This window comes from Allobosea sp. 10N428 (assembly GCF_056394545.1).
Genome location: NZ_JBFTIC010000003.1, coordinates 449,761 through 667,068, shown reverse-complemented (window position 1 = coordinate 667,068; position 217,308 = coordinate 449,761). Strand labels below are relative to the sequence as shown.

The 217,308-nt window shown below is 66.1% G+C and carries 222 protein-coding genes, 1 tRNA gene and 2 pseudogenes (2 of these 225 cut by a window edge); 112 read left to right on the top strand and 113 right to left on the bottom strand.

Translation table 11 applies throughout. From position 1 onward, the window contains the following. Positions 1–116 carry the 5' portion of a redox-regulated ATPase YchF gene (gene ychF / locus AC1DDA_RS13525; protein WP_476796107.1) on the bottom strand. 982 nt of this gene lie to the left of the window's left edge, so the window shows 116 of its 1,098 coding nt (coding positions 1–116); the start codon lies at positions 114–116; the stop codon falls past the left edge of the window. A 206-nt stretch (positions 117–322) separates the two neighbouring features. On the opposite strand from ychF, the gene AC1DDA_RS13520 reads away from it, so the two are divergent. After that, entirely contained in the window at positions 323–928 is a 606-nt protein-coding gene (locus AC1DDA_RS13520; RefSeq protein WP_476796106.1) for a single stranded DNA-binding domain-containing protein, read from the top strand. A gap of 3 nt (positions 929–931) precedes the next feature. On the opposite strand, the gene pth is transcribed toward AC1DDA_RS13520, so the two are convergent. The 8 genes from pth to AC1DDA_RS13480 form a co-directional block, all read right to left on the bottom strand. Further along, positions 932–1,546 carry an aminoacyl-tRNA hydrolase gene (gene pth, locus AC1DDA_RS13515; RefSeq protein ID WP_441511982.1) on the bottom strand — a complete coding sequence of 205 codons (615 nt, stop codon included), beginning with the start codon at positions 1,544–1,546 and terminating at the stop codon, positions 932–934. A gap of 153 nt (positions 1,547–1,699) precedes the next feature. After that, on the bottom strand, positions 1,700–2,320 hold the full coding sequence (locus AC1DDA_RS13510) for a 50S ribosomal protein L25/general stress protein Ctc (protein WP_441511983.1): 621 nt from the start codon (positions 2,318–2,320) through the stop codon (positions 1,700–1,702). Positions 2,321–2,457: 137 nt separating this feature from the next. Then, complete coding sequence (locus AC1DDA_RS13505) at positions 2,458–4,314, bottom strand: putative bifunctional diguanylate cyclase/phosphodiesterase (protein WP_476796105.1); 1,857 nt, start codon at positions 4,312–4,314, stop codon at positions 2,458–2,460. Between the two features lie 94 nt (positions 4,315–4,408). Further along, complete coding sequence (locus AC1DDA_RS13500) at positions 4,409–4,972, bottom strand: VUT family protein (RefSeq protein ID WP_476778864.1); 564 nt, start codon at positions 4,970–4,972, stop codon at positions 4,409–4,411. Beyond that, positions 4,962–5,687, bottom strand: a complete 726-nt coding sequence (queC, locus tag AC1DDA_RS13495; protein WP_441511986.1) for a 7-cyano-7-deazaguanine synthase QueC — start codon at positions 5,685–5,687, stop codon at positions 4,962–4,964. The genes AC1DDA_RS13500 and queC overlap by 11 nt, the downstream gene beginning before the upstream one ends. Before the next feature lie 10 nt (positions 5,688–5,697). After that, positions 5,698–6,642, bottom strand: coding sequence for a ribose-phosphate pyrophosphokinase (locus AC1DDA_RS13490; protein ID WP_476796104.1), 945 nt, complete (start codon positions 6,640–6,642; stop codon positions 5,698–5,700). A gap of 190 nt (positions 6,643–6,832) precedes the next feature. After that, complete coding sequence (locus AC1DDA_RS13485) at positions 6,833–7,402, bottom strand: hypothetical protein (RefSeq protein ID WP_476778866.1); 570 nt, start codon at positions 7,400–7,402, stop codon at positions 6,833–6,835. 61 nt (positions 7,403–7,463) lie between these two features. Further along, positions 7,464–8,615, bottom strand: coding sequence for a M24 family metallopeptidase (locus tag AC1DDA_RS13480; protein ID WP_476796103.1), 1,152 nt, complete (start codon positions 8,613–8,615; stop codon positions 7,464–7,466). Positions 8,616–8,752: 137 nt separating this feature from the next. Between AC1DDA_RS13480 and AC1DDA_RS13475 the strand changes: the two genes are divergently transcribed. From AC1DDA_RS13475 to AC1DDA_RS13450, 6 genes are all read left to right on the top strand, one after another. Next, positions 8,753–9,007, top strand: coding sequence for an accessory factor UbiK family protein (locus AC1DDA_RS13475; RefSeq protein WP_441511990.1), 255 nt, complete (start codon positions 8,753–8,755; stop codon positions 9,005–9,007). A 331-nt stretch (positions 9,008–9,338) separates the two neighbouring features. Beyond that, entirely contained in the window at positions 9,339–9,845 is a 507-nt protein-coding gene (locus AC1DDA_RS13470) for a type III secretion system chaperone family protein (protein WP_441511991.1), read from the top strand. A gap of 117 nt (positions 9,846–9,962) precedes the next feature. Then, the gene (proC, locus tag AC1DDA_RS13465) at positions 9,963–10,784 is read left to right on the top strand and encodes a pyrroline-5-carboxylate reductase (protein WP_476778868.1); all 822 of its coding nucleotides are present in this window, start codon (positions 9,963–9,965) and stop codon (positions 10,782–10,784) included. Between the two features lie 67 nt (positions 10,785–10,851). Further along, positions 10,852–11,604: a TetR/AcrR family transcriptional regulator gene (locus AC1DDA_RS13460; protein ID WP_476796102.1), complete on the top strand. Its 753-nt coding sequence runs from the start codon at positions 10,852–10,854 to the stop codon at positions 11,602–11,604. 113 nt (positions 11,605–11,717) lie between these two features. Then, positions 11,718–13,715 (top strand): methyl-accepting chemotaxis protein, encoded by a 1,998-nt coding sequence (locus AC1DDA_RS13455; protein ID WP_476796101.1) that lies wholly within the window; start codon positions 11,718–11,720, stop codon positions 13,713–13,715. Beyond that, entirely contained in the window at positions 13,712–14,071 is a 360-nt protein-coding gene (locus AC1DDA_RS13450) for a tRNA-binding protein (RefSeq protein WP_476778871.1), read from the top strand. Before AC1DDA_RS13455 ends, AC1DDA_RS13450 begins: the two co-directional genes overlap by 4 nt. Here AC1DDA_RS13450 and AC1DDA_RS13445 read toward each other — a convergent pair. After that, positions 14,068–15,012 carry a pyridoxamine 5'-phosphate oxidase family protein gene (locus AC1DDA_RS13445; RefSeq protein ID WP_476796100.1) on the bottom strand — a complete coding sequence of 315 codons (945 nt, stop codon included), beginning with the start codon at positions 15,010–15,012 and terminating at the stop codon, positions 14,068–14,070. The two genes, AC1DDA_RS13450 and AC1DDA_RS13445, sit on opposite strands and share 4 nt — an antisense overlap. Further along, a complete protein-coding gene (locus AC1DDA_RS13440) occupies positions 15,002–15,640 on the bottom strand; it encodes a glutathione S-transferase (protein WP_476796099.1) in 639 nt (212 codons plus the stop codon). Before AC1DDA_RS13440 ends, AC1DDA_RS13445 begins: the two co-directional genes overlap by 11 nt. Before the next feature lie 99 nt (positions 15,641–15,739). On the opposite strand from AC1DDA_RS13440, the gene AC1DDA_RS13435 reads away from it, so the two are divergent. Next, positions 15,740–16,642 (top strand): LysR family transcriptional regulator, encoded by a 903-nt coding sequence (locus AC1DDA_RS13435; protein ID WP_476796098.1) that lies wholly within the window; start codon positions 15,740–15,742, stop codon positions 16,640–16,642. On the opposite strand, the gene AC1DDA_RS13430 is transcribed toward AC1DDA_RS13435, so the two are convergent. From AC1DDA_RS13430 to AC1DDA_RS13415, 4 genes are all read right to left on the bottom strand, one after another. Further along, positions 16,639–17,337: an alpha/beta fold hydrolase gene (locus AC1DDA_RS13430; protein WP_476796097.1), complete on the bottom strand. Its 699-nt coding sequence runs from the start codon at positions 17,335–17,337 to the stop codon at positions 16,639–16,641. The genes AC1DDA_RS13435 and AC1DDA_RS13430 overlap by 4 nt on opposite strands. Before the next feature lie 67 nt (positions 17,338–17,404). After that, entirely contained in the window at positions 17,405–18,751 is a 1,347-nt protein-coding gene (locus AC1DDA_RS13425) for an ATP-binding protein (RefSeq protein ID WP_476796193.1), read from the bottom strand. Positions 18,752–18,858: 107 nt separating this feature from the next. Then, positions 18,859–19,602 carry a response regulator gene (locus tag AC1DDA_RS13420; protein ID WP_441512000.1) on the bottom strand — a complete coding sequence of 248 codons (744 nt, stop codon included), beginning with the start codon at positions 19,600–19,602 and terminating at the stop codon, positions 18,859–18,861. A gap of 83 nt (positions 19,603–19,685) precedes the next feature. Continuing rightward, on the bottom strand, positions 19,686–20,228 hold the full coding sequence (locus AC1DDA_RS13415) for a MarR family winged helix-turn-helix transcriptional regulator (protein ID WP_476796096.1): 543 nt from the start codon (positions 20,226–20,228) through the stop codon (positions 19,686–19,688). A 147-nt stretch (positions 20,229–20,375) separates the two neighbouring features. On the opposite strand from AC1DDA_RS13415, the gene AC1DDA_RS13410 reads away from it, so the two are divergent. After that, entirely contained in the window at positions 20,376–21,263 is an 888-nt protein-coding gene (locus AC1DDA_RS13410; protein ID WP_476796095.1) for a branched-chain amino acid aminotransferase, read from the top strand. 104 nt (positions 21,264–21,367) lie between these two features. On the opposite strand, the gene AC1DDA_RS13405 is transcribed toward AC1DDA_RS13410, so the two are convergent. The 5 genes from AC1DDA_RS13405 to uvrC all read right to left on the bottom strand — a co-directional run bounded on the left by AC1DDA_RS13405 (position 21,368) and on the right by uvrC (position 26,084). After that, a complete protein-coding gene (locus AC1DDA_RS13405) occupies positions 21,368–22,417 on the bottom strand; it encodes a DUF1176 domain-containing protein (RefSeq protein ID WP_476796094.1) in 1,050 nt (349 codons plus the stop codon). A gap of 1 nt (position 22,418) precedes the next feature. Beyond that, entirely contained in the window at positions 22,419–22,883 is a 465-nt protein-coding gene (locus AC1DDA_RS13400) for a molybdenum cofactor biosynthesis protein MoaE (RefSeq protein ID WP_476778878.1), read from the bottom strand. A 7-nt stretch (positions 22,884–22,890) separates the two neighbouring features. Then, entirely contained in the window at positions 22,891–23,181 is a 291-nt protein-coding gene (gene moaD / locus AC1DDA_RS13395; protein ID WP_441512005.1) for a molybdopterin converting factor subunit 1, read from the bottom strand. Beyond that, positions 23,178–23,798 (bottom strand): CDP-diacylglycerol--glycerol-3-phosphate 3-phosphatidyltransferase, encoded by a 621-nt coding sequence (pgsA, locus tag AC1DDA_RS13390; protein WP_441512006.1) that lies wholly within the window; start codon positions 23,796–23,798, stop codon positions 23,178–23,180. The genes moaD and pgsA overlap by 4 nt, the downstream gene beginning before the upstream one ends. 171 nt (positions 23,799–23,969) lie before the next feature. Continuing rightward, positions 23,970–26,084, bottom strand: coding sequence for an excinuclease ABC subunit UvrC (uvrC, locus tag AC1DDA_RS13385; protein ID WP_476796192.1), 2,115 nt, complete (start codon positions 26,082–26,084; stop codon positions 23,970–23,972). A 352-nt stretch (positions 26,085–26,436) separates the two neighbouring features. On the opposite strand from uvrC, the gene AC1DDA_RS13380 reads away from it, so the two are divergent. From AC1DDA_RS13380 to AC1DDA_RS13370, 3 genes are all read left to right on the top strand, one after another. Next, positions 26,437–26,646 (top strand): cold-shock protein, encoded by a 210-nt coding sequence (locus tag AC1DDA_RS13380; protein ID WP_441469865.1) that lies wholly within the window; start codon positions 26,437–26,439, stop codon positions 26,644–26,646. A 135-nt stretch (positions 26,647–26,781) separates the two neighbouring features. Beyond that, positions 26,782–27,054: a 30S ribosomal protein S21 gene (gene rpsU, locus AC1DDA_RS13375; protein ID WP_441512007.1), complete on the top strand. Its 273-nt coding sequence runs from the start codon at positions 26,782–26,784 to the stop codon at positions 27,052–27,054. Positions 27,055–27,095: 41 nt separating this feature from the next. Then, positions 27,096–27,356 (top strand): transcriptional regulator, encoded by a 261-nt coding sequence (locus tag AC1DDA_RS13370; RefSeq protein ID WP_441512008.1) that lies wholly within the window; start codon positions 27,096–27,098, stop codon positions 27,354–27,356. A 181-nt stretch (positions 27,357–27,537) separates the two neighbouring features. Here AC1DDA_RS13370 and AC1DDA_RS13365 read toward each other — a convergent pair whose 3' ends face one another. Continuing rightward, the gene (locus AC1DDA_RS13365) at positions 27,538–27,891 is read right to left on the bottom strand and encodes a cupin domain-containing protein (RefSeq protein ID WP_476796093.1); all 354 of its coding nucleotides are present in this window, start codon (positions 27,889–27,891) and stop codon (positions 27,538–27,540) included. 125 nt (positions 27,892–28,016) lie between these two features. Here AC1DDA_RS13365 and AC1DDA_RS13360 point away from each other — a divergent pair, with 125 nt between their 5' ends. The 8 genes from AC1DDA_RS13360 to AC1DDA_RS13325 all read left to right on the top strand — a co-directional run bounded on the left by AC1DDA_RS13360 (position 28,017) and on the right by AC1DDA_RS13325 (position 34,283). Continuing rightward, positions 28,017–28,535 (top strand): MarR family winged helix-turn-helix transcriptional regulator, encoded by a 519-nt coding sequence (locus tag AC1DDA_RS13360; RefSeq protein WP_441512010.1) that lies wholly within the window; start codon positions 28,017–28,019, stop codon positions 28,533–28,535. Continuing rightward, complete coding sequence (locus AC1DDA_RS13355; protein ID WP_476796092.1) at positions 28,532–29,104, top strand: chloramphenicol phosphotransferase CPT family protein; 573 nt, start codon at positions 28,532–28,534, stop codon at positions 29,102–29,104. Before AC1DDA_RS13360 ends, AC1DDA_RS13355 begins: the two co-directional genes overlap by 4 nt. Before the next feature lie 143 nt (positions 29,105–29,247). Continuing rightward, positions 29,248–30,264, top strand: coding sequence for an NADP-dependent oxidoreductase (locus AC1DDA_RS13350; protein ID WP_476796091.1), 1,017 nt, complete (start codon positions 29,248–29,250; stop codon positions 30,262–30,264). 85 nt (positions 30,265–30,349) lie between these two features. Beyond that, positions 30,350–31,204 carry a prolipoprotein diacylglyceryl transferase gene (gene lgt / locus AC1DDA_RS13345; RefSeq protein WP_476796090.1) on the top strand — a complete coding sequence of 285 codons (855 nt, stop codon included), beginning with the start codon at positions 30,350–30,352 and terminating at the stop codon, positions 31,202–31,204. Next, on the top strand, positions 31,201–32,292 hold the full coding sequence (locus AC1DDA_RS13340) for a class I SAM-dependent methyltransferase (RefSeq protein ID WP_476796089.1): 1,092 nt from the start codon (positions 31,201–31,203) through the stop codon (positions 32,290–32,292). Before lgt ends, AC1DDA_RS13340 begins: the two co-directional genes overlap by 4 nt. Positions 32,293–32,336: 44 nt before the next feature. Continuing rightward, complete coding sequence (gene pgeF, locus AC1DDA_RS13335; RefSeq protein WP_476796088.1) at positions 32,337–33,101, top strand: peptidoglycan editing factor PgeF; 765 nt, start codon at positions 32,337–32,339, stop codon at positions 33,099–33,101. Positions 33,102–33,257: 156 nt separating this feature from the next. Next, complete coding sequence (locus AC1DDA_RS13330) at positions 33,258–33,527, top strand: hypothetical protein (RefSeq protein WP_476796087.1); 270 nt, start codon at positions 33,258–33,260, stop codon at positions 33,525–33,527. A 126-nt stretch (positions 33,528–33,653) separates the two neighbouring features. Continuing rightward, positions 33,654–34,283 carry a DsbA family protein gene (locus AC1DDA_RS13325; protein ID WP_476796086.1) on the top strand — a complete coding sequence of 210 codons (630 nt, stop codon included), beginning with the start codon at positions 33,654–33,656 and terminating at the stop codon, positions 34,281–34,283. A gap of 3 nt (positions 34,284–34,286) precedes the next feature. Here the strand turns inward: AC1DDA_RS13325 and AC1DDA_RS13320 are convergent, their stop codons facing one another. Next, entirely contained in the window at positions 34,287–35,033 is a 747-nt protein-coding gene (locus AC1DDA_RS13320) for an SDR family oxidoreductase (RefSeq protein ID WP_476796085.1), read from the bottom strand. Beyond that, complete coding sequence (locus AC1DDA_RS13315) at positions 35,026–35,841, bottom strand: glycosyltransferase family 2 protein (protein ID WP_476796084.1); 816 nt, start codon at positions 35,839–35,841, stop codon at positions 35,026–35,028. Before AC1DDA_RS13315 ends, AC1DDA_RS13320 begins: the two co-directional genes overlap by 8 nt. A gap of 383 nt (positions 35,842–36,224) precedes the next feature. Here AC1DDA_RS13315 and AC1DDA_RS13310 point away from each other — a divergent pair, with 383 nt between their 5' ends. Then, positions 36,225–36,878 (top strand): outer membrane protein, encoded by a 654-nt coding sequence (locus AC1DDA_RS13310; protein ID WP_476778887.1) that lies wholly within the window; start codon positions 36,225–36,227, stop codon positions 36,876–36,878. Positions 36,879–37,050: 172 nt separating this feature from the next. Here AC1DDA_RS13310 and AC1DDA_RS13305 read toward each other — a convergent pair whose 3' ends face one another. The 4 genes from AC1DDA_RS13305 to AC1DDA_RS13290 form a co-directional block, all read right to left on the bottom strand. Then, a complete protein-coding gene (locus AC1DDA_RS13305; protein WP_476796083.1) occupies positions 37,051–37,653 on the bottom strand; it encodes a glutathione S-transferase in 603 nt (200 codons plus the stop codon). A 29-nt stretch (positions 37,654–37,682) separates the two neighbouring features. Further along, positions 37,683–38,534: a 23S rRNA (adenine(2030)-N(6))-methyltransferase RlmJ gene (locus AC1DDA_RS13300; RefSeq protein ID WP_476796082.1), complete on the bottom strand. Its 852-nt coding sequence runs from the start codon at positions 38,532–38,534 to the stop codon at positions 37,683–37,685. 64 nt (positions 38,535–38,598) lie between these two features. Then, complete coding sequence (locus AC1DDA_RS13295) at positions 38,599–39,261, bottom strand: ribonuclease T2 family protein (protein ID WP_476796191.1); 663 nt, start codon at positions 39,259–39,261, stop codon at positions 38,599–38,601. Between the two features lie 18 nt (positions 39,262–39,279). Then, positions 39,280–39,804: a hypothetical protein gene (locus AC1DDA_RS13290; RefSeq protein ID WP_441512023.1), complete on the bottom strand. Its 525-nt coding sequence runs from the start codon at positions 39,802–39,804 to the stop codon at positions 39,280–39,282. A 152-nt stretch (positions 39,805–39,956) separates the two neighbouring features. Between AC1DDA_RS13290 and AC1DDA_RS13285 the strand changes: the two genes are divergently transcribed. Further along, entirely contained in the window at positions 39,957–40,592 is a 636-nt protein-coding gene (locus tag AC1DDA_RS13285; RefSeq protein ID WP_476796081.1) for a pyridoxamine 5'-phosphate oxidase family protein, read from the top strand. 73 nt (positions 40,593–40,665) lie between these two features. On the opposite strand, the gene AC1DDA_RS13280 is transcribed toward AC1DDA_RS13285, so the two are convergent. Next, a complete protein-coding gene (locus AC1DDA_RS13280) occupies positions 40,666–41,568 on the bottom strand; it encodes a DMT family transporter (protein WP_476796080.1) in 903 nt (300 codons plus the stop codon). Between the two features lie 137 nt (positions 41,569–41,705). Between AC1DDA_RS13280 and AC1DDA_RS13275 the strand changes: the two genes are divergently transcribed. Both AC1DDA_RS13275 and AC1DDA_RS13270 read left to right on the top strand, forming a co-directional pair. Next, on the top strand, positions 41,706–42,029 hold the full coding sequence (locus AC1DDA_RS13275) for an ArsR/SmtB family transcription factor (RefSeq protein WP_476778892.1): 324 nt from the start codon (positions 41,706–41,708) through the stop codon (positions 42,027–42,029). Continuing rightward, positions 42,026–42,583: an SRPBCC family protein gene (locus AC1DDA_RS13270; RefSeq protein WP_476796079.1), complete on the top strand. Its 558-nt coding sequence runs from the start codon at positions 42,026–42,028 to the stop codon at positions 42,581–42,583. Before AC1DDA_RS13275 ends, AC1DDA_RS13270 begins: the two co-directional genes overlap by 4 nt. Here the strand turns inward: AC1DDA_RS13270 and AC1DDA_RS13265 are convergent, their stop codons facing one another. From AC1DDA_RS13265 to AC1DDA_RS13250, 4 genes are all read right to left on the bottom strand, one after another. Beyond that, positions 42,584–43,108 carry a winged helix DNA-binding protein gene (locus AC1DDA_RS13265; RefSeq protein ID WP_441512027.1) on the bottom strand — a complete coding sequence of 175 codons (525 nt, stop codon included), beginning with the start codon at positions 43,106–43,108 and terminating at the stop codon, positions 42,584–42,586. 166 nt (positions 43,109–43,274) lie between these two features. Next, a complete protein-coding gene (locus tag AC1DDA_RS13260; RefSeq protein ID WP_441512028.1) occupies positions 43,275–44,264 on the bottom strand; it encodes a TRAP transporter substrate-binding protein in 990 nt (329 codons plus the stop codon). 40 nt (positions 44,265–44,304) lie between these two features. Continuing rightward, complete coding sequence (locus AC1DDA_RS13255) at positions 44,305–45,612, bottom strand: TRAP transporter large permease (RefSeq protein ID WP_441512029.1); 1,308 nt, start codon at positions 45,610–45,612, stop codon at positions 44,305–44,307. A 3-nt stretch (positions 45,613–45,615) separates the two neighbouring features. Then, positions 45,616–46,164, bottom strand: coding sequence for a TRAP transporter small permease (locus AC1DDA_RS13250; protein ID WP_441512030.1), 549 nt, complete (start codon positions 46,162–46,164; stop codon positions 45,616–45,618). Positions 46,165–46,387: 223 nt separating this feature from the next. On the opposite strand from AC1DDA_RS13250, the gene AC1DDA_RS13245 reads away from it, so the two are divergent. Continuing rightward, entirely contained in the window at positions 46,388–49,987 is a 3,600-nt protein-coding gene (locus AC1DDA_RS13245; RefSeq protein ID WP_476796078.1) for a hydantoinase B/oxoprolinase family protein, read from the top strand. 29 nt (positions 49,988–50,016) lie between these two features. On the opposite strand, the gene AC1DDA_RS13240 is transcribed toward AC1DDA_RS13245, so the two are convergent. Beyond that, complete coding sequence (locus AC1DDA_RS13240; protein WP_476796077.1) at positions 50,017–50,811, bottom strand: class I SAM-dependent methyltransferase; 795 nt, start codon at positions 50,809–50,811, stop codon at positions 50,017–50,019. 94 nt (positions 50,812–50,905) lie between these two features. Between AC1DDA_RS13240 and AC1DDA_RS13235 the strand changes: the two genes are divergently transcribed. Further along, entirely contained in the window at positions 50,906–51,601 is a 696-nt protein-coding gene (locus tag AC1DDA_RS13235) for an SDR family oxidoreductase (RefSeq protein WP_441512033.1), read from the top strand. Positions 51,602–51,619: 18 nt separating this feature from the next. Here the strand turns inward: AC1DDA_RS13235 and AC1DDA_RS13230 are convergent, their stop codons facing one another. Further along, a complete protein-coding gene (locus AC1DDA_RS13230; RefSeq protein ID WP_476796076.1) occupies positions 51,620–52,237 on the bottom strand; it encodes a LysE family translocator in 618 nt (205 codons plus the stop codon). Positions 52,238–52,329: 92 nt separating this feature from the next. On the opposite strand from AC1DDA_RS13230, the gene AC1DDA_RS13225 reads away from it, so the two are divergent. Continuing rightward, positions 52,330–52,914 carry an N-acetyltransferase family protein gene (locus tag AC1DDA_RS13225; protein ID WP_476796075.1) on the top strand — a complete coding sequence of 195 codons (585 nt, stop codon included), beginning with the start codon at positions 52,330–52,332 and terminating at the stop codon, positions 52,912–52,914. A 17-nt stretch (positions 52,915–52,931) separates the two neighbouring features. Here AC1DDA_RS13225 and AC1DDA_RS13220 read toward each other — a convergent pair whose 3' ends face one another. Together AC1DDA_RS13220 and AC1DDA_RS13215 are read right to left on the bottom strand one after the other, a co-directional pair. Beyond that, the gene (locus tag AC1DDA_RS13220) at positions 52,932–53,786 is read right to left on the bottom strand and encodes an alpha/beta fold hydrolase (RefSeq protein WP_476796074.1); all 855 of its coding nucleotides are present in this window, start codon (positions 53,784–53,786) and stop codon (positions 52,932–52,934) included. Between the two features lie 19 nt (positions 53,787–53,805). After that, positions 53,806–54,795, bottom strand: coding sequence for an alpha/beta hydrolase (locus tag AC1DDA_RS13215; protein WP_476796073.1), 990 nt, complete (start codon positions 54,793–54,795; stop codon positions 53,806–53,808). A gap of 196 nt (positions 54,796–54,991) precedes the next feature. Between AC1DDA_RS13215 and AC1DDA_RS13210 the strand changes: the two genes are divergently transcribed. Then, positions 54,992–56,653, top strand: a complete 1,662-nt coding sequence (locus tag AC1DDA_RS13210; RefSeq protein WP_441512038.1) for a methyl-accepting chemotaxis protein — start codon at positions 54,992–54,994, stop codon at positions 56,651–56,653. An 83-nt stretch (positions 56,654–56,736) separates the two neighbouring features. Further along, positions 56,737–57,828 carry an ATP-dependent DNA helicase gene (locus AC1DDA_RS13205; protein ID WP_476778902.1) on the top strand — a complete coding sequence of 364 codons (1,092 nt, stop codon included), beginning with the start codon at positions 56,737–56,739 and terminating at the stop codon, positions 57,826–57,828. A 55-nt stretch (positions 57,829–57,883) separates the two neighbouring features. Here AC1DDA_RS13205 and rpiB read toward each other — a convergent pair whose 3' ends face one another. Beyond that, positions 57,884–58,333, bottom strand: coding sequence for a ribose 5-phosphate isomerase B (rpiB, locus tag AC1DDA_RS13200; RefSeq protein ID WP_476796072.1), 450 nt, complete (start codon positions 58,331–58,333; stop codon positions 57,884–57,886). A 272-nt stretch (positions 58,334–58,605) separates the two neighbouring features. Here rpiB and AC1DDA_RS13195 point away from each other — a divergent pair, with 272 nt between their 5' ends. After that, positions 58,606–60,072 carry a DUF1800 domain-containing protein gene (locus tag AC1DDA_RS13195; RefSeq protein WP_476796071.1) on the top strand — a complete coding sequence of 489 codons (1,467 nt, stop codon included), beginning with the start codon at positions 58,606–58,608 and terminating at the stop codon, positions 60,070–60,072. A gap of 5 nt (positions 60,073–60,077) precedes the next feature. Next, entirely contained in the window at positions 60,078–61,328 is a 1,251-nt protein-coding gene (locus AC1DDA_RS13190) for a DUF1501 domain-containing protein (protein WP_476796070.1), read from the top strand. Between the two features lie 153 nt (positions 61,329–61,481). On the opposite strand, the gene leuD is transcribed toward AC1DDA_RS13190, so the two are convergent. The 6 genes from leuD to kynA all read right to left on the bottom strand — a co-directional run bounded on the left by leuD (position 61,482) and on the right by kynA (position 65,493). Continuing rightward, entirely contained in the window at positions 61,482–62,084 is a 603-nt protein-coding gene (leuD, locus tag AC1DDA_RS13185; RefSeq protein ID WP_476796069.1) for a 3-isopropylmalate dehydratase small subunit, read from the bottom strand. A 26-nt stretch (positions 62,085–62,110) separates the two neighbouring features. After that, a complete protein-coding gene (locus AC1DDA_RS13180; RefSeq protein ID WP_441512045.1) occupies positions 62,111–62,557 on the bottom strand; it encodes a metallopeptidase family protein in 447 nt (148 codons plus the stop codon). Beyond that, on the bottom strand, positions 62,557–62,802 hold the full coding sequence (locus AC1DDA_RS13175; RefSeq protein ID WP_476796068.1) for a hypothetical protein: 246 nt from the start codon (positions 62,800–62,802) through the stop codon (positions 62,557–62,559). Before AC1DDA_RS13175 ends, AC1DDA_RS13180 begins: the two co-directional genes overlap by 1 nt. A gap of 23 nt (positions 62,803–62,825) precedes the next feature. Continuing rightward, on the bottom strand, positions 62,826–64,244 hold the full coding sequence (gene leuC / locus AC1DDA_RS13170; protein WP_476796067.1) for a 3-isopropylmalate dehydratase large subunit: 1,419 nt from the start codon (positions 64,242–64,244) through the stop codon (positions 62,826–62,828). A 114-nt stretch (positions 64,245–64,358) separates the two neighbouring features. Beyond that, the gene (locus AC1DDA_RS13165) at positions 64,359–64,511 is read right to left on the bottom strand and encodes a hypothetical protein (protein ID WP_476796066.1); all 153 of its coding nucleotides are present in this window, start codon (positions 64,509–64,511) and stop codon (positions 64,359–64,361) included. Between the two features lie 133 nt (positions 64,512–64,644). Next, a complete protein-coding gene (gene kynA / locus AC1DDA_RS13160) occupies positions 64,645–65,493 on the bottom strand; it encodes a tryptophan 2,3-dioxygenase (RefSeq protein ID WP_476796065.1) in 849 nt (282 codons plus the stop codon). Positions 65,494–65,593: 100 nt separating this feature from the next. On the opposite strand from kynA, the gene AC1DDA_RS13155 reads away from it, so the two are divergent. After that, a complete protein-coding gene (locus AC1DDA_RS13155; RefSeq protein ID WP_476796064.1) occupies positions 65,594–66,808 on the top strand; it encodes an aminotransferase class V-fold PLP-dependent enzyme in 1,215 nt (404 codons plus the stop codon). Between the two features lie 11 nt (positions 66,809–66,819). Here AC1DDA_RS13155 and AC1DDA_RS13150 read toward each other — a convergent pair whose 3' ends face one another. From AC1DDA_RS13150 to rplS, 4 genes are all read right to left on the bottom strand, one after another. Continuing rightward, positions 66,820–67,860, bottom strand: coding sequence for an HlyD family secretion protein (locus AC1DDA_RS13150; RefSeq protein ID WP_476796063.1), 1,041 nt, complete (start codon positions 67,858–67,860; stop codon positions 66,820–66,822). 14 nt (positions 67,861–67,874) lie between these two features. Further along, a complete protein-coding gene (locus AC1DDA_RS13145) occupies positions 67,875–69,500 on the bottom strand; it encodes an efflux MFS transporter permease (RefSeq protein ID WP_476796062.1) in 1,626 nt (541 codons plus the stop codon). Next, entirely contained in the window at positions 69,497–69,946 is a 450-nt protein-coding gene (locus AC1DDA_RS13140) for a MarR family winged helix-turn-helix transcriptional regulator (protein WP_441512052.1), read from the bottom strand. Before AC1DDA_RS13140 ends, AC1DDA_RS13145 begins: the two co-directional genes overlap by 4 nt. 172 nt (positions 69,947–70,118) lie before the next feature. Further along, complete coding sequence (rplS, locus tag AC1DDA_RS13135; RefSeq protein WP_441512053.1) at positions 70,119–70,514, bottom strand: 50S ribosomal protein L19; 396 nt, start codon at positions 70,512–70,514, stop codon at positions 70,119–70,121. 206 nt (positions 70,515–70,720) lie between these two features. Between rplS and AC1DDA_RS13130 the strand changes: the two genes are divergently transcribed. Further along, the gene (locus AC1DDA_RS13130; RefSeq protein ID WP_476796061.1) at positions 70,721–71,509 is read left to right on the top strand and encodes an SDR family NAD(P)-dependent oxidoreductase; all 789 of its coding nucleotides are present in this window, start codon (positions 70,721–70,723) and stop codon (positions 71,507–71,509) included. Positions 71,510–71,640: 131 nt separating this feature from the next. Here the strand turns inward: AC1DDA_RS13130 and AC1DDA_RS13125 are convergent, their stop codons facing one another. Then, on the bottom strand, positions 71,641–72,171 hold the full coding sequence (locus AC1DDA_RS13125) for a dihydrofolate reductase family protein (RefSeq protein ID WP_476796060.1): 531 nt from the start codon (positions 72,169–72,171) through the stop codon (positions 71,641–71,643). 240 nt (positions 72,172–72,411) lie between these two features. Between AC1DDA_RS13125 and AC1DDA_RS13120 the strand changes: the two genes are divergently transcribed. The 4 genes from AC1DDA_RS13120 (at position 72,412) to AC1DDA_RS13105 (ending at position 77,581) form a co-directional block, all read left to right on the top strand. Then, positions 72,412–73,164, top strand: coding sequence for a bestrophin-like domain (locus AC1DDA_RS13120; RefSeq protein ID WP_476796190.1), 753 nt, complete (start codon positions 72,412–72,414; stop codon positions 73,162–73,164). Positions 73,165–73,276: 112 nt separating this feature from the next. Beyond that, positions 73,277–74,290 carry a DUF1254 domain-containing protein gene (locus tag AC1DDA_RS13115; protein WP_476796059.1) on the top strand — a complete coding sequence of 338 codons (1,014 nt, stop codon included), beginning with the start codon at positions 73,277–73,279 and terminating at the stop codon, positions 74,288–74,290. Positions 74,291–74,610: 320 nt separating this feature from the next. Further along, positions 74,611–76,695, top strand: coding sequence for an elongation factor G (locus tag AC1DDA_RS13110; RefSeq protein WP_441512058.1), 2,085 nt, complete (start codon positions 74,611–74,613; stop codon positions 76,693–76,695). 169 nt (positions 76,696–76,864) lie between these two features. Beyond that, complete coding sequence (locus tag AC1DDA_RS13105) at positions 76,865–77,581, top strand: phosphoribosyltransferase (protein ID WP_476796058.1); 717 nt, start codon at positions 76,865–76,867, stop codon at positions 77,579–77,581. Here AC1DDA_RS13105 and AC1DDA_RS13100 read toward each other — a convergent pair. Further along, positions 77,563–78,099, bottom strand: a complete 537-nt coding sequence (locus AC1DDA_RS13100) for a hypothetical protein (RefSeq protein WP_476796057.1) — start codon at positions 78,097–78,099, stop codon at positions 77,563–77,565. The genes AC1DDA_RS13105 and AC1DDA_RS13100 overlap by 19 nt on opposite strands. Positions 78,100–78,503: 404 nt before the next feature. Here AC1DDA_RS13100 and AC1DDA_RS13095 point away from each other — a divergent pair, with 404 nt between their 5' ends. Together AC1DDA_RS13095 and AC1DDA_RS13090 are read left to right on the top strand one after the other, a co-directional pair. After that, a complete protein-coding gene (locus AC1DDA_RS13095) occupies positions 78,504–80,219 on the top strand; it encodes an AMP-binding protein (RefSeq protein ID WP_476796056.1) in 1,716 nt (571 codons plus the stop codon). Between the two features lie 103 nt (positions 80,220–80,322). Further along, a complete protein-coding gene (locus AC1DDA_RS13090) occupies positions 80,323–81,432 on the top strand; it encodes a sulfite oxidase (RefSeq protein WP_476796055.1) in 1,110 nt (369 codons plus the stop codon). A gap of 262 nt (positions 81,433–81,694) precedes the next feature. Here the strand turns inward: AC1DDA_RS13090 and mtaB are convergent, their stop codons facing one another. Together mtaB and dapF are read right to left on the bottom strand one after the other, a co-directional pair. After that, positions 81,695–83,014 (bottom strand): tRNA (N(6)-L-threonylcarbamoyladenosine(37)-C(2))-methylthiotransferase MtaB, encoded by a 1,320-nt coding sequence (gene mtaB, locus AC1DDA_RS13085; RefSeq protein ID WP_476796054.1) that lies wholly within the window; start codon positions 83,012–83,014, stop codon positions 81,695–81,697. Further along, positions 83,014–83,898 carry a diaminopimelate epimerase gene (dapF, locus tag AC1DDA_RS13080; protein WP_476796053.1) on the bottom strand — a complete coding sequence of 295 codons (885 nt, stop codon included), beginning with the start codon at positions 83,896–83,898 and terminating at the stop codon, positions 83,014–83,016. Before dapF ends, mtaB begins: the two co-directional genes overlap by 1 nt. A 140-nt stretch (positions 83,899–84,038) precedes the next feature. Between dapF and AC1DDA_RS13075 the strand changes: the two genes are divergently transcribed. Continuing rightward, a complete protein-coding gene (locus AC1DDA_RS13075) occupies positions 84,039–84,920 on the top strand; it encodes a GyrI-like domain-containing protein (RefSeq protein ID WP_476796052.1) in 882 nt (293 codons plus the stop codon). A gap of 92 nt (positions 84,921–85,012) precedes the next feature. On the opposite strand, the gene AC1DDA_RS13070 is transcribed toward AC1DDA_RS13075, so the two are convergent. The 5 genes from AC1DDA_RS13070 to AC1DDA_RS13050 are packed head-to-tail and all read right to left on the bottom strand — an operon-like array spanning position 85,013 to position 88,366. Beyond that, positions 85,013–86,071 carry an MBL fold metallo-hydrolase gene (locus AC1DDA_RS13070; RefSeq protein WP_476796051.1) on the bottom strand — a complete coding sequence of 353 codons (1,059 nt, stop codon included), beginning with the start codon at positions 86,069–86,071 and terminating at the stop codon, positions 85,013–85,015. A gap of 33 nt (positions 86,072–86,104) precedes the next feature. Continuing rightward, a complete protein-coding gene (locus AC1DDA_RS13065) occupies positions 86,105–86,713 on the bottom strand; it encodes a class I SAM-dependent methyltransferase (protein WP_476796050.1) in 609 nt (202 codons plus the stop codon). Positions 86,714–86,721: 8 nt separating this feature from the next. After that, the gene (locus AC1DDA_RS13060) at positions 86,722–87,348 is read right to left on the bottom strand and encodes a LysE family translocator (RefSeq protein ID WP_476796049.1); all 627 of its coding nucleotides are present in this window, start codon (positions 87,346–87,348) and stop codon (positions 86,722–86,724) included. A 57-nt stretch (positions 87,349–87,405) separates the two neighbouring features. Then, entirely contained in the window at positions 87,406–87,987 is a 582-nt protein-coding gene (locus AC1DDA_RS13055; RefSeq protein ID WP_476796048.1) for a CAP domain-containing protein, read from the bottom strand. Between the two features lie 37 nt (positions 87,988–88,024). Further along, on the bottom strand, positions 88,025–88,366 hold the full coding sequence (locus AC1DDA_RS13050) for a hypothetical protein (protein WP_476796047.1): 342 nt from the start codon (positions 88,364–88,366) through the stop codon (positions 88,025–88,027). Here AC1DDA_RS13050 and ffh point away from each other — a divergent pair. The 5 genes from ffh (at position 88,365) to trmD (ending at position 92,336) form a co-directional block, all read left to right on the top strand. Next, the gene (gene ffh / locus AC1DDA_RS13045) at positions 88,365–89,939 is read left to right on the top strand and encodes a signal recognition particle protein (protein ID WP_476796046.1); all 1,575 of its coding nucleotides are present in this window, start codon (positions 88,365–88,367) and stop codon (positions 89,937–89,939) included. The genes AC1DDA_RS13050 and ffh overlap by 2 nt on opposite strands. Before the next feature lie 49 nt (positions 89,940–89,988). After that, entirely contained in the window at positions 89,989–90,357 is a 369-nt protein-coding gene (gene rpsP / locus AC1DDA_RS13040) for a 30S ribosomal protein S16 (RefSeq protein WP_441512070.1), read from the top strand. A 99-nt stretch (positions 90,358–90,456) separates the two neighbouring features. Next, positions 90,457–90,978 carry a ribosome maturation factor RimM gene (gene rimM / locus AC1DDA_RS13035; protein WP_476796045.1) on the top strand — a complete coding sequence of 174 codons (522 nt, stop codon included), beginning with the start codon at positions 90,457–90,459 and terminating at the stop codon, positions 90,976–90,978. Next, the gene (locus AC1DDA_RS13030) at positions 90,965–91,636 is read left to right on the top strand and encodes an HAD family hydrolase (RefSeq protein ID WP_476796044.1); all 672 of its coding nucleotides are present in this window, start codon (positions 90,965–90,967) and stop codon (positions 91,634–91,636) included. Before rimM ends, AC1DDA_RS13030 begins: the two co-directional genes overlap by 14 nt. Positions 91,637–91,640: 4 nt before the next feature. Next, positions 91,641–92,336: a tRNA (guanosine(37)-N1)-methyltransferase TrmD gene (trmD, locus tag AC1DDA_RS13025; RefSeq protein ID WP_476796043.1), complete on the top strand. Its 696-nt coding sequence runs from the start codon at positions 91,641–91,643 to the stop codon at positions 92,334–92,336. 114 nt (positions 92,337–92,450) lie between these two features. Here the strand turns inward: trmD and AC1DDA_RS13020 are convergent, their stop codons facing one another. Beyond that, on the bottom strand, positions 92,451–92,825 hold the full coding sequence (locus tag AC1DDA_RS13020; RefSeq protein ID WP_476796042.1) for a rhodanese-like domain-containing protein: 375 nt from the start codon (positions 92,823–92,825) through the stop codon (positions 92,451–92,453). A 53-nt stretch (positions 92,826–92,878) separates the two neighbouring features. Then, complete coding sequence (locus tag AC1DDA_RS13015) at positions 92,879–94,081, bottom strand: pyridoxal phosphate-dependent aminotransferase (protein WP_441469799.1); 1,203 nt, start codon at positions 94,079–94,081, stop codon at positions 92,879–92,881. Between the two features lie 163 nt (positions 94,082–94,244). Here AC1DDA_RS13015 and AC1DDA_RS13010 point away from each other — a divergent pair, with 163 nt between their 5' ends. Continuing rightward, a complete protein-coding gene (locus AC1DDA_RS13010) occupies positions 94,245–94,730 on the top strand; it encodes a YaiI/YqxD family protein (RefSeq protein ID WP_476778932.1) in 486 nt (161 codons plus the stop codon). A 34-nt stretch (positions 94,731–94,764) separates the two neighbouring features. Here AC1DDA_RS13010 and AC1DDA_RS13005 read toward each other — a convergent pair whose 3' ends face one another. After that, entirely contained in the window at positions 94,765–95,442 is a 678-nt protein-coding gene (locus tag AC1DDA_RS13005; RefSeq protein WP_441512076.1) for a hypothetical protein, read from the bottom strand. Between the two features lie 326 nt (positions 95,443–95,768). Between AC1DDA_RS13005 and AC1DDA_RS13000 the strand changes: the two genes are divergently transcribed. The 3 genes from AC1DDA_RS13000 (at position 95,769) to AC1DDA_RS12990 (ending at position 99,348) form a co-directional block, all read left to right on the top strand. Continuing rightward, on the top strand, positions 95,769–96,743 hold the full coding sequence (locus tag AC1DDA_RS13000; protein WP_476778934.1) for a Bug family tripartite tricarboxylate transporter substrate binding protein: 975 nt from the start codon (positions 95,769–95,771) through the stop codon (positions 96,741–96,743). A 110-nt stretch (positions 96,744–96,853) separates the two neighbouring features. Continuing rightward, entirely contained in the window at positions 96,854–98,158 is a 1,305-nt protein-coding gene (locus AC1DDA_RS12995) for an NAD(P)H-dependent oxidoreductase (RefSeq protein WP_476796041.1), read from the top strand. A gap of 56 nt (positions 98,159–98,214) precedes the next feature. Next, positions 98,215–99,348 (top strand): PQQ-dependent sugar dehydrogenase, encoded by a 1,134-nt coding sequence (locus AC1DDA_RS12990; RefSeq protein WP_476796040.1) that lies wholly within the window; start codon positions 98,215–98,217, stop codon positions 99,346–99,348. Positions 99,349–99,369: 21 nt separating this feature from the next. On the opposite strand, the gene AC1DDA_RS12985 is transcribed toward AC1DDA_RS12990, so the two are convergent. The 3 genes from AC1DDA_RS12985 to AC1DDA_RS12975 all read right to left on the bottom strand — a co-directional run bounded on the left by AC1DDA_RS12985 (position 99,370) and on the right by AC1DDA_RS12975 (position 100,415). After that, positions 99,370–99,666 (bottom strand): hypothetical protein, encoded by a 297-nt coding sequence (locus AC1DDA_RS12985; protein ID WP_441512079.1) that lies wholly within the window; start codon positions 99,664–99,666, stop codon positions 99,370–99,372. Positions 99,667–99,724: 58 nt separating this feature from the next. Next, complete coding sequence (locus AC1DDA_RS12980) at positions 99,725–100,081, bottom strand: DMT family protein (protein WP_476796039.1); 357 nt, start codon at positions 100,079–100,081, stop codon at positions 99,725–99,727. A gap of 73 nt (positions 100,082–100,154) precedes the next feature. Then, on the bottom strand, positions 100,155–100,415 hold the full coding sequence (locus AC1DDA_RS12975; protein ID WP_476796038.1) for a SemiSWEET family sugar transporter: 261 nt from the start codon (positions 100,413–100,415) through the stop codon (positions 100,155–100,157). 135 nt (positions 100,416–100,550) lie between these two features. Between AC1DDA_RS12975 and AC1DDA_RS12970 the strand changes: the two genes are divergently transcribed. The 6 genes from AC1DDA_RS12970 (at position 100,551) to AC1DDA_RS12945 (ending at position 105,900) form a co-directional block, all read left to right on the top strand. Then, positions 100,551–101,735, top strand: coding sequence for a lytic murein transglycosylase (locus tag AC1DDA_RS12970; protein WP_476796037.1), 1,185 nt, complete (start codon positions 100,551–100,553; stop codon positions 101,733–101,735). A 73-nt stretch (positions 101,736–101,808) separates the two neighbouring features. Then, positions 101,809–102,198 carry a RidA family protein gene (locus AC1DDA_RS12965; protein ID WP_476796036.1) on the top strand — a complete coding sequence of 130 codons (390 nt, stop codon included), beginning with the start codon at positions 101,809–101,811 and terminating at the stop codon, positions 102,196–102,198. Between the two features lie 110 nt (positions 102,199–102,308). Further along, complete coding sequence (gene leuB, locus AC1DDA_RS12960) at positions 102,309–103,418, top strand: 3-isopropylmalate dehydrogenase (RefSeq protein WP_476796035.1); 1,110 nt, start codon at positions 102,309–102,311, stop codon at positions 103,416–103,418. Between the two features lie 180 nt (positions 103,419–103,598). Next, the gene (msrP, locus tag AC1DDA_RS12955; protein WP_476796034.1) at positions 103,599–104,555 is read left to right on the top strand and encodes a protein-methionine-sulfoxide reductase catalytic subunit MsrP; all 957 of its coding nucleotides are present in this window, start codon (positions 103,599–103,601) and stop codon (positions 104,553–104,555) included. 82 nt (positions 104,556–104,637) lie between these two features. Further along, complete coding sequence (locus tag AC1DDA_RS12950; protein WP_476796033.1) at positions 104,638–105,213, top strand: methylated-DNA--[protein]-cysteine S-methyltransferase; 576 nt, start codon at positions 104,638–104,640, stop codon at positions 105,211–105,213. Between the two features lie 135 nt (positions 105,214–105,348). Next, the gene (locus AC1DDA_RS12945) at positions 105,349–105,900 is read left to right on the top strand and encodes an NADPH-dependent FMN reductase (RefSeq protein WP_476796032.1); all 552 of its coding nucleotides are present in this window, start codon (positions 105,349–105,351) and stop codon (positions 105,898–105,900) included. A 547-nt stretch (positions 105,901–106,447) separates the two neighbouring features. Here the strand turns inward: AC1DDA_RS12945 and AC1DDA_RS12940 are convergent. Beyond that, positions 106,448–107,338 carry a LysR family transcriptional regulator gene (locus tag AC1DDA_RS12940; RefSeq protein ID WP_476796031.1) on the bottom strand — a complete coding sequence of 297 codons (891 nt, stop codon included), beginning with the start codon at positions 107,336–107,338 and terminating at the stop codon, positions 106,448–106,450. A 320-nt stretch (positions 107,339–107,658) separates the two neighbouring features. Then, on the bottom strand, positions 107,659–108,357 hold the full coding sequence (locus tag AC1DDA_RS12935; protein ID WP_441512088.1) for an IclR family transcriptional regulator: 699 nt from the start codon (positions 108,355–108,357) through the stop codon (positions 107,659–107,661). Positions 108,358–108,530: 173 nt separating this feature from the next. On the opposite strand from AC1DDA_RS12935, the gene AC1DDA_RS12930 reads away from it, so the two are divergent. The 6 genes from AC1DDA_RS12930 (at position 108,531) to AC1DDA_RS12905 (ending at position 114,351) form a co-directional block, all read left to right on the top strand. Then, positions 108,531–109,316: an ABC transporter ATP-binding protein gene (locus AC1DDA_RS12930; protein WP_441512089.1), complete on the top strand. Its 786-nt coding sequence runs from the start codon at positions 108,531–108,533 to the stop codon at positions 109,314–109,316. 94 nt (positions 109,317–109,410) lie between these two features. After that, the gene (locus AC1DDA_RS12925) at positions 109,411–110,175 is read left to right on the top strand and encodes an ABC transporter permease (protein ID WP_476779348.1); all 765 of its coding nucleotides are present in this window, start codon (positions 109,411–109,413) and stop codon (positions 110,173–110,175) included. A 42-nt stretch (positions 110,176–110,217) separates the two neighbouring features. Further along, the gene (locus AC1DDA_RS12920) at positions 110,218–111,246 is read left to right on the top strand and encodes an ABC transporter substrate-binding protein (protein WP_476796030.1); all 1,029 of its coding nucleotides are present in this window, start codon (positions 110,218–110,220) and stop codon (positions 111,244–111,246) included. Positions 111,247–111,269: 23 nt separating this feature from the next. Further along, the gene (locus AC1DDA_RS12915) at positions 111,270–112,496 is read left to right on the top strand and encodes a CaiB/BaiF CoA transferase family protein (protein ID WP_476796029.1); all 1,227 of its coding nucleotides are present in this window, start codon (positions 111,270–111,272) and stop codon (positions 112,494–112,496) included. Continuing rightward, a complete protein-coding gene (locus AC1DDA_RS12910) occupies positions 112,493–113,335 on the top strand; it encodes a citryl-CoA lyase (RefSeq protein ID WP_476796028.1) in 843 nt (280 codons plus the stop codon). The genes AC1DDA_RS12915 and AC1DDA_RS12910 overlap by 4 nt, the downstream gene beginning before the upstream one ends. Continuing rightward, a complete protein-coding gene (locus AC1DDA_RS12905; RefSeq protein ID WP_476796027.1) occupies positions 113,332–114,351 on the top strand; it encodes an amidohydrolase family protein in 1,020 nt (339 codons plus the stop codon). The genes AC1DDA_RS12910 and AC1DDA_RS12905 overlap by 4 nt, the downstream gene beginning before the upstream one ends. Before the next feature lie 88 nt (positions 114,352–114,439). Here AC1DDA_RS12905 and AC1DDA_RS12900 read toward each other — a convergent pair whose 3' ends face one another. Continuing rightward, a complete protein-coding gene (locus tag AC1DDA_RS12900) occupies positions 114,440–115,441 on the bottom strand; it encodes an HAD family hydrolase (RefSeq protein WP_476796026.1) in 1,002 nt (333 codons plus the stop codon). Between the two features lie 636 nt (positions 115,442–116,077). On the opposite strand from AC1DDA_RS12900, the gene AC1DDA_RS12895 reads away from it, so the two are divergent. The 6 genes from AC1DDA_RS12895 (at position 116,078) to AC1DDA_RS12870 (ending at position 121,425) form a co-directional block, all read left to right on the top strand. After that, entirely contained in the window at positions 116,078–117,040 is a 963-nt protein-coding gene (locus AC1DDA_RS12895) for a helix-turn-helix domain-containing protein (RefSeq protein ID WP_476796025.1), read from the top strand. Between the two features lie 408 nt (positions 117,041–117,448). Next, positions 117,449–118,213: an IclR family transcriptional regulator gene (locus AC1DDA_RS12890; RefSeq protein WP_476796024.1), complete on the top strand. Its 765-nt coding sequence runs from the start codon at positions 117,449–117,451 to the stop codon at positions 118,211–118,213. Between the two features lie 254 nt (positions 118,214–118,467). Next, positions 118,468–119,661, top strand: coding sequence for a hypothetical protein (locus AC1DDA_RS12885; protein ID WP_476796023.1), 1,194 nt, complete (start codon positions 118,468–118,470; stop codon positions 119,659–119,661). Further along, a complete protein-coding gene (locus tag AC1DDA_RS12880; RefSeq protein ID WP_441512098.1) occupies positions 119,658–120,260 on the top strand; it encodes a protein-S-isoprenylcysteine O-methyltransferase in 603 nt (200 codons plus the stop codon). Before AC1DDA_RS12885 ends, AC1DDA_RS12880 begins: the two co-directional genes overlap by 4 nt. Positions 120,261–120,498: 238 nt before the next feature. Continuing rightward, positions 120,499–120,624, top strand: a complete 126-nt coding sequence (locus tag AC1DDA_RS12875; protein ID WP_441473303.1) for an ABC transporter — start codon at positions 120,499–120,501, stop codon at positions 120,622–120,624. Between the two features lie 120 nt (positions 120,625–120,744). Further along, positions 120,745–121,425, top strand: a complete 681-nt coding sequence (locus tag AC1DDA_RS12870) for a hypothetical protein (RefSeq protein WP_441512099.1) — start codon at positions 120,745–120,747, stop codon at positions 121,423–121,425. 30 nt (positions 121,426–121,455) lie between these two features. Here AC1DDA_RS12870 and AC1DDA_RS12865 read toward each other — a convergent pair whose 3' ends face one another. The 3 genes from AC1DDA_RS12865 to AC1DDA_RS12855 all read right to left on the bottom strand — a co-directional run bounded on the left by AC1DDA_RS12865 (position 121,456) and on the right by AC1DDA_RS12855 (position 124,662). Next, a complete protein-coding gene (locus tag AC1DDA_RS12865) occupies positions 121,456–121,965 on the bottom strand; it encodes a L,D-transpeptidase (protein ID WP_441512100.1) in 510 nt (169 codons plus the stop codon). A gap of 477 nt (positions 121,966–122,442) precedes the next feature. Then, entirely contained in the window at positions 122,443–123,447 is a 1,005-nt protein-coding gene (trxB, locus tag AC1DDA_RS12860; protein ID WP_476796022.1) for a thioredoxin-disulfide reductase, read from the bottom strand. A 225-nt stretch (positions 123,448–123,672) separates the two neighbouring features. Next, the gene (locus tag AC1DDA_RS12855; RefSeq protein WP_476796021.1) at positions 123,673–124,662 is read right to left on the bottom strand and encodes a mitochondrial fission ELM1 family protein; all 990 of its coding nucleotides are present in this window, start codon (positions 124,660–124,662) and stop codon (positions 123,673–123,675) included. Positions 124,663–124,760: 98 nt separating this feature from the next. Here AC1DDA_RS12855 and AC1DDA_RS12850 point away from each other — a divergent pair, with 98 nt between their 5' ends. After that, positions 124,761–125,225: an Lrp/AsnC family transcriptional regulator gene (locus AC1DDA_RS12850; RefSeq protein ID WP_441512103.1), complete on the top strand. Its 465-nt coding sequence runs from the start codon at positions 124,761–124,763 to the stop codon at positions 125,223–125,225. 261 nt (positions 125,226–125,486) lie between these two features. On the opposite strand, the gene AC1DDA_RS12845 is transcribed toward AC1DDA_RS12850, so the two are convergent. Then, entirely contained in the window at positions 125,487–125,984 is a 498-nt protein-coding gene (locus AC1DDA_RS12845; RefSeq protein ID WP_476796020.1) for a hypothetical protein, read from the bottom strand. Positions 125,985–126,162: 178 nt separating this feature from the next. Between AC1DDA_RS12845 and AC1DDA_RS12840 the strand changes: the two genes are divergently transcribed. Next, complete coding sequence (locus AC1DDA_RS12840) at positions 126,163–126,774, top strand: MarC family protein (protein WP_476778955.1); 612 nt, start codon at positions 126,163–126,165, stop codon at positions 126,772–126,774. A gap of 120 nt (positions 126,775–126,894) precedes the next feature. Here AC1DDA_RS12840 and greA read toward each other — a convergent pair whose 3' ends face one another. The 3 genes from greA to AC1DDA_RS12825 form a co-directional block, all read right to left on the bottom strand. After that, positions 126,895–127,368 carry a transcription elongation factor GreA gene (gene greA, locus AC1DDA_RS12835; RefSeq protein ID WP_441512106.1) on the bottom strand — a complete coding sequence of 158 codons (474 nt, stop codon included), beginning with the start codon at positions 127,366–127,368 and terminating at the stop codon, positions 126,895–126,897. A 104-nt stretch (positions 127,369–127,472) separates the two neighbouring features. Next, positions 127,473–130,820, bottom strand: a complete 3,348-nt coding sequence (carB, locus tag AC1DDA_RS12830; RefSeq protein WP_476796019.1) for a carbamoyl-phosphate synthase large subunit — start codon at positions 130,818–130,820, stop codon at positions 127,473–127,475. A 141-nt stretch (positions 130,821–130,961) separates the two neighbouring features. Then, complete coding sequence (locus AC1DDA_RS12825) at positions 130,962–132,188, bottom strand: MFS transporter (RefSeq protein WP_476796018.1); 1,227 nt, start codon at positions 132,186–132,188, stop codon at positions 130,962–130,964. A gap of 151 nt (positions 132,189–132,339) precedes the next feature. Between AC1DDA_RS12825 and AC1DDA_RS12820 the strand changes: the two genes are divergently transcribed. The 4 genes from AC1DDA_RS12820 to AC1DDA_RS12805 all read left to right on the top strand — a co-directional run bounded on the left by AC1DDA_RS12820 (position 132,340) and on the right by AC1DDA_RS12805 (position 135,882). Then, entirely contained in the window at positions 132,340–132,729 is a 390-nt protein-coding gene (locus AC1DDA_RS12820; RefSeq protein ID WP_441512109.1) for an ArsR/SmtB family transcription factor, read from the top strand. A gap of 97 nt (positions 132,730–132,826) precedes the next feature. Further along, entirely contained in the window at positions 132,827–133,888 is a 1,062-nt protein-coding gene (locus tag AC1DDA_RS12815) for a class I SAM-dependent methyltransferase (RefSeq protein ID WP_441512110.1), read from the top strand. A 130-nt stretch (positions 133,889–134,018) separates the two neighbouring features. Then, positions 134,019–135,353, top strand: a complete 1,335-nt coding sequence (locus AC1DDA_RS12810; protein ID WP_476796017.1) for a hypothetical protein — start codon at positions 134,019–134,021, stop codon at positions 135,351–135,353. 124 nt (positions 135,354–135,477) lie between these two features. Beyond that, a complete protein-coding gene (locus AC1DDA_RS12805; protein ID WP_476796016.1) occupies positions 135,478–135,882 on the top strand; it encodes a GtrA family protein in 405 nt (134 codons plus the stop codon). Between the two features lie 31 nt (positions 135,883–135,913). Here AC1DDA_RS12805 and AC1DDA_RS12800 read toward each other — a convergent pair whose 3' ends face one another. The 4 genes from AC1DDA_RS12800 to AC1DDA_RS12785 form a co-directional block, all read right to left on the bottom strand. After that, on the bottom strand, positions 135,914–136,750 hold the full coding sequence (locus AC1DDA_RS12800; protein WP_476796015.1) for a peptidoglycan-binding domain-containing protein: 837 nt from the start codon (positions 136,748–136,750) through the stop codon (positions 135,914–135,916). Between the two features lie 128 nt (positions 136,751–136,878). Next, positions 136,879–137,349 (bottom strand): hypothetical protein, encoded by a 471-nt coding sequence (locus tag AC1DDA_RS12795; RefSeq protein WP_441512114.1) that lies wholly within the window; start codon positions 137,347–137,349, stop codon positions 136,879–136,881. A 4-nt stretch (positions 137,350–137,353) separates the two neighbouring features. Beyond that, positions 137,354–138,148, bottom strand: a complete 795-nt coding sequence (locus AC1DDA_RS12790; RefSeq protein ID WP_476796014.1) for a hypothetical protein — start codon at positions 138,146–138,148, stop codon at positions 137,354–137,356. A 136-nt stretch (positions 138,149–138,284) separates the two neighbouring features. After that, a complete protein-coding gene (locus AC1DDA_RS12785) occupies positions 138,285–138,977 on the bottom strand; it encodes a class I SAM-dependent methyltransferase (protein WP_476796013.1) in 693 nt (230 codons plus the stop codon). Positions 138,978–139,127: 150 nt separating this feature from the next. Here AC1DDA_RS12785 and AC1DDA_RS12780 point away from each other — a divergent pair, with 150 nt between their 5' ends. After that, a complete protein-coding gene (locus AC1DDA_RS12780) occupies positions 139,128–140,387 on the top strand; it encodes a class I SAM-dependent methyltransferase (RefSeq protein WP_476796012.1) in 1,260 nt (419 codons plus the stop codon). Position 140,388: 1 nt separating this feature from the next. Here AC1DDA_RS12780 and AC1DDA_RS12775 read toward each other — a convergent pair whose 3' ends face one another. Next, complete coding sequence (locus tag AC1DDA_RS12775; protein ID WP_476796011.1) at positions 140,389–141,297, bottom strand: DMT family transporter; 909 nt, start codon at positions 141,295–141,297, stop codon at positions 140,389–140,391. Between the two features lie 91 nt (positions 141,298–141,388). Between AC1DDA_RS12775 and AC1DDA_RS12770 the strand changes: the two genes are divergently transcribed. Next, a complete protein-coding gene (locus AC1DDA_RS12770) occupies positions 141,389–142,321 on the top strand; it encodes a LysR family transcriptional regulator (protein WP_441512119.1) in 933 nt (310 codons plus the stop codon). A gap of 105 nt (positions 142,322–142,426) precedes the next feature. Here AC1DDA_RS12770 and AC1DDA_RS12765 read toward each other — a convergent pair whose 3' ends face one another. From AC1DDA_RS12765 to carA, 4 genes are all read right to left on the bottom strand, one after another. Then, entirely contained in the window at positions 142,427–142,852 is a 426-nt protein-coding gene (locus AC1DDA_RS12765; protein ID WP_476778965.1) for a group III truncated hemoglobin, read from the bottom strand. A gap of 50 nt (positions 142,853–142,902) precedes the next feature. Further along, positions 142,903–143,721, bottom strand: coding sequence for a prephenate dehydrogenase/arogenate dehydrogenase family protein (locus AC1DDA_RS12760; RefSeq protein WP_476796010.1), 819 nt, complete (start codon positions 143,719–143,721; stop codon positions 142,903–142,905). A 172-nt stretch (positions 143,722–143,893) separates the two neighbouring features. Then, the gene (locus AC1DDA_RS12755) at positions 143,894–144,223 is read right to left on the bottom strand and encodes an NIPSNAP family protein (protein ID WP_441512122.1); all 330 of its coding nucleotides are present in this window, start codon (positions 144,221–144,223) and stop codon (positions 143,894–143,896) included. 27 nt (positions 144,224–144,250) lie between these two features. Continuing rightward, a complete protein-coding gene (gene carA / locus AC1DDA_RS12750) occupies positions 144,251–145,459 on the bottom strand; it encodes a glutamine-hydrolyzing carbamoyl-phosphate synthase small subunit (RefSeq protein ID WP_476796009.1) in 1,209 nt (402 codons plus the stop codon). Between the two features lie 155 nt (positions 145,460–145,614). On the opposite strand from carA, the gene AC1DDA_RS12745 reads away from it, so the two are divergent. From AC1DDA_RS12745 to AC1DDA_RS12720, 6 genes and pseudogenes are all read left to right on the top strand, one after another. After that, positions 145,615–146,076: a GatB/YqeY domain-containing protein gene (locus AC1DDA_RS12745; protein WP_441512124.1), complete on the top strand. Its 462-nt coding sequence runs from the start codon at positions 145,615–145,617 to the stop codon at positions 146,074–146,076. Between the two features lie 219 nt (positions 146,077–146,295). Then, positions 146,296–148,185, top strand: a complete 1,890-nt coding sequence (dnaG, locus tag AC1DDA_RS12740; protein WP_441512125.1) for a DNA primase — start codon at positions 146,296–146,298, stop codon at positions 148,183–148,185. 198 nt (positions 148,186–148,383) lie between these two features. Next, entirely contained in the window at positions 148,384–150,396 is a 2,013-nt protein-coding gene (gene rpoD, locus AC1DDA_RS12735; RefSeq protein WP_441512126.1) for an RNA polymerase sigma factor RpoD, read from the top strand. Positions 150,397–150,604: 208 nt separating this feature from the next. After that, positions 150,605–151,330 (top strand): class I SAM-dependent methyltransferase, encoded by a 726-nt coding sequence (locus tag AC1DDA_RS12730; RefSeq protein WP_476796008.1) that lies wholly within the window; start codon positions 150,605–150,607, stop codon positions 151,328–151,330. 91 nt (positions 151,331–151,421) lie between these two features. Then, positions 151,422–152,034, top strand: a pseudogene (locus AC1DDA_RS12725) (LysE family translocator). A gap of 7 nt (positions 152,035–152,041) precedes the next feature. Next, a complete protein-coding gene (locus AC1DDA_RS12720) occupies positions 152,042–152,467 on the top strand; it encodes a secondary thiamine-phosphate synthase enzyme YjbQ (RefSeq protein ID WP_476796007.1) in 426 nt (141 codons plus the stop codon). 6 nt (positions 152,468–152,473) lie between these two features. Here AC1DDA_RS12720 and AC1DDA_RS12715 read toward each other — a convergent pair whose 3' ends face one another. Both AC1DDA_RS12715 and AC1DDA_RS12710 read right to left on the bottom strand, forming a co-directional pair. Beyond that, positions 152,474–152,725 carry a DUF2798 domain-containing protein gene (locus tag AC1DDA_RS12715; RefSeq protein WP_441512130.1) on the bottom strand — a complete coding sequence of 84 codons (252 nt, stop codon included), beginning with the start codon at positions 152,723–152,725 and terminating at the stop codon, positions 152,474–152,476. A 150-nt stretch (positions 152,726–152,875) separates the two neighbouring features. Continuing rightward, positions 152,876–153,193 carry a hypothetical protein gene (locus AC1DDA_RS12710; RefSeq protein ID WP_441512131.1) on the bottom strand — a complete coding sequence of 106 codons (318 nt, stop codon included), beginning with the start codon at positions 153,191–153,193 and terminating at the stop codon, positions 152,876–152,878. Between the two features lie 205 nt (positions 153,194–153,398). Here AC1DDA_RS12710 and AC1DDA_RS12705 point away from each other — a divergent pair, with 205 nt between their 5' ends. After that, entirely contained in the window at positions 153,399–153,686 is a 288-nt protein-coding gene (locus AC1DDA_RS12705) for an HlyU family transcriptional regulator (protein ID WP_441512132.1), read from the top strand. A 38-nt stretch (positions 153,687–153,724) separates the two neighbouring features. Here the strand turns inward: AC1DDA_RS12705 and AC1DDA_RS12700 are convergent, their stop codons facing one another. Further along, the gene (locus tag AC1DDA_RS12700; RefSeq protein WP_476778978.1) at positions 153,725–154,744 is read right to left on the bottom strand and encodes a 2-dehydropantoate 2-reductase; all 1,020 of its coding nucleotides are present in this window, start codon (positions 154,742–154,744) and stop codon (positions 153,725–153,727) included. A gap of 180 nt (positions 154,745–154,924) precedes the next feature. Between AC1DDA_RS12700 and AC1DDA_RS12695 the strand changes: the two genes are divergently transcribed. Further along, the gene (locus AC1DDA_RS12695) at positions 154,925–156,172 is read left to right on the top strand and encodes an MFS transporter (RefSeq protein ID WP_476778979.1); all 1,248 of its coding nucleotides are present in this window, start codon (positions 154,925–154,927) and stop codon (positions 156,170–156,172) included. Positions 156,173–156,314: 142 nt separating this feature from the next. On the opposite strand, the gene AC1DDA_RS12690 is transcribed toward AC1DDA_RS12695, so the two are convergent. Next, a complete protein-coding gene (locus tag AC1DDA_RS12690; RefSeq protein ID WP_476796006.1) occupies positions 156,315–157,160 on the bottom strand; it encodes an alpha/beta hydrolase in 846 nt (281 codons plus the stop codon). 144 nt (positions 157,161–157,304) lie between these two features. Between AC1DDA_RS12690 and AC1DDA_RS12685 the strand changes: the two genes are divergently transcribed. After that, a complete protein-coding gene (locus tag AC1DDA_RS12685) occupies positions 157,305–157,718 on the top strand; it encodes a DUF2177 family protein (RefSeq protein ID WP_476796005.1) in 414 nt (137 codons plus the stop codon). 23 nt (positions 157,719–157,741) lie between these two features. Here AC1DDA_RS12685 and AC1DDA_RS12680 read toward each other — a convergent pair whose 3' ends face one another. The 6 genes from AC1DDA_RS12680 to AC1DDA_RS12655 all read right to left on the bottom strand — a co-directional run bounded on the left by AC1DDA_RS12680 (position 157,742) and on the right by AC1DDA_RS12655 (position 161,864). Further along, positions 157,742–158,764 carry an SAM-dependent methyltransferase gene (locus tag AC1DDA_RS12680; RefSeq protein ID WP_476796004.1) on the bottom strand — a complete coding sequence of 341 codons (1,023 nt, stop codon included), beginning with the start codon at positions 158,762–158,764 and terminating at the stop codon, positions 157,742–157,744. Then, a complete protein-coding gene (locus tag AC1DDA_RS12675) occupies positions 158,764–159,564 on the bottom strand; it encodes a DUF1295 domain-containing protein (protein WP_476778982.1) in 801 nt (266 codons plus the stop codon). The genes AC1DDA_RS12680 and AC1DDA_RS12675 overlap by 1 nt, the downstream gene beginning before the upstream one ends. Continuing rightward, complete coding sequence (locus tag AC1DDA_RS12670; RefSeq protein WP_476778983.1) at positions 159,561–160,187, bottom strand: ChrR family anti-sigma-E factor; 627 nt, start codon at positions 160,185–160,187, stop codon at positions 159,561–159,563. The genes AC1DDA_RS12675 and AC1DDA_RS12670 overlap by 4 nt, the downstream gene beginning before the upstream one ends. Beyond that, a complete protein-coding gene (locus AC1DDA_RS12665; protein ID WP_476796003.1) occupies positions 160,184–160,804 on the bottom strand; it encodes a sigma-70 family RNA polymerase sigma factor in 621 nt (206 codons plus the stop codon). The genes AC1DDA_RS12670 and AC1DDA_RS12665 overlap by 4 nt, the downstream gene beginning before the upstream one ends. 67 nt (positions 160,805–160,871) lie before the next feature. Next, positions 160,872–161,240, bottom strand: a complete 369-nt coding sequence (locus tag AC1DDA_RS12660) for a DUF2147 domain-containing protein (RefSeq protein WP_476796002.1) — start codon at positions 161,238–161,240, stop codon at positions 160,872–160,874. Between the two features lie 30 nt (positions 161,241–161,270). Next, positions 161,271–161,864 carry a hypothetical protein gene (locus AC1DDA_RS12655; protein WP_476796001.1) on the bottom strand — a complete coding sequence of 198 codons (594 nt, stop codon included), beginning with the start codon at positions 161,862–161,864 and terminating at the stop codon, positions 161,271–161,273. Between the two features lie 181 nt (positions 161,865–162,045). Here AC1DDA_RS12655 and AC1DDA_RS12650 point away from each other — a divergent pair, with 181 nt between their 5' ends. From AC1DDA_RS12650 to AC1DDA_RS12625, 6 genes are all read left to right on the top strand, one after another. Next, positions 162,046–163,359 (top strand): NAD(P)/FAD-dependent oxidoreductase, encoded by a 1,314-nt coding sequence (locus AC1DDA_RS12650; protein WP_476796000.1) that lies wholly within the window; start codon positions 162,046–162,048, stop codon positions 163,357–163,359. Further along, positions 163,356–164,159, top strand: coding sequence for a DUF1365 domain-containing protein (locus AC1DDA_RS12645; protein WP_476795999.1), 804 nt, complete (start codon positions 163,356–163,358; stop codon positions 164,157–164,159). The genes AC1DDA_RS12650 and AC1DDA_RS12645 overlap by 4 nt, the downstream gene beginning before the upstream one ends. Then, a complete protein-coding gene (locus AC1DDA_RS12640) occupies positions 164,156–165,391 on the top strand; it encodes a class I SAM-dependent methyltransferase (RefSeq protein WP_476795998.1) in 1,236 nt (411 codons plus the stop codon). Before AC1DDA_RS12645 ends, AC1DDA_RS12640 begins: the two co-directional genes overlap by 4 nt. 312 nt (positions 165,392–165,703) lie before the next feature. Further along, entirely contained in the window at positions 165,704–166,114 is a 411-nt protein-coding gene (locus AC1DDA_RS12635) for an acyl-CoA thioesterase (RefSeq protein WP_441512146.1), read from the top strand. Between the two features lie 313 nt (positions 166,115–166,427). Next, positions 166,428–168,836, top strand: a complete 2,409-nt coding sequence (locus AC1DDA_RS12630; protein WP_476795997.1) for a methyl-accepting chemotaxis protein — start codon at positions 166,428–166,430, stop codon at positions 168,834–168,836. A 113-nt stretch (positions 168,837–168,949) separates the two neighbouring features. Next, positions 168,950–169,025 (top strand) — tRNA-Ile (locus tag AC1DDA_RS12625). 94 nt (positions 169,026–169,119) lie between these two features. Here the strand turns inward: AC1DDA_RS12625 and AC1DDA_RS12620 are convergent. Continuing rightward, positions 169,120–169,314, bottom strand: a complete 195-nt coding sequence (locus AC1DDA_RS12620; protein WP_441512154.1) for a hypothetical protein — start codon at positions 169,312–169,314, stop codon at positions 169,120–169,122. A gap of 284 nt (positions 169,315–169,598) precedes the next feature. Here AC1DDA_RS12620 and AC1DDA_RS12615 point away from each other — a divergent pair, with 284 nt between their 5' ends. Beyond that, positions 169,599–170,456: a LysR family transcriptional regulator gene (locus AC1DDA_RS12615; RefSeq protein ID WP_476795996.1), complete on the top strand. Its 858-nt coding sequence runs from the start codon at positions 169,599–169,601 to the stop codon at positions 170,454–170,456. A 131-nt stretch (positions 170,457–170,587) separates the two neighbouring features. Then, on the top strand, positions 170,588–171,988 hold the full coding sequence (locus AC1DDA_RS12610) for an amidohydrolase family protein (protein ID WP_476795995.1): 1,401 nt from the start codon (positions 170,588–170,590) through the stop codon (positions 171,986–171,988). Between the two features lie 103 nt (positions 171,989–172,091). Here AC1DDA_RS12610 and AC1DDA_RS12605 read toward each other — a convergent pair whose 3' ends face one another. After that, positions 172,092–172,838, bottom strand: a complete 747-nt coding sequence (locus AC1DDA_RS12605) for a superoxide dismutase (protein ID WP_476795994.1) — start codon at positions 172,836–172,838, stop codon at positions 172,092–172,094. A 238-nt stretch (positions 172,839–173,076) separates the two neighbouring features. Here AC1DDA_RS12605 and AC1DDA_RS12600 point away from each other — a divergent pair, with 238 nt between their 5' ends. The 12 genes from AC1DDA_RS12600 (at position 173,077) to AC1DDA_RS12545 (ending at position 184,224) form a co-directional block, all read left to right on the top strand. Next, positions 173,077–174,579 carry a methyl-accepting chemotaxis protein gene (locus tag AC1DDA_RS12600; RefSeq protein WP_476795993.1) on the top strand — a complete coding sequence of 501 codons (1,503 nt, stop codon included), beginning with the start codon at positions 173,077–173,079 and terminating at the stop codon, positions 174,577–174,579. Positions 174,580–174,632: 53 nt separating this feature from the next. Continuing rightward, positions 174,633–175,100 carry a response regulator gene (locus AC1DDA_RS12595; RefSeq protein ID WP_441512159.1) on the top strand — a complete coding sequence of 156 codons (468 nt, stop codon included), beginning with the start codon at positions 174,633–174,635 and terminating at the stop codon, positions 175,098–175,100. Between the two features lie 122 nt (positions 175,101–175,222). Beyond that, on the top strand, positions 175,223–175,504 hold the full coding sequence (locus tag AC1DDA_RS12590; protein WP_476778999.1) for an STAS domain-containing protein: 282 nt from the start codon (positions 175,223–175,225) through the stop codon (positions 175,502–175,504). Between the two features lie 5 nt (positions 175,505–175,509). Then, on the top strand, positions 175,510–175,869 hold the full coding sequence (locus AC1DDA_RS12585) for a response regulator (protein ID WP_441512161.1): 360 nt from the start codon (positions 175,510–175,512) through the stop codon (positions 175,867–175,869). Between the two features lie 10 nt (positions 175,870–175,879). Beyond that, the gene (locus AC1DDA_RS12580; protein ID WP_476795992.1) at positions 175,880–178,192 is read left to right on the top strand and encodes a chemotaxis protein CheA; all 2,313 of its coding nucleotides are present in this window, start codon (positions 175,880–175,882) and stop codon (positions 178,190–178,192) included. Next, positions 178,189–178,701 (top strand): chemotaxis protein CheW, encoded by a 513-nt coding sequence (locus AC1DDA_RS12575; protein ID WP_476795991.1) that lies wholly within the window; start codon positions 178,189–178,191, stop codon positions 178,699–178,701. Before AC1DDA_RS12580 ends, AC1DDA_RS12575 begins: the two co-directional genes overlap by 4 nt. Positions 178,702–178,886: 185 nt before the next feature. Further along, positions 178,887–180,584: a methyl-accepting chemotaxis protein gene (locus AC1DDA_RS12570; RefSeq protein ID WP_476795990.1), complete on the top strand. Its 1,698-nt coding sequence runs from the start codon at positions 178,887–178,889 to the stop codon at positions 180,582–180,584. A gap of 3 nt (positions 180,585–180,587) precedes the next feature. Beyond that, entirely contained in the window at positions 180,588–181,469 is an 882-nt protein-coding gene (locus AC1DDA_RS12565; RefSeq protein ID WP_476779003.1) for a CheR family methyltransferase, read from the top strand. Then, positions 181,466–182,059 carry a chemoreceptor glutamine deamidase CheD gene (locus AC1DDA_RS12560; protein WP_441512166.1) on the top strand — a complete coding sequence of 198 codons (594 nt, stop codon included), beginning with the start codon at positions 181,466–181,468 and terminating at the stop codon, positions 182,057–182,059. The genes AC1DDA_RS12565 and AC1DDA_RS12560 overlap by 4 nt, the downstream gene beginning before the upstream one ends. Next, positions 182,059–183,156 (top strand): chemotaxis-specific protein-glutamate methyltransferase CheB, encoded by a 1,098-nt coding sequence (gene cheB / locus AC1DDA_RS12555; protein ID WP_476795989.1) that lies wholly within the window; start codon positions 182,059–182,061, stop codon positions 183,154–183,156. Before AC1DDA_RS12560 ends, cheB begins: the two co-directional genes overlap by 1 nt. An 11-nt stretch (positions 183,157–183,167) precedes the next feature. Next, positions 183,168–183,554: a response regulator gene (locus AC1DDA_RS12550; protein ID WP_441512168.1), complete on the top strand. Its 387-nt coding sequence runs from the start codon at positions 183,168–183,170 to the stop codon at positions 183,552–183,554. A gap of 103 nt (positions 183,555–183,657) precedes the next feature. After that, positions 183,658–184,224 (top strand): glutathione peroxidase, encoded by a 567-nt coding sequence (locus AC1DDA_RS12545; protein ID WP_476795988.1) that lies wholly within the window; start codon positions 183,658–183,660, stop codon positions 184,222–184,224. Positions 184,225–184,374: 150 nt separating this feature from the next. Here the strand turns inward: AC1DDA_RS12545 and mog are convergent, their stop codons facing one another. Beyond that, positions 184,375–184,908 carry a molybdopterin adenylyltransferase gene (gene mog, locus AC1DDA_RS12540; RefSeq protein ID WP_476795987.1) on the bottom strand — a complete coding sequence of 178 codons (534 nt, stop codon included), beginning with the start codon at positions 184,906–184,908 and terminating at the stop codon, positions 184,375–184,377. Between the two features lie 339 nt (positions 184,909–185,247). On the opposite strand from mog, the gene AC1DDA_RS12535 reads away from it, so the two are divergent. Beyond that, positions 185,248–186,018 (top strand): hypothetical protein, encoded by a 771-nt coding sequence (locus AC1DDA_RS12535; protein ID WP_476795986.1) that lies wholly within the window; start codon positions 185,248–185,250, stop codon positions 186,016–186,018. Here AC1DDA_RS12535 and AC1DDA_RS12530 read toward each other — a convergent pair. Genes AC1DDA_RS12530 through fliK form a run of 3 tightly spaced genes read right to left on the bottom strand, consistent with a single transcriptional unit; the run spans position 185,936 to position 188,999 of the window. Continuing rightward, a complete protein-coding gene (locus AC1DDA_RS12530) occupies positions 185,936–187,099 on the bottom strand; it encodes a GNAT family N-acetyltransferase (protein ID WP_476795985.1) in 1,164 nt (387 codons plus the stop codon). The genes AC1DDA_RS12535 and AC1DDA_RS12530 overlap by 83 nt on opposite strands. Then, positions 187,096–187,386 (bottom strand): EscU/YscU/HrcU family type III secretion system export apparatus switch protein, encoded by a 291-nt coding sequence (locus AC1DDA_RS12525; RefSeq protein ID WP_476795984.1) that lies wholly within the window; start codon positions 187,384–187,386, stop codon positions 187,096–187,098. Before AC1DDA_RS12525 ends, AC1DDA_RS12530 begins: the two co-directional genes overlap by 4 nt. Next, positions 187,383–188,999 (bottom strand): flagellar hook-length control protein FliK, encoded by a 1,617-nt coding sequence (fliK, locus tag AC1DDA_RS12520; protein WP_476795983.1) that lies wholly within the window; start codon positions 188,997–188,999, stop codon positions 187,383–187,385. Before fliK ends, AC1DDA_RS12525 begins: the two co-directional genes overlap by 4 nt. Before the next feature lie 138 nt (positions 189,000–189,137). Between fliK and AC1DDA_RS12515 the strand changes: the two genes are divergently transcribed. Continuing rightward, entirely contained in the window at positions 189,138–190,148 is a 1,011-nt protein-coding gene (locus tag AC1DDA_RS12515) for an aldo/keto reductase (protein ID WP_476795982.1), read from the top strand. Positions 190,149–190,277: 129 nt separating this feature from the next. Beyond that, positions 190,278–192,092: a monovalent cation:proton antiporter-2 (CPA2) family protein gene (locus AC1DDA_RS12510; RefSeq protein WP_476795981.1), complete on the top strand. Its 1,815-nt coding sequence runs from the start codon at positions 190,278–190,280 to the stop codon at positions 192,090–192,092. A gap of 9 nt (positions 192,093–192,101) precedes the next feature. Here the strand turns inward: AC1DDA_RS12510 and AC1DDA_RS12505 are convergent, their stop codons facing one another. Both AC1DDA_RS12505 and AC1DDA_RS12500 read right to left on the bottom strand, forming a co-directional pair. Then, positions 192,102–192,419 carry a hypothetical protein gene (locus AC1DDA_RS12505; RefSeq protein ID WP_476795980.1) on the bottom strand — a complete coding sequence of 106 codons (318 nt, stop codon included), beginning with the start codon at positions 192,417–192,419 and terminating at the stop codon, positions 192,102–192,104. Between the two features lie 93 nt (positions 192,420–192,512). After that, positions 192,513–193,130 (bottom strand): TetR/AcrR family transcriptional regulator, encoded by a 618-nt coding sequence (locus AC1DDA_RS12500; RefSeq protein ID WP_476795979.1) that lies wholly within the window; start codon positions 193,128–193,130, stop codon positions 192,513–192,515. 111 nt (positions 193,131–193,241) lie between these two features. Here AC1DDA_RS12500 and AC1DDA_RS12495 point away from each other — a divergent pair, with 111 nt between their 5' ends. Beyond that, positions 193,242–193,982 carry a 3-oxoacyl-ACP reductase family protein gene (locus AC1DDA_RS12495; protein WP_476795978.1) on the top strand — a complete coding sequence of 247 codons (741 nt, stop codon included), beginning with the start codon at positions 193,242–193,244 and terminating at the stop codon, positions 193,980–193,982. Between the two features lie 9 nt (positions 193,983–193,991). Here the strand turns inward: AC1DDA_RS12495 and AC1DDA_RS12490 are convergent, their stop codons facing one another. Together AC1DDA_RS12490 and AC1DDA_RS12485 are read right to left on the bottom strand one after the other, a co-directional pair. Further along, positions 193,992–194,801, bottom strand: a complete 810-nt coding sequence (locus AC1DDA_RS12490; protein ID WP_476795977.1) for an MBL fold metallo-hydrolase — start codon at positions 194,799–194,801, stop codon at positions 193,992–193,994. A 111-nt stretch (positions 194,802–194,912) separates the two neighbouring features. Continuing rightward, on the bottom strand, positions 194,913–195,458 hold the full coding sequence (locus AC1DDA_RS12485; protein WP_476795976.1) for a hypothetical protein: 546 nt from the start codon (positions 195,456–195,458) through the stop codon (positions 194,913–194,915). A 160-nt stretch (positions 195,459–195,618) separates the two neighbouring features. Between AC1DDA_RS12485 and ettA the strand changes: the two genes are divergently transcribed. Next, positions 195,619–197,271: an energy-dependent translational throttle protein EttA gene (gene ettA, locus AC1DDA_RS12480; protein WP_441512181.1), complete on the top strand. Its 1,653-nt coding sequence runs from the start codon at positions 195,619–195,621 to the stop codon at positions 197,269–197,271. Between the two features lie 181 nt (positions 197,272–197,452). Here ettA and AC1DDA_RS12475 read toward each other — a convergent pair whose 3' ends face one another. The 3 genes from AC1DDA_RS12475 to AC1DDA_RS12465 all read right to left on the bottom strand — a co-directional run bounded on the left by AC1DDA_RS12475 (position 197,453) and on the right by AC1DDA_RS12465 (position 201,225). After that, complete coding sequence (locus tag AC1DDA_RS12475; RefSeq protein WP_476795975.1) at positions 197,453–199,267, bottom strand: SGNH/GDSL hydrolase family protein; 1,815 nt, start codon at positions 199,265–199,267, stop codon at positions 197,453–197,455. Positions 199,268–199,352: 85 nt separating this feature from the next. Next, on the bottom strand, positions 199,353–200,504 hold the full coding sequence (locus tag AC1DDA_RS12470) for an alpha-hydroxy acid oxidase (protein ID WP_476795974.1): 1,152 nt from the start codon (positions 200,502–200,504) through the stop codon (positions 199,353–199,355). Positions 200,505–200,601: 97 nt separating this feature from the next. Beyond that, complete coding sequence (locus AC1DDA_RS12465) at positions 200,602–201,225, bottom strand: YitT family protein (protein WP_476795973.1); 624 nt, start codon at positions 201,223–201,225, stop codon at positions 200,602–200,604. A 129-nt stretch (positions 201,226–201,354) separates the two neighbouring features. Here AC1DDA_RS12465 and AC1DDA_RS12460 point away from each other — a divergent pair, with 129 nt between their 5' ends. After that, the gene (locus tag AC1DDA_RS12460; RefSeq protein ID WP_476795972.1) at positions 201,355–203,553 is read left to right on the top strand and encodes a glycoside hydrolase family 3 N-terminal domain-containing protein; all 2,199 of its coding nucleotides are present in this window, start codon (positions 201,355–201,357) and stop codon (positions 203,551–203,553) included. 126 nt (positions 203,554–203,679) lie between these two features. Then, positions 203,680–203,883, top strand: coding sequence for a cold-shock protein (locus tag AC1DDA_RS12455; RefSeq protein ID WP_441470030.1), 204 nt, complete (start codon positions 203,680–203,682; stop codon positions 203,881–203,883). Positions 203,884–204,213: 330 nt separating this feature from the next. Here AC1DDA_RS12455 and AC1DDA_RS12450 read toward each other — a convergent pair whose 3' ends face one another. The 6 genes from AC1DDA_RS12450 to AC1DDA_RS12425 form a co-directional block, all read right to left on the bottom strand. Beyond that, on the bottom strand, positions 204,214–205,554 hold the full coding sequence (locus AC1DDA_RS12450; RefSeq protein WP_476795971.1) for an MFS transporter: 1,341 nt from the start codon (positions 205,552–205,554) through the stop codon (positions 204,214–204,216). A 47-nt stretch (positions 205,555–205,601) separates the two neighbouring features. After that, the gene (gene argE / locus AC1DDA_RS12445; protein ID WP_476795970.1) at positions 205,602–206,717 is read right to left on the bottom strand and encodes an acetylornithine deacetylase; all 1,116 of its coding nucleotides are present in this window, start codon (positions 206,715–206,717) and stop codon (positions 205,602–205,604) included. Between the two features lie 4 nt (positions 206,718–206,721). Further along, a complete protein-coding gene (locus AC1DDA_RS12440; RefSeq protein ID WP_476795969.1) occupies positions 206,722–207,786 on the bottom strand; it encodes a Glu/Leu/Phe/Val family dehydrogenase in 1,065 nt (354 codons plus the stop codon). After that, positions 207,783–208,718 carry a DMT family transporter gene (locus tag AC1DDA_RS12435; RefSeq protein WP_476795968.1) on the bottom strand — a complete coding sequence of 312 codons (936 nt, stop codon included), beginning with the start codon at positions 208,716–208,718 and terminating at the stop codon, positions 207,783–207,785. Before AC1DDA_RS12435 ends, AC1DDA_RS12440 begins: the two co-directional genes overlap by 4 nt. A gap of 8 nt (positions 208,719–208,726) precedes the next feature. After that, positions 208,727–209,452 carry an alanyl-tRNA editing protein gene (locus AC1DDA_RS12430; RefSeq protein WP_476795967.1) on the bottom strand — a complete coding sequence of 242 codons (726 nt, stop codon included), beginning with the start codon at positions 209,450–209,452 and terminating at the stop codon, positions 208,727–208,729. A gap of 97 nt (positions 209,453–209,549) precedes the next feature. After that, the gene (locus AC1DDA_RS12425; protein WP_476795966.1) at positions 209,550–210,380 is read right to left on the bottom strand and encodes an AraC family transcriptional regulator; all 831 of its coding nucleotides are present in this window, start codon (positions 210,378–210,380) and stop codon (positions 209,550–209,552) included. 165 nt (positions 210,381–210,545) lie between these two features. Between AC1DDA_RS12425 and AC1DDA_RS12420 the strand changes: the two are divergent. Beyond that, positions 210,546–211,171 (top strand): annotated as a pseudogene (locus AC1DDA_RS12420) (alpha/beta hydrolase family protein). Positions 211,172–211,409: 238 nt separating this feature from the next. Here the strand turns inward: AC1DDA_RS12420 and AC1DDA_RS12415 are convergent. The 3 genes from AC1DDA_RS12415 to AC1DDA_RS12405 all read right to left on the bottom strand — a co-directional run. After that, a complete protein-coding gene (locus AC1DDA_RS12415; protein WP_476795965.1) occupies positions 211,410–214,547 on the bottom strand; it encodes an efflux RND transporter permease subunit in 3,138 nt (1,045 codons plus the stop codon). Positions 214,548–214,550: 3 nt separating this feature from the next. Next, on the bottom strand, positions 214,551–215,786 hold the full coding sequence (locus tag AC1DDA_RS12410; RefSeq protein ID WP_476795964.1) for an efflux RND transporter periplasmic adaptor subunit: 1,236 nt from the start codon (positions 215,784–215,786) through the stop codon (positions 214,551–214,553). Positions 215,787–216,213: 427 nt separating this feature from the next. Then, positions 216,214–217,308, bottom strand: the 3' portion of a protein-coding gene (locus AC1DDA_RS12405; RefSeq protein ID WP_476795963.1) for a glycoside hydrolase family 3 N-terminal domain-containing protein. Its footprint extends 1,092 nt past the window's final position; 1,095 of the gene's 2,187 nt are visible here — the last part of the coding sequence; the start codon falls outside the window, past its right edge; its stop codon occupies positions 216,214–216,216.

Genomic DNA, 217,308 nt, shown 5'->3' with positions numbered 1-217,308 from the left:
TCGATGGTGCAGAACGGGTAGTTGGCGGCCTGCGCCGCGGCAGTCTGCGTCAGCGCGTTGAAGAGGGTCGACTTGCCGACATTCGGCAGGCCGACGATTCCGCATTTGAAGCCCATGGTCGCCTGTTCCGTTGCCCGCGGACGGAGCCGCCGCCGGGCGTGAAGCTTTGAAAGTTGCGGCCTTATTGGGGGGCTTGCGCGATAAAGACAAGTGCCGCGCGCCTTCTGGCCGATGCGCCGCTCACGCGAACGTGCATGGCGAGGGGTCGGATGCTGATGCTGGATCGCCTGCCGCGTTCGCCTGCGCGGTTCGGAGCATCGCCATGAATCGTTTTGGTTTCGCACTCACCCTGTCGATCTTCGCTCTGGCCGGAGGCCTGGCCGTCGCGCAGGCGCCGGGGACGCGATTGCGTGGCACGGTGGAGCGCGTAGAAGGCTCGACGCTGGACCTCAAGGCGGCTGACGGGCGGGAGGTGAAAGTCGCGCTTGCGCCGGGTTTCTCCACCGGCGGGGTTGTACCGGCCAAGGCGTCCGACATCGCGAAGGGGAGTTTCATCGGGGTCGGCGCGAAGCCCCAGCCGGACGGCACGCTGTTGGCGGTGCAGGTCATGATCTTCCCGGAGACGCAGCGCGGGACCGGGGAGGGGCACCGCCCCTGGGCGGTGCTGCCTGACGCGACCATGACGAACGCGACCGTGGCCGAGACGGTTGCATGGGTCGACGGCGCCAATCTCGTCCTGAGCTATCCCGGCGGCGAGCAGAAGGTTGCGATCACGCCTGAGGCGACCATCCTGATGGCGGCACCGGCCGAGGCGAGCGAGCTCACGCCCGGCGCCCAGGTCGCGATGACGGCGAGCCGGCAGGCCGATGGCAGCTACAGCACGAGCCGCGTGACGGTCGCGAAATCGGGCGCGAAACTGCCGCTCTGACGTTCAGCCTTCGCTCTTCTCGCCCAGTCGCTTCACGGCGCCATGGCCGCGTGCGTCCATGAAGAGATGCACCTTGTTCTGGAAGCCCGTGTCGTCATGGGCTGCGAGAAGGGGCGCGTGATCGGCGCAGGCCGTGCAGAGGTCCTCGACCCAGGGCTGCTCGGCCTTGCCGAAATCATTCAGCACATAGCCATGGACCAGCTCTTTCAGGCCGGGATGGCCGATGCCCATGCGGACGCGGCGGTAGTCATTGCCGATCGCGGCCGTGGTCGAGCGCAGGCCATTGTGGCCGGCATTGCCGCCGCCGAGCTTCACGCGCAGCTTCGCGGGAGCCAGGTCGAGCTCGTCATGGAAGACGACGACGTCCGCAGGCGCGATCTTGAAGAAGCGCGCGGCCTCACCGATCGAGCGGCCCGATTCGTTCATGTAGGTCTGCGGCTTGAGCAGGATCACCTTCTCGCCGCCGATCGTGGCTTCGCAGGATTCCGCCTGGAAACGCACGCGCCAGGGCGAGGCGCGATGGAGGCGGGCGATCTCCTCGACGGCCATGAAGCCGATATTGTGCCGGTTGCGGGCATAGCGCGCGCCGGGATTGCCGAGGCCGGCAAAGATCAGCATGGCGGAACTCCGGCAGGCTCATGGATCAGCATCGGATTCATCCGAAGAAGTGGATTCCACTTTTCGGTCCGATGCCAAAGCAAGACGGCCGGGAAAACCCGGCCGTCTCGGTAGATTGAATGAGGCGGAAGCGGCGCCAGACGGCGCCGTTTCTCACGCCTTGGCTTCGGCCGGAGCCTCGGCGGCTGCGTCGGCAGCGGGCTCTGCCTCGACGGTCGGCGCGGAGATCGCAATGATCGTGGCGTCCGAACCGATGGAAAGCTTGGCACCGGCCGGGAGCTTGATGGCATCGGCGTGGACGGAGTCGCCGACGTTCAGGCCGGCCACCGACACGTCGATGGACTCCGGAATGCTGTCGGGCTCGACGGTGACCTCAAGTGCGTGCTCGATGATCTGGACCAGGCCGCCGGCCTTGACGCCGGGGCTGGCTTCCTGACCGGTGACGTGAACCGGGACCTGGACCGTGACGGTCTGGCCCTTGGCGACGCGCAGGAAGTCGACGTGGATCGGGAAGTCCTTGACCGGGTCGAGCTGGTAGTCGCGCGGAATGACGCGCTGCTTCTTGCCCGCGACGCTGATCTCGAAGATCGTGGTCAGGAAGTGGCCGCCGAAAATCAGCTGGCGGGTCTTGTTGGCGTCGAGCGCGATGGCTTCGGGAGCGGCGCCCCCACCATAGATCACGGCAGGCGTCTGGCCCTGGCGGCGAACAGCACGGGCGGCCCCCTTGCCGACCTGCGCGCGCGCCGAAGCCTCGATTTGCTTCACGGCGGTCATGTTGGATGTCCTTGACTTGTAAATGACAAGGCCGCCTCGTGGCGGCCATCGGCTTGCGCGTCCAGAGCCTCCAAGGGTGTCAGCGGGACGCGCGGCTGCTCATAGGCTAAAACCGGCGCAATCTCAACCCCGTTGCGTCAGGCGGCGTTGGCGACGGCTTCGCGCTGGAGCGCAGTGGCCGGGGTTGCCTGGCCGAAGCGTTGCAGGAGCTCACGGATGACCAGCGCCGGCACAGGCGGCGAATAGAGAAAGCCCTGCCCGAAACGGCAGCCCATCTCCTCGAGACGCTGAGCTTGCGACTGCGTCTCGATGCCTTCGGCGATGATCTTCATGCCGAGACGGCGTGTCATCGTCAGCAGGGATTCGACGATGACGGCACTGCGGGCGCCGCTGTCGATCGCGCTGACGAAGGAGCGGTCGATCTTGATGATGTCGATCGGAAAATCGAGCAGATGGGTCAGCGAGGCGAAACCGGTGCCGAAATCGTCCAGCGCGACCAGCATGCCGCAAGCGCGCAGCGCTTCCATCGTCCGCGCAACACCGTCCCTGCGGCTGCCCATGAAGACCTGCTCGGTCACCTCGACGACGAGGTGGCGCATCGGCAGACCGGCCTTGTCGAGCGCCCGGGCCACGCGTTGCGCCAGGTCCCCCTTCTGGAAGTCGGCCGATGTGACGTTCACGCTGGCGTGGTGGATATGCAGGCCTGCGCTTTGCCATTCGGCCATGTCGGACGCGACCGAAGCCAGCATCTGTGTGGTGATGCGGTGGGCGATCTTGGGATCCTGCAAAGCTTCCTGAAATTCGCCGGCCGTGACGATGCGCCCGTCGTCCTGCCGCATGCGTGCGAGGGCCTCGACGCCGACGATCTCGGCGGTGTCGAGCCGGATGATCGGCTGGTAGTACGGCACGATGCGCTCGCCGCCGAGCGCGCCGTCGACATCCTTGCGGATGCGGGTGCGATGCATCATCGCGCTACGCAGCTTCCGGCGGAAGCGCACATAGCGGCCGCGGCGGGTCTCCTTGGCATGGTACAGCGCGAGATCGGCATTCTGCCGCAGCGTCACGCTGTCCTCGCCATCCTCGCCGGCGAGCGCGCCGCCGATCGTGACGCTCGGCTGAATGCTGTGCCCATCATGCTCCAGCGGCGCCGCGGCGATTGCGGCGAGAGCGGCGGAGGCGAGGCTGCGCATTCGAGCGGGACTGTCGCAATCCGGGACCAGGACGGCGAATTCGTCGCCACCGATCCGGCAGGACAGGCAACCGATCAGGGCCGTGTTCAGGCGGTCGCCGACGCCGGCGATAAGACTGTCGCCGGCGGCGTGGCCGAGCGTATCGTTCACCGTTTTGAGGTGATCGATATCGATCAGCATCAGCCCGTAGCGCCGCGAAGCCGTGCTCATTGCGGTGATGGCGTCGTTGAACTGGGCCCGGTTCGGCAGCCTGGTCAGCGTGTCGAAATAGGCGAGATGGTGATTGCGGGCGCGCACTTCGTCGTGCTCGATCGCAATGGCGCAGAGGTGGACGCAGGTCGCGACGATGCGGCGCTCGAGAGCTCGCGGCCGGCGGGGCTTGCGGAAATAGAAGGCGAAGGCACCGACGACGCGGCCGTCCCGTGCCTTGATCGGGGTCGACCAGCAGGCTCTGAGGCCGAGCGGCAGGACGAGCTGCGTATAGGCTGCCCAGAGCGGGTCGGTCGCGATGTCAGTCACCTCGACGGGGACAGCGCGATGGACCGCGGTGCCACAGGAGCCGGCACGGGGGCCCGTCGGCGTGCCGGCGATGGCGGCGGCATAGTGATCGGGGAGACTCGGCGAGGCGAGGGGGCGCAGATGACCCTCATCATCGACCGTCACGACCGAACAGATCACGCCGGGCGAGATCGCTTCCGCCCGGTGGCACAGCCGTTCCATGCACAAGGCGAGCGTTTCCCCGCGCGCGATGTCTTCCAGAATATCGTTCTGCAGGGCCTGCAGGCGGTCGGAGGGCTTGATCACGCTGTTCCCGACAGAGAAGGGCTTGTCGCAGAACGCAAATTCTAACTCAATCGGCTTAAGGGCCGATTGAGGGGCCAATTCAAACTTTATCCGCTCAGGCGGCGGCGAGGCCCAGGCGCTCGTCGCGGCGGCGCAGCAGATGCATCAGCGGCAGCGCGAACAGCACCATCCAGGCCTTGCCGATGACCTGGCCGGCAAGGAAATCCAGGCTGCCGAAGGCGAGGTGCAGGAAGACGATGCTGTCGACGACGAGGCCGACGATGCCGGAGGCGAAGACCGCCGTCAGGAAGCGGCGGCGCTGCAGGGGCGTGTAGATGGCGAAATCGGCGAGCTCCGACAGCAGGAAGGCCGAGACGGAGGCGATCACGATGGCCGCGGGGGCAAGCAGGGCCGAGATCAGCGCGCCGACGGCGATCGCGCCGAGCCCCGCAAGCGTACCGAGACGGCGCTGCACGAGGTCGCGCAGCACGAGCGCAAGCCCGACCATCAGGACGCCGCTCGGCGCCATGATCCCCGGCCAGACCGGCACGAGGCAGGGGCCGTTCGGCACGCAGACGGTGCCGGCATTGCCGATGAGCCAGTTGGCCGCCGGAATGGTGAGACCGAACAGCACGAGCGCGACGATGCCTTCGAGCCGCCGCTGGTGATCACGATTCATAAGAGGGTCCGCTGTCGTCGGGTGACACGAGATAGGCCGCGAAGCCTTTTGCGCGCAAATCGCAGGCCGGGCAATGGCCGCAGCCGAAACCCCAGCCGTGCCGGGTCGTCCTGTCGCCCAGATAGCAGCTATGGGTTTCCTCCAGGACGAGGTCGAGGAGGGCCTGCCCGCCGAGTTCCCGCGCCAGAGCGAAGGTCTGCGCCTTGTCGCGCCACATCAGCGGCGTGTGGAGCACGAGCCGGCGGTCGAGGCCGAGGCCGAGCGCCACCTGCATCGCCTTGATCGTATCGTCCCGGCAATCGGGATAGCCGGAATAGTCGGTCTCGCAGACGCCGAGGACGATGTGCTTCAGGCCGCGCCGATAGGCGAGGGCTGCGGCGAATGTCAGGAAGATCAGGTTGCGGCCGGGCACGAAGGTGGTCGGCAGGCCGGTCTCGGCGAAGCTGATTTCGGTCTCGCGCGTCAGCGCGGTTTCCGAAATCGCGCCGAGCGCCTTCAGATCGACGAGATGATCGGGGCCGAGCCGCTCGGCATAGCCGGAGGAGAGCGTCGGCAGCTTCTCCCGAATGGCGAGGCGGCACTCCATCTCGACGAGGTGACGCTGGCCGTAGTCGAAGCCGATCGTCTCGACGGTGTCGAAACGATCGAGCGCCCAGGCCAGCACGGTGGTGGAGTCCTGGCCGCCGGAAAACAGGACGAGCGCGCCGGACCTCAAGTGACCATCCTCAGTCGAACAGGCTGGACACGCTGGTCTCGCTCGCCGTGCGCTCGATCGCCTCGCCCATCAGCCCGGCGATGGAGATGACGCGGATATTGCGCGCGACCTTCACCGCCTCGGTCGGCATGATCGAGTCGGTGATGACCAGTTCCTTGAGCTTCGAGGAAGCGATGCGGGCGACCGCGCCGCCCGAGAGCACGCCATGGGTGATGTAGGCGTAGACCTCCTTGGCGCCCTGCTCGAGCAGGGCCTCGGCGGCGTTCACCAGCGTGCCGCCGGAGTCGACGATGTCGTCGATCAGGATGCAGGACCGGCCCTCGACCGAGCCGATGATGTTCATCACTTCCGATTCGCCCGGCCGGTCGCGGCGCTTGTCGACGATGGCGAGCGGAGCGTCGATTCGCTTGGCGAGCGCGCGGGCGCGGACCACGCCGCCGACGTCCGGCGACACGACCATGGCGTTCTTCCACTCCAGCCGGTCCTTGATGTCGCGCGCCATGAGCGGGGCGCCGAACAAGTTGTCGGTCGGGATGTCGAAGAAGCCCTGGATCTGGCCGGCGTGGAGATCGAGCGTCAGCACGCGGTCGACGCCGGCATGGGCGATGAGGTTGGCGACCAGCTTGGCCGAGATCGGGGTGCGGCCCGACGCGCGCCGATCCTGCCTGGCATAGCCGAAATAGGGGATCACCGCCGTGATGCGGCGCGCCGAGGAGCGGCGCAGCGCATCGGTGATGATCAGCAGCTCCATCAGGTGGTCGTTGGTGGGGAACGAGGTGGACTGGATGACGAAGACATCCTGCCCGCGCACATTCTCCTGGATCTCGACGAAGACCTCCATGTCGGCAAAGCGCCGCACCGTGGCCTTGGCGAGAGGAATGCTGAGATGGCTGCAGATGGCATCTGCAAGCGGCCGGTTGGAGTTGCCGGCGACGACTTTGAAATGAGAGGGCATGCCGTGGCGCACCGTTGGACAAGGCGGGGCACGAGCCGGCTAGGCCGGCTCAATTCGAACGGCTCTTAACAGTGCGATGACATGGAGTCGACCGCTGCGCTGCAATATCGCTGCGCAAAAAGCGCTCGCGGCGCCGGCGTGACCCGGAATCCACTGACGCTGCGTCGCCGAAGGGAGCGAACGCGGGCGTTCAGCTCTTTTTCTTGTCGGTGGTAGCGGCGACTTTGGTGGCAGGCTTCGCCGGCTTGTCGGCCTTCTTGTCCTTGTCGCCGCCCAGCGCCTCGACAGCCGGGGTGGTGACGAGGAAGCTCGCGATCGCATCCATCGAGTCGGAGGCGGCCTTGGCGACGATGGTCCGGTCGATGCCGGCCCAGGGATCGGAGCTGCTGCTGCGCCGGCCGATGCTCTCGCCCTGAACACGCTGGGCGCGCTGCTTCGTCGAGTCGTAGACGTCCCAGACGAAGGCGAGCGACGTCTGGCCGTCCTCCGTCGGCTGTGCCGTGAGATAGCCCTTGACGCGGAAGCGCGCCGGCTTGTTGCCCGGAACGATCTCCATCTTGCGCTCGGCCGCGGCCTCGCCGAGCAGGCCGGCGAAGCTGGTGGTGACGTCTTCCGGCGCCCCGGAAATACTCTGGACCGAGACCGGAACGCCCGGTGCATCGACGCGCGGGCGGGCTGCGGTCTGGCTGGTTTCCTGGCATCCGGCGAGCGCCAGCGCAAAAACCGGCCCCAGAACGAGGCCGCTCAAACGGTTGATCATGACGCCTCCCGCCCTTTGGGCTGTGGACTGCTTCGAGATTCCCTGTGCAGCTTTTCTAGGCTTAACGGAGGACGAGGTCCAGCTCAGGCAAATTCAGCGCCTCGGCGCCCTCCTTGCCCACCAGATAGGTGCGGCCCAGGCACATCGCGGTCTCGCTGTCGGAATCCATCAGGATCATGTGGGCGAACATCACCATCCCCGGCACGATCTCCCAGTCATTGGCCTCGTAGAACATCGGCCAGTCCATCCAGGACGGTGTGAATTTGGCGCCCAGCGAATAGCCGCAGGCGTTGAGCCGGTGCTGTGCGAGGCCGTGCTCGTCGAAGACGCGGGCATGGGCAGCGAAGACATCGCCGGCGGTGCGGCCCGGCTTCAGCGCGGCCTCGCAGGCGAGCAGCGCGTCGCGGGCGGCGGCATGATAGGGGCGGTGCAGAGGGCGGGGATCGCCGACCACGACGGTACGCATCGCCGCGACATGGTAGTGCCGGTCGACGCCGGCGAATTCGAGCGTGATCTGGTCGTTGGCGCCGAGCCTGCGTCGGCCGGATTTGTAGCGGCAGAGCAGGGCGTCTCGATCCGAGCCGATGATGAATTCGTTGGCCGGGTAGTCGCCGCCGCCCGCGAATATCGCGTTGTGCTGGGCGGCGAGGATCTCGCCCTCGTCGGTGCCGGCCCGGATGGCGTCGAGAGCTGCCCGGTCGGCCGCGTCGGCCAGCGCTGCCGCGCGGCGGACATAGACGACCTCCTCGTCCGATTTCACGGCGCGCAGCCGCGTGACGATCGCCGAGGCGTCGAGGAGCTCGGCCTGGCCGGTGAAGGCGGCGTCCAGCTTGCGGTAGTTCGAGGCGACAAGGCCGTAGGACTCGAACTCGACGCCGATGCGCTTGCCGGACAGGCCAAGATCGCGCGCGAGCGCCAGGAGGTCGCTGGCCGGATTGGCGTCGCGTCCGTCCTTCCAGATGCGGGTGTCGTCGAGGTTGGAAGTGTGCTGTGCCTGGCGGAGATCTGCCGAGCGGGTCAGCAGCGCCATGGTCCCGTCGGCCCTGACGACGAGACACTGGAAGAAGCAGAAGCCGAAGGTGTCATAGCCGGTCAGCCAGAACATCGATTCCTGTTGAAACAGAAAGAGCGCGTCGAGCCGGTCTGCCTGCATCGCGGCGAGGAGGGCTGTGCGGCGGCGGGCAAATTCGGTGGGCGTGAAATGCAGGGCCATGATGCGTCTCCTCAAGCCGGGCGGGCATCTGATCGTGCCCATGGCCTCCCGGCAATCGGCCTCGGTCGCAATTGCGGCGCCGGTCCGCGCTGCCTATAGGCTTTGCTCTGAAAGTTTCGCCCCGATGGGAGAGAGCCATGGTGAACCCCGGCAACCGCATCCTCGACGACATCGCCCGCCTCGCCACCGATGCAGCCGGAGCCGCGCAAGGCGTGCGCCGGGAGGTCGAGACCGTGGTGAAGACGCAGATCGAGCGCCTGCTGCGCGATCTCGACGTCGTCACGCGCGAGGAATTCGAGGCGGTGCGCGAGATGGCGCTGATCGCCCGCGAGGAGAACGACAAGCTCGCGGCGCGTCTTACCGCGCTTGAGGAGAAGCTCGGCAAGTCCTGACCGGCAAGCCCTGACGGGGCTGCGTGCAAACGACAGCTTTCATGTCGTGACGTCATGTCCACAGCCATGTGTTGTGGACAGCAGCTTAGGGGGATTGAGCCCACCGGCCGAATCCGCGGACCTTCGCTCTGTGTTGGGAGCGTCACAGCGCCTGCGCTATCGTCGGTGGAAAGAATTGATTCGTCGGGCGGATTCGCTTCTGGCCGACGGATGGGGCCGCTCTCCCAGGGGCGTTCCGGAGGTGTGTTGCGTTCCTTCGGCTTTCCAGTCGCCGTGTTCCTGTTCTCGAACGCGCCGGATGCGCCAGCGTCCGGAAGGTGGACCTTAGGGCATGATAGAACTCGATATGGATGCCGAGCTGGATCGGCCTTCCAACCCCCTCGACCTGTTTGAACGCCTGGCCGCTCTCAATGACTGGTCCTTCGATCGCGACAGCGAGGACGAACTCTCGGTTTCCGTTGTCGGCGGCTGGTCGGAGTATCACGTCGCGATCACCTGGCTCGCGGAGGTCGAGGCGCTGCACATCGCCTGCGCCTTCGATCTCAAGGTGCCGGAGCGGCGGCGCGGCGAGGTCCTGCAACTCGTAAGCCTTGTCAACGAGCAGCTCTGGCTCGGCCATTTCGATCTCTGGAGCACCGAGAGCGTGGTGATGTATCGTCATGCCCTGCTGCTGTCCGGCGGGGCAGAGCCGACCGACGAGCAGGCGGCGGCGCTGGTCAAGACGGCAGTCGAGGCCTGTGAGCGCTACTATCAGGCTTTCCAGTTCGTCGTCTGGGCCGGCAAGACGGCCAAGGAGGGCATGGAAGGCGCCATCCTGGAGACGATCGGCGAAGCCTGAGCGGCCGCAATGCCGTCACGGCCGGGCTTGACCCGGCCAGCCCTTGCAGGCTCTGGTCCTGGGATGCCCGGCGCAAGCGCCGGCATGACGCCCTGGTCCCAAGCGACGAGAACCACCATGTCGAATTTCCTTCCGCAATCGCTCGTCCTCATCGGCGCCGGCAAGATGGGCGGAGCGATGCTGGAGGGCTGGCTGCGCATCGGTATCGATCCCAAGGGCATCAGCCTGATCGATCCCAAGCCCTCGGACGAGATGGTCGAACTCGCCGGCGAGAAGGGGATGCGGCTTAATCCTTCCGCGAAGGAGATCCCGGCGGCCGATGTCGTCGTCCTCGCGACCAAGCCTCAGATGCTGGATACCGCCGCGCCGGCCGTCCAGGCATTCATCCACCCCCGCACGCTGCTGATCTCGATCCTGGCCGGCAAGACGCTCGGTGACCTCGCGGCGCGCCTGCCGAACGCCGCCGCGATCATTCGCGCGATGCCGAATCTGCCGGCCTCGGTGCAGCGCGGCGTGACGGCTGCCGCGCCCGGCAAGGGCGTGAGCGCGGCGCAGCGCGCCAGCGCCGATGCGCTGCTCGGCAGCATCGGCAAGGTCGAGTGGCTCGACGATGAGGGGCTGATCGACGCCGTCACGGCAGTGTCGGGCTCAGGCCCGGCCTATGTCTTCCATCTGGTTGAATGCCTGGCCGCAGCCGGGGCTGCGGCGGGGCTGCCTGCAGACGTGGCGGAGCGGCTGGCGCGGGCGACGGTGGAGGGCGCGGGCGAATTGCTGTTCCAGTCGCCGCTGCCGCCGGGAACGCTGCGTCAGAACGTGACCTCGCCGGGCGGCACCACGGCTGCCGCGCTCGAAGTGCTGATGGCGGATGACGGCCTGAAGCCGCTGATGAACAAGGCGGTGGCTGCCGCGAAACGTCGCGCCGGGGAGCTTTCCGGCTAATCGGCCTTCCACATGCCACGATAGCGGCCTAACCTCTTTTCGACGCGAAGCGAGAGGAGCTGTCCCCATGGTCCGCAAACCCGTTTCCACGCCGCCGGCAGGCGCCGAGCCGATGCCGGCTGCCAATTCCGCCGAGCCGCGCAAGCGCGCCGTCGATGCGCTGATGAAGCTCGCCGCCGAGCGTGCGTGGGACCAGATCGAGCTGCCGGATATCGCCGGTGAGGCCGGGTTGACGCTGGCGCAGCTGCGTGCGCTCTTCCCCTCCAAGCTCGCGATGCTGGGCGGGGTCACGCGCCTCGTCGACGACGCGGTTCTGGCCGGCACCTCGGAGGATCTGGCGGGGGAGCCCGCCAAGGAGCGAATGTTCGATCTGGTGATGCGCCGGCTCGATGCGATGGCGCCGTACAAGGCGGGCCTGCGCAAGATCGTGCCGGTCATCCGGCGCGATCCGCTGGCGCTGGCGGCGCTCAATCGCGGCGCGGTCAATTCCTGGCGCTACATGCTGGCATCCGCCGGCATTCCGACCGAGGATGCCCTCGGTCATCTCCGGGTGCAGGGCGCGGTCCTGCTGATGGCGCGGGTGTCCGAAACCTGGCTCCATGACGATCAGCCTGAATTGTCGAAGACCATGGCGCGGCTCGATCGCGAGCTGAAGCTGGCCAGTTGCATCCTGGCCCGGGCGGAGGACATGCATCGCCTGACGGCGCCCTTCAGAGGGCTGGCGCGGGCGATCTGTTCCGGCCGGCCGCTGAAGACGCGCCGGCGTGAGCGCGCGTCGGAGCGCGGCGAGGACAACGAGGATTACGCGCCGGCGATCTGAGCCGGCTCGCCGCTGCCTGACAGCGGCGCAAATGTGGCCGAAATGGGTCGGTGTTAAGCGCGTTTTAGTCAATTTGCGCGAGGTGAAGGGTCCCTCCTGCGCAGGAAACGCGTATGTCTTTCTTCAAGAAGCTTGCGACCCTGTCGATCAGCCGCTCATTCGCCCTGATCGCAGCCCTGGCCGTGCTGATCGCCGTCGGCAGCGTCGGCTACACGTTGAACGCCGCCCGCAACGAGATGATCGCGCTGAAGCGCGGCGAGATGAAGAATCTTGTCGAGGCTGCTGCGACGACGGTGAAAGGCTATCTGGCGCGGGTCGAGGCCGGCGAGCTCAAGGAAGACGACGCCAAGAATATGGCGATGGCGGCCCTCGGCAATGCCCGTTTCGACGACGGAAACTACTACTTCCTCGTCAACTATGACGGCATCAGCGTCCTGCATGCCAATAAGAAGATCCAGTCGACGGACATGAAGCCGCTCAAGGACGCGGAGGGCAAGTTCTTCGTTCAGGACATGATCGCGCTGGTGAAGGCGAAAGGCGAGGGCTTCCTCGACTATGGCTGGCTCAAGGCCGGCGACAAGCAGCCATCTCTCAAGATCTCCTATGTCGTCGGCATTCCGAAATGGCAGTGGGTGGTTGGCTCCGGCCTGCATGTGCAGGATGTCGACTCCGCCTTCATGAGCATGGTCGCGGGCGTCGCCAAGGTGCTCGTGCCGCTCGGCCTTCTCATGCTCGGTCTCGTCGTCGTGCTGAGCCGCCGCGCCACCAGCATGCTGCGTTCGCTGAAGGGTTCGATGGACGGCCTCGCCTCGGGGCAGCTCGACACTGTGATCGAGCATCAGGAGCGCTCCGACGAGGTGGGCTCGATGGCCCGCTCGCTGGAGGTCTTCCGCGATGCGGCCCTGGCCAAGGAGGCGATGGAGGCCGACAAGCTGCGCACCGAGGAGGAAGCAGCGGACCATCGCAGCGCCGCCGATGGCGAGCGCCGCCGCAATGAGACCGAGCGTGCCGAGCATGCGCGCACCCAGGCCGCTGTCGTGCAGGCTCTCGCCACCGGCCTGGAGCGGCTCTCCGACGGCGACCTGACCTATCGGATCGAGGCGGCGTTTACCGCCGAGTACGCCAAGCTGAAGGGCGACTTCAACGGCGCCATCGCCAAGCTCCAGGATGCGATGCGGCAGATCGCGACCAATACCGAGAGCATGAAGGCGGGCTCGACCGAGATCAGCCAGGCGGCGGACGACCTCGCCAGCCGTACCGAACAACAGGCTTCCTCGGTCGAGGAGACCGCGACGGCGCTCGACGAGCTGACCGCCACGGTACGCCAGACCGCCGAAAGTGCCCGCCTCGCCAATCAGGCGACGGAACAGGTCAAGACCGAGGCCGAACAATCCACCAGCATCGTACGCGATGCGGTGACGGCGATGGGCGGCATCGAGAAATCGGCGCAGGAGATTTCGCAGATCGTCGGCGTCATCGACGAGATCGCCTTCCAGACCAACCTGCTCGCGCTCAACGCCTCGGTCGAGGCGGCGCGCGCCGGTGACGCCGGCAAGGGCTTCGCCGTCGTCGCCTCCGAAGTGCGGGCGCTGGCCCAGCGTTCGGCCTCCGCCGCCAAGGAGATCAAGACGCTGATCGACGCTTCGACGATCGAGGTCGAGAAGGGCGTCGCCCTCGTCGGCCAGACCGGCGGCGCCCTCCAGCGCATGGCGTCCGAGATCACCCGCGTCACCGGGCTGGTCGCGGAGATCGCCGGTGCCGCGCAGGAGCAGGCCTCGGGCCTGCAGGAGGTCAACTCCGCCGTCGGCGAGATGGATCAGGCGACGCAGCAGAACGCGGCGATGGCCGAGCAGTCGACCGCTGCGGCCCATTCCCTGTCGCAGGAGGCCGATCGCCTGTCGGGGCTGGTCGCACGCTTCCAACTCGGCAGCGATATCGCCGGGCTCAAGGCGATGGCGCGGACGATGCAGGCGGCTGTCGCACCCGCGCCGCGGGCCGCCGCGCCCCGCACCGCCGCGCCACGGGCCGGCAGCAAGGTCTATAATGGCAGCGCGGCAACTGCCCACAAGGCCGATGCCGACGCCCGCGACAATGGGTGGGAGGAATTTTGAGCACGCCCGCCGAACCGGCCGCGCCGATCGGCTTCGACGATTTCCTCAAGGTCGACATCCGTGTCGGGACGATCGTCGAGGCCGAGCCCTATCCCGAGGCGCGCAAGCCCTCGATCAAGCTCGTCATCGATTTCGGCGGCACTATCGGCCGCAAGAAATCCTCGGCCCAGATCACCAAGCACTACCGGCCCGAGGATCTTCCGGGCCGGCAGGTGCTCGCCGTGGTCAACTTCCCGCCGCGCCAGATCGGCAAGTTCATGTCGGAGGTGCTGACGCTCGGCATTCCCGACGCCGAAGGCGAGGTCGTTCTGATCGGGCCGGGCCATAGCGTCCCGGATGGTGGAAGGCTATACTAGCCGGCCTGTATCAAAGCGGCAGGAGCAGACCAGAGACCGGTCTGCAAAGTGGTCGGCGCGAATTCCGGCGCCGACCAACGCAGCGCCAGCGCCTGAGGGCGCCGCCAACCCCGCGTGACGTGAAAGCGCCACAGGCGCTGCGATCCCCCCAGTCCGGCAAGCTCCGGCCCGTCCCAGACGATCTCCGCCACGCCTTGCAATTGCAGTGTCGTGCCCGTCTCGAAGTCGACGAAGAGCAGGGCTGCCCGCGGCTGCTCCAGCAGGTTTCCGAGCGTGTTGAAGTAGTTGTTTCCCGCGAAATCCGGGATGGTCAGCGTATCGCCATCGACGCGCACGAAGCCCGGCCGCCCGCCGCGATGGGAGATGTCGGCGCCGCCTGGCGATCTCCCAAGTGCAGCGGCGCTGGCAATGAAGAGCGTGTCGGCATTGGCGATCAACGTCCGGGCGGCCATATCGAGACCAGAGAGACTAGCGGGTTGTCCGGTGGAAACACTGCCGTTTGGGGCCCTGCTGCGCGCCTGGATATATTTGGCGCAGTTGCCGAAGCTCTGGGTGACGGCAACCGAAAAGCCGGCGACACCAACCGCGTCGATCCAGCCGTTGGCGCGGTTGCGGCGCCGGGTTTCGAATTCGAGCCCGAGCAGGCCGATGGGGTTGCCCGGCCGGAACGCTTCGAATGCCGGATCGTCAGGGTGCGGCAGAGTCGCAATCGACAGGCTCGTCGGTTCCCGGCTGGTCACAAAACCGGGCGAGCCGGTGAGCGTCGTCGCCAGCGGCCAGCCCTCCGCATCGAGCACGCCGGCGAAGAGCCAGGGAAGCTGCCCGAAGAAGATGCGATGCTGATCCGGCATGAAACTGCGGATGCCGGCGCCGCGCGCGACGACGCCAGCCCGCGCCTGCACGGCGAGTTCGCCGGTATGAAAGGGACCGTCAGGCTGCATCGTCGTCGAGCTCGGCCGGCAGGGGAGAAGGCGGGATCGGCTTGAAGAAGGACAGGGCCTCGACGCGAGCCAGCCAGCGGCGCACGGCCGGATAGGGGCTCAGCGGGATGCCACCCTCCGGCGCGTGAGCGACGTAGGAGTAGCAGGCCAGATCGGCGAGGGTCGGGTGAACAGCCGCCAGGTAGTCGCGCTCCGCCAGATGCTCCTCCATGAAGGCGAGGAGCCGTGCCGCGATGCGCTTGGCGCGCGCCTTATCGTCGTTCAGGCCGAATTGCGTGATCAGCCGCGCCACGGAGGGACCGTGCATGACCTCGCCGGCAGCGATCGAGAGCCAGCGCTGGACATGCGCCGCGCCGACGGGGTCAACCGGCAGCCAGACGCTGTCCGGGGCGTAGCGCTTCACCAGATAGACCATAATCGCATTGCTGTCGGCGAGCGTCAGCTCGCCATCCTGCAGGACGGGAATCTGACCGAGCGGATTGAGCCTGCGGAACGCCGCACTCTGCCGAACTTCCGCGGGCGCCGGCTCGAACCGATAGGGCAGCCCGAGGGCGCGCAACAGCAGCTCGACGCGGTGGGCGTGGCCTGAAAGGGCGGTGCCGTAAAGGACGATCTCGGTCGATGACATGGCGATGCTCCTGCTGGTCGGCAGGATCATGATCGTTTCGAAGAACTATCGAAATCTGCTATCTCTCCAAATCAGAATTTCAATTGATGGAACAGTGCGATGGATCGGATCGAGGAGCTTGCGATCTTCGTGGCGATCGTCGATGCCGGCAGCCTTGCTGGAGCCGCGCGGCGCCTTCGCAAATCGCGGCCAGCGGTGACGCGTGCGCTCGCGGCGCTGGAAGAGCGCGTCGGCACCCAACTGATTGCGCGCACGACGCGGCGGCTGACGCCGAACGATGCTGGCAGGGAGCTTGCGACGACAGCCCGGCGGCTCCTGTCCGATTATGAAACCGCGCTGGGCGTCGCGGCGGCTGAGCCGGTCAGCGGGTTGCTGAGGATCACGGCGCCGCTCGCCTTCGGCAGGCGGCATGTCACGCCGCTGGTGTCCGAGTTTCTCGACCGCTATCCCCAGGTGCAGGTCGAACTCGTGCTCGCCGACAGGAACCTCGACCTGATCGAAGAGGATCTGCAGATTGCGGTCCGGATCGGACCGCTGCCGAATTCGGGCTTGCTGGTGCGGAAGGTCGGGGAAGTCCGGCGCGTCCTTGTCGCAGCGCCTTCGTATCTCGCCCGTTGCCCGCCATTGCGCCGCCCGGCCGATATCGCGGCCCATGAGACGATCGCGAGCGTCGCGGCCAATCAGACGCTGACCTGGCGTTTCGGGGGCGCCCGCCGCGGCAGCGGGATCGTGCTGACGCCGCGGCTCATCGTCAATGAGGTGGAATCGGTGCTGATCGCGGCGCGCGCCGGGCGCGGGCTGGCACAAGTGCTATCCTATCAGGCGGCCGACGATCTGGCTGCGGGAACGCTGATGCGCCTGCTCCCGGAGTTCGAGCCGGCGCCACTACCGGTGCAGCTCGTGATGCCGGGAGGGCGCCAGCCGGCGCCGCGCGTGCGTGCCTTCATCGACCATGCCGTCGCGCGGTTGCCGCAGCTTGCGCCGATCAGCGGGTGTTCCTAGCGCAGCGAGCCCGCAAAACCGGATATGGCGGAGACGACCTGCCCCTCGCGGCCGATGAAGCCGTGATAGGCACGGGCCTGGCATGGGTTCCCGGTCGAGGAGCCGCCGTCGATCCAGAGCAGCCGCGCTTTGCCACCGGTCCATTGTTGAAAGCTCACGGCCGTTTCCGGCAGCGTCACGCGGCAGGAGTCCTGGCGATGATGGATGATGAGCGTCGGGGGCAGGCGCGAGGGATCGACGATCATGTCCCGCGCCTGGTCAAGCATGGCCGAGGCGAAGACGATGCCGTCCGGCCTTGCCGGCAGGGTGCCGGCAACCTTGAGCGCGCCGCGGCTCATCGCCACGACGATGACGCGCGGCGCAAGAGCGCGCATGTATTCCACAGCCTTTGCCGGGTCGGCATTGGCATCGAGCGTGATGCTGGCGATGCCGCTGCGTAGATAGGCGCCGCGGGTCCGTACGATCCAGTTGCCGTCGCGCTCGACGCTCCCGTCGGAGCCTATGCCGACATAGCCGTCGCCGCCGGTCAGCAGGACCAGCCCCGCACGAGGTTTTCCCGCAGGCTTGTTCAGAAGCGCGCGGCCGCCGCCGAAAAGACCTCCGCCGAGATCGATAACCTCTTCGCAGCGTGCCGCCGCCGCGGATAGGAGAAGGGAGGCTGCAACAAGCGCTGCAACGATGCGGAACCCCGTCATGATCTGCCCCTATAAGCCCGGTGACCACATTCGGTGACGGCTCGATCGGCGTCGAGCGGATCATTGGTCAGACCGGCAGGCGCACCGTTGCGCGCAGGCCGCCGAGCGGCGAGTCGCTCAGCATGATGTCGCCGCCATGTGCGCGGGCGATGTCGCGGGCGATGGCGAGGCCGAGACCCGTGCCGCCGCCATCGACATTGCGGGCTTCGTCGAGACGGAAGAAGGGACGGAAGACCTCCTCGCGCTGGTCGGGCGGGATGCCCGGCCCGTCGTCGTCGACCATCACGATCAGGTAGCGCGCGTCATGCGTCGCGCGGATTGCGATGCGGTCGCCATAGCGGGCGGCGTTGGAGACGAGATTGGTCAGGAGGCGCCGGAAGGCGTCCGGGCGTATGACGACCAGCGGATCGCCGACAACCTCGAGCCCGGTCTGATGGCCCTGGCGCTCGGCATCCGCCTTCAGCTCTTCCAGCAGCGAGCGGATATCGGTCTCGACCGGCATCTCGCCTGCGTCGCCGCGCGCGAAGGCGAGATAGTCCTCGAGCATGCGGCTCATCTCGTCGACATCCTTCTCGAGCGCCTCGATCTCGGAGGAGCGCTCCATAAGGGCGAGCGAGAGCCGGAAGCGCGTGAGGACGGTGCGCAAATCGTGGCTGACGCCGTTCAGCATCGTCGTGCGCTCGCCGATCGAGCGCTCGACGCGCCGCTTCATCTCGATGAAGGCGTTGCCGGCGCGGCGGACCTCGCGCGCGCCGCGCGGGCGGAAATCGGCATCGCGCCCCTTGCCGAAGGCCTCCGCCGCATCAGCGAGCTTCAGGATCGGGCGGATCTGATTGCGCAGGAACAGCACGGCGATGGTGAGCAGGATGAGAGAGGTGCCGATCATCCAGAGCAGGAATATATGGCTGTTGGAGGCATAGGCCGCATTGCGCCGGGTCAGGATGCGCATCACGTCCTTGCCGAGCTTGATGCGGATCTCGATCAGGCTGGAGCGGCCGACCGTGTCGAGCCAGAAGGGGCGTGCGACCTGCTGGCTGAGCTCGGTTGAAAGCGCGTTGTCGAGCAGCGAGAAGAAGGGGCGGGGACCCGGCGCCGGCAGATCGGAATCGGGGATGATGTCGACGTCCATGCCGAGGCGCTCGGCGGCGATGCGCGAGAGCGTCGTGGTGTCGGCATCCTGCGGATAGCTCTCATAGACATCGATCAGCATCGCGATGTCGGCGGAGACGGCGGAGGACAGGCGCTGCGTCACGAGCTGCCAGTGCCGCTCCATGAAGACGTAGGCGATGACCGATTGCAGCAGCACCACCGGCGCGATGACGATGACGAGCGCGCGCGGATAGAGCCCCTTGGGCATGTAGCGCGCGATGACCTGGAGCGGGCGGCCGACGCTTCTCAGCGCCGGGCGCAAGATTCGGCCGAGTTGGTGGCCGATCGCATCGAGCACGGCAAGGCCGCGAGTCAGAGCCGCCGCAACAGCGCGCCGCGCCGACTGCCTGTTCCTGCCGTGGTGAAGCGGAGTCACGTCCTGTCCGTCACCAGCCTGTAGCCGACGCCGCGCGCGGTCTGGAGATAGAGCGGATCGGCCGGATCGCGCTCGATCTTACGGCGCAGCCGGTTCATCTGCACGTCGACCGTACGGTCGTTCGCAGCCGACCCCTGAGCCGCCAGCTCCTCGCGCGGGACGACCTCGCCGGCGCGCTCGGCGAGCGCGGTGAGGATCTCGCGCTCGCGCTCGGTCAGGCGAATCGTCTCCTCGCCTTTGCGCAGTTCGCCACGGGCCAGCCCGTAGATGAAGGGACCGAAGCGGACGAAATCGGGGCGCGTGCCGGATTGGGCGGCTTCGACCACTACGGTGCGCTTCAGGATGTTGCCGAGGCGCAGGAGCAGTTCGCGCGGCTCGAAGGGCTTGGCGAGATAGTCGTCGACGCCGATCTCGAGCCCGTTGATCCGGTCCTTGCCGTCGGCGCGGGCGGTCAGCATCAGAATCGGGACGGCGGAGCCGCCGCGGAAACGGCGGGCGAAATCGAAGCCGTTCTCGCCAGGCATCATCACGTCGAGCACGATCGCGTCGAAGACGAGGTTGCCGAGCCGCGTGTCCGCTTCCCCCGCATTGGCGGCGGTGGTGACGCGGTAGCCATTGTCGCCGAGGAAGCGGGCCAGCAGATCGCGCAAGCGGCGGTCGTCATCGACGACGAGAACATGCGGCGCCTCGTCGGGGATCGGCTTGCGGGCCGGCTTCGCTAGGGTCTCGCTGGCGATCATGCTTGCGCCTTCCTCCTGCATCCGGGCCGGGAACGATCACGGTGCCCGGCTGCCATAGCACAATGCGCGAGGCGGGTCGCTCGTCAGGGCTTCGTCAGCAGGCGTTCGACCTTCGGCCGCTCCGCCGGATCGATCAAGGCGGCCAGGTACTGCGCCGCGATTGCCGCTGCCTCGGGGCCGACGCCCTCGAGCGCCCGGTTGATGCGCTTGGCCTGGAGCCGGACGAGGCGAAGCGCCAGGTCCTGCCCGGCGGCGGTGGTGTGGAGATGGCGCTGGCGCTTGTCCTGCCGGCCGGTGCGCTGCTCGATATAGCCTTTCTCGACCAGCTCCTTGAGGACGCGGTTCAGGCTCTGCTTGGTGATCTGCAGGATGTCGAGCAGCTCGGCGATGGTCAGGCCGGGGCAGCGCTGGACGAAATGCAGGACGCGGTGGTGCGCCCGGCCGAAGCCGTAATCCGCGAGTATCCTGTCGGGGTCTCCGACGAAATCGCGATAGGCGAAGAAAAGCAGCTCGATCAGGTCGTGCGGAACGGCCTCGGACGAGGGCTTGAGGGGGGCGTCGTCAGGGCGGGGTTCGGACAAGGTCAAAAGCGCGCTTCCAAAAATTTGGGTCAGCCTTATTGACATATCTCAGACGGAAGATTACCGGTCAAGGGCGCTGAGCGAACGATTATTTCAAAGCCGATCGTCGCGGCGCAGCTTTAGACCCATGCTTGCGTTCCCAAATCGGCTGTGCCGGAGTTCGGAGCGAGGAAGCACCCAGGAGAAGGTCCCATGTCAGTCATTCCTTTCGACCAGCGCGACGGCGTCATCTGGTTCGACGGCAAGCTCGTGCCGTGGAAGGACGCCAAGATTCACGTACTGACCCACGGGCTCCACTACGGCTCCTGCGTGTTCGAGGGCGAGCGCGCCTATGACGGCGTCATCTACAAGTGCGCGGAGCATTCGCAGCGCTTCCACAAATCGGCCGAGATCATGGATTTCACGATCCCCTATTCGGTCGCCGAGCTGGACGAGGCCAAGTATCTCTGCCTGAAGGAGAACGGGCTCAAGGACGCCTATCTCCGTCCCGTCGCCTGGCGGGGCTCGGAGATGATGGCCGTGTCGGGCATCAACAACAAGATCCATACCGCCATCGCGGTGTGGGAATGGCCGAGCATGTTCGACATGGCGCAGAAGCTGAAGGGCGTGCGTCTCGACGTTGCCGATTATCGCCGGCCCGACCCGGCCTGCGCGCCTGTTCATGCCAAGGCGGCGGGCCTCTACATGATCTGCTCGCTGTCGAAGCATAAGGCTGAGCGTGCCGGCTATGCCGATGCGATGATGCTGGATTGGGAAGGCAATGTCGCCGAATGCACCGGCGCCAACATCTTCTTCATCAAGGACGGCGTGGTCCACACCCCGCTGGCCGACCGCTTCCTCAACGGCATCACCCGTCAGTCGGTGATCGATCTGTGCAAGCAGCGCGGTTTCGAGGTGGTGGAGCGGCGCATCCGCCCGGAGGAGCTGGAAGGCTTCAACGAGTGCTTCATCACCGGCTCGGCCGCCGAGGTGACGCTGGTGTCCGAGATCGGCCCCTACAACTTCATCACCGGCAACATGGGCAAGGTGATCATGGAAGATTACTCGGCCGCGGTGCGCCCGCAGTCGAAGGCGGCGTAACACGCAGCCGTCGTGCCCGGGCTTGACCCGGGCATCTCGGAAACCAGTGATCTTTCGTCACCAGATTCTCGGGCGAAGCCTTGCTCCGCCCGAGAATGACGCGGCTATTTCACTTCGCTCCGGTAGAGCGTGATCCAGTCGTCCGGGCCGATGCCGCGGCATTCGCCCATCATGCTGAGCTCGGTCTGGACGAAGGCGGTGCCCGTCCAGGCGTAGCCGCCGGTCGCGCCGCAGTCGCCGAGCCCGCGGCCCTTGGCGAAGAAACTCAGCCGGCCGGTCTTCGGGTCGAAATCAGCATTGGTCAGCATGTTCTTCGCATCGCCTTCGCCCTCCGGCAGAGCGACAGGCTTCGCGGCTGTGACATCGCCGCGCTCCACCATCCAGAAACCAGTGGAGACGTTGTAGGCGCCGCGCGAGCAGGCCAGGCCGACGAGGCGGCGCTCGCCGTCGAGGGCCCAGACCTCGTCAGCCGCGACCAGCATTTCGTCATCCTCGCAAAGATCGGCGTCCCGTTGTTTGATCTGCTTGCGCAGCGACGCAGCGAGCTCTTTTCCGTCCTTCTCCGACAGCGTGCCGGCCGCGGGCTTTGCCGTGACGATCGGCAGCGGCGGGGCTGCCGGAACGGCGATGCCGTTGCCCTTGCGGACGAGAGCCGAAGTCGTGTTCAGCCGGCCCTGCTGCTCGTCGATCCAGAGCATCGCTGCGACCGAGCCGGACAACGAAATGGTCGCTGTCACGCCGGGCGCGGATATGGCGAGCTTGGTTGCCTTCCGAGCTGCTTCGATCAGCGTCGCGATCTCGGCAGGCTGGAAGGATAGCGACACCATGTCGCCATCGGCCGCTGCCGGGAGCGGCTTGCCGCCGGCGGGGAAGGGCGCGCCGTCGAGCTTGAGCTGAAGCGCTGCCGGAGGCTTCTTCCAGTCGCCGCGCAAGCGCAGGACGAGGCTGGCCGCGCCGTCAGGCCCAGCAGGGCGTTCCAGGCGCAAATAGGCGACGGCGTCGACGCTCTCCGGGGGCAGCGACAGCGCGGTGCAGCTCTTGAGATTGTCGCAGCCGGCCATCCAGTCGCGAAACGTCTTCGGCTCCGGGGCTGCCGCCGCGGCCAGGGCCGGGAGCAGCATCCACCCACCGGCGAGAGCGAAGCCCCTCAGCATTTCAGGGCGCTTCTTCCCAGCGTCTCGCCGCATCGTCGTCATCCGTCTTGGCCTCGACCCAGCCGCCGAGCGTGCCGTCCGCGCGGTGTTCGCGCTTCCAGAAGGGCGCGCGTGTCTTGAGGTAGTCCATCATGAAGTCGGCGGCCTCGAAGGCGGCGCGCCGATGGGCCGATGCTGCGAGCACCAGCACGATCTGCTCGCCCGGCCGGATCAATCCGTAGCGGTGGATCGCGACGAGCCCCATGAGGGGCCAGCGCGCTGCGGCCTCGGCCGCGACACGGCCGATCTCAGCCTCGGCCATGCCGGGATAGTGCTCCAGCTCCAGCGCGGCGAGCGCGCCGGATTCATCGCGGCAAAGCCCGATGAAGGAGACGACGGCACCGATGTCCGCACGGCCGTGGCTGAGCGCTGCGATCTCGTCCGAAAGCTCGAAATCCTCGCGCTGGATACGGATAAGGGGTGTCATGGCGGCCTCAGCCGCCGGTCATCGGCGGAAAGAAGGCTATCTCGCGGGCGTTGCCAAGCGGGCTTTGCGGCTTGGTGTGAACCTGATCGAGCGCGGCTCGCACCACGGCCTCGTTGGTGAAAGCGGCCTCGTAGTTCTCGCCGCGCGCCTTCAGCCAGCGCACGAGATCGGCGACAGTGGCGAGGTCGGCGGGGATATCGAGCGTCTCTTCCGGCAGGCCGACGCGTTCGCGCACCCAGGCGAAATAGACGAGCTTTACCCGGCGGGGCGCAGCGGTGGTGGCGGCGACGGCATTCATGGCATGCGCTCGTCCTGCTCGACGAGGTGACGGATGCCGGCGTTGAAATAATCCCAGCCGGTATAGATCGTCAGACCCGCAGCCGCCCAGAGCAGCACGATCCCGATCTGGGTATTCCCCGGCAGGACCTTGTCGCCGGCCGGGCCGGCGATCAGGAAGCCGAGCGCGAAGAGCTGAGCCGTTGTTTTCCACTTCGCGACCTTGCTGACGGGGACGCTCACTTTGAGATCGGCCAGGAACTCGCGCAGCCCCGAGACGAGGATCTCGCGGCAGAGGATCACGATCGCGGCCCAGAGCGTCCACCCCTCGATCTGGCCGGTATAGACGAGCATCAGCAGCAGGGCGGCGACGAGGAGCTTGTCGGCAATCGGATCGAGCATGCGGCCGATGGCCGATTGCTGGCTCCAGGCCCGGGCGATGTAGCCGTCGAAATAGTCAGTGATCGCCGCGAGGGTGTAGATAGCCAAAGCGAGCCAGCGCATCCAGTCGTCGCGCGGCCAGAACAGAATCGCCACCAAGGCCGGGATCGCCAGGATCCGCCCGTAGGTGAGGAGGTTGGGCAGCGACCAGGGGCCGCGCCGCCTGATGGCGTCAGGAAGAATCGTCACGTCGAGCACCAAAGCAAGGCCGCTGCGGCAGCGTCAACACGCAACAGCGTGAATGTGGCGGAAGTTATAGACCATGTCGCATTCGGCCGGGGCCGTCCGAATGCGAAAAACGTGCTCGATTGCGGAAATCCCGGGCATTGTGTCTCCGAAAGACCGGTTAGCGCATTCTCGCGTGATGCTCTACGCATCGTGAAAGAAATTATGCACGGCCTTGGCCGTGGCCGCATTGACGCCGGGTGTGCGCATGAGGTCGTCGAGCTTGGCCCGCTGGATCGCCTTCACCGTGCCGAAATGCAGCAGCAGCGCGCGCTTGCGCGAGGGGCCGATGCCGGGAATCTCGTCGAGCGGGTTCTTCATGGTCTCGCGCTTGCGCTTGGCGCGGTGGGTACCGATGGCGAAGCGATGCGCCTCGTCGCGCAGGCGCTGGATGAAATAGAGCGCGGGATCGCGCGGCTGCAGCTTGAAGGGCTCGCGACCAGCCATGTGGAAGGTTTCGCGCATGGCATTGCGGTCTTCCCCCTTGGCGATGGCAACGAGCGGGATGTCGGCGGCGCCGAGCTCCTTCATGATCTTGAGCGCTGCGGAGAACTGTCCCTTGCCGCCATCGACGATGACGAGATCGGGACGCGATGGGAAGCCGTCCTCGTCCTTGCGCGGCTTCGGCGCCTTGCGGGGCTTCTTCGGCGAGCCCTCATCCTGAGGAGCGCCATCAGGCGCGTCTCGAAGGATGGTCGCGGAGGTTCCATCACTCTCTGGAGCATCCTTCGACACGGCCGCATCCGCGGCCTCCTCAGGATGAGGGCTCAGAGAAATGCCTTCCTCCTTCGCGAGCCTTGAGAACCGGCGTGTCAGCACCTCCCGCATCATGCCGAAATCGTCGCCGGCGATGGTGTCGGTCGAGATGTTGAAGGTGCGGTAGTGGCTCTTCATGAAGCCGTCCGGTCCGGCGACGATCATGCCCCCGACCGCGTTCGTGCCCATGATGTGCGAGTTGTCGTAGACCTCGACCCGGCGCGGCGGAGTCGCCATGCCGAAGGCGGCGCCGAGCGCGGCGAGCAGCGCGCTCTGGCCGGCATTGTCGGCGAGCTTGCGGGAAAGCGCCTCGCGGGCGTTCTTGACGGCATGGGCCATCAGGTCGGCCCGTTCGCCGCGCTTGGGATGGGCGACCTCGACCTTGCGGCCGGCGCGGGCCGAGAGCGCCTGGCCGATCAGCTCGATCTCCTCGACCGGATGCGAGAGCAGCACGAGGCGCGGCGGCGGCTTGTCGTCGTAGAACTGGGCGACGACCGAGGCCAGCACCTCGGCCGGGGTCAGCGAGCGGTCGGCGCGCGGGAACAGGGCGCGGTTGCCCCAGTTCTGGTGGTTGCGGAAGAAGAAGATCTCGACGCAGAAATGCCCGGCCTGTTCGTCGATGGCGAAGACATCGGCCTCTTCCACGCCTTGCGTGTTGATGTCCTGCCCGGCCTGCACGGCCGAGAGCGCGGCAAGGCGGTCGCGGTAGCGTGCGGCCTTCTCGAATTCGAGTTCCTCGGCGGCCTCCTGCATCCGCGCCGAGAGCAGCTGTTTCACGGCGGAGGAGCGGCCGGAGAGGAAGTCGCGGGCCTGGCCGACCAGCGCCTGATAATCGGGGATCGAGATCTCGCCTGTGCAGGGACCGGCGCAGCGCTTGATCTGGAAGAGTAGGCAGGGGCGCGTGCGGTTGTCGTAGAAGGAATCCGAGCAGGTGCGGATCAGGAAGGCCTTCTGCAGCGCGTCGATGGTGCGCGTCACCGCCCAGACCGAGGCGAAGGGGCCGAAATAATCGCCCTTGCGCTGGCGCGAGCCGCGGTGCTTCAGGATCGCGGGCGCGTCATGGTCCCCCGTCAGCAGGATGTAGGGGAACGATTTGTCGTCGCGCAGCAGCACATTGTAGCGCGGCCTGAGCTGCTTGATCAGGTTCGACTCGAGCAGCAGCGCCTCGGTCTCTGTGCCGGTGGTGACGAACTCCATATTCGCCGTCTCGGCGATCATGCGCGCCACGGCGTTGGTGTGCGCCATGCCGCGGGCATAGGAGGTCACGCGGTTCTTCAGGCTCTTGGCCTTGCCGACATAGAGCACCTCGCCGGCACGGTCGAACATCCGGTAGACGCCGGGCTTGTTCGGAAGATGCCTGGCGAATTGCTGGATGATCTCGATGCCGGCCTTGAGCGCGCCGGGCGCAGCCTCCGCAAGATCGGGTGTCGGCTCGACGGGGAGTGCGTCCTCCTCGTCATCGAACTCGTCTTGGGGCAGATCGTCCTGACGTTCGCGATTCATGATGTTCATGTAGGATGTCGCAGCGGCTTCGTCATGTCAGGAGCGGCACGGGGATGGCTGTGCTCCCACAGTGGCGGCCCGCGCTCCGCTTAACGTCGAGCGAAATCGGCGATGGTTTCTCAACGTTGTCTTTCGTCGCGCCGCGGGCAGGGGGCGTTTTCATTCGCCCGTCGATCTGATCTCGGTTTGACATCATGTTGATCGCGTTCTATTCGTTAATCTCGATTTAGGCCTGATGACTTGGCCATTCGCGCCTTGTGAGCGCGACACGCTGATGATTTCTTCCTTTTATCGAATTCGCCGCTGCATGTGACCCATGCGGCTTGAATAAGCGCGCTTGCGGGAGGCGCCGATGGCTTCGGGTTCAGTTAAGTGGTTCAATGCGACCAAGGGTTTTGGTTTCATTCAGCCTGACGATGGTGGACAGGACGTGTTCGTCCATATCAGCGCGGTAGAGCGCGCGGGTCTGCGCGATCTACGTGAAGGTCAGAAGATTTCGTATGAGCTGGTCCAGGACAAGCGGTCCGGCAAGAGCTCGGCCGATAATCTGCGCGCCGAGTAGCCGCTAGAGGCGCGAGCGACGGCGATTTGAAGGGTCACGGGTATACCAGGCCACGACGATACGTTTCTCGGCAACGGTGAGTAAGGGGTCGGGATCAGCTAGCCCGACCCTTTGTGTTTTTTGGAAAGGGTAGTCATGCAAGTTCTCGTTCGGGACAACAATGTCGAGCAGGCGCTTCGTGTCCTGAAGAAGAAGCTGCAGCGCGAAGGCGTGTTTCGCGAAATGAAGCAGCGCCGCGCCTATGAGAAGCCGTCCGAGCGCCGCGCCCGAGAAAAAGGCGAGGCCGTTCGCCGCGCCAAGAAAGCCGCGCGCAAGCAAGCGCAGCGCGAGGGCCTGCTGCCGGCGCCGAAGCGCAAGCTGCCCGTCGGCAAGGCACGTAGCGGAGCGCCGCGTCCGCCTTCCATCTGATCAGCATCGATCAGCTGTCGCCTGCCGAGAAGGAGTTTCCCATGTCTAGTCGGAACATGAAGCTGGACGAGATCAAGGCCCGGGCGCAGGCGGCTTTCGAGACGACCGAGCAACGCAAGCGAGATACGCTTGTTGCGTGGCAGGCGCTTGAGGACCAATCCAGCCAGACGCGCCTGAAGACCGAGAAGTTGAGAGCCCTTCGACTTGCAAGAGACGCCGAGGAAGCTGCGGCCAAGGCGAAGGCGCCGCGCAGCGCTGCGGCGGTGAAGCGCCCGCGCCGAGCTGCGGCCAAGCCACTCTGACACGCTTGGCTGGGAGGATATCCCGGCGGCGGACATCACGATATGACGCTCTCAGAAGCTCGCTCGCGTCATCTGTCCGTCGAGTGGCGGCCATTGCCGCTGTCGAAGCGGCGCCGGCCTTGACGAAGGCGGCCAGCTGCCCGCCGCATCTCGTCTCGCCGCGACCTGTGCCAGGGCTCGTTCAACCAGCGGCATCATCGTCGATCCACTCCTGAACGATCGCCTCGTTGGCGTGGATGCAGACCAGTTCGAGCCGCCCCGTTCCGATGTTGACGAATTTGTGCGGGACGCCGGCCGGCCCGACCACGATCGTGCCAGCGCCAGCTCGCAATTTTTCCGTCCCGAGGGTGAACTCTGCTTCGCCGGACCGGATCACCCAAGTCTCCGAATAGGGATGAACATGCAGGCCCGGTCCCTGCCCGGGCTCGTTGTCGATCAGGAAAAACGACACCTGCGAACCGTAGCTGCCGCCTTCGAACCGGGCAGTGCGGCTTGTGCCGCTGCGCAGGGCGTTGCTGTCGATCATCATCGGCATCACACTCCTTCAGTTATCTTTGCACAAAGATAGTTGGACTGAATATATCTTCTCGTCAAGATATCTCTTGGCGCGGGAGCCGGGCCAAGGCAGATGAGGGGACGAAGCGCGTGCGGGGGCGAGCGATGACGAAGATGGACCATGTCGAGCGTGTCAGGGCTCAGTGGGCCCGCGAATTGCCGGATCTCGACACGACGCCCACGGCGATCCTGGGGCGGGCGTATCGCCTGTCCAATCTCGTTCGTCCCAGCATCGAGGAGACCTTCGCGGGCTTTGGGCTCGATCGCGGCGAGTTCGACGTTATCAGTACCCTGCGCCGCAGCGGGCCGCCTTATCGGCTCACGCCGACGGCGCTCTATCGTTCCCTGATGATTACCTCCGGCGGGCTGACGCACCGGCTGGGGCGGCTTGAAAAGGCCGGGCTGGTGCGCCGCGAGAAATCGTCGGAGGATGGGCGAAGCGTCCTCGTCGTCCTGACTGAACAAGGCTTCCAGCGAGCCGAGGAGGCGCTTCGCGCCGATATGGCGAGCGAGGCACAGTTTCTCGAAAGCCTCAGCCCTCCCAAACGAACGGCTCTGGCGGAACTCCTCAAAGAGCTGCTGGCGACACTCGAAAGCGATGCGATGCCGGCGACCGAGACATGATGCCCGTCAAATCCGGCCGCATCATCCTGTTCAACGGCGCGTCGAGCAGCGGCAAATCCTCGCTGGCGCGGGCGCTGCAGGGCCGGATCGACGCCCCGTTCTGGCATATTTCGATCGACCACCTCCGTGATTCCGGCGTATTGCCGACGGCGCGGATCAAGAGCGGCGAGTTCGACTGGCGGAGGATGCGGGAGGCCTTCTTCCTCGGCTTCGAGCGCTCGCTGCTGGCTTATGTCGAAGCTGGCAACGATCTCATCGTCGAGCACATCATGGAGAGCGAGGACTGGCTGCTCAGGCTCGCCGATACGCTCGCCGGGCAGGACGTCTTCTTCGTCGGCGTCCATTGTGAGCTTGCCGAGCTGGAGCGCCGCGAGTTGGCGCGGGCTGACCGGCCGGTCGGCGATGCGCGGCGCGACTATTTCCGCATCCACTCCTACTGCCTCTACGATCTCGATGTGGACGGGACGCAGGACATGCAGGCCAATGCCGATGTCGTCATCGCGGCGTGGCGCGGGCGGTCGCGGCCATCGGCTTTCGATCGGCTGAGGGAGCGTCGCGATCGAGGCTGAAGGCGGTTCGGGCCTGATCTCGCCATGCCGCAGATGCGCTTGCCGTCGCCTCGGAATGCAGATCCGGGGCTGTCGCCGACGCAAGGCCGGCCCAATATGGGAAGGCCCGGCCCATGCCGTGCATTCATCAAGGATCGAAGCTCATGTCCCAGTCTGACAGTGTTCGGATCGTTCTCGCCTCCCGCCCGGAAGGGCGCCCCAGCCCGCAGAATTTCCGGGCGGAGCACGCGGCCATCCCGGCGATCGCCGAAGGGCAGGTGCTGCTCAAGGTCCAATATCTCTCGCTCGACCCGTATATGCGCGGGCGGATGAGCGCGGCAAAATCCTATGCCGCTCCGACCGAGATCGGGCAGGTGATGGAGGGCGGTACCGTCGCCGAAGTGCTCGAAAGCCGCGACCCTGCCTTCAGGCCCGGCGACATCGTGCTGTCCTATTCCGGCTGGCAGTCCCATGCGGTCGCGAACGGTTCGCAGTTGCGCAAGCTCGATCCGAAGAGCGCGCCGGTGACGACGGCGCTCGGCGTGCTCGGCATGCCCGGCTTCACCGCCTATGCCGGGCTGCTCACCATCGGCCAGCCCAAGCCGGGCGAGACCGTCGTCGTCGCGGCGGCGAGCGGGCCCGTGGGCTCGGCAGTGGGGCAGATCGCGCGGATCAAAGGAGCGCGGGCGGTCGGCATCGCTGGCGGTCCCGAAAAATGCGCCTTCGTGCGCGAGACATTCGGCTTCGACGCGGTCATCGACCATCGCGATCCCGACATGGCCGGGAAGCTCGCGGCTGCCTGTCCTGACGGAATCGACGTCTATTTCGAGAATGTCGGCGGTCATGTCTGGGATGCTGTCTTCCCGCTGCTCAACACCTTCGCCCGCATCCCCGTCTGCGGCCTCGTTGCTCAGTACAATGCGACTGGCGATTTTCCGGGGCCGGACCGGCTGCCGGTGCTGATGCGCCAGGTCCTATCCAAGAGCCTGACCATCCGGGGCTTCATTCAGCGCGAATTCATCGCGCAGGCCCCGGTTTTCCGCGAGGAGATGGCGCGCTGGATCGCGGAAGGCGCGGTCAAGTACAAGGAAGACATCGTCGAGGGGCTGGAGAACGCACCCGAGGCCTTCATCGGCCTGCTCGAGGGCAGGAACTTCGGCAAGATGATCGTCAAGCTCTGAGGCAGCGTGCCACGGGCAAGCCTTTTTCCTTGACCATTGAGCGGGCGCGCGGCCATCACCGTGCCCCCGCCGCCGGAAATTGGTCATGCCCGTCTTCGCCATCCCTTTCCCGATGATCGATCCCGTCGCGGTTCAGATCGGGCCGCTCGCGATCAAATGGTATGGGCTGGCCTATGTCGTCGGCCTCCTCGGCGGCTGGTGGTATGCGCGCCGCCTTGTCGCTTCCGACGGGCTCTGGGGCGGGCGGGCGCGGCCGCAGCCGGTCGAGCTCGACGATATGCTGCTCTTCGTTGCCTTCGGCGTGGTCCTCGGCGGGCGGGTCGGCTTCGTGCTGTTCTACGATCTGCCGCGCTATCTTGAGCGCCCCCAGGATATCCTCGCGATCTGGCAGGGCGGCATGTCCTTCCATGGCGGTTTGATCGGCGCGACACTGGGCCTGTGGCTGTTCGCGAAGCGGCGCGGCTACCCGGCGCTGTCGGTGTTCGATCTGGCCGCTGCGGTTGTGCCGATAGGGCTTTTCCTCGGCCGCATCGCCAATTTCATCAATGGCGAGCTCTGGGGGCGGCCGGCGCCGGACTTTCCCTATGCGATGATATTCCCCAATGGCGGGCCGGTGCCGCGCCATCCGAGCCAGCTCTATGAGGCGCTTGGCGAAGGCCTGCTGCTCTTCATCCTGGTGAACCTCGTCGTCCGCTTCGGCGGCTTCAGGCGGCCGGGACTCGTCGCCGGCATCTTCGGCATGGGCTATGCGCTCGCCCGTATCGTCTGCGAGTTCTTCCGCGAGCCCGACGCACAGCTCGGCTTCCTGTTCGGCACCTCGGTCAATGCACTCTCCGGCGGCATCACCATGGGCATGCTGCTGTCGCTGCCGGTGTTCTTCGCCGGGCTCTGGCTCGTGCTGCGTAGCCGGAACACGGCGCCGGGCGAGGTACGTGCGTGATCACTCTGAAGGCCGAGATCGTCGATCTGATCCGGCAGGAGGGGCCGATCGGCATCGGCCGCTATATGGCGCTGGCGCTCGGCCATCCCCGTCATGGCTACTACATGACGCGCGACCCCTTCGGACAGGAGGGGGATTTCACCACGGCGCCCGAGATCAGCCAGATGTTCGGCGAGTTGATCGGGCTATGGGCCGCCCATCTCTGGCAGGCGATGGGCGCGCCCGCGCGGCTGCGCCTCGTCGAGCTCGGCCCGGGGCGCGGCACGTTGATGGCCGACATGCTACGCGCGACGCGGATCGTGCCCGGCTTCCACGAGGCGGCCTCGGTCCATCTCGTCGAAACCAGCCCGGCCCTGCGCCAGCGTCAGGCGGCGACGCTGATGGGAAGCGAACCGGTCTGGCATGACACGGTCGCCCAGGCGCTGTCCGGCCCCGCGATCATCGTCGCCAACGAATTTCTCGACGCGCTGCCGCTCGACCAGTTCGTGATGACGCCCGAAGGCTGGCGCGAGCGGCTCGTGGGGCTGGATACTACAGGCAATCTGGCTTTCGGTCTGGCTGCGGAGATGGAGGGTGCTTTGAACGTCTCCGCTCCAGCCGGAACGGTTTTCGAGCAGCCGACGCTCGCGCTCGACATCGTCGCACAGGTCGCCGGACATGTCGCGGCGGAGGGCGGCGCGGCGCTCTTCGTCGATTATGGCTCGGCGCGCTCCGGCTTCGGCGATACGCTGCAGGCGACGAAACGGCATGGATTCGTCGATCCGCTGGCTGAGCCGGGGGAGGCCGACCTCACCGTCCATGTCGATTTCGAGCGGATGGGGCAGGTCGCGCTCAAGGCGGGGGCGGCGCTGCACGGCCCCGCGAGCCAGCGCGATTTCCTGTTGGCGTTGGGACTTCCGCAGCGGGCGCAGGCACTGTCGCTCAAGGCCGATGCCGCCCAGCGCGGGGCGATCTCCGCCGCCTTCGACCGGTTGATCGAACCCGGCGAGACCGGCATGGGCGATTTGTTCAAGGTTCTCGCGCTATCGCAGCGGAACCTGCCGCCCTTGCCCGGATTTGACCTTCATCGACTGCCAGATCAGGGCTGACTTCAGCGAGCCTCCAGCGCCTTCGCTCAAACCGGACTCGAACCATGTTCATCACCGCCCGCGAACTCGCCGGAGAGCCCGGCATCCGCCACGCCTTCTTCACCCGCGAAGGCGGCGTCTCGACTGGGATCTACGCTTCCTTGAACGGCGGGCTGGGCTCTTCGGACGATCCATCCGCGATCGCGGAGAACCGGATGCGGATGGCGCAGCACCTCGCGGTCGAGCCGGCACATCTCGTCAGCCTCTACCAGGTGCATTCCGCCGATGTGGAGGTCGTCACCGGGCCCTGGCCGGGGGAGCGGCCGAAGGCCGATGCGATGGTGACGACCGCATCGCATGTCGCGCTCGGCGTCAGCACGGCCGATTGCGGGCCGATCCTCTTCGCGGACAGCGAGGCGCGGGTGGTGGGCGCCGCCCATGCCGGCTGGAAGGGGGCGTTCAGCGGCATCGTCGGCGCGACAGTGACCGCAATGGAGAAGCTCGGCGCACGGCGAGAGCGTGTCACGGCCGTGCTTGGGCCGACCATCAGCGCAAGGGCCTATGAGGTGGGGCCGGAATTCATCGAGCGCTTCAAGGCCGAGAACCGGACCTATGCGCGCTTCTTCACGCCGTCCGAGCGGCCGGCCCATGCGCTGTTCGACCTCCCGGCTTTCATCACGCTCAAGGCGCAGGAGGCGGGAATCGGCCGATTCGTCGATATGGGCCTGTGCACCTATGGCGACGAGAAGCACTTCTTCAGCTATCGGCGCACCACCCATCGCGGCGAACCCGATTACGGCCGCCTGATTTCGGCGATCGTGCTCGACTGAACGGGAAACTGCCGACGGAACGGTCATAGCGCTTGTCGCGGCCCGCAAGCGGAGTCATCGTCGCTGCAGGCTGGTCGGAATGCATCGCTTCCCCGGCTCACAGACGTTCTTCGGGCGATGCATTCACATGCGGGGGCCGAGATGGAACAGATTCTGATGAACCTGATCGCCGGTGCGATCGGGGGGAATGCCGCCGGCAAGACCAGTCCGAGCTTCGATCTCGGGACATTGGGCAATACGATTTCCGGGCTGGTCGGCGGCGGCGTGCTGGGTCAGCTCGTCCCCCTCGTGCTGCCCGCGATCAGCGCGGCTGCACAGGGTGGCAATCTCAGCGTTGGCGGGGTCCTGACGAACCTGATCGCGGGCGGCGCGGGCGGCGCCGTCCTGACCGCGATCATCGGCGCGCTGAAGAACAGGGCAGCCTGACAGCGGTCCGCGAATACGGCAGCCCGGCTTCCCGCGGAGCCGGGCTGCGTTTTCTGCAGGGGCGCAACCTTGCGAGCGACACGCGGGGCGGGGATGCTGCGCCCGGAAGAAGTTTCGGAGGCCGCCTTGTCCCGCTCGATCACCTATTACTTCTCGCTGCACTCGCCCTGGACCTATCTGGGCAACGCGACCTTCCACGACATTGCGCGCCGGCACGACTGCGCCATCGACTACCGGCCGATGCCGCTGCGCTCGGTGTTCGACGAGACGGGCGGGCTACCCCTGCCGAAACGGCATCCCGTGCGGCAACGCTACAGGTTGGTCGATCTTCAGCGCTGGCGTGAGCGGCGCGGCCTGCCGCTCGTGCTTCAGCCCAAGCATTTTCCCTTCGATCCGTCCTTGGCCGACCGGGTCGCGATCGTGATTCCGGCTGGTGGCGGCGATCCTTTTGCCTTCATCAGCGACGTGATGGCGGGCGTCTGGGCACGTGACGAAGACATGGGCCGCCCTGAAGCGCTTCTGGCTTGCGCGAACCGAGCAGGGCTCGACGGGCCGGCTCTGCTCGCCGCGGCCGACAGCCCGCCGATCAGGCAACGCTACGAGGCCGCGCTGGGCCAGGCCGTCGAGGCCGGTGTCTTCGGGGCACCGAGCTATGTGCTCGATGGCGAGGTGTTCTGGGGGCAGGATCGGCTCGAACTGCTCGATTCGGCACTGGCGAGCGGACGTGCTCCCTATCGGCCCGACAGCGAAGCCTGAGAATCAGCCGACGATATCGGGCGTGCGCCAGCCGAGATGCTGGCCGGCATCGACCGCGATCATCTGGCCGGTTACCGAGCGCGCCCGCGCCAGATAGAGAACGGCCTCGGCGATCTCGCCCGGGGAGACCTTGTGGCCGAGCAAGGTCGCTGCCGCCTCCTGCTCCATCAGCTCGGGGCCGTCATAGGCGTTGGGAAAGGTCGGGCCGGGGCCGACCGCATTGACGCGAATCCGCGGTGCGAGCGCCTGCGCCAGGGTTCGCGTCGCGGTGAGCAGGGCGGCCTTGGTCAGCGTGTACGAGTAATACTGCGGCGTCAGCTTCCAGACACGCTGGTCGACGATATTGACGACCGCTCCGCCCGCTTGCTCCGGCAAATGTGTCGCCAAGGCCCCAATCAATAGCGAGGGCGCGCGCAAGTTGACCGCAAACTGGCGATCCCAGGCTGCAACGTCGAGCGAGCGGACATCGTCGTCGACGAAGCTCGCGGCGCTGTTGACCAGCAGCGTGACCGGCCCCAGCGCCTCCGCTGCTGCCGGAATCAGGGCCGACACGGCCTGCGTATCGGCGAGATCGGCTGCGAGGGTGCAGCAGGCGGCACCCGCGCCGCGGAGTTCGGCGGCCAGGGCTTCGGCCTCATCGCGACTGTCACCGTGGTGGATCGCGACTGCGTAGCCGGCTTGCGCCAGTCGCGTGACGATCGCGCGGCCGATACGCCTCGCACCGCCCGTGACCAGCGCGACTTCAGTCATCCGAGGAGGGCCGGTCGCCGGGCGTCACCATGCCCTTGACGGAAGAGCGCCGCTGCAGCCGGCGCTCCCAGTGCTTGGCAGCGCGCAGATAGCGATAGAACGCATAATTCATCGCGGTCATGAAGCCGTAGACGCCGCGCAGCGCATGGCGGCGGCCGATATAGGCCTTGACGAAATTGGCGGGAAATTCAGCCAGGAGCCTGAATGCCGAGAGCGTCTCGCCGCGGGCGTCGAGATCATCCGCCTGGGCATCGCTGTAGGCATTGAGTTTCTCCATCTGCTCGCCCAGCGACCGGACGGAGAAGTGGTGGATCGTCCCCTTCAGCCGCCCGACCTTGGTGCCGGGCAGCAGATCGACGCGGTCGTGCACAGGTGAAAGCGAATAGCGACCCCAGCTCTTGCGATAGAGCCGCACGGGGGCGAGCGCATAGGCGAAGCGATGCGGCGCCTTCTCGCCAGGGAAGATCTCGGCGATGCGGATCTTGTAGGCGTCGGCTGGCGGCGGCCCGCTGGCAAAAAGCGCGGAAATCTCGGCCACGAGATCCGGTGGCAGCACTTCGTCGGCATCGACGTTGAGGAGCCAATCGTGACGGCACTGTTCTTCCGCGAAGCGCTTCTGCTGGCCGTAGCCCGGCCAGGGATTGAAGATCACGCGGGCGCCGAGCGATTCCGCCAGGGCCTGAGTCCCATCGGTCGAACCGGAGTCGACCAGTACGATGTCGTCGCTGAGCGCGCGGGCGGCTTCGATGGTGCGCCCGATGCGGTCCACTTCATTCAGTGCGATGAGGAAAATCGAGAGAGGAGGCACGGTTCCGTCACTTCTTGAGATTCCACGGCTTAAGCATGTCCAGTCCGGTGCGGCAAGTTTAGTGCCTGAAGCCCTGGGCAGATCTCGTTGAAATTGTGGAACCTTAAACTGCGGCCTGCGTTCGTCGCCCGGACCCGTTCCCGTCAGCGAGCGGGGCTAGCGTGTTATTAGTATTCGATCTAGCATGCCTATTCCTATGAGCGTGGTTAACCTGTATTTACCTATTTGCGTGCAGTCATCGCATTCGTGCCGCATTTCTGCCGCGGTCTGCACGACAGATGTGCTTCCGATGCAACAGACAAAGCCGTGGCCCTGTCTTATAAAGGGTTCATCGAAATCACCTGCCGGCCTGTCCGGCGCTTGCGACGACTAAGGAGTTTATCATGAAGAAGTATCTGCTTGCGAGCGTCGCCGCGCTCGGCATTGTCGCCGCTGGCGCTGCCTCGGCTGCCGACCTGCCGTCCCGCAAGGGCCCGGTCGCTGCTCCGGTTTACGTTCCCGTCTTCACCTGGACCGGCTTCTACATCGGTGCCAACGCCGGCTACGGCTGGGGCAACGTGAACAGCAACGGCTTCAACAACATCGGCAACCTCGACGGCTTCGTCGGCGGTGGTCAGGTCGGCTACAACTACCAGATCGGCCAGTTCGTGGTCGGCGCGGAAGCTGACATCCAGGGCGCTGACCTCAGCACCGGTGGCAACTTCTTCGGCGCCAGCGTCAAGACCGAGTACTTCGGCACCGTCCGTGCTCGCCTCGGCGTCGCCTTCGACCGGTTCATGCCCTACATCACCGGCGGCTGGGCCTATGGCAACGTGAAGACCTCGATCCCGGGCATCGGCTTCTCGTCCGACCGCACCCACACCGGCGGCTGGGCCCTCGGTGGTGGTCTCGAGTACGCCTTCACCAACAACCTGATCGCTGGCGTCGAGTACCTCTACGTCGACCTCGGCGACAAGAACATCACCACGCTGGCTGGCACCGGCAAGGTCGGCACCGATTTCTCGGTCGTCCGCGCTCGCCTCAGCTACAAGTTCTGATCTTCTCCTCTGGGAGACAGAACGAACCCGGTGGCCTCGGCCACCGGGTTTTTTGTTGTCGCGGTCCGGCGGATACTCCGCCCAGCTTCTGCCATGGAAACGCCGGCAGCTTTTGACTGCCGGCGGACCGGATTGATCAAGGCATCGGGATGGCCGATGTCGGTCGAACTGTTCAGCCTTTGAAGCGCGTGGTCTCGAAGGCTGGGACGCGGGCCGCGAAATCGTCGAGCCAGGCGGCGAGCGCCGGATGAGCGGCACGCCATTTTGCCGCGAAGCGCAGATCCAGATAACCGAGTGCGCAGGCCAAGGCGATCTCGCCGATGCGCGGGCGATCCGGGAAGGCGGGGGGCGCTACCTCCAGCGCGGCGAGGCCGCGCGCAACCTTGCCTTCCTGATGGGACAGCCAGTTCGAGTTGCGCTCATCCTCTGGGCGGAAGCGGCCTTCATAGACCTGGAGCAGGGCTGCGTCGGCGATACCGTCGGCAAGCGCTTGCAGACGGAGCTGCAGGAAACGCTCCTGGCCGGCCGGGATGAGCCTGCCGCCGGAGATATGGTCGAGATAGTCGAGGATGACCCGCGAATCGAACAGCGTCGTGCCGTCCTCCAGAATCAGCGTCGGGATCTTGCCGAGCGGGTTCTGCTGACGCAGCGGCTCCGACGGATCGGTCGTGTCGGCTGCGACGATTTCGATGCGGTCCATCAGCCCGAGTTCGAGCGCCGCCATCTTGACCTTGCGGCCGAAGGGAGAGGCGGGAGAGGAGCGCAGGACGAGCATCGGCGAATTCCTTCGGGAAGAGCGGGCGATCAGCCGTCGGGGTGGATCGCCTCGCAGAGATAGCGCGGTCGCGGCCCCTGCGCGAGCCGCTCGGTCAGAGCCGGCAGCAGGATGTCCGCTTCCTTGGCGAGCAGCCATGGCGGGTTGACGATCAACAGACCTGTCGCGCCGAGGCCGCCTGCCGCTTCGGGCCGATCGACCGCGATCTCCAGGCGCAGGATCCGGGTGATTCCGCTCTCGACGATCTCTTCCACCATGCGCTCCACAGCCCGGAGATCCTTGATCGGATACCAGAGCGCGTAGATGCCGGTCGGCCATTTGCGGTGGGCCGCGATGAACTGGGCGGCGAGGGTCGCAAACTCGTCCTTCTGTTCGAAAGGCGGGTCGATCAGCACGAGGCCGCGGCGTTCCTTGGGCGGCACATTGGCCCTGAGTGCCGTCCAGCCGTCGATCGCCAGCGCCTTGCAACGCCTGTCGCGCCCGATCGCCTCGACAAGCTTCTGATAGGTCGGCGGATGTAGCTCGGCTGCGATAAGCCGGTCCTCGGGCCGCATGAGGTTGCGGCAGAACCAGGGCGAGCCCGGATAGGCGCTGGCTCCGTAGAGCGCGCGAATGCTGGCAATCGCGGCACGGTAGGGGGCAAGCAATTCCTCGGCCGCGGGGGCGAGCGGCGACTGGTCGAGTCGCGCCACGCCATCCTTCCACTCATGCGTCCGCAGCGCTTCCTCGGAGCTGAGGTCGTAGCGCCCGCTGCCGGCATGGGTGTCGATGATGCGATAGGGCGTTGGCTTGGCGGCGAGATGCAGCAGGACGCGCGTGAGAACGACATGCTTGAGCACATCGGCGAAGTTTCCGGCATGGAAGCCGTGGCGGTAGTTCATGGCTGCGTTCGTAGATCATGCGGCCCGCGCCTGAAAGCGGCAAAGGCCATCGCGACAGCCGCTTTCAGCGCGGTGCGACGACGGTGAATTCGCGGGCGCGGCAACCGGAACGATCGACCTGCTGGCAACTGCGAAATTCGCGGAGATCCTTGCTCAAGCAGATTCGGACTTCCTGCAGCACGCCCCGCTTGCATGCGACGGACATCATGTCGGTGCGCAGGCCGGGATTGGCCGCGACGAAAGCGCGTTCGAGATCGATCGCCGTCCAGCTCTGGTCGCGATCGGCCTTGGCGAGAGCCGGCGGGATCGTCACCTTGTCACGCGCGCGGCGGACATCGCGAAAATAATCGCCCGGGCTCGATCCGCTGCAGGTGCCGTGCTTGCGCCATTCGTAGCGGGCAAGACTTTCGCTCGGAAACAAGCCATCCGCCTCGCTCAGCGCGAGCCGCGAGGGCGAACGGCCGGCGGGCCCGCAATCGCTGGGGTAGCCACGCTCGTTCTGCGGCCAGAGGCCGTGGACGACGAAGCGAAGGCCGTTGGCCTCGCCGCACTGCTCACGGTTGCGGGTGCGATCACCATCGAGTTCGCAGAAGCCGGGCGACCAGGACAGGGCCAGGACGTAGAAATCAAACTCGCCCGGCGTGCCGCCGCGCGAGCCGAAGCCCTGCGCGGAGGCGGTGGCGCCGAAGCAAAACAGCGACAGGGCTGCGAGCGCGAGGCGCTTCATCATGGCGCGCCCTGCGCGTCAGGGGCGCGCCATCTGGCAGTCGGGCGCATAGGCCCGGTTGCGGTCGAGGCCGCTGACGCACCAGTTGACGTTCCAGGTCATCCCGAAGAGGCCGAGACGCTCGCGGACGGAATAATCGACGCGGTGGAAGTTCCCGTCGTTGAGCAAGATGCGGCCGGTGCAGAAGCGGCGCGGAATGAAGTCGTCGCCCCAGGGGCGAAAGCCGATCTGCGCGATGCGGTCATAGTTCACCGCGCGAAGCGGGCCCCAGAACTTCGCTTCGCGGGAGTTGAACCAGCTCGTCAGTTCGTCGAGCACGGCAGGATCCTCGCAGGCGGGGACGTTGCCGGAATAGGGGATGATGCGCGCCTCCGCCCGGTCCGCGGGATCAACGTAGCGGCGGCCGGTCGCGCCGGCGGCAAAGGCCGTCAGGCACGCGAGAGAGACGAGGGCGGTTCGCAGCAGGGCGCGGCGCATGGAATCAGGCCTCTTCAGGAGGGCAAAGCTAGACGGCACGATGGCGATGCCGCGGGCGAGGGTCAAGAAAAGATGCTTCTCGTTGTTCTTGCGGAGCGCCCTGGGGTCTTTGCGGTAACAGTCTCCGCGTCATGCGAGACAGTCGGGGCATCTCGTCGGATGCCATGCTGGTGCGCTTCTCCGGCTTCGGACAGATTGTGCGTGATAGGGGAGACGCCATGACGAACTGCTTCGACGATCCGGCCGCGCGCATCGCGGATGCCGATGTGCTGCGCAATCATATCGGCCCGGTCCATCCGCTGGCGACCGGCAAGGTCCTGAGCAGGCTCGACCGGTTCTGCCGCGATTTCATCGCCCTCTCGCCGTTTCTCGTGCTGGCGAGTTGCGATGCGCAGGGCAATGCCGATGCGAGCCCGCGCGGAGACGGGCCCGGCTTCGTGCGCGTGCTCGACGACAAGACGCTGCTGATTCCGGATCGGCGCGGCAACAACCGGGTCGATTCCCTCGGCAATGTCATGTCCGCGCCCGGCGTCGGCCTGGTCTTCATGGTGCCGGGCATTCCCGAGACGTTGCGCGTGAACGGCAAGGGGCGGGCTACGAGCGATGCCGAACTGCTGGCGCCGTCGGCCATGCTTGAGCGTGCGCCGGTCACCGGCCTGATCGTCGAGGTCGAGGAGGCCTATTTTCACTGCGGCAAGGCGCTGATCCGCTCGAAGCTGTGGGACCCGGCCTCGCAGGTGCCACGTCACAGCTTCCCGACGCTCGGCCGCATCATCGCCGACCAGACCAAGGCGGTCGATGGCGACGAGGCCGATCGCAATCTCGAAGAAGGCTACCGCACGCGCCTTTATTGAGTGGGCGCTGGACAGGTCGAAACGAGGTTCCCGAGCAAGCCGTTGTCTGCCGGCCGTCCCTGGTCGGCGGGCGTCAGGGAGCCCCGGCTCCCGTCGCTTCAATCGGTGACGGCGCGGGGGCCGCCCGGCGCTCGAGGATGAGCAGGGCGAGACCCGCGGCCACGATCAGAGCCGCGCCGCACAGCATGGCCGGTGTCGGCCAGTCGTGGAAGATGAACCAGCCGAAAACCAGCGCCCAGACGATCAGCGTGTACTGATAGGGGACGACGACGGAGGCTTCCGCCAGCTTGAGCGAGCGGGTGACGCAGATATGCGCGGTCATGGCGACGATGCCGAGAAGGCCGAGCAGGGCCGCGTCCTTCAGGCTCGGCGTAACCCAGCCGAAGGGCAGCAGCGCGAGGCCCATCAGCAGCGCGCCGAGCGTCTGCCAGGTCACCAGCGTCACGTCCGGCGTGCCGCGCAACTGCCGGCCGGCAATCATCATCGCAGCAAAGAAGAAGCTGCCGACCACGGCGATCAGCGCCGGCATGGACAGGCTCGCGCCACTCGGATTGAGCGCGACAGCGACGCCGACGAAGCCCAGCGCCACGGCAAGCCAGCGCCAGCCATCGACGCGCTCCCCCAGCAGCAAAGCCGCGAGGATGACGACCCAGACCGGTGCGGCAAGCCAGATCGTCATGGTGTCGGCGAGCGGCAGATAGCTGACGGCGAGATAGAACAGCGCGACCTCGCCGGAGCCGAAGAGGACGCGCAGCGCCTGCAGGCGGGGACGCTCCGGCTTCAAGGTCCGGTGCACGCCCTGCTTGAAGACGAAGGGGATGATGACGACGAGCGCGGCCAGGCTGCGCATCACCAAGACTTGCCCCACCGTGTAGGTGGCGACCAGCCATTTGCCCATCACGTCGTTGAGCGAAAACAGCAGGATGCCAAGGAGCATCATGGCGATGCCGGTGAGGGAGGCGTTGCGGGCGGTCATGGCGGGGCGTTGGTTCTCTGAAGCGGGCCACAACTGGCCGAGTCCGGGAGCTCTGGCAATCCTGCGCCGCAGCATCGCGGGTGCTGCTTCATAACTTAAGTATTGACTTAATTAAGCGAGAGCGGAATCATTCCGGCATGGACCGCTTCGCCGCCCTTGCCGACCCGACCCGTCGCAGCATCGTCGAGATGCTGGCGGAGCGAGCGCTTCCCGCTGGGGATATCGGGGCGCACTTCAGTGCGAGCCCCCCGGCGATCTCGCAGCATCTCAAGGTGTTGCGCGAGGCGGGGCTGGTGACGGTCGAGGTCCGTGGCCAGCAGAGGATCTATCGGCTCGACCCGGCCGGGCTCGATGCCTTCGACGCCTGGCTGCGCCGGGTGCGGCGCTTCTGGGGGCGCCATCTCGATCTGCTGGAGCAGGAACTCGCAAAGCCCGAGGCGGGCGAGGGAGAAACGCGATGAGCGAATATGGTGTCGTGCTGGAAAGCGGGGCGGTGCGCTTCGAGCGCTTGCTGCCGGGACCGATCGAGCGGGTTTGGTCCTATATCGCGGAATCTGAGAAGCGCGGGAAATGGCTGGCGACAGGGGTGTTCAAGCTGCGGGCCGGCGGGCAGGCCGAACTGCTGTTCAGGCACTCCGAAATCACCGATGAGGCACCGCCGGAGGCCTACCGCGGCGTGCATGAGAACGGCGTGCGCGCGACCGGCACGATCACGCGCTGCGAGGCACCGCGGATCATCGCCTTCACCTGGGGTGGCGGCGGCGAGCCGGAGTCCGAGGTCGAGTTCGCGCTGACTCCCAAGGGCGACAAGGTCCTGCTGGTGGTGACGCACCGCAAGCTCCCCAGCAAGGCGGAGATGACCAGCGTTTCCGGCGGCTGGCACATGCATCTGGGCCTGTTGGAGGATCTGCTCAGCGGCAGCGCGCGCCGCGGGTTCTGGTCAAGGCATGCGAAGCTCGAAGCCGAATATGCCGCACGCTATGCCGGCTTGCCGGAACCTGGCGGGGCGGATTGACTACAAGCTCGCCGCCGCCCGCGCAGCCTGGTCGTACTGGCCCGACAGGGAACGCATCGCGGCGGCGATCTCCGAGAGTCGGGCGGGATCCGTGCCGGTCGCACGGACGGATTTGACCAGGAGCTGCTCGCGGATCTGAGCGTAGCGCCGGCAGGCCTCCTCGCCGGCCGGAGTAACCTCGACGGTCTTCTCCTTGCCCTTGCGACCGCCCTTGAGCAGCTTCAGCCGTTCGAGCTTCTTCATCGAATAGTTCACCAGATGGGTGTCCTCGATATTGAGCACGAGGCAGACATCGGCGAGCCGCTTCGGTTTGCCGCGGTGGTTGACGTTGTGCAGCACGAGCACGTCGAGCGGCGACAGGTCAGCGATACCGGCCGCCGCCATGCAACGGATCATCCAGCGCTGGAAGGCATGCACCGTCATGTTCATGGCGAACTCGAATTCCGAGAGCGCCGGTAATGCTCCCGATGCGAGGTGGCCGGAGGAGACGATCGGGCCGAGGTCGTCGGGGGGCGAAGAGGTCATGGCGCTCGATCGTCCTGAATAGAAACGCTGCGTCGTCCCGGACAAGCCGCGTGAGCGGCGCCGATCCGGGATCCATGCCTGAATCACTCCGGCATGGATCCCGGGTTTCCTCCGGTCGCCCGGGATGACCGTGATCGCGATTTGGCGCGGGGGCGAAGCGCCCGCCTCACATCTTCTTATAGGAGTCGACGATCGCCTGGCCGTCGCTGCCGGCCTTCTTCAACCAGTCGGCGGTCAGCGTCTCGCCCGCCTTCTTGAAGCCGGCCGCCAATTCCGGCGACGGTGCCTGTACCTTCATGCCCTTGGCCTTGAGCTGGTCGATGTACCAGCCGGCCTTCTCCTGCCACATCTTCCAGCCGCGCTCCTCGGCGGCGGCGGCGGCCTTGAGGATGGCGTCCTGCGTCGGCTTGTCGAGGGCGTTGAACGCCGCCTTGTTGACGAAGGTCGCATCCTTCGGGATCCAGGCCTGGACGTCATAGAAACGGTCGAGCGACTCCCAGACCTTGGAATCGTAGCCGGTGCCGCCCGACGACATGAAGGAGTTGACGACGCCCGTGGCGAGCGCCTGCGGCAGTTCCGCCGCCTGGATGGTGACGGACTGCATGCCGAGCAATTCGCCGAGGCGGGCGGTGCCGACATTGTAGGAGCGCCATTTCAGCCCCTTCATGTCCTCCACCGTGTTGATGTCCTTCTTGGCGTAGACGCCCTGCGGCGCCCAGGGAACCATGAAGAGCAGCTTGATGCCCTGCGCGTCGAGCTTCTTCTCGACGGCCGGCTTCGAGGCGAGATAGAGCTTTTTCGCATCGGCGAAGCTGGTCGCCAGGAAGGGCACCACGTCGATGCCGTAGATCGGGTCCTCGTTCTCATGGAGCGACATCAGGACCTCGCCCATCTGGGCCTGGCCGCTGGCCACGGCGCGCTTGATTTCGGGCGCCTTGAACAGAACCGCGTTGGCATGGACCGTGATCTGGAGCTTGCCTGATGTCGCAGCCTCGACGTCCTTGGCGAAGAGGGCGAGGTTTTCCGTATGCGGATTGTCGGTCGGATAGGCGTTGGGGAGATTCCACTTCGTCTGCGCCGAGGCCGGGGCGGCCATGGCGAGCGCGCTGACGCCGAGGGCGAAGGCGGCTGCCGTCAAGGTTCTGCGGTTGATCATGCTGACATTCCCTCTCTCTGGTTGATTGTGATTGCGACGGTCACCGATCCGGGAAGGCCAGGTTCGGCAGGTAGAGCACGATGTCGGGGAAGGTGGTGATGATGATGACGGCGACGTTCAGCAGAAGGAAGAACGGAAAGGCCGCCTTCGCAATCGTCATCGTGTCCTTGCCGCTCATGTTCTGCAGCACGAACAGGTTGAAGCCGACCGGCGGGGTGATCTGCGCCATCTCGACATGGATGACGAGGTAGACGCCGAACCAGACGAGATCGAAGCCGGCCTCCTTCACCATCGGCAGCACGATCACCGCCGTCAGCACGATCATCGAGATGCCGTCGATCAGGCAACCCAGGATGATGTACATGCAGGTCAGCGCCAGCACGAGCATATGCGGGGAGAGCGACTGGCCCTTGACCCAGTCCGCCAGCGCCGCCGGGATGCCGGTATAGGCCATCGCCGCCGTGCAGAAGGCCGCGCCGGCCAGGATCAGCATGATCATGCAGGTCAGGCGCGTCGCGCTCATCACGCTTTCGACGAAGGTTCCCCAGGTCAGCGTGCCGCTCCACCAAGCCAGGAACAGCGCGCCGGTCACACCCCAGGCGGCGCACTCGGTCGCGGTGGCGAAGCCGAGCACGAGTGAGAGGAAGACGGCCGCGATGAGCAGCAGACAGGGCGCGAGCTTGGCGGACTGGCGGACCTTGGCCATGAACGCCATCGGCGGATCGCGCGGCGGCACCTTCTTCGGGTTCAGCCAGGACCAGATGATGACGTAGCCCATATAGAGCGCCATCACGAGCAGGCCGGGCAGGAAGCCGCCGAGGAAGACCTGCAGCACGGAGACATTTGCCGTGACCGCGTAGACGACCATCGGGATCGACGGCGGGATCAGCAGTCCGAGGGTGCCGGAGCCGGCGAGCGTGCCGATGCTGATGCCTTCGTCATAGCCGCGCTTCTTGAGCTCCGGCAGGGCGATCTTGCCGATCGTCGCGCAGGTCGCCGCCGAGGAACCGGAGACGGCGGCGAAGATGCCGCAGCCGACGATATTGGTATGCACGAGCCGACCCGGCAGCCATTGCAGCCACGGGGCGAGGCCTTGGAACATCTGCGCCGACAGCCGCGTCCGGAACAGGATTTCGCCCATCCAGATGAAGAGCGGCAGCGCGGCCAGCGTCCAGGAGGCCGAGGCGCTCCAGACGGTCGTGGCCAGCACCTGTCCGATCGGGACATCGGTGACGAGGACCATGGCGAGCAGGCCGACGAGGCCGAGGCCGACGGCGATCCAGACACCGCTGGCGAGGATGACGACGAGGAAACCGAGCAGGACGATGGCGAGGACTGGAAGGGTCATGGCTCAGACGCCCCCGCCTTGCGCGACGCGCTCGATCAGCTCTTCCGTCGTCTGCGGCGGCTCGGGCTCGTAGGTCGGCTTGCCGCCGCGCGCCACGGTGATCCATTCCTCGGCGATCGCGACCAGCAGGATCGCCAGTCCGATGACCATGCCGCTCTGCGGAATCCAGAGCGGCACCGAAACGACGCCGGTGGACATGTCGAAGAACTGCCAGGAATCATAGGCGAGCTTTCCGGCCTGCCAGGTGAAATAGCTGATGAAGGCCCCGGCGATCGTCAGGGAGACCAGTTCCGCGATCCGTCGCGCGCGGCCATGCAGGCGCTCGAGCAGCAGCCCGACGCGGATCATCTCGCCCTTCCTGAAGGTGTGGGCAAGGCCAAGGAAGGCCATCGCGACCAGGGACCAGGCGGTGAAGTCGTCGCCGGAGGGGACGTTGAGATTGATCTCGCGGCCGACCGACAGCAGCATCATCAGCACGAAGATGCCGACGAGAAAGAACCCTGCGAGGTAGCCGGCGGCAAGATAGAGCGCATCGAGCGTGCGGCGGATCATGGCGTGCGCCGCTCCCGCCGGTCGATGGCGCGTGCGCGCCCGGTTGCCAGGGTTGCTCGCATCGTCACATCCTCCGCTTTCGTACCGGCCTGGCCCCTCAGCCATGTTCCAGTCACAATCGAGATCGTAGCCGTCGGAATCGCCTTGTCAATAACTCATCGACGATTTATCGATAAAACGTCAGCGTAATCCATTGCTGGCCTGGCGGAGGGGAGATCGTCTTATGTCGGCGGCTTACTGGGACTTCTGGATCGATCGCGGCGGCACCTTCACCGACGTGATCGGGCGCGATCCTGCTGGCAATCTCCATGCCAGGAAGCTGCTTTCGGAGAACCCCGGCGCCTATCGCGATGCGGCCGTGCAGGGCATCCGCGACCTGCTCGGGCTGAAGAAAGGCGAGCCGATCCCGGTCGGGGCCGTCGGCGAGGTGCGCATGGGCACGACCGTCGCCACCAACGCGCTGCTCGAGCGCAAGGGCGATCGGACGCTGCTCGTCACCACCAAGGGGTTCCGCGACGCACTGCGCATCGGCTACCAGGCGCGGCCCGACATCTTCGCCAAGCAGATCATCAAGCCCGAGCAGCTCTATGACGACGTGCTGGAGGTCGAGGAGCGCGTGCTCGCCGACGGCACGGTCGAGCAGGCGATCGACGAGGCCGCGGTCCGCACGGCGCTGCAGGCGCAGTACAATGCCGGCTTCCGCGCCGTCGCCATCGTCTTCATGCATGGCTATCGCTATACGGCGCATGAGCAGGCGGCGGCGCGCATTGCTCGTGAGATCGGCTTTCCGCAGGTTTCGGTCAGCCACGAAGTCTCGCCGCTGATCAAGCTGGTCGGGCGTGGCGATACCGCCGTGGTCGACGCCTATCTCTCGCCAATCCTCGGCCGCTACGTGCAGCAGGTCTCGGAGGAACTCGGCGTCGCCCGCACCGGCGCGCGATTGATGTTCATGATGTCCTCGGGCGGTCTCACCGCCGCCGAGCTGTTCCAGGGCAAGGATGCGATCCTGTCCGGTCCGGCGGGCGGCGTCGTGGGCCTCGCCGAGACCGGCCGCTCGGCCGGCTTCGACAAGGTCATCGGCTTCGACATGGGCGGCACCTCGACCGACGTTGCCCATTACGATGGCGAATACGAGCGCGCCTTCGAGACGGAGGTCGCCGGCGTGCGCATGCGTGCGCCGATGATGCTGATCCATACGGTGGCGGCCGGCGGCGGCTCGATCCTGCACTTTGATGGGGCACGCTTCCGTGTCGGGCCGGATTCGGCCGGGGCCAATCCGGGGCCAGCCGCCTATCGCCGCGGCGGGCCGCTCGCGGTGACCGACGCGAACGTCATGGTCGGCAAGCTGATCCCCTCCTACTTCCCGACGATCTTCGGCCCGCAGCAGGATCAGCCACTCGATGTCGAGGTGGTGCGGGCGAAGTTCGCCGCGCTGGCAGAGGAGGTTGGCGATGGCCGCTCGGCCGAGGAGGTCGCTGACGGCTTCATCCAGATCGCCGTCGCCAATATGGCCGAGGCGATCAAGAAGATCTCAGTGCAGCGCGGCTACGACATCACCCGCTATGCGCTGAATTCCTTCGGCGGTGCCGGCGGCCAGCATGCCTGCCTCGTCGCGGATGCGTTGGGCATCAAAACCGTGCTGCTGCACCCGTTCTCCGGGCTGCTTTCGGCCTATGGCATGGGGCTGGCCGAAATCCGCTCGACGCGCACCGCCGCGCTCGATGTTCCGGTCGACGGAGGGGCGAAGGCCGCGATCGACGCCGTGGCCGAGAAGCTCGCGGCCGAGACACGCTCGGAAGTCGCGGGGCAGGGCGTGGCGGAAGGCGACATCGTCATCCATGTCCGCGCCCATATCCGCTATGCCGGCACCGACACCGCCATCGCGGTCCCGGCCGGCCAGCGTGCGTCGATGCAGGAAGCCTTCCAGGCGGCGCATAAGGCGCGCTTCGGCTTCATGGACGAGACCAAGGCGCTGGTCGTCGAGGCTGTCGAGGTCGAGGCCGTCGGCGGCGGCGCGAAGTTCGAGGAAGCAGCGGCCGGCGAGCAGGCCGGCGAGCCGGCCGTGGCCGAGCGCACGCGCTTCTTCGCCAAGGGCGCATGGCACGATGCGGCGATCGTTCGCCGCGAGGCGATGAAGCCCGGCCAGAGCGTCGCCGGTCCCGCCATCATTATCGAGCCGAACCAGACCGTCGTCGTCGAGGACGGCTGGACGGCGAAGCTGACGGCCAAGGACCATCTCGTCCTCGTCCGCACCAAGGCGCTGATCCAGCAGGCGGCGATCGGCACCAAGGCCGACCCGGTGATGCTCGAGATCTTCAACAACCTGTTCATGTCGATCGCCGAGCAGATGGGCGTGACGCTGCAGAACACCGCCTATTCGGTGAACATCAAGGAGCGGCTCGACTTCTCCTGCGCGGTCTTCGACCAGACCGGCGCGCTCGTCGCCAACGCGCCGCACATGCCGGTGCATCTCGGCTCGATGGACCGCTCGGTCGAGACGGTGATCGCGAACAACCCGGTCATCCGGCCGGGCGACGTCTATTGCCTCAACGCGCCCTACAATGGCGGCACGCACCTGCCTGACATCACCGTCTGCACCCCGGTCTTCGATGCCGAGGATAAGGAGATCCTGTTCTGGGTGGCGAGCCGCGGCCACCATGCCGATGTCGGCGGCACGGCCCCGGGCTCGATGTCGCCGCTGGCGACCAACATCGAGGAGGAAGGCGTCTATATCGACAACTTCAAGATCGTCGACCAGGGCCGCTTCTGCGAGGAGGAGCTGGTCAAGCTGCTCACCGGTGCGCGCTATCCGGTCCGCAACGTCGTGCAGAACGTCAACGATCTGAAGGCGCAGATCGCCGCCAATGAGAAGGGCCTGGCGGAGCTGCAGAAGATGATCGGCTCCTTCGGGCTGGATGTCGTGCAGGCCTATATGGGCCATGTCCAGGACAACGCGGCCGAGAGCGTCGCGCGGCTTCTGACCAAGCTGCATGATGCCGAGTTCACCTATCCGATGGACCAGGGCTGCGCGATCAAGGTGAAGATCACCATCGACCGCGAGAAGCGCGAGGCGACGGTCGATTTCACCGGCACCTCCGAGCAGCGACCGGACAATTTCAACGCGCCGGCGCCGGTGACGCGCGCCGCCGTGCTCTATGTGTTCCGCGTCATGGTCGACGATGCCATCCCGATGAATGCCGGCTGCTTGAGGCCGATCAGGATCGTCGTGCCGGAGGGGTCGATGTTGGCGCCGCGTTATCCGGCGGCGGTGGTCGCAGGCAATGTCGAGGTGTCGCAAGCGGTGACGAACACGCTGTTCGGCGCGCTGGAGGCGATGTCGGCCTCGCAGGGCACGATGAACAACCTCACCTTCGGCAACGACCAATATCAGTATTACGAGACGATCTGCTCGGGCTCGCCGGCCGGTCCCGGCTTCAACGGCACCTCGGGCGTGCATGTCCACATGACCAATTCGCGCCTGACCGATCCGGAAATCCTGGAGACGCGCTTCCCGGTCGTGTTGGAGGATTTCCACATCCGCCTCGGCTCCGGCGGCAAGGGCGAATGGTCGGCGGGCGACGGCACCAGCCGCACCATCCGCTTCCTCAAGACGATGGACTGCGCCATCCTCGCTTCGCACCGCAAGGTCCGGCCCTTCGGGGTGAAGGGGGGCGAACCCGGTCAACTCGGCAAGACCGTGGTGCGCAGGCTCTCAGGCGTGGTCGAGGAGCTGAAGCCTTCAGACCAGACCCTGCTCCAGGCCGGCGAGGCGGTGACGGTGATCACCCCGACGGCGGGCGGCTATGGCAAGGCGAAGGGCTGAAGCCGCGGCAGCTTGAGACGTCCCGTGCCTCAGCTCGGCATGGGCACGCGCCCCTTCACGGCGTTGGCCCGCGCGACATAGGAGGCGCGGCCATCGTCCCCGATGGTGATACGCGTGCGGACCCTGTCCTTGAGCTGTGCCACAGCCTGCGAGGGCAAGGCGGCGATGGCGGGGGCGATGGTCGCGCCGAGCGTGCTTGCGCGCCAGAACGCATCGAAATCGGCGAAATGGCGGCGTACGCTGATCTCGCGCGTCTCGACATCGCGCAGCCCGGCCTGCGTCCAGAGCTCGGCCATGCTCTCGATCCGCGAGACGTCCGCGCTCGGCGGGCGTGGCCGCGTCATCCCGAGCGCCTTGAGTTCGATCAGGACGGGGTCGAGCGGAAAGCCGCCGCCCGGCATGTCCCAGGCATAGGCGGCGACCAGGCCGCCGGGCCGCGTGACGCGCACCATCTCGGCCACGCCCTTGCCGGGGTCGGGCACGAAGAAGATCACCAGCGCCATGATTGCGGCGTCGAAGCTCCGGTCCGGATAGGGCAGTTCCATGGCATCGCCCAGCGTGAATTCCGCGAGGCTTGCGACGGGGCGTTTGCGGGCATAATCGAGTTGCCCCGGCGACGGGTCGATGCCGCTCAGGGCGGCCGGCGCGCAGCGATCGAAGATCAACTGCGTCGAAGCGCCGTTGCCGCAGCCGATATCGGCCCAGCGCAGGCCTACGGGCGCGGCGAGCCAGTCGAGGAAGACGTCCCCGGCGAGACGGCTCCATTTGCCCATCATCTCTTCATAGGCGGCGCCGTCGTTGAAGCGGATCTGCTGCTCGGTCATGTCGACGGCCTTTTCCAATGTTCGGAGGCGGACTATCCGTCTGGAAATAGGCGCCGCCAAGCCCTACCTCCAGTCTCCGTCACGGAGAATGCTCATGCCCCAGACCTGGATGATCACCGGTGCCAATCGCGGCATCGGGCTTGCGCTTACGATCGAACTGCTGCGCCGTGGCGACCATGTCATCGCCGCCGCGCGCAGTCCCTGGGGCGGAGCGCTCGGCGAACTCGCGGCGGCGCATCCCGGCGCGCTGACGCTGGTCGAGCTCGACGTCACCTCCGACGCGAGCGTAGCCGCCGCCAAGGAGGCGCTGGCCGGCCGCGCCATCGATGTTCTGCTCAACAATGCCGGCCTCTACGGCCCGCGCGACCGGCAGGCCGGGCTCGACGTCGATTTCGACGCCTGGCGCGAGGTCTTCGAAGTCAATGTCTATGCGCCCGTCAGGGTCGCGCAGGCCTTCCTGCCGAACATCGAGGCGGGCCAGGGTCGCAAGATCGCGACGATTTCAAGCCGCATGGGCTCGATCGGCGCCAATCCCGGCAACGCGCTGATCTACCGCTCGTCGAAGTCGGCGGTGAACATGGCGATGGTGGTGTTCGGCAACAGCGTGCGCGAGCGCAATGTCAGCGTGATGCTGTTCCATCCCGGCTGGGTTCAGACCGATATGGGCGGCAGCGGCGCCGACATCACGCCGGCCGAGAGTGCCCGCGGGTTGATCCGAACCATCGATGCCTCCGGCATGGCCGAGACCAACAGCTTCCGCGACCACACAGGCGAGAAGATCGCCTGGTGAGGCCGAGGCATCGTCGGCTCAGTTCGCCCGCGTCGAGGCGAGCCAGAGACCGCCGCCAATCAGAAAGCCGCCGCTGAGCTTGGACAGAAGCCGGACGCGCCGCTGCGAGAGCAGATGGCCGGCGCGTCCGGATAGCAGCGCATAGGTGCCGTCGCTGAGCGCGGCGAAGGCCAGCGCCGTCGCGCCCATGATCGCGATCTGGGTGGCGTGGTCGCGCGACGGATCGAGGAATTGCGGGAAGAAGGCGCCGAAGAACAGCAATGTTTTTGGATTGCTGAGAGCTACGAGCGCGCCCTGCAGGAAGAAGCCGCCGCGCGGCGGCTTGGCCGGGGCGCCGCGATCGAGATCAGTGCCGGCCGAGCGGAACGTCTTCCAGCCCAGCCAGATCAGATAGGCGGCGCCGGCCAGCCGCAGCCACTCGAACCAGTGGCCGAGCGCGGCGATGACCGAACTCAGCCCGATGCCGGCGATGACGACCATGACCGCAAGCCCAGCCTGCGTTCCTGCCACATTGAGGAGGCCGGCGCGGGTACCGTGCTTCAGGCTGTTGGCGACGATCAGCGTGACCGTGGGCCCGGGAACGATGATGATGACGATGCAGGCGAGGAGATAGGCGGCATAGACTTCGAGCGACATGGCGCGGGCCTCCGGCTGTGGCGCCTAGTGATCTGCCGATGTCGGACGGGTGTCCAGCCCCTTCACATCATCGCCGAAACGGGAGGTTCGTAATGGGGGCTGCCAGCTTTTTCGTGTGCCCATTGACGCCGGAACGCTGGAACGACCTGGAGGATCTCTTCGGTCCGCAGGGACCCTGCTATGGCTGCTGGTGCAACCATTTCCGGATGCCGCAGCGGCTGCGCATGCCGCTGCTAGGCGAGGGCGCGCGGCAATTGTTCGAGGACCGCGTGAAGAAGGGGCCGCCGCCCGGCGTGCTCGCCTATGCCGAGGGCAAGGCTGTCGGCTGGCTGCAGGTAGGTCCCCGCGCCCACATCCCCGAATGGAACAATCCGCGGCGCGCCTCGACGCCGCTGCCGGATGCGCCGGCGGACGACGAGCGGAACTGGGCGGCTTCCTGCTTCTTCGTGCGCAAAGGCTTTCGCGGCAAGGGCGTCACCGGGGCTCTGCTCGATGGAGCGATCGATTTCGCGCGGACGAGCGGCGCGCGATTGATCGAAGCCGCTGCAATGGCGAATCAGGACAAGCGCAGCGCGGAAGGGCTCTATGTCGGGCCGGAAACCATGCTCCTGCGCGCTGGCTTCGTCGAGGTCGCCCGCCAGAAGCCGGGGCGGCCGCTGCTCAGGCTCATGCTTTAGGCGGGGCGGGCTTCGCTCTATGCGAGGATGAAGTCACGGATCGCCTGCAAGGCGCCATCCCGATCATCGGCGACGATACCGTGTCCGCAACCGGCGAAGCGCTGAAACTGGACTTGTTCAGGTGGGAGGCTTGCCGCGATCTGCTCGCTGAACGCGATCGGTGCAATCGGGTCCTTGTCTCCGGCCATGACGAGGACCGGACAGGAAATGCGCGCAAGTGCATCCCTGAAATCGAAGCGGCCGTGCTCGTTGCGGGGACCGTTGAAGTGGACGCCGGTTTCGTTGCGCATGATGGCGCGGGCGATCCATGACCCGTCATGCGCCTGGTTGCGAGCCGCGTAGAGCGGGACGCAGACCTTCCCGTAGACCGCCCGGGTCGCATCGGAGGGGGCCGACCAATAGCCCCGGGCCGCGTTTTCCGCTTCGGCGCCTCCGATGCGTTTGAAGGCCTCATAGACCTGCTGAAAATCGAACTTTGCGGCCGTGCTGACCAAGATCAGCTTCGCGCTATGGTCGGGATGGCGCGTCGCATAGGCTTGCGCGACGAAGCCGCCGAAGGACGTTCCCAGCACGATCGGCTTCTCGATACCGAGCGTGTCGCAAAGGGTCCTGACATCGTCACCCCATTGGTCGAGCGTCCAGCGGTCTGTCGGACCGTTCTCGCTACGCCCGCAGCCGCGGTGATCGTAATAGACGATCTGGGCGATATCGCTCAAAGCCGAGAAGGCAGGCTTGTACATGCTGTGGTCGAACCCCGGCCCGCCATGGAGCAGGACGAGTGTCGGCTTCTCGCGCATCCGCGGCCCGTCGGGGACCAGCCCGGCTCCTTCGATATCGACGTAGAGGCGAACCCCGTTCACTGAGACGTGCATGATTGTCGTATCCGGGAGGTCAGTTGTTCAGGTCGTTCAGGAAAGCCGTCAACCGGTCCAGTGCCTGCCTTCCTTCAGGGCGATCGAGATCGAACTGGTACTCGTGCGGCAACTTCGGCTCGGTCTCCGGGGGGAAGAACAGCGTCTCGACCTTGACGCCGCGGTCGCGCAGCGCCTGTGCCATCACCACCGATTGCGGCGCCAGCGGGTCGCCATTGCCGACCGAGATGAAGCTGCGGGGAAAGGCTTCCGTCACATAGCGAGGCACCGCCGCCTCGGTGATGCGTTCGCTGTCGAATGGGTTCGACGTGCCGAAATAGGCCAGGAGCACGGAACGGATGAAGCCGCCGAAGGGGCCGGTCAGCTCGAAAGCAGTCGGGTCGAAGGCGCCGCAGAACAGCACGGTGCCCCGCAAGGCTGCCGGGTCCACCGCCGGTTTCAGGCCGAGCAATTCGGAATAGTCCCCCCCGCTCAGCGCGGCGGCGAGTTGGGCGGCGATATGGGCGCCGGCCGAGTCGCCTGCGAGCACGATCCGGGTAGGATCGATGCCGAGGCTCTGGCCTTCGCGCTGCAGGAAGCCGAGCGCCTCGTTCACCTGTCGAACCGGCTCGGGATAGCGGGCGGTCGGTGCGCGGGTGTAACCCACCGCGACGGCAGGAAATCCGCGCCCGGCCAGAACCTTGAGATAGGGCGCGACATCCTTGCGGTCGCCGGCGACGAAGGCGCCGCCATGGATCCAGACGATGGTCGGCCGCCCCGGTTTGGCCTCACCTTGGGGCAGATAGACGTCGAGGCGCGCCTCCTCCGCTGCGCCATAGCGGATGTCGAGCAACTCGCGAATGTCGGTCGGAAGATGTTTGGCGAGGGCGGCATCGGTCTTCGAGGCGCCGTAGCCGAAGGCAAGCCGCGTCAGCAGGGCCGAGGGCCAGGGCGACAGGACGAAGGCCGCATAGGCTGCCAGCACAAGGCCAAGACAGAGTAGGAGAATCCGGGTGGCGCGAGGTCTCATGCCGCGAAGCTAGGCTGCCTCTTCGCCGCGAGCAATGGCGGGAGAACCGGCTCGGAGCGGAGCGGCCGGCGGCTTTATGTAATCGGCTAAAATATTGATTTTGTTCCGGTATGCCGATCCGCATTAACCTTGCGTTCGTTCGCATCTGCGAAAGGAGCCTGGCTACGAGGTGGTGACGGCCATGAGGCGATTGGGATTGACGGCGAAGATCATGGCGTTCTTCGCGTTGCTGAGCCTTGCCGGGGCGCTCGGCCTGGTCAGCGCCTTGCGCGGTTTCGACGAGGCCCGGCGTATCGATGCTGCGGCCTTCACCGATATCGGCCTTGCCAGCAGCGCTTCCCTGCTCTCCAGCCGCGTCGCTGCCACGGCGCTGCTGAGCAGCGTCGATCCCGAGATGTCGACGCAGCAGGTCCAAGCCATGCTCGAGCGGCTCGACGGCGCCATCGAACTGGTCGATGCGGCCCGCGCGCATCTGATGTCCGCCTTGCCCGCCGCCTTGCGCGAAGCCAATCCGACGCTGGATGCGCGGATCCGCACCTTCATCGCCTTCCAGCGCGGCATTGTCGACATCGGCCACCGGGTTTCGGCGAAGGCGGCGCTCCTGGAAGCGGGGGCGGAGGACGCACGCATTAATGTCGACCAGATCATCACGACGACATCGACGTTGCGCGACCAGCTTGCGCGCCGGGCGAGCGCGGCGACGGCCCAGGCTGGGGAGCGCGCTGGCGATGTCCGCCTCTGGACCATTCTGTTTGCCTGCCTGCTGCCGCTCGGCGGTGGGCTTGCCACGCTCCTGCTGCTGCGCAGCCATCTGACGCGCCCTCTGCGGCGGCTGATGGCCGCGATCGGTGAGGCCGCGGCGTCGGACCGCGTCATCGAGGTGCCTTATCGCGAGAGGGCCGACGAGATCGGCCAGCTCGCCCGCGTGGTGCGCCAGTTCAGCGAGGTGCGGGCAACGCTGGTCACGCAAGAGGCGGAAGCCGGCGACGCCCGACGCCATGCGCAGATGCGCAGCGCGGAGCTTGCCCGGATCGCCGATGATTTCGAGATGCGGCTCGGCATGCTGCTCGGCGAGATCGGGCGGGAGAGCGAAGTGCTGCGCATGGCGCTGCAGGACTCGGCTGTGCGCGTCCATCAGGTCTCGAAGAGCACGGAGACGGCTGCCGCCTCGGTCGATGGCGCCGGCGTCGAGGCGATTCGTTCCACCGAGGCTGCGCTGCGGATGGAGCACGTCATCGGGCAGATCAATGCCGAGGTCAGGCGCGTCTCGGAGATGGCGACGGCCGCGACCCGTGAAGCCGTCGGAACGCATGCGCTGGTCTCGCGGCTGACGGAGAACGCGGCGCAGATCCGCGATGTCGTCGGCATTATCGAGGCGGTCGCGCGTCAGACCAATCTGCTCGCCCTCAACGCCACGATCGAGGCCGCGCGGGCGGGGTCGCATGGCCGCGGCTTCGCCGTCGTCGCCGCCGAGGTGAAGACGCTGGCGAACCAGGCGTCGGAGGCTGCCGCGCGGATTGTCCATCGCATCGCGCAAGCCGACGAAGCGCTGTCCCACGCGGCGCAAGCCGTCTCGACCATTGGAGCGAGCGTCGCGGCGGTCGAACAGACCGGCACCGAGATCGCGACGATGGTGGGATCGCATGTCGAGCTTCTCGGCTCGCTCGGCGAGACGGTCGGGCGGATCTCCGACGTGACTGCGACAGCCGCCATTGCGATGTCCGAGATCGCCGCGGCCAATCTGCAGACCGTCGGGCAGGCCGATATGGGCGCGCACAGCGCCGGCGAGCTCGACCGCCGGATCAATGCGCTGCAGGCGGAGGCTGGCGCCTTCGTCCGGCGCCTGCGCGCGGCCTGAAGCGGTTCCCGCATCGTCGCGCTTGCCTTTGGCGCGCGACTCTGCCCCATCTGGGCCATGCCCTTTTCGACGCTTCCTTCGCGATGAGCTGGTCGCCCCAGCAGGATGCGGCTTTGACCGCCGTGGCGCGCTGGCTGCAGGCCGGCGAGCCGCAGCTCTTCCGCATGTTCGGCTATGCCGGCACCGGCAAGACGACGCTCGCGCGCCATATCGCCGAGGCGGTCGATGGCGACGTCGTCTTCGCCGCCTATACCGGCAAGGCCGCGCTCGTGCTGCGCAACAAGGGTTGCCATGGCGCGCAGACCATCCACTCGCTGATCTATCGCTCGCGCGGGGTCGAGGAGGAGAGCCCGACCTTCGTGCTCAACCGCGAGAGCGCCGCCACCAAGGCCAAACTCATCATTATCGACGAATGCTCGATGGTCGACGAGGAATTGGGGCGCGATCTGCTCTCCTTCGGCACGCCGGTTCTGGTGCTGGGCGATCCGGCGCAGTTGCCGCCGGTGAAGGGTGGCGGCTTCTTCACCGAGCAGGAACCCGACGTGATGCTGACCGAGGTGCATCGGCAGGCGGCGGACAACCCGATCGTGCGGATGTCGATGATCGTGCGCGAGGGCGGCCGGCTCGACTATGGCGAATACGGCCCCAGCCGGGTGATCCGGCGCGACGAGGTCAATCCCGAGATCGTCATGACGGCGGACCAGGTGCTGGTCGGGATGAACAAGACGCGGCGTAATTACAATGCCCGCATCCGCCAGCTCATGGGCCGCACGGACAACAGCCCCGTCGCCGGCGAGAAGCTGGTCTGCCTGCGCAACGACAAGAGCAAGGGACTGCTCAATGGCGGCTCCTGGATCGTGCAGGAGATCAAGACCTCGAAGAAGGGGCTGGTCACCATGCGCGTCACGCCGGAGGACGACACCGGCGCCAAGGCGGTGAAGGTCTCGGTGCTACCGAATTTCTTCGACGGCACCGAGGAGGAGGTGCCGTGGGAGCTGCGCAAGCACACCGACGAGTTCACCTTCGGCTACGCGCTCACGGTGCATAAATCGCAGGGCTCGCAATGGGACGATGTCGTGCTCTTCGACGAGAGCTTCGCCTTCCGCGAGCACCGGGCGCGCTGGCTCTATACGGGCCTGACGCGCGCGGCCGAGACGATCACGGTGGTGATGTAGAGCGAGCCTCCGGTTAGGGGGCAACCGGACCTCGGTCCCCTGCCAGAGAATCGCGCTACCCCTCCAGCGCCGCGATCATCTCCACCCGCGTCGCGTGCCGGCCGCCCTCGAACTGGGCGGTCAGGAATGCATCGACGATATCGAACGCCAGCCCTTCGCCAACCACGCGTGCGCCAATCGACAGCATGTTTGCATCGTTGTGCTGGCGGATCATGCGGGCTGAGAATGTGTCGGCGCAGACGCCGCAACGGACGCCCTTGACCTTGTTCGCTGCCATCATGATGCCCTGGCCGGTGCCGCAGAGGATAATTCCGAGGCGGCAATCGCCGGAAGCGACGAGCCGCGCCGCCGCTTCGCCGCGCTTGGGATAGTGTGTGCTCTCCGGCGTCGTCGGTCCGATGTCGACCACATCCCAGCCCTGCGTCGCGATATGAGCTGCAATGGCCCGTCGGAGTTGAATGGCAGCATGGTCGCTGGAGAGGACGATGCGGTTGCTTGCTGTCAAGGAGAAGGCGTCCTGTTTCCCGAGGCAATCCGACGGCTTGGCCGAGTTGGATCAGGTGCTGTTTGTTTCGTCAATTCTTCCAGTTTTCGAATGGCGGCAGCCTGATCGAGAGCGGGCGGGGTCGGTGCCTGGAAAGGGCCGGGAGCCGGCGGTCTCGATACTCCACGAGCCAAGTCTCACGGTCGAAGATTGCCGAATTGTCATGAATCCCTTTGCTTTTTTGCCATAGTCGCTGCGGATGCTGGTGGGGATGGTCAGCGGAGGCCGGCGGCATGGCGGGACCGGACGATCTGAAGGCGGGCGCCATCGCCCTCCAGCGTTTCGGCCTCGGGCCGAAGCCGGGGCAGGGCGAGGCAGTGCGCCGTGATGCGCGGGATCGGCTGCTGGCCGAGATCGCGACCGGGATCGTCGCGCAACCCCAGGGCGCGCTGCTGTCAGGCGCGGCCGAGATCGGCAAGGCGCTTTACGCTTTCGAGGATGATGAGAAGCGGGAGCGCGAGGCCAAGCGCATGGCCATGCAGCAGCCCGCTCAGGGCATGCAGGTCGCCAGCGCGGCGCAAGCTGAAACGCCGCCCGCGGCATCGCAGAACCAGATGGCTCAGCCAACGAAGGCGCCGAACCAGCCGGCGCTGCCCTACAAGACTTATCGCGACGAGGTGAAGGCGCGCGTCGATCTGGCGCTCGCGATCGAGACCGGTTTCACCGAGCGGCTGGTGATGTTCTGGTCGAACCATTTCTGCGTCAGTGCGATCAAGAGCAACATGTCCCGGATCATGGCGGGAACCTATGAGCGCGAGACCATCCGCCCGCACATTTTCGGCCGCTTCGAGGAGATGCTGATCGCGGCCGAGAGCCATCCGGCAATGCTCGACTTTCTCGACAACCGCCAGTCCGTCGGCCCCAACTCGCCGGCCGGGCGGCGCCAGCGACGCGGGCTGAACGAGAACCTCGCCCGCGAGATCATGGAGCTTCACACGCTCGGCGTTGCCGGCGGCTACAGCCAGGTTGACGTCACCAGTCTCGCCCGCATCATCACCGGCTGGACCGTTGTGGGGCGCGAAGGCGTGCTCGGCTTTCCCGGCTCCTTCGCCTTCAATCCCGGCCTGCATGAGCCGGGCGTGACGCCGCTGCTCGGCCGCTCCTACGATCAGCCTGGCCGGGCGCAGGGTGTCGCCGCGCTGACCGACCTCGCCCGCCACCCGGCCACCGCGCAATTCATCGCGACCAAGCTCGCAAGGCATTTCGTGGCGGACGCGCCGCCGCCCAAGCTCGTCGAACTCTTGGCCGCGACCTTCCGCCAGAGCGGCGGCGACCTGCCCTCCGTCTATCGAGCGCTGATCGGCAGCAATGAGGCGTGGACAGCGCCTGCAAGCAAGATCCGCTCGCCGCAGGAATTCCTCCTCGCATCCTATCGGGCGCTCGGGCGTCAGCCTGATTTCGGCCAGATCGTCGGGCCGCTGGCGGCGATGGGGCAGCCCTTCTGGCAGCCCCCCGGGCCGAACGGCTATGCCGACACCAATGCCGCCTGGGCCTCGGCCGAAGGCATCAAGACGCGCATCGACGTCGCCGCCGGCTGGGGCCGGCAGGCGGCGAATGCGGTTCAGGACCCGCCGGGGCTGAGCGAGGACGTTCTCGGTCCGATCCTCTCGCCTGAGACGAAGCAGGCGGTGGCGCGGGCGGAGAGCCGCCCGCAGGCGCTGGCGCTGTTGCTGATGTCGCCCGAATTCCAGCGGAGGTGAGGCCGATGGATCACCACGACGATGACGATGATTGCGAACGGACGACGCCGTCGCGGCGCGCCGTGCTCGGCGCGGCGGGTGCACTCTTTGGCTGGTCCTTCGTGCCGAAATTCGCCTATGCGGCGCCGGGCAGCCGCGACCCGCGCTTCCTGCTGGTGGTGCTGCGCGGAGCGCTCGATGGGCTTTCGGCCGTGCCCCCGATCGGCGATCCCGACTATGCCGGCCTGCGCGAGGGCATCGCGCTGGCCAAGGACGGCCCCGAGGCGGCGCTGCCGCTCGACGGCTTCTTCTACCTGCACCCGGCGATGCCGAATCTCGCCCGGCTCTATCGTGAGGGCCGGGCGGCGATCGTCCACGCCGCCGCTACGGGCTATCGCGAGCGCTCGCATTTCGACGGTCAGGATGTGCTGGAGAGCGGGCAGCCGGGGCCGGGCCGCACTGAGAACGGCTGGCTCAACCGGCTGATCGCGAGCCTGCCGGCCGGGGAGGGCATTTCGCGCGAGGGCGTCCTCGGCGTTGGCGTCGTGCCGCCGCTGGTGGTGCGGGGGCAGGCGCCGGTGCTGGGCTGGGCGCCGCCGCGCATGGCGCGAGCGGGCGTCGATCTGACGATGCGGCTCGCCGATCTCTACGGCCAGCGCGATGCAGGCCTCGCCGCGGCGTTGCAGCAGGCGATCGAGACGGAGGGGGTGGCGCGGCGCAGCGGCATGGCTGAGCCGAAGGGCGGCGGCGGGCCTGATACGGCCGACGGCATGCGCCGGATCGCTGAAGGTGTCGCCGGGCTCGTTGGCGCCGATGACGGGCCGCGCATCGCGGCGCTGGCCTTCGAGGGATGGGACACCCATGCCAATGAAGGCGGCGCCAAAGGGCGGCTGGCCAATCTGCTTGGCAGCCTGGACGGGGCCTTCGCGGCGCTGGAGCGCGGGCTTGCGCCGGTCTGGAAGGATACGGTGGTGATGGTCGCGACCGAGTTCGGCCGCACGGCCGCCGTCAACGGGACGGTCGGAACCGACCACGGCACCGGCACTGTCGCTTTCCTCGTCGGCGGCGCGGTGAAGGGTGGCCGGATGATCGCGGACTGGCCGGGGCTCAAGTCGGAGCAGCTCTACCAGAACCGCGACCTCACGCCGACGACCGATATCCGCTCGATCGCGAAGGGCGTGGTTGCGGACCTCTTCGGGCTGTCCGGGCCGGTTCTGGCCGAGAAGGTGTTTCCCGGTACGGGGGATCTCAGGCCTATGCAGGGATTGGTGGTTTAGGCTCCTTCCTTCTCCCCTCGAGGGAGAAGGTGGCTCGGCGAAGCCGAGACGGATGAGGTGGAGCCTCGACCGAAAACAAGAAAGGGCCGCTTGCGCGACCCTTCCCTCATCCGTCTGCTTCGCAGACACCTTCTCCTCTGAGGGGAGAAGCAATCACGCCCAGGCGCGTTGCTTCAGCTTGTCCTCGAAGGCTTCGATCTTCGAGGCCTTCTCCATGGTCAGGCCGATGTCGTCGAGGCCGTTGAGCAGGCAGTGCTTGCGGAAGGGGTCGATCTCAAAGGTGATCTCGCCGCCGTCCGGCCCCTTGATCGTCTGCTTCTCGAGGTCGATGGTCAGCGTCGCGTTGGAGCCGCGCTCGGCGTCGTCGAACAGCATGTCGAGCTGCTCGGGTGTGACCATGATCGGCAGGATGCCGTTCTTGAAGCAGTTATTGTAGAAGATGTCGGCGAAGCTCGTGGAGATCACGCAGCGGATGCCGAAGTCGAGCAGCGCCCAGGGGGCGTGCTCGCGCGAGGAGCCGCAGCCGAAATTGTCGCCGGCGACGAGGATCTCCGCCTTGCGATAGGCCGGCTGGTTCAGCACGAAATCGGGATTCTCCGAACCGTCCTCCTTGTAGCGCATCTCCGAGAACAGCGCGGTGCCGAGGCCGGTGCGCTTGATCGTCTTCAGATACTGCTTCGGGATGATCATGTCGGTGTCGACATTGACCACCTTCATCGGGGCGGGTGTCGAGGTCAGCGTGGTGAAGGGCTGCATGGTTCTTGTCCTTGCGTAAGGCCGGCTCAGCCGGCCGCCTGTTCGATGGCTTCCATGTCCTCGTCGGAGAAGCCGAAATGGTGGCCGATCTCATGGACCATGACGTGGGTGACGATGGCGCCGAGGCTCTCGTCATTCTCCGCCCAGTAGTCGAGGATCGGCCTGCGATAGAGGTGGATGGTGTTGGGCATCTGGCCGGTCTGCGGCGAATAGCCCTGCTGAGGCAGGCCGACGCCGCTGAAGAGGCCGAGCAGGTCGAATGGGCTCTCCGCCTCCAGCTCCTTCAGCACGTCGTCCTCAGGGAATTCTGTTACGTTGAAGATCACATCCGAGCAGAGCGCGCGGAATTCCTCCGGCAGGCGGTCGAAGGCGGCCTGCGCCAGCACCTCGAACGCTGCCTGCGACGGCGCCTTAACGCCGTCCCAGTCGATCTCCGCTGTTGTCGTGACCCTGGCGTCCACAGCCTTGCCCATCACCAGATCTTCAATTGGTGGCCGAGCCACCAGGCCAACACGATGACGCCAAGCAGCGAGAGTGAGCGGCCGATGCGCCGGCCCCAGAGCTCGATCCTGTCGCCTTCGGGCGCGTCCGCGCCCGAGAAGTGCTGTGCCGCCCGGCCCATCGAGGAGCCGAGCAGGCTTTCGCTGTCGCGCTTGACGCGCTCGAGCGCGGCCTTGGCCTCGGCGTCGCGTGCGGTTTCGCGGGGATCGTTCGACATGATGCGTTCCCCGCTTGTCCGTCTCAGCCCAGAGTGCGCACGTCGACGAAGTGGCCGGTGAGCGCCGCTGCCGCCGCCATCGCCGGCGAGACGAGATGCGTGCGGCCGCGATAGCCCTGGCGGCCCTCGAAGTTGCGGTTCGAGGTCGAGGCGGCGCGCTGACCCGGCTTGAGCTGGTCCGGGTTCATGCCGAGGCACATCGAGCAGCCCGGCTCGCGCCATTCGAAGCCGGCGGCGAGGAAGATCTTGTCGAGGCCTTCCAGCTCCGCCTGCTGCTTCACCAGGCCGGAGCCCGGCACGATCATGGCGTAGTCCAGGCTGTCATGGATCTTCTTGCCCTCGACGATCTTCGCGACCGTGCGCAGATCCTCGATGCGGCCATTGGTGCAGGAGCCGATCCAGATCACGTCGAGCGGGATCTCGGTCATCTTCGTGCCGGCCGAGAGGCCCATATATTCCAGCGCACGCTTCTTCGAGGTGCGCTTGACCTCGTCCGCGATCAGCTCCGGATCGGGGACCGCTCCGAGCACCGAAATGACGTCCTCCGGGCTCGTGCCCCAGGAGACGATCGGCGGCAGGTTGGCCGCGTCGAGCTTCACGATGCGGTCGAAATGCGCGCCCTCGTCGGTGCGCAGCGTCTCCCAGTAACGGATGGCGGCTTCCCAGGCCTCGCCCTTCGGCGCCTTGGGGCGACCCTTGAGGTAGTCGAAGGCCTTCTGGTCGGGCGCGACCATGCCGGCGCGGGCGCCACCCTCGATCGACATGTTGCAGACCGTCATGCGGCCTTCCATCGAGAGCCCGCGGATGGCCTCGCCGGCGTACTCGATCACCGAGCCGGTGCCGCCGGCGGTGCCGATCTCGCCGATGATGGCGAGCGTGATGTCCTTGGCGCCGACGCCGGGAGCAGGCGTGCCGTCCACCTGGACGAGCATGTTCTTCGCCTTCTTCTGGATCAGCGTCTGCGTGGCCAGCACATGCTCGACCTCGGAGGTGCCGATACCATGGGCGAGCGCCCCGAAAGCACCGTGCGTCGAGGTGTGCGAGTCGCCGCAGACGATCGTGGTGCCCGGCAGGGTGAAGCCCTGCTCGGGGCCGACGATGTGGACGATGCCCTGGCGCTTGTCGAGTTCGTTGAAGTACTCGACGCCGAAGTCCCTGGCGTTCTTCGCGAGAGCCTCGACCTGGACGCGGCTTTCCTCTTCCTGGATGCCCTTGGAGCGGTCGGTCGTCTGGATGTTGTGGTCGACGACGGCGAGCGTCTTCTCCGGCGAGCGGACCTTGCGGCCGGTCATGCGCAGCCCCTCGAAGGCCTGCGGGCTCGTCACTTCATGGACGAGGTGGCGGTCGATGTAGAGCAGGCAGGTGCCGTCGTCCTGCCGGTCGATGACGTGATCGTCGAAGATCTTGTCGTAGAGGGTGYGGAGGCCTGTTGACGCAGTCATGGCTTGGTCTCGATCTTGGGAATTGTGATCTGGAAAATCGATGCATTGCCGCGCCGGTCACTCCGACGCGCTCAAATCAGTCGCCTGTCGCCGGCCGCGCGGAAGCGGCCGGTCTCAGGCGCTGGTAAGGCCCGCGGCGATGGAGGCGGTGAAGCGGCCGAAGAAGCGCCACGGCAGGCGGGCATGGTCATGCAGCGCGGCAAAATCCTGCGTCGTCGGCAGGGGCGGCAGATGGCCCTCTCCCTGCACGGCGCTGAAGCGCTGCAAATGATGCTCACACGGCGACATGGCCACTATGTAGCAGTTCCAATGAAGGTGGACAATCGATGCCGCGCAGGAGCGTCATCGCCGTGACGCAGAGGTCTGGCCTGGCATGAGAGCGGGCAGGACGGCCGGTGCGTCACAGCTCGCTGCGCAACTGCCAGAGCTCCGGGAAGAAGGAGCGCTCCAGCGCCGTCTTCAGGAATTTCACGCCGCTGGAGCCGCCGGTGCCCGGCTTGAAGCCGATGATGCGCTCGACCGTCTTCATATGGCGGAAGCGCCACTGCTGGAACTGGTCCTCAAGATCGACCAGCTCTTCGGCAAGTTCGTAGAGATCGAAATGGTGCTGCGTGTCCCGGTATATCGTCAGCCATGCGGCCTTCACCATCTCGCTCGCCGCATGCGGCACGCTCCAGTCGCGCTCGATGCAATCGGCCGGGATCGGCAGGCCGCGCCGGGCGAGCAGGCGCAGCGCCTCGTCGTAGAGGCTCGGCGCTTCCAGCAGCGCCTGCAGGTGGGCGTGGTGCTCGGCATGGTGCCGGTGCATCGCCAGCATGCGCGGGTCCTTGGCGCCGAGGCGGAATTCCAGCGCGCGATACTGATAGGACTGGAAGCCTGAGGACTGGCCGAGCGCGTCTCGGAAGGCGAGGTAGTCGGCCGGGGTCATTGTCGAGAGCACGTCCCAGGCGGTGACAAGCTGGGCCTGGATGCGCGAGACGCGCGCCAGCGACTTGAAGGCGGGCTGCAACTGATCGTCCCGGATCGCCGCGATGGCGCCGTCGAGTTCGTGCGCGGCGAGCTTCAGCCAGAGTTCCTGGACCTGGTGGATGGTGATGAAGAGCAGTTCGTCCGGAGCATCGCTCAGGGGCTTCTGGGCCGCCAACAGGAGATCGAGGCCGAGATAGGAGGCATAATCCATCCGCTCCTTGAAGTCGGCCTGCATGCCCGGCTCGATCCGGCTTTGATGATCGCCCGATCCGGTGCCCATCGCTCCGACCTCCTCGCTGCCCGCCTTGACGAAGGGAAGGCGGTCTATATTTTAAGCTTAAAGTATTTCGCCGTGTCGGCAAGGCGGGCAGGACGTGACGATGGCGATCGATCGGGCGACCCATGCTCCTGCGCGGCTCGGCCCACCACCCTTCGATCTTGCCGCGGAATTCTCACGCTTCCGGCAGAACTGGCCGGACGAGCTGCATTTCGCCGCCCATAGCCACCATTTCTGGCCGAACGTCACCCGCGAAGCGCATCTGCGCTATTGGGACGATGCCGCCCGCCTCGCAGACGGCAAATGGGAAGAGGTTCTCGGCTCCGTTTGGCCGAAACTGGCGCAAGGCGTGGCTGGGCATCTCAACCTGCCCGGCATCGACGGGCTCGTGCCGGCCAACAACACCCATGAATTCGTCAACCGGCTGCTTTCCTGTCTGCCGCGGGACCGCGTGCCGCGCATCCTGACCGATGATGCCGAATTCCATTCCTTCCGGCGGCAGATCGAACGGCTGGCGGAGGAGGGGCTGATCGCGCTCACAATCGTACCGGCCGAGCCCTTCGCCGGCCTGACGGAGCGGCTGATCGCGGCGGCGAAGGCGGGCGATCCGGACATGGTCTTCGTCAGCCAGGTGCAGTTCAATTCCGGCTATGTGCTGACCGATCTCAACGGGCTGGTCGCGGGCGTCGCCGCGCCTGGGCGCCTGGTCGTCATCGACGGCTATCATGGCTTCCTGGCGCGGCCGACCGATCTCTCGGCCATCGCCGACAAGGCCTTCTACATCGCCGGCGGCTACAAATACGCCATGGCGGGGGAGGGCGCCTGCTTCATGCACTGCCCGGCCGGCTTCGCCATGAGGCCGCGCGACACCGGCTGGTATGCCTCCTTCGGCGCGCTCTCCGGGCCGCAGGGCGGCGTCGGCTATGCCGAGACGGGCTGGCGCTTCATGGGCGCGACCTTCGATCCTTCCGGGCTCTACCGCATGGGCGCGGTGTTCGACTGGCTCGACGCGCAAGGGTTGGACGCGGCGGCGATCCACGCCCACGCCCATGCCCTTCAAGCCATCGTCGCGGAGGGGCTGGTGCGCCGGCCTTGCGGCGTGCTCGCGCCGGAGAATCTCATGCTGCCGCTGTCCGAGCCGGCGCGCGGCAATTTCCTGACCTTTCGCCATGCCGATGCGCCGCTCTGGCATGAGCGGCTGGCGCGGGCCGGGATCACCGTCGACCTGCGCGGCGACAGATTGCGCCTCGGCTTCGGCCTTTACCAGAACGCGGATGATGCGCGGCATCTGCTGGAGCGGCTGGCGACGCTGGCCTGAAGCGCACGGGATCAGCGCCGCGAGGTGTCGACGCTGACCACCACCGACATACCGGGCACCAGTTCGTCCGCAAGGGGCTGGCCCGGATCGATGACGATGCGGACGGGCACGCGCTGCGCGATCTTGATGAAGTTGCCCGTGGCGTTTTCCGCCCGGATGACGCTGAACTCCGAGCCCGCCGCCGGCGAGAAGCGCTCGATCTTGCCGGTCAGCGTGGCATGGCGCAGGGCATCGACGGTAAAGCTCACGGGTTGGCCGATCCGCATGCCCGCAAGCTGGGTTTCCTTGAAATTGGCGATGATCCAGGTCTGGGCGGGAACGAGTACCATGAGCTGCGTGCCGGCCGAGACGTATTGACCGAGCCGGGCCGAGACCTCGCCGAGGCGCCCGTCCTGCGGGGCTGTGATGCGGGTGTTGCTGAGGTCGATCTCCGCGAGATGGACCGTGGCCTCGGCACCCTCGACCGCCGCCACCAGCGACTGGCGGTTGACGATGGCGGTCTGAATATCCTGCCGCGCCACTTCGGCAGCGGCATTGCTGGCGGCGAGGGAGGCGCGGGCCTGGTCGAGCGCTTGCTGGCTCTGGTCGGTGCTGGTCTGGCTGACGACGCCGCGTTCGCGCAGCGGCTCGATGCGGCCCCAGTTCGCCTCGGCGGTGCGCAGCGCGGCCTCGGCGCTGGCGACATTCGCCACCGCGGCACGCAGCCTGGCCTCGGCGGAAGCGCGGGCTTGATCCGAATTCGCGAGCGCCGCGCGCTGGGCGGCAAGGCTGGCACGGGCCTGCTCCAGCTTCTGCGCATAGATGCGGTCGTCGATGCGCAGGAGCAGGTCTCCCTGCTTGACCGTGGCGAAGTCCTGCACCGGCACTTCGGCGACATAGCCGGCGAGCTGCGGCGCGATGACCGTAACCTGGCCGCGGACATAGGCGTTTTCGGTGGTCTCGATGGCGCTGGCGAAGGGCGGCAGCCGCCAAGCGTAGAGGATCACGGCGAGGCCGACGAGGCCGATAGCCAGGGCAACATAGGTCGAAAGGGAGCGGAAGAGGCGGGTCATGGTCGGTGCAGTGATCAGCCGGCTGCGGGGGCAGGGGCGGTGGCGGAGCGCGCCCTGAGGCGCAGGATGGCAAGATCGAGAAGGAGGCCGGCGAGGGCCATGCCGGCGAGCAGCGAGATCAGCAGAAAGGCATCGTTATAGGCAAGAACGAGGGCTTCTCGCGTAGCCTGCTGGGCAAGAAGCGTCACGCCCTCGGCCCGGGCCAGCGCAGTGTCGGTCAGGACGTGGCCGTAGCTGCCGCCGAGTTGGCCGATGCGCTGGGCGACCAGCGGATCAGACATCGCGAAATGCTCGGTCAGCACATGATAGTGGAAGCTGGTACGCAGGGTGACGAAGCTGCCGAAGATGGCCGAGCCGAGCAGGCCGCCGATGCTCTGCGTAAACAGGAAGACGGTGATGAAGCTGAGGATATAGACAGGGCCGCGCGCAATCGCGCTGCCCATGCCCTGCGCCATCGCAGTCGGCAGGTAGAGCCCCGAGCCGTAGGCGACGAGCGCCTGGCTCAAATGGATGTCATGCGGCCGGGTCAGGCTTGTGGCGCCGCTGTCGAGCCAGGCGCCCAGCGAGACGCAGGCCAGAGCCACGCCGTAGAACCAGTTCTCGCGGCCGGGCCGCAGCAGCAGCGCGCAGGTCAGCCCGCCGGCCAGGACCGCGCAGAAGATGACGGCATAGAGCGGCATGGTCTGCTCGTTCTGGATGCCGAGCGCCTGGAAGAAGTTGGAGGCGCCGACCGTCTGTTCCGCCAGTAGCACGCGCAGCAGCAGCAGCGCGCCGGCGAAGTGCAGCGTCGTCGGGCTCGTCAGCCAGCGGATGTCGATGAGCGGGCTGTCGCGATGCAGCTCGATGATCGCGGCCAGCATCAGGCAGAGGATGGCGCAGGCGACGAGCCAGCCGAGCCAGGGCGCCTCGAACCACCAGTAGATCCGGCCGAGGCTGAGCACGACGGCGATCGAGCCGAAGCCGATGGCGATGAACAGGTAGCTGACGAGATCGAGCGGGCCGATGCACTTCACCCGCGGCGGCGAGGTCAGCGGCAACGCGTAGACGAAGCCGAAGGCGAGCAGGGCCAGCCCCATCTCGAACAGGGTCAGGCCATGGAAGCCGCCGATGTCGAGCAGCCAGGGCGAGATCAGCCGCGTCACGGGTATGCCGAGCGTGGTGTTGGTGAGCGCGAGCGAGATTCCGACGGTGAGCTTCTTCGGCGGCGGCAGCGGCTCGATCATGTAGAAGAAGGCGAGGGAGGACATTGGCGCTGCTGCCATGCCGCTCATGAAGCGGACCACCACGGCCGATTGCAGATCGCGGACGAAGAGCAGGTTGAGCAGCGTCGCGAAGACGAAGCCGGCCAGGCTGATCTCGGCGAAATTGCGCAGCCCGTACTGCATCCGGATCTTGATCAGCGCGATCGAGAGCGAAACGTTCGGCGCCATGTAGGCGGCGATCAGCCAGTTGGTCTCGGCTAGGGTGGCGCCGAGCTCGCCCTGGATCTGGTAGATGTTGGTGTTGACGATGTTCTGGCCGATCTGCTGCGTCATCGCCAGCGTCACCGAAGCCAGCATGTAGGCGAGCGCGCGGGCCGGCGGCATGGTGAGGCCGAAGGGCTGGGCGGGCGGTGCGGTCGTGGTTTCCGGCGCGCTCATGGGGCGGCGCTCCGCCCGGCGGCGATATTGCGCGAGGTGCGGCGGAGCACGTCGAGCGCCGCTTCCAGTTCCTCCGGTGCGATGCCCTGCAGGATGCCGGCGCGCAGCGCGGCGAGGAAGTTCAGGATGTCCTGCGCCTGGGCGCGGGCGGTCTCGGTGAGGAAGACGCGGCGGGCGCGGCGGTCGCCTTCGACGGCGCGGCGCTCGATCATGCCGTTGCGTTCGAGGCCATCGAGGAGCCGCACCAGCGTCGGCTGCTCGATGTCGAGCAGGCCGGCGAGATCGGACTGGATCGGTCCGTCCTCCTTGGCGAGCTCCATCAGCAGCCGGGCGCGCGAGAGCGTCAGCCCCATGTCGCGTGCGCGCTCGTCGACCAGAGCCCTCAGCTTCCGGTTGACGGCGGCAAGCTCGGCGGTGAAGGCGGCCTGAAGTGGGGAGAGGTCCATGATGTTGATATAAATAGCATGCTAATGATTGTCTTACTTATAGCCGACATAGATGCATATCAAATGAGGATTTTGCGGTTCGATATGCGTTTTTGGAATGAATAGATATTGGGCAATAAAAAACGCGGCCCCGAAGGACCGCGTTTCGAACTCTCTGCGCTGAAGCTGCGGCTTACTTGCCGGCCGCCTTCGAGCCCTTGGCAGGCCTGGCCTCGACGCGCTCGGCGATGCGGGCCGACTTGCCGCGGCGATCGCGCAGGTAATAGAGCTTGGCGCGGCGCACCTTGCCCTTGCGGATGACCTTGATCGAGTCGAGGTTCGGCGAGAACAGCGGGAAGACGCGCTCGACGCCCTCGCCATAGGAAATCTTGCGGACGGTGAAGCTCTGGTTGAGCCCGCCGCCGTTGCGGGCGATCACGACGCCTTCATAGGCCTGGACGCGGCTGCGCTCGCCTTCCTTGACCTTGACGTTGACCTGCACGGTGTCGCCGGGCTGGAACGGCGGGATCTCGCGACCTTCGCTCAGCTTGGCAATCTGCTCCTGATCGAGCTGTTCGATGATGTTCATGGGTCTCTCCATGGCCGTTTCGCGTGTGGACACGCGGGCGTTACGGCTCGCTGTTTTCAGTTGAGTGCGGGGCCTTACAGGAACCTGGCGGGTTTGTCGAGCGGCAATGCCGGCAAAGCGCGTTGGCGCCGAACCGCTTGTTGGCGATCCATGCGGCATGCTTAGCCTTGCCCGGACCGAGACGCCACACCGACCGGACGCAGGCCATGACAGACCAAGCCATCAAGATCGCCCTTGTGACAGGTGCTGCGCGCGGCATCGGGCTTGCCACTGCCAAGCGATTTCTCGCTGAGGGCTGGCAGGTCGGTCTGCTCGATATCGACGGGGCAGGGCTCGAGCGGGCGGCAGCCGAGATCTCGCAGCCGGAGCGGACGCTGGTGCTGACCTGCGACGTCGCCGACCCGGCACAGCTCGAATCGGCCTTCGCCGGGCTCGCCAAGCGCTTCGGGCGGCTCGACGCGCTCGTCAACAATGCCGGCACGGCGGTGTTCAAGCCGCTGCTGGAGACGACCTATGAGGAGTGGCAGCGGGTGCTTGCGGTCAATCTCACCGGCCCGTTCCTGGCGACACAGCTCGCCGCGCCGCTGATGGCCGACAATGGCGGCGGCGCCATCGTCAACATCACCTCGATCTCGGGCCTGCGCGCCTCGACGCTGCGCGTGGCCTACGGCACCTCGAAGGCGGCGCTGGCGCATCTGACCAAGCAGCAGGCGGCGGAGCTCGCGGGCCTGGGGATCCGCGTCAACGCGGTCGCGCCGGGGCCGGTGGAGACGGCGATGGCCAAGGCAGTGCACAGCCCCGAGATCCGCGCCGATTATCGCGATGCGATTCCGCTCGGCCGCTACGGGCTGGAGGAGGAACTGGCCGAGTCGATCTTCTTCCTGTGCTCGGAGCGCGCGAGCTACATCACTGGCCAGGTTCTGGCGGTCGATGGCGGCTTCGACGCCGCCGGCATCGGGCTGGCGACGCTGCGCGGGGAGAGGCGGAACCTCTAGGGGCGGGGGGGCGATCTGGTCGGCATTTCGGAGCGGCCCGAGAGCTTGCATGGGCGCCGCCGCGAAGGCGAGGACCCGCGCTGCCTTTCGCCCGGCGGACCTGACCTGTCGGCGCAGTCCGCTTTGCGCGATCAGGCGGGGACGTATGTCAACCTGATCGTGTCCTCGCCCACCTGATCGCTGGCTAAAAGGCGGAGCGGCGGCCGGGCGCCTGCGAAGAATGGCGTGCCCTGACCCAGCACGACCGGGTGGAAGTAGAGTCGATACTCATCGACGAGACCAAGGTCGGTCAGGGTCCGGGCCAGATCCGGTCCGGCGACTGCAATCTCTCCAACAAGTCGAGCTTTCAGCCCGCGGACCACTGCCTCGAGGCCATGCTCGACAAGTGTCGCGTTCGGGCCGACGGACTTCAGCGAGCGTGACACGACCCATTTCGGTTGGCTTCGCCACGCCGCCGCGAATTCGCGCCGCGCCGCGTCCCACTCAGGATCGTCTTCATCCCAATAGCGCATGATCTCGTACATGCGGCGACCGTACACACTGCCGGCCAGGTCGCGTACGTGCTCTGTCCAGTGGCGGAAGAGCGCTGGACCTGTCTCCATTTTCAGGTGGTCGACATAGCCGTCCAGCGACTGGTTCATTCCGAAGACGAGTTTCGCCATTCTGCCAACTCCATCCCAGCTTCTCGGGCTTAGCGTGAACTCCCGTGGCGCGGAAGTGAAGTTGGCCGCGATCTGCGCGCCGCCTCGCGGGCGCAGTCGATAATCGGAGAGCTTGGGCTCACGATCCAGGTTGAATCGAGGGGATTGTCAGGAGCCTGCCGCGTCCTCCAAATGTTCGGGTCTAGGCTGTTCCGGGGACACTGGAACCGTTGCCACGCTGATGTGAGAGGCTGGTCCGCGATGGAACCGTTCACGATTGGCATTCTCGCGTTCTTCGTCATCTTCGGCGCGGCCCTGCTCGGCATGTTCGTGAAGAACCGGCTTCCCGAGCACCATCTCACCCCTGACTCGAGAGATGCCATCAAGCTGGCCACGGCGATCATCGGAACGCTCTCGGCGCTGGCGCTCGGTCTGCTGATCGCTTCGGCCAAGCGCTCTTTCGACGATGCGGGGGCCGAGCTGAGGGCGACCGCGGCGCGCATCCTGGTACTGGACCGGGTCCTGGATCATTACGGACCGGAAACCGCCGAGATGCGCCAGTTGCTCCGCAAGCTTGTGGAGCAGCGCAGGCTCGAGATCGACAGCAGCATATTGAACGGCGACTCGCTCAATGACGGGCTGGACGTCGAGCCGATTCAGGATCGCCTGCGGGACTTGGTCCCGAATACGGATGGGCAGCGCTGGCTTCAGTCGCGGGCACTCCAGCTGACGGGGCAGGTCGCGGAGACGCGATGGTCGCGGCCGGAAACCGAGGCCGGAGGATTTCCGAGCGTTTTCATCGTCTTCATCGTGTTCTGGCTGGCGCTCCTCTTCGTTTCCTTCGGATTGCTTACGCCGGGAAACGCGACTGTGACCGTCTTCCTTCTCGTGTCGGCGATATCCGTCGCGGGGGCGCTGGTCCTCATCATCGATATGGACCATCCGTATCTCGGCTACATCCGTGTCTCCGATGCGCCTCTGAGGTTGGTCTTGGAGCGGCTTGGCAGGCCCTGACATTCGTATCGGCGGCTCTGTCTCCCCAATCCCGCTTCGCGCCGTTCCGGCTGTCAGCGATTGACGCTGCTCAGATGAGGACGCAGGCTCGCAGAAACCCGGGAGGAAGGCCATGATGCGTGCGTCGATGATCGTCTTTTCTCTGCTCGGCGGCCTTTCGGCGGCATCGGCGCAGAGCGCCGCTCCTGTTACCGTCGACAACTTCATCCGCGCCGAGTCCGACACCTACATCGCCAATCTCGCCCAGGAGAGCGGTGGGCTCGGCAGGCTCCTTCATCGACGCGAGCCCGCCTCGGTCGATGAGCAGACCGTCATCCGGCTGAACCGCGACACCCTCTACTCGTCGGCCGTGTTCGACCTGGATGCCGGGCCCGTGACGGTGACATTGCCGGATGCGGGGCAGCGTTTCATGTCGCTGATGTCCGTCAGCCAGGATCACTATGCCGCGACGGTCTATGGCGCGGGCACCCACCGTTTCACCCGCGACAAGGTCGGGACCCGCTATGTTCTGCTGGGTGTCCGCACCTTCGTGAATCCGAACGATCCCGAAGATGTTAGCAAGGTTCACGCGCTGCAGGACGCGATCAAGGTCAGTCAAAAGAACAGCGGCAAGCTGGAGTTGCCGCGCTGGGATACCGGGAGCCAGAAAAAGGTGCGCGACGCCCTGCTGGTCCTGGGGTCGACAATAAGCAGTTTCGACGGAGCATTCGGCTCCAAGGCGGAGGTCGATCCGGTGCGTCACCTCCTGGGCACGGCCGGAGGATGGGGAGGCAACCCCGAAAAGGATGCGAAATATCTGAGCGTGACGCCCGCGAAGAATGACGGCAGCACCGTCTACAAGCTCAACGTCAGAAACGTGCCGGTGAACGCGTTCTGGTCGGTCAGCGTCTACAACGCGCAGGGATATTTCGAGAAGAACCCCTACAATGCCTATTCGCTGAACAGCATCACCGCAAACAAGAGCGGCGACGGCACCTCCCTGATCCAGTTCGGTGGTTGCGACGGCAAGATTCCGAACTGCCTGCCGATCATGAAGGGATGGAATTACACGGTGCGGCTCTATCGGCCGCGAGCAGAAATCCTGTCCGGCAAGTGGACGTTCCCCGAGCCGCAACCCGTCAACTAGCGCTTACAGGCGTTTGCTGAGCAAAAGGCGCAACGGTCAGCGCAAGCCACACCGTATTGGACCGAGCGCGCCTTGCTGTCAGGGCCAGGAAAAGGAGCGCTGATGCGTGCCGCTGCAGTGCAGCGGACAAATCCCTTGCACCTGCTCCAGAACGGCGCGAACCTTCCCCGACATGCCTCTTCGACGGCCGCCCGGCCTGCTCGGGCCGGTGCGACCGCCGCCCGACCGGCGCCTCCGGGCTTCCCGCCGCGCCGGCCGCCATCCGCGCCGATGATGGGCTTGACCTTTCGTCCTCGCGGTCCAACCCGAAGGAGGACGTCATGGCAGCACAAAACGGCAGAGGAGACACCGCCGGCGGCACCAGGCGGGCGGGGCCGCGATGCATCGCGATCGTCGGCCCCTTCCAGAGCGGCAAGACCACCTTGCTGGAAAGCATCCTGATGCGCTGTGGCGCACTTTCGCGCACGGGCTCGGTCAAGAACGGCAATACGGTGGGTGATGCGGCGCCCGAGGCGCGTGCGCATCAGATGAGCACGGAACCCAGTGTCGCGACGGTCGAATTCCTCGGCGACACCTTTCATTTTGTCGACTGTCCCGGCTCGGTCGAGTTCCTGCACGAGATGCGCCACGTGTTGCCGGCGGTCGATGCCGCCGTCGTCGTCTGCGAGGCGGATGACCGCAAGGCGCCGGCACTGGAACTCGTGCTGCGCGAACTCGAGGAGGCCGACATCCCGCGCTTTCTCTTCCTCAACAAGATCGACTCGGCCTCGCGCCGGGTCCGCGAGACGCTCGGCATTCTGCAGCGCGCTTCGCGGACGCCGCTGCTGCTGCGCCAGATCCCGATCTGGAAGAACGGCATCGCCGTCGGCTTCATCGATCTCGCGCTGGAGCGGGCCTTCATCTACCGCGAGCACGCGCCGAGCGAGATCGTGCCGCTGGCGGTGGATGAGAACGGCCGGGAGAAGGAGGCGCGCTTCTCCATGCTCGAGCGCCTCGCCGACTATGACGACGAGCTGATGGAGGAATTGCTCGGCGACATGGAGCCGCCGCGCGACCGCATCTTCGATGATCTCGCCCGCGAATTGCAGCATCGCCATGTCGTGCCGGTGCTGATCGGCGCGGCCGAGCGCGGCAATGGCGTGACGCGGCTGCTCAAGGCACTCAGGCACGAGGCGCCGGGGCTCGCCGAGACACGCGGGCGCGCCGGAATCCTGGCAGAAGGACCGCCGCTCGCTCAGGTGATGAAGACCTGGCATTCGAGCCAGGGCGGTAAGCTCTCGCTGGCGCGGGTGATGCGCGGCCGGCTGGCGGAAGGCGACGTCGTAACCTCGTCGGGTGGGGTCGAGGCTCGCATCGCCGGCGTGCTGGCGCTGAAGGGCGCGGAGCAGAGCCGCAAGCCGGCGGCCGAGGAGGGCGAGGTCGCGGCCTTCGCCAAGCTGGAAGGCATCGGCACGGGCGAAGCCTTCATGCTCGGCAAGCAGCGGGCGAGTGTCGTCAGCGCGATCGCGCCGCCGGAGGCCGTGCACGCCGTCGCGATCTCCGTGAAGGACCGCAAGGACGATGTCCGGCTGGCGGCGGCGCTGCAGCGGCTGACGGAGGAGGACACTGCGCTTTCGGTCATGCAGATCCCCGAGCTGGGTGAGACACGCCTGACGGGCCAAGGAGAAATGCATCTGCGCGTCGCGCTCGAGAAGCTTGCCGGCCGCTACGGCGTGACTGTCGCGGGCCGTGCGCCCCAGGTCGGCTATCGCGAGAGCATCCGCGGCCACGCCGGGGCGCGCGGCCGGCATCGCAAGCAGAGCGGGGGCCATGGCCAATATGGCGATGTCGTGATCGATGTCGCGCCGCTGCCGCGCGGGGACGGCATTCGCTTCGTCGACAAGATCACCGGCGGGGTCGTGCCGCGCCAGTATATCGGTTCGGTCGAGGCCGGGATGCGCGACTTCTGCGAGAAGGGGCCGCTCGGCTTCCCGATCGTCGATATCGAGGTCACGCTGACCGACGGCTCCTACCATACGGTGGATTCGTCGGACATGGCATTCAGGCAGGCTGCGCGGCTGGCGATGAGCGAGGCGATGCCACAGGCGAAACCCGTTCTGCTCGAGCCGGTCCTGTCGGTCGATGTCGTGATTCCGTCGGAAGCGATGTCGCGCGCATCGGCGTTGATCTCGTCGCGGCGCGGCCAGATCCTGGGCTATGATACACGGCCTGGCTGGCGCGGTTGGGACCAGATCAAGGCGCTGGTGCCGGAGGCCGAGATGCCCGGCCTGATCGTCGAGTTGCGCTCGGCAACCTCGGGCGTCGGCTCGTTCAATGCACGCTTCGACCATCTGGCGGAGCTCGCCGGGAAGTCTGCGGAGGCGGTCGTCTCCGCGCAGGCCCTGGCCTCCGCCCAGGGCCGCTGACGGACTGCTTGTGGTTCATCCCCGCCCGGTGACCGGGAGGGGGCTCTGGAAGACTCGTCCACACGGCCTCGCGCGACCACCGCCTGCGGCGGTTGCTTGCGTCTGAGAAACGCGCGCGGAACACAATCCCGAAAGGCGATGCTTGCAAGCACATGAAGAGGCCGGACACGTGGCCACCGTCTTCTCCGATCGCCGTGCCGCCGGCCGAAAGCTGGCGAGCAGGCTTCGCCGGTATCGCGAGAGGGGCGATGTTGTCGTCCTGGCGTTGCCGCGGGGCGGCGTACCCGTCGGCTTCGAGGTCGCGCGGGCCTTGAAGGCCCCGCTCGACGTTCTCGTCGTGCGCAAGCTCGGCGTTCCCGGAGATGAAGAAATGGCTATGGGCGCGATCGCCACGACCGGGGCACGCGTCCTGAACCGGGAGGTCATCGCCGCGCTCGGCATCGCTCAGGACGTCCTCGACAGGGTGACCGCGAAAGAGGAGCAGGAGCTGCTTCGCCGCGAGCGTCTCTACAGGGGCGGCCGCGCGCCGCTCTCTCTGGAGGGGCAGACCGTCATCATCGTCGATGACGGTCTGGCTACGGGCGCGACGATGCGAGCCGCGGTGATGGCGCTGCGAGACAAGCATCCCGCCGGCATCGTGGTCGCGGTGCCGGTCGGCAGCCGGGAGATTTGCCAAGCAATGAACGCCGTCGCCGACGAGGTGGTGTGCGCGACGATGCCGCATTACTTCCTGGGCGTCGGCAGCTGGTACTCGGACTTCTCGCAAACCGGCGACGACGAGGTTCGCGGCCTGCTGGACGAGGCCAGCAGGTTGCGGCCCGGGCCGGGCGATCAGGGCGATGGCGGCGCGGCTCCGGACGGTTCCGGTCACGCCGACGGCGGATAGGGGGCGGTCTGCTCGTCGAAGCGGGTCCAGCCTTCTCGACGGTATTCGGCGCGGCGCAGCTCGGCATCGATCGGGCCGGCCCCTTGCATGATCTTCTCGATGGCCGGAGCGTGGCTGTCGCTGGTGCGGACCACGACGACTGCTCCGCCGCGGCGGATGGTCTCTGCCAGATAATGGGCCTCGTCATCGCCAAAACCGGCGCCGGCCATGGCACCGATCAGAGTGCGGGCCGTGGCGCCGGAACTCGTCCCGACAGCGAGCGTGCCGAAAATCCAGCCGGCGGCCAGGACCGGGCCTACTCCGGGAACCGGCATCGCAGCCAGCCGCGCCAGCAGGCCGGCACCGCCGCCAACCGCGCCGCCGACTTCGGCGCCAACCGCCGCGTCGTCCGCGAAGGTCGCCGTTTGATAGCCGATGATGCTGATATCCTCCGAAGAGAGCCCGGCCACTTCGAGCCGGGTTACCGCCGTCTCGGCATCTGCATGGTGCTCGTAGGAACGTGTGACTGTCCGTGACATGAAGCATCCTCCCTCGACGGGAAGCCCCTTGGCACGAACGGGCTAGAATCGACCTTGTTCCCTGCTCGGAGGCCTTCGGAAGGGATGTTTCCGAAGGCAGCCGATCGATCGCGACGAAGGGCCGCGATCCTCGCCAGGACTTCTCCGGCTGGCAGGAGCGTCAAGTCGTCGCGGTAATGAACCCGGTTTCGCCGTCCCTGCGAGCCCCGCATCCGGCCGCGCTTGCGGTTTCGCTTGCCTTCACGGTGTTCGGACAGTTTATATGTGAACGTTATGCTGAACGGAGCAACCGGCGCTTGCGCCTTGGTTCGCCGTTCCGCACTCTAAGACGATAACTGTCCAACGATGTCGACAAGGCGCGGAACCCTGCGATGACGGGTAACCGCGCGACACGGGAGGGAATGATGAAGGCGATCGACGCCGCGCAGGCCAGGCACGAGGCGCGCCCGTGGCTTGCGCAGTATCCGCCCGCGGTGCCGGCGGAGCTGGACGAAGCCAAGATCGGGACGCTGGTCGATCTGATCCGCTCGTCCTGCGCGCGCTTTGCCGACAGGCAGGCCTTCGAGAGCTTCGGCAAGACGATCACCTTCGCGGAAACCTTGCGTGCGGCTGAGGCCTTCGCCGGGTGGCTGCAGGCGAAGGGGCTGAAGAAGGGCGATCGTGTCGCGCTGATGATGCCGAACATCCTCTCCTATCCGGCCGCGATCTTCGGCACGCTCCTCGGCGGTTTCGCCGTCGTGAACATCAATCCGCTCTACACGGCGCGCGAGCTGACCCACCAGGTCAACGATGCCGGCGCGCGCGTGCTCGTGGTGATCGAGAATTTCGCGCATGTCGTCGAGGAGGCGAAGCCGAACCTGAAGCTCGATGCCATCGTGACCGCGACGGCCGGCGACCTGATGGGTTTCAAGGGCAGGATCGTCAATTTCGTCGCGCGCCGGATCAAGAAGGTCGTCAAGCCGTTCAACCTGCCCGGCTCGGTGCCGCTGCAACGGATCCTGCACGGCGGCGGAGGGATGACGCCCGTCACGGTGACGCCGGAGGATGTCGCCTTCCTGCAGTATACGGGGGGGACCACCGGCGTCGCCAAGGGCGCGACGCTGACCCATCGCAACGTCGCGGCGAACGTCCAGCAGGCGGGGCTGTGGCTCGAATGGGTGCTGGAATCGCCGCAGGGCCGCAGCGACTACCAGCACGTCATGGTCACCGCGCTCCCGCTCTACCACATCTTCGCGCTGACCTGCTGCTGCCTGTTCTTGCTGCGGATCGGCGCCAAGAGCCTGCTGATCGCCAATCCGCGCGACATTCCGGGCTTCGTCAGAACGCTGAAATCAAGCCGCTTCACGCTGATTTCCGGCGTCAACACGCTTTACAACGCGCTCGCCAACCACCCCGATCTCAAGAACGTCGATTTCTCCGAGCTGCGCTTCGCCGTCGCCGGCGGCATGGCGACGCAGGCCGCGGTCGCCAAGCAGTGGAAGGCCGTGACCGGGCGCCCGATCATCGAGGGCTACGGGCTGTCCGAAACCTCGCCGGTCGCGACGATCAACCGGCCGGACATCCAGGAGTTCACCGGCACCATTGGCTATCCGATCCCCTCGACCGAGATCGCTATCCGCGATGCCGAGGGCCACGACATGCCGCTGGGCGAATCCGGCGAGATCTGCATCCGCGGGCCGCAGGTGATGGCGGGTTACTGGAACCGCCCGGACGAGACGGCAAGGGCGATGACGGCGGACGGCTTCTTTCGCAGCGGCGATATCGGCGTGATGCTGCCGGACGGGCAGGTCAAGATCGTCGACCGCATGAAGGACATGGTGCTGGTCTCAGGCTTCAACGTCTATCCGAACGAGGTCGAGGATGTTCTGGCCGCGCATCCCGGCGTGCTGGAGTCGGCCGTGATCGGCCTGCCGGACGAGCATTCAGGCGAGGCGGTGACCGCCTTTGTCGTCCGCAAGGACCCGACACTCACTGCTGAGGAGTTGCGCGCCTACTGCAAGGAGAACCTGACCGGCTACAAGGTGCCCAAGCAGATCTTCTTCCGGGAAACCCTGCCAAAAACGAATGTTGGCAAGGTGTTACGCCGCGCGCTGCGCGAGGAGGTCGTCGCCAAGGGCTGACGGAACGCAGCCGCGCGGTCGACAGCCCGGGCAGCAACGTGTCTTCTGTGCGGGTTCGCGGGCGGGAATCGCAGCCGCGGACCGTCACGGAGTAGATCGTCATTTGCCTCGCCGTCTCGTCGAATTTCCGCTGCTGCGCCGGCTGAAGCCTGGGCTCCATGTCTACGAAGAGGAGGCGCTGAATGCCGAGCCGGCCATCGGGCTGCTCGACCAGACGATCACGCCGATCGATGCCTTCTTCATCCGCAACAATGGCGACCTGCCGGAGATCGGCGGCGAACATGACTGGACGCTGACGATCGACGGCGAGGTCGAGCGCCCGACGGTCTGGACCATTGCGGGCCTGCGGCAGCGTTTCGAGACTGTCACCGTCACCGCTGTCCTGGAATGCGCCGGCAATGGGCGTTCGCAGTTCTCGCCGGCCACGGACGGGCTGCAATGGCGGCTCGGCGCCGTCGGCTGCGCGCGCTGGACCGGAGTGCGGCTGGCGGATGTGCTCGAACATGCCGGCCCGAAGCCGAGCGCTGTCTATACCGGGCATCATGCGCCCGACCGGCAGATCGGCAAGCCGGAGAAGGCGGCCCTTTCGCGCGGCCTGCCGATGGCCAAGGCGCTGGCGCCGGAAACCCTGATCGCGTTCGGGATGAATGACGAGCCGCTGCCTCGCCTCCAGGGCGGCCCTCTGCGGATCGTCGCGCCCGGCTATCCCGGTTCTGCCTGGCAGAAATGGCTCGACGGGATCAGCCTGCGCCCGGTCGAGCATGACGGCGAGAGGATGCGCGGCACCGACTATCGGATGCCGCTCCGGCCGATGAGGCCGGGCGAGACGCTCGATGCGGCCAATTTCGCGGTTATCACCGACATGCCGGTGAAATCGCTGATCACCACGCCGGTCGACGGCTTCATGATGAAAAAGGGCGAGCGGCTGACGGTCGGCGGCTTCGCCTGGAGCGGCGCCATCCCGCTCGCGTCGGTCGAACTCTGCTGCGATGACGGCCAGAATTGGCAGGACGTGCCGTTGCTGCCGGGCGAGGGGCATTTCGCCTGGCGGCGCTTCGAGGCTGAGATATCCGCCGATCGGGTCGGACCGCTGGTCATCATGGCGCGGGCGCGGGATGTCGCCGGTAACAGCCAGCCGCTGGAGGTTGCCTGGAACCCGCGTGGCTATTGCAACAATCAGGTGCAGCGCCTGCGTGGCTCGGTCGTCGCCTGAAGCTTTGAACCTTTTCGGCCCTCGCCGCGTCTAATGTTCGGGCCCGCCGCACCGGCAAGGCTCCGCCGCCCCGGTCTCTCCTCCTCCTCCCATCGGCGACCGGGGCGGCTATTCTTCCCTGATCGCGCGCATCCTGGCCCGTGCAAGCTCGTCGTGCTCGGACTTGACCCGAGCATCTCCTGCAAGATGAGGCTCCTGCGCTTCTTGAGAGCCGAGATACTCGAGTCTGCGCTTCGGCTCGCCCGAAACTGACGCGCCGAGGTCAGGCGGCGAGAAGGGCCTTGCCATCGGCCGCATGGCCGGTCGTCCTGATGATCTGGCCGGCGGCGATATCGCGGTCGAAACGCACCAGCGTGAAGTCTTCGGCCCGGCCGGTGTTGCCGCGCTCAGTCAAGACGCTGAGCAGCCGGCCGACGCGCGCGGCGAGATGCCGTTCATGCGCGGCGCCCGCCGCTGCCCGCAGCCGCGCCGCACGCTCCGCGACGACTTCGCCGGGCAGTTGCGGCATGCGCGCGGCCGGCGTGTCGGGGCGGGCGGAATAGGGGAAGACATGGACGAAGCTCAGCCCGCATTCCTCGACCAGTTCGAGCGAGCGCGTGAACATCGCCTCGTCCTCTGTCGGGAAGCCGGCGATGAGATCGGCGCCGAAGACGATGTTGGGGCGCGAGGCCCGGATCTCGGCGCAAAAGCGGATGGCGTCGGCTCGGTTGTGGCGGCGCTTCATGCGCTTCAGAATGAGGTCGTCGCCGGCCTGCAGCGACAGATGCAGATGCGGCATCAGCCTTGCCTCTGTCGCGAGCAGGTCGCGCAGCCTGTCGTCGACTTCGACCGCATCGATCGAGGACAGGCGCAGGCGTGGCAGCTCGGGGAGCGCCCGAAGAATTGCCTCCGCGAGAGCGCCGAGTGATGGCTGCTCCGACAGATCGCGCCCATAGCTGGTCAGGTCGACGCCGGTCAGCACGATCTCGAGGGCGCCGGCCTCGACCAGCTTGCGGCATTGCGCCAGCACATCGCCGATCGAGAGCGAGCGCGAATTGCCGCGGCCGAAGGGGATGACGCAGAAGGTGCAGCGATGGTCGCAACCGTTCTGCACCTGGACGAAGCCGCGTGTATGGCCGGTGAAACGGCCGGTGACCGGCGCGCGCAACGTCGTGCGGGCCATGATGTCGCCGACCGCGAGCTTGTCCGCGGCGACTGCATCCGCGCTTCCGAGGCTGTTGGAGCGGGCAAGTGCGGCCCAGTTGGCAGGATTGAGCTTCTCGTCATTGCCGAGGACGCGGTCGACCTCCGGCATCGCCGCGAACCGGCCGGGCTCGATCTGGGCGGCGCAGCCGGTGACGATGACCGGGCGGTCCGGCTGCTCGCGCTTGAGGCGGCGCACCGCTTGCCGCGCCTGGCGCGTCGCCTCGGCGGTGACGGCGCAGGAATTGACGATGGCGGCGTCCTTCAGCCCGGCGGCCTCTGCCTGGAGCCTCAGCGCCTCGCTTTCGACGATGTTGAGGCGGCAGCCGAAGGTGACGACCTCCAGAGCATTTTCTTCACGCGAACCGGCACCACTTCGCCTGAAGATGCTGTGGGCCATCAAGCAGCGCTCGTAAACAACGCCGAACCGAGCGTGCCTTCCCATTCGAATTCGACAGGGCCGGTCATCAGCACATGGCCGTCGCTCTCGCGCCATTCGATGGCGAGGTCCCCGCCGGGCAGGCTGACCGTGGCCTTGCGGGAGGTCAGCTCGCGGCGCACGCCCGCGACCAGCGCCGCGCAGGCGCCGGAGCCGCAGGCCTGGGTGATGCCGGCGCCACGCTCCCAGACTCGAAGCACGATATGATCGGGCGCCTTCACCGCGGCGAGCTCGATATTGGCGCGGTCGGGGAAAATCGGATGGTTTTCGAGCAGCGGGCCGATCTGGTCGAGATTGTAGGCGTAGGGGTCCTCGACGAAGAAGACCGCGTGCGGATTGCCCATATTGACGGCGCAGGGCGTGTGCAGGATCGGATTGTCGATCGGCCCGATCTGCAGCTCGAAGCGGCTGGTATCCTCGAAGGGTTCGGCCAGCGGGATTTCATCCCAGGCGAGGCGTGGCGCACCCATATCGACGGTGAACAGGGCTTCGCCCTCGCGCACTGTCGGCAGCAGCCCGGCCTTGGTCTGGAGGGCGAGGCGGGCCTTACCGCCATCGCCCATCTGGGGGTCGGCGACCATCGCCCAGGCGACGCAGCGCGTGCCGTTGCCGCAGGCGCCGGCCTCGGAACCATCGGTGTTATAGATGCGCACGAAGGCATCGGTGCCGGGCGTCACGGCATCGTGCAGGACCATGAGCTGGTCGAAACGGGCGCGGGGTTCGGCGGCGATGGCGCGGGCCTCGGCCTCGCTGACGACATGTTTCGTGCCGCGCAGGTCGAGCACCGTGATCTGGTTGCCGAGCCCGTTCATCTTCAGGAACCGGCGATTGGCCAGAGCGTTCATTTGGTCACACGTCCCATGAATAGTGGGTCTATGGCCGAGGCGACGTGAAAAAGCCACCCTCATCCCGGTTCCTGAGGAAAGGTGGACATTCTATGTTGCGGTGCAAGGGCGCGAATCGCGTGAAACTCAGGACCGTGACGATGCGGTATTCCCGGATTTGTGTTCTGGCGCTCGCCGGCTTGGCGAGCGTGATCAGCGGAACGGTCTTCGCGCAGGGGCGGGTGGCTTCGCCGAGCCCTGTCGAGTCCGCGCCGCTCGCGCCGCTGCCCGGCGCGGCTCCCGCCCAGGTTCCTGTCGCTCCGGCGCAGGCACAACCGGCGCCCGAGCAACCCGCGACCCCGCAGCCGGTGCAGCCGCCTCCGGCGCTGCAAGGGCCGGTGACGCCGCAGCCGGTTCAGCCCCCGCCGACGCCGTCGATGCCGATCGAGCCGCAGCCGGTCCAGCCGCCGCCGACGCTGCCTGCCCCGGGACAGCCGCTGCCGCCCGCGCCATCGCAGCAGCAGACCGGCGTGCCCGATCCCAATTCAACGCTGGCCGGAAAAGGCTCCGATTCCAGCGATGTCGGCGAGGTCGTGCTCGCGCCGAAGCCTGTCCTGATGCAGTCGGGGCAGGCGACCTGGGATCAGGGCTTCCAGAAGCTGTCCAACAGCATCAGGGCTCTGCGAGCCGAGGCCCAAAGGGCTGGGCTGGCCGTGGCCGGCCGTCCGCTCTCGCTCTTCGTCGAGACCACCGATGACGGATTCCGCTTCGAGGCGATGCTGCCGGTGGCGATTCCGCCCGGTGGGCAGGCGCCGTCGCTGGGCCCGGATTTCAGGATGGGGACATCGCCCGCCGGGCCGGCGTTCCGCTTCCTGCATCAGGCGCCTTATGACGACATCGACTCGACCTACGAGACGATCACCGCCTATCTCGAAGCGAAGAGCATCGTCGTGAAGGATGCCTTCCTCGAGGAGTATGTCAGCGAGCTTAACGATCCCGGCGACCCGAATCTCGAGATCAACGTCTACGTCCAGCCGAAATAGGGCTTCCCAAACGCGTCACGCTCGGGCCTGACCCGGGCATCTCTTCCAAGAGATTCTCGCGTCTGCGCTTCGTTCCGCAATGACGCGGGGCCTCAAGCGCTCCAGCTCAAGCCCGGCCGCATCGGCCTGAAGCGCTCTTCGGGCAGGCCGGCCGTGGCAAGCGCCACTTTCAACGCTTCGGGCGGGCGCTCTACGCCCTCGTCGGTGAGCTGGAAGGTGCCCCAGTGGTGGCCGATCGCCTGCTCGGCGCGCAGAGCCAGCATGACCTTGACTGCCTCCTCCGGGTTCATGTGGTTGTCCGACATGAACCAGCGCGGCTCATAGGCGCCGATCGGCAGCACGGCGAGGCGGAACGGCCCGTGCTCGCGGCCGAGCCGCTCGTAGAGCGAGCCGTCGTGATAGCCGGTGTCGCCGATATGGAAGACCTTGGTGCCGGCGGCTTCGAGGACATAGGAACACCACAGCGCCATGCGCCGATCGAACGCGCCGCGCGCCGACCAGTGGTAGCTCGGCAATAGCGTGATCGCGACCACATCGGACAGCTGAAGTCGGTCGTTCCAGTCATGCGCCTCGGCGCGGGCGTCCGGGATGCGGGCCCTGACGATGGCGTCGTTGCCGAGCGGCATGATCATGCGTGGCCGGTCGCGGTCGTGCAGGCGCGCCAACGTCTCGATGTCGAGATGGTCGTAGTGGTTGTGCGTGATCAGGACCGCATCGATCCGCGGCAGCTCGTCGAAGGCGACGCCGGGTTCGTTCACCCGCTTCGGGCCGACGAAGGAGAAGGGGCTGGCGCGCTCGGAATAGACCGGGTCGACAAGCAGGTTGAGGCCGCCGAGCTGATAGAGAAACGAGGCGTGGCCGAGATGGACGAGGCGGACGCCGTCGACGCGCTCCGGCGGCTTGTCCTGCGGCGGTGCGGCGTATCGCGGTGGGAAGGCCTCGCGCTCGCGCTTGCCGGTCTGCCAGCGCAGGACGTCGAACAGCCCCTTGCTGACCGACCGGCCATCGCTGAAGACGACGCCATCGAAATGGTCGCTGACGGGGCCCTGGTAGTAGGGATTGCGTGAGCGGGAGATCGTGGCCCAGGCGGCTCCGGTCGAGGCCAGCAGCGCACCGAGACCGACGAAAGAGAGAAGTTTGCGGCGGGTCATGGTCCAGAAGAGGTAGGCCGCCGCAACGCAGCGTCAAGCCTCCGGCGCCTTGATCGCCAGCGCGTGAAGCCAGCGTGTGGCCATGCGGTCGTAGCCGGAGCCCATCTCTTCCTCGATTTTCAGGTCCTGCCAGCGCTCGTCGGCACGGTAGGCGTCGCGCAGCTCGGCGGCCGAGGGGTAGTTGAAATAGCGGCCAAAGCTGTCGCGTCCCTCGGCCTCTCCCGCCTTGAAGCTGGCATAGAAGATCCCGCCCGGCCGCAGCGCGGCATGGATACGGTCGATGATGCCGGGCAGGGCGGCGCGGGGGGCATGCAGCAGGCAGGCATGAGCCCAGACGCCGTCATAGGCCGCGACCTCGTCCAGATCCTCAAACAGCAGGATACGAACCTCGCGGCCGAGCCGCTCTGCGGCCTGCCGGGCCAGCTCCGGAGAGCCGTCCGTCGGGACCAGGTCGAAGCCGCGCCGCAGCATCTCCGCGCTGTCCTGACCGCCGCCGCAACCCAGTTCGAGAATGCGCGCGCCGGGGGCAAGGCCCGCCGCGAAGTGCTCGATGCGGTGGTGCTCTGCCGGCCGGTCACGCCCCGCATAGGCGCCGGCTTCCTCGGCATAGAAGCCGAGGGTCTGATCGTCCTTGCTCGACATGGCCGGTGTCAGTTGCTCCCGGAGCGGATCGCGACCGTCGCGACGCCGGCGCCGATCAGCAGCGTGCCGCCGGCCTTGTTGAACAGCCCGATCGCGCGGGGATTGCTGACCACGGCCCGGGCGCGCGAAGCGATCAGCGCGTAGCCCATGGCATTGGCGAAGGCGAGGCTGATGAAGGTCGCCTCGAAGATCAGCATCTGCGTCCAGAAATCGCCCTTGGTGTCGAGGAACTGCGGCAGGAAGGCGACGAAGAAGGTGATGCTCTTCGGGTTCAGCGCCGTCACCAGCCAGGCATGGCCGAGCATCTTCCAGGCGGGGGCGGCATCCTCTCGCGGCTTGGCGTCGAGCGAGCCGCCGGCGCGGAAAAGCTTGATGCCGAGCCAGATGAGATAGGCTGCGCCGATCCACTTCAGCCCGGTGAAGACCATGGCGGAGGTGGCGAGCAGGGCGCCGACGCCGAGCATAGAGAGCGTCATCGCCGTGAAATCGCCGAGCGCGACGCCGACGGCGATCGGGAAGGCGGTGCGCCAGCCCTGGCCGAGCGCATAGGAGATGACGAGGAGGATCGTCGGTCCGGGGATGACCAGGAGGACGGCGGTGGCGGCGGCGAAGGCGGCCCAGGCTTCGAAGGTCATGGTGATGGCTCCGCTAAAAACCAGAGCCATCACCAGAAGCGGGTGTTTGTAAAGAGGTCAGCGGATCGGCTGGGGATTATTGCCGAACCAGACCGCCTGTCCCGTTCCTGCGGCGCCCATCTCGCGGCGAACCTCCGGGTCGGCCGCGACGACCAGCACCCACCAGGCCCGGTAGCTCGTGCGCGGGTCCTTGGACAGCGCGATGCCGTAGCGGGTCGCTTCCTTCATCCGCAGATTGGCATCGTGGCCGGGGGACTTGCGCCAGCCGTCGAAAGCCTCCTCGACCGAGAAATAGCCGCCGCCGAGGTTTTCCGCCGCCCGCGCGCTATCGATGCCCGCAGCATGGATGCGGGCCGTGAAGTTGCCGCCCGCGTCGTGCGAGAGCGCGTTGGCGGCAACCATCGCATCGGCCTGGCGCTGTGCCATCGCCATCAGCCGCGGATCAGGCCGGACCGGGCCGAGGCCATTGCTGGCGCGATAGGCGTTGAGGATGCGTCCGGCCTGCGCCGGATCGAGCGAAACGGCACTGAGCTTCTCGACCATGCGGGAATCGAGCGGGCCCTCGCGCCGCGGGTCGCCGGCACAGGCGGCAAGGAAGAGGGTGAGGGCCAGCAGAGGCAGGGCGGTCGCAATCTTCATGGGCATCGCTGTCGAATCAGGGGTGGCAGCGATGCGGTCAGATCAGGGCCATTCTGCGGCCGAGGCTCGCGATTCCCGCACTCCCGGGCAAAAAGCTGCCAGACCTGTTTCCTGCGGCGATGGAGGGCAGCGCCACAAAGACACGCGTATCCGAGGCAAAACCAATCCCAACCTTGACTTTCGCCGCATTCTTCCGCTTTAAGACCGCATTCGTTTCGCCGACATCGCCGAAACCACATCCGCCGACCGGGCCGCGCCAAGCGCTTTCATGAGCCCGGAGGTCAACGTCCGACAGCGCGATTGCGCCCTCGGGCGCGAAACCGTTTGGCGGAAGGTTCTGGCGCTGGCGGTTCCTTGAGGCAAGCAGGCAGGTCCGCATGTTCGGCACGCTCAGCGACAGACTCTCAGGCATCCTTTCGGGGCTGACCCGCCGGGGCGCGCTGACCGAAGAGGACGTCAACGCCGCGCTGCGCGAGGTTCGCCGCGCGCTGCTCGAGGCCGACGTCGCGCTCGAGGTCGTTCGCAGCTTCACGGACAGGGTGCGCGAGCGCGCTGTCGGCGCCGAGGTGCTGAAGTCGGTCACGCCCGGCCAGCAGGTCATCAAGATCGTCAACGACGTTCTGATCGATACGCTGGGCGGCGAGGGCGCGGTCATCACCCTCGATGCCGTGCCGCCGGTGCCGATCCTGATGGTCGGTCTGCAGGGTTCGGGCAAGACCACCTCGACGGCGAAGATCGCCAAGCGCCTGACCGAGCGCAACAAGAAGAAGGTCTTGATGGCGTCGCTCGACACGCGACGCCCAGCCGCCATGGAACAGCTCGCCGTGCTCGGCCAGCAGGTCGGTGTGCAAACGCTGCCGATCGTCGCCGGCCAGTCGGCCGTGCAGATCGCCAGGCGCGCGATCGAGGCGGCCCGCCTCGGCGGCTACGACGTCGTCATGCTCGACACGGCCGGCCGCGTCACGCTCGACGACACGCTGATGGAAGAGGTCGCACAGGTTAAGGCCGCGACCAGCCCGCATGAGGTTCTGCTCGTCGCCGATGCGCTGACAGGTCAGGATGCGGTCAACACGGCCCGCGCCTTCGATGCCCGCGTCGGTCTCACCGGCATCGTGCTGACCCGTATGGACGGCGATTCGCGCGGCGGCGCGGCGCTCTCGATGCGCGCCGTCACCGGCAAGCCGATCAAGCTCGTCGGCACCGGCGAGAAGGTCAGCGAACTCGAGGATTTCCATCCCTCGCGCGTCGCCAACCGCATCCTCGGCATGGGCGACATCGTCAGCCTCGTCGAGCGCGCGGCCGAGACCATCGATGCCGAACAGGCGCAGGCGACCGCGCAGCGCATGGCGAAGGGTCAGTTCGACCTCTCCGACATGCGCGCCCAGCTCCAGCAGATGGAGAAGATGGGCGGCATCGGCGGCGTGATGGGCATGCTGCCCGGTATGAAGCAGGCTCAGTCGCAGCTCGCCAACGCCGGCGTCGGCGACAAGATGTTCAAGCGCATGATCGCCGCGATCGATTCGATGACGCCGGCCGAACGCAAGAATCCCGATCTGCTCAAGAACAGCCGCAAGAAACGCATCGCGGCCGGTTCCGGCACTTCGGCGGAGTCGATCAACAAGCTGCTCAAGATGCATCGCGGCATGGCCGACGCCATGAAGGCGATGAGCAAGCAAAAGGGCGGCATGCTCGGCAAGCTCGGCAGCATGTTCGGGCTCGGCGGCGGATTGCCCGCCGGCATGCCCGATCCCTCCAACATGGACCCGGACCAGCTCGCCGAACTGCAGAAGCAACTCGGCGCGGGTGGCGGCCTGCCGTCGATGCCGCCGGGCGGTTTCCCCGGATTGCCGAAGGGCGTCACGCCGCCGGCGGGCATGATGCCGAAACTGCCGGGCCTCGGCGGCGGCGGCCTGCCAGGGCTGGGCGGCAACCCGTTCGGCAAGAAGAAATAGCCTTCACCATTCGACCCGACTTCAAACTTCAAACCAAAGGAAAAAGACCATGTCCCTCAAGATCCGCCTGACCCGCGGCGGCGCCAAGAAGCGCCCCTACTACCGCATCGTCGTCGCCGACGCCCGCTCGCCGCGCGATGGCCGCTTCATCGACAAGGTCGGCTCCTATGACCCGATGAAGCCGAAGGACTCCGCCGAGCGCGTCGTGCTCGACACCGAGAAGGTCCAGTCCTGGCTCGCCAAGGGCGCCCAGCCGACCGATCGCGTGCTGCGCTTCCTCGACGCTGCCGGCCTCGTCAAGCGCCCCGCCCGCAACAACCCGAACAAGGCCGTTCCGGGCGAGAAGGCCAAGGAGCGCGCCGAGAAGAAGGCGGAGAAGGCTGCTGCTCCGGCTGCCGAAGCAGCAGCCGAGGCGTGAGCTTGGCCATCGGCATGTCGGTCTCGGGCGAAGCGCAGCTTCGGCCCGGGAACCTCTCGCGAGGGACGCTCGGGCGCTGCCCGGGCGTGGCGTGCTGATATGGCCGAGCTTATCCTGCTCGGAATCGTCGGCGCGCCGCATGGCGTGCGCGGCGAGGTCAGAATCAAGACCTTTACCGGCGATCCGCTCGCGATCGCCGAGTACGGCCCGCTCTCCGACGGTAAGGGCCGCAGCTTCGAGATCACCGATATCCGCCCCGCCAAGGAAGTGGTCGTCGCTCGCCTGAAGGGCGTTTCGACGCGCGAGGCGGCCGAGGCTCTGAACGGTGTCGAGCTGTTCGTTCCGCGCGACAAGCTGTCGGCAGGCGAGGACGAGGACGAGTTCCTGCAGGCCGATCTGATCGGTTGCAGCGTGGTCGGGCCGGACAGCATCCTGCTCGGCACCATCACCTCGGTTGAGAATTTTGGTGCGGGCGATCTGCTCGACATCGAGACGCCGGATGGGCGCTCCGTCCTGATGCCCTTCACCAAGGCCTTCGCGCCACGCATCGACATCGCCGCGCGCCGGATCGATGCCGAGCCGCCGCTGGGATTGTTCGAGCCCGACGATGACAAACAATAGGCCCGCCCGCGCGCTGATCTTCGACATGGATGGCACCATCGTCGACAATATGCGCTTCCATGACGACGCCTGGGAAAGCTGGCACGTCAGCAACCAGTTGCCGTTCGACCGCAATACCTTTGCGGCGCGAACTGCCGGCATGGCCGGCAATGAGATCATTTCCTCCTATTTCCCGCAGGCGGCCGTGGCCGAGCTCGATGCCATGAGCGATGCCAAGGAAGCCCTTTATCGGGAAGCCTATCTGCCGCATGTCGCGGCGAATGCCGGCTTCCTCGAATTGATCATGCGGGCTGAAGCAGCGGGCATCCCGATGGCGGTGGCGACAGCCGCTCCGCCGGCGAACATCGAGGTCGTGCTCGATACGCTCGGCCTGCGCCAGCGCTTCGCCACCATCGTTTCGCCGAGCCAGGGTTTCCGCGGCAAGCCGCATCCGGACATGTTCCTGGCCGCCGCGGAGCGGATGAAGGTCGCGCCGGCCAACTGCATCGTCTTCGAGGATGCGCCGCTCGGTGTCGAGGCCGCGCGGCGCGCCGGCATGCGGGCCGTGGCGCTCTTGACGATGCTGGATGCAAGTGGCTTTGCCGCTTATGACAATCTGATCGCATCGGCGCGCGATTTCACGGCGCTGGACGGGCTCCCGGCTCTGCGCTTTGCTTGAAGGCATGCCCTTCCGCGCCTCGATCCTGACGCTCTATCCGGAGATGTTCCCCGGGCCGCTCGGCATTTCGCTGGCAGGCGAAGGGCTGCGCAAGGGGCTGTGGTCGCTCGATACGTACCAGATTCGCGACCACGGCATCGGCCGCCATCGCAATGTCGACGACAACCCGGCCGGCGGCGGAGCCGGCATGGTGCTGCGCTGCGACGTGCTGGCGGCAGCGATCGATACGGCGGTGCCGGCGGATGACGAGCGCCCGCGCCTGCTGATGTCGCCGCGGGGCCGACCGCTCCAGCAGCGCCAGGTGCGCGACTGGGCGGAAGGACCGGGACTCGTCATTGTCTGCGGGCGCTTCGAAGGCGTCGACGAGCGCGTGATCGAGGGGCGCAACCTGATCGAGGTCTCCATCGGCGACTACATCCTCTCCGGCGGCGAGATGGCGGCGCTGACCTTGCTCGACGCCTGCGTTCGCCTGATCCCCGGCGTGATGGGCAAGGTGGCCTCCGGCGAGGATGAGAGCTTCGAGAACGGGTTGCTCGAATATCCGCATTATACGCGGCCGCGCGAATGGGAGGGCAGGGGCCTGCCCGATGCGCTGCTCTCCGGCGACCATGCCCGCATCGCGAAATGGCGACGCGAGCAGGCGGAAAAGATCACGCGGGAGCGCCGGCCGGATCTGATGAAGGGGCATGGCGAGGGCTAAGCTCTTGCCGTCATTCCCGGGCGAAGCGCAGCGCAGACCCGAGAATCCCTTTCGGAAGGGACGCCTTTTTCGGCATGAAATGCTCGGGTCAAGCCCGAGCACGACGGCTGCCTGTTATGGATACGCCGCCACCGGCAGCTTCTCGGCCAGCCAGCCGCCCGGGCCGAGCACACCCCCACGCACCGCCGCGAGATCGCGCCAGCCGCGTCCGGCCAGCTTCTGCGCAATGGCCACGGCCTGTGCGCCGGTGCGGTCGATCAGCACGATGCGCTTGCCGGGATTGTCGAGGCGAAGCCCGGCGAGGCGGACCTCGAAGGCCGGCGCATCGGCATCGAATGGCCGCGCGCCCTGCGGCAGGCCGATATCGGCCCACTCCTCCGCGCTGCGGATATCGATCAGCAGGATCCGTTTTGCCTGAGCGGCTTCAAAGGCTTCGCGCGAAGAGAGCGTGTTCGCGTCCTGACCGAAAACGAACGAGGCCGGGAGCACGAGGCTCCCGGCCAGAAAAATTCGGCGCGTTGCGGCGCCCCTGCGCATGACGCTCAGCGCAGCTCGGCGCAGAAGCGCTGGATGCGGCGGCAGGCCTCTTCCAGCTTCTCGTCCGAGGTGGCGTAGGAGATGCGGAAGTTCGGGCCGAGGCCGAAGGACGAGCCGTGCACGGCCGCGACGGCTTCCGTCTCGAGCAGGCCCATGACGAGGTCTTCGTCGGTCTCGATCTTCTTGCCGTTCGGCAGGGTCTTGCCGATCAGGGCCGAGCAGTCGGGATAGACGTAGAACGCGCCTTCCGGCACCGGGCATTTCAAGCCGCGGGTCTGGTTCAGCATGGAGACGACGAGATCGCGCCGGCGCTCGAAGGCCTTCTTGAAGACCGGGATATGCTCCTGCGTACCGTCGAGCGCCTCGACCGCGGCCCATTGCGAGATCGCCGAGGTGCCCGAGGTCTGCTGGCCCTGGACAAGGTCCATGGCGTTGATGAGATGCTGCGGGCCGGCGGCGTAGCCGATGCGCCAGCCGGTCATGGCATAGGACTTCGAGACGCCGTTCATGGTCAGCGTGCGCTCGTAGAGGGCGGGCTCGACCTGCGCCGGGGTGACGAACTGGAAGTCGCCATAGACGAGGTGCTCGTACATGTCGTCGGTCAGGATCCAGACATGCGGATGGCGCATCAGCACATCCGTGAGCTTCTTCATCTCGGCATGGCTGTAGGCCGCGCCCGACGGGTTCGACGGCGAGTTCAGGATCACCCACTTGGTCTTGGGGGTGATGGCCTTCTCGAGGTCTTCAGGCTGCAGCTTGAAGTCGTTCTTGAGATAGGTCTCGGCGAAGGTCGCCGTGCCGCCGCAGAGCGCGACCATCTCGGGGTAGCTGACCCAGTAGGGCGAGACGCAGATGACCTCGTCGCCGGGGTTCAGCGTGGCGAGCAGCGCATTGTAGATGACGTGCTTGCCGCCGGTCGAGACGATGGTCTGGCTCGCCTTGTAGTCGAGGCCGTTCTCGCGCTTGAACTTGCGGGCGACGGCTTCGCGCAACTGCGGGATGCCGGAGACCGGGGTGTACTTGGTTTCGCCACGCCGGATCGCGGCGATGGCGGCTTCCTTGATATTGTCCGGCGTGTCGAAATCGGGCTCGCCGACCGAGAGCGAGATCACGTCCTTGCCCTGGGCTTTCAGGTCACGGGCCTTCTGCGTGATCGTGATGGTCGCTGAGGGCTTCACGCGCTTCAGGGCATCGGCAAGAAAGGCCATGGGACTGATCTCCGAGGGAGCGGGAGGTTGAGCGCCGGAGCAGGCGCGCGCGTGGTGTATGACTCGGCGGCAATGATCGCAAGCGCAACTGCTTGATGTTTTGCAGAAGCGTCGTGAATTCGAGGCGGTTTGCCCTTGCGGTCACCGCATGCGAAGGCGGGGCATGACGAGCGCTGCCGCAACCATTGCGATCTATGTCGATGCCGACGCGTGCCCGGTGAAGCCGGAGATCTATCGCGTCGCCGAGCGCCATCGCGTCAAGGTCTTCGTCGTCGCCAACAGCTTCATCAACGTGCCGCGCGAGCCCTGGCTCGAGCGCGTCACGGTCTCCGGAGGCTTCGACGCCGCCGATGACTGGATCGCAGAGCGCGTCGGGCGCGGCGCGATCGTCGTCACGGCCGACATTCCTCTGGCGGATCGCTGCATAAAGGCCGGCGCCGACGTGATCGGACCGACCGGCAAGCCCTTCACCGAAGCCTCGATCGGCATGGCGCTGGCGACGCGCGACATGATGGAGGATCTGCGCGCGATGGGCGCAGCCACCGGCGGGCCGAAGCCGTTTTCGCCGAAGGACCGCTCTGCCTTCCTGCAGGCGCTCGACCTCGCGATCCAGCGCCTCAGGCGTGCCGGCTTCCAGGCCAGTCGATAGACATGTGGACCGCAGGCCTTGACCTGCGCCCGTCTCAGCGCTCCGGGAACAGGAACGTCAGCACGGCACGCACTCCCCAGCGCGGGGCGTCATCGGGCCTGACGGCATAGTATTTAAGGCCGATGCTGGCGCTCATCGCCTGTTTGCCGACATTGAAGACCTGCGAGGCGCTGACATTGATCGGGACGGTCCATTTGCGGTTGACCCAATCATAGTTCGTCTCGGTGTTGAGACCGACGCTGAACCCTTGCCCGAAGCTGTAAGACAGGAATGGCTGCAGCAAGGTCGTGCTGACGTCGCTGCGACCATCCGGCCCGGCATAGGACCAGATGTGGTTTGCCAGGCCGCCAACGGTCCACGCCCCTTCCTGCACCAGCAGGAGCGCGGTGGGCCCTGCGCCCCATTTGCCGGAGCCCAACTTGTCGCTCGAGGCGGTGGGCCAGAGAAAGACCGGGCCCAGCGCCCATATCACGCCGTTCTTGGGTGAGGTCGGCGTGAGGAAGAAGCTCTGGGTGATGTCGCCGACCCCGACCGCGTCGGCCGCGCCATAGCGCTCGCGCTGGATGACCGGCAGGATCGTCCGGATGATCAGGTTCCAGTCCTGGTTCAGATGAACCGGGACGACGGGCTGGATATTCGTCGTCGAGGAAAAACCATCGTTCTTGGCCCCTCCGCGGAACTCGAAATTGCCCTGCAAGGGCAGGCTGATCATGGGTGAAACCGGATTTTGGAGCCTCTTCGAGAGCTCTTCCGCATCCTGTGCGGCGGCAACGCCGGGTAAAACACAAATGGCCGCGACAAGCTTCGCGGCCATCCTCAACAACGATTTAGCCATAGACAGAAAACGCCCCCACGCCTGCGGCCCGAATCGGCCGCCGCGTTACGCTTACCCGAGGGGCCAGCCGCGCTACAGCGCGCCGAGCGCAGGGCGGGATGTCATCCCGGTATTCCCTGCCGCGCTGGACCTCGGCGGGGTTTCACCCTAATTCTTGCCGCAACCAAGGCCCGTATCCCAACCGGGCACTCCGGAGGAAACTCATGTCGTTGACCCGCCGTTCCACGCTCGGCCTGATGGCCGGCGCCGTCTTCGCTCCGTCGATCGTCCAGGCCCAGAGCTTCCCCAGCAAAGTCGTCACCCTGGTTGTGCCCTATCCGGCAGGTGGGCCGACCGACGCCATCGCGCGCTTCGTCGCACAGGATCTGTCGACCGCCTTCGGCCAAAACGTCATCGTCGACAACCGGGCCGGCGCCTCCGGCGCGGTCGGCACCCGCGCCGTCGCCCATGCTGCCCCCGACGGCTACACCATCGTCTTCGGCAACAACCAGACGCATGGCAACAACATGTTCTTGCTGAAGGAGCCCGGCTACGACGCGGTGAAGGACTTCGCGCCGCTCGCCGGCGTCGGCGCCTTCGAGCATGCCTTCGTCGTTCGCAACGACCTGCCGGCCAAGAACATCCAGGAACTGATCGCGCTCGCCAAGGCCGATCCGGGCAAGTTGAATTACGGCTCGACCGGCGTCGGCTCCGGCTCACATCTCGCCATGGAGCTGTTCATGCAGCGCACCGGCATCAAGATGACGCATGTGCCCTTCCGGGGTGCCGCGCCGCTGGTGCAGGAGATCGTCGCCGGCCGCATCGACATCGCCAACTCGACGCTGCCGAGCGTGCTGGAGCAGATCAATGGCGGCGCCCTGCGCGCGCTCGCCCTTGCCAGCCCGGAGCGCAATCCGCGCGCCAAGGACATCCCGACGCTGCGCGAGCAGGGCGTGACCAACGCCGACGCCGATTCCTGGGCGGCGTTCTTCGCCCCCGTGAATACGCCGGACGCGGTGCTCGGCACGCTCTCCAAGGCAGTGCTCGCCTCGCTGAACAAGCCCGAGACGCGCGAGGCCATCCTGAAGCTCGGCTTCACGCTCAAAGTGCGCGATCCCGCCGCGTTCAAGCCCTACCATGCCCAGGAGATCGCGACCTGGAAGCAGATCATCGCCGATGCCGGCGTGAAGCCGGAATAACCTGCCTGAAGCGTCATTCCCGGGCAGAGCGGAGCGCAGACCCGGGAATCTCGTTGGAGAGATGCTCGGGTCGAGCCCGAGCATGACGGCGCTCCGGACGGAGTGAAATCATGAACCTGATGCCCAAGCTCGCCGCCCGCCGCGAGGCCGGGAAGCCCGTGCGCGCGGCGCTGATCGGCGCCGGCAAGTTCGGCTCGATGTTCCTGTCGCAGGTGCCGCATATCGAAGGGCTCGAAGTCGCGGTCATTGCCGACCTCGACCCCGAACGCGCCAAGGTGGCCTGCCGCAATGTCGGTTGGGATGAGGCGCGGATCGCGCGGACGCGCTTCGTCGATGACGGCGTTCAGGCTGCCCGCGCCGATGGCGTCGAGGTGGTGCTGGAAGCGACCGGGCATCCGGCTGCCGGTGCCCGGCACGCCCTGGCCGCGATCGAGGCCGGGCGCCATGTCGTCATGGTCAATGTCGAGGCCGACGTGCTGGTCGGGCCCCTGCTGGCCAAACGCGCCCAGGAGGCCGGCGTCGTCTATTCCATGGCCTATGGCGACCAGCCGGCGCTGGTCTGCGAGATGATCGACTGGGCGCGGGCGACCGGCTTCACCGTCGCGGCTGCCGGCAAGGGCACCAAATACCTGCCGGCCTATCACAACGTCACGCCCGACGATGTCTGGACGCATTACGGGCTGACGCCGGAGGCGGCGAAGGCCGGCGGCATGAACCCGCAGATGTTCAATTCCTTCCTCGACGGCACCAAGTCGGCCATCGAGATGGCGGCGATCGCCAATGCTTGCGATCTCGACGTGCCGGAGGCGGGCCTTGCCTTTCCGCCCTGCGGCGTCGACGACCTCGCTCATGTGCTGCGCCCGCGCGGCGTCGGCGGGCAGCTCGAACGCGACGGCATGGTCGAGGTCGTCTCCTCCTTGGAGCGCGACGGGCGGCCGGTCTTCCGCGACCTGCGCTGGGGCGTCTATGTCGTGCTGAAGGCGCCGAACGATTATGCCGCCGCCTGCTTCAAGCAATATGGCCTGCCGACAGACGCGACCGGCCGCTATGCGGCGATGTACAAGCCCTTTCACCTCATCGGCCTGGAATTGCCGATCTCGGTGCTGAATGCGGCACTCAGGGCCGAACCGACCGGCACGACTCGCGGCTGGCGCGGCGATGCGGTCGCTGTTGCCAAGAGGGCGCTCAGGGCTGGCGAGATGCTGGACGGCGAGGGGGGCTACACCGTCTATGGACGGCCGATGCCGGCGGCCGCGAGCCGCGCCTGCGGGGCGCTGCCGATCGGCCTCGCCCATGGCGTCAAGCTCAAGCGGGATGTCGCAGCCGGCCAAGCGGTGACGGAGGCGGACGTCACGCTCGACGACAGCCAGCCGATCGTCTCACTTCGCCGTGAGCTCGTCGCAACGGCTTGGTGATCGGCGGCGTTCCCTTTTATCTCTGACAGGCTCGGAGGATGGATAGGGAGATGGCGATGCGGCTCGTATCGGTGGGAAGAGCGTTCGTAGCAGCAATGCTGGCGGCACTCATTACGGACGCTGCTGATGCCCAGCAACGTTTCCCCTCCAGCGCGGGCGAACTCGCGGTCGAGACTGTCGCCACCGGGCTGGAGCATCCCTGGGGTCTCGCCTTCCTGCCGGATGGGCGCATGCTCGTCAGCGAGCGTCCCGGGCGGCTGAGGATCGTCGAGGCGGATGGCAAGCTGTCCCGCCCGATCACCGGCGTCCCTAGCGTGATGGCGCGGGGGCAGGGAGGTTTGCTCGGCCTGGCGCTCGATCCGGCCTTCGCGCAGAACCGGCTCGTCTACTTCTCGTTCGCGGAGCCGCGTTCGGGCGGCAACGGCACCAGCGTCGGGCGCGGGCGCCTCAACGAGCCGGGCACGGCGCTGACCAATGTCGAGGTGATCTTCCGGCAGATGCCCACGATCAGCTCCAACATGCATTTCGGCTCCCGCCTCGTCTTCGACAGGACGGGGGCGCTCTTCGTCACGGTCGGGGACCGCTACAGCCAGCGCGACCAGGCGCAGAACCCGGCCAATCATCTCGGCAAGACCATCCGCATCCGCCCAGACGGCGGCGTGCCGGCCGACAATCCAAAGAAGCAGGGCTGGGCGCCTGAGGTCTGGTCGATCGGTCATCGCAACGTCCAGGGCGCGGCGCTACACCCCGACACGGGCCAGCTCTGGACGGCCGAGCACGGCGCGCGCGGCGGCGACGAGATCAACACGCCCAAGGCCGGGCTGAATTATGGCTGGCCGGTCATCACCTACGGCGTCGATTATTCCGGTGCGAAGATCGGCGAAGGCACGGCGAAGCCGGGGATGGAGCAGCCGCTGTTCTACTGGGATCCGTCGATCGCGCCCTCGGGCGCCGCCTTCTATACCGGCCCGATCTGGCCGGCCTGGAAGAACTCGCTCTTCGTCGGGGCGCTTGCGGGCCAGATGCTGGTCCGGCTCTCGACGCAGGGCGAGACGGTGACGGGCGAGGAGCGGCTGCTCACCACGATCGGCGAGCGTATCCGCGACGTCGTCCAGGGGCCGGACGGCTTCCTCTACCTGCTCACGGACGAGGACAACGGCAAGATCCTGCGGATGCGGCCGGCCAAATGATGGCCGCACATGTGTTTTGGATCAGGGACCGCAATCCCATTCGCGCTCCATGACGAAGACCTTGCGTGTGGCGAGGTGGCCGTTGGCGTCGAAGAGATCGCCGACATAATACTCGGTGCCCGCCGCGTCACGAGTGCTGCGCTCGACCTGGAGTGACCAGCCATAGCTGACCTGCTTGCCGCCCTGCCAGGCGCGGTGGACGGCGCTCGGCGAGGCGGCCGAGAGGATGCGGGCGCTTTCATCGCTGGGGCTGCAAGTAGGGCCGGCCAAGGCTGCCGCAGGAGCGAGCAGGAGGGCGCAGGCAATCAGTGCCGTCATTTTCAAGGCAGGAAATCCTATCGAGAGAGTTTGGGGAAAGGCGCCGGTGGGGCGTGTCTCAGCTCTTGGCGTGGAAAATGAAGAAGGCGCCCGCTGTGATCAGGGCAAAGCCGACAGCATGGCTCCAGGTCAAGGCTTCCTTGAGCCAGAGCACGGAGAAGCCGGCGAAGACGATGAGCGTGATGACTTCCTGCATCGTCTTGAGTTCGGCGGCCGAATAGACGCCCGAGCCGATGCGGTTGCCCGGCACTGCCAACATGTATTCCGGCAGGGCGATCATCCAGCTCGCGAGGATGGCGAGCCAGATCGCGGTGCTCTTGTAGCTGAGGTGCCCGTACCAGGCGAAGGTCATGAAGATGTTCGAGGCGAACAGCATCGCGATCGGCAGGATATGAGCTGCGGTCAGGGAGGGCATGCCGGGGGCTTTCTTCGCGACGGCCTGATCGATGACGACAGATTGCCGGCTCTTCGGAGGGCGGTTCCGGCCGTCAGCCGAAGCGGAGCTTCATGGTGATGATGACGAGGACGAGCAGGAGCGTGAGCGCATTGGCGGCGATGACCGGCCAGGACAGGATCTGGATGCCGTAGCTCAGCCACAGCGCAGTGCCAGCGGCAAAGAGCCCCTGCGTCCATAGCGAGATCGCGCGGGTGTCGCGGGTGCGGATCGTCCGCCAGGCCTGCGGCAGCCAGCACAGGCTGGTCAGCGCGGCTGCGGTGAAGCCGAGAAGCTCGATGGCGGCTGGCGACATGGCGGCGAATCGCAGGAAGAAGAGTTGCCTCCCCATAGCGGAATTCGTTCCTTCGTGCCGCCATTCTCGACGGTTAATCTCCGTTAACCACAGCGACCTAGCCTGTCCGAGAATCTGTCCGAATCGGTGGAGACCATGCGCGTCTATCAACTGGCTTTGCCACTCATCCTGCTTGCTTCCACAGCTTCGGCTCAAGGCAGCTTCCAGTCCTGCCTTGCGGGCCTGCGCTCGGAGGCGGCGGCCAAGGGCGTGTCGGGCGCGACCTTCGACCGGGCCATGGCCGGCGTCGAGCCGGACATGAAGGTCATCGAGGCGATGAACAACCAGCCGGAGTTCAAGACGCCGATCTGGGATTATCTCGGCACGCTGGTCGACGACGAGAAGGTCGCGGAAGGACGCTCGATGATGCGACAGCATGCTTCGACCCTTGCGGCGGCCGAGCAGCGCTTCGGCGTCGACCGCTACACCATTGCCGCTGTCTGGGGCGTCGAGAGCGATTTCGGTAAGGCGCGCGGCAAGATGCCGCTCGTGCAGGCGCTCTCGACCGGCGCTTGCCTCGCGCCGCGCCGCAACGCCTTCTTCAAGGGCGAACTGATCGCGACGCTGCAGATCATCCAGCGCGGCGACGTGCGGCCCGAGCGGCTGTTCGGCTCCTGGGCGGGTGCCTTCGGCCACACCCAATTCATTCCCTCGACCTATCTGCGGCTCGCCGTCGACGGCGATGGTGACGGACGGCGTGATCTGGTGGATTCCGTTCCCGACGCGCTGCATTCGACCGCGAACTTCATGGCCAAGGCCGGTTGGGTGACGGGTGCGACCTGGGGCTACGAGGTGCGCGTGCCCGATGGTTATTCCGGCCCGACCGGACGCAACCCCAAGCACCCGGTCTCGACATGGGCGGGGCGCGGCATCGTGAAATACGACGGCTCCCCGCTGAACGGCAGCGGCAATGCCGGCCTGCTGATGCCGGCGGGGCGTAATGGCCCGGCTTTCCTCGTCTTCAAGAACTACGACGCCGCCTACAGCTACAATGGCGCGGATTCCTATGCGCTCGCCATCTCGCTGCTCTCCGACCGGCTGCGCGGCAAGCCGGGCGTGCAGGGCGAGTGGCCGACCGACGATCTGCCGCTTTCGCGCGAGCAGCGGCGCGAGCTCCAGCGCCTGCTGATATCCCGCGGTTACAATGTCGGCGAGCCGGACGGCGCGGTGGGGTCGCTGACCCGGACGGCGATCAAGGAGATCGAGGGCAAGCTCGGCATGCCGCAGACCGGGCGGCCGGGCGAGAAAGTGTTGCGCGCGCTGAAAGGCGGGCGAGTTTGAGGTCCAGAAATCGGGTGGCGTCGGGAACGCATTTCGGGGAAGCGTTTCTTCCATATCCTCTGGAGACGCCTGCATGACACGCCGCCTGATTTCCACCGGATCGCCCTTCGAGCGCTCCTTCGGCTATTCGCGCGCTGTCGTCGACGGGGATCTCGTCTTCGTTTCCGGCACGACGGGCTACGACTACGCCACGATGACGCTGCCGGAGGACCCGGCCGAGCAGGCGCGCAACATCTTCCGCACCATCGGCTCCGTGCTGGAGGAGGCGGGGTCTTCGCTGTCACAGGCCATGCGGGCGCAGTACTTCGTCACCGATCGCAGCTATTGCGAACCGGTTCTGGCCGTCTGCGGCGAGTTTTTTCGCGAGATCAGGCCCGCGGCCGGCATCTATGTCGTCGCCGGGCTGCTCAGGCCGGAGATGAAGATCGAGATCGAGGTGACGGCGCGCCTGACGAAGGGCTGACCGCGCCACGGCGTGAACAGGACAGGCTTGCATTCGCATGCTTGCGCGCCGGGCGCTGCGCTCGTAATCACCCCGCCAACGCAAACACGCGACAAGGCGAGGCGACGATCATGGCGACCCATAAGCTCCTGCTGCTCCCCGGCGACGGCATCGGCCCCGAGGTGATGGGCCAGGTCGAGCAGATCGTGTCCTGGTTCGGCAAGCAGGGCCTCGCCTCGTTCGAGATCGAGAAGGGGCTGGTCGGCGGCGCGGCCTATGACGCGCACAAGGCGGCGATCTCCGAAGGCGACATGAAGCTGGCGCAGGACGCCGACGCGGTGCTGTTCGGCGCGGTGGGCGGCCCGAAATGGGCCGATGTGCCCTATCAGCACCGCCCGGAAGCCGGCCTGCTGCGCCTGCGCAAGGATCTCGGCCTGTTCGCCAATCTGCGCCCGGCGATCTGCTACCCGGCGCTGGCCTCGGCCTCGTCGCTGAAGCCTGAGGTCGTCGAGGGGCTCGACATCCTGATCGTGCGCGAGCTCACCGGCGGCGTCTATTTCGGCGAGCCGAAGGAGATCGTCACGCTGGAGGACGGCTCCAAGCGCGGCGTCGACACCCAACTCTACACCACGCCGGAAATCGAGCGCATCTCGCGCGTCGCCTTCGAGCTGGCGCGCACCCGCCGCAACAAGGTCTCCTCGGCCGAGAAGCACAACGTCATGAAGACCGGCGTGCTCTGGAAGCAGACGGTCACCGCGCTGCACGCGGCCGAGTACAGCGATGTCGAGCTGGAGCATGTGCTGGCCGACAACTGCGCCATGCAGCTCGTGCGCTGGCCGAAGCAGTATGACGTCATCGTCTGCGACAACCTGTTCGGCGACATCCTCTCCGACGTCGCGGCGATGCTGACTGGCTCGCTCGGCATGCTGCCCTCGGCCTCGCTCGGTGCCGAGGACAAGGCCACCGGCAAGCGCAAGGCGCTTTATGAGCCGGTCCATGGTTCGGCGCCGGATATCGCCGGCAAGGGCCTCGCCAACCCGATCGCGATGATCGGCTCCTTCGCCATGGCGCTGCGCTATTCCTTTGGCGCGGGCGAGGTGGCCGACCGGCTCGAGGGCGCGATTTCCGACGTGCTTGGCCAGGGCACCCGCACCAAGGACATCGCCGCTGATGGCGCCAACGCCGTCTCGACCAGCGAGATGGGCGCCGCGATCATCAAGGCGCTGGAAGCGCGTGGGTGAGCTGATTCCGCCGCGTCATGGTCGGGCTTGCCCGACCGTCTCCGGCAGAATCTGGCTGGTTTACAAGATGGTCGGGTCAAGCCCGACCATGACGGCTGGAGCAAGCCTCTCCCCCTCGTGAATTGCGGAGCCTCCGCTTTCATGGCCTAACAGCGCCATCGAAAGCGGAGTGTGTCCGTCATGCTGATCAAGCGCCGTGCCGGCTGGGAAATGCCGGAAAGCGAGGCCACGCCCGAGAGCGCGTTCCTCAACCGCCGCCAGTTGATGAGTGCCGGAGCGGGGCTGATCGCAGCCGCAGCGTGGCCGGGCCGTGCCGGGGCGGAGGCGCCCGATCCGACGCTCGACCTCTACCCCGCCAAGCGCAACGACGCCTACAAGCTCGACGTGCCGCTGACCAAGGCGGAGGATGCGGCGAACTACAATAATTTCTACGAATTCGGGATGTCGAAGGACATCGTCGATGCCTCGCAGCGTCTGGCGACACGGCCCTGGTCGATCCAGGTCGACGGCATGGTCGAAAAGCCGTTCGAGATCGGCTTCGACGATCTCGTGCGCAAGCTGCCGCTCGAAGAGCGTCTTTACCGCTTCCGTTGCGTCGAGGCCTGGGCGATGGCCGTGCCCTGGACCGGCATTCCGCTCAAGTCGTTCGTGGCGCTGGCCAAGCCGCTCTCGGGCGCGAAATACATCCGCTTCGAGACGTTCCTGAACCCGCGTGTCGCGCCCGGCCAGGGCCAGCGCTGGTACCCTTGGCCCTATACGGAGGGGCTGACGATCGCGGAGGCGACGAACGAATTGCCGCTGCTCGTCACCGGCATCTACGGCAAGCCCTTGCCGACGCAACACGGCGCCCCGATCCGGCTGATCACGCCGTGGAAATACGGCTTCAAATCGGTGAAATCGATACGGAAGATCAGCTTCGTCGCGGAGCGGCCGAAGACCTTCTGGGAAGGGCTGCAGGCTTCTGAATACGGCTTCTGGGCCAATGTTAACCCGGCCGTGCCGCATCCGCGCTGGAGCCAGGCGAGCGAGCAGGTGCTGGGCTCGCGGGACCGGCGCCGGACGCTGATCTACAATGGCTATGGCGAGCAGGTTGCCGGCCTCTACAAGGGGTTGGAGAACGAGCGCCTGTTCATGTGAGGGAGCAGGTTTCGGGTGCCCAAGCCGAGCGGGGCCATGGTAGCGTGCAGCTACCATGCAGTTGGAACGGCACGAAACGCCCATGGCTATCCAGCATTTCCATCTCTTCGACACCGCGATCGGCCCCTGTGCGCTGATCTGGGAGGGTGAGCGCTTCGTCGGCGCGCAATTGCCCGAACGCGACGAGGATACGGCGCGCAGGCGACTGGCGCGGCGCTATCCGCAGGCTGACGAGGCAGGGGCGACCGGCTTCGTCGCCGAGGCGGTAGCCGGCATCCGGGCGCTGTTCGATGGCGAGAAGCGTGAGCTGGCCCATCTGCCGGTCGCGCTGGAGACGGTCTCCGACTTCAGCCGCAAGGTCTATGAGGTCGCGCTCTCCATTCCGCCGGGCGAGACATTGACCTATGGCGAGGTGGCGCAGCGCATCGGCGAGCCCGGCGCGGCGCGGGCCGTTGGCGTCGCGCTCGGCCAGAATCCCTGGCCGATCATTGTGCCCTGCCACCGCGTGCTGGCGGCAGGCGGCAAGACTGGCGGCTTCTCTGCCGATGGGGGCGTCGAGTCCAAGCTCAGAATCCTGACCATCGAGAAGGCGCGCACGAGCGCCGAGCCTGGCCTGTTCGGGGAGCTGCCGCTTGCGGCACGGCCTGCCCGACGCTGAGTCGCGCAATCACCCGTTTTTCGTGCTCCTGTTTTCCTTGAAATCGCGCAATACGCGTTTGCAGCGAGGTTGCTTGCGAGGCGCGCGCAGGGGCCGCTACTGTTCGGGCCTTTCAACGCTTCTTCGAGAGGTATCATGGCCAAACTCAAGCTCGCCGTCATCGTGGGCAGCAATCGTCGCGATTCGATCAATCGCAAGCTGGCCCAGGCGCTGGTGAAGCTGGGGGCGAACGCCTTCGACGCGTCCTTCGTCCAGATCGACGACCTGCCGATGTTCAACCCGGATCTTGAGCCACAGCGGCCGGAGCCGACGCTGCGGCTGAAGCGAGAGATCGAGGCGGCTGACGCGATCCTGATCGTGACGCCGGAACACAACCGCTCGATCCCTGCGGTGCTCAAGAACGCCATCGACTGGGCCTCTCGGCCCTATGGCCAGAACTCCTGGGCGAACAAGACCGTGGCTGTGACGGGCACCAGCAGCGGCGCGGTCGGCACCGCCGTGTCGCAGCAGCAACTGCGCATGATCCTGACCAACCTTGTCGGCGTCGTGGTTGGCGGGCAGGTCTTCATCACCTTCAAGGATGGCCTGATCGACGCGGAGCACAACATCACCAATGAAGGGACGCGGGGCTTTCTGCAGGGCTTCCTCGATCAGTTCGCCGGGATTGCGACCAAGCTCGTGGCCTGACAAGCTGGCGCCCCTTCGCAAGCTTCCATCGCAGGCGCCGCCTTTCCGGGCTGCGCTTTTTTGCTGACCGGTGGCCAGGCAAAAAAAGAGCCGGCGTCCCCGAGGGGAGCCGGCTTTGAAAGTTTGAAACATCTGGCGAAACGCCAAACATCTCAGAGGGGAACGGCTGAAACGAACTCAACGCCGGGAGGAGATTGCGGAGCCCGTTCCGAACAACCGTGAGCACAATATCGGGCATGATCTGCCTTTTTGCAATGCAGCATAGTTTGGGGCCGCTATGCGTTATTTGCATGAGATAGTGGCAAATGGTACGAATTTGATCCTAAATGATTGAGAAATATGCATTCATTGCACGCGCTTCTGATGTGAGGGTGCAATTTTAGGTCGCTTAGCGGGGCATTTTCGCTCTTTTGGCGGTGTTTCCACGTTCCTGGTGTGCGGATTTGCCCGGGGATTACGCTGCTCTGGTCACAAAACTGTCAGAATAGAAAACGGGCGCCGTAGGCGCCCGATTCAATGGCCTTTCCAAGAAGGGCGCGGCCTGCTGTCAGTAGGTCCAGCGCTGGGCCTTTTGGATCAGGAAGTCGCGGAAGACCTGGACGCGGGCCACCGACTTCATTTCTTCCGGATAGACCAGATAGCTTTCGAGCTGCGGCATCTCGGTCTCGCGCATCAACTGCACGAGCGGGGAGCCGGTCTCGATCAGATAGTCGGGCAGCACGGCGATGCCGGCGCCCGAATCCACCGCGCGCTTCATGGCGGTGATGTTGTTCACCGTCAGATGGATCGGCCGCGGGTTGCGCTGGTCGCGTCCCATCGTGCCCAGCCAGTGCACCGCTGTCAGATAGGAGGGCGAGGTGCCCCCGAAGGACAGGATGCGGTGGTTGTCCAGATCGTCATAGGCCTTCGGCTCGCCGAAGCGCTTCACATAGGCAGGCGAAGCGTAGACGTGGAAGTGCACCGTGAAGAGCTTGCGCTGGATCAGGTCCGGCTGCTGCGGCTGGCGCAGGCGGATCGCGATGTCGGCTTCGCGCATCGACAGGTCGAGCTCCTCATCCGTGAGGATGAGCTCGACCCGGATGTCCGGATAGAGATCCATGAACTCGGCGAGGCGCGGGGTCAGCCAATGGCCACCCAGGCCGCGCGTGGCGGTAACCTTGAGCTCGCCGGAAGGATGCTCGCGCGTCTCCGAAAGCTGCGAGCGGGTCCGTTCCAGGCGCTGCGTCATCTCGCGCGCCGCCCGCCAGAGCAACTCGCCCTGTTCGGTCAGGATGAGACCCCGCGTATGCCGATGGAACAGCGGCGCGCGCAGCTCTCGCTCAAGCGCCCCGATCTGCCGGCTGACGGCCGATTGACTCAAGCCGAGAACATCGCCAGCTTTGGTGAAGCTGCCTGACTCCGCGACCGTATAAAAGATTCTAATGCGGTCCCAATCCACCGCGCTTCCCCCGCTATGCGTTTTTTGCATGATGGGGGATAAAGCCGCTGTGCGTCAATGTCCGTGTGGCAAATGTCGCCCATTATCCGTACTTAATCTGGTGACTAAACCCATCAGCTTCGGTGATGAGTACGTAAAGGGCGGCTGCTCGGCAGCTTCCCCTGATGGGCGCGCAATGGCGGCTTGCTGCCGCCTGTTGTGGCCGATCAGTGTGACCGGCCAAAAGTCGAATATGGCTCGCCCAAGGATCTGCATTGGCCAGGGGGCTCGGGCGAAGGTCCGGCGGCCCCGGCTGCACTGTCGATATCCCGAAAACGCGCTTATTCAGCCGGCAGCCGCGCTGCGAGATTCGTCGCTGCTGGCACGATCGCTGCCACCAGCTTGCGCTGGGCCTCCTCGTCGAAGCGGCTCATGAGCGTTGAGAGCGAGAGCGCGCCGCGCAAATGGCCGGCGCTGTCGATGACCGGGGCGGATACCGCCGCCACTTCGGGATCACGCTCTCCGCGCGAAATCACCAGGCCAGCGTCCCGGATTGCTTGCAACGAAGGATCGTCACGTTCGGTGAAGGCGAGCAGCACGCGCCCGGCGGCGCCGCGGCCGAGCGGGAGGCGCACGCCCTCATCAAGGTGATGGCGGGCCGAGCGCGGCGAGTTGAGCCGATAGAGGCAGATGCGCTGATCGCCGTCGCGGATGTAGAAGGAGGCCGTCTCCTGCGTCGCCTCGACCAGGGCACGCAGCGTCGGGCGGACATATTCGCCGAGATCGAAGCTCCGGCGATAAAGCGAGCCCAGCCGCCAGAGCTCCGGTCCCAGGCGAAAGGCGCCGTCGCTTCCGCGCGTCAGGAAGCGCGTGTGCTCAAGCGAGGCGGCCAGGCGGAGGATCGTGCTTTTGTAGAGCCCCGTCCGCCGGGCCAATTCGGCAAGGCTCAGCTCCTGGGCCTGCTCACTGAACGCCGTGAGAATGGCCAGAGCCCGCTCCACCGCGTCGACTCCCTCCCGCTTCGTGCCGGGTTCGGACATGTCTACCTCGTCATCAAAATCGTTCTGCCTAATAGAACGTAACTTTCTGCATTGTGCAAGAAGGCCGATATCACGCTGATTTTATGTTCCGCTTAACAGAACGTCCGTTGACCAGCCATCCGCTCTCTGTTAGAAGCGCAGCAAAATAGAATGCTATTCTATCAGGAGGAACGATGACCGAGGGAACAGCAGCCGTTCGGCTGCACGACGTCGCTGTGCGCTTTGGCGCCTTCACCGCCGTCGGCAACATGAATCTCACTGTGGGAGACACCGAGTTCGTGGCTGTGGTCGGGCCGACCGGCTGCGGCAAGTCGACCATTCTCAACGTCGTCACCGGATTGCTTCGCCCGGCCGCCGGCGAGGTTGCCATCTTCGGCAAGCCGCTCGAGGGCCTGAACGGCGACAGCGGCTACATGCTCCAGCAGGAAGCGATCCTTCCCTGGAAGACCGCCGAGGACAATGTCGCGCTGGGCCTGATCTTTCGCGGCATGGCCAAGGAAGAAGCGCGAGCCAAGGCGCGGGCCTGGCTCGCCAAGGTTGGATTGAAGGGCTTCGAGAAGCGCTATCCCCACCAGCTCTCGGGTGGGCAGCGCAAGCGCGTCGCCATGGCGCAGACGCTGATCATGGAACCGCGCATCGTCCTCATGGACGAGCCGTTCTCGGCGCTCGACGTGCATACCCGCCGCCTGATGCACCGGATCCTGCTCGACCTCTGGCAGGCCGACCGCCGCTCGCTCGTCTTCATCACTCACGATCTCGACGAGGCGATCACCCTGGCCGACCGAGTCGTGGTCATGTCCGCAGGTCCCGCCAGCCGTGTGGTCGGGGAGGTCGACATCACCTTGCCCAGGCCGCGCGACGTCTCGGCGCTGGCGACCACCGACGCTTTCGTCAGCCTCTACCGGGAGATCTGGAATCTCCTCGGCGCCGAAGTGGAGAAGAGCTATGTCGTCCAGTAAGTCGCAGACGCTCGCCTTTGCGCCGCCAGCGGGTGCCGCCTCCTCCGAGGATGCCGTCGAGGCGCGCCGGCGCAGCGCCGCTTCCGCCTATCGCATGAAGGTCAGGCTGACCCGGCTGGTGCTGATCGGCGGCTTCTTCGCCGCCTGGGAAACCGGCGCCAGATCCGGCCTGATCGACCCGTTCTTCTTTCCGGCCCCTTCGGCCATCGTCGGGCGCATCGCGCAATGGTTCGCCGAGGGCGACATCTGGGGCGACCTCGGCATCACCCTGCTCGAGACCGTGCTGTCCTTCGTGCTGGGTGTGACCGGCGGTACCGCGCTCGGCATCTGGCTCGGCCTCTCGCGCTTCGCCGCCGACGTCATCCAGCCTATCATCAAGGTCTTCAACGCCATCCCGCGCGTGCTGCTGGCACCGATCTTCGTGATCTGGTTCGGCCTCGGGCTCGCCTCCAAGGTCGCGCTCGGCATGACGATCGTGATCTTCATCGCCTTCTTCAACACCTATCAGGGCGTGCGCGAGGTCAATCCGGTCGTCCTGGCCAATGCCCGCCTGCTGCGTGCCAGCAAGCTCTCGCTGCTGCGCCATGTCTATATCCCGTCGGCGATGAGCTGGATCCTGTCGTCGCTGCGCGTCTCGGTCGGCATGGCGGTGATGGGTGCGGTGGTCGCCGAATATCTGGGGTCCTCGATGGGGCTCGGCCATATCATCGCGCAGGCCGAGGGCGTGATGGACGCCACCGGCGTCTTCGCCGGCATCGTCGTGCTCTCCGTCTTCGTGGTGCTGCTCGATCTCGTGGTCGACCGCCTCGAGAAGCGGCTCCTCGTCTGGCGTCCGGCCCCCTCGCATGATGACGCCTGACCCGCATCGCAACAACAAACATAACCGAGCAGGAGGAAACAGATGACATCGTTCGCAAGCCGGGCTGCGGCCCTCGCCATCGCGCTGCTGCTTCCGGCGGGCGCTGCGCGCGCCGCCGAGCCCGAGCACAAGGCGGTCACCATCGCCGTCGGCTCCGTCATTCTCAACTACATGCCGCTGGCGCTGGCCGATTCCCTCGGGAACTTCAAGAAGGAAGGCCTCGACGTCACCATTCAGAACTTCCAGGCCGGTGGCGCCAAGGCGCTCCAGGCACTGGTCGGCGGCTCGGTCGACGGCGTGGTCGGCTTCTACGACCACACCATCCAGATGCAGGCGAAGAAGAAGGACATCTCCTGCGTCTTTCTGCTCAACGACGTCCCCGGCATCGTGTTCGGCGTCCGTGCCGATCTCGCGGACAAGGTGAAGAGCGGCGCCGACCTGAAGGGCATGAGGGTCGGCATCACCACGCCGGGTTCCTCGACCGACATGATCGCCCGCTACTACGCCAAGGTGAACGGGCTTGGGCCACGCGACGTCGAGTTCATCGGCGTCGGCAGCGGTGCCCCTGGTATGAAGGCGCTCGAAAGCAAGGCGGTCGACGTGCTCGGCTTCTACGATCCGACCGCGACCATCCTGACGCGCAAGAACGCCGTGAAGATCCTGTTCGACGGCCGCACCGAGGAAGGGTCGAAGAAAGCTTTCGGTGGCGTCTATCCGACCGCCTGCCTCTATCTCAACCAGAGCTATATCGACAAGAATCCGGAAACCGTGCAGCGCCTCGCCAACGCCATGTTGCGGACCGTGCGCTGGATTCATTCCAACAGCCCGGAGGCTGTCGTCGATGCGATCCCGTCGGCCTACAAGCTCGACGATCGCGTGCTCAACATCGAGATCATGCGTGCCTCGACGGGTCTGTTCTCCAAGGACGGCCGGTTCTCGCCTGACACCCTGAAGACGCCGCTCTCGGTGCTCACCGCCTATGATCCCGCGATTGCCGCGGCTGGCATCGACCTCTCCAAGACCTACACGAACAAGTTCGCCGAGGAAGCCGCAAGGCGGATCGGCAAATAATCCCGCGCAGTCGGAGACGGAAAATGACTATGCCACTTGCGGGCGTGCGCGTTCTCGACCTCTCGAACGTGCTCGCCGGCCCGTTCTGCGGGTACAACCTCGCCCGCCTCGGCGCCGAGGTAATCAAGGTCGAGAAACCGGATGGCGGCGATCTCGCCCGCAAGCTCGGCGCCGATCCCGAGATGGCAGCGCGCCTCTCCGGCTTGTCCTTCGTCGCGGTCAATGCCGACAAGCAGTCGATCGCGCTCGACCTCAAGGCGCCGGAGGGGCGCGAGGTCTTCCTGCGGCTCGTCGGGACAGCCGACGTGGTCCTCGAGAACTTCCGCCCCGGCGTCATGAAGAGGCTGGGTCTCGCTTATGAAGACCTGTCGCAGATCAATCCGCGCCTGGTCTATTGCGCGATTTCCGGCTTCGGCCAGACGGGGCCCTGGGCCGGGCGCCCGGCCTATGACCAGATCGTGCAGGGGCTCTCCGGCGTCATGAGCGTGACCGGCGATGAGGAAAGCGCGCCACTGCGGACGGGCTTTCCGATCTCCGACACCATCTCCGGGCTGACGGCGGCGTTCGCGATCTCGGCGGCGCTCGTCGATCAGAAGCAGAGCGGGCGGGGGCGCTTCATTGACGTGTCCCTGCTCGAATCGACACTCGCCGCGATGGGCTGGGTGGTGTCGAACCATCTCAATGCCGATGTCGACCCGCAGCCGATCGGCAACGAAAATTTCACCGCCGCCCCGTCCGGGACGTTCCGGACTGGGAACGGGCCGCTCAACATCGCTGCCAACGAGCAGAAGCAATACGAGGCGCTATGCGGACTGATCGAACGGCCCGAACTGATCGATGATCCGCGCTTCGCGTCCCGCCAGGCCCGAAAGGACAATCGCCGGGCACTGACCGCAGCGCTGGAACAGGCGCTGGCCACGCGCCCGGCACGCGAATGGGAGCGCCTGATGAACGCTGCCGGCGTGCCGGCCGGCTGCGTCCTCACCGTGCCCGAGGTGATGGCGGAGCCACAGGTGACGCAGCGCGGTTTCGTTGAGCCCGTCGATGCCAAGGGCCGCGGCGGCCGCTCGCTGCGCGTGACCCGGCCGGGCTTCCTGCTTGACGAGCCCTTCGCGCCACCGGCCCAACCGCCCGCGCTGGGGGCGGACACGGCCGTATGGCTGCGGCGCCTCGGCTATGGCGAAGACGAGATCGAGAGCCTGATCGCGCGTCGGATCGTCGGCTGCGAACGGCAAAAGAGCGCAGCATGAACGACGAAGCTTCACCCTCCGATCGCGAGAGGATCGCCGAGTACTGGTCGACCGCGATCGCGGATATCGCACCCGGTCGCATCGCCTTTCGCGGCTATCCGATCGAGGAACTGATCGGCGCCGTCTCCTTTCCGGCGATGATCTGGCTGATGCTGCGCGGCGATCTGCCGAGCCCGGAGCAGGAGCAACTGCTTCAGGCCGCGCTCGTCGCCTCGGTCGACCACGGCCCGCATGCGCCCTCCATCGCCATCTCGCGCATGGCGGTGTCCTGCGGGCTGCCGCTCAACGGAGCGCTGGCCTCCGCGCTCAACACCCTCGACGACGTGCATGGCGGGGCGGGTGAGCAGGCGCTCGAACTCTATGACGACCTGCTGGCGCGATTTGCGGCGGGCTGTGGCATGGACGAGGCGGCGGCAGCCGCGATCGATGCCTTTATCGCGACGCGCGGGAAATACCTGCCCGGCTTCGGCCACCGCTTCCACCCGGTCGACCCTCGTTCCGGCCGCCTGCTGGCGCTTGTCGACGCTACGGTCGGCAAGGGCGGCATCACCGGCCGCTACGCAGCGGCCGCGCGGGCGGTCGAGAGCTGCCTCGAGCGGCGCAAGGGGCGGCTGATCCCGATGAACATCGACGGTGCCACCGCGGTGATCTATGGCGAGCTAGGCTTCGCCGCACCGCTCGCGCGCGGCGTGTTCTGTCTGTCGCGGGCGGTTGGCATCCTCGCCCATGCCTGGGAGCAGAGCGGACGCGGCGAGCGGAACAAGGGGCCGATCCCACGCAGCTTCGCCTATCGCTATGACGGGCCGTCGCGACGGCCCGTGCCCAACCGCGAGCCATGAGCGCGCCGGTCGCCAACTATCTACCGGTGCGCCCGGACTGGCTGGCGAGCGCCCCAGAGGCGGCCCTTGAACCTGAATTGCCGATCGTCGACGCCCATCACCATCTCTGGGACCGGCCGGGCTGGCGATTTCTGATCGACGATTACAAGACAGAGCTTGCCGCGAGCGGCCACTGCATCATCGCCTCCGTCTTCATGCAATGCCAGACCGCCTACGACCCGACGCAGCCGCCACATCTGCGCCCGGTCGGCGAGACCGCCTATGTCGCCGCCGAGGCCGAGCGGCTCGGTCCGGACGGGCCCGTTTTCTGCGCAGGCATCGTCGGCCATGCCGATTTGCGCCTGGGCGCGGGGCTCGAGGAGGTTCTCTTCGCGCATATGGAGCATGGGCGCGGCCGGTTCCGTGGCATCCGTCACATCACGGTGTGGGATGCCGATTCCAGCTTGATGAACCCGCGGAGCGCCGGTCCGCCCGGTCTGCTCGGCGATGCCTGCTTCCGGGAGGGTTTCGCCCGGCTCGCGCCGCTCGGGCTGAGTTTCGACGCCTGGCTGTTCCAGCCGCAACTCGACGAGTTGACGGCGCTGGCGCAAGCCTTTCCCGAGACGACGATCGTGCTGAACCATCTCGGCGGCATTCTCGGCGCCGGCGCCTATCAGGGGCGACGCGGCGAGCTGTTCCAGGACTGGAAGCGCGCGATCCGCGATCTCGCCCGCTGCCCGAACGTGGTCGTCAAGATCGGCGGCCTCGGCATGCGGATCAACGGGTTCGGCTTCGAGCAAGGGATGCGGCCACCCGATTCACGCGCGCTTGCCGAGGCATGGCGGCCTTATGTGGAGACCGCCATCGAGGCCTTCGACCCGAGGCGCTGCATGCTGGAAAGCAATGCACCGGTGGACCGGGGCTCCTATGCCTGCGCGGCAGGCTGGAACGCCTTCAAGCGTCTGACTGCCGACTACTCGGCCGACGACAGGTCGGCACTGTTTTGGGACACGGCCAGTCGTATCTATCGCCTCTGACGGGCGGCGCAGAAGCGAACAGCGCGGCTCCAGCCGCAGCATGCCAACCGGGGGCAGGGAGCTCCCCGCTTTATGTCGGCGGCCGACGTCACGGGGGCGGCGGGAAAACGGTCTTCCAGTCGTTCTTCATATCCACGATCGTCCAGCCCCTTGCCGCGGCCTCGTCAAGCGCCTTGTCGAGTTTCCCGACTTCGGACTTGCGATCATAGGCCCATTCGCGCTCGGCATCGGTGTGGTGGACGATCAAGGCCATCCTCGGGCCGCTGCCGCCGACAGTGTATTGCAGCATCTGGAGATCGCCGTCGGAATTGCCGAATGCGAATATCGGACGACGGCCGATGAAGCGATTGATGCCGACGGGCTTGCCCGGGCCGTCGTCGACGAACTCGACCTTGGCCTCCTTGATCAGTTCAGGCTTCCCGTCTTTGCCCAGACGAAACTTGACGACGCCGGACGAGCCGACGACCTGTTCGGGCGGGATCCCGTAGGCCTTGTCCGCGAACACCCTCATGAACTCGACCCCGCCGCCCGAAACGATGAACGTCTTGAAGCCGTTTGCGCGCAGATAGGCCAGCAATTCGAGCTGTGGCTGATAGACCATTTCCGTATAGCGGCGCTTGGTTTGCGGATGACGCGCGGTCTCCAACCACTCGGCGACCGAGCGGGAAAAGGCCTCTGTCGTCATGCCGGAATGGGTACGCGCGAGAACCAGGCCGAGGCCCCTGTTGCCATCAGCCATCAGCGCCTTCAGATCGCCCGTGAGAACGGTCCGAAACGGCTCCTTGGATTTCAGCGCGGGTGTCGCCGCGGCTTGGCTCCTGATCTCGTCAAGAGCAAACTGGGCCTGGAAGTAGATCGGTTTCTCGGCCCAAAGCGTCCCGTCATTATCGAAGGTCGCGATTCGTTCGGCTGGCGGCACAAAATCGGGTCCGCCCTCCAGAGTAACCTTGCGAACGAACGCCAGAATTGCGGCCTTGGCCTTGCCGTCATTCCACCCAGGCAGCGGGTCCGGCTGCGCCGATGCCCAACTCGTCGTGAGGGCCGCAGTGGCCAGCGTCAAAACCGCAATGAGTTTCCTGATACCCTTCATGAAACCCTCCAACGCACATAAAGCACTGAGAACCGGGCCTTTCCGGTCGTCCGCCACCGGCTCAATCGTCTTGGCGGTGCTCGGCTGCGGCTGCTGCCCGCCGAGCGGCAACGGCAGGTCAGAAAGTCCTCGGTTCCTTCCTGCCAATTGCAGGCATCGAACTGCCTGTAGATCTTGGACCGCGCGGAGGCCGACACCTCGCCCGCTTTCATATTGTACGCGGCAGTCGCGCCGGCGGCTATTGCGTCGCTCCTGTACGCTACCGCCGTCCAACTGCCGGCAATGACATGATCAGGTCCGAGACCGGATTTGCGAGCTGCCTGACAAGCCAATCTGCGCCTGTCTATTGCGCCCAGACAAGTGCGGCAGCGGCGAGGGGGCACAGCGAAAAAGCGCAGCAAGACACAGGATCAACTCCAACGAGCGCCTCGGAAATTCTTTTTGATCTCCGTTTCGTGAGCTTGCAAGACGATCAGTTCTCCGCACTCAGCCATCAGCCTCCTGACCGTGATTACTTTCAAGATATTGCTGAAACTATCGTTCAATATTGAATGCTGTCGACATCCCGCCGCATCGCGACCATAATCTGTTGCAGAAGGTTGGCTATGCCATTTCTGCCAATGGAGGACGCCGGTGGTGGATGCGGTTCACCAGTCTGTTCTCGACAACATCGAAGCGCTCCAGCGCCCGATCGCTGGCGCTGAGGTCCGCGCAACACAACTTTCTGCCGCGGGCATTCATGGTTCGCTCCTCGTCGCCGATCTGGACGGGGCCGTTCTCTCGTTCGGCAGGGTCGCGGGGGATTTCTATCTGGAGGGCCCGCTGTCGCCGGACCGCGTCGTTCTAGGGGTTCTGCTGTCGTGCATGCGGCCCGTGACGCATTGGGCAAGCGAGGTGGAATCCGGCGATCTTGGCTTCTTCCCGGCTGGAAGCCCGCAGACGGCACTCTATCAGGGCTCGGCCGAGTATCTGACCTTAGCCTTGTCTGAAGAGCGATTGGCCGCATTCGCGGATCAGAACGAATTCCGACTGGGCCGCAAACAGCTGCAGTCCGAGGGCATCATTGCCGACGGAAAGCGCGCCTTCTGGGTCGGCCGCATTCTTTCGAACTTCTTGCAGCACAGCCCGGAGCGCTTCTCCTGCCCGAATTTCGCAGCTGAAGTGCGCGACCGGTTTCTAGGTGCATATCTCTCCAGACTCGATCCGGATACGTCGGATCCCAGAAGAGACCCGACAAGAGATCGGAAGATCGTCAACGACGTTATCGAGTTCACGCGGTCGAGCATCGAACGGGGCAGCGGGATCGACAGCATCTGTGCGGAACTCGCCATTCCGAGGCGAACGCTCCATCGGGCTTTCGTCAGTCTAACGGGCTTGCCGCCGGCAAAGTTCGTCCGAAATTATCGACTGAACGAATCGCGTCGCCGTCTTGTCGGTAGACGAGAAAGCGTTACCGAAGCGGCCACTCAATGTGGCTTCTCGGAACTTGGGAAATTCGCAGCGTACTACCGACGATTGTTCGGTGAAGCGCCATCAGCCACGCTCGCGGGGCTCAACGCCGGTGTTCGATCTTGCGTGCCATCCATGCAGTTTGGCTAGTGCCGGAAGCGGCCGATCTTTCGTTCCCAGTTGTGCGGACACGGCTTGCCCGCGGTTCGGCCCGACGAAAAGCGAATCCCCGTTGAGTGGGCAGCCACCAGCGCGCACTGCGTGCGGTTGAAGACGCTGCAACAGTCGACGGTCGGATGGGTGCCGTCCCTTGCCTCCGATAGCGCCACAGCGGATCGGCGAGTTCACGGACAGCGCTGCGGCAAAAAATTGGGGGGACAGCTTGATCTGCGCTGGCCTTGGGCTGGCGATCGGATCAGTATTCATCGCACCTGACCACCTCGCGTATCCGTGCGTAGACGTTGAGTTGCCGGATGCCGTGTTCGCGCAAGCGCCGGTATCGTGGCTTTGAGAAAGCGGACATAGGCTCTCAACCATCTTAATGTCATGAGGTTGATCATGAACGTATCATTTGAAGCCGGAATGGCCGTCCTTGAAGCTTTAGCTGGAAGTAAGCATCCCAAGACCATTGATCAAATCAGGTCTCAGACGCGATTCGATCAGGAAATAGTTCAAGAGACGCTCAGGATACTCGAAACGACGCGCTATATATCCATATCTCAGGCATCTGAAATTATAACGTTGTCGCCAAAATTATGGAGCCTGGGATTTTGCTCGAAGGCTACGGCCGATCTAACACGTGTCGCGGATCATCATCTTTCCGAGCTTGTCATGAGCACCGGCGAGTCGGCGTGTATGGCGATCATTGCGGATACGGAGATTGTCGTCGCGGCCGGATTTAACGTGCCCGGGCCAATGGGGGCGGAGTTCGAGGTTGGAACAAAAGTGCCGGCCCTCGCTTGCGCGGCCGGGAAGGCCATTCTCGCTTTCCAATCCCTCGAGGTGATTGGTGAACTAGAGCAAAGCGCTCTTGCGGCCGCTCCAACACAGGGTGATCCCCATGCATTTCGACGCGAGTTCGAGGATATCCGCTCGCAAGGATATGCTGCTCACTGGACCGGCGGCGACAGCGCGAGATGCGAGATGGCGGCGCCGATCAGATGCGCCGACGGGGCAATCCACGCAGCAGTCGGCATATCGGGTTCGTCGAGCCGATTGACCGACGAAGTCATTCCGGCGATGGCAGAGCACATTCTGGAGGCCGCCGACAGGATTTCGCGTGAGCTGCAATGTTTACGAGCTGCAACGACCTATAAGGGGTAAAGGCGCTGTCGCCGTATTTAAAAGGCCGAGCGAGCTATGAGTCGTCCGTGTTTTACGCCGGGGCGAGATGGTGATGATCTCAGCCGGTGCAATCCTACGGGTGATCCCGCCGCGTTTGCAGTGGAATGAGTCTTGACTTCGGGTTCCAAGAGATGACGCCTGCTCCACATAGGACCGATCTTCAGGATCATGGAGCGGAACAACGCGGCCAAAATCAGCCTGGAGCGAGTGAGACTCGGGTTCTCAAGCGTCGCGTGTACCATGTTGGTGGCTATGACCCGGCCCCGCCATCGGCCGTGTTCGAACGTTTCGCCAAGGAATTGAAGCGCTTCGAACGCGCCTGGAATGTGCGCACGACGATCTCTGAGCTGACAGCGGAGCCAGATCTCGCGACATGGCAGGTGTCTGCAGCGGGTCCCAACTGGCGCACCGAAACCGAAGTTCGTCTGGTTCGGTGGGATGATCTGATAGCTGAATCGGTCGCAGGGCCGACATGGGGACGCTTGATACCGGGGGCGGCGGCCTTTTTCGATTTTTTGAGTGCAGGAGCGTTCGTAGGATATCTTCGATCAAGCTGGCGTTACGCGATGTTTTTCATTTATCCGTTCGTGATATTGATGTCGATTATCGCGCTCGCTATCGGTTCATTTTATTTGGTGTCGAAGATTGTCGGTAGTGTATTTTTTGGTTTGGCTGTCTTATTTTTGGTTGTTTGTTTATTGCTGTACGTGTCTGATCGCTTGTTATATCTTGGGTTATTGTTAGATGATTGGATTTTTTCGCGTCACTATATCCGATTTGGCAATGAAGTTTTGGACGGCCGCCTGCAGCGGGTCGCCGCGGAAATCGCCGCCAACGCTCAAAGCGAGGCGGTGGATGAGGTTCTCATCGTCGGGCACAGTCTGGGCGCCGTGCTCGCTGTCGATCTCATTGATCGCGCCACGAAGCTTCAGCTCGAGCGCCAGGTAAGCCGGAAGCTGGCCTTTTTTTCGGTCGGGGCTTCCATTCTCAAAATTGGCCTCCACCGCGCTGCACGCGGATTTCGAGAGGCGGTCGGGCGTGTCAGCTCGAATCCGGACGTCGTGTGGGCGGATTACCGCGCTCGTTCCGATGTGATGAACTTCTATGGCGCGGACCTGCTGCGAGATTTGAGGCTGCCGGTCACCGGCTCTCCAATGGTTCGCAATGTCAGCATCCGACGGATGATCGCCCCGGAGCGCTATCCGAGAATCCGCAGGAACTGGTACAAAATGCACTGTCAATTTGTGAGGGCCAACGATCGGCGGGCCCCTTATGATTACTTTATGTCGATCTGCGGCCCGATCTCCGCGGAGCAGAGCGCGCGATCGGAGCGAGGTGTGATGGATTTATTCGACGCAGACGGTCAACTGATCGAATCAGTTGAGCTTTCAGGCGATCTCGATGCCGCCGGGGTCGTGAAGCTATGACCCTTTCCGTTGCCAAGGCGATCTATCTGGTTCTCGCAATTGGTTGGTACATCATCCGCATTCCGCACGAGCGGCGTTCTCGTCGGACGCCTGTTTCCCGGTCAGCGCGCGGAATCAAGGAACGCATCCTGCTGAGCATCTCTTTTACGGGTTTGGGGATCCTGCCTTTTGCCTATGTCGCATTCGGGTTTCCGCGGTTTGCGAAATACGCGTTCCAGCCCACCTTGGCCTGGGCAGGGGCGCTTCTCGCAGCCGCGTCATTGCTATTGTTTTACCTTACTCACCGCGCTTTGGGGCGCAACTGGTCTGTCTCCCTCGATCTTCGAGAGAGCCACAAGTTAGTAACCAGCGGAGTGTATACTTACGTTCGTCACCCGATGTATAGCGCCTTTTGGTTATGGGCCATAGCGCAGGCGCTGCTTTTACCTAATTGGATTTCGGGTCCGGCTGGGCTCATTGGCTTCGGTACGCTGTATTTCTTTCGTGTCGGGGAGGAGGAAAGGCTCATGAGCGGGGCGTTCGGCAAGCAGTACCAGGATTACATCAATCGTACCGGCCGGGTTGTGCCACGTCTGAATAGCGCTCATCCTCCCCACTGACGAGTTGCCATGGAGCGCGGATTCTTCGGCCAGGGCGGCCGTCTTCATGTTGTTTGGCAACCATAAATCGTCGTCCCGCAGCTAATGGATTTTTGTCAATTGAAATTGCTTATGGCATCTGAGATGATGGGCAGGTGCCACACGACGACTTGTATTTTTCGGCACGATGTTGCGCAGTTGCACTAGGCTAATGATTGCGCTGACCTCAAAGTGGGCTTGTTTAACCGAGGGCGAACCGATGAAAAAGATCGTAGTGTTGGCCGTATCTGTTGCACTCATTAGCGTTGGCGGGTGTGCTTCCATCGGTAAGGGTAAGGGGAAGGCTCCGCCTCCCGCTGCTGCCCCCATCGTAACCAAGGGTTAGCATTATCTATAAGGAAAGCGGTCGAGTACTCGGCCGCTTTCTCCTTTGGTGCGGCGCATGCGGCGTTCGGATTACTGAGGCGCAGTCGCTGGCACGTTGAAGCTTGATCGGAGGCTTGCGATGCGGTTCGCCAAAAACCCTCCAATACGCTCCTGGATCTTCGCTTGTGGCCTAACGAGCATTCTGCTCGTATTTGGTAGCGGTGTAGCGGCCGCGCGCGATCATGAATCGGGCGGGAGCAGGAGCCAGGCTGCTGCATCGACGACGCGAACGGTGTCGGCGCCGAGATCGCCATACGCACCGCGCGAGAGAGCGCAATATTTCGTCGAGTTTCGCTCCCGCTACGCCTTGAGCTATGGGCACACATTCCTGGTTCATGGACGCCTCAACGCGAGAGGTGAGGTCGGCCCGGTCACGGCGGATCAAGTCGCTGGCCTCCACCCCGCGGGAGAGGGGCCTCAGCTCTGGTCGGCCGGGCACGTCATACCGGTCCCGGCAGAAACCGGAGCCAGCGACGGCGACACGGAAGATCAGTACATTTCCAACCGATTTCGCGTATTACTCGATGAGGCTCAGTACCGGCGGGTGCTAGCTTATATCAAGCAAAAGCAAAGGACTGCCACGATGTGGCATGCCGTGCTTTATAACTGCAATCGCTGGGTTGGCGAGGTTGCTACTTTCATGGGAATGAGAGCGCCGGATAATACGCTGCTGTACCCGGCGGATTATATCTCCAGTCTTCGCGATCTCAACAGTCGTAAAATGTCGGAGCCGCAATTCTCATCGCATAGTGGTCAATAGATCCGTTCGAAACACGAGGTGTTTCTCGTGTTATCTAGCCACTATGACCGGGGTTCCAACCGGGACACGACCGAACAGGTCGATGATGTCGTCATTCAGCATGCGGATGCATCCATAAGACGCAAAAGTCCCGATGGAGTCGGGCCTGTTCGTTCCGTGTATCGCGTATTGCCCGCCGCCGGAAAGCGTCATTGCGCGGGCGCCCATTGGGTTGCGCGGAGAACCTCCCGCTATGACATCGGGTATATTTGGGTTGTCGCGCTTAATTTCGTCCGGGGGAGACCAGGCTGGCTCGACATATTTGCCTTCAATCCGAACGGTTCCTTGCCATTGCTTCGCTGATTTCCCTACCGCTACGCGATATCGGATGGCCGTTCCATCTTCCAGAATAAGGTATAGCCGTCGGTCTTTTGTCCGGATGACGATAGAGCCAGGCCCTTCCGTGCCATTATAGCTGACGACTTCTCTGCCACTTGCGGGCGAAGGCGCCAGCGGCGCGGCTAAAGAGAGTGCCAACACTGTCGTCCAGCCAATTCGCATGTCACTCACCCTGCACAGTCAGGCTCTCACGCGGCTCGGTAGCGCTGCCTATCTAACTTCGCTTAGAACCGCGCTCATCTCAAGTGAGAGACAGAGCGTTCAGAAACATATGCTGCAGTGCATTTACGAAATGATGCATGGCGCAACTCACCTGCGACCGCTTTTGTCTTCCGCCTTGATGGAGCGGCCTGCTGGCGGCTTCGGGGACAGGCGGCCAGGATAAGCCGATCTTCTTCTCGGATGCGACCGGACTGATGCAACCGGCAATCGAGCGCGACGCCGCCATCGGCCGCGAGGCCCCGATCGCGAAGGCTTGAAGCCGCATCCGGACCATCGGGAAGCTTTGCCGTGGAAACGAGCGCAGTCCGCCAAAGCGATCTCGCCTAGGCGCGAAGGCCCGGGCGCGATCGTCGCGATCCACGTTGGATTTTGTGGCGACCACGCCGGCATTGCGGGGCGCGGTCAGGGAAGTTCAACTCACCAGGCTTCGATCATCTCGGAATGCTGCTTCTCTTCGGCGGCCACCTCGGGATTCGAGCTGTGCTCGGCCAGGTATTTCTCCGCTTCCAGAGCCGCCATGCAACCCATGCCGGCCGCAAGGACAGCCTGGCGATAGGTGGGGTCGGCCACGTCTCCCGCGGCGAGCACGCCCTTCTGGCTGGTCTTGGTCGACCACGGTGCGATCTTGATGTAGCCGGTCTCGTCCATATCGATCTGGCCACGGAACAAGCTGGTGGCAGGATCGTGGCCGATTGCGACGAAGACGCCGTCAGTCGCGATGTCCCTGACCTCTCCGGTCTTCACATGTCGCAACCTTGCGCCGGTGACCGATTTCAGCGGGTCGGTGGTGCCGAGGATCTCGTCGACCGCGTGGTCCCAGATCACCTCGACCTTCGGATTAGCGAAAAGACGCTGCTGGAGGATCTTCTCGGCCCGAAAGCTGTCGCGCCGGTGGACGACGGTGACCTTGCTGGCATGGTTGGTCAGATAGAGCGCTTCTTCGACGGCCGTGTTGCCGCCACCGACGACCACGACTTCCTTGCCCCGGTAAAAGAAGCCGTCGCAGGTCGCGCAAGCGGACACACCATGGCCGCCAAAGGCTTTTTCGGATTCGAGGCCTAGCCAGCGCGCCTGGGCTCCGGTTGCGATGATCACGGTATCAGCGAGATAGATATCGCCGGAGTCGCCGATCGCCTTCTTTGGATTGGCCGCGAGGTCGACCGAGACGATCAGATCGTAGACGAGCTGCGTTCCTACATTCTCCGCCTGCTGGCGCATTTGCTCCATCAGATCGGGCCCCTGCACGGCGTGTGCAAAGCCAGGGTAGTTTTCCACGTCCGTTGTGATCGTGAGCTGGCCACCCGGTGTCATGCCCGTCACCAGCATCGGCTTGAGGCTGGCTCGTGCTGCGTAAATCGCCGCGGTGTAGCCGGCAGGACCTGCGCCGATGATGAGCGTCTTGGTGTGATGAGTCTTCGACATCAGTGAAACCCGTAAAGGTAGCTGCTGGAATCAGGCGGCCGTGAGAGCATGCATCGGATTGCCGCGACTGCCTGCGAGGCGGGCGATCGGGCGGCCGGGCCGGAGCCGATGGCCATGACGCGGGCGTGGGTATGAGGCCATCGTCTCAGTTCCTCTCCTGCGGCCGGGCCGCAGCCTCGATCCGTCAGATACGGCGGCGCGGCGCCAAAACAAGAGCCCTCGGACTTAAGCGGCACCGAGCCCCAAATGGGCCCTGTGGCGCTGCCAGCCCTGCCGTATCGCATCGGCGATGACGGGTGTGGAGTCTATCGGCTGATAGCCCTCGCCTTCAAGGCGTCCACAGAAGCGATGCACAGCGCCCTCGCGCTCCAGCGCCTGGATCAGCGCCGCGATCTTCGGATGGCCGCCTTGCGGCTCGAAAACCAGGATCGGTGCGCCCGTCGCGGTTGCCTCACCGATCATGTTGGTTGAATCGGCGGTGGCCACGACGGCGTTGGCATTGGCGAGCAGCGCGAGATAGGGGTTCTCGCCCGAGCCATCCCACCACCAGCCGCCGTGACGGGCGAAGACGGCCGCGACGGCGGTGGCCAATGCGGGGGAGGTGCGCCGGGAAGGCGAGCCCATCAGGGACGCGCCCGAGCGGGCCAGCGCGTCGAGTTGCCCGGTGAAGCGCTCGATGTCGGCAGGCGTGAAGCGGTGATGGCGGCTGTCGCCACCGACCAGTACGGCGACGCGCGGATGCGGCAGTCCGGCGATCGCGGGGGGCGGAGCAGCGCGCGCGGCCGCCAGTTTCTGTGGCGTCAGGCGGTGAGGGGAGGTGGTGGTGACGAGGACATTATCGCCGCGCAGCCGGTCATGCCCGGCAACCCAGATCAGGTCGGCGGTGCCCGGGCCGGTACGCGGGTCCTTGAGGAACACGGTATAGGTCGCGCCGTTCGAGACCTTCTTGAGGGCGCGCAGATAAGTGACTGCGCGCCGCCCCGAGGCGATCGCGATCTCCGGAAAGGGCGGGCTGAGTGGGCTCCCCGGGCGATCCGGCGCCTCTCGCGGGTCGATCGGGCCGCGCGGCATCAGCCAGGCCCATGGCTTGCGCGGGTTCACCCGCCGAATCTCCGGGACGGCACCCAGGCGCTCGGCCACGCCGAGGCATTGCAACTCGTCGCCGGCCTTGCCGTCGCTCAGGACCCAGACGGTCGGCGTCGGATTTTCGTGCATGGCTGTCTGCGTCCGCGGCATGCGCCTTGTATCGCCCGTCACTGCCGTCTACACCAGCCCGGCTTTTCTTTGAGGATACTTTGCCTTCGGGGATCTTCGTGCGTCCGAAACTCGACGATATCGACCTGCGCATCCTGCGCGAGCTCCAGGCCGATGGGCGCATGACCAATGTCGAGCTCGCCAGCCGCGTCGGCATCTCGCCGCCGCCTTGCCTGCGTCGCGTCCGGGCATTGGAGGAAGCTGGGCTGATCCGCGGCTACCATGCCGATCTCGACGAGCGAAAGCTGGGCTATGAGGTGGTTTGCTTCGCCTTCGTGCATCTGGCGAGCCAGGCCGAAGCCGATCTCACAGCATTCCAGGGCCGCATCCGCGAATGGGCGACGGTGCGCGAATGCTGGACGCTCTCGGGGGACATCGATTTCGCGCTGAAATGCGTGGCGCCGGACCTGAAGGCCTTTCAGGATTTCGTCGGGGAACTGACGGCCATGCCGAATGTCCGCAACGTCCGCACTGCGCTCGCCCTCGACCGGGTCAAGGACGAGCCGATCGTGCCTTTCGGCTGAGAGCCCGTCTCGAAACTCTGCTGCAGCGGCCATCTGACGGCGTTGGCTGCGCGTCCGGTGCCCGCGGACCGGGGCGCGATGCCAAAAAGTGGCTTCCACTTTTTGGAGAACATTATGCTCAAGATATTGGAATCAATAAACTTTTCTGCCATTGGGTGATTCCGCCCAATGGCAGGTTGATCTAATGTCCGCTGCGCTCCGGTTCCCGAAAGCACCGCCATCTGACTGGCCGCAGCGCGTTTCGAAACGGGCTCTGAGCGCTCAGCCGATGTAGCGCTTGATCCAGTAGGCGTTGTTGCGGGCGAGCGCCTTCAGACGCAGTTGATCGATGTCCGGCCGATACCAGGCGCCGGCCCCGCCGGACAGTTCCGTCGACATGATCGGATAGCTCGCGAGCTCGCGGCCGCTGCGATCGTAGAGCGTCGCGATGCTTTCCAGATAGTCGTTGGAACCCCCGCCATCGGATGGCTTGCCGCCGCCGCCGCCGCCGGCGAAGCTCGCCAGCCAGATACTGCTGATATTGACGACGAGGGATGTGCCGGCGCCGCGCTGCAACGACGGGCCGAGCAGGTCGATGAGCGTGCGTTCGAGCTCGCTCTTGACGATGGCAACATTCGCGCCCCAGGCGTGAGTCACGGTTGGCGAGAACTGGATCTTGATCGAGCCGATCGGCACGGCCTGAGCGGAGGCTACGCGGGGTACCAGAGTCCACGCCGCGGCACCGAGCGAGGAAGCCAGAAAAAGTCGACGCGTCATCATGGCCGGGGTCTCCGAAGGCTTGCCATATCAATGTAGGCGCGCGGCTGCGATATTCCATGGCTGCGGGCCTGCGCGCCATCTTCACCCGATCTTGGTTTCCAAGGCGTGTCGCGGGTAGGCAGCATAGTCGCCATCGTCTCGGCATGCTCTATGGGCGTCAGAATCGCTGGGGGATTCGATGGAACGCTGGCTGACGGAATTCGTGAAGCTCTGGGTGGTGATCGATCCGATCGGGACCCTACCGGTATTCCTGGCCGTCACCGCAGGGCTCGGCGCTGCGGCGGCGCGTCGCATCGCCCTTCAGGGATCGCTCGTCGCCTTCATCGTGCTGCTGTTCTTCGTCGTGCTGGGCCAGATCCTGCTGACGGCGATGGATATCGAGCTGAGCTCCTTCCAGATCGCCGGGAACATCGTGCTGTTCCTGTTCGCTCTGACGATGATCTTCGGCGAATCGAAGCTCGATGAGGATCAGAAGCTGCTGAGCTCCTCGGATCTCGAGAAAGCGGTCTATCCGCTCGCGATCCCGAGCATCGCTAGCCCCGGCGCGATGCTGACGGTGATGACCGTCACCGACAATTCGCGATTCAGCATCGCCGAGCAGGCCGAGACCGTGCTTCAGATCACGATTATCTTTGTCGTCCTGGTCGGGCTGTTGTTCTGCGCCTCGCGCATCATCGCGGTGATCGGCAATGCCGGTGCCAGCGTCATCAGCCGCGTAATGGGCCTGATCCTGGCGAGCGTCGCGGTGGACGGCATCATCAAGGCGGTAAGGATCGTCGTGACGGGATGACGACCGCCTGCGTCGCGCCCGGATTCATTCCGAGCGCTTGAGTCGCCATCGCCGGTAGGGCCCGAAAAACAAATGCTCGCCACGAGGGCGAGCATGGTGCCGTCTGCGGGGAGGCTGAGCTCAGCGGAAGGCGATGCTGACGACCTCGTAGGATTTGCCGCCGCCGGGCGTGTTGACCTGGACGGAATCGCCGACTTTCTTGCCGATCAGCGCGCGCGCGATCGGCGAGCCGATGGAGACCTTGCCGGACCTGACGTCCGATTCCGGCTCGCCGACGATCTGGTAGCTCTTCTCTTCCTCGGTATCGTCATCGATCAGCTTGACGGTGGCGCCAAACTTGATCGTATCACCGCCGAGCTTGCTGACATCGATGATGTCGGCGCGGCCGATCAGCGATTCGAGTTCCAGGATCCGGCCCTCGTTCAGCGACTGTGCTTCTTTCGCCGCGTGATATTCGGCGTTCTCCGACAGGTCGCCGAGGGCGCGCGCCTCGGAGATCGCGGTGATGATACGCTGACGCTCGACCTGCTGGCGCTGCTTCAGCTCCACCTCCAAAGCGGCGAAGCCGCTCGCGGTCATCGGAACCTTTTCCATTCTTTCCGTTCCATAAGCTCCGAAAGCGCAGTTCGCCGGCGGCAAATCAGCCGCCGGCGTTTCCGCGCTTCCGCTCAATCCTCGTTCGCCACGAACGGCCTGTCTCAGGCCGCGCGTTCGAAGTATGACTGCAACGATCGTACTTCGAGATCGCCGCTGCAATAGGCCTTGATGCCCTCCGCCGCAGCGATCGCTCCGGCCAAGGTGGTATAATAGGGCACCTTGTGCAAGAGGGCTGTTCGACGGAGCGAACGGGAATCCGCAAGCGCCTGTGGACCCTCGGTGGTGTTGAAGATCAGCTGGATCTCGCCGTTCTTGATCGCGTCGACGACATGCGGCCGGCCTTCCAGAACCTTGTTGATCCGCGCGGCATCGATGCCCTGTTCCTGCAGCAGGCGTAGCGTGCCGCCGGTCGCGACGATCCGGAAGCCGAGATCGGCCAGGATGCGGACGGCCGGGACGATGCGCGGCTTGTCATCATCACGCACCGAGACGAAGACCGTGCCCTTGACCGGAACCTTGGAGCCGGCGCCGAGCTGGCTCTTGGCGAAGGCCGTGTCGAAGGAGCGGTCGAGGCCGATGACCTCGCCCGTCGAACGCATCTCGGGCCCGAGCAGCACGTCGACGCCCGGGAAACGCGCGAAGGGGAAGACCGCTTCCTTGACGCCGACATGGTCAAGGCTGGCCGGCTTCAGGCCGAAGCCCGCCAGTGGCTCGCCGGCCATGATGCGGGCGGCGATCTTGGCGATAGGCTGGCCGATGACCTTGGCGACGAAGGGCACGGTGCGCGAGGCGCGCGGGTTCACTTCGAGGACGTAGATATCGCCGTCCTTGATGGCGTATTGCACGTTCATCAGCCCGCCGACATCGAGCGCGAGCGCCATCGCCTTGGTCTGGCGCTCGAGCTCGGCGATGGTCTCGGCCGAGAGCGAGCGCGGCGGAAGCGAGCAGGCCGAGTCGCCGGAATGGATGCCGGCTTCCTCGATATGCTCCATGATGCCGGCGATGAAGGCGTCCTTGCCGTCCGCGAGACAGTCGACATCGACCTCGATGGCGTCCGATAGGTAGCGGTCGAACAGCAGCGGGTTCTTGCCGAGGACTGTGTTGATCTGGCCGGTCTTGTCGTTGGGATACTTCGCCTTGACCTCGGAGGGGATCAGCGAGGGCAGGGTGCCGAGCAGATAGTCCTCGAACATCACCTCGTCGCGGATGATCGCCATGGCGCGCCCGCCGAGCACGTAGGAGGGGCGGACGACGAAAGGCAGGCCCAGTTCGCCCGCAATGATGCGGGACTGCTCGACCGAATAGGCGATGCCGTTCTTCGGCTGCTTGAGATGCAGCTTGTCGAGCAGGCGCTTGAAGCGGTCACGGTCCTCGGCGAGGTCGATCGCGTCAGGCGAAGTTCCGAGGATCGGGATGCCCGCCTCTTCCAGAGCATTCGCGAGCTTCAGCGGGGTCTGGCCGCCGAACTGGACGATGACGCCGTGCAGCGTGCCGTTCTGCTTCTCGGTCTCGAGGATCTCGAGCACGTCCTCGGCGGTGAGCGGCTCGAAATAGAGCCGGTCGGAGGTGTCGTAGTCAGTCGAGACTGTTTCCGGGTTGCAGTTGACCATGATGGTCTCGTAGCCGGCGTCGCGCAGGGCGTAGCAGGCATGGCAGCAGCAATAGTCGAACTCGATGCCCTGGCCGATGCGGTTCGGGCCGCCGCCGAGGATGACGACCTTCTTGCGATCGGAAGGATTGGCCTCATCCGCCGCCTTGCCGGCGAAAGGCATGGCATAGCTCGAATACATGTAGGCGGTCGGCGAGGCGAACTCCGCCGCGCAAGTGTCGATGCGCTTGTAGACGGGGCGGACGTCAAGCGATTTGCGCAGCGCCCTGACCTCGGCCTCGGTCTTGCCTGCAACTGCGGCGAGGCGCTTGTCCGAGAAGCCCATCGCCTTGATCTGGCGGAAGGCGCCGGGTGTCTGCGGCAGGCCGAACTTGCGGATCTTCTCCTCGGTCTCGACGATCTGGCGCATCTGGGCGAGGAACCAGGGATCGATCTTGCAGCTCTCGTGGATCTCCTCGTCGCTGAAGCCGAAGCGCATGGCTTGGGCGACGTGGAGGATGCGGTCCGGCGTCGGAATCGAGATCGCCGCCTTGATGGCGTTGCGGTCGTCGCCATGGCCGAAGCCCTCGATCTCGATCTCGTCGAGCCCGTCGAGGCCCGTTTCCAACGAGCGCAGCGCCTTCTGCAGCGATTCCTGGAAGGTACGGCCGATCGCCATGGCCTCGCCGACCGACTTCATCGCCGTGGTCAGCGTCGGCTCGGAGCCCGGGAACTTCTCGAAGGCGAAGCGCGGGATCTTGGTGACGACGTAGTCGATCGTCGGCTCGAAGGAGGCCGGCGTCGCGCCGCCGGTGATGTCGTTCTCGATCTCGTCGAGCGTGTAGCCCACGGCCAGCCGCGCCGCGACCTTGGCGATCGGGAAGCCGGTCGCCTTGGAAGCGAGAGCGGACGAGCGCGAGACGCGCGGGTTCATCTCGATGACGATCATGCGCCCGGTGGCCGGATCGATCGCGAACTGGACGTTCGAGCCTCCGGTCTCGACGCCGATCTCGCGCAGCACCGCCAGCGAGGCGTCGCGCATGATCTGGTATTCCTTGTCGGTCAGCGTCAGCGCCGGCGCGACGGTGATCGAATCGCCGGTGTGGACGCCCATCGGATCGAAGTTCTCGATCGAGCAGACGATGATGCAGTTGTCCTTCTTATCGCGGACCACCTCCATCTCGTATTCCTTCCAGCCCAGCACGCTCTCCTCGATGAGGACCTCGCTGGTGGGGGAGGCGTCGATGCCGCGCTCGACGATGTCGATGAACTCGCCCTTGTTATAGGCGATGCCGCCGCCCGTGCCGCCCATGGTGAAGGACGGGCGTATGATCGCCGGCAGGCCGATATCCTCGAGCGCGTCGAGCGCCTGGCCGAGCGTCTTGATGTGGTGCGAGCGCGGGGTGTCCAGGCCGATCTTGGTCATGGCTTCGCGGAAGAGCTCGCGGTCCTCGGCCTTGTCGATGGCCTCGGCGGTGGCGCCGATCATCTCGACGCCGAACTTCTCGAGCACGCTGATCTTGCTGCCATCGGGCTGGACGATCGACTTCTTGTTGAGCGAGAGCGCGCAGTTCAGCGCGGTCTGGCCGCCCATGGTGGGCAGCAGCGCGTCGGGGCGCTCCTTCTCGATGATCTTGGCGACGATCTCGGGCGTGATCGGCTCGACATAGGTCGCATCGGCCAGGTCCGGATCGGTCATGATCGTCGCCGGGTTCGAGTTGACCAGGATGATGCGGTAGCCCTCGGCCTTCAGCGTCTTGCAGGCCTGGGTGCCAGAATAGTCGAACTCGCAGGCCTGTCCGATGATGATGGGGCCGGCGCCGATGATCAGGATGGACTTGATGTCTGTGCGCTTGGGCATGATCTCGACCGGTCTTGCGGGCGCGCGCAAGGCCGGTCCGATCGGGCGAGCGGAGGCCTGGCGAGCGTCTGAATGAATGCTAGGCGCTCGCTATAGACGGGCAAGGCGGCGGAAGGAAGCTAAAAGCGCTTCGGTCCTTGCTCAACGCACAGGCCGCGGTGCCGAAGGGGCGAGATCGATCTCCAGCGGGCGCGGCGAGCGACGCTCCAACCGGCGCTTGCGCTGCATGGCGATGAAGAGGACGGCGAGCGCTGCGATCTCGCAGGCGGCGCCGACGAAGCCGAGCGGCCAGGTGCCGGCATGGCGCATCACTTGCTGGCCGAGCGCGGCGCCGGCCGCGATGCCGAAATACAGTGCTGAGGCGTTGAGCGAGAGCGCGACCACGGCTGCGTCCGGCGCCATCGCCGCGAGCCGCGACATCTGCGAGGGATGGCCAGCCCAGCCCGCCGCGCTCCAGATCAGCAGCACGAATGGAATCGGCCAGATCGCCAGTTCAGGGGGCAGGCTGACGGCGATCAGCGAAGCCGCGAGCAGCGCCGCAGCCAGCACGGTCAGCACCACGGTGAGCGTGCGCTCAGGGCCGAAGCGGTCGCTGGCTATGCCGCCGAGCTGGTTGCCGATGGCCGAGCCGATGCCGGAGACGACGAGCGTCGCAGCGAGCCAGGGGCCGACGATGCCAGTGTGGTTGGTCAGGAAGGGGGCGATATAGGTGTAGAGGACGAAGGCGCCGGTGGTCCACAGCATGGTCGTGGCCAGCGCCAGCAGCACGTCGCCGCGGCCTGCGACCTGGAGGCGCTCGCGCAGCGTGTTGGTGCCGCGCGGCAGGCCCCGCGGCAGCTTGACGAGCAGGCCCGCCAGCGAAAGCGCGCTGAACAGCGTCACGATCAGGAAGGCGAGGTGCCAGCCGCCGAAGCCGACGACGGCGGTGCCGATCGGGATGCCGAGAATCAGCGAGACCGTCATGCCTCCGGTGACCAGCGCGATGGCGCGGCCGCGCCGCTCCGGAGCGGACACCGCCACCGCGACGGCGTTCGCCGCCGGCATGAAGACGCCGGCCGAAAGCGCCATCACGATGCGGGCGCCCATCACCACCCAGAAGTCGCTGGCGAAGGCGGCGCCGAGATTGGCAAGGCCGAACACCGTCATCGCTCCGACCAGCACGGCCTTGCGGTCGGCGTCTCCGAGAACGGTGGAGAGGATGGGTGAGCCGATCGCATAGGCGAGCGCAAAGATCGAGATAAGCAGGCCGGCGGTGTCGACCGAGACGCTCAGGCCGTTGGCGAGATGGGGCAGAATGCCGGTGACGATCAGGCTGCCCGTGCCGATGGCGAAGGCGCCGCCGGCAAGCGAAAGAAGGCGCGTATCCATGGGAATGATCCTTGCGGATGATCGCTGTTTCGGAGTCAGGCTTCGAAATTCAAGGATCGTTGAATTAATCCAGCCCGACAATTGCCGCAAGGGTAATTTCAATGAATGTTGAATATTGTCAGGAGCGCGGGGATCGCCTATCTCGTCGGTCATGAAGCCGGTTTTTCATCCCGATATCGAGGATGTCGCGCCCGCCGACGTGTTCGCTGCGCTGGCCGATCCGATCCGGCTCGGCATCCTCGTCGCGCTCGCCGATGTCAGCGAGGTCGACAAGGCGCGCTGTAGCCATTTCACCGCCTTCGCCTCGCCTTCGCTGCTGTCCTATCACTTCGCCAAGCTGCGCGAGGCCGGCATCACTCGCATGCGGGTGGAGGGGACGTCACGCTATCTCAGCATCCGGCGCGACGAGCTGAACCAGCGCTTTCCTGGGCTGATCGACAGCGTGATCGAGACCGCGCGGCGCGATCCTGACCTGCCGCGGCTCGGCCCCGAATGGCTTTCAGGCGGCGATGAGGCGCAGGGTTCCACTTCGCCCCGTTGACAGCGGTCCATCCGGGTTTAGCGTCCTCTCTTCCGCGATGGCGTCGAGCCGGATCGCGACGCGGCACCGGCCACGCCCGAACACGAGGAGCATGGCCATGCGTGCAGCCGACCCTCAGAAACTCGATGCGCTGGTAGGACGTCTCGTCGGTGACGTCGGAGCCTCCGTCACGGGCGCCCTGATCGTGCTGGGCGACCAACTCGGCCTCTACAAGGCGATGGGCGATGGCGAGCCCGTCACCTCCCTGCAACTGGCGGAGAAGACCGGCCTCAAGGAGCGCTATGTGCGCGAATGGCTCGCGGGCCAGGCCTCGGCCGGATATGTCGACTACGACGAAGGCAGCGACAGCTTCAGCCTGTCGCCCGAACAGGCCATGGCCTTCGCCGAGGAAGACAGTCCTGCCTTCTTCGCCGGCGCCTTCGAGATCGTCCAGTCGATGTGGGTCGATGAGCCGAAGGTCGAGGAGGCGTTCCGCAAGGGGGCGGGTCTCGGCTGGCATGAACACAGCCAATGCCTGTTCCGGGGCACCGAGCGCTTCTTCCGGCCGGGCTACAACGCGCATCTGACGGCGGAGTGGATTCCGGCGCTGGAGGGCGTCCAGGCCAAGCTGATGCAGGGCGCGACCGTCGCCGATGTCGGCTGCGGGCACGGCTCCTCGACCATCCTCATGGCGCAGGCCTATCCGCAATCGCGCTTCTACGGCTTCGACTATCACGGACCGTCGATCGAGCGGGCGCGAGAGGCTGCCGAGAAAGCCGGGGTCGCGGACCGCATCGTCTTCGAGCGCGCTTCCGCCAAGGACTTCCCCGAGCGGAAATACGACCTCGTGACGATGTTCGACTGCCTGCACGACATGGGCGATCCGGTCGGCGCGGGCAAGCATGTGCGCGAGTCGCTGGAGAGGGACGGCAGCTGGATGATCGTCGAGCCCTTCGCGCATGACCATCTCAAGGACAATCTCAACCCCGTCGGGCGGATCTTCTACGGGGCATCGACGATGATCTGCACGCCGGCCTCGCAGTCGCAGGAGGTCGGGCTTTGCCTCGGCGCGCAGGCCGGCGAGATGCGGCTGCGCAAGGTCGCGATGGATGCGGGTTTCTCGCATTTCCGTCGTGCGACCGAGACGCCGTTCAACATGGTGTTCGAGGTGCGGGCCTGAGGCCTGAATCCGGCGAGGCGCTGTCCGAAGCGTCGCGGACGGCTCTCCAGCGCTCGCGGTCGAAGCGGGTTGAAGCTGCGATCGCAAATGTGCAATGTTATATCATTGTATATCTGATTGGAGCTCCCCTTTGTCTTCGTCTCGCTTCGTCGCAGCCGGCTTCTGCCTCGCCGGCTGCTTCCTCGCTTCCGCGGCCCCTGCGCATGATCATGCGGTGCTGCGCGGGCGCCTCGTCTTCGCCGACCACGAAAAGCCGGTCATCCGCATCCTCGACCTAGACAGCGGCGAGGTGACGCACAGCTTCGACGTTCCGAAGGCGAATCCGGGTTTCGCAGGCGTATCCGGGGGGCGCTACGTCGTGGTCAAGACCGGCGACGAGGCCGGCACGTTGCGCATCCTCGACACCGGGTTGATGGCCGAATCGCATGGCGACCATGTCGACCTCGCCAAGGCCGAGCCAAAGCTGCTCGAGTTCATGACGACGGGTGATCGGCCCGCCCATGTCATCTCGGGGCAGGGCCAGCTCGGGCTGTTCTATGACGGCTTGCGACCCTGGGAGGGCAAGAGCGAGCCCAAGGTGGTGATGCTCGCCATCGACGGCCTTGCCAAGCCGAAGCCCGATATGACGATCTGGCCAAGCCCGGCGCCGCAGCATGGCATCGCCGTGCCGCTGGGCGCGAAGCAATGGCTGATCTCGGTGCCCAACCCCGCCTATGCCGGGGGCGACGACCGCGGGGCCTCGCCGCGGCCCAACGGCTTCGAAATCCTTGAGCGGGCCAAGTCGTCCGCGACGCGAGACGGTTGGAGGCGGATCGCAAACTTCAACGATCCGGCGCGGCCCGATGCCTCTTGCAAGCTCTATCACGGCTACGCGCCGGCGCGCGGCGGGCGGCATCTCTTCGGTTGCGCAGAGGGCGAGGGAGGCGGCGTGCTCGTGCTTTCCAAGGCGGGCAAGGGCGAGACGGCGGGCTGGAGCGCGCGAAAGCTCGCCTATCCCGACGAGCGCCGTACCAGCGCGCTCAAATCCCGCGAGGGCGGACCCCATGTCGTCGGCAATTACGGGCTGAAGGCGCCCTATGATGCGCTGCTGCGCATCGATCCGCATGCCGAGGCGCTCTCCGCCGAGGACGTGCTGTCGGTGCCGGGCGGACAGGCCGTCTGCCAGTTCGAGCTGAGCAGCACCGGCAGCCGGCTTGCGAATCTCACAGCCGACGGCAAGCTGAGGGTCTATGAGGTTGCGCCGGCCTGGAAGGAACTGGCCTCCTTCGATGCCGTCCCGGCTTTCGACTGCGCCTTTGGCGCGAAGACTCCGACGCCCAGCCTCGCCGTGGTCGGCGGCAGCGCCTTCGTCAGCGATCCGACCGGTGGGCGCATCCGGGAATACCATCTCGATACGCTGAAGCAGGGGCTCGACATGCCGGTCGGCGGCATGCCGGCCAATCTCGCCGGCAGCGACGCGGGCTGACGGACCGGACGCGCCGGGTGAAAAATCATTCGCCCGGCGCGTCCGTCCCCTAGCTTTGACCTCATGGCATTTTCTTCACGCGAACCGCTGTCCACTTCGCGCGAAAATGCTCTAGGAAGCGCGGATGCCGTTTCGCCGCTATCCGCGCCAGTTCCGACAGCTCATGGCCTATGTCGTCGCCGGAGGGCTGACGGCGGTCGCGCATTACGGCGTGCTGATCGGGCTCGTCGAACTCGGCCGCATAGACCCCGTTCCCGCGACGCTTGCCGGCTTCGTCGTCGGAGCGCTGGCGTCCTACACGCTGAACCGCTGGATGACCTTCGACGCCACACGCAGCCATGCGCAGGCGGGGTGGCGCTTCGCCCTGATCGCGGCCGGCGGCTTCGTGCTGACCGGCATCCTGATGCATGTCTTCGTGACGCGGGCCGGCTTGCCCTATCTGCCGATGCAGATCGTCACCACCGGCGTTGTGATGGTGTTCTCGTTCCTCGGCCACAAATTCTTCAGCTTCGCCGATCGGGCCAGCTAGCGACGAGGGGGCGTCCCGACGCAGCCCGAACTCAGTCCAGGAATGAGATGTCCTTGCAGTTCAGGCATTTGCCGAGCTCGGAATAGACTTTCACCAGCGCTGCGCAAGAGGCCAGGATGCCGGCGACCAGATCGTCGAGCTTGAAACCTCGCGTGCCGATGAAGGTGAGCTCGCCGAGCTTGTGAAGCAGGTTCTGCGTGGCAACGGCGACCGCCATGCTCTGCTTGGCACATCGCGTCAGGGCCTCGGGCGACTGGTCACAGTTCAGCCGGCTCTGCTTCAGCCGCTCGATGAACTCCTTGGTCGTCTCGCGGATGTTCTCGATGGCGCGTTCCATCACCTGCACGGGGCCCGGCAGGTTCATCGCCTCGCGCAGCTCGTCGATCTTCTTTTCGATGAACTTCGCGAATTCGCGATGCGCCTTCTGATGCGCGGGCAGAAGGTTCAGCATCGCGATGTAGAAGACGATGATGATCGCGATGACGAGCCCGACCACCACGACGACGCCCGGGACGGCGGCGACCGGGCGAAATCCGTTGACCGTGGCGTGGAGCTGGCGCTGATAGGCGATACGACGGGGCCCCTGAATCACCGTGCCGTAGCGGGCTCCGAGTGCCTCGAACTCCGGAAACGTCACGCAGAGGGCATTGACCGAGGCTGCGCCGACGATCCCGTCCGGCCGCAAATCTACCGATTGCTGGAATTCGAGCACGCGCCGACGCGTCTTCTCCCCGAAGATGCCGTCGAGCTTGAGAGCTGCCAGCTTGGTCGGAGGGAACAGGTTCAGAAGGCGCTGAACCTGCTTGACTTCAGGCCCTTGGCTGCCAGCCGACAGCAACTGGCCAGGCCTCAGAATCTTCGACGACATGGCAGCCCCGCCGGCGACGGAGGCGCGACGGCGCTTCCCCAGCATCGTCGATTGAAGGCGCGTGGGCTGCATGTGGCGTCACCCATTTGGATGACTCACACGGTGTATTCCGGCCCCTACGCGCCGCCTTACTGCGGCGGGGCGACGGTCAGCGTGAGCTGGCGGCGGCCGATGCGGCCTTCCTTGTCGGTCGCCTCGATCTCGATGATGTGGCTTCCGCTGGGGACAAGGACCGAAGGCGCGTCGATCCCGGCCGGTGTGATGAAGGGCTTGATCCGCTCGGTGATGTCGACCGGGGGCTGGCGGCGATAGAAGACGCGCACGGTCGCAGGATCGATGGGCACGCCATTGCTCGGCATGAAGCGAACGGCCAGGCGGAAGGGCTTGCCATCGACGCCCTTGTCGGGCGTCGGCAAGGTGTCGATGCCGGGGCCGCGGGTGAGGTTGCGCGTGCTGGCCGGCGCCTTGGCCGTGGTCGGCAAGCCCGCTTCCTCGCGTGTGATGAGCTGAACCGGCTCCGCGGCGTGCGACGCCGTCGACATCGCAGCGGTGGCGAGAACAACACGCAGAATGTGCGGGATGAGCACAGTCTTCATCATCGTCCTATTTCACTCCCAGAATTCCGGCGATGAGGCCGGCGATGGCAGAAATGATGGTACCGGCCATCAGGATGGTGGTTTCGATGGTCTTCAGCGTTTCCATCGGCACCTTGCCATGCACGGCCAGCAGCCCCTTTCGCAGTTCCGGCAACGAGACGAGACCCCGCGCGGCAAGCGCAGCCTGCGTCACGCGCATCAACATCCCCGAGAACATCGAGGCGCCGATGCTCAGCGCGTAGAACGAAGTCTCGCGCCAGGCTGCCAGCCCTTGCGGAAGGAGCGGTATATTGTCGTGCCAACCCAGCAACGCGTTCATGGTCGCGACGGAAAAAATCGCGAAACCTATGGCGATGCCGATATCGAAAGCGAGCAGCCGCGGGCGAAGCCCGAAATAGAGCATGCCGGTCAAGAAGGGGATCCCGATCGAGGCGAGGCGCAGCGCCCAGAGCGGCAGGTCGAGCCAAAGGACGACGGCGCAATAGGCCAGCAGCAGCAAAGTCAGGCCGAAGGGCAGCACCCAGTAGCGGCGGCGTGCGGCGGGGTGGGCGACCGGCGCTGCAGGCCCTGGCGCGTCTGCCGGCTCCGATGCTGCGGGGTCGAGGGCTGCAACGGGTCTTGCAGCCAGCGCGGCGCGGTCCTCCTCTGCGCGTTTCTCGAAGGCGGCGAGCCGCTCTTCGAGCGCACCGAGACGGCGCAGCAAGGGAAGCACGGGCGTCAGGTCACGTCCGCAGCAACGGCAGGACAGCACCCCCGCATTTAGCGTGGCATCGCAATAGGGACAGTTGAACTGGTCCTGCACGGAGCTCTCACGCCTTTGGGGCAAGCCGCGCTCAGAGCCATGTTTGCGTCGCTAAATCAAGATGCCTGATGCATTACAGTTACGGAACTTTAGTATTAGTCGCCATGGCGAGCCGTTGGATGCGCCGTGTTGCGGATCAGGCCGGCTTCATCGCCTTGAACGTCATCCGGTGCGGATTGTGGCCGAAATTCGCGGGCCGCTGCAGGTCGACGAAGCCGGCCTCGCCGATCAGTGCCGAGATGGCCTCGGGCGTATAGGTCGTCAGCCCGTATTGGGCGCGCAACTTGCGGTAGTCGGAAAAGGCGGTGCGGATGAGGCCACCGAGCGCCGCCGTCAGGAAGCCGCCGCGCCAGGCGAAGGCGAGGAGCTGCGATGCGTCGGTGAGCGGGCTGACGTTCGGCGGGATCACGTCGGCGATCACCAGCTTTCCGCCGGGCTTGAGCTTGCCGCGCCAGGTTTCGAGCAGTGCCTTCAGCTCGTCGCGGGAGAGATACTGGACCAGCGAATTCGCGACGACGAGGTCGAGCGATGCCTCCGGCAGGGCCTCGACCTCCTCGGGCGAGACGACCGCGATGTTGTCCTTGCGGCCGAACTTGGCGCGCAGTTTGTCGCGCACACTGGACGCAGCTTCGCAGAGGTAGAGTCGGCCGCAAGCGGAGGCGACGCGCGCGGCGTCGAGCGCCTCGCCGCAGCCATGGTCGAGCACGACGGCGTCACGCGCGGGAACATGCGCGATCAAGTCGCTCGCGATGGCGCGGTAATGCAGCGCCTTGTGGCGCGGCGAGACGTAGATGGAATGTTCGCCGTTCCAGAAATCGCGCCAGGACATGGGCAGTGTCGATCCTCGGTGGCCGCTCGCGGCCGTCATCCGATGACTAGACGCAAGCGGCGTGGCTCCGCAACAGCCGGGGTTCCGGGACGCGTCCGTTTCCGCTTAAGTCGTGAATGCGTCCGCGAGTCGGGGACGCGCGGGAGGGGGATGCCGATGCTGCTGCTGCCGCGATTGCTCAAGGGGTTCGTCCGGCAGGGACGCCTGACTGTCATCACTCCGGACGGGAAGCGCCATGCCTTCGGGCCCGGTCCGGCCGAGATGTTGTTCGCCGGCGTGCGCAAGATGGCGCCGTCCGTCACGGTTCGCTTCCATGACGACCGCATCGAGCGGGAACTCTTCCTCAATCCCGAGCTCGCCCTGGCCGAAGGCTACATGGATGGCCGGATCGACTTCGAGGAAGGCACGATCCACGATCTGCTGACGCTGTTCTGGCTGCAGCGCAAGGAGCTGCGCAAGCATCCGCTGCAGAAGGCGATCCGGCAGGTGCGCTTCCGCATCCGGCGCTGGCGCATGCACAACCCGCTCGGCCTCGCCGGCAAGAAGGTCAAGCATCACTACGACATCCCGACCGATTTCTACCGGCTCTGGCTCGACGACACGATGACCTATTCCTGCGCGTATTGGCACAGCCCCGAGGTGGGGCTGGAGAACGCGCAGAAGGCCAAGCTCCGGCACATCGCCGCCAAGCTCAAGATCGAGCCGGGCATGCGCGTGCTCGATATCGGCTCGGGTTGGGGCGAACTGGCGATCTATCTGGCCAAGGCCTGCGGCGCCAAGGTGACTGGCCTCAACGTCTCGCCCGACCAGATGGCGGCGGCGCAGCAACGCGCCGACGCCGCCGGCGTCGGCGATGCCGTGACCTTCATCAACAAGGATTATCGCGAGCTCACCGGAACGTTCGACCGCATCGTCTCGGTCGGCATGATGGAGCATGTCGGCGTCGCGCATTACGGCGAGTATTTCGAGCGCATCCGGGATTTGCTGACGCCGGACGGGATCGCTCTCGTCCACTGCATAGGCCGCGCCGGGCCGCCCGGCTTCACCGGGCCGTTCTTCGAGAAATACATCTTCCCCGGTGGCTATGCGCCGGCACTGTCGGAGGTGTTCGCCGCCGTCGAGCAGACGGGGCTCTGGTCCTCCGATTGCGAGTTCTGGCGCCGCCACTATCACTGGACGCTCGAAGCCTGGCGCGAGCGCTTCATGGCCAGGCGCGAGGAGGTGGTCGGCATGATGGGCGAGCGCTTCGCCCGGATGTGGGAGTTCTATCTCTGCGCCTGCTCGATCTCCTTCGACATCGGCGGCGACATGGTGTTCCAGCTGCTGCTCGGACCGCACAAGAGCGCCGTCCCGATCATCCGCGACTACATTGCGGATGACGAGAAGGCGCTCGCGGCGAAAGGCTTCTAGGTCAGCGCTTCAGGTTGACCACCACCACGCCGGCCAGCGCCATGGCGCCGCCGATCAGGCCGAAGAGCGTCGGCACCTCGCCGAGCCAGAGGAAGCCGATCAGCATCGCCACCGGCGGGACTGCGTATTGGAAGTTCGCGGCGCGAGCGGCCGGCAGGCGCGAGAGCGTGATCGCCCAGGTGCCGTAGGCGATCAGGCTCGGCACGGCGGCGAGATAGACCACCGACCAAAAGGAGACGGCCGGGGCGACCTGCGCCTGTGCGATTGCGGAAGGCAGGAAGGGCAGCAGCACGAAGCCGCCGATCGCCATGTTCCAGGCCGCGACATGGAGCGGCTTGTAGCGGGCGAAGAGCGGTTTCTGCACGACCGTGGTGATGGCGTTGCAGAAGGCGGCGCCGAGGATCAAGAGCACGCTCATGCCGATCTCGACATCGAGCCCCTTGCCGAGCGCGATGACGCCTATGCCGGCGAAGGAGAGTGCCGTGCCGAGCCAGGCGGTCAGGCTGAAGCGCTCGCTGAGGATCATCATGGCGAGCACGGCCGTCATGATGGGGTTGGTGTTGATGATGAAGGCGGCGGGACCTGCCGGCACGACGCGCTGGCCGAAATTGAGCAGCAGGGCATAGCCCGCGATGAAGATCACGCCGCCGACGAGGAAGCGCCAGATGTCGGCGCGTTCAGGCAGCTTCGCCCGGGTCGCGACGAGGAAAAGCGCGGCGGGGACGCCGGCAAGCGCGAAGCGTAGCGCTGCCATCTCTGCAGGGCCGAAGCCGGCGAGCGCGGCGCGGATCGCCGGGAAGGAGGAGGCCCAGGCCATCACCGTGAAGGTGACGGTGAAGAGCAGCGTGGGGTCGAGGCGCTGGGAACCCGAAGAGGTCAGCGCGGGAGTGGCGCAGCTTGAGGAGGACATGGCGTCAATCCATCGGTGACGAAAGGTTGTTCCCGATAGACGCCTCGGCGAGCTGATTGACAAACGATCAATTCGCGCATGAGCTGTGAGGATGGATCACAGCTCAAACCTGCCGCCGCTCGATACCCTCCGTGCCTTCGAGGCCGCGGCGCGCACCGGCAGCTTCTCGGCCGCCGCCGAGGCCCTGAACCTGACGCATGGCGCTGTCAGCCGGCAGATCGCGAAGCTCGAGCATTGGCTGGGCCTGCGCGTCTTCCTGCGGCAGGCGCGCGGGGTTTCGCTGACGCCGGAGGGCCAGCGTCTGCTCCAGCGGACGCAGGAGGCCTTCGCGTTGATTGCCGATACGTCGGAACGCTGGCGCGAGGCGCGAGGTGCTTCGGTGGTGCGGGTCAGCGCGCCGCCCTCGGTCTGTGCACTCTGGCTGATGCCGAGGCTGGCTGTGCTGGAGGCGGGGACGCCCTCATTGCGGATCGTGCTGCAGGTCGAGCATCGCAAGGTGGATTTCGAGGAGGAGGGCGTCGATCTCGGCATTCGCTGCGGGCGCGGTGGCGCGCCGGACCGGCTCTCACTGAAGCTGTTCGAGGAATGGTGCTTCCCGATCGCCTCGCCGAAGATCGCCGCCGCAATCGGGGAGGGGGCTCCGGAGCGTCTGCTGGCGCAGCCGCTGATCCATGATTCCGACGCCGCCGGCTGGAAGGCCTGGTTCGCGGCGCAGGGGCTGGACTACCGTCCGCGCCCGCAGGATCGGCGCTTCGAGGACTACAATCTGGTCCTCGATGCCGCCGCGCATGGCCTCGGCATCGCGCTGGCGCGGCCGCCTTTGGCGCGCGAGCAACTGGCGGTGGGACGGATCGTCAGGGTCGATGCGCGCGAGGCACTGAACCCGGTTTCCTATTGGCTCGACCGGCCGCTGGGAGCGCTTCGCCCATCGGCTGCGGCGCTGGCTGAGCGGATCGCGCGCGAGGCAGGTGCCGCGCCAGCCGAGAGCGAGGCGTTCCTGAATCGCGAGGCGCGGGCGGCCTGAGCCGTATCTGCGTCATGCTCGACCCGAACATCTCGTGACTAGCAGGTGCCGAAATCCCTTTCGGCCTGAGATTCTCGGGACAAGCCCGAGAATGACGGACTGCATTCAGCGCAAGCTATGACGCGGAGCCGCGAATTCGCCCCGCTGGCTGGCGCGCGCCATCTCGAAGCTGTCGGCGATGCGCCGCGCCCGGACGATGAAGGCCTGCGCGATCTCGGGCGGACAGACCTCGTGCGCGGTGATCTCGAACAGGTCGAGCCAGCGGTCGAAATGCTCGCCTTTCAGCGGCAGGATCAGGTGCGGGCGCATCGGGCGGCCGTTGTAGCGGCCGCTGCGCAGCATCACGCCGCTCCAGAAATCGGTGATCTTGGCGATATGCTCGTCCCAGTCCTCGACGGCCGCTGCGAAGACGGGGCCGATCAGCTTGTCCTGTCGCGCCCTCGCATAGAAGGTGCGGACGAGCTCCGCGATCATCGGCTCGCGCAGGTCGGGATGGGCAGCGCCCGGGTGGGTCAGGGGATTGTCGGTCATCGCAGAGACGTTCGTGTTTCCGGTATTCTCGTAGGGGAGGATCGCAAAGGCTAGGCCTGCGCGACCTCTGCGACCTTGTGAGGCAGGTCGGCGGCCGGCTGTGCTGCTTCGGCATGGCCATCCTCCAGGAACAGCCGCATCTCCTCGGCGAGCGCGAAGAAGCGGTCCCGCACCGCCTTGGCATGTGGGTTTGCGCGCTCGATCGCCATGAAGACGTTGGGTGCGTCGTAGCGGACCATCTCTGTCGCCTGCATCAGGAGGTCGAAGCTCGCCGTCGTCATCGTCCGGGGCAGCGGTTCCATGCGGACCAGGATCTTGGCGATGAGGTGGGTCAGGCCCTGCACCATCGCAACCTCGCGATCATGGGCATCGGCGGTCGTCATGATGACTTTGAGCTTGAGGACGCGGCGCAGGAAGGCGGCGATGCGCGGCGCGCTGCCGCCCCTGATAGGACAGAGCGCGATCCTGAGCCCGGCGAGCCCATTGCGGGCGCTCTGCGGGCCGAAAAGCGGATGCGTCCCGATGATCTCGACATCATCGGGCAGCGCCGCCTGCATGGCGCTGGCCGGGCCGATCTTGACCGAGCCGACATCGAGCACGACGGCGCCGGCCTTGAGATGGGGGCGCAGCACCGAGAGCGCTTCTGGGATCGCCGGGACTGGCACGGCCAGGATCACGAGGTCGCAAGCGGCCGCCTCAGCGGGGCTGACCGGCAGGAGCCCCTTGCCTGATAGGTCCGGTTCGGGCGGTTGCGCGGGGTCGCAGACGCGCAAGGCGAAATGCGGCTGGAGATGACGGGCCATCAGGCGGCCGAAGGCGCCGAAGCCCATGATGCCGATGGTGGAGATGGTGCTGATTTTGGAAGACATCGCTCTGGTCCGGTGGTGGGCCGCGATGCCGGGTGATCTGCCTGAATTCAACCGCCAGCGCGGCGGTTGAACATGGGAATGCCACCGCCTCTATGAGGACGGGGCGTAATAGCCGTGAAGAAAGGTCAGCAGGCTGATCATGACGCGCTTAAAGCGTGCGGGTGCGGCGCTGTCAATCGAGCTTCGGCGAATAGGCGGTCGGCGTCAGCGTGCGGTCCTCGATCGCGCCGACCATGTCGCCATGCTCGATCTTGGTGGTGCGCTTGATCTCGCTCCATTCCGGATCGGCCATGAAGCTCGCCCAGGCCTTGGCCTTCGTCTCGATGTCCGGCCAGGCGAGGATGTAAGCGAACTCGGTGCGCCCGGCGCTGGCCGTCTCCCACATCGCCACGATCCTGAAGCCGTGGCGCGCCATGATGCGGGCGGCATGGTCACGGAAGCGGGCATGGAAGGCCGCCTTGTTGCGCTCGAAGATCTCGTAGATGCGCAACTGGTGGATCATGCCTGCCTCCTCTCGTCGCGGCGGCCGTCAGGCGGCCTTCTTGCCCTTTTCCGCCACCATCAATTCCACGAAGCGGTTGAAGAGATAGTGGCTGTCCTGCGGGCCGGGCGAGGCCTCCGGGTGGTGCTGGACGCTGAAGGCCGGGCGGTCGGTGAGCGCGATGCCGCTGTTCGAGCCGTCGAAGAGCGACACATGGGTCTCGACCGCATTGGCCGGCAGGCTCGCTGGATCGACGGCGAAGCCGTGGTTCATCGAGACGATCTCGACCTTGCCGGTGGTCTTGTCCTGCACCGGGTGGTTGGCGCCGTGATGGCCCTGCTTCATCTTCATCGTCTGGCCGCCGATGGCGAGCGCCATCATCTGGTGGCCGAGGCAGATGCCGAAAGTCGGGATCTTCCGGTCGAGCAGCTGCCTGATCACCGGCACGGCGTATTCGCCGGTCGCAGCCGGGTCGCCAGGGCCGTTCGAGAGGAAGATGCCATCGGGATTCAGCGCCAGGATGTCCTCGGCCGTCGCGGTCGAGGGCACCACGGTGACGTCGCAGCCGGCCTTCGCGAGCAGGCGCAGGATGTTGCGCTTCACGCCGTAGTCGATGGCGACGACCTTGAAGTCGCTGGTTTCGCGCTTGCCGTAGCCGGCGGGCCAGACCCAGGGCGTCTCGTCCCAGTCGTAGCGCTGGGCGGCGGTGACGAGCGGGACAAGGTCGAGGCCGGCCATGGAGGGCAGCTCCGCCGCCTGCTTCTTCAGCCGGTCGATGTCGAAGACGCCATCCGGGCTGTGGGCGAGGATGGCGTTGGGCATGCCGTTGTCGCGGATCAGCGCGGTGAGGGCGCGGGTGTCGATACCGCAGATGCCGACGATGTTGCGGGCCTTGAGCCAGGCGTCGAAATGGCGGTTAGCGCGCCAGCTCGATGGTTCGGTGATGGCGGCGTGCAGCACGCAGCCGCGCACGCCGGAAGAGGCGGCGGCGTTCACCGTCTCGGTATCCTCCTCGTTCACGCCGACATTGCCGACATGCGGGAAGGTGAAGGTGATGATCTGTCCGGCATAGGACGGGTCCGTCAGGATTTCCTGATAGCCGGTCATCGCCGTGTTGAAGCAGACCTCGCCCGGCGCCTCGCCCACGGCGCCGAGGCCGAAGCCTTCCAGCACCGTGCCGTCGGCGAGCACGAGGAGCGCGGTCGCGCGCGGTTCGATCCAGCCGCTATCGGCGGGGTTTCCTTCGGAGGCGGTCATGTCTATGTCTCGGTCCAGGCCGCGCCAGCGGCAGAATGCGGAGGCGGGGCTGCAGAAATCCGCTCCGCCGATCTGGAACGCGAGCCATAAAGAGCCGGGCGCTGCCCGTCAATCAAGGCAGGCGCAGGCCGCACAAGAGAAAAAGGAACAACGAGATGACGAGCTTGCGCGAGCGCTTCACCGGCGACCTCAAGGAAGCGATGAAGGCCGGCGAGAAGGGCAGGGTCGGCGCGATCCGTCTGATCCAGGCGGCGCTGAAGGAAAAGGACATCGAGGCGCGCGGCGCCGGCAAGGGCGAGGCCACGGCTGACGAAATCCTCGGCGTCCTCCAGAAGATGATCAAGCAGCGCCAGGAATCGATCGCGATCTATGACGCCAACAACCGCCCCGAGCTCGCCGATGGCGAGCGCGCCGAGGTCGCGGTGATCTCCTCCTATCTGCCCAAGCAGATGTCGGACGAGGAGGTGAAGGCCGCGATCGACAAGGCCATCGCCGAGACCGCCGCGACCGCCGTCAAGGACATGGGCAAGGTCATCGCCGCCCTGCGCGCGGCCTATGCCGGCCAGATGGATTTCGGCAAGGTCAGCCCGATGGTGAAGGCCGCGCTCGGCGGCTGAGCCGGCGCGGCCGAAAAGCTCAGGCCGTCATGCTCGGGCTTGACCCGAGCATCTCGGAAACTCGCGCCCTCTGGTGATGAGATTCTCGGGTCGAAGCTGTGCTTCGCCCGAGAATGACGAGCCTGCTTGGACGCCCCCCCTTGTGGATATTCCCGACAAGCTCGGTCGAAGCCATGTTCGAGGTTGGCTTTCCGCCACGCAGAGGCCACATCAGGAAACATGAAATTCCCGCCCTCCGTCCTTGAGGAGATCAAGGCGCGGCTGCCGGTTTCGGCGGTCGTGGGCAAACGCGTGCGCCTCCAGAAGGCCGGACGCGAATGGAAGGGGCTTTCCCCCTTCAATGCCGAGAAGACGCCATCCTTCTTCGTCAACGACCAGAAGGCGTCGTTCTTCGATTTCTCCTCCGGCAAGAACGGCGACATCTTCAAGTTCGTGATGGAGACCGAGGGGCTCTCCTTCCCGGAAGCCGTCGAGAAGCTCGCCGCGGAAGCCGGCGTCATCCTGCCGAAGATCACGCACGAGGCGCAGGTCCAGGAAGAGAAGCGCAAGGGGCTGCACGAGGTCGTGGAGCTCGCGGCGCAGTTCTTCGAGGCCGAGCTCATGGGCGATCGCGGCGGCTCGGCTCGGCGCTATCTCGCGACGCGCGGCCTCGACGGCGAGGCGCGTACGCGCTTTCGCCTCGGCTACGGCCCGGTGGATCGCTTCGCACTGCGGGACCATCTTGCCGGCAAGGGCGTGCCAGCCGAGCTGATGATGGAGGCGGGGCTGCTCGTGCATGGCGAGGAGATCGCCGTGCCTTATGACCGCTTCCGCGACCGTGTGATGTTCCCGATCCACGATTCGCGCGGACGCGTCGTCGCCTTTGGCGGGCGGGCGATGAGCGCCGAGGTCGCGGCGAAATATCTGAACTCGCCGGAGACGCCGCTCTTCCACAAGGGCCATCTCCTGTTCAACCACCACAATGCCCGCAAGGCCGCCCACGACACCGGGCAGGTGATCGTGGTCGAGGGCTATGTCGACGTCATCGCCATGTCGCTTTCGGGGTTCCCGCAGACGGTGGCGCCGCTCGGCACGGCGCTGACCGAGGACCAACTCGGGTTGCTCTGGCGCATGGCCGACGAGCCGGTGATCTGCCTCGACGGTGACAAGGCCGGGCGCAAGGCGGCGAGCCGCGCCATCGATCTGGCGTTGCCTATGCTCGAACCGGGCAAGTCGCTCTCCTTCGCGCTGCTGCCGGACGGGCAGGACCCCGACGATCTCGCCCGCTCGGGCGGGCGGCAGGCGATCGCGGAGGTGGTTGCGGCGGCGCGTCCGCTGGTCGACATGCTCTGGCAACGCGAGGTCGAGGCCGGGCCGCTCGACACGCCGGAGCGCCGAGCCGCGTTCGAGCGCCGGCTGAAGGAGCCGCTCGGGCAGATCCGCGACGAGACCACGCGCAAGCACTATCGCCGCGAGATGGATGAGCGGCTGGCGCAGCTCTTCGCCAGCGCCGCCCCGGCCCGGCCGGAACGCGGCGGTGGGGCAAATTTTCAACGCGGTAAGGGCGCAGGGCGCGGCGGCTTCGGCCGGCAGGTGCCCCCTTGGCTCGCTGGACCGCTCAAGGCCTCGAGCGCGGTGACCCAGTCGCGGATGATGGCGAAGCTGCGCGGCGAGGATCAGCGCGAGGCCTTCATCCTGCTAGCGCTGGCGAGCCATCCCGATCTCATCCTGCGCTGCGCCGACGAAATTGCCGAGCTGTCGCTCGACGGTCCGGCCGCCGAACGCTTCCGTCAGGCGCTGCTCGATGCGGTGGAGGACAAGCTCGACCTGGAGATCCTGGCGAATCGGCTGGTACAGCCGCGTGTGCGGGAGGCCCGCAATCAACTCATGGCTGTCACCGGCCCCGCAGAGAGGCGCAAACTGGCACAAGATGCTGATCCTGAATCGGTTTTTGACTCGATTCATCAGGCCATCGTCTTGCATCATCGCGCGCGAACGCTAAATAGCGAGTTGAGAGCAGCCGAGCGCGCATTGGCTGACGACGCGACCGAAGCCAATTTCGCCTGGATCAAGGACGTGAAGGCCCGCCTCGAGACAATCGACGGCACCGAGGCCATGTCCGGAGATTGATAGCCCAGCGAATGGTGGACGCAGGTTCGATGCGCGCGGGGCTGCGGGGTGGTTCACGATTCGTCAACGACGTCTGGTGCCATCTGCGAATGGATTTGGGTGGGTGAGCGCGCCGGGCCTGCGGTCGCGCCGCCCTTTTATGCGTCGGTACATGACAGCTCTTGTCATCGCCGGCGCGCGAATGCGGAGCGCTGATTGATGGCGACGAAAGCGAGCGAACGGGAAAAGACCGATCAGGTCGCGCCCGACGCCCCCCCGACTACCGACGGCCCGTTGCTCGATCTGACCGATCAGGCCGTAAGACGCATGATCAAGCTCGCGAAGAAGCGCGGCTATGTGACCTATGACGAACTGAACGAAGTGCTGCCCTCGGAGGAGTTCTCTTCCGAGCAGATCGAGGACGTGCTCGGCCAGCTCAGCGAGCAGGGCATCAACGTCGTCGACAACGAGGATCCGGAAGCGGCCGGCGAGGAACGTGCCAACCGCAAGGATGCCGCCGGCAGCGACGACGACGAGGCCGAGGGCGGCGATCTGGTCGATGCCTCGCGCCCGGCGCTTCCGGCCGAAACCAAGCGTAATCTCGAGCCGACCGAGCGCACCGACGATCCGGTGCGCATGTATCTGCGCGAGATGGGCTCGGTGGAGCTTCTCTCTCGCGAGGGCGAGATCGCCATCGCCAAGCGCATCGAGGCGGGCCGCGAGGCGATGATCGCCGGGCTCTGCGAGAGCCCGCTGACCTTCCAGGCCATCATCATCTGGCGCGACGAACTCGTCGACGGCAAGGTGCTGCTGCGCGACATCATCGATCTCGAAGCGACCTATGCCGGCCCGGACGGCAAGAACCCGGCCGTGTCCGGCGAGGAGGAGGGCGAGGAAGGCGAGCAGGCCGAGGCCGCCGAGGGCGAAGCTCCGCCCGAAATGGACGACGACGACATCGAGAACAACGTGTCGCTTTCGGCCATGGAAGCCGAGATCAAGCCGCGCGTGCTCGAGACGTTCAACGCCATCGCCGACGACTACAAGAAGCTGCGCCGCCTGCAGGACCAGGACATCGCCAACCGGCTGGAGAACACCAAGCTCTCGCCGTCGCAGGACCGCAAATACAAGAAGCTCAAGGACGACATCATCACCGCGGTGAAGTCGCTCTCGCTCAACAACAACCGCATCGAGGCGCTGGTCGAGCAGCTCTACGACATCAACAAGCGCCTGATCGGCCATGAGACGCGCCTGCTGCGCCTCGCCGAGAGCTATGGCGTCGGCCGCGAGGACTTCCTCAAGCAGCATGTCGGCGGCGAGCTCGACCCGAAATGGGTGCTGCGCGTTTCCAAGCTGGGCTCGCGCGGCTGGAAGGAATTCGTCGGGTCGGAGCTGGAGCGGATCAAGCAACTGCGCGAGGAGGTGCACACGCTCGCCTCCGAGACCGGCCTGGAGATCCAGGAATTCCGCAAGATCGTGCTGATGGTCCAGAAGGGCGAGCGCGAGGCCCGGCAGGCGAAGAAGGAGATGATCGAGGCGAATCTGCGTCTCGTGATCTCGATCGCCAAGAAGTACACGAACCGCGGCCTGCAGTTCCTCGACCTGATCCAGGAAGGCAATATCGGCCTGATGAAGGCGGTCGACAAGTTCGAGTACCGCCGGGGCTACAAGTTCTCGACCTATGCGACATGGTGGATCCGGCAGGCGATCACCCGCTCGATCGCCGACCAGGCCCGCACGATCCGCATCCCCGTCCACATGATCGAGACGATCAACAAGATCGTGCGGACCTCGCGCCAGATGCTGCACGAGATCGGCCGCGAGCCGACCCCGGAGGAATTGGCCGAGAAGCTGGCCATGCCGCTGGAGAAGGTGCGCAAGGTCCTGAAGATCGCCAAGGAGCCGATCTCTCTGGAAACGCCGATCGGCGACGAGGAGGATTCGCATCTCGGCGACTTCATCGAGGACAAGAACGCGATCCTGCCGATCGACGCGGCGATCCAGAGCAATCTGCGCGAGACGACGACGCGCGTGCTGGCCTCGCTCACCCCGCGCGAGGAGCGCGTGCTGCGCATGCGCTTCGGCATCGGCATGAACACCGACCACACCCTCGAAGAGGTCGGCCAGCAGTTCAGCGTCACCCGCGAGCGCATCCGCCAGATCGAGGCGAAGGCGCTCCGGAAGCTGAAGCATCCGAGCCGGAGCCGGAAGCTCCGGAGCTTCCTGGACAATTGAGCGAAACGAAAGGGCGCCGTGGCGCCCTTTTTCTTTCCCTCGAAGCCTGCCCGGCTTGTTGAACGTCGGGGCGGGATGCGACCGAGTTCCTGCTGTGGCGCCGCTGGTATTGCGCCGGGAATGCGTTCGGCCGGCTTCCGCAAGGCGAAGGTTACGCTCGCCAAGCGCACCCGTCTGTGGTCTTGTGCCGTAAGGGCAGGAGCATGCGATGGCGTTTTCATTGGAGCGATACAAGGCGGCGACCGAAGGTTTTTCCGCGCCGGGCAAGACGAACAGATTTGGAATCGACCTCGGTGGCGTCGGTCATTTCGGCTATTATGCGGCACGGCGCGCCTGGGGCAGCCTCTTCCAGAAGCGACTGGCCGACGCCTCCGACGCGACCAATCCGCTTTTCGCGGTACCGGCTGCGCTGTCGGACGATCATGTTTCCGCATCTCGGCTGTTCGCAAACCGGCACGCGATGATCGCCAGCCTGGACAAGGATCTGGTCTGGGCGGAGGTCGGCACCTGGGAAGGGACTTTCGCGCGCGACATCCTGGCGACATGCGCACCGCGCGAACTGCATCTTTTCGATCTCGACTTCGCCCGGACCGTCGAGAAGGGATACATCCGCGAGAGCGATACCGTCCGCTTTCACAAGGGCGCTTCGGCGGAGATGCTCGCCGGTTTTCCGGACGCTTATTTCGATGTCATCTATATCGACGGAGATCATGCCCTGATCGGCGTCTGCCGGGACGCTGACGTCGCCCTGCGCAAGATCAAGCCGAATGGCGCTCTCATCTTCAACGACTACATCGCCTTCTCGCATCTCGAACTCTTTCCCTATGGGACGGTGCCCGTCGTGAATTCGCTCTGCCATGACCATGGCTGGGGTCTCGCAGGCTTTGCGCTGCACCCGAAGATGTATTGCGATGTGATGCTGCGCCGCCGCTGAGCAGGTTGCGGCCGAGGTTCCGAGGGCGCGGCACTTTGCTTCGACGCAAGCAGAACTCATTGATCGGTGCACCGGCTCGGAGGCGCGCCTCATGTCCCCAGAATTCCTCCTCACCTCACTGATCATCGTCGCTTCGCCGGGAACGGGCGCGCTCTACACTATCGCCGCCGGCCTCACGCGCGGCAGCCAAGCGAGCGTGCTCGCCGCCTTCGCTTGCACGATCGGGATCGTGCCGCATCTGATCGCGGCGATGATGGGCATCGCGGCGCTGCTGCATGCCAGCGCGCTCGCCTTCGCAATCGTGAAATATGCCGGCGTCGCGTATCTGCTCTACATGGCCTGGCAGACGCTCAGGGAGCATGGGGCGCTCAAGGTCGAGACCAAGGCGGATGCGCGCTCGGCCTGGCTCGTGCTGCGGGAGGGGGCTGGCCATCAACCTGCTCAACCCCAAGCTCTCGATCTTCTTCGTCGCCTTCCTGCCGCAGTTCGTCGCGGCGGATGAAGCCAGTCCGATGGCGCGGATGCTGGAACTCTCGGCCGTGTTCATGGCGATGACCTTCATCGTCTTCGCGCTCTACGGGCTCTTCGCGGCTGCGATGCGCGACAAGGTCATCGGCCGCCCGGCGGTGATGGCGTGGCTGCGCCGCAGCTTCGCAGCCGCCTTCGTCGCGCTCGGCGCCAAGCTTGCTCTCACCGAGCGATGAAACGGCGATGTCGCGCCAGACAATCCTGACGATCGATACGCGCGGACCGGGGCTTTACGAGTTCACCGACCGCGCCGTCGCCTTCGTGCGTGCGGGCGGGGAGACGAGCGGCTTGCTGACGCTGTTCGTGCGACATACCTCTTGCTCCTTGCTGATACAGGAAAATGCCGATCCCGATGTGCAGCGGGATCTCGACGCGTTTTTTCGCCGGCTGGTGCCATCCGCGGATGATCCGGCGATGGATTATCTCGTCCATCGCGCGGAGGGGCCCGACGACATGCCCGCCCATATCAAGGCGGCGCTGACCCCGGTTTCCCTCTCGGTTCCGGTGATGGGCGGGCGCCTCGCGCTCGGAACCTGGCAGGGGATCTATCTCTTCGAGCACCGGGCGAGGCCGCATCGGCGCGAGGTCGCGCTGCACCTCGGCGCCTAGCAGCGTTCAAGCCGGCGGGGCGACGACCAGCGCGACGAGGCGCCGGACCACAGGCAACACCAGCAGCAGGGTCGGGAAGGCGACGATCCAGGAAAGGGCCCAGGAGCCGGGCCAGGTCTGCAGGAATTCGGCCGTCGGGCCCAGCGCCTTCAGCGTCGAGATGCCGGAGACGACGAAGGTCATCAGCACGGATAGGAAGAACGGCATCGCCACCCCGGCGTAGCGGGCGGGCAGGCGGCGGAAGACAGGGCGAGGCATAGGTCAGGCTTTCGCAAGTGGCAGGCCGTTCGGATGCATCCGATGCGGCCATGGGCCGGCTGGACGCGTTGCCTGACGTGAGACGCTTACGAACGGGAACGGAGCCCGATGATGGCTCCATAGTCGATTGCCGGGATCGTGCCAAGCCGTCTACCGCGCCACGAATATGTCTGGGCTGGGCAGGGGCTCCCAGGCTTCGCCGGCGCCGACGAGGCAGCTGACGCCGGCGGGCGTGGTGGCGAGCAAGGTCCAGGTGCTGGCGGGGCCGACATAGAGCTCGAACAGGACGCCGCTATCGGTCAGGCCACTCCCGACCATGCGCTCGCCGAAAGTCTCGCGGAGTTTCTCGGCAACATGGGCGCGTTCGGCACAGGGCGTCTCGTGCGGCGCAGCCTTCTGGGCGAGGGCGCTGGGCGAAAACGCCACCCCCGCCAATCCAGCGATCATCAGGACCTTGATCAACGTCATGGCCACCTCCTGTCCGGAAGCGGCCGCCCGGGCGGCACGACGACGGCAAGTCTTGCGACCGCCCAGAACAGATTGGATGTGGGAAGTTCCGTACGGTCGTTCAAGCGCTTGAAGCAGCGAGACGCGCCGCTTTCGGCATGCCGAAACAGTGCTCCCCTTGGCGCGGCTCCTGTCCTATATCAGCGGCAAGCAATCCGGAGGTGCCATGTCTTTCTTCAAAACACTGTTCGGCGGTCGCAAGCCCGCGGAGGAGAAGCCGGCCGGCCCGGTCAAGAGCATCGAGCACAACGGTTTCACCATTCATGCGACGCCCTATCAGGAGGGCGGCCAGTACCAGCTTTGCGGCGTCATCGAGAAGGTGATCGACGGCGAGACGAAGAGCCATCGCTTCATCCGCGCCGACCGCTTCCCGGGACAGGCCGAAGCCGCAGACTTCACCCTGGTGAAGGGCCAGCAGATCGTCGACATGGAAGGCGAGCGCATCTTCCGCTGAGCATCGGCGCGGGTGCCGTCGAAGCCGCCCAAAGCGCGCTATTTGCCGGGGAGCCGCCGCAGCGCTCCCAAAAGCTGGTCTGCGGTCCATGAGGTCCGCAGACTCTGGGCTTCGGCGTCATGGACGAGTTCGCAAAGCCGGGCATTGACGGGGGCGGCGCGTCGGAGGCTTGCCGCGAGCCGGACCACCTCGCCATTGATCCAGTCGATCTCGGTCGGGCGGCCGGCCGCGAGGTCTTCGGCCATCGAGGAGCGCGCGCTCGGATCGATGGCGAGCATGCGCCGCGCCAGCACGCCGAAGACGAAATTCGGCAATTCGAGCAGGGCCGGGATCCACCGCGCGGGCAATGGAGTGAGCCGCGCCGGCGCGATGCCCGCCTTGCCGAGAAGAGACAGCGCCTCGCGCTGCGCTTTGGCCAGGCAGCGTCGATAGCCGCGTTGCGACAGTTCCTGCTTCAACGGGAGGTTTGCGAGCGCATTGACGGCGTTGTTGAGGTTGAGGAGCAGCTTGGCCCACTGGACGGAGCGCATGTCGACCGGCCGCGTGAGCGCCAGCCGGGCCCGGTCGAAGATCGCGAGGCGTTTATCGGCGTCGCCGCCGGCCTGCACATAGAGGTTTCCTTCCGAGGCCTGGTGGAACCTGCCAGGTCCCTTGGAGACGACATTGAACGGCACCATGCCGTCGAGAACGGTGCGATCATCCAGGAGGTCGCGCAACAGGGCGCCGTTGCCTAGGCCGTTCTGGAAGCTGACGATGGCGGCCGCAGGAGGCAGCACCTCCGCCAGATCGCGAGCGGCCACGGCCGTGCCGCCCGATTTGACGGTGACGAGAACGAGATCGGCGCCCGAAGCCATCGCGGCATCCGAGCCGAAGACGATCGAAGCGGGCGGTACATGCCAGGCGCGGCCGTCGTAATGCGAGATGCTCAGGCCCTCGCGCGCCAGCACCTCGCCCATGACGGGGCGCCCGACGAAGCGGACATCGCTGCCTGTGGCGAGGAGGCGCCCGCCGATATAGCAGCCGATCAGCCCGGCGCCGTAGATGCAGATCCTCGTCATGTCGCGCGCTCCAGCCGTTCCGGTGTCCCGTCAAAGCGGAGAGGCGTCAAGCGCTCTCGGCAAGGCGATCCTGCTGCGGTCGCGCGGCGGCCCTGCCCCCGGTGCGCTTGTCCGGGACGTCCCAGTCGCTAAAGCTGCCGGGAGAAGAGCCATCTCCAAACAGGTGGCCGCCGAGGAAACATGTCCCAGCCTGCCGACCGTTATCAGCCCGATTCTCCCTATGCCTGGCTGCGCCTTGCCGTTGCGCTGGTGATCGGCACCGTCGCCTGCGTCGGCTCCTGGTCGGTCGTGGTGGTGCTGCCGGCGATGCAGGGCGAGTTCGAGACGCTGCGCGCGGGCGCCTCGCTGCCCTATACCTTCGCCATGCTCGGCTTCGGCGCCGGCAACATAGTCATGGGCCGGGTCGCGGACCGCTATGGCATCACGGTGCCGATCATCGCCGGGGCTCTGCTGCTGGCCGCCGGCTACACCGCGGCGGGGCTGTCGCATTCGCTCTGGCAGTTCGCGCTGGCGCATGGGCTGCTGATCGGGATGGGCAGCGCGGCAGGCTTCTCGCCGCTGATCTCCGACCTCTCGCACTGGTTCCGCCGCCATCGCGGGCTTGCCGTGGTCTGCGGTGCCTCGGGCAGCTATCTCGCCGGCGTGGTCTGGCCGCAGGTCATCACCTGGGGGCTGGCCCATCACGGCTGGCGCGCCACCCATTTCGGCATCGCCGTCGTGGCGCTGGTGGTGATGCTGCCGCTGGCCCCGTTCTTCCGCCGTCAGCCCACGGCCGCCACGCTCGCAGCCGCTGAGGCGCATAGCGCCGGGGCGCGCGGCGATCTCGGCCTCAGCGCCAACCAGCTCCAGCTCCTGCTCTGCGTCGCCGGTTTCGCCTGCTGTGTCGCGATGGCGATGCCGCAGGTGCATATCGTCGCCTATTGCGGCGACCTCGGATACGGCGTCGCCCGCGGCGCCGAGATGCTGTCGCTGATGATGCTGCTCGGCATCATCAGCCGCGTCGGCTCGGGCTTCGTCGCCGACAGGATCGGCGGGGTGGCGACGCTGGCGCTGGGATCTTTGATGCAGGGCGTCGCGCTCTTCCTCTATCTCTGGTTCGACGGGCTGACCTCGCTCTATGTCGTCAGCGGCATCTTCGGCCTGTTCCAAGGCGGCATCGTGCCGATGTACGCGGTCGTCATTCGCGAATACCTGCCGGCCAAGCAGGCCGGCGTGCGGATCGGCCTCGTGATGTCGGCGACGGTGCTCGGCATGGCGGTCGGCGGCTATTTGTCGGGCGTGATCTTCGACTATTTCAGCTCCTACCGGATGGCCTTCCTCAACGGCCTTGCCTGGAACCTCGTCAATCTAAGCGTGGTCTGCTGGCTGATGCTGCGGTCGCGGCGCCCTGCGCCGCCGGCTCAACTGGTCGGCGAGGCGGGGCGGTAGGTGCCCAAGCACCAGACGTGGCCTTCCGGGTCCTTGCAGATGAAGGGTATTGCGACGGGGCGCGCTCAAGCTGGTGGCGCATCCGCTGCCGGCAAAATGCCAAAGTGCGAAAGTGGGAACGGCTCGCGGGGGCCAGAATGCGTCACGTCGCGTTGAGAAAGGCGACGAGATCGTCGAGAACCGGCGCCTGCCATTGCAACAACCGAGCGATGGATGTCGCCGTTCCCGCGTGGCCGAGCCCTGGATAGATCTTGAGCGACACCGATTTGGCGCCGGCTCTTCTGAGCGCCTGCGCGAGGCGCTCGCTGTTGCGCGGCAGGACCGTCGTATCTTCAGAGCCCGTCGCCAGAAGGATCGGCGGGGCGTCGCGCCGGGCAAAGTTCACCGGCTGTGTCTGGGCCAGGTCGTGGGCGTTGCCGAACGCCTGCTTCGTGACGTCGATGTCGAGCGGGAGAAAGTCATAGGGGCCCGAGAGGCCGACGGTGGAACGGATCGCGCTCGCATGAAGCCCGGCGGCGGCAAGGTAGCGCTTGTCCAAGGTCAGCATCATCGCGTTATACGCGCCGGCGGAATGCCCAATCAGATGTATCGCCTGGGACGCACCGCCGAAGCTGGCGATATTGTCGCGCACAAAGCGTAGCGCCAGCGCGCCGTCCTCGATGAAGGCCGGAAAGCGGACCTCCGGGACCAGGCGATAGTCAGCAATCACGGTGACGAAACCGCGCGAGGAGAGGGCGTCTCCGACGAAGGCATAGGTCTCCTTGTCTCCGCTGGCCCATGAACCACCGTAAACGAAGAAGGCGACCGGCCTCGGAGCCGCTCCGGCACCGCGCGGCACATAGATGTCGATGCGCTGCCGAGGATGCGAGCCATAGGCGACGTCGCGCTTGCCCTCGGCCAAGCCGCCAGGCCGGAGGGCTGCGCAGCCCGGAAGAGGCGCAACAGCGAGTATCGGAATGATAGCGCGGCGGGAAATCTCGGTCGTCATGTCGCCATCGGCCGGAGGAGCATGCGAAATCATACGCCTCGCGTGCCGCGATGGATCTGTTCGCCGGATGGCGCAGAGGCCGGACTCGATACTGAACCGCTTCGGCATTCCCGGCGTATCTTCCACACAACCCGGGAGGTCATCATGCGCTTCGTTGCCGGTTACATCGCCTTCCTCGTCGCGTTCGGAATCAGCGATGCCATCTGGCTGGGCACGATGACCGCTGTGCTCTATAGGCCCGCACTCGGCGACGTGATCGTCGAGCAGGTGCGATACTGGCCGGCTGCTCTGTTCTATTTCGGCTTCCCGCTCGGCGTGATCTATTTCGCGCTGATGCCCGCGCTGCGGGATGGGAGCGCAAGCAATGCGTTGCTGAATGGCGCGCTCATCGGTTTGCTCGCCTATGCGACCTACGACCTGACGAACTACGCCACCTTGCGGCCCTGGACTCTGACGATCACGCTCGCCGACATCGTCTATGGCACGGTCGTCGTCGGTCTGTGCACATGGATCGCCTATGGCGTCGTCCGCCGTGCGGCCGACTGGGGCTGGGTTTAGCCGTCCCTTACCGGCCAATCCCCTCAGGTAGCGCGCAGTCTGTAGTGATGGACACCCCAGACATCGCCGCTCGCATGGCCGAACAGCCCGCTCGTTGCCAGAAAGAACAGGCGCCAACGCCGGCGCCACAGCGGCGCTTCCGCACCGTAGACTTGTCGCAGGATGGGATCGATCATCGGCAGGTTGCGATCGAAATTCGCCAGCCAGTCTTCGGCGGTCGCCCGGTAGTGTTCGCCGCTCCAGCGCCACTCGTCCTCGACGTCGAAGAGATCTGGGAACTGGTGCGCGAGCGCGGCACTCGGCATCAGGCCGCCGGTGAAGAAATGCTGGGCGATCCAGTCGCCCGCGTCGGCGGCATCGAAGCGGTAGCAGCCCTGCCTGTGAGCGAAGACATGGATGAACAGCCGGCCTTCCGGCTTCAGCCAGCCGCGAATCCGCCCGAGAAGCGCGCGCCAGTTCGCCATGTGCTCGAACATCTCGACCGAGACGACGCGATCGAAACGCTGCTGCGACGCGAAGTCGTTCATGTCCGCGGTGACGACGCGCAGATTTCCAAGATGGCGGCGCCGCGCCTGCTCCTCGATATAGGCACGTTGCGAGGTCGAATTGGAGACCGAGACGATCCGCGCCTTCGGATAGCGTTCCGCCATCCACAGGGACAGAGAGCCCCAGCCACAGCCAAGCTCGAGGATGTCCTGCCTATCGGCGAGATCGGCATGCTCCGCCGTGAGTTGCAGGGCCGTCTCTTCCGCTGCCGCAAGCGTGTCGCCAGGGTCGGCGTAGTAGCAGCAGGAGTATTTGCGCCGAGGGCCCAGGACCAGATCGAAGAAGGCGGCAGGCAGCTCGTAGTGCTGGGCGTTGGCGGCGTCGGTATGGACGGCGATGGGGATCGTCGCCATCGCGCGGGCGAAGGCCGCGGCGTCGGCCGATTGCGCGGCGAGCGACCGATCGGTGCGCCCGACCAACGACGCGATCACCATGCGGCTGACGGCATCGGGCACGGGCAGCCCTTCGCCCCAGGTCGAGAGCCTTTGCATGATCGTCATCACGTCGCTCCTTTCGGCGGCAGCGGGATCAGGGCGCTGGTGCGATGCTGGTATGCGCGATAGGCGTCGCCGTGCTTGGCGAGCATGTGCTCTTCCAGTGGCGGGATGCCGGAGATGCGGGTGAGCAGCACAGTGATGCAGGCCGGTGCCAGCAAGGCGAGCCAGCCCCAGGGATAGCCGGCTCCGGGAGCGATCACCGCATAGGAACACCAGAGAAGGCATTCGAAGAAATAATTGGGATGCCGCGACCAGCCCCACAGGCCACGCTCGCAGACCCCGCCCTTTCCCGAACGAGCGAAAGCGCGCAACTGCGCGTCCGCGAGGGCGCCGCCCGCCAGGCCGGCGACGAACACGGCCAACCCTGCGAGATCGCGCGAGCCCAGCGAAGGCGCGGGATTATGGGCCGCCAGGACGATCCCCAGCGCCAGCGGGATGCTGACCAGCGCCTGCATCTGGAGCAGCCGGACCATCCGAGGCGCCGCCTCGGTGCCCCAATCGCGCTTGAGCTTGGCATAGCGCGGGTCTTCGGCGATGCCGCTCGTGCGGTGTGCGATATGCATGCCGAGGCGCAGCGCCCAAGCGAGAGCGAGGCCGGCCACCAGCAATCTCCGCGACATCGGGCCTGTTCCGAAAGGCAGCAGCGCGGCAACGATGCCCGTGGTGCCCAGCCCAAAAGTCCAGACCACGTCGATCCAGCCGGAATTGCCGGTCCGGCGCTCGATCGACGCGGCCAGCGACATGAAGGCGGACATCGCCAGGGCCGTGAACACCGCAGCTCCGGCGAAGGAGGCGATCGTCACAGCCGCACCAGCGGCTGCAGCAAGCGCCCGAGCCAGCCCTGGAACAGCACGTTGCCGGTCATGGCGACGATGCAGGTGCAGCCTTCGACGGGATCGACGCGCGGGGTGTGGTCATGCTCGGAATCCGCTTCGTCGAAATCGCCGGACGCATAGCGTCCGTATTCGTGCTCATAGGCACCGGAGAGGATCGTGGTCCATTCGAGGCCGCTATGTTTGTGATGGGGCAAAGCGATGCCCGGCCCGGCGCGCAGCATGAAGACACGGGCCTCGGCGCCGGGAACCTCGACGCGCCGCATGGCGATGCGGATGCCGATCGGGCGCCAGGGACCGAGGCCGTAAGGGCGCAGCACCTGCGGCATCCCGGTCTCGGGCGTCGGGGTGGCCGCAACCGATACCGGAATTTCCCCTGCCGCGGTGCCCGCATCGCGTGGGCCGGACGCCATCGCGACGGGCTCCGCGGCATCCAGCAGCGCGCCCTGCACGGCCTGAAGTTCCCGCAGCCGTTGCCGGCTCTTCCGATCCGCCTCGATATGACAGGCGACGACCAGTGCGAAGCCTTCGTCGAGCTGCCCTGCGGCGAATGCGGCGAGCGTCTCGTCGGATGGGCGATGCATGATGCTCATCGCAGATCCTCCAGCCGGCCGCGCAGATGCGACAGTGCCAGACGTAGCCGCGATTTCACTGTGCCGAGCGGGATGGCGAGGCGGCGGGCAACATCCTGATGGCTGAAGCCTTCAAGGAAGGCGAGTTCGACCACGCGATACTGATCGGTCGAGAGCTGCGTCATCGCTGCCCGTACGCGCGCGTCACGTTCGGCGCCGGAGAGCGTCGCATCGGGCATTTCGGGGGAGTCTTCATCCAGAATCTCGTACACTTGCGACAGTCGCGAACGGGTTTCCCGGCGGGCGATATCGATGCGCAGATTGCGCGCGATCGTCGCGATCCAGGTCGAGGCGCTCGCCTTCTCGGGGTCGAACAGCGCCGCCTTGCGCCAGACGGCGAGCAGCGTTTCCTGCGCGACCTCCTCGGCGAGCTCGGCCGGGGTTCCCCCGCGCATCAGCAATCCCTTCACCCGCGGCGCGAAATGATCGAACAGCGCTGCAAAGGCCGCCCGGTCGCCCGAGCGCGCAATAGCGGCAATCAATATGTTGGGGTCGAACAAGACGACGAACCGACCTCCTTGCGCGATAGCTCCCGCCTTGCGCATGCCATCGACAGTCAGGGCGAGTGCGGGAACCATATGCGAAATACGTGGGCGTCGCCGCACCGGATCACCCGCCCGCCTTCGGCGGTGACATCATCCACCGTCACTCGACGGCCTTCCAGTTCACGTCACGGCAGATCAGGCGCCCCACGATGCAGCCGCGCGTGGTGAGCGCGCCGGCCGTCGCCGTGATCGTCATCGAATAACTCCAGTCGCGCTTGGGGTCATAGGCGTTTCCCGAGAACGTTCCGTCGGGCTGACGCGCAAGCGTCATGATGAGCTTGTCGCCAGCCGCCTCGCCCTTGCTGGTGTCGCCGATCCAGAGGTTGGTGGCGCAAATCTTGTCGCCGCAAGGCGCGATGCGCACGCGCGCATTGCCGTCGTCGCGTAGCCACGTTCCATCGAGATCGGCGGCGGCCGCGCCAGCAGCCGAAAACGAAACCAGCGCGAGAGCGAGCAGCAGACGCCTCATGGCGGTTGTCCTTTCAGCGAATGACTTCGTCTACGCTCCACGGTCGCGGTCGGTTTCATCGGGGCGCGAAATTGTGTGAAGGCGTGTGGCGAAGAGCCATCCGATCAGCACGGTCAGGGATGCGGCGCTCAGAAAATTCAGGCGCTGCAAAGCTTCGTATTCGCTCGGTTGGTAGCGGTGCAGCGGCGCGCCCAGCAGCGCCGTCGGCAGCAGATAGGTGACGAAGGCGAGCGCAACGAAGCCCAATGCGAAGGCGCGCTCCGAGCGATGAAACAGCATGAGCGCGAGCATCAGGCAGGGAAACAGGAAGACTTCGACGCCGGAGCCTGGGCCGAAGGCGACGCGACAGAGCAATGTGTTGCCGATGCCGGCGAGGAGAAGCAGCGCCCGCCCGGCCAAAGGGCTGCGCCGCATGGCGATCGGTACGGCTACGAAAAACGGCGTCGACAGGAAGGTGACATAGGACGGCGTGGCGACGGGCGAGACCGCCCAGTGGAGATAGAACGGATAGAAGGGTTGGTTGGAGACGACCACGATCGCGACTGTATTGGCGATCGCAGCCCGCGGATCGGGATCGGCTGAATAGGCGCCGATCGCCGCGACCAAGCGCTTCACTCGGCTCATCGGCATTATCGAACCCTCGCGGAATGTTCCGACCTTTCTTCGCTTACGAGCGAGACCCAAGGGTGGGTCACCTCGCCCGCGCGTTTTTGGTCGCGCCACAGCAAATCCAGTCCGGCGCGGGCCGCGTATACCGGTCATGAAAAGCGGGGACGCGACTATGGAGCGAGCAGGGGGAAAGGCGATGAAGATCGCCGTGGTCGGCGCCGGCATCTCCGGCCTGGCGGCAGCATGGCTGCTGGGGCAAGCGCATGAGGTGGTGCTGTTCGAGGCGTCGCGCCGCCTCGGCGGTCACGCCAACACGGTTCGCGTTGCCGGCGCTGGCAGCGAGACCGCGGTCGACACCGGCTTCATCGTCTTTAATGAGGCGACTTATCCGAACTTTATCGCGCTGATGGACCATCTTCGCGTCGCCACCCAGTCGACCGAGATGTCCTTCGCCGTGTCGCTCGACGAAGGCCGGCTCGAATATAGCGGCACCAGCGTCGCCGGGCTGTTCGCCCAGCGCAGCAATCTGGTGCGGCCGCGCTTCTGGGCGATGCTGCAGGACATCACCCGCTTCTACCGGAACGCGTCCAGGGACGCGCTCGCGGGTGGCGCGGCCGAGATTTCGCTCGGTGATTACCTCGCGGCCGGCGGCTACGGCGCCGCTTTCCGGGACGACCACCTCCTGCCGATGGCGGCTGCGATCTGGTCGGCCCCGTGTTCGGAAATCCTGTCCTATCCTGCTGCCGCCTTCCTGCGCTTCCATCACAATCACGGATTGCTGCAGCTCGCGGACAGGCCCGCCTGGCGCACGGTGACAGGCGGCAGCGCCGTCTATGTCGACAGGCTGCGAAAGGCCTTCTCGGGCGAAATCAGAACGTCCTCGCCGGTGAGGCAGGTCAAGCGTGGTCCGAGCGAGGTCGTGCTTGTGGGCGAGAGCTGGAGCGAGTGCTTCGACGCGGTCGTCTTCGCCACCCATGCCAACCAGGCGCTCGCGATGCTCACGGACGCCGATATGGCCGAGGTGCAGGCGCTCGGCGCCTTCCGCTACAGCCGCAACCGCGCCGTGCTGCATGGCGACGCCGCATTGATGCCGACGCGTCGCCGCGCCTGGGCAAGCTGGAACCATATCGGCGACCGTGCCAGGCCGGACGCCGCCTGTGCGGTCACCTACTGGATGAACCGGCTGCAAGGCTTGGCGGACGCGCCGCCTCTCTTCGTCACGCTCAACCCGCCCGATTCGCTGCGCGGCGATGCCGTTCTGCATGAGGAAATCTACGAACACCCCTTGTTCGATGCGGCGGCGCTCGATGCGCAGCAGCGGCTCTGGGCGCTGCAGGGAGCGCGTCGAAGCTGGTTCTGTGGCGCCTATTTCGGATCGGGCTTCCATGAGGATGGCTTGCAGGCGGGGCTCGCCGTTGCCGAGGCGCTCGGCGGCGTCCGTCGGCCCTGGCGGGTTCGCGATGAATCCGGCCGCATTCCCGTTCTGCCCCGGCTGGAGCAGGCCGCATGACCTGGCAATCGGCCCTCTATGTCGGCCGGGTGCGGCATCATCGGTTCCGGCCCCGGCCGCACGCGCTGGCCTATCGCGTCTTCTGGATGCTCATCGATCTCGACGAGATCGATGAGCTGGCCGCCAGGCTGTCGCTGTTCTCGCGCAACCGCTTCAATCTCTACGCTTTTCGTGACGCGGATTACGGAGATCGCAGCGGGCGGCCTCTGCGCCCGCAGATCGAAGCCGCCCTTGGTGATGCCGGGATCGCGCATGACGGCGGGCAGATACGCCTCCTGACCATGCCGCGCATCCTCGGCTACGCGTTCAACCCACTCAGCACATATTTCTGCTATCGCCGCGACGGCAGCCTCTGCGCCACCGTCTATGAGGTACACAACACCTTCGGCGAGACCCACAGCTACGTCGCGCCCGCCGATGCTGCCGGGCGAACGCTCCGCCAGGAAGCCTGCAAGCTCTTCCACGTCTCGCCCTTCATGGGCCTGGATATGCGCTACGCCTTTTCAGTCGCGCCACCCGGCGAGCGCGTCTCCGTCGCGATCGACGGTCATGATGCCGAGGGGCGCCTCATCGCCACGACGCTCGGCGGCAAAAGACGGCTACTGAGCGACGCGGCGCTGCTGCTGCTCCTGGCGACCCACCCGCTCCTCACGCTGAAGGTCACCGCCGCCATCCACTGGCATGCGCTGAGGTTGCTGGCGAAGCGCATTCCCTGGCGGCCTCATCCTGCCGCGCCGGAGCGCCCCTTCAGCGTGGGCTGCGCCGTGACCCGGCATGCGAAAGGACCGATGCAGCCATGAGCCGGCCCGATACCGAACAGCATCTCCGGACGGGCGAGCAGCCGCTCGCGTTGCCAGGTGGCGTCGGCCTGTCGCGCTGGTTCCTGCGTCGGCTGCTGTCCCACATCAAGATCGGCCGTCTGACGGTCTTCACACCGGACGGTGCGCGCCATTGCAGCGCTCAGGCTGTGGCCGGACCCCAGGCGACGATGATCCTGATAAGCTGGCGAGCGATGCGCCGGCTGCTGCTCGACGGCGATATCGGCCTGGCTGACGCCTATCGCGACGGCGACCTGTACACGCCGGATCTCACGGCGCTGATCGAACTCGGCGCGCGCAACGATGCGACGCTGCGCAAGCTCGTCTCCGGCGCCTGGCCTGCGCGCCTGCTCAACCGCGTGCGGCATCGGCTCAACGCCAATACGCGCAGCGGCAGCCGCCGCAACATCGCGGCGCATTACGATCTCGGCAATGAGTTCTATGGCCATTGGCTCGACGCGAGCATGATGTACTCCTCGGCGCTCTATGCGGATCCGACGGAAACGCTCGAGGCAGCGCAACAGCGGCGGCTCGACAGGCTCGTCGCCATGCTCGGCCTCTCCGGGGGGGAGCGTGTCCTTGAAATCGGCTGCGGCTGGGGCGCGCTCGCGGAGCGGCTCGCCCGCGAAGGCTGCCGCGTGACCGCAATCACGCTGTCTCCCGCCCAGCTCGAAGCGGCGCAACGGCGCATCGCGGAAGCTGGCCTTGCCGAGCGCGCCAGCGTCCTGCTTCAGGACTACCGAGACGTCTCGGGCGAGTTCGACCGCATCGTCTCGATCGAGATGATCGAGGCCGTGGGCCGGGCCTATTGGCCGTCCTACTTCGCCACGCTCAGCCGCTCGCTTCGGCCCGGGGGCCGCGTGGTCCTGCAAGCCATCACGATCGATGACGCGATGTTCGAGGATTATCAGCAGGGCACCGATTTCATCCAGCGCTACATCTTCCCCGGCGGCTGCCTGCCATCGGTCCCGGCGCTAAAGCGAAGCGCGATGGCGGCCGGCCTCGGCGTGGTCGAGCAACTCGACTTCGGTGACAGCTACGCCCTGACCCTGAAGGATTGGCGGCGGCGGTTCCTCGAACGCTGGAACGAGATCGCGCCGCTCGGCTTCGACGAGCCGTTTCGCCGCCTGTGGGAGTTCTATCTCTGCTATTGCGAAGCAGGTTTCCGGGCGCGGACGATCGACGTCAACCTCATCAGCCTGCGGGGCCGCTGACGGCCGCAGCGTTCCGCACTCACTCCGCGGCCCCTCGCGGTCAGAGGCGACGCATCGTCAGCCCTTTGGCGACAACGAGTCCGGCCGGAGCAGCCGATGCCGGCCCCACGGTGATCGCGAAGGGCGTGTCGGTGGCCAAGGGCAGGTTGTCCAGCCCCAGCGGCGCGGCGAGGGCGTGGCCGATGAGCTCTCGCCTGCCGGCCCGTGCTGTGGGCGTTGCGCGAGGCACAGTGGGCAGCGGCGCGCTTGCCTGTCGCCGGCCGCCTCGCCATCATCGCCGGCGAATACCCCGCCGAGACTCGCAGGACTCCCATGACCAAAGCCGACCACCGCCACGAACACGAGCCGCGCGGCACGCTGACGGTGCGGACCATCGCCATGCCCGGCGATACCAACGCCAATGGCGACATCTTCGGCGGCTGGGTGATGTCGCGGATGGACCAGGCCGGCGGCATCGCTGGCGTGGATCAGGCGCAAGGGCGCGTGGTCACCGTTGCTGTCGATGCGATGACCTTCATCCACCCTGTGAAGGTCGGCGACGTGCTGAGCGTCTATACGGAGATCGAGTCGATCGGCCGGACGTCGATGAAGATCCATGTCGAGGCCTGGGCGAAGCGCTTCCGGACCACGCTGCATGAGAAGGTGACCGACGCGACTTTCACCTTCGTCGCGATCGACGAGGAGGGCCGTCCGCGCCCGGTGCCGAAGCCGGCCAAGGACTGACCGCGCCTCAATTCCTAACGGGGGATGAAGTCGCCCTCCGGCAATGTGATTCAAAAGAATCCATTTTTAAACCGTTCTTTAAGCGCGCCCGGACGATGCTTTGCTCCGACAGACCGGGGAAGACCCGGCCGGGGGAATTCATGTCCGTTCGATGCCGCATGCGGGTCCAGCCGCCTGGCCGCCGCCAGGGGAGGGAGGGGATTCCCGTGGCCGCGGCGCCGTCGAACAGCCACCTCCCGGCTGCGGCCCGGCCGGCACCTCGTTTCCCTTAAGTTCGTCGTTCAGCGTTGCGTGATATCCGGAGTACGACTTCATGACGAAAGCCAAGCCCGCGCGTGAGGGCAAGCCGTTGCGGATCGGCATCGCAGCACGCATCTATGCCGCGCTCGGTATGATGACGGCTCTGACCCTCGTCTCCTCCTCGGTCGCATGGTTCTCCTATAATCGCGTCGACCAGACGGTGGACGATCTCGTCGGCAAGAAGATGCCGGTCGTGGAACTCGCGCTCGAGCTGTCGCAGGCGGCGACGCAGTCGACCGCGCTGGCGGCGCGCTTCAGCGAGATCGAGTCGGTCCAGCAGCGCTCCGCCCTGACGGGCGAGCTCGACAAGGTCGAAGTCCGGCAGATGGACCTGCTGCGCCGTATTGCCGAGCAGGGTCAGGTCGACAAGGCGAAGACACAGGGAGCGATCGACGCGCTGTGGCGCCAGATCAACGACATCAACGACCTGACCGGCGACCGGCTGCGCAACGCCTCGGAGCAGGGCGAAGCGCTGGGCAAGCTCTCGAAGGCCCGTGAAGGCTTCACCGCGCTCGCCGATTTCGAGACGGGCGATGCCCAGTTCAACGTCAAGATGAACATCGCCAGCGCGACCCAGCTCACCGGCAAGGAAGTCGAGGAAGCGCTGTCCAACATCATCGACAAGGATCTGGCGGCGCTGCAGACGGCACAAGCGCTGCAGCTCCAGGTCAGCGAGCTGGTCGGGCTGCTGCGCGAGATTTCCCAGATCGAGAGCCCCGAGAAGCTGGAGAACGCGAAGGCGCGCTTCAAGGCGATCCTGGGCCAGGTTCGCGGCTTCCTCGCCGCGGCGGACAAGATCCAGGCCAATCCGGCGCGCGCCCAGGCCGTCAACGCCGTGATCGACCTCGGCGAAGGGCAGAGCGGACTGATCGCGATCCGCGAGCGCGACCTGAACACCAGCACGGCGATCCAGGCCGGCCTCAAGCAGACCCATGTCGCCGCCGAAGCGGTTCGCTCCCAGGTCGGCGAGCTGGTCACCACGGCGCGCAGCGAAGCCGTGGCCTCGGGCGAGGCCAGCGGGGCGCTGATCGACCAGAGCAAGCTCTGGCTCGGCGGTATCGGGCTCGGCTCGCTGCTGATCGCGCTGGCGCTGTCGCTGTTCTATGTCCGGCCGATGATCGTCGGGCGCCTCAACCGCCTCTGGGCCGCCACGAAGGCGATCGCCGACGGCGCGCTCGAGACCGCCGTCGACACCAAGGGCAACGATGAGATCTCCGACATCGCGAAGAGCGTGCTGCTCTTCCGCGACAATGCGGTGGCATTACGCGCCGCCGAAGCCGCCAAGATCGAGGATCAGGTCCGGGCGCAGGAGCAGCGCCGGCAGATGATGCAGGAGTTGGGCGAGGCCTTCGGCGTGGTGGTGGCCGCCGCCGCGGCCGGCGACTTCAGCCAGCGTGTGGCGGCCCAGTTCGCCGATGCCGAGCTCAATGCGCTCGCCGGCTCGGTCAACACGCTGCTTGAGACGGTGCAGGCCGGCTTGTCCGAGACCTGCGACGTCCTGGCGGAACTCTCGGCCGGTCATCTCTCGGCCCGTATCGAGGGGCTCTACCAGGGTGCCTTTGCCGAGCTCAAGGACGGCACCAATGCGCTGGCCGACGAGTTCGAGAGCACGCTGGCGCGGTTGGCCGAGACGGTTTCGGCCGTGCGCAGCGCCACCAGCGAGATCCTCGACGGCGTCACCGACCTCGCCGAGCGCACCAGCGAGGAGAGCAACGCCGTCTCGATGGCCACCAACCAGCTCGGCGCCTTCGCGGGCACCGTCAAGAAGACCGCGAGCGAGGCGGCCCAGGCCACGGGCATGGCCGAGGGCGCTGAGCAGCGCGCCCAGCAGGGCGAAAAGGTCGTCGCCTCCGCGCTCGAAGCGATGCAGCGCATCCGCCAGTCCTCGAGCAAGATCTCCGAGGTCATCGCGATGATCGACGAGATCGCCTTCCAGACCAACCTGCTCGCGCTCAACGCGGCGGTCGAGGCGGCGCGCGCCGGCGATGCCGGCAAGGGCTTCGCGGTGGTCGCGACCGAGGTGCGCAGCCTCGCCAAGCGCTCGGCTGATGCCTCGAACGACGTCAAGAAGCTGGTCGAGGCCGCGCATGGCGACGTCAAGGTTGGCGTTGGCCTCGTCGAGGAGACATCCGCCATGTTCGGTGCGATCGTCTCGTCCGTGAACGAGTTGACCGGGCTGATGAACGGCATCTCGCAGACGGCGCGCAACCAGGCCAACGACGTCTCGGCCATCAACACCGAGATCGACGGCATCGGCACGATGGCGCATCAGAACGCGGCCCTCGTCGAAGAGACCAACGCGGCACTGGCGCTGACCGACGAGCAGACGCGCGCGCTGACCGAGCACATCGCCCGATTCACCTTCCGCGAAGGCCATGCCGCCGGGCATCACGACAAGCCGGCCATGGCGACCGCGGCCTGAACAACGGCACGCCGAGAAGACGAAGGCCCTGCGCAGCTGCGCAGGGCCTTTTCCTTTTCGATGTGGCCGCTATCGCCTTGCTTGCCGGCCTCGCGCGGTGCTAGGCGAGTGACGGGCCGGTAGCTCAATGGTTAGAGCTCGCTGCTCATAACAGCGCCGGTGCCGGTTCGAGTCCGGCCCGGCCCACCATTTCTTGCTGAGCACAGGCCGCTTTGGGCTCCGCGAGGCCGAAATCGCCACAGATAGATGCCGGTCCGCCATATGGGGCGGCGGCAATTCGATCTCAACGATCGGACTTGCGCGCGTACTCTTCGTCTGGAATCGGCCAAGCCCGGGACCGGCCGAGCTGCTCGAGATCTGCTGCGAGCCTCTTCATCTTGTCGCCCTCGTCATGACGATCGGCGAGATAGTGAACCATCATCAGCCGGCGGGCTTCCTTCAGCTTCCTGAGCCACGCCTCCTGCTCGTCTTCAGCCATCCCGGAACCTCTCATCCTTGCGCGCGGGGTAGATGTCCGTCCTCGCCCATCCAAAGCACGCAGTGTTTGGCTTGTGATTTGGCGGAGAGGGCGCGTGCTTTAGCGGCGTAGCTTCGCACAGGATACGCCAAAAGCGCCGGCAACGCCTTACGCTTCGATGAACGGTGCTTCGGCGTTGACAGGTCCGAAGGCTTGGCCAACCCTGCGATGGTCGTGCGCGGCAGCGTGGCGAACGCCCTCAAGGTCTTGGACAATCGGCCGATGACGTGCCTCGCGGCGGGCCAATGAACCGTTATCCGATGTTCAACCCGCAACTGCTGCTGAGCTTCGTCGCGGTGTGCGAGACGCTGAGCTTCACCCGCGCGGCCGACCGCGTATCCCTCTCGCAATCAACCGTCAGCCAGCAGGTCCGGCGGCTGGAGGAGCTCCTCGGCAAGCCCCTGCTGGAGCGATCCTCGCATCAGGTCGAATTGACCGAAGAAGGCGGCAGGCTGTTGCACTATGCGCGGCGCATCATCGCGCTGAACGAGGAGGCGCATGACGCGCTGACCGGTTACTGGCGCGACGGCGTGCTGCGGCTCGGCATGCCCGAGGACTTCACGGTGCCGACCGTCGACCTGCTCGCCGCGTTCAGCCGCGAGCAGACGCATTTGCGGCTCGACGTCACCAGCGGCCTCAGCGCCGATCTGCGCAGCGCCTATGACCGCGAGGAGCTGGACCTAATCCTGGTCAAGCAGCGCCGCCGCCAGCTGCCTCGCGCAGCCCGGCGGGAGCCCTTGCTGTGGCTCGACAGCACGGCTCATCCGGCGATCGAGCGCTCGCCGGTGTCGCTCGCCGTCTTTCCGCTCAATGGCCTCTACCGTGAGGAGCTTTGCGAGGCGCTCGACGGCCTCGGCATTCGCTGGCGCGTGAGCTACAGCAGCGCCAGTCTGGCCGCGCTCGCTGCTGCGTCGGCTGCCGGGCTGGGCGTGACCCTGCTGCCCGCGAGCTGCCGGTTGCCCGGTCACCGGATACTTGGCGCGACCCAGGGGTTGCCGGAGATCACGGATTTCGAGCTCGCGCTCTACTACCGCGACACCGCGCCTGCCGCCGCCATCGTGCTGGCGGAGCGCTTGGCCGAATTCTGCCAGCTGGAATGGTGAGCGGGGTGGCGGCCGTCAGGCGCCATTGCCGTTTCGAATAGCTGGGATTGGCAAATATCGCTGCCAAGCTCAGCTGCCGGCGCGTAGATCCGGGAGCGGAAACGCAACCATCAAGGCAACGGAAAAACGCCATGGAAACCGGGCATCATCACAGCCGACGGGCCTTTCTCAGCCAGACCGGAAAGGTCACCGCCGCCTATGCCGTCGCGGGGCTGGCGAGCGGCGGCGCCCAGGCCGCCCCGAGCATGGCCGCACAGGGGCGTTCGGCGTCGGAGGCGGGCGTCAGCAGGCTGACGGACCAGCACTATTGCCTGACCGATGTGAGGCTCGAGGACGGCTTCGAGCGCGACGGCGAGATCGTCGTCGGCACGCGGACGGCGCTCTACACGCTGGAGATCAAGGCCGGGAAGATCGCCGCGCTGCATCCGGCCGGAGCCGCTCTGCCAGCCGGCGTGCCCTGCTACCGAGCCCATGGCCAGCTTGCGTTGCCGGCGATGCGCGACATGCACATCCATCTCGACAAGACCTTCTACAGCGGTCCGTGGCAGGCGCCGCTACCGCGCCAGGGCAAGACGATCCTCGACATGATCGCTCGCGAAGAGAAGCTGATCCCGCAATTGCTGCCGACCTCGCAGCAGCGGGCCGAAGCGCTGATCGCCCTGCTGCAATCAAAGGGCACGACCGTGGCCCGCAGCCATTGCAACATCGATCCGGTGAGCGGCCTCAAGAGCCTCGAACATTTGCAGCGCGCGCTCGAGAACCACCGCGACGACTTCGACTGCGAGATCGTCGCCTTCCCGCAGCACGGCCTGCTGCATTCGAAGGTCGACGGCCTGATGCGGGAGGCGATGAAGATGGGCGCCGCCTATGTCGGCGGGCTCGATCCGACCAGTGTCGACGGCGCGATGGAGAAATCGCTGGACGCCATGTTCCAGATCGCGCTCGACTCGGGCAAGGGCGTCGACATCCACCTGCACGAGACCAACCCGGCAGGCGTCGCGGCAGTCAATCATATGATCGACACCGTCGAGAAGAACCCGGCCTTGCGGGGCAAGGTGACGATCAGCCACGCCTTCGCCCTGACCACCCTGTCTGCGGGCGCGCTGACGGAGACCATCGGCCGCATGGCGGCTCAGCAGATGACCATCGCCTCGACGGTGCCGCTCGGTGGTTTGACGATGCCGCTGCCGCAGCTGAGCGAGAAGGGAGTCTTCGTGATGACCGGGACCGACAGCGTGATCGACCATTGGTCGCCCTTCGGCAAGGGAGACATGCTGGAAAAGGCCAACCTCCACGCGCAGCTCTACAGGGGCAGCGACGAGTTTCGGCTGTCGCGCGCCATGGCGATCGCCACCGGCGGCGTGCTGCCGCTCGACGACAACGGCAAGCGGGCATGGCCGAAGGCCGGCGACGCCGCGGCCTTCACGCTGGTTCCGGCCAGCTGTTCGGCGGAGGCTGTCGCGCGCCTGCCGGAGCGCAGCGCGACCTTCCATCACGGCCGCATGGTCTTCGGCAGCGTCGGCGTCGCCTGACCCCCGGAACGCCGCGTTCGTCGTGAGTTTTCGCATGCACGCTGCCGATTGGCAGCGTGCATGCGCCTGTTCTCCGACTTGAACCGGGTCAGTCCGCGGCAGCTCAGATCGCGAGCTTGCCGGCCTTTGCAGCGGCGTAGCGCTCGTTGACCTTCGTCCAGTTCACGACGTTCCACCAGCTCTTGAGATAGTCGGCCCGGCGGTTCTGGTATTTCAGGTAGTAGGCGTGCTCCCAGACGTCGTTGCCGAGCAGGACCATCTGCTTCTCCATGATCGGGCTGTCCTGGTTCGGCCTCGGCAGCAAGGCGAGCTTGCCGTCCTTGTCGACGGTGACGAAGACCCAGCCCGAGCCGAAGACGCGCAGGCCCGCCGCCTCGAAATCGGCCTTGAATTTGTCGAAGCCGCCGAGGTCGCGGGTGATCGCGGCGGCGACGTCGCCGGTCGGTGCGCCGCCGGCTCCCGGACCCATCACCTCCCAGAACATGGTGTGGTTGGCGTGGCCGCCGCCATTGTTGCGAACGAGGGTGCGCACGCTCTCCGGCAACTGGTTGAGGTCCGTGAGCAGCTCTGCGACGGAGGCCTTGGCGATCACGCCATTGTCCTTGGCGGCGTTGTTGAGGGCCGCGACATAGGCGGCATGGTGGCGGTTGTAGTGGATATCCATCGTGGTCGCGTCGATATGCGGTTCGAGCGCATTGGGCTCATAGGCGCGCTTCGGCAGCGAAAAGGGGCCGGCCGGTGCTGCCGAGGCGGTGGCCTGCGCCCAGACCTTCGGCGCAGTAGCGCCTGCGAGGGCTGCTGCGCCAAGCGTCAGCACGCCGCGGCGAGAAAGGGCTGCGAATTCCGTCATGGAGTTCTCCTGCAGGAAATGATGGCCGGCAGCCCGTCCGGCCGCCGCCGGTTGTTGTCGTTCATCTACGTCGAAAGGTTCAGGGCGGTTCCAGCGGCATCTGGCCCCGCCGGATGCGGCGACGGCAAGTCGAACCGCCCGCAACACGCTTAACGCCCCGAAACACCCTCTTAACCAGGGATTTACCGCGTTTCACTACGGTCTGGAAGGAAATCCGTCAGTTCGGGAAACGCCTCGCATGCACGCACTGGCTCTCAAGGCCGATCTGGCGACCCCGAACGAGCCGTTCAACGATGCTGCGGCGTCCGCCGGCGCATCCATTCGCCCGATTGCAACTCCGGAGACCGGCGCCGAGCGCGCCGTGCGCGAGATCGCCGATCGCTTCGGCAAGCTCAGCGCCGAGATCACCGATGTCGCCGGCCGAATCGGGGATGTGACCCAGCAATTCGAGACCCAGACCGCCGGGCTTCGGCGCGTCGTCGGGGCGGTCGAGCAGGTTTCGCGGGCCAATCATGCGATCCGGCAATCCGCCGAGGGGGCGCAAGCTGCGGCTTCGGTAGTGCGCAGCGGGCTGGAACGTGTCGCCGGCTCGGTCAAGCTCGGTCTCAATGCGGCGCAGACGGATATCGAGACGCTCTCGGAGGAGGCGCAGTCGATGTCGCGGGCGCTGGCGCAGGCCGTCAGCGACGCACACAAGGCGCGGGCCTCCAGCGATGCGATCCAGTCGATCACCCGCGAGATTCAGCTGCTCTCGATCAATGCCGGCGTCGAGGCAGCGCGCAGCGGCGAGGCCGGCAAGGGCTTCGCCGTGATCGCCGCCGCCGTGAAGGCACTGGCCGAGCAGACGCGGGAAGCGACAGCCGCGAGCGCGGCGCAACTTGATCTTCTGGTCAAGGCGGTCGACGCGCTTTCCCGCCGCAGTCAGCAGAATGCCCAGACCGCCCAGCGTGCCCGCGAGGGCAGCCAGACGATCTCGCAGCAGGTCAGCGAGTTCGACAGCTTCGGCCGCTCGGTCGTCGATCTGATCGGCGAGATCGAGGCAGTGTCGCGGCCGACGCGGGAGAATGCCGAGGCCTGTGCGAAGGCCGGGCAGGATCTTGCCGGGCTCGTTGCCGGGGTCGACGCGTCGACCCACATCCTCGAACAGGCGGTCGAGCGCACCGACGCGCTGGTCACGATCAGCGAGGGCATTCTCGGCTCGATCGCCGCCTCCGGCGTGCGGACCGCGCAATCCGAACTGATCGCGACGGTGATGGAGACCGCGGCGACGATCGGAGAGCTGTTCGAGTCCGCACTCGCGCGGGGCGATGTGACGCTCGCCGATCTGTTCGACGAGGGCTATCGGCCGGTGCCGGGCTCCGACCCGGTCCAGCACATGACCCGCTTCGTCGGCCTGACCGACCGCCTGCTGCCGCCGCTGCAGGAGCAACTGCTGGGCTCGAACGGGCGCATCGTGTTCTGCGCGGCCGTCGACCGCAACGGCTTCCTGCCGACGCATAACCGCAAATATGCCCAGCAGCAGGGCAGGGATCCGGCGTGGAACAATGCGAATTGCCGCAACCGGCGCATCTTCGACGACCGGACCGGGCTCGCTGCCGCGCGTAACCGCAAGCCTTTCCTGCTGCAGAGCTACAGGCGTGACATGGGCGGCGGGCAGTTCCTGGTGATGGAGGATCTGTCGGCGCCGATCCTGGTGAAGGGCCGGCACTGGGGCGGCTTCCGCATCGGGCTGAAGGCGTAGCGGCCATTCGTGCCGTCTGCGGAGTTGAGTGAGCGAGTACCCGAGCGAGCGCCATGCATATCGCGCCTTCCTTCCCGAACCTGTCGGTGTTGCTCATCGACCCGAGCCCGCATTATCGGCGGATCGTCCGCACGATGCTGTACCAGACGCAGCTCAACCGCATCTTCGAGGCGCCGGATCTGTCCTCGGCCGCCACGACCTTCATTCAGAAGCAGCCGAACATCGTCATTCTCGACTGGGATCTGCCGGATGGCGGCAGCGTGAAATGCCTGGCCGCGATCCGCTCCTTCAAGACTTCGCCCTTCGCCAAGGCGCCGGTGCTGGTGATGATGGAGCGGCCGGACCGGCGCTCGATCCTCCAGGCAGCGAAGCTCGGCGCGCATGAGATCATCACCAAGCCGATCTCGCCCAACAATCTCTGGCTGCATATGTCGGGGATCATCAACATGCCGCGAAAATACCGGGAGACGAACGGCAAGATCACACTGGTGCCGCGGGCGATCAGCAACAATATGTTCTGAGCCGGGCCGGCTGCCGCGCCATCGTCGCGAAAGCGTCACGAGTGTTGACGGGCCTCGCGCCATTTAGCGAAGTTTTTACCAGTTTGTTGTGATGCTCCACGGGCAATCCTGGATCGCCCTTCATGGTCATCACCGTCTCGCTTCCGCCCTTCCTCGGCCGTTCCGAGGCCGCGACCTTTCGCAACCAGTTGCTCGTCGCGCTGGAGCAGAAGGAAAGCGTCGCCGTCGAATGCGCGGAAGCCGGGCCGCTGCCGAGCCTCTGGATCCAGCTCCTTCATTCCGCAGCCGCCAGCGCCAAGGCGCGGGGGCTTTCGGTCACGCTCAAGGCGGCCTCCTCGGAATGCCGCGAATCCCTGCGGGCGATCGGCTTCGATGCCGCTCACAGCGCTCTCGTTCTGGAGTGACAGGCATGAAAATCCTGGCCATCGACGATACCAAGACCCTGCTCAGCCTGCTCAGCCTGACTCTGCGCAACGCCGGTCACGAAGTGGCGGAGGCCGAGAACGGCGAGGACGGCCTGAACAAATTCGACCAGTTCAAGCCCGATCTCGTGATCACCGATCTCAACATGCCGATCATGGACGGCATCGAGTTCACTCGCGCCTGCCGCTCGCGGGCCGCCGGGCAGAACACGCCGATCATCGTGCTGACCACGGAGAACGGAGCCGAGATCAAGGCGGAAGGCCGCCGCGCCGGCGCCAGCGCCTGGATGGTCAAGCCTTTCGAACCCAACACGCTGCTCGGCCTCGTCGCGCGCTACCAGAACTGAAGGTCGGCCGATGGATCCGTTGGCAGAACTGAAGCAGACCTTCTTCCAGGAATGCGAAGAACTCCTCGGCGCGCTGGAGCAGAAACTCCAGGCTCTCGACGAGGGTTCCGTCGATCCCGAGGATGTCAACGCCGCCTTCCGCGCCATCCATTCGATCAAGGGTGGGGCAGGGGCTTTCGGCTGCACGGAGCTGGTCGGCTTCGCGCATGTCTTCGAGGCCTCGCTCGACCATCTGAGGTCGGGCCGTGTCGCGATCGAGGACGCACCCTTCACGCTGTTCCTGCGCTGCTCGGATGCCGTGGCCGATCTGGTCGCGGCCGCGCGCAGCGACGAGCCCGCAACCGAGCGCCCGGATCTGCTGGCCGCGCTGGAGCAGGTCGGCAAGGAACCGGTGGCGTTGGCGCTTGCGCCCGTTCCGGCCGCTTCGGTTCCCGTTTCCGCGCCTGCCGTCCCTGCTGCGGACAAGGATGCGCCTCTCGGCATCGCCGCGCTCGGCAACCTCCTTGCCATGGTCGAGGCGAAGACAGCTGCAACCGCGTCTGCAGACGACGGCTGGGATGACGAGCCCGCCGCGATGCCCGCGCCGCCGCCCGTCGCCCTGAAGGCGGGTCGCGACCTGCGCCTGCGCATCACGCCGGAGAACGATCTGTTCCGCCGCGTGATCGAGCCGCGCGTCGTCTTCGCCTCCTTGCCGGCGGACGATGTCGTCGCGATCCGCTGCGATCTCAGCCAGGTGCCGTCGCTCGAAACCCTCGACGTCACCGATTGCTGGATGCGCTTCGAGGTCGATCTGCGCACCGAATTGTCGGTCGAGGAATTGCACGGGCGCTTCGATTTCAGCCTGGCGAACGAGGAATTCGAGATCGAGACGCTCGAAGCCGCCGCCATCGTCGAAGAGCCTCCGGCAGCCGAGGTTCCAAGCTCGGTCGCTGCCGATCTCTCGGCGATCCTCGCCAAACTCGGCCCGATGCCCGAGGCCGCGAGCCAGCCCGATGTCGCGTCTGCACCGGCCATGCCGCCGGTCGAGGCGCCTGCCGTCGCCGCCCCGCCGGCTGCCGAAGTGCCGGCCGCGGCCCGCACGGCCGCGCGCGCTCCGGCCAATGACCAAGCGACGCGCCAGCGCCAGGCGGTGAGCGTGCGCGTCGATCTCGATCGCATCGACAAGCTGATGAACCTCGTCGGCGAGATCGTCATCACCCAGTCGATGCTGGTCGAGTGCGTGCGCTCGCTGCCCTACGACGTCTACGCCAAGACCGCCGAAGGCATGCTGACCCTTTCCCGCCAGACGCGCGAGCTGCAGGATCATGTCATGGCGGTGCGCGCGCAGCCGGTGAAGGCAGTGTTCCAACGCATGCCGCGGCTGGTGCGCGAGCTCGCGCAGACGCTCGGCAAGGAAGTGCGTCTCGTACTGGAAGGCGAGAACACCGAGGTCGACAAGACGATCATCGAAGAGCTCGCCGATCCGCTGACCCACATGATCCGCAATTCCATGGATCACGGGCTGGAGACGCCGGACGAGCGCGTCGCCGCGGGCAAGCCGCGCGAGGGCACGATCAAGCTGATCGCCGAGCATCGCGCCGGCCGCATCGTCATCTCCGTCACCGATGACGGGCGCGGCATCGGCCGCGACCGGCTGCTGGCCAAGGCCCGCTCGCGCGGCCTCGTCGGCGCCGACGAAAGGCTGCAGCCGGAGGAGATCGATCAGCTGATCTTCGCCGCCGGCCTGTCGACGGCCGAGGTCGTCAGCGACGTCTCCGGCCGCGGCGTCGGCATGGACGTCGTGCGCCGCAACGTCGAGTCGCTCGGCGGACGCATCAGCGTCGATTCCGAGCCGGGCCGCGGCTGCAAGTTTACGCTGGCGCTGCCGCTGACGCTGGCGGTTCTGGAAGGCATGGTGATCCGCTGCGGCGACGACCGCTACGTCATCCCGATCGCCTCGGTCATCGAGACCCAGCATCTCGCCTCGACCCCGATCGAGCGCCTGCCCTTCGGCCAGGAAGTGCTGCGCTGGCGCGGCGAGGTCACTCCGCTCTATCGCCTCGGCGAGGTCATGGGTTCGACCGGCACGACCAACGAGAACATCGTGATCATCGCCGAGAACGAGCGCGGCAACAATGTCGGCATCGCGGTCGACGAGATCGTCGGCCAGCAGCAGGTGGTCGTGAAGAGCCTCGAGGCGAATTACGGCACCGTCAACGGCGCCTCGGCGGCGACGATCCTCGGCGACGGCCTCGTCGCCCTGATCCTGGATATCGACTCCATGCTGCGGCTCGCCGCGTCCGGCGGCCGAACTCCCGTGACAGATCTCAAGATGGCTGGATGACCATGACCCTCCAACTCGGCGAAAAGCACTTCTCGTCTGCGCAGCCGGAAGCGGCGGCGAGGCGGATCGTCACCTTCAAGGTCGGCGACCGCACCTTCGGCATCGATGTCGGCATGGTCCGCGAGATCAAGGGCTGGCAGGCGACGACCCCGCTGCCGCATGCGGCCCCGCATGTGCGCGGTGTGCTCAATCTGCGCGGCGTGATTCTCGCCGTCTACGACCTGCGTACCGCGATCGGCATGGGCGTCACCGATGCCTCAGCCACGCATGTGATCGTCGTCGTCGATGTCGAGGACAAGACCGCGGGCCTGCTGGTCGACTCGGTGTCGGACATCGTGGATGTCCCGGTTTCCGCGGTTCGCCCTGCTCCTGACCTGGAGCGCGACGAGCACGGCCTGATCGAGGGCCTCGTCCTGCTCGACAGCGACATCGTGGCGCTGCTCGATCTCGCCGCGGTCATCCGCGACGGCGGCGGCGAAGCGCTACTCAAGACCAGCCGCGCCGCCTGAACAGCTTTCAAAACATAGCCCGAGCGTAGCGTCCAGGCGGGCCAGAACAAGAAACGACAGGTCCTATGGGCAGCGCGCTCGGCCCCTTTTCGCGACTCTCGGTCAGCCAGCCGCTGACCGCCGCCGGTTCCGCGGCACTTGCCGGGGGGCTCGCCTATTATGCGGCAGCGTCGGGAACTCCTGTCATGGGAGCTCTTGCTGTCTCGGCCGTGGCGTTGCTCGGCGGCTTCGCCGCCTGGGGCGCGGGCCGATCCGTCGCGAGCCTGTCGCGGATCGCGCCGGGTCTGGTGGATGACGTCGATCTGGTTCTGCCAAAGGCCGGCGGCAGCCACGAATGCGCAGAGCTGTCGCGTGTCCTCGCCAGCTTGCAGGAGCGGGCGCAGGAAGCCGTTCGGCTGCGCTCCGTCCTCGACCATGGCCGCGCCAGCGTCATGATCTGCGATCCGGACGGTCGCGTCATCTATGCCAGCAAGGGGCTTCTGCGCTTCTTCGCCGAGGCGCAGGAGGATTTTCGCGCGGCGTTTCCGGGTTGCTCGGCAAAGGACATGCTCGGGCGCGTGATGGAACGTGTGCGGGCCGAGCCCCGCCTGGCGACCGGTCCCTCCGTTCGCCTGACGCTGGGCCGCCGAATCGTCTGCTTGACCCTGACGGCCGTCGAGACCGCCGACGGGCGCAGCCTCGGGACGGCCGTGGATTGGCACGAACTGACCGACGAGCTGGCTGTTGCCCAGGAAATCTCGCAGCTGATCGAGGCTGCCATCGAAGGCGATTTCTCGCGGCGCATCGCCGCTCAGGGCAAATCCGAAACGGTGGCCCGGATCGCGGAGGGCATGAACCGGATCAACGGCCAGCTGGACGAGACCTTCGCCGATATCGACGCGGTGGTCGAGGCCCTGTCGGAAGGCGATTTGACCCGCCGCATGGCCGGCCACCGCTCCGGCCGGCTGGGGCGGCTCCAGCACGAGCTCAATCAGGCGCTCAGTCTGCTCGACGAGCGGATCGAAATGATCCGCGCGACGGCAGGCTCCGTCTGCCATGTCGCCATCGACGTGAACAGCGTGGCGACGGACCTTGCGGCGCGGACCGAGAAGGTTGCCGGCGAACTGGGCGAGACATCGGGAGCGGCGGTCGAGATCGCCGCCTCGGTCGGACGCAGCCATGAGCGTTCGCGCGAGGCCAGCGAGCTCGCCGGCACGACCATGGGCGTGGCACAGGAAGGCCGGAGCGTGGTTGCCAAGGCGGTCGGCGCGATCGAACGGATCGAGAGTTCCTCGCTGCGCATTGCCGAGATCGTCGGGGTGATCGACGAGATCGCCTTCCAGACCAATCTGCTGGCGCTCAATGCAGCGGTCGAGGCGGCGCGCGCCGGCGATGCCGGCAAGGGCTTTGCCGTGGTCGCTTCGGAGGTGCGGTCGCTGGCGCAGCGCTCGGCCCAGGCTGCAAAAGACATCAAGGGGCTGATCGCGACCTCGAACGGGCAGGTCGCCGAGGGGGTTGGCCTCGTGCGCGAGACCGGCGAGACGCTCGGCCGCATCGCCGCAGCAGTGAGCAAGGTTTCCGAGACGGTCGCCGAGATTTCCGCCGTGAGCGCCGAGCAGGCGCGCGGCATGGGAGGGATGAGTCGCAGCGTGGCGCAGGTGAACAAGGATATCCGGGCGAATGCCGAACTCGCCGGGCGCGGCGTCGAGGCGGCGGGCGAACTCGCCGATCAAGCCTCCATGTTGAGCGAGATCGTCGAGACGCTCCGCCTCGCCAGCGTGCCGGTGCGCAGCGAACCGCCGCGCGCGCGCCGCGCCGTGCCTGCACCGGCTCCGGCCGAACAGCGCTTGCCGCAGCACATGCAGCCTCGCCGCCTTGCCGCTGGCGCACGGGCGGGAGGCTGAGGCATGTCCAGACCTACATCGCTCCCGAGCATGGTGCCGTCGCTCCAGCCCGCAATGGCCGACATCAGCCTGACGCGCGACGACATGAAGTTCATCGCCGCATTGGTCTACGAGCAAGCCGGTATCGTCATCCGCGAGCATAAGGAAGCGATGACGCGCGGCCGGCTGGCGCGCCGCGTCAAGGCGCTTGGATTGAGCTCGGTGGCCGAATACTGTGCCTTCCTGAAGACGCCGCAGGCGGCGGGCGAGTTGCCCGAGCTGATCAATGCGGTGACGACCAATCACACCGCCTTCTTCCGCGAGCGTCACCATTTCGATCACCTGCGCAAGGAGGTGATGCCGCGGCTTCTGCAGGAGCGGGCGGGCCGGCGCGGGCGCATCCGCATCTGGTCCTCGGCCTGTTCGTCGGGTGAGGAACCCTATTCGATCGCGGCCTCCTGCCGCGATGTGATGGGCGCGCGTGGCGACCTCGATTTCAAGATCCTGGCGACGGACATCGACACCGACATCCTGGCGCGGGCCGAAGCGGGGATCTATCCGGCGGAGCTGTTCGAGCGGTTGCCCGCCGATGTGAAGCCGCTGCTCAAGCTGGAAGGCGGAGCGGGGCGCGCAGAGGCACGCATCGCAGAGGATCTACGCCGCCTGATCGCCTTCAAGCGTTTGAATCTCATCGAGAAATGGCCGATGAACGGGCCGTTCGACGTGATCTTCTGCCGCAACGTCTTCATCTATTTCGATACGCAGACCAAGGCCTCGATCCTCGATCGGTTCGTAGCGCTGCTGTCGCCGGGCGGGTTCCTCTATCTCGGCCATTCGGAATCGCTGCCGCAACCGCACCAGCATCTGCGCCTGATCGGACGCACGATCTACGAGAGGACAGCATGAGCGTTTCCCGGTCCTCGCGCCGCTATTTCGACCCGCGTTTCGAGGCGACGATCATCACCGTCGCTCCAGGCGAACATGAGATCACCTCGGCCAAGGACGAGATCGTCGCCACCGTGCTCGGCTCCTGCGTCTCGGTCTGCCTGCGCGACCCGCAGATCGGCGTCGGCGGGCTCAACCACTTCCTGCTGCCGAAGAACAACGGCAATGCCGACCCCAGCGCCGGCGAACGCTATGGCGATACGGCGATGGAGGTTCTGATCAACGACCTGCTGAAGCGCGGGGCGAGGCGCCAGAACTTCGAGGCCAAGGTCTTCGGCGGCGCGCGCGTGCTTTCGGGCGCGACCATGCTGGCGATCGGCGACGGCAACATCGCCTTCGTCAACGAATTCCTGAAGGTCGAGGGCATTCCCGTCGTCTCGCGGGATGTCGGCGGCACGCGCTCGCGGCGCATCCACTACCAGCCCTCGACGGGACGGGCCTGGGTGCAGCATGTCCAGCCGACGGCGCGCGACAGCGGCCACGAGCAGGAAATCGCCTATCTCAACCGGCTCAAGACTCAGCCCGTGGCTGGTGAAGTGGAGGTCTGGTAATGAGCATGCCGACGTCGTCCGCTGCGCCGGTCAAGGTTCTCGTCGTCGACGATTCCGTCCTGATGCAGAAGCTGATGACCAAGATCATCGATTCTGCGCCGGGCTTCGAGGTGATCGGCGTCGCCGGCAGCGCCGAGGAGGGTTGGGACGCCATCCAGGAACTGCGCCCGGATGTGGTCACGCTCGATCTCGAACTGCCCGGACGGCACGGCCTCAAGCTGCTGGCACGGGTGCTGAAGCAGGACCCGCTGCCGGTGCTGATCGTATCGGCCTTCGGCGGGCCGGGCGCCGACAACACGATCCAGGCGCTCGAGCTCGGTGCCATCGACTTCATCGAAAAGCCGGACGGCACGACCCACACGCTCGAAGGCTTCATGAAACATCTGGTCGCGGGGCTGCAACGCGCGGCGGGAAGCCGCAAGATGATCGCGGCTGCTCGTCAAATCGCGCAGATCGCTGCGCCGGCGCGCCCGGCGCCACCGAGGGAGCCGGCCCGTGCCGGCAAGACCTCGCTGATCGCCATCGGCGCCTCGACGGGCGGCGTGCCGGCCGTGCAGACGGTGATGCGCGACCTCGCCCATCTGCGGCTGCCGGTCGTCGTCGTCCAGCATATGCCGCCGGGCTACACGGCAAAGTTCGCGGCACGGCTCGCGACCGCGACCGGCCTCGATGTGCGCGAGGCTGTGGATGGCGACCGGCTGAGGCCCGGCTCGGCTGTGGTGGCGCCGGGAGGATTGCGCCATCTCGAAATCGAGGAGCGGCGCGGCGAGTTCGTCTGCGTCCTGAAGGAGGGTCCGCTGGTCAGCGGCCATTCGCCCTCGGTCGACGTCATGTTCCATTCGGTCGCGCGTAGCCTCGGAGCGCATGCGGTCGGCATCCTGCTCACGGGCATGGGCCGCGACGGCGCTGACGGTTTGTTAGCTATGCGCAAAGCAGGCGCCGAAACTTTAATCCAAAGTGGTGAGACCTGCGTGGTAAACGGGATGCCGAAAGCGGCCTTCGAGATGGGAGCCGCCGACAGAGTCGTTCCGCTCAGCCAGATCGGCGCGGCGGTCGGGCAGCTGATCGGCGAGCGCCCGAATCTGCGGAGCGCGTAAGGAGCAAAGTTATGTCAAAGGCCAGAAGCGAGTTCCGCATCCTGGTGGTCGACGACCAGAAGAGCATGCGCGGCCTGGCGACCTATTTCCTGAAGCAGATCGAGTTTCAGGACATCGACGAGGCAGAGAACGCCCGCGAGGCGCTGATGAAGATGCAGCAGAAGCGCTACGATCTGCTGCTTCTCGACTGGAACATGGAAGGCATGAGCGGCATCGACCTGCTGCGCGCCATCCGCTCCGTGCCGGAGCTCAACCAGATCAAGATCATCATGGCGACCTCAGAGCGCTCGGTCGACAAGATGGACGAGGCGACAAGCAACGGCGCCGATCATTACGTCGTGAAGCCCTACGAGCTGCGCGACCTCGAGGTGCGGGTGAAGAAGGTTCTCTCCTGCTGAGGCTCCTGATAGCGCCATCGTGAAGCAAAGCCCTGCGCCGGCCGGCTGCGGGGCTTTTTGCTTTGGGGCATGATCGGCGCGTCGGATTGCAGGGAGAAGCGCCATGAGCGTGTCGCGCCGGGACGTGCTTGCTGGAACAGCCGCTGTGGCAGGGGCCCTGTGGTCCCTCGAGGCTCCCGCGCAAACGCCGGCGGGTGCGCACGCCTTCGGCTTCGACCGGCCGGGCGGGGGGCGACTTGCCCTGTCTGATTACCGCGACCGGCCGATCCTCGTCGTCAATACCGCGACGCGCTGCGGTTATGCCGGGCAGATGGCGACGCTGGAGCAGCTCTGGCAGCGTTATCAGACGCGCGGGCTGATGCTCGTCGCCGTGCCCAGCAATGATTTCGGCGGGCAAGAGCCGTTGGACGGCGCCGCCATCGCCGAGGCCGCCCATGAGAGCTATGGCGCGACCTATGTCTTCGTCGAGAAGACCGTCGTGCGCGGGCCCGAGGCGCATCCCTTCTATCGCTGGGCGGCGATGCAGCGCCCGGCCGAGGCACCGCGCTGGAACTTCCACAAATATCTGATCGGCCGCGACGGCACGCTGATCGGCGGTTTCCCGGCGGCGACCGATCCGCTCTCCCCGCAGCTCGTCCAGGCGATCGGGCGGGAATTGGCGGCGGGTTGAGTTTCAGCGGTTCCGGCTAGCACAGCGCCGTCATTCTCGGGCGAAGCGAAGCGTAGACCCGAGAATCTCCGCCAGAACAAGGCGCCGGAGCCTCTTTCGGGAGGAGATGCTCGGGTCAAGCCCGAGCATGACGCAGGGCTTGTTCGCCCATCACTTCCTCGGCCGGAACGCGGTGATCACCTCCGGGTCGGTCTCCAGATAGGGGCCTTCGATCAGGTCGATGCAATAGGGTATAGCCGGCATCACTGCGTCCAAGCATTCGGCAATGGCACGGGGGCGGCCGGGCAGGTTGACGATCAGGGTCTTGCCGCGGATGCCGGCCGTCTGGCGCGAAAGGATTGCGGTCGGCACCTTGGCGAGGCTGACCTGTCGCATCAGCTCGCCGAAGCCCGGCATCGGCTTCTCCATCACATCCTCGGTCGCTTCCGGCGTAACGTCGCGCGGCGCGGGGCCGGTACCGCCGGTGGTGACGACGAGGCAGCAGCCCTCGCGGTCGGCCAGCTCGGTCAAGGTCTGCGCGATCAGCTTGCGATCGTCGGGGATGATGCGCTCGACCGCTTCCCAGGGCGAGGTCAGCACCTTCGCCATATAGCTGCGGATCGCGGGGCCTCCTTCGTCGGCATAGACGCCGGCCGAGGCGCGGTCCGAGACCGTGACAATTCCAATCCGGGCAACAACGGTCATCGGGCGTCTCCAACGCAGCACTGCGGCTCTATCGGCCGGCGGGAAGGGCGGTCAAGCCGACTCGCCAGGCTAGTCGCAATCTGCTAGCGCAGCGCCATGCCACTGGCGGCCTCATCGACTGGATCGGCACCCGCCGGCGCTTTCGCGCGTGTTTTCGCGGGCACCGTGGCTCTGCTCTTGGCTGGCTTTTTGGTTACGGGCATCTGGCGCGATCCTTATTGGGTCTTCCGGGACAATCCGCCATGGACGCATGATGGGGCGGGGGCTAGTCGCCTGCTCGACGTCGAAATGCGGCTGGTGAAACCGCTGCAGATTGCCCGGTTGAAGCCGGAGACCGTCTTGATCGGCTCTTCCGTGGTCTATCGCGGTATCGATCCGCGCGACGCTGCGGGCCATGCGGGAAAGATCTACAATGCCGGAATATCGGCGCTGATGGCGCGTGAGCTGCCGATTCTCGCCGGGCTGGCGGTTGACGTTGGTAGCGTGCGGCGGTTCGTCATCGAACTCGACTATTACATGTTCACCGCCTGGCCGCCGCCGCCCGCGATAGCGCCGAAGCTAGCCACGGCGGCTGGCCGGCGCGAGGCGCTCATCGCGACGCTTCTCAATCCCGAAGTGCTGGACAATCTGCGCGGCCGACAGATCCGGCACACCGAACCCGGCATCTGGCATGCCGACGGCTACAAGGCGACCCCGGATTTCGATGCCGCGTTGACGCGCAAAGTAACCGAGGCGCAGAACATCGTCGCGATGACGTACCGGCCGGGCGATCTCGCCTATCTGGATCGGGCGCTCGATGCGCTGCGGGGACGACAGGTCGTTCTCGTTCTGTCGCCAATGAGCAGCGCACAGCGGAAACTCATCAGAGATGGCGGGCGGGAGCCGGAGCTGATAGCTTGGCGGCGGGATGTCGCATCATTGGCGGCAAGCCGCCGGGTGCGGCTCCACGATCTGGTCTCGGATCATCCCTTCGACGATTTCGATCCGGAGAAAGGCTCCTCGCGCTACTGGATCGATACGCTGCACTTCAAGCCCGAGGTTGGGCGCTGGTTGCTCGGTCGGATCGGCTTCGAGCGGCCTCCCGCAGGCGTCGCAGCCACATCCGGCTGAAGGCCGCGATATGCGCCGGGCTGGGCCGGCCGGGTCCGATGCCGATGATGACGTTGCCCATCTCACGGCGCTCGCCCCAGGCATAGGTGCCGGCATCGACGCCTTCGCCGGCACCGCTGTCGAAGAATGCAGGTGGCGTACCGGCGAGGTCGGCCTGCAGCATCGCGATCGTGAGGGTGCGGCCAGGCGAATGGCGCGCCTGCGCTTCGTCATAGGCGATCTTGAGGAAATGACGGCGGTTGCCGCTCTCGACGAGCAGGCCCATCGCCAGCACGCGCCCGTCGAGCAGCAAGGTATCGATCTGGAGGGCGTCCGCCTCGGCGAAGAGTTCGGCCATCCGGCGGATATAGGCGGAGTCCGTCGGTATGCAGGCGATTGCCGTCCCGGCCGCGCCCTTCCAGCCCGCGGCTTCGAGCGTGAGGAAGGCCTCGAGCGCATCGAGTGCCGCGGCGCCGCGGCTCCGGCGGAAGGTCAGCGCGCCATGCTTCGCCACCGCCCGGAACTGCTGCATCCGCTTCTTGTAGCTGGAGCCGAGCGAGCGCCGCAGATAGCGCTCCAAATCGTCGCCGGGCTGAGGGACCATCACCGGCCGGGTCCAGCGCTCGTAGATCGAGATCCGGCTGCCCGTCTGGCGGTTGGCTTCCGAAAGGGCGGCATAGCATGGGCCGTCGAGTGGCAGCAGCGGCAGCAGAAGCGCATGCGGCAAGTCGCGCGAGGCCAGGAGATAGCGCATCAGCGCCCGCGCGGCCTCCGCCGCGTGGTCGTGGTCGAGCACGGGCAGCGAAGAGACCTCGTAGAGCGGCACGAGCGGCGCGGCGAGGGCGCCGGCGAAACCGCTGCGCCAGCCCTGCACACGCCTGAAGGCCCAGACACCGACCAGCCGCTCGAAATCGAGCGCCTCGCTGAACCAGGCGCAGAGGACGATGATCTCCTCCTCGGGGACGAGCAGGGTCGCCGCGCTGACGGCGGCCGGCGCCATATGCGGATTCGGCTCGACCGCATGATCGGCGAGTTCCGCGAAAGCCGGCCCCAGCTCCGCGTAAGCGGCTGGGCCGATGCGCCTGACGACGATGCCGCTCAAGATCGATGGCCGTCGCGGTTCGGCCGGCGCCATTCGCCGCGCAATGCGAGGACGAAGGCGATCACCTGGGCCGTCGCGCGATAGAGTTCTTCCGGGATCTGGTCGTCGAGTTCGATGGCCGAGAGCGCCTGGGCGAGGATAGCGTTCTGCTCGACCGCGACATCATGTTCGCGCGCGGTGTCGACGATACGCTCCGCCAGTTCGCCGCGTCCCTTGGCGGTGACGCGCGGTGCGCCGTGGCCGTCATATTCGAGCGCGACGGCGATGCGGGGCGGCTGCGGATTCATGACAGGCGATCCAGAAACTGGCCGGCCGTCGGCTGCATCACACGGGGCTGCCCGGTGTGGATATCGATGGCACCGCTGCTGAAGTCGGCATGGAGCAAGGCGCTCTCGAGACCGGGCGCGGCACCGCGCAGAAGCTGGCTGGTTTCCTCGCGCTCGGCCCAGAGCGTCACGCCGACATCGCGTGCCTGCAAGGTGACCACTCCTTGCAAGGGCCCCATCGGCTCGACATCGAGGGCGAAGCGGATGCGCCAGAGGGGCGGACTCACACCCTGGACGTCCCGCCGCGGCGCTTCGCGCTCGACCTGCAGCGGCAGGATTGCTGTGCCGTGCTGGAAGGCGATCGGGATCTCGGCGAGCCAGCGCTGCGCCGGCTGGCTGCTGTCCTGCCGCGCCTGGTCCAGCGGTAGCGAGGCATATTGGGTGAGCTTGATGCGATCCAGAGACGCATCGGCCTGATCGAGCAGCGTCGCGACGATGGCGAGCGGCTTTTCGCCCGGCGAAAGCGTTGGCTCGGTGGCTGCCTGTGGCAGCAGCGGGCCGTCGCGGCGCGGCGGAGCGGTGCGGCTGGCGCTGTCTGCCGTGGCGCCCGGCGGGCTGTCGGAGAGCCGGTCGAGTGCGAGCGCTGCGGCAGAGCGGTCCGGCTGGCTCGCCTTCGGCCCGGGCGACAGGCTCTCGATGATCGGCAGCAGCGTCTCGCGCAGCGCCTGGAGGCCGGTCTTGAGATCGCCTTGCCGCGGGGCGGGCGCTCCGATGGCCTGGCGAGCCTCCGTGAAGAGACCCGAGCTCTGGAACGCCTCCTTCAGCCGCTGCGCCGTGACCGGCTGGCGCTCGGCCGGTATCGCCTGGGCGAGTACGCGGTCGATCGCCGCCAGCAGAGGCTTCGGCAAGGTCAGCGCGATCGAACCCTGCGCGAGGCCGCGCAGGTTGGCGAAGAGCGGAGCGAGGCTGTCCTGGGTCTGCAGCACGGAGCCGAGCAGCGGCCCGGCAAGACTGCGCGCCGTGGCGGGATTTGGAATGGCGGGGTCAGCTGGCGGCGGCGCCGCAGGCGCTCGGGGCTGCGGGGAGATGCCGGGTGCGGCTGTCGACGCAGGGGCGGCAAGCGGGCTGACGGCGGACGGAACGGTGGGATAGGCGGGAATGGCTGCCGGCCCTGAAAGCGGCGGCTGGCTGGTGGCCGGCAAAGGCGGCGCGGCCGGTGCCGGAGCGATCGACTGCGTATTGCCAGCCGGCAGCGGCATGCCTGTTCGGGGCGCCGGAAATGCGACGGTCGGCTGCGAGGCGGCCGGAGGGGCGGGCGACGTAGTGGGCGGATGCACCTCGACCAAGGTGGCGCGCAGATCGCCGCCGGCTTGCTCGGGCGGGTCCAGCCGCAGCAGCAGGGTGGCTCCCGGCTGCAGTTCCGCCTGCTTAGCCTGGGGGCCCGCCAGCACAAGCGCGACCTTGCTATCGCCGATCATCGCGCTTGCCGTGCCGTCCGTCTCCAGCGAGAGCAACCTGGCCTGCACCGTCCGGCCAGCCGTCAGCTCACCCGCCGATTCGAGGGCGTGCAGCAGGGTGGCAAAGGTCTGGCTCTGAACGAGCTGGGCGAGATTCATCGGGCGGCCATGTGACAACGGCGCATCCTGTCACGAAAGATTAAGCGTTTCCTTGCTGCTGGCCGCGCCGTGCAGGGCGCGCCTGCGCCGTCGGCTCTGGCGTCGAAGATAGCGCTGCGGCAGGCTCGGCGCTTCCCCATCCGAAGGATGATCGACATGGATTATCGTCGCCTCGGCCGTTCCGGCCTCAAGGTCTCGCCGCTATGCCTGGGCACGATGATGTTCGGGGGGCCGACCGATGAGGCGACGTCGCGCCGCATCGTCGACAATGCTCGCGAAGCCGGCATCAATTTCATCGACACGGCCGATGTCTACAATGAGGGGCGATCGGAGGAGGTCACAGGCCGCGCCATCGCCCCCAATCGCCATGACTGGGTGCTGGCGACCAAGGTGGCGAGTGCGATGGGGCCGGGGCCGATGAGCGGCGGGCTGTCGCGTCGCTGGATGATGCGCGCTTGCGAGGACAGCCTGCGCCGGCTCGGCACCGAGACGATCGACATCTATTACCTCCACAAGGAGGATCATCAGACGCCGTTGGAGGAGACGGTGCACGCGATTGCCGATCTCGTCCGCCAGGGCAAGATCCGGCATTTCGGCGTCTCGAACTACCGGGCGTGGCGGCTGGCCGAGATCTGCCGGCTCTGCGACGAGCTCGGCATAGACCGGCCGGTCGTCAGCCAGCCCTATTACAACGCGATGAACCGCATGCCCGAGGTCGAGCATCTGCCGGCCTGCGGCTATTTCGGGCTCGGCGTCGCCTCCTATTCGCCGCTGGCGCGCGGCGTGCTGACGGCGAAATACGCGCCCGGTGAGGCGCCGCCAGAGGGCACGCGCGCCGGTCGCGGCGACAAGCGGATCATGCAGGCGGAATGGCGCGAGGAGAGCCTCGCCATCGCCCAGACGCTGAAGGAGCATGCGGCTAAGAAGGGGCTGACGCCGATCCAGTTCGCGGTGCGCTGGGTGCTGAACAACGCCTTCGTTACGGCGGCGATCGCCGGGCCGCGCACCTTCGAGCAATGGCAGGCCTATCTCGCGGCGATCGATGCGGGTTTCGATAGCGAGGACGAGGCGTTGGTCGACAGCCTCGTGCCCCCGGGCCACCCCTCGACGCCCGGCTATTCCGATCCGGCCTATCCGCTGGAAGGGCGGACCAGCCGCGCGGGCTGACACCGACCGGATGGGCGTGCCCGCGTGGCTCGCTGCGTGATTATCGAACAACCGCCTTGTTGAACCTTCGGCGCGCCCGCTAGGTTTGAACGGCGGGCCACAGTCGAGCCCGCCGCGAAGGGAAGGCGAATGGCTGCCGAGGCAGGATTGACGAGCGACCTCGTCAAGGTCGTGGCGCTGCTCGGCGCCGGCGTCGTGGCCGTGCCGATCTTCCGCAAGCTTGGGCTCGGCTCGGTGCTCGGCTATTTCGGCGCGGGGATCGTGATCGGCCCCTTCGGCCTCGGCCTGTTCTCGAACCCGGAAGGCATCCTCCACATCGCCGAATTCGGCGTGGTGATGTTCCTGTTCGTGATCGGGCTGGAAATGCAGCCCTCGCGGCTCTGGGGCCTCAGGAGCAGCATCTTCGGGCTCGGCATCGCGCAGGTTCTGACCTGCGGCTTCCTCCTCACGCTGCTCGGCATGGCTGGCGGCCTCGGCCCCCAGGTCGCCTTCATCGCGGCGATGGGCTTCGTTCTGTCCTCGACCGCCGTGGTCATGCAGATGCTGAACGAGCGCGGCGAGACCTCGACGCCGCAGGGCCAGAAGGCGGTCTCGATCCTGCTGCTGGAAGACCTCGCCATCGTGCCGCTGCTTGCGATCGTGGCGCTGCTGTCGCCGCAGCGGGGCGGCAGCGAACAGGCCTGGGTCTCTTTCGCCATCGCGGCAGGCGCGCTCGGCGGACTGATCGCGGCCGGGCGCTGGCTGCTTAACCCGATGTTCCGCGTGCTGGCGGCGGCCGAGGCGCGGGAGGTCATGACCGCCGCGGCCTTGCTCGTCGTGCTCGGCTCGGCGCTGGCCATGCAACTCGGCGGCCTGTCGATGGCAATGGGCGCCTTCCTCGCTGGGGTGCTCCTTTCCGAATCCACGTTCCGGCATCAGCTGGAGGCGGATATCGAGCCGTTCCGCGGCATCCTGCTCGGGCTCTTCTTCCTCGCCGTCGGCATGTCGCTCGATCTTGGCGTCGTGGCGCGCGAATGGCGCCTCGTCCTGGCCGCCGTCATCGGCTTCATGGCGGTCAAGGCGCTCGGCATCTTCATCGTCGCCAAGCTCTTCGGCTCGGATTGGCGCGAGGCGATCACGCGCGTCGCGCTGTTCTCGCAAGGCGGCGAGTTCGCCTTCGTGCTCTATGCGGCGGCTGCCGCCGCCGGCATCTTCGATCCGCGCACCACCGCCATCGCGAGCGGCACCGTGATCATCTCGATGGCGCTGACGCCAATGCTTGCGCTGGCGCTCGACCGCTTCATGCCTGCGGCACCGACCGATCTCGACGGCATCGAGGTGGCGGACGGGCTCAAGGGGCAGGCGCTGATCGTCGGCTTCGGCCGTTTCGGCCAGGTTGCGAGCCAGGCGCTGCTCGCCCGCGGCATCAGCGTCTCGATCATCGATTTCGATGTCGGGATGATCCGGGCCGCGTCGCAGTTCGGTTTCAAGCTCTATTACGGCGACGGAACCCGGCGCGACATCCTCCAAGCCGCCGGCGCCGAGCGGGCCGAAGTGATCGTGGTCTGCGTCGACCGGCAGCAGACTACGGATGCGATCGTGCAGCTGGCGCAGGCCGAGTTCGGGCACGCCAAGTTGTTCGTGCGGGCCTATGACCGGGGGCACGCGCTCGACCTTGTCCATGCCGGCGTCGAGTATCAGATCCGGGAAACCTTCGAATCGGCGATGGTCTTCGGCACGGCCCTGCTGAAATGCCTCGGCGTTCCCGAAGACGAGGCCGAGGCGATCGAGGCTGATGTGCGCCGGCGCGACGATGAGCGTTTCGACCTGCAGTTGGCAGGCGATCTCTACTCCGGACGGGAGTTGCTCAGGAACAACGCGCCAGTCCCGACGCCGCTGACCAAGCCGAAGCGGCCCGGCCAGATCCCGGCGAATCTGCCGGACGATATCGGCGGGGATTCCTGAGGGCGGGGCTTAGTTCAGGATGCAGAAGCCGCCGACGACCACATCGGTCCGGCACCAGGGCTTCTGGTTGCCTTCATTGGCGGTCAGGCGCAGCAGAACGGGTTCCTCGCGCGGCGTGTCGGAAGGCGGGAAGGGCACCCGCTCGGGCTTTCCGGCTTCCGCAGCCTGAGCGCGATTGGCGGCGGCTGCACCGGGGACGATGACAACGCTGCGGCTGGTCTTGGTGGCGGCGCTGCCGCGCCCGCCACGGAACCCGGCGGCTTCCGCCTGAACGGGCAGGAAGGTGGCGGCGGCGAACAGGCAGGCGGCGGCGGCGACGCGGCGCATGGGCGATCTCCCGGTTGCCGGCAGGATGTCGCGATCTGCCGCAAGGGCAAGCGAAGCTTCGGATCAGCCTCAGCGAGGCGTTAACGCGAATGCTCAGGCTGCAGCACGCGGCCGCGTCAGGCCGTCCCATCCCGCCATGGCGCCCTGCACGATCGCTTCCAGCATCGCGCGCGAGGCGCCGTCGCGGGCCTGGATCGACATGCCCTGCTGGACGGTGACGTAGTAGCTGGCGAGGGCCCGCAGATCGAGGGACGCGGGCAACTCGCCTTCCGCGACCGCACGGCTCAGCCGCTCCTCGATCATGGTGACGCTGCCGGCCCGCATTTCCCGCAGAATGCGGCTGGTTTCCTCGCCGACGCCGACCGCATTGACCGCCGAGAGCACGACCATGCAGCCGGGTGGGCGGCCGGGGCGGGTGAAGGTCTCGGCGCTGGCGATGAGATAACCTTCCAGCGCCGCACGCGCGGTCGGCGCGTCCTGCAAGGGGCTGAGAATGTCGTCGCTCTCCGTCGCGGCGAAATGGGCGATGGCCTCGCGATAGAGCTCTTCCTTGCTGCCGAAAGCGGCGTAGAGACTCGGCGAATTGATGCGCATCGCACCGGTGAGGTCGCTCATCGACGCCGCCTGATAGCCGCGATCCCAGAACACCTCCATGGCGCGCTGCAGCGCGAACTGCCGGTCGAAGCTGCGCGGCCGCCCTCGCTCCGCCATCGCTATTCCATCTCCGAAATTTCTGTGTCGGTCGTTATATATTTCTCTTGACGGCGTGAGGCAAGCGCGTCACCTATTTGTGTATCGATCATCACATAGATGGAGTTTGCCATGTCCGGCCTTGCTGGAAAGCGCGCCCTGGTCACCGGTGGCAGCCGTGGAATTGGCGCCGCCATCGCCCGGCGACTGGCAAGCGAGGGCGCCGATGTCGCGCTGACCTATGAGCGCTCCGCCGACAAGGCGGCCGAGGTCGTGAAGGCGGTCGAGGCGCTCGGGCGCAAGGGCGTCGCCATCGCCGCAGACAGTGCCGATCCCGCCGCCGTGAAGCGCTCTGTCGACGAGGCGGCGAAGGCGCTCGGCGGCCTCGACATCCTCGTCAACAATGCCGGCATCTATCGCGGCGGCCCGGTCGCGGAATGGAGCCTTGCCGACATCGACGCGACCCTTGCGGTCAATATCCGCTCGGTGGTGCTGGCCTCGCAGGCGGCCGCCGCGTACCTCGGCAAGGGCGGGCGGATCATCTCGATCGGGTCCTGCCTCGCCGACCGGGTCGTCGAACCCAACGTGACGCTCTACGCGATGAGCAAGGCGGCGCTGATCGGCTTCACCAAGGGGCTGGCGCGCGATCTCGGCCCGCGCGGCATCACCGTCAATATCGTCCATCCCGGCTCGACCGATACCGACATGAATCCGGCCAACGGCCCGCGTGCCGAGGCGCAACTCGCGCGCATGGCCATTCCCGCCTATGGCAGGCCGGAGGATATTGCCGGCGCCGTGGCCTATCTCGCCAGCGAGGAAGGGCGCTTCCTCACCGGCGCGGGCTTTGCAGTGGATGGTGGGGTGAACACCTGACGCCGGGCGCTAATGTCCGGGCAGGACGATCACGGTGGGCGTCGCCGGCAATGTGGCCTTGCTCAACGTGATCGCCGGCTGCTCGCGCCGCTCGGCCGGCCAGAGATCCTGCGTGCGGGCGAGGAAGCGGTTCAGCGTACCGCCGCCGAAGAAATGCATCGGGATCATAATCTTGGCCTGAAGGGATTTCAGCACCTCGATCATGCCCTCCTGGTCAAGTGTATAGCTGCCATCAACCGGGAAGAGCACGACATCGACCCGGCCGAGCGCGCGCAGATGGCCGGGTTCGAGCGGGTGATGCAGATGGCCGAGATGGGCGATGCAGAGATCGCCGATCTCGAAGACGAAGATCGAGTTGCCGTCGTAATCGGTGCCTCCATCATAGGTCCTGATATTGGTCGGCACATTGCGCACGCGGACGTCGTCCAGCGTAACGTCGTGATGAGCGGCGCCCTTGCCCTCCGGGTCCCAGCCGCGCAGCACCTGCTTGATGCCGGGATCGGGATGGTTCGAGTAGTGGGTCGCATGCGCCTTGTTCATCGTGGCGATGTCGGGCGTCACCGGCGGACGGACATAGTCGTTGTAGTCGGTCGCGATCTTCACACCGCCGGGCGTCTCGATCAGGAAGGTGGCATGGCCGACGAAGGTCAGCCGCACCTCGTCCTTGGCCAGTTGCACGCGCTGGATCGGCAGGCCAAGGCGCGCCATCTCCGGGCGGCAGCCCGGCTCGCCGGATTGGGCGCGGGTGGGCGAGGGGATGAAACCTGCGATAGCGGCGACGACAAATGCCAGTGCTGCGAAGGGGCTCGACAGATTCATCGCACGCTCCTGCTTTCCCTTTTCCGGCGACGATCAGGCAAATGGCGGGCCGTTGGAAGCGCTCTGGCGGTTTTGTGAACTGGCGCCGAGACGCGGCCCGCCATACGCATTTCACTGCTCGGGCAATCTGACCTCGACATTCGCCTCGGCGAGGCGGCGGTAGAGCTTTCTGCGGCGCAGGATCGGCACCCAGTCGTAGAGAAACATTTCGGCCGGGCGCCAGATCACCACCCAGCCGATGATGATCAGGCTTTCCCGGAAGACGCGCGCGAAGGGGCCTTCACTGTCCTGGGTCAGCAGCCAGCTGAGGGACAGGCAGGCGGCGAGCCCGGCAAAACCAATCATCAAGGCGAGGCGGCCGTCGTGGAAAAGCTCGTGCAATGCGCGGGTTTCGGCGCTCGCCCGGCCTGCGAACCAGCGGGTGATGGCGGTGGCGAGGTCCGGCAGCGGCTTGTCCGGAGAATCGGGCTTTTCGAGATGGATCACGATTGCGATCGGCTTGTCCTTTGGCAGGTCGCGCGCCCAATCGAGAATATACCCCTCGGCCTCGGCCGCGAGGTCGCCCTCGCGAAAGGGGAAAGGGTCGAGGCTGTTGAAGAGCTGCGCGCCGTCGCGCAGCCGCAGCTCGATCATCGCCTTGCCATCGTAATCTGACATCTCGGATCGAGTCCCGGCCGCAGTCGGTCCATTGTTCAGGACACGCGCAGCCGCCGCAATCGCCCGATGCGGTTGCGGCGGGCGCGGCTGCTCGCTACATAGCGGCCAGATTTCCCGACATCCCGTCGCCAAGCGCCTGAAAGCGGAGCCCGCTCGCCTCATGTCCCGCCAGTTCATCTACCATATGCGTGGCCTGTCCAAGACCTATCCGGGCGGCAAGCAGGTGCTGAAGGACATCCACCTGTCCTTCTACCCGGACGCCAAGATCGGCGTGCTCGGCGTCAACGGCGCCGGTAAGTCGACCCTGCTCAAGATCATGGCGGGCTTCGACAAGGAGTGGACCGGCGAGGCCTGGGTCGCCGAGGGCGCACGTGTCGGCTACCTGCCGCAGGAGCCGAAGCTGGCTGAGGAGCTGACCGTCCGCGAGAACGTCATGCTCGGCGTCGCGCCGCAGAAGGCGATCCTCGACCGCTACAACGAGCTCGCCATGAACTATTCGGACGAGACCGCCGACGAGATGACCAATCTCCAGGACGAGATCGAGGCGAAGGGGCTGTGGGATCTCGATTCCAAGGTCGACCAGGCGATGGACGCGCTGCGCTGCCCGCCGGATGACTGGCAGGTCGACAAGCTCTCGGGCGGCGAGCGCCGCCGCGTCGCCATGTGCAAGCTCCTGCTGGAGCAGCCGGAACTGCTGCTGCTCGACGAGCCGACCAACCATCTCGATGCCGAGACCACCGCCTGGCTCGAAGGCCACCTGCGGACCTATCCGGGCGCGATCCTGATCGTCACTCACGATCGCTACTTCCTCGACAACGTCACGAGCTGGATCCTCGAGCTCGATCGCGGCCAGGGCATTCCCTATGAGGGCAATTACTCGGCCTGGTCGGTGCAGAAGCAGAAGCGCCTCGCCCAGGAAGGCCGCGAGGACGTGTCGCGCCAGAAGACGCTGGAGCGCGAGGCGGAGTGGATGGCGGCCTCGCCGAAGGCGCGGCAGGCCAAGAGCAAGGCTCGCATCCAGCGCTATGACGAACTGGTGCAGAAGGCCTCGAACAAGGGGCCGGATACCGCACAGATCATCATCCCTATCGCCGAACGCCTCGGCAACAACGTCGTCGATTTCGAGGACCTGTCGAAGGGCTTCCAGGACAAGCTCCTGATCGACGGGCTCAGCTTCAAGCTGCCGCCGGGCGGCATCGTCGGCGTCATCGGTCCCAACGGCGCCGGCAAGACGACGCTGTTCAAGATGATCACCGGCGTCGAGAAACCGGATGCCGGCACGATCAAGATCGGCGAGAGCGTCCAGCTCGGCTATGTCGACCAGAGCCGCGACTCGCTCGACGACAAGAAGAACGTCTGGGAGGAGATCTCGGGCGGCAACGACATCATCTATCTCGGCAAGAAAGAGATCAATTCGCGGGCCTATTGCTCGGCCTTCAACTTCAAGGGCGGCGACCAGCAGAAGAAGGTCGGCTCGCTCTCGGGCGGCGAGCGCAACCGCGTCCACCTCGCCAAGATGCTGAAATCGGGCGCCAACGTCCTCCTGCTCGACGAGCCGACCAACGACCTCGACGTCGATACGCTGCGGGCGCTGGAAGAGGCGCTGGAGGACTACGCCGGCTGCGCCGTGATCATCAGCCACGATCGCTGGTTCCTCGACCGCATCGCGACCCACATCCTCGCCTTCGAGGGCGACAGCCATGTCGAGTGGTTCGAGGGCAATTTCGCTGAGTACGAGGAGGACAAGAAGCGCCGCCTCGGCATCGACTCCACCATTCCGAAGCGCATCCAGTACAAGAAGTTCACGCGCTGAGCTTTCGCGAGGGCGCCGCGCGATGCGGCGCTCTCGTCCTGCCGCTGCCTTCCGTCGAGCCCGCCGATGCGCCTCCGGTCGCCGGCGGGCTTTGCTTTTGGGGAGGCGGCGGGCGCCGACCGGCCGCTCTGCGGAGGAGGGGCCATCCGAGGCTTTTGGGCCGGCTTCGGAAAGCGGGCGATCAGCCGCAGATTTCGGCTTCGACCGACGTCATGGCCTCCCGGTACGACCGCACATGGATGCCGTCATGGGTGCTGTCCGGCTTGGCGAGGCCGTCGGCTCCGTCGCGGGTGCCGGCGAAGGGGTCGATGAAGGTGCAGGCGTTGCGATCGCAGGCCCGCTTCAGCCTCTCCGACAGGGCGACGACCGCCGCCGGCTCATAATATTTGATCATCGAGGGCTCGGCGGGGGGAACGGCGGCGACGAAGACCTTCGCGGACAGCGCGGCTGCGCTGGCGATGAGCCGGTCTGTGTTGCGTTCGAATGCGTCGAGGTACTTCGGCTGAGTGGGATTACGCTTGCGATGCAGGTCGTTGGTGCCGACCAGGATGACGATTTTGCTTGGCTTCTTCGTAAAAGCGAACTTCGCCCAATGGCCGTTCATATCCGTCATCTTGGCGCCGCTGATACCGGCGTTGACGACGTTGCGGCCGCAGAGGCGATGGGTGGAGTTGATCATCTCGGCGTTGGAGTCGCCGGCTATGAAAACATAATCCGCGTCGGCTTCGCCGATCTGGGCGTTGATGACTGCGAGCCTCGCCAGAAGCGGGAAGTTCTCGGCCGGTTTGCGCAACGCGAGATAGGTGCCGGCTGCCGCGGCGGCGATGAGCACTACGGCAAAGGCGGTGATGACGCGGCGAGAGCGGAGCCATCCGGCGAAGACATCGGGCCCCGGCAGGCGCGCGAGCAGATTTGTTTCGGTGGCGAGGAGCCGCGGGCGCAGCTTCATCGCGTTTTTTTCGACGAGGTGCCAGGAGAGGAAGGCGAGGGCGAATGCCAGGCACCAGGAGATGGCAGCATTGGCCCACCAGGACTGTCCTCCCGCGCCGAAGCTGGCGACCACGGCCTGCTGGATCGGGAAGCCGTAGAGGAACAGGCCATAGGAATAGTCGCCCGACGAGACCAGCCAGACGCGGCGCGGCCGGGTCAGCCCGATGAAGGCAGTCAGATAGGCGCAGGGCAGGGCGATCAGATAGTCGCCGCCCGGGAAGCTCAACCCCAGCAGCGTCGCTGCGAGGGACAGCGCGAACAGCGCCTTGCTCCACACGATCCGGTTCCGGAACAGATAGAAGCCGATGCCGTAGAGAAAACAGAGGATCAGCACGGGCCCCGAGACGGTGACGCCCGGCTGTTGACGCCTGATCAGGACATAGATGACGAAAATGACGGCGTGGACGACGAGGATCGTTGCAAGAGCGCGATCCTCCCGGCGCGACAGCCCGATTGCCGTGATGCCGGCGATGATCAGGTAGCAGTACAGCTCCCATGGCAGGGTCCAGAGCTGGCCGTTGACCAGTCCCGGCCACGGATTGTCCAGAAACACGCCCGGCAGGAGAAACTGGACGACGCCGAGGATGTTCAGGAAATACTGCCGGAAGAGCGGGCTGGCGAAATACTCCTTCAGCGGCAGCGTCGTGAAGATCGCGCCGATAACGATGGCTGCCGCAAAGGTCTCCACGGCAAGGGCCGGGACCAGCCGGAGCAGCCGCAGCCCGAGGAACGAGATCAGCGACCGGCAGCGTTCGAGGCTGCCGGCGACGAGAAAGCCGCTCAATGCGAAGAACATCGGCAGGATCAGGGCCACCGCCGGACGCAGCGCTCCGCCGAAGATCCGAAGCGTTTCGCCGACGCCGTAGGCCACACCCACCGCATGAGTGACGATGACGAGCGTCGAGAGCAGGAGGCGCAGATAGTCGAAGCCGGCCGGCCGGTTACCAGCGGCCGCCAGACGGTCTGCGAAGGATGGGCCGGCGAATAGTCGCTGCGGGAGGCTCAAGCGAGCCGCCGCGGGCAGGTCCGCCGGCGCGGTCCCGCCCGGGTTGTAGGCCAGGGGTCTCAGGGTAGGGTCTCCGCGCGGTAGATCAGGCTGTCGGCTTGCCGCCGACAAGGATGCTCGCATCGACATCCCTGATGTCACGCTTGCCGCAAAGGGCCATGGTGACGTCGAGTTCCTTGCGGATGATGTCGAGCGCGGCGGTGACGCCCTGCTCGCCCATGGCGCCGAGCCCGTAGAGGAAGGCGCGGCCGATGAAGGTGCCCTTGGCGCCGAGCGCGACCGCCTTCAGTACGTCCTGACCCGAGCGGATGCCGCCGTCGAACAGAACTTCGATGCGGTTGCCGACCTGCTCGACGATGCCGGGGAGGGCTTCTATCGAGGACAGGGCGCCGTCCAACTGGCGGCCGCCATGGTTCGAGACGATCAGCGCATCGGCGCCGCTCTTGGCCGCCATCTCGGCGTCCTCCGGGTCGAGAATGCCCTTGAGGATCAGCTTGCCGCCCCATTGATCCTTGATCCACTGGACGTCGTCCCAGTTGAGCTTCGGATCGAACTGGCTGGCGGTCCAGTTGGAGAGCGACGACATGTCGGCGACGCCGCTGACGTGGCCGACGATGTTGCCGAACTGCCGGCGCGGCGTGTCCAGCATCTTCAGGCACCAGAGCGGCTTGAAGGCGAGGTTGATCAGGTTGGCAATCGTCGGTTTCGGCGGGGCGGAGAGGCCGTTGCGGATGTCCTTGTGGCGCTGGCCGAGGATCTGCAGGTCCAGCGTCAGGACCAGCGCCGAGCAGCCGGCGGCCTTGGCACGCTGGATCAGGCGGGAGATGAAGTCGCGGTCCTTCATCACATAAAGCTGGAACCAGAACGGCGCCTGGGTGTGGTTCGCCACGTCCTCGATCGAGCAGATGCTCATGGTCGAGAGGGTGAAGGGCACGCCGGCCTTGGCGGCTGCGCGCGCCGCGAGGATCTCGCCATCGGCGTGCTGCATGCCGGTGAGGCCGGTGGGGGCGAGGGCTACCGGCATCGAGACCGGCTGGCCGATCATCTCGGATGCCAGCGAGCGATCGGTCATGTCGACGGCGACGCGCTGGCGCAGCTTGATCTTGGCGAAGTCGGTCTCGTTCGCGCGATAGGTGCTCTCGGTCCAGGCGCCGGAATCGGCGTAGTCGTAGAACATGCGCGGGACGCGGCGCTTGGCCAGGAGGCGCAGGTCTTCGATGGTCAGAGGCTGGGCCATGGTCTCGTCTCGCCGTTCGCTTCCCGTCAGCTGCTTCGGCTGACTCGCATGCCGATGGTCAGGGCGCAACCTCTCCGAGCAGTAGGAGGGCCTTCCATCAGGAGATCGCCATGTAGCGGCCCGGCTTGTGATTCATCGCCAGGATGGCGTTGAGCACGAGCGTGCCGACCAGCGACAGGGCGACCTTGTCCGGCGGAAGCACGAAAAGGGCGGCCGCGAAGATCCCCGCGTCGATGCCGAGCTGGACCAAGCCGGCGCGCAGGCCATGGCGCTCCTGCATGTAGAGCGCGAGGATGTTGACCCCGCCGATGGCGGTGCGGTGGCGCGCCAATGCCAGCAGGCCGAGCCCCATCGCGACGCCACCGGCGATGGCGGCATAGAGCGGCGCTACCGCCTCGATCCGGAACCAGCCCGGGGTCGCCCAGACGAAGAGCGAGATCAGCGCAACGGCAGCGATCGTGCGTAGCGTGAAGGCAAAGCCCATCCGCCGGAAGGCGAGCCAGTAGAAGGGCAGATTGATGACGAAGAAGAGCAGGCTGAAATCGGCGCCCGTGGCGAATTGCAGCAGCAGGGCGAGCCCGGCCGCGCCGCCCGTCAGCAGCGTCGCCTTGGCAAAGAGCACGATGCCGATGCTGATCATCAGCGTGCCCAGGGGAAGGGCGAGCAGATCTTCGTAGAGACGGTGCTGCTGCGGCATGGCGGCGACGGCGGTCTGGGACATGGCGAGCCCTGTATCGGCTGGAGGCTGCGAGCGCCAGAGGCTATGCAATGGACGAGCCAGGAGGCGGGGAACCATTCAGTGAGGCGCGGACTTCTCCTACTTCCCGTATTCTTCGGAGAGATGCCCTCGATGCTTCTGCGGCTTGTCGCGGCCCTGCTGCTGCTGATCCCGACCGGCATCGCATGGGCACAGCAGCCTGTCGCCTGGAAAACCGGACGCGAGGCGCGCGCGATCGAACGCAAGGTCGATGCGCTGATCGCGCGAATGACGCTTGAGGAGAAGGTCGGCCAGCTCCACCTCTCGGGGCGCGGCGAAGGCTTCGACATCAATCAGGTCCGCAGCGGCGACATGGGCGCGGTGATGAACTTCGTCGTGCCGGCCGAGGTTCTGGCGGTGCAGAAGGCCGCGCGCGAGAGCCGGCTGAAAATCCCGCTGATCATCGGGCTCGACGCGGTCCATGGCTTCTCGACCTATTTTCCGCTGCCGCTCGGACAGGCTTCGAGCTGGAACCCGGAATTGATCGAGCAGGCGGCCTACTGGACGGGGCGGGAGGCCTCGGCCGCCGGCATCAACTGGACCTTCGCGCCGATGGTCGACATCTCGCGCGATCCGCGCTGGGGCCGCGCTCTGGAGGGAGCGGGCGAGGACGCCTATCTCGGGGCCGTCGTCGCGGCTGCGCGCACGCGCGGCTACCAGCGCGGCGGGGTGGCGACGACGCCGAAGCACTTCGTCGGCTATGGCGCCGTCGAGGCGGGGCGCGACTACAACGCGACCTGGATTCCGACGAGCCGGCTCTTCGACCTGCATCTGCCGCCGTTCAAGGCCGCTTTCGAGGCCGGAGCCATGACGGCGATGGCGGCTTTCACGGCGCTGAACGGCATGCCGACGACGGCGCATCGCGCCATGCTGACCGGCCTGCTGCGCGGTCGCTGGGGTTTCCGCGGCTTCGTCACCTCCGATTTCGGCTCGATCTCCGAGCTCCGACTGCACGGCATCGCGCGCGACGATGCCGAGGCGGCCCGCAAGGCGCTCCTGGCCGGAATCGACATGGACATGATGGGCGACGTCTACCACAAGCACCTCGCCGACGAGGTACGTGCCGGCCGCGTGCCGATGAAGGCGGTGAACGAGGCGGTGCGGCGGGTGCTGCGCGTCAAGTTCTATCTCGGCCTGTTCGAGAGGCCCGATGTCGATCCGGCTGCCGCACCGCGCCAGATGCAGATGCCGGCCGCCCGTGAGGTCGCACTGCAAGCGGCACGCGAAGGCGCGATCCTGCTCAAGAACGCCGACGAGACGCTGCCGGTTCGCGACACGGTGAAGTCGGTCGCGGTTATCGGTGCGATGGCGGTGCCGGAAGACGAGCGGGTCTGGACCGATCCCGCCGGACTGGGCCGGCGGGTCATCACGCCTCTGCCGGACGCACTGCGCGAGCGGTTGCCGAAGGAGGTCTCGGTTACCTATCAGCCTGCCTTCACCAAGAATTGCGGCACGGAATTCGCCGACAAGGAGGCTGCGATCCGCGCCGCCGCCGAAAGCGATCTCGTGCTCGCGATGCTAGGCGAAGATTGCGAATTCATCGGCGAGGCGGCCTCACGCACCAAGCTTGGGCTGCCGGGGGTGCAGCAGGAACTGCTCGAGGCGCTGGTCAAGACCGGCAAGCCGGTGGTTCTGGTGCTGGCGACGGCCCGGCCGCTCATCCTGACCTGGGCGAGCGAGCATGTCGGCGCGATCCTGCAGACCTTCCATGGCGGCACGGAGGGGCGGACCGCGATAGCGGACATCCTGACCGGCCGCTACAATCCGTCGGGGCGGGTGCCGATGAGCTTCCCGCGCTCGGTCGGCCAGATCCCGGTCTATTACGGGCAGCTTCCGACCGGCCGGCCGGAAAAACCGGGCGAGCGCTACGCGTCCATCTACATGGACGAGCGCGCCGAGCCGCTCTACCCCTTCGGCTATGGGCTTTCCTACAGCCACTTCGCCTATGCCAATCCGCGCGTTTCGGCCTCGTCGGTGCGGCTCGGCGGCTCCGTCGAGGTCGCCGTCGACGTCACCAATACGGGCGCGCGCGACGGGCAGGAAGTGGTGCAGCTCTATATCCGCCAGCCCGTCGCGAGCCTTTCGCGGCCGGTGCGCGAGCTGAAAGGCTTCGAGAAGGTCATGATTGCGGCCGGAGAGACGAAAACCGTGCGATTCAAACTGGAGATCTCGAACCTCGGGGCCCATGACGAACAGGGACGTTACGTCGTCGACCCGGGCGAGGTGGAAATTTACCTCGGTGGATCGTCCCGTGCTGCAGCAACGACACAATTCGTCGTGGTCAGGTCTTGAACGATTATTTGATTCGTCTGAATCGTGTTTAATCTCGACAAGTTTCGGTTTTCGGTGAATCCTTCTGTTGCCGGCTTCCGCGACATGGCGCGGAGGGCGGTGGGCGCGGCTTCGAGGGATGTGGCGATGGCGACCGGAACCGTAAAATGGTTCAATACTGAAAAGGGGTATGGCTTCATTCAACCGGAGGAAGGCGGCAAGGACGTGTTCGTCCATATTACTGCCGTGAAGGAAGCCGGTATGATGACGCTGACGGAAGGGCAGAAGGTTTCTTTCGAGCTGAAGACCGAACGCGGCAAGACCGCAGCCGGCGATCTTAAATTGCTCTGAACGTTTCCTGCTGCAGGAAGAACCGCCTGCCGCGCGCGGCCGAGGCCGCGGCGGGCGTTTGCTGACATCGAAGGACCGGATCGACGTTGACGCGCCGTGTTTCCGGTATTGCGGCTTGTCGATCCTTCAGGAGCGCCGCGCGAAAAGGCCGGTCCGGGCCCAGTCTGCGGCGTTCCCGGGTTTTGCGCTCTTGGCGAGCAGCCATTTCGGCTGAGTCACACGCTGTCATATGCTCTGCCTCCCGCCGGCAATCTTGCTGCGATTTGGCTACCGGGCTTGCGGCGCTGCTGCCTCCGTCAACTGCCGTGGGACTGGCAGCGCCGGTTCCGATCACCGGCCGAAGGCCGCCTTCAGCAGGTTGCGGCCTGCGATCAAGGCTGTGAGGCTCATGGCTGCCGCCAGCATCACGTACCAGGCCGGTGCGAGAGCGCTGCCAGTCCGGGCGATCAGCCAGGTCGTGATGAAGGGCGCGAAGCCGCCGAAGACGGTAACCGCGAGATTGTAGGCGATGGACAGGCCGGTCGAGCGCATGGCGGGTGGGTAGAGCTCCGCCATCGCAGCCGGCGCGGGGCCGCTGAAGCCTGCGATCAGGAGGGCAAAGACGATCTGCGCAAGCATGAGGTTGAGCGCTCCGGGTTGGCTCGTCAACCAATGCAGCAGCGGCCAACTCAGCAGAAGCAGCCCCAGTGCGGATGCCAGCATGATCGGGCGCCTGCCGATCCTGTCCGACCAGGCGCCGAACACCGGTGCCAGCATGACGATCACGACGAGACCGACGCTGTTGGCGAGAAGGCTCGCGCTTTGCGGCACGCCGAGCTGGCGCACCGCATAGGTCGGCATGGTGACCAGGAAGAAGTACGTGCAGACCGTCCAGGCGATGGTGATGCCAATCCCGGTGATCACCGCGGCGCGGTGTTGCCCGAGCGTGTCGCGCAGCGGTGAGAAGGTGACCTCGGGCCGCGCGGCGCGCTCGCGCAGGATCGCCTTGAAGGCCTCGGTCTCGTCGACGCGAGAGCGGATATAGAGACCGACCGGCGCGATCAGCAGCCCCATCAGGAACGGCACGCGCCAGCCCCAGGCCTCAAGCTCCGCTTGCGGGAGGAGGCCGGTGAGCAGCGCGCCGGTCAAGGAGCCCAGCAGCAGGGCACCGGCCTGGCTCGCCTGCTGCCAGCTCGCATAGAGGCCACGGCGTTCCGGAGGTGCATGCTCGACCAGGAAGGCGGTCGCGCCGCCGATCTCGCCGCCGGCGGAGAAACCCTGGACCAGCCGCGCGAGCACGATGATGGCCGGTGCCCAGGCTCCGGCCATCGCATAGGTCGGCGCGAAGCCGATCATGGCCGTGCCCAGTGCCATCAGCAGGATCGTCAGCGAGAGCGCGGCCTTGCGGCCGCGCCGGTCGGCGAGCGTTCCCAGCACGAGCGCGCCGACCGGGCGCATCACGAAGCCGACGCCAAAGGTGGCGACGGTCAGCAGGAGCGAAACCGTCGCGTCGCCTGCAGGAAAGAACAGTTTGGCGAGCGTGAGCGCGAAGAAGCCGTAGACTGCGAAATCGTACCACTCCAGCGTGTTGCCGACGACCGCGGCGATCACGGCTCGTCGGCTCGAAAACGTGCCAGTTCCGGCGGCTGCGTCTCGTTCGGGAACGGTATGGGCGGCTGCAAACTCTGTCATGGTGATCCCCTCGTTGGAACAGGCCCTGGCGTCGAGGCCACGGGCTTTCAGGCTTCTCGTCGGCTGGCCCAGTCGATAAGGCGGGCGAGAAAGGAGTCGGCTGCATCGAGCTCGGCCCGCGCTATCCATTCGTCGGGCTGATGTGCTTGTTCGATCGAGCCTGGGCCGCACACGACGGCCGGGATGCCGGCCGACTGGAAGAAGCCGGCCTCCGTGCCGAAAGGCATCGGGAAGGGCGGGGCGATTCCCCCCAGTGCTGTCGCGACCGCAAGCGCGGCCCCTTCGTTCTGCGTCGACAGCGGCGGCACGTGGATGTCCCGCGCTATCGACAGGCGGACATCGTCCGGCAGCGCACGCATGAGATAGGCGCGGACAAGGGCTTCGACCTCGGCGGCGTCGGTCGCCGTGACCGGCCGGAATTCCCAGACCACCTCGCAGGCGGATGGCACGATGTTGATCGCCGTGCCCCCCTCGATCCGGCCGACATTGATCGTCGTCCCATCGATGCCGACGCCCGTGCGATGCCCGATGGTCCGCAGGAAGCGGATGAAATCGGCTGCGGGATAGATCGCGCTCGCGCCGGCGCCGGGGTCGCTGGAGTGCGCGGCTCGCCCTTCGAAGCGCACGCGGAAGCCGAGGAAGCCGCGGTGGCGGTCGCCGATCCGCATGCCGGTCGGCTCGCCGATGATCGCGAGCGCCGGCTTCTCCTCATGGGCCAACAGATCGTCGATGAGGCGCGGAACCCCGAGGCAGCCGACCTCCTCGTCATAGGACAAGGCGATATGGACCGGCCGGGCAAGACCGGACGCCGCCAGACCGCCGGCCGCCGACAGGCAAGCTGCGACGAAGCCTTTCATGTCGGTGGCTCCGCGGCCGTACAACCTGCCGTCGCGCTCGATCAGGCGAAACGGATCGGATGACCAAGCCTGGTCGGCGACCGGAACGACGTCGGTATGCCCGGACAGCACGATACCGCCCGGCACCTGCGGCCCAAAGCTGGCGAGGATGTTCGCCTTGGTGCGGTCGTCGTCATGGCTGAGCCGGATGCGGGCGCCGAGGCCGTCGAGGCGGTCGGCGACGCGGCCGACGAGAGCCAGGTTCGATCGGCTCGACGTGGTGTCGAAGCCGACCAGCTCTTCCAGCAGTGAGACGGTCGCGCTCATCGGCTCAGGCCGCCAAAGCATGCCCGCCACGGGCGCGGGCGAGCCGGGCTCGCGCATGGCGCAGGGCGGCCGTCTGGGTGGGCACGCCGGCAGCCTCTGCGCTCTCGAATATCGCCTGCAGCGTGCGGCCGATACCCTCGACGCCGCGATCGACGAAATCCTGGTCGTAGCCCGTGCGCTCCGAGGCAACGCGGATCATGCCACCGGCATTGATCACGAAGTCGGGTGCATAAAGGATGCCGCGGGCGCGCAACTGCTCGCCATGGTCCTCGCGGGCGAGCTGGTTGTTCGCAGCGCCACCGACAATGCCGCAGCGCAGCCGGGCGATGCTCGTATCGTCCAGCACGGCGCCCATCGCGCAAGGGGCGAACATGTCGACCTCAGCCGCATAGATCGCCTCGGGGGCCACGGCGCAGGCCGAGAATGTCGCGACGGCCTTCGCAACGCGGCTCTCGTCGAGGTCGCTGATCGTGAGCGACGCCCCTGCCTCATGCAGCAACTGGCAGAGATGCCAGCCGACATTGCCCAATCCCTGGACGGCGACCGCGCAGCCGGACAGGCGCGTCGCGCCCCAACGGTGCCGCGCGGCCGCGTTCAGGCCGTGGAAGACGCCAAGCGCGGTGGTCGGCGACGGGTCTCCGCTGCCGCCGAGTTCGGTGGGCAGGCCGACGACATGGCCGGTCGTCCTGCGAACCTCGGCGAAATCGGCCACCGAGGTGCCGACATCCTCGGCGGTGATGTAGCGCCCGCCGAGCCGCTCGACCGCCCGGCCCATGGCCTGCAGGAGCTCGGGCGTCTTCTGTCGGCGCGGATCGCCGATGATGACCGCCTTGCCGCCGCCGAGGTCGAGCCCTGCGGCCGCGGCCTTGTAGGTCATCCCGTGCGAGAGCCTCAGCACGTCGCGCAAGGCCGCCTGCTCGTCGGCATAGGGATACATGCGGCAGCCGCCGAGCGCAGGGCCGAGCGAGGTGTCGTGGATTGCGATCAGCGCCTTCAACCCGGTTGCTGCGTCGCAGACGAACACCACCTGCTCGTGATCGGCGAAGGCTTCATGCGAAAACACGGTCATGGCTTGAGAGCTCCGGAGGAACGGGAGACGAAAGGGCGCCCGCTGAAGGCCGCGAGACCGAAGCCGCAGAGGATCAGCGACGCACCGGCGAGATGGAACGGGCGCACCGGCTCGCCCAGCAGGAGGAAGGCGAGCACCGCGGTGAATAGGGCGACGAGATGGAAGGAGGCGCCAGTGACGCTCGGCCCCAGCGTCGCGACGCAGCGGTTCCAGATGACGAAGGCCAGCAGCGAGGCGAAGATGCCGATGTAGAGCACGGCGGCGAGCGGGCCGGACGCTGTGGGGATCGTGGCGCCCTGCGCCAGCTCCCAGACCCAGAACGGCAGCAGCACGAAAAGCCCCGCCACCATCGTCGCGGCCAGGAAGACGAGCGGATCAAGATCGGCGGGGCGACGTCGCAACAGCACCGAATAGACGGCGTAGTTGGCGACCGCGACCAGCAGCAACGGCTCGCCGCCGCCGAAGCCCAGACGCGACAGCGTCGACGGCTCGCCGCGCGCGACGATCCAGGCCACGCCCAGGAAGGAGATGGCGATGCCCGCGAGCGTGCGCGCCGAGACGCGCTCGACCCCGAGCATGAAGGCCGCGAGCGGCACCATCAGGGGCAGCGTCGAGTTGAGGAAGGCGACGCTGGCCGCCGGCGCACTCTGCAGGGCGACGTAGCCGAGCACATTATAGCCTGCGATGCCGAAGGCTCCGCAGGCGAGGATGAGCCAGCGGGCGCGAAAGAGCGCCTGGCGCTGCGCACGGATCGTACCGAGCACGAAGGGCGCGAGGCAGGCCAGGGCGACCAGCCAGCGCCCGACCGCGAGCGAGACCGGCGGGAACGAGCCGGCCAATGCCCGCCCGAGCACAAGGTTCCCGGCCCAGAACAGGGGCGGCAGGGGAAGCAGCAGCAACGGCTGGTCCCAGAGACGCCGCAGGATCGACATCGCCGGCCTCACAGCGCGCCCGCGAGGCCGATCCGCAGGCGGCGGTTGTGCCGGCCCTTGTTATCGATCTTCAGGATGCGGATCGGCGGCGAGCCTCCGGTGGAGGCGAGATGGGTGCCGCCGCAGGCCTGACGGTCGAGGCCGACGATCTCGACGATGCGTACCTGCCCGTCCGCAGTCGGCGGCGGAGCGACCGAGCGCGAGCGGATCAGGCCCGGCTCCGCGAAGGCCGCCTGCTCCGGGAGATAGTCCTGCCGGACCGCGAGGTCTTGCCCGATGAGCGCATTCACCGGCTCCTCGATCGCGCGCAGGCGGTCGTTATCGGCATCCGGCAGGTCGAAGTCGATGCGCGCGGTGCCGTCCTCGTTCATCTGGACGCCGGTGACGAGCGCCCCGTCGAAACGCTGGAAGACGACGGCGTTGACGATGTGCAGATCGGTGTGGAGCGCACGCATGCGCCTGCGGAAGGTCGGATCGACCCGGGCCTCCACCCGGTCGGCCGGGAGTTCGATGGGCGCGGCCAGCAGATGCCGAAGCCGGCCCGCCTCATTCTCGAAGCCCGCGACCGATATCTCGCCGCCAGCCCATTCCAATGAGCCGCGATCGGGCAATTGCCCGCCGCCACCCGGATAGAAGGGGCTTTCCGCGAGAACGACCCAGCCCGGCCCGGCTTCGACGACCTGCGTCGCGAGCGTCAAGACCTCGGGATTGTCGAGGCAGAAATAGCGGGACATTCATCTCATCCTTTCCGCGATGCCGAGAGGGCATCCGCATGGGGACGAGATTGGCGCGCCAGGCCGCGGGGCTATTGGCGGAAATTGAAAAAGCGGATCAGCCGGCGGTCGCGCGCACCCATTGCAGCGGGGTGATGCCGTAGCTGCGCTTGAAATGCCGCGTCAGCGCGCTCTGATCGTAGAAGCCGGCGTCGAGGGCGGCTGCGGCGATGCTTGTGCCGCGGCCGAGGCAGGCGATCGCGGCCTTCAGGCGCAACTGCGTGAGATAGGCGTGCGGCGTCAGGCCTGTGCTGCGTCTGAACAGCGCGATCAATTGGAACGGCGTGAGCCCGACCGCGCCGCCGAGCTCGTCAAGCGTGAGTTCCTCTGCGTGGCGTTCGCGCATGATCTCGCGGACACGGGCGGCCTTGGTGGCATCGCGCCGGGGCAGCATCAGATCCGCCTTGCCGGCGGCATGGCGCCGGATCAGGGTTCCGAAGCTGCGCACCAGCAGTTCGCGCTCCTCGAAAGGGTCGTTTCCGGCGTCGAGGATGCGGTGCAGCTCGAGGAAGGCCTCGATCAGATCGGCATCATGAAAGGTATTTCGGCAGAAATACGCCGTCGTTTCCAAACCGAGCGCGGAATTGAGGGCCTCGATCGCGCACGGGGTCAGATAGAGCCCGCGATAACGCCAGCGTTCGCTCCAACCCATGCGTCCGGAATGCGGCTCGTCGGGGTTGAATACGAGCAGCGTCGAAGTCCTGGCTTCGTCGTTCCGTCCGCGGCTCTTGAATTCGGCGCCGCCGACCTCCGTCATCGCGACGACGAAGGCCTCGTGGCTGTGGGGGGCGTAATCATGGCTCGTGAAGTCGGCGACGAGGCAGCTCAGGCCCGGAACCCGAGGGTCGCGCCAATAGCGGGACGAATTGCGCAGGTCGGTACGGGCCAAGAATGCGATCCGGTCGTGGGGCAAGCCGGGATGGTGCAACGATCGTGCCGGGACCGCAACCGTGGGGAGAACCGCGGCGGTCACGGTTGGGGAAGATTCGGAGCGCTCCATGGATCAAGCATATGCTCTGAGCCAAGTTCAGGGCTTTCCTGCCGCAGTCTTCCAATGGAGTCGACGATCGTGAACTTTCTCACCGAAGGGCCCGAGCAAGGGAGGTACACGATCCTGTTGGCCCACGGCGCGGGCGCACGTCGATGGAAGCGGCGTCGGCCGCGCTGGCCGCTGAAGGCTTTCGTGTTGTTCGCTTCGAGTTCAGCTATATGGCCAGCCGTCGCAGCGAAGCCGGGCGCAAGCCGCCGCCGCGCGCCGAGAAACTGATCCCGGAATATCGCGCGGCGCTGGCGGCGCTTGGGCGGACCGGGCCGCTGATTATCGGCGGTAAATCGATGGGTGGTCGTGTCGCCAGCATGGTGGCCGATGAGCTGTATGCGGCGGGTGCCATCACCGGCCTATTGTGTCTCGGATATCCTTTCCATCCGCCTGGAAAGCCGGAGCAACTGAGAACGCAGCATCTCGCAAGCCTGGCGACACCGGCATTGATCGTGCAGGGCGCGCGCGACGCGTTCGGCAGCCGTGATGAGGTCAGCGGATATCAGCTGTCACAGAACATTGAGATCGTTTGGCTGGAAGACGGCGATCACGATCTGAAGCCACGCAAGGCCTCGGGATCTTCGGCGAGCGACCACATGGCTGCGATGGCCGCGTCGGTTCGGCGTTGGCTGGAACGATGAGGCCTTCGGGCATGATCCTGAACAGGACCTTCTCGCCCAGATGCCCGGCGGCCCGTCCTTCGACCCGGGCCGTCGTCCGCTCTCCGCTCGTGCATCTTGCGGGCATTGGAGGAATTCAAGCCGGCACGTGTTCGCCTTGGGCTCGTCATCGACGGTTCGGCGGCCTTGAAGTCATCACTCCGCAGACCGGCCTTCTTGAGCCCTCGGCAGGGAAGCTCTCTCTTTAGCTCGGCCACCGTCAGCCATCGGTGTTGGGGACCACCCCATGCCCTTCTTCGATCCCGATAGCTGTCGCGCTGTGCGCCGGGACGAGCCAGTTCGAGAACGCGTCCAGATAAAGATAGATCACCGGCGTCGTGAACAGGGTCAGCAACTGGCTGACGAAGAGGCCGCCGACCATGGCGTAGCCGAGCGGCTGGCGGATCTCCGAGCCCGTGCCGTGGCCGAGCATCAGCGGCACGCCACCAAGAAGGGCGGCCATGGTCGTCATGAGGATCGGGCGGAAACGGAGCAGGCAGGCGCGGCGGATAGCCTCCAGCGAGGATAAGCCTTGCTCGCGCTCGGCGGCGATCGCGAAGTCGACCATCATGATGCCGTTCTTCTTCACGATGCCGATCAGCAGGATGAGGCCGATCAGCGCGATCAGGCTGAAATCGAAGCCGAAGAGCAGCAAGGTCGCAAGAGCGCCGACACCGGCCGAAGGCAGGGTCGAGAGGATGGTAAGGGGGTGAATGTAGCTCTCGTAGAGGATTCCGAGGATCAGATAGACCACGACCAGCGCCGCAGCGATCAGCAGCGGCACCGAGGAGAGCGAATCCTGGAAGGCCTGCGCCGTGCCCTGGAACGACGTGGTGATCGTCGCAGGCAAATCCATCGCATTTTCCAGGCTGCTGATGGCAGCCGTCGCCTGCCCGAGCGCGATGCCCAGCGCCAGGTTGAAGGAGATGGTCACCGCCGGGAACTGGCCTTGGTGGTTGATTGCCAGCGGCTGCGCCGGGACCGTGGTCCATGTGGCGATGGCTGCGAGCGGTACGTTGGCGCCCGTGGTCGCGGAGCGCAGATAGATCTGATCGAGCGTCGCGATTTTCTGCTGCAGCGCGGGCAGCACCTCGAGAACCACATAGTAGGTTGAGAGCTGCGTCGCGTAGCTGGCGATCTGGCGCTGCCCGAAGGCGTCGTAGAGCGTGGCGTCGATGACGTCCGGCGTCAGCCCATAGCGCGCGGCCTGGTCGCGATCGATCGTCAGGGTCAGGGTGGAGCCCGATGCCTGCTGGTCGGAGGCTATGTCGCGCAGCTCCGGCATCGCCTTCATCCTGGCGAGCAGCTTGGGAGCCCATTCGTCGAGCTGGGCGACGTCGGTCCCCTGAAGGGTGAACTGGAATTGCGTGCGCGAGGGCCGGCCGCCGACGCGCACATCCTGCGCCGCCTGAAGGTAGAGGCTTGCGCCTTCCAGCCGGCCGGTCTGCGCGCGCAGCCGGCGGATCACCTCGTCGGCCGAGTCGGTACGCGCCTCGCGCGGCTTCAGCGTAATGTACATCAGGCCGTCATTGAGAGTACCCCCGGATCCGCCCATGCGCATCGCCATATGGTCGACAGCGGGGTCCTTGAGCACGATGGCGCCGACCTCCTCCATATGGCCGGCCATGGCCGCGATGGAGGTGTCCTGCGCGGTCTCGATCACACCGGTGATCAGACCTGTATCCTGCTGCGGAAAGAAGCCCTTCGGAATGATGACGAACAGGTAGACGGTCAGCGCGAGCGTCGCGAAAAACACCATCAGCGTGGCAAATCGGAAGCGCAACGCAACGTCGAGGCTGCGCTCGTAAGCGCCGGCAAGCGCCCGGAACAGCCTGTCGCTGGCCTGATAGATTCGGCCGTGATGCACTTCGCGGAGCGGTTTCATGAAGCGCGACGCCATCATCGGCGTCAGCGTCAGCGAGATCACCGCGGAAGCCATGATGGCCATCGCCAGCGTGACCGAGAATTCGCGGAAGAGCCGGCCGATGATACCGCCCATCAGCAGCAGCGGGATCAGCACGGCCACCAGGGAGATCGAGATCGACAGGATGGTGAAGCCGATCTCGCTCGCGCCCTTGATGGCGGCGGCCATCGGCTCCTCGCCGTCCTCGATATGGCGCGTGATGTTCTCCAGCATCACGATGGCGTCGTCGACCACGAAGCCGACAGCGATGGTCAGCGCCATCAGCGAGAGGTTGTCGAGGCTGTAGCCGGCGAACCACATCAGGGCGCAGGCGCCGAGCAGCGCGAGCGGCACCGTCAAAGACGGGATGATGGTGGCCCAGAGGCTGCGCAGGAAGACGAAGATCACCAGAACAACCAGGGCGATCGTGACCAGCAGCGTAAACTGGACGTCCTTGACCGCCGCGCGGATCGTCTGCGTCCGGTCGGACAGCACGCCGATCTTGATGCCGGGCGAGATGCCGGCAGTCAGGTGCGGCAGAGCTTCCATGACCTTGTCGACGGTGGCGATGACATTGGCCCCCGGCTGCTTGAAGATCACCAGGAACACGCCGGGCTTGCCGTCGGCCCAGCCGGCTTGTGTATCGTCGAGCGGCGCACTGACCGCCTGGCCGATGTCGCGCACGCGCACGGGGTTGCCGTCGCGATAGGCGATGATCACGTCGTTCCAGTTCTTGGCGTCGGTGAGCTGGTCGTTGGCGTAGATCGTGTAGGCGCGGGCGCTGCCGTTGATGGTGCCTTTCGGGCTATTGACCGTGGTGACGGAGAGCGGTGTGCGTATGTCTTCCAGGGATAGCCCGCGCGCGACCAGCTTCGCCGGTTCGACCTGGATGCGGATCGAAGGCGTCCGCTGGCCGCCGACATTGACCTGGCCCACGCCTCCGATCTGGCTGATCGCCTGGGCGAGCTTGGTGAGAGCCTCGTCGGAGACCTGCGTGAGCGGCAAGGTATCGGATGTGGCGCTGAGCAGCAGGATCGGCGAGTCGGCCGGATTGACCTTGCGATAAGTCGGCGGACTCGGCAGGTTTTTGGGCAATTGGCCGGAGGCCGCATTGATGGCGGCGAGCACATCCGCGCCGGCGCCGTCGATATTGCGCGAGAGATCGAACTGGAGAGTGATCTGGGTCGAGCTGGCCTGGCTCGACGAGGTCATCTCCGCGACGCCGGGGATCAGAGCGAACTGGGATTCCAGCGGTTGCGCGACGGTTGCGGCCATGGTGGCGGGATCTGCGCCGGGCAGGTTGGCCGAGACCTGGATCGTCGGGAAATCCACCTCCGGCAATGGCGCGACCGGCAGTTGCGGATAGGCGACGACCCCGACGAGCAAGAGGCCGGCCATCAGTAGCGAAGTGGCGACCGGGAAACGGATGAAGGGCGTGGAGATTCTGCTGGCCATAGCTCAGTCCGCCTTCTTGGCTGAGGCCGGGGATATTTCGGCGGACGCGTTCGAGGCGGTTGGCGCTTGAGTCTCGGGACGCATCGGCCTGGCATCGACCAGGGTGCCTTCCTGCAGGCGGGACTGGCCGGCGACCACGACCCTCTGCCCGAGGCCGAGCCCGGACACGACCACCGCACGCTCATCGTCGCTGGCACCCAGTTGGATCGGCCGGGCGCTCACCTTGCCGTCGTCGCCGATGACATAAGCGAACAGGCCGTCGGGGCCGTGCATCACCCCATTCATGGGAATGAGGACGACCCGCTTGAGCGTATCGATCCGCATCCGCGTGTCGACCGAAAGCCCCGGCCAAAGTGCGTTGTCCTGGTTGTCGAAGCGGGCCTTCAGGCCGATCGTGCCGCTGGCGAGATCGACGGTGTTGTTGATGGCGACGAGCTGGCCGCGCGCCAGCGTCCGCCTGCCATCCGAGGAGATAGCGTCGACCGGGACCTGTCCGCCGTCGAAGGCCTTGGCGATCGCCTGGAGACGGTCCTGCGGCGCGGTGAATTCGACCGCGATCGGCTGCAACTGGGCGATGGTGACGATTCCGGTCGAATCGGCGGCATGGACGATGTTGCCGGGATCGATCAGTCGAAACCCGACCCGGCCGGTGATCGGCGAGCTGATCGTCGTATAGTCCAGATTGACCTTGGCGCTATCGATGGCAGCCTGGTCGCCCTGGATTTGCGCCTTGAGCTGTTCGACTTGCGCCTGCTGCGTGTCGAGATTCTCGCGCGACTGGAAGTCCTTTGCGGCGAGTGATTGATAACGCTCGAGAATGAGCTGGTTATTCTTCAGATTGGCCTGATCCTGGGCCTTTTTGGCGACGGCCTGGTCGAAAGCAGCCTGGTAGGGGCGCCGATCGATCTCGACCAGAGGATCGCCCTCGCGAACGATCTGGCCTTGCCTGAACAGTACCTTGGTGATCGCGCCGTCCACCCGGCTCTTGACCGTCACGGTCTTGAAGGCCGAAACCGTGCCGATGCCGCGGACATAGACAGGATAGTCCGCTTCGCCGACATCGGCGTAGGTGACGGGCACTCGCTGCGCCGCGGCCGTCCCCGTCCCGGCGCCGCCGGTCGAGGCGTGGCCTCTCAATTCGCGCCAGCCCTGATAGCCAAGGATCGCAATCGCCAGCAGGGCGACAAGCAACCACGCACCGCGGGGTCGCTTGCGCCCATTCTTCCAGTTCTCGACCATGCTCGCATCCGCCGAAAGACGAAAGCGTCACCCCCGTGGCGCCGCAGCGATGCCCCTCGCGACTGCGCGGGAACAACGCGGCGGCGGCCGGCGGGTTTCCGGGATTACAGGGCCAATCTGCGCACCAATCCGTGACCGCTCGCGACGGAGATTCCGGCGCAGAGCCGGAAAGCGGCGCGGAGCGCCAAAAAATGCTGTAAAGGCAGCGTGAACGCAGCGATTGCAACGCCGCCCAATTCGCCGCCGGCCTTTTGTCCGGCCGAATGCGCTCTCGATCTTGTGACGCCGGCGATGAAGCGGGGCACCGGCAATCCGGTCCTCCGGCGGGGCGATCCAGCGCCGCGGCGGTCGCGGGCCATGCGCAGGTCCCATTGCGGCATCGCACTCTCGGATCGGCCGCAAGCTCTCGTCTGCGCCAAGCGAGCGCTCATGCCCTGTTCTGCGCGGTTTCGATTGAAGCCGGGCGCACGCGCAGCGCGAGCATCTGGAGACGGTCCGGGCTGGCGCTGGGCCCGACATAGATGTTGAAGGCGCCGGGCTCGAGAAGCGGTTCGAGATCGGGGCCAAGAAAGCAAAGCTGGTCGGTGGACAGGATGAAGCGCACCGTCTTCGTCTCACCCGGCGCGAGCGCCACCTTCGTGAAATCCTTCAATTCGAGCGAGGGCCGCGTGATCGATGAAACCACGTCGCGAATGAAGAGGAACACCGTGCTCTCGCCGGCCATCGCTCCCGTATTCTTGATGTCGACTAGGATCTCGGTGCTCTCGCCCGGCGCGATCGTCCATTTGGTCGCGCGCGGATTGGTCAGCAGGAAGGTGGTGTAGGAGAGGCCGTGGCCGAACGAGAAGCGGGGCTCATTCGGCACATCGAGATACTTGCTGGAAAAATGCTCGTTCTCCAGCCTTGGTCGGCCTGTCGGGCGTTCGGCAAAGAAGATCGGAATCTGTCCGACATCGGCCGGCCATGACATCGAGAGCCGACCGTCAGGGTTATGCGAGCCGCTCAAAACGTCCACGATGGCGCCAGCGGCTTCGCAGCCGGGATGCCAGACCGCGAGAATGGCCTTTGCCCGCTCCGCCAGCCAACTCGGCAGGATCAGCGGCCGACCCGAAAACAGCAGGACGACGACCGGCTTGCCGGTTCCAAGGAGCGCGCGCGCCAGGTCCTGCTGGGGCTCGGGTATTCCGGGGTAGTCCCGACTGCTGGCTTCGCCGGCCATTTCCATGGTTTCGCCGAGGCAAAGGAGGAGAACCTCGCTGCGCCGTGCATCCTGCCGAGCGACTTCCAGACCGGTTGCGCTCAGTCGTTCGACTTCGCTGCCGGCCGCGACCGAGATCGCGGCCTTGGGGAAGGCCGCCTTCACCTGATCGACGAAGGTGGCGATGCGCTGGACGGCATCCGGCCCTGAGGTTCCTCCCGCGAGATCCCCGAACGGGCCGATGATCGCCAGCGACCTGAGGCTTTTCTTGAGCGGCAGCGTGTTCTCCAGGTTAGTCAGGAGAACGATCGACTTGCGCGCGGC

What these genes read in the sequence shown, in the direction of transcription:
- AC1DDA_RS13520 (WP_476796106.1), top strand. Translation starts at nt 323, where the DNA reads ATGAATCGTTTTGGTTTCGCACTCACCCTGTCGATCTTCGCTCTGGCC.
- pth (WP_441511982.1), bottom strand. Translation starts at nt 1,546, where the DNA reads ATGCTGATCTTTGCCGGCCTCGGCAATCCCGGCGCGCGCTATGCCCGC.
- AC1DDA_RS13510 (WP_441511983.1), bottom strand. Translation starts at nt 2,320, where the DNA reads ATGACCGCCGTGAAGCAAATCGAGGCTTCGGCGCGCGCGCAGGTCGGC.
- AC1DDA_RS13500 (WP_476778864.1), bottom strand. Translation starts at nt 4,972, where the DNA reads ATGAATCGTGATCACCAGCGGCGGCTCGAAGGCATCGTCGCGCTCGTG.
- AC1DDA_RS13490 (WP_476796104.1), bottom strand. Translation starts at nt 6,642, where the DNA reads ATGCCCTCTCATTTCAAAGTCGTCGCCGGCAACTCCAACCGGCCGCTT.
- AC1DDA_RS13485 (WP_476778866.1), bottom strand. Translation starts at nt 7,402, where the DNA reads ATGATCAACCGTTTGAGCGGCCTCGTTCTGGGGCCGGTTTTTGCGCTG.
- AC1DDA_RS13480 (WP_476796103.1), bottom strand. Translation starts at nt 8,615, where the DNA reads ATGGCCCTGCATTTCACGCCCACCGAATTTGCCCGCCGCCGCACAGCC.
- AC1DDA_RS13475 (WP_441511990.1), top strand. Translation starts at nt 8,753, where the DNA reads ATGGTGAACCCCGGCAACCGCATCCTCGACGACATCGCCCGCCTCGCC.
- AC1DDA_RS13470 (WP_441511991.1), top strand. Translation starts at nt 9,339, where the DNA reads ATGATAGAACTCGATATGGATGCCGAGCTGGATCGGCCTTCCAACCCC.
- proC (WP_476778868.1), top strand. Translation starts at nt 9,963, where the DNA reads ATGTCGAATTTCCTTCCGCAATCGCTCGTCCTCATCGGCGCCGGCAAG.
- AC1DDA_RS13460 (WP_476796102.1), top strand. Translation starts at nt 10,852, where the DNA reads ATGGTCCGCAAACCCGTTTCCACGCCGCCGGCAGGCGCCGAGCCGATG.
- AC1DDA_RS13455 (WP_476796101.1), top strand. Translation starts at nt 11,718, where the DNA reads ATGTCTTTCTTCAAGAAGCTTGCGACCCTGTCGATCAGCCGCTCATTC.
- AC1DDA_RS13445 (WP_476796100.1), bottom strand. Translation starts at nt 15,012, where the DNA reads ATGCAGCCTGACGGTCCCTTTCATACCGGCGAACTCGCCGTGCAGGCG.
- AC1DDA_RS13440 (WP_476796099.1), bottom strand. Translation starts at nt 15,640, where the DNA reads ATGTCATCGACCGAGATCGTCCTTTACGGCACCGCCCTTTCAGGCCAC.
- AC1DDA_RS13435 (WP_476796098.1), top strand. Translation starts at nt 15,740, where the DNA reads ATGGATCGGATCGAGGAGCTTGCGATCTTCGTGGCGATCGTCGATGCC.
- AC1DDA_RS13430 (WP_476796097.1), bottom strand. Translation starts at nt 17,337, where the DNA reads ATGACGGGGTTCCGCATCGTTGCAGCGCTTGTTGCAGCCTCCCTTCTC.
- AC1DDA_RS13420 (WP_441512000.1), bottom strand. Translation starts at nt 19,602, where the DNA reads ATGATCGCCAGCGAGACCCTAGCGAAGCCGGCCCGCAAGCCGATCCCC.
- AC1DDA_RS13415 (WP_476796096.1), bottom strand. Translation starts at nt 20,228, where the DNA reads ATGTCAATAAGGCTGACCCAAATTTTTGGAAGCGCGCTTTTGACCTTG.
- AC1DDA_RS13410 (WP_476796095.1), top strand. Translation starts at nt 20,376, where the DNA reads ATGTCAGTCATTCCTTTCGACCAGCGCGACGGCGTCATCTGGTTCGAC.
- AC1DDA_RS13405 (WP_476796094.1), bottom strand. Translation starts at nt 22,417, where the DNA reads ATGCTGAGGGGCTTCGCTCTCGCCGGTGGGTGGATGCTGCTCCCGGCC.
- AC1DDA_RS13400 (WP_476778878.1), bottom strand. Translation starts at nt 22,883, where the DNA reads ATGACACCCCTTATCCGTATCCAGCGCGAGGATTTCGAGCTTTCGGAC.
- moaD (WP_441512005.1), bottom strand. Translation starts at nt 23,181, where the DNA reads ATGAATGCCGTCGCCGCCACCACCGCTGCGCCCCGCCGGGTAAAGCTC.
- uvrC (WP_476796192.1), bottom strand. Translation starts at nt 26,084, where the DNA reads ATGAATCGCGAACGTCAGGACGATCTGCCCCAAGACGAGTTCGATGAC.
- AC1DDA_RS13380 (WP_441469865.1), top strand. Translation starts at nt 26,437, where the DNA reads ATGGCTTCGGGTTCAGTTAAGTGGTTCAATGCGACCAAGGGTTTTGGT.
- rpsU (WP_441512007.1), top strand. Translation starts at nt 26,782, where the DNA reads ATGCAAGTTCTCGTTCGGGACAACAATGTCGAGCAGGCGCTTCGTGTC.
- AC1DDA_RS13370 (WP_441512008.1), top strand. Translation starts at nt 27,096, where the DNA reads ATGTCTAGTCGGAACATGAAGCTGGACGAGATCAAGGCCCGGGCGCAG.
- AC1DDA_RS13365 (WP_476796093.1), bottom strand. Translation starts at nt 27,891, where the DNA reads ATGCCGATGATGATCGACAGCAACGCCCTGCGCAGCGGCACAAGCCGC.
- AC1DDA_RS13360 (WP_441512010.1), top strand. Translation starts at nt 28,017, where the DNA reads ATGACGAAGATGGACCATGTCGAGCGTGTCAGGGCTCAGTGGGCCCGC.
- AC1DDA_RS13355 (WP_476796092.1), top strand. Translation starts at nt 28,532, where the DNA reads ATGATGCCCGTCAAATCCGGCCGCATCATCCTGTTCAACGGCGCGTCG.
- AC1DDA_RS13350 (WP_476796091.1), top strand. Translation starts at nt 29,248, where the DNA reads ATGTCCCAGTCTGACAGTGTTCGGATCGTTCTCGCCTCCCGCCCGGAA.
- lgt (WP_476796090.1), top strand. Translation starts at nt 30,350, where the DNA reads ATGCCCGTCTTCGCCATCCCTTTCCCGATGATCGATCCCGTCGCGGTT.
- pgeF (WP_476796088.1), top strand. Translation starts at nt 32,337, where the DNA reads ATGTTCATCACCGCCCGCGAACTCGCCGGAGAGCCCGGCATCCGCCAC.
- AC1DDA_RS13330 (WP_476796087.1), top strand. Translation starts at nt 33,258, where the DNA reads ATGAACCTGATCGCCGGTGCGATCGGGGGGAATGCCGCCGGCAAGACC.
- AC1DDA_RS13320 (WP_476796085.1), bottom strand. Translation starts at nt 35,033, where the DNA reads ATGACTGAAGTCGCGCTGGTCACGGGCGGTGCGAGGCGTATCGGCCGC.
- AC1DDA_RS13310 (WP_476778887.1), top strand. Translation starts at nt 36,225, where the DNA reads ATGAAGAAGTATCTGCTTGCGAGCGTCGCCGCGCTCGGCATTGTCGCC.
- AC1DDA_RS13305 (WP_476796083.1), bottom strand. Translation starts at nt 37,653, where the DNA reads ATGCTCGTCCTGCGCTCCTCTCCCGCCTCTCCCTTCGGCCGCAAGGTC.
- AC1DDA_RS13300 (WP_476796082.1), bottom strand. Translation starts at nt 38,534, where the DNA reads ATGAACTACCGCCACGGCTTCCATGCCGGAAACTTCGCCGATGTGCTC.
- AC1DDA_RS13295 (WP_476796191.1), bottom strand. Translation starts at nt 39,261, where the DNA reads ATGAAGCGCCTCGCGCTCGCAGCCCTGTCGCTGTTTTGCTTCGGCGCC.
- AC1DDA_RS13285 (WP_476796081.1), top strand. Translation starts at nt 39,957, where the DNA reads ATGACGAACTGCTTCGACGATCCGGCCGCGCGCATCGCGGATGCCGAT.
- AC1DDA_RS13280 (WP_476796080.1), bottom strand. Translation starts at nt 41,568, where the DNA reads ATGACCGCCCGCAACGCCTCCCTCACCGGCATCGCCATGATGCTCCTT.
- AC1DDA_RS13275 (WP_476778892.1), top strand. Translation starts at nt 41,706, where the DNA reads ATGGACCGCTTCGCCGCCCTTGCCGACCCGACCCGTCGCAGCATCGTC.
- AC1DDA_RS13270 (WP_476796079.1), top strand. Translation starts at nt 42,026, where the DNA reads ATGAGCGAATATGGTGTCGTGCTGGAAAGCGGGGCGGTGCGCTTCGAG.
- AC1DDA_RS13265 (WP_441512027.1), bottom strand. Translation starts at nt 43,108, where the DNA reads ATGACCTCTTCGCCCCCCGACGACCTCGGCCCGATCGTCTCCTCCGGC.
- AC1DDA_RS13260 (WP_441512028.1), bottom strand. Translation starts at nt 44,264, where the DNA reads ATGATCAACCGCAGAACCTTGACGGCAGCCGCCTTCGCCCTCGGCGTC.
- AC1DDA_RS13255 (WP_441512029.1), bottom strand. Translation starts at nt 45,612, where the DNA reads ATGACCCTTCCAGTCCTCGCCATCGTCCTGCTCGGTTTCCTCGTCGTC.
- AC1DDA_RS13250 (WP_441512030.1), bottom strand. Translation starts at nt 46,164, where the DNA reads ATGATCCGCCGCACGCTCGATGCGCTCTATCTTGCCGCCGGCTACCTC.
- AC1DDA_RS13245 (WP_476796078.1), top strand. Translation starts at nt 46,388, where the DNA reads ATGTCGGCGGCTTACTGGGACTTCTGGATCGATCGCGGCGGCACCTTC.
- AC1DDA_RS13240 (WP_476796077.1), bottom strand. Translation starts at nt 50,811, where the DNA reads ATGACCGAGCAGCAGATCCGCTTCAACGACGGCGCCGCCTATGAAGAG.
- AC1DDA_RS13235 (WP_441512033.1), top strand. Translation starts at nt 50,906, where the DNA reads ATGCCCCAGACCTGGATGATCACCGGTGCCAATCGCGGCATCGGGCTT.
- AC1DDA_RS13230 (WP_476796076.1), bottom strand. Translation starts at nt 52,237, where the DNA reads ATGTCGCTCGAAGTCTATGCCGCCTATCTCCTCGCCTGCATCGTCATC.
- AC1DDA_RS13225 (WP_476796075.1), top strand. Translation starts at nt 52,330, where the DNA reads ATGGGGGCTGCCAGCTTTTTCGTGTGCCCATTGACGCCGGAACGCTGG.
- AC1DDA_RS13220 (WP_476796074.1), bottom strand. Translation starts at nt 53,786, where the DNA reads ATGCACGTCTCAGTGAACGGGGTTCGCCTCTACGTCGATATCGAAGGA.
- AC1DDA_RS13215 (WP_476796073.1), bottom strand. Translation starts at nt 54,795, where the DNA reads ATGAGACCTCGCGCCACCCGGATTCTCCTACTCTGTCTTGGCCTTGTG.
- AC1DDA_RS13205 (WP_476778902.1), top strand. Translation starts at nt 56,737, where the DNA reads ATGAGCTGGTCGCCCCAGCAGGATGCGGCTTTGACCGCCGTGGCGCGC.
- AC1DDA_RS13195 (WP_476796071.1), top strand. Translation starts at nt 58,606, where the DNA reads ATGGCGGGACCGGACGATCTGAAGGCGGGCGCCATCGCCCTCCAGCGT.
- AC1DDA_RS13190 (WP_476796070.1), top strand. Translation starts at nt 60,078, where the DNA reads ATGGATCACCACGACGATGACGATGATTGCGAACGGACGACGCCGTCG.
- leuD (WP_476796069.1), bottom strand. Translation starts at nt 62,084, where the DNA reads ATGCAGCCCTTCACCACGCTGACCTCGACACCCGCCCCGATGAAGGTG.
- AC1DDA_RS13180 (WP_441512045.1), bottom strand. Translation starts at nt 62,557, where the DNA reads ATGGGCAAGGCTGTGGACGCCAGGGTCACGACAACAGCGGAGATCGAC.
- AC1DDA_RS13175 (WP_476796068.1), bottom strand. Translation starts at nt 62,802, where the DNA reads ATGTCGAACGATCCCCGCGAAACCGCACGCGACGCCGAGGCCAAGGCC.
- kynA (WP_476796065.1), bottom strand. Translation starts at nt 65,493, where the DNA reads ATGGGCACCGGATCGGGCGATCATCAAAGCCGGATCGAGCCGGGCATG.
- AC1DDA_RS13155 (WP_476796064.1), top strand. Translation starts at nt 65,594, where the DNA reads ATGGCGATCGATCGGGCGACCCATGCTCCTGCGCGGCTCGGCCCACCA.
- AC1DDA_RS13150 (WP_476796063.1), bottom strand. Translation starts at nt 67,860, where the DNA reads ATGACCCGCCTCTTCCGCTCCCTTTCGACCTATGTTGCCCTGGCTATC.
- AC1DDA_RS13145 (WP_476796062.1), bottom strand. Translation starts at nt 69,500, where the DNA reads ATGAGCGCGCCGGAAACCACGACCGCACCGCCCGCCCAGCCCTTCGGC.
- AC1DDA_RS13140 (WP_441512052.1), bottom strand. Translation starts at nt 69,946, where the DNA reads ATGGACCTCTCCCCACTTCAGGCCGCCTTCACCGCCGAGCTTGCCGCC.
- rplS (WP_441512053.1), bottom strand. Translation starts at nt 70,514, where the DNA reads ATGAACATCATCGAACAGCTCGATCAGGAGCAGATTGCCAAGCTGAGC.
- AC1DDA_RS13130 (WP_476796061.1), top strand. Translation starts at nt 70,721, where the DNA reads ATGACAGACCAAGCCATCAAGATCGCCCTTGTGACAGGTGCTGCGCGC.
- AC1DDA_RS13125 (WP_476796060.1), bottom strand. Translation starts at nt 72,171, where the DNA reads ATGGCGAAACTCGTCTTCGGAATGAACCAGTCGCTGGACGGCTATGTC.
- AC1DDA_RS13120 (WP_476796190.1), top strand. Translation starts at nt 72,412, where the DNA reads ATGGAACCGTTCACGATTGGCATTCTCGCGTTCTTCGTCATCTTCGGC.
- AC1DDA_RS13115 (WP_476796059.1), top strand. Translation starts at nt 73,277, where the DNA reads ATGATGCGTGCGTCGATGATCGTCTTTTCTCTGCTCGGCGGCCTTTCG.
- AC1DDA_RS13110 (WP_441512058.1), top strand. Translation starts at nt 74,611, where the DNA reads ATGGCAGCACAAAACGGCAGAGGAGACACCGCCGGCGGCACCAGGCGG.
- AC1DDA_RS13100 (WP_476796057.1), bottom strand. Translation starts at nt 78,099, where the DNA reads ATGTCACGGACAGTCACACGTTCCTACGAGCACCATGCAGATGCCGAG.
- AC1DDA_RS13095 (WP_476796056.1), top strand. Translation starts at nt 78,504, where the DNA reads ATGAAGGCGATCGACGCCGCGCAGGCCAGGCACGAGGCGCGCCCGTGG.
- mtaB (WP_476796054.1), bottom strand. Translation starts at nt 83,014, where the DNA reads ATGGCCCACAGCATCTTCAGGCGAAGTGGTGCCGGTTCGCGTGAAGAA.
- dapF (WP_476796053.1), bottom strand. Translation starts at nt 83,898, where the DNA reads ATGAACGCTCTGGCCAATCGCCGGTTCCTGAAGATGAACGGGCTCGGC.
- AC1DDA_RS13075 (WP_476796052.1), top strand. Translation starts at nt 84,039, where the DNA reads ATGCGGTATTCCCGGATTTGTGTTCTGGCGCTCGCCGGCTTGGCGAGC.
- AC1DDA_RS13070 (WP_476796051.1), bottom strand. Translation starts at nt 86,071, where the DNA reads ATGACCCGCCGCAAACTTCTCTCTTTCGTCGGTCTCGGTGCGCTGCTG.
- AC1DDA_RS13065 (WP_476796050.1), bottom strand. Translation starts at nt 86,713, where the DNA reads ATGTCGAGCAAGGACGATCAGACCCTCGGCTTCTATGCCGAGGAAGCC.
- AC1DDA_RS13060 (WP_476796049.1), bottom strand. Translation starts at nt 87,348, where the DNA reads ATGACCTTCGAAGCCTGGGCCGCCTTCGCCGCCGCCACCGCCGTCCTC.
- AC1DDA_RS13055 (WP_476796048.1), bottom strand. Translation starts at nt 87,987, where the DNA reads ATGAAGATTGCGACCGCCCTGCCTCTGCTGGCCCTCACCCTCTTCCTT.
- ffh (WP_476796046.1), top strand. Translation starts at nt 88,365, where the DNA reads ATGTTCGGCACGCTCAGCGACAGACTCTCAGGCATCCTTTCGGGGCTG.
- AC1DDA_RS13050 (WP_476796047.1), bottom strand. Translation starts at nt 88,366, where the DNA reads ATGCGGACCTGCCTGCTTGCCTCAAGGAACCGCCAGCGCCAGAACCTT.
- rpsP (WP_441512070.1), top strand. Translation starts at nt 89,989, where the DNA reads ATGTCCCTCAAGATCCGCCTGACCCGCGGCGGCGCCAAGAAGCGCCCC.
- rimM (WP_476796045.1), top strand. Translation starts at nt 90,457, where the DNA reads ATGGCCGAGCTTATCCTGCTCGGAATCGTCGGCGCGCCGCATGGCGTG.
- AC1DDA_RS13030 (WP_476796044.1), top strand. Translation starts at nt 90,965, where the DNA reads ATGACAAACAATAGGCCCGCCCGCGCGCTGATCTTCGACATGGATGGC.
- trmD (WP_476796043.1), top strand. Translation starts at nt 91,641, where the DNA reads ATGCCCTTCCGCGCCTCGATCCTGACGCTCTATCCGGAGATGTTCCCC.
- AC1DDA_RS13015 (WP_441469799.1), bottom strand. Translation starts at nt 94,081, where the DNA reads ATGGCCTTTCTTGCCGATGCCCTGAAGCGCGTGAAGCCCTCAGCGACC.
- AC1DDA_RS13010 (WP_476778932.1), top strand. Translation starts at nt 94,245, where the DNA reads ATGACGAGCGCTGCCGCAACCATTGCGATCTATGTCGATGCCGACGCG.
- AC1DDA_RS13005 (WP_441512076.1), bottom strand. Translation starts at nt 95,442, where the DNA reads ATGATCAGCCTGCCCTTGCAGGGCAATTTCGAGTTCCGCGGAGGGGCC.
- AC1DDA_RS13000 (WP_476778934.1), top strand. Translation starts at nt 95,769, where the DNA reads ATGTCGTTGACCCGCCGTTCCACGCTCGGCCTGATGGCCGGCGCCGTC.
- AC1DDA_RS12995 (WP_476796041.1), top strand. Translation starts at nt 96,854, where the DNA reads ATGAACCTGATGCCCAAGCTCGCCGCCCGCCGCGAGGCCGGGAAGCCC.
- AC1DDA_RS12990 (WP_476796040.1), top strand. Translation starts at nt 98,215, where the DNA reads ATGCGGCTCGTATCGGTGGGAAGAGCGTTCGTAGCAGCAATGCTGGCG.
- AC1DDA_RS12985 (WP_441512079.1), bottom strand. Translation starts at nt 99,666, where the DNA reads ATGACGGCACTGATTGCCTGCGCCCTCCTGCTCGCTCCTGCGGCAGCC.
- AC1DDA_RS12980 (WP_476796039.1), bottom strand. Translation starts at nt 100,081, where the DNA reads ATGCCCTCCCTGACCGCAGCTCATATCCTGCCGATCGCGATGCTGTTC.
- AC1DDA_RS12975 (WP_476796038.1), bottom strand. Translation starts at nt 100,415, where the DNA reads ATGTCGCCAGCCGCCATCGAGCTTCTCGGCTTCACCGCAGCCGCGCTG.
- AC1DDA_RS12970 (WP_476796037.1), top strand. Translation starts at nt 100,551, where the DNA reads ATGCGCGTCTATCAACTGGCTTTGCCACTCATCCTGCTTGCTTCCACA.
- AC1DDA_RS12965 (WP_476796036.1), top strand. Translation starts at nt 101,809, where the DNA reads ATGACACGCCGCCTGATTTCCACCGGATCGCCCTTCGAGCGCTCCTTC.
- leuB (WP_476796035.1), top strand. Translation starts at nt 102,309, where the DNA reads ATGGCGACCCATAAGCTCCTGCTGCTCCCCGGCGACGGCATCGGCCCC.
- msrP (WP_476796034.1), top strand. Translation starts at nt 103,599, where the DNA reads ATGCTGATCAAGCGCCGTGCCGGCTGGGAAATGCCGGAAAGCGAGGCC.
- AC1DDA_RS12950 (WP_476796033.1), top strand. Translation starts at nt 104,638, where the DNA reads ATGGCTATCCAGCATTTCCATCTCTTCGACACCGCGATCGGCCCCTGT.
- AC1DDA_RS12945 (WP_476796032.1), top strand. Translation starts at nt 105,349, where the DNA reads ATGGCCAAACTCAAGCTCGCCGTCATCGTGGGCAGCAATCGTCGCGAT.
- AC1DDA_RS12935 (WP_441512088.1), bottom strand. Translation starts at nt 108,357, where the DNA reads ATGTCCGAACCCGGCACGAAGCGGGAGGGAGTCGACGCGGTGGAGCGG.
- AC1DDA_RS12930 (WP_441512089.1), top strand. Translation starts at nt 108,531, where the DNA reads ATGACCGAGGGAACAGCAGCCGTTCGGCTGCACGACGTCGCTGTGCGC.
- AC1DDA_RS12925 (WP_476779348.1), top strand. Translation starts at nt 109,411, where the DNA reads ATGAAGGTCAGGCTGACCCGGCTGGTGCTGATCGGCGGCTTCTTCGCC.
- AC1DDA_RS12920 (WP_476796030.1), top strand. Translation starts at nt 110,218, where the DNA reads ATGACATCGTTCGCAAGCCGGGCTGCGGCCCTCGCCATCGCGCTGCTG.
- AC1DDA_RS12915 (WP_476796029.1), top strand. Translation starts at nt 111,270, where the DNA reads ATGACTATGCCACTTGCGGGCGTGCGCGTTCTCGACCTCTCGAACGTG.
- AC1DDA_RS12910 (WP_476796028.1), top strand. Translation starts at nt 112,493, where the DNA reads ATGAACGACGAAGCTTCACCCTCCGATCGCGAGAGGATCGCCGAGTAC.
- AC1DDA_RS12905 (WP_476796027.1), top strand. Translation starts at nt 113,332, where the DNA reads ATGAGCGCGCCGGTCGCCAACTATCTACCGGTGCGCCCGGACTGGCTG.
- AC1DDA_RS12900 (WP_476796026.1), bottom strand. Translation starts at nt 115,441, where the DNA reads ATGAAGGGTATCAGGAAACTCATTGCGGTTTTGACGCTGGCCACTGCG.
- AC1DDA_RS12890 (WP_476796024.1), top strand. Translation starts at nt 117,449, where the DNA reads ATGAACGTATCATTTGAAGCCGGAATGGCCGTCCTTGAAGCTTTAGCT.
- AC1DDA_RS12880 (WP_441512098.1), top strand. Translation starts at nt 119,658, where the DNA reads ATGACCCTTTCCGTTGCCAAGGCGATCTATCTGGTTCTCGCAATTGGT.
- AC1DDA_RS12875 (WP_441473303.1), top strand. Translation starts at nt 120,499, where the DNA reads ATGAAAAAGATCGTAGTGTTGGCCGTATCTGTTGCACTCATTAGCGTT.
- AC1DDA_RS12870 (WP_441512099.1), top strand. Translation starts at nt 120,745, where the DNA reads ATGCGGTTCGCCAAAAACCCTCCAATACGCTCCTGGATCTTCGCTTGT.
- AC1DDA_RS12865 (WP_441512100.1), bottom strand. Translation starts at nt 121,965, where the DNA reads ATGCGAATTGGCTGGACGACAGTGTTGGCACTCTCTTTAGCCGCGCCG.
- trxB (WP_476796022.1), bottom strand. Translation starts at nt 123,447, where the DNA reads ATGTCGAAGACTCATCACACCAAGACGCTCATCATCGGCGCAGGTCCT.
- AC1DDA_RS12855 (WP_476796021.1), bottom strand. Translation starts at nt 124,662, where the DNA reads ATGCACGAAAATCCGACGCCGACCGTCTGGGTCCTGAGCGACGGCAAG.
- AC1DDA_RS12845 (WP_476796020.1), bottom strand. Translation starts at nt 125,984, where the DNA reads ATGATGACGCGTCGACTTTTTCTGGCTTCCTCGCTCGGTGCCGCGGCG.
- AC1DDA_RS12840 (WP_476778955.1), top strand. Translation starts at nt 126,163, where the DNA reads ATGGAACGCTGGCTGACGGAATTCGTGAAGCTCTGGGTGGTGATCGAT.
- greA (WP_441512106.1), bottom strand. Translation starts at nt 127,368, where the DNA reads ATGGAAAAGGTTCCGATGACCGCGAGCGGCTTCGCCGCTTTGGAGGTG.
- carB (WP_476796019.1), bottom strand. Translation starts at nt 130,820, where the DNA reads ATGCCCAAGCGCACAGACATCAAGTCCATCCTGATCATCGGCGCCGGC.
- AC1DDA_RS12825 (WP_476796018.1), bottom strand. Translation starts at nt 132,188, where the DNA reads ATGGATACGCGCCTTCTTTCGCTTGCCGGCGGCGCCTTCGCCATCGGC.
- AC1DDA_RS12820 (WP_441512109.1), top strand. Translation starts at nt 132,340, where the DNA reads ATGAAGCCGGTTTTTCATCCCGATATCGAGGATGTCGCGCCCGCCGAC.
- AC1DDA_RS12815 (WP_441512110.1), top strand. Translation starts at nt 132,827, where the DNA reads ATGCGTGCAGCCGACCCTCAGAAACTCGATGCGCTGGTAGGACGTCTC.
- AC1DDA_RS12805 (WP_476796016.1), top strand. Translation starts at nt 135,478, where the DNA reads ATGCCGTTTCGCCGCTATCCGCGCCAGTTCCGACAGCTCATGGCCTAT.
- AC1DDA_RS12800 (WP_476796015.1), bottom strand. Translation starts at nt 136,750, where the DNA reads ATGTCGTCGAAGATTCTGAGGCCTGGCCAGTTGCTGTCGGCTGGCAGC.
- AC1DDA_RS12795 (WP_441512114.1), bottom strand. Translation starts at nt 137,349, where the DNA reads ATGATGAAGACTGTGCTCATCCCGCACATTCTGCGTGTTGTTCTCGCC.
- AC1DDA_RS12785 (WP_476796013.1), bottom strand. Translation starts at nt 138,977, where the DNA reads ATGTCCTGGCGCGATTTCTGGAACGGCGAACATTCCATCTACGTCTCG.
- AC1DDA_RS12780 (WP_476796012.1), top strand. Translation starts at nt 139,128, where the DNA reads ATGCCGATGCTGCTGCTGCCGCGATTGCTCAAGGGGTTCGTCCGGCAG.
- AC1DDA_RS12775 (WP_476796011.1), bottom strand. Translation starts at nt 141,297, where the DNA reads ATGTCCTCCTCAAGCTGCGCCACTCCCGCGCTGACCTCTTCGGGTTCC.
- AC1DDA_RS12770 (WP_441512119.1), top strand. Translation starts at nt 141,389, where the DNA reads ATGGATCACAGCTCAAACCTGCCGCCGCTCGATACCCTCCGTGCCTTC.
- AC1DDA_RS12765 (WP_476778965.1), bottom strand. Translation starts at nt 142,852, where the DNA reads ATGACCGACAATCCCCTGACCCACCCGGGCGCTGCCCATCCCGACCTG.
- AC1DDA_RS12760 (WP_476796010.1), bottom strand. Translation starts at nt 143,721, where the DNA reads ATGTCTTCCAAAATCAGCACCATCTCCACCATCGGCATCATGGGCTTC.
- AC1DDA_RS12755 (WP_441512122.1), bottom strand. Translation starts at nt 144,223, where the DNA reads ATGATCCACCAGTTGCGCATCTACGAGATCTTCGAGCGCAACAAGGCG.
- carA (WP_476796009.1), bottom strand. Translation starts at nt 145,459, where the DNA reads ATGACCGCCTCCGAAGGAAACCCCGCCGATAGCGGCTGGATCGAACCG.
- AC1DDA_RS12745 (WP_441512124.1), top strand. Translation starts at nt 145,615, where the DNA reads ATGACGAGCTTGCGCGAGCGCTTCACCGGCGACCTCAAGGAAGCGATG.
- dnaG (WP_441512125.1), top strand. Translation starts at nt 146,296, where the DNA reads ATGAAATTCCCGCCCTCCGTCCTTGAGGAGATCAAGGCGCGGCTGCCG.
- rpoD (WP_441512126.1), top strand. Translation starts at nt 148,384, where the DNA reads ATGGCGACGAAAGCGAGCGAACGGGAAAAGACCGATCAGGTCGCGCCC.
- AC1DDA_RS12730 (WP_476796008.1), top strand. Translation starts at nt 150,605, where the DNA reads ATGGCGTTTTCATTGGAGCGATACAAGGCGGCGACCGAAGGTTTTTCC.
- AC1DDA_RS12720 (WP_476796007.1), top strand. Translation starts at nt 152,042, where the DNA reads ATGTCGCGCCAGACAATCCTGACGATCGATACGCGCGGACCGGGGCTT.
- AC1DDA_RS12715 (WP_441512130.1), bottom strand. Translation starts at nt 152,725, where the DNA reads ATGCCTCGCCCTGTCTTCCGCCGCCTGCCCGCCCGCTACGCCGGGGTG.
- AC1DDA_RS12710 (WP_441512131.1), bottom strand. Translation starts at nt 153,193, where the DNA reads ATGACGTTGATCAAGGTCCTGATGATCGCTGGATTGGCGGGGGTGGCG.
- AC1DDA_RS12705 (WP_441512132.1), top strand. Translation starts at nt 153,399, where the DNA reads ATGTCTTTCTTCAAAACACTGTTCGGCGGTCGCAAGCCCGCGGAGGAG.
- AC1DDA_RS12700 (WP_476778978.1), bottom strand. Translation starts at nt 154,744, where the DNA reads ATGACGAGGATCTGCATCTACGGCGCCGGGCTGATCGGCTGCTATATC.
- AC1DDA_RS12695 (WP_476778979.1), top strand. Translation starts at nt 154,925, where the DNA reads ATGTCCCAGCCTGCCGACCGTTATCAGCCCGATTCTCCCTATGCCTGG.
- AC1DDA_RS12690 (WP_476796006.1), bottom strand. Translation starts at nt 157,160, where the DNA reads ATGACGACCGAGATTTCCCGCCGCGCTATCATTCCGATACTCGCTGTT.
- AC1DDA_RS12685 (WP_476796005.1), top strand. Translation starts at nt 157,305, where the DNA reads ATGCGCTTCGTTGCCGGTTACATCGCCTTCCTCGTCGCGTTCGGAATC.
- AC1DDA_RS12680 (WP_476796004.1), bottom strand. Translation starts at nt 158,764, where the DNA reads ATGACGATCATGCAAAGGCTCTCGACCTGGGGCGAAGGGCTGCCCGTG.
- AC1DDA_RS12670 (WP_476778983.1), bottom strand. Translation starts at nt 160,187, where the DNA reads ATGAGCATCATGCATCGCCCATCCGACGAGACGCTCGCCGCATTCGCC.
- AC1DDA_RS12665 (WP_476796003.1), bottom strand. Translation starts at nt 160,804, where the DNA reads ATGGTTCCCGCACTCGCCCTGACTGTCGATGGCATGCGCAAGGCGGGA.
- AC1DDA_RS12660 (WP_476796002.1), bottom strand. Translation starts at nt 161,240, where the DNA reads ATGAGGCGTCTGCTGCTCGCTCTCGCGCTGGTTTCGTTTTCGGCTGCT.
- AC1DDA_RS12655 (WP_476796001.1), bottom strand. Translation starts at nt 161,864, where the DNA reads ATGAGCCGAGTGAAGCGCTTGGTCGCGGCGATCGGCGCCTATTCAGCC.
- AC1DDA_RS12650 (WP_476796000.1), top strand. Translation starts at nt 162,046, where the DNA reads ATGAAGATCGCCGTGGTCGGCGCCGGCATCTCCGGCCTGGCGGCAGCA.
- AC1DDA_RS12645 (WP_476795999.1), top strand. Translation starts at nt 163,356, where the DNA reads ATGACCTGGCAATCGGCCCTCTATGTCGGCCGGGTGCGGCATCATCGG.
- AC1DDA_RS12640 (WP_476795998.1), top strand. Translation starts at nt 164,156, where the DNA reads ATGAGCCGGCCCGATACCGAACAGCATCTCCGGACGGGCGAGCAGCCG.
- AC1DDA_RS12635 (WP_441512146.1), top strand. Translation starts at nt 165,704, where the DNA reads ATGACCAAAGCCGACCACCGCCACGAACACGAGCCGCGCGGCACGCTG.
- AC1DDA_RS12630 (WP_476795997.1), top strand. Translation starts at nt 166,428, where the DNA reads ATGACGAAAGCCAAGCCCGCGCGTGAGGGCAAGCCGTTGCGGATCGGC.
- AC1DDA_RS12620 (WP_441512154.1), bottom strand. Translation starts at nt 169,314, where the DNA reads ATGGCTGAAGACGAGCAGGAGGCGTGGCTCAGGAAGCTGAAGGAAGCC.
- AC1DDA_RS12615 (WP_476795996.1), top strand. Translation starts at nt 169,599, where the DNA reads ATGAACCGTTATCCGATGTTCAACCCGCAACTGCTGCTGAGCTTCGTC.
- AC1DDA_RS12610 (WP_476795995.1), top strand. Translation starts at nt 170,588, where the DNA reads ATGGAAACCGGGCATCATCACAGCCGACGGGCCTTTCTCAGCCAGACC.
- AC1DDA_RS12605 (WP_476795994.1), bottom strand. Translation starts at nt 172,838, where the DNA reads ATGACGGAATTCGCAGCCCTTTCTCGCCGCGGCGTGCTGACGCTTGGC.
- AC1DDA_RS12600 (WP_476795993.1), top strand. Translation starts at nt 173,077, where the DNA reads ATGCACGCACTGGCTCTCAAGGCCGATCTGGCGACCCCGAACGAGCCG.
- AC1DDA_RS12595 (WP_441512159.1), top strand. Translation starts at nt 174,633, where the DNA reads ATGCATATCGCGCCTTCCTTCCCGAACCTGTCGGTGTTGCTCATCGAC.
- AC1DDA_RS12590 (WP_476778999.1), top strand. Translation starts at nt 175,223, where the DNA reads ATGGTCATCACCGTCTCGCTTCCGCCCTTCCTCGGCCGTTCCGAGGCC.
- AC1DDA_RS12585 (WP_441512161.1), top strand. Translation starts at nt 175,510, where the DNA reads ATGAAAATCCTGGCCATCGACGATACCAAGACCCTGCTCAGCCTGCTC.
- AC1DDA_RS12580 (WP_476795992.1), top strand. Translation starts at nt 175,880, where the DNA reads ATGGATCCGTTGGCAGAACTGAAGCAGACCTTCTTCCAGGAATGCGAA.
- AC1DDA_RS12575 (WP_476795991.1), top strand. Translation starts at nt 178,189, where the DNA reads ATGACCATGACCCTCCAACTCGGCGAAAAGCACTTCTCGTCTGCGCAG.
- AC1DDA_RS12570 (WP_476795990.1), top strand. Translation starts at nt 178,887, where the DNA reads ATGGGAGCTCTTGCTGTCTCGGCCGTGGCGTTGCTCGGCGGCTTCGCC.
- AC1DDA_RS12565 (WP_476779003.1), top strand. Translation starts at nt 180,588, where the DNA reads ATGTCCAGACCTACATCGCTCCCGAGCATGGTGCCGTCGCTCCAGCCC.
- AC1DDA_RS12560 (WP_441512166.1), top strand. Translation starts at nt 181,466, where the DNA reads ATGAGCGTTTCCCGGTCCTCGCGCCGCTATTTCGACCCGCGTTTCGAG.
- cheB (WP_476795989.1), top strand. Translation starts at nt 182,059, where the DNA reads ATGAGCATGCCGACGTCGTCCGCTGCGCCGGTCAAGGTTCTCGTCGTC.
- AC1DDA_RS12550 (WP_441512168.1), top strand. Translation starts at nt 183,168, where the DNA reads ATGTCAAAGGCCAGAAGCGAGTTCCGCATCCTGGTGGTCGACGACCAG.
- AC1DDA_RS12545 (WP_476795988.1), top strand. Translation starts at nt 183,658, where the DNA reads ATGAGCGTGTCGCGCCGGGACGTGCTTGCTGGAACAGCCGCTGTGGCA.
- mog (WP_476795987.1), bottom strand. Translation starts at nt 184,908, where the DNA reads ATGACCGTTGTTGCCCGGATTGGAATTGTCACGGTCTCGGACCGCGCC.
- AC1DDA_RS12525 (WP_476795984.1), bottom strand. Translation starts at nt 187,386, where the DNA reads ATGAATCCGCAGCCGCCCCGCATCGCCGTCGCGCTCGAATATGACGGC.
- AC1DDA_RS12515 (WP_476795982.1), top strand. Translation starts at nt 189,138, where the DNA reads ATGGATTATCGTCGCCTCGGCCGTTCCGGCCTCAAGGTCTCGCCGCTA.
- AC1DDA_RS12510 (WP_476795981.1), top strand. Translation starts at nt 190,278, where the DNA reads ATGGCTGCCGAGGCAGGATTGACGAGCGACCTCGTCAAGGTCGTGGCG.
- AC1DDA_RS12505 (WP_476795980.1), bottom strand. Translation starts at nt 192,419, where the DNA reads ATGCGCCGCGTCGCCGCCGCCGCCTGCCTGTTCGCCGCCGCCACCTTC.
- AC1DDA_RS12500 (WP_476795979.1), bottom strand. Translation starts at nt 193,130, where the DNA reads ATGGCGGAGCGAGGGCGGCCGCGCAGCTTCGACCGGCAGTTCGCGCTG.
- AC1DDA_RS12495 (WP_476795978.1), top strand. Translation starts at nt 193,242, where the DNA reads ATGTCCGGCCTTGCTGGAAAGCGCGCCCTGGTCACCGGTGGCAGCCGT.
- AC1DDA_RS12490 (WP_476795977.1), bottom strand. Translation starts at nt 194,801, where the DNA reads ATGAATCTGTCGAGCCCCTTCGCAGCACTGGCATTTGTCGTCGCCGCT.
- AC1DDA_RS12485 (WP_476795976.1), bottom strand. Translation starts at nt 195,458, where the DNA reads ATGTCAGATTACGATGGCAAGGCGATGATCGAGCTGCGGCTGCGCGAC.
- ettA (WP_441512181.1), top strand. Translation starts at nt 195,619, where the DNA reads ATGTCCCGCCAGTTCATCTACCATATGCGTGGCCTGTCCAAGACCTAT.
- AC1DDA_RS12470 (WP_476795974.1), bottom strand. Translation starts at nt 200,504, where the DNA reads ATGGCCCAGCCTCTGACCATCGAAGACCTGCGCCTCCTGGCCAAGCGC.
- AC1DDA_RS12465 (WP_476795973.1), bottom strand. Translation starts at nt 201,225, where the DNA reads ATGTCCCAGACCGCCGTCGCCGCCATGCCGCAGCAGCACCGTCTCTAC.
- AC1DDA_RS12460 (WP_476795972.1), top strand. Translation starts at nt 201,355, where the DNA reads ATGCTTCTGCGGCTTGTCGCGGCCCTGCTGCTGCTGATCCCGACCGGC.
- AC1DDA_RS12455 (WP_441470030.1), top strand. Translation starts at nt 203,680, where the DNA reads ATGGCGACCGGAACCGTAAAATGGTTCAATACTGAAAAGGGGTATGGC.
- AC1DDA_RS12450 (WP_476795971.1), bottom strand. Translation starts at nt 205,554, where the DNA reads ATGACAGAGTTTGCAGCCGCCCATACCGTTCCCGAACGAGACGCAGCC.
- argE (WP_476795970.1), bottom strand. Translation starts at nt 206,717, where the DNA reads ATGAGCGCGACCGTCTCACTGCTGGAAGAGCTGGTCGGCTTCGACACC.
- AC1DDA_RS12440 (WP_476795969.1), bottom strand. Translation starts at nt 207,786, where the DNA reads ATGACCGTGTTTTCGCATGAAGCCTTCGCCGATCACGAGCAGGTGGTG.
- AC1DDA_RS12435 (WP_476795968.1), bottom strand. Translation starts at nt 208,718, where the DNA reads ATGTCGATCCTGCGGCGTCTCTGGGACCAGCCGTTGCTGCTGCTTCCC.
- AC1DDA_RS12430 (WP_476795967.1), bottom strand. Translation starts at nt 209,452, where the DNA reads ATGTCCCGCTATTTCTGCCTCGACAATCCCGAGGTCTTGACGCTCGCG.
- AC1DDA_RS12415 (WP_476795965.1), bottom strand. Translation starts at nt 214,547, where the DNA reads ATGGCCAGCAGAATCTCCACGCCCTTCATCCGTTTCCCGGTCGCCACT.
- AC1DDA_RS12410 (WP_476795964.1), bottom strand. Translation starts at nt 215,786, where the DNA reads ATGGTCGAGAACTGGAAGAATGGGCGCAAGCGACCCCGCGGTGCGTGG.